At 36.3% G+C, this 230,686-nt stretch carries 208 protein-coding genes, 1 tRNA gene, 5 pseudogenes and 1 CRISPR repeat array (2 of these 215 cut by a window edge); of the genes and pseudogenes, 62 read left to right on the plus strand and 152 right to left on the minus strand.

The features are described 5' to 3' along the window. Nucleotides 1-313: the 5' end (the start) of a Crp/Fnr family transcriptional regulator gene (locus ABXG98_RS07575; RefSeq protein WP_353538096.1), read on the minus strand. 386 nt of this gene lie to the left of the window's left edge; the window shows 313 of its 699 coding nt (coding positions 1-313); it begins with the start codon at nucleotides 311-313; its stop codon lies beyond the left edge, outside the window. 111 nt (nucleotides 314-424) lie between these two features. On the opposite strand from ABXG98_RS07575, the gene ABXG98_RS07580 reads away from it, so the two are divergent. The 5 genes from ABXG98_RS07580 to ABXG98_RS07600 are packed head-to-tail and all read left to right on the plus strand — an operon-like array spanning nucleotide 425 to nucleotide 5,475. Then, entirely contained in the window at nucleotides 425-1,387 is a 963-nt protein-coding gene (locus ABXG98_RS07580) for an ABC transporter substrate-binding protein (RefSeq protein ID WP_353538097.1), read from the plus strand. A gap of 18 nt (nucleotides 1,388-1,405) precedes the next feature. Continuing rightward, nucleotides 1,406-2,167: an ABC transporter permease gene (locus tag ABXG98_RS07585; RefSeq protein WP_353538098.1), complete on the plus strand. Its 762-nt coding sequence runs from the start codon at nucleotides 1,406-1,408 to the stop codon at nucleotides 2,165-2,167. Beyond that, the gene (locus ABXG98_RS07590) at nucleotides 2,167-2,886 is read left to right on the plus strand and encodes an ABC transporter ATP-binding protein (RefSeq protein ID WP_353538099.1); all 720 of its coding nucleotides are present in this window, start codon (nucleotides 2,167-2,169) and stop codon (nucleotides 2,884-2,886) included. Before ABXG98_RS07585 ends, ABXG98_RS07590 begins: the two co-directional genes overlap by 1 nt. Nucleotides 2,887-2,905: 19 nt before the next feature. Continuing rightward, nucleotides 2,906-3,346, plus strand: a complete 441-nt coding sequence (locus ABXG98_RS07595; protein ID WP_353538100.1) for a CopD family copper resistance protein — start codon at nucleotides 2,906-2,908, stop codon at nucleotides 3,344-3,346. A 14-nt stretch (nucleotides 3,347-3,360) separates the two neighbouring features. Continuing rightward, complete coding sequence (locus tag ABXG98_RS07600; RefSeq protein ID WP_353538101.1) at nucleotides 3,361-5,475, plus strand: TonB-dependent receptor family protein; 2,115 nt, start codon at nucleotides 3,361-3,363, stop codon at nucleotides 5,473-5,475. Nucleotides 5,476-5,602: 127 nt separating this feature from the next. On the opposite strand, the gene ABXG98_RS07605 is transcribed toward ABXG98_RS07600, so the two are convergent. From ABXG98_RS07605 to ocd, 3 genes are all read right to left on the minus strand, one after another. Further along, nucleotides 5,603-7,015, minus strand: a complete 1,413-nt coding sequence (locus ABXG98_RS07605; protein WP_353538102.1) for an alanine/glycine:cation symporter family protein — start codon at nucleotides 7,013-7,015, stop codon at nucleotides 5,603-5,605. 71 nt (nucleotides 7,016-7,086) lie between these two features. Next, entirely contained in the window at nucleotides 7,087-8,007 is a 921-nt protein-coding gene (gene ctlX, locus ABXG98_RS07610; protein WP_353538103.1) for a citrulline utilization hydrolase CtlX, read from the minus strand. Nucleotides 8,008-8,028: 21 nt separating this feature from the next. Continuing rightward, the gene (ocd, locus tag ABXG98_RS07615) at nucleotides 8,029-9,090 is read right to left on the minus strand and encodes an ornithine cyclodeaminase (protein WP_353538104.1); all 1,062 of its coding nucleotides are present in this window, start codon (nucleotides 9,088-9,090) and stop codon (nucleotides 8,029-8,031) included. A gap of 166 nt (nucleotides 9,091-9,256) precedes the next feature. On the opposite strand from ocd, the gene ABXG98_RS07620 reads away from it, so the two are divergent. Further along, nucleotides 9,257-9,712 carry an Lrp/AsnC family transcriptional regulator gene (locus tag ABXG98_RS07620; RefSeq protein ID WP_353538105.1) on the plus strand — a complete coding sequence of 152 codons (456 nt, stop codon included), beginning with the start codon at nucleotides 9,257-9,259 and terminating at the stop codon, nucleotides 9,710-9,712. 75 nt (nucleotides 9,713-9,787) lie between these two features. Beyond that, nucleotides 9,788-11,686, plus strand: a complete 1,899-nt coding sequence (locus tag ABXG98_RS07625) for a metallophosphoesterase family protein (RefSeq protein WP_353538106.1) — start codon at nucleotides 9,788-9,790, stop codon at nucleotides 11,684-11,686. A gap of 152 nt (nucleotides 11,687-11,838) precedes the next feature. Here the strand turns inward: ABXG98_RS07625 and ABXG98_RS07630 are convergent, their stop codons facing one another. Both ABXG98_RS07630 and ABXG98_RS07635 read right to left on the minus strand, forming a co-directional pair. Further along, entirely contained in the window at nucleotides 11,839-12,402 is a 564-nt protein-coding gene (locus ABXG98_RS07630) for a sugar O-acetyltransferase (protein ID WP_353538107.1), read from the minus strand. 43 nt (nucleotides 12,403-12,445) lie between these two features. Next, nucleotides 12,446-12,904 carry a helix-turn-helix domain-containing protein gene (locus tag ABXG98_RS07635; RefSeq protein ID WP_353538108.1) on the minus strand — a complete coding sequence of 153 codons (459 nt, stop codon included), beginning with the start codon at nucleotides 12,902-12,904 and terminating at the stop codon, nucleotides 12,446-12,448. A gap of 77 nt (nucleotides 12,905-12,981) precedes the next feature. On the opposite strand from ABXG98_RS07635, the pseudogene ABXG98_RS07640 reads away from it, so the two are divergent. After that, nucleotides 12,982-13,467, plus strand: a pseudogene (locus ABXG98_RS07640) (DUF2938 domain-containing protein); the annotation flags it as partial. Nucleotides 13,468-13,487: 20 nt separating this feature from the next. Further along, nucleotides 13,488-17,656: a CRISPR direct-repeat array (repeat unit 28 nt; unit sequence TTTCTAAGCTGCCTGTGTGGCAGTGAAC). Between the two features lie 150 nt (nucleotides 17,657-17,806). On the opposite strand, the gene ABXG98_RS07645 reads toward ABXG98_RS07640, so the two are convergent. The 15 genes from ABXG98_RS07645 to ABXG98_RS07715 form a co-directional block, all read right to left on the minus strand. Further along, entirely contained in the window at nucleotides 17,807-18,130 is a 324-nt protein-coding gene (locus ABXG98_RS07645; RefSeq protein ID WP_353538109.1) for a type II toxin-antitoxin system RelE/ParE family toxin, read from the minus strand. After that, nucleotides 18,130-18,402, minus strand: a complete 273-nt coding sequence (locus ABXG98_RS07650; protein ID WP_353538110.1) for a type II toxin-antitoxin system Phd/YefM family antitoxin — start codon at nucleotides 18,400-18,402, stop codon at nucleotides 18,130-18,132. Before ABXG98_RS07650 ends, ABXG98_RS07645 begins: the two co-directional genes overlap by 1 nt. A gap of 90 nt (nucleotides 18,403-18,492) precedes the next feature. Next, nucleotides 18,493-19,146, minus strand: coding sequence for a type I-F CRISPR-associated endoribonuclease Cas6/Csy4 (cas6f, locus tag ABXG98_RS07655; RefSeq protein ID WP_353538111.1), 654 nt, complete (start codon nucleotides 19,144-19,146; stop codon nucleotides 18,493-18,495). Nucleotides 19,147-19,156: 10 nt separating this feature from the next. Beyond that, nucleotides 19,157-20,119 carry a type I-F CRISPR-associated protein Csy3 gene (gene csy3 / locus ABXG98_RS07660; RefSeq protein ID WP_353538112.1) on the minus strand — a complete coding sequence of 321 codons (963 nt, stop codon included), beginning with the start codon at nucleotides 20,117-20,119 and terminating at the stop codon, nucleotides 19,157-19,159. Between the two features lie 19 nt (nucleotides 20,120-20,138). Further along, a complete protein-coding gene (csy2, locus tag ABXG98_RS07665) occupies nucleotides 20,139-21,314 on the minus strand; it encodes a type I-F CRISPR-associated protein Csy2 (RefSeq protein WP_353538113.1) in 1,176 nt (391 codons plus the stop codon). Further along, nucleotides 21,311-22,789 carry a type I-F CRISPR-associated protein Csy1 gene (csy1, locus tag ABXG98_RS07670; protein WP_353538114.1) on the minus strand — a complete coding sequence of 493 codons (1,479 nt, stop codon included), beginning with the start codon at nucleotides 22,787-22,789 and terminating at the stop codon, nucleotides 21,311-21,313. The genes csy2 and csy1 overlap by 4 nt, the downstream gene beginning before the upstream one ends. Then, the gene (gene cas3f, locus ABXG98_RS07675) at nucleotides 22,782-26,174 is read right to left on the minus strand and encodes a type I-F CRISPR-associated helicase Cas3f (RefSeq protein WP_353538115.1); all 3,393 of its coding nucleotides are present in this window, start codon (nucleotides 26,172-26,174) and stop codon (nucleotides 22,782-22,784) included. The genes csy1 and cas3f overlap by 8 nt, the downstream gene beginning before the upstream one ends. After that, nucleotides 26,171-26,539 carry a hypothetical protein gene (locus ABXG98_RS07680; protein WP_353538116.1) on the minus strand — a complete coding sequence of 123 codons (369 nt, stop codon included), beginning with the start codon at nucleotides 26,537-26,539 and terminating at the stop codon, nucleotides 26,171-26,173. Before ABXG98_RS07680 ends, cas3f begins: the two co-directional genes overlap by 4 nt. After that, nucleotides 26,532-27,500, minus strand: a complete 969-nt coding sequence (gene cas1f, locus ABXG98_RS07685) for a type I-F CRISPR-associated endonuclease Cas1f (protein ID WP_353538117.1) — start codon at nucleotides 27,498-27,500, stop codon at nucleotides 26,532-26,534. Before cas1f ends, ABXG98_RS07680 begins: the two co-directional genes overlap by 8 nt. Before the next feature lie 132 nt (nucleotides 27,501-27,632). Continuing rightward, on the minus strand, nucleotides 27,633-28,469 hold the full coding sequence (locus ABXG98_RS07690) for a WYL domain-containing protein (RefSeq protein ID WP_353538118.1): 837 nt from the start codon (nucleotides 28,467-28,469) through the stop codon (nucleotides 27,633-27,635). Between the two features lie 56 nt (nucleotides 28,470-28,525). Continuing rightward, nucleotides 28,526-28,591, minus strand: a complete 66-nt coding sequence (locus ABXG98_RS07695; protein ID WP_353538277.1) for an SEC-C metal-binding domain-containing protein — start codon at nucleotides 28,589-28,591, stop codon at nucleotides 28,526-28,528. 185 nt (nucleotides 28,592-28,776) lie between these two features. After that, nucleotides 28,777-29,319 carry a hypothetical protein gene (locus ABXG98_RS07700; protein WP_353538119.1) on the minus strand — a complete coding sequence of 181 codons (543 nt, stop codon included), beginning with the start codon at nucleotides 29,317-29,319 and terminating at the stop codon, nucleotides 28,777-28,779. A 153-nt stretch (nucleotides 29,320-29,472) separates the two neighbouring features. Beyond that, complete coding sequence (locus tag ABXG98_RS07705) at nucleotides 29,473-29,817, minus strand: hypothetical protein (RefSeq protein ID WP_353538120.1); 345 nt, start codon at nucleotides 29,815-29,817, stop codon at nucleotides 29,473-29,475. Continuing rightward, entirely contained in the window at nucleotides 29,817-30,167 is a 351-nt protein-coding gene (locus tag ABXG98_RS07710) for a hypothetical protein (RefSeq protein ID WP_353538121.1), read from the minus strand. The genes ABXG98_RS07705 and ABXG98_RS07710 overlap by 1 nt, the downstream gene beginning before the upstream one ends. Nucleotides 30,168-30,559: 392 nt before the next feature. Beyond that, nucleotides 30,560-30,650, minus strand: a tRNA-Ser gene (locus ABXG98_RS07715). A gap of 178 nt (nucleotides 30,651-30,828) precedes the next feature. On the opposite strand from ABXG98_RS07715, the gene ABXG98_RS07720 reads away from it, so the two are divergent. The 6 genes from ABXG98_RS07720 to ABXG98_RS07745 all read left to right on the plus strand — a co-directional run bounded on the left by ABXG98_RS07720 (nucleotide 30,829) and on the right by ABXG98_RS07745 (nucleotide 33,849). Further along, nucleotides 30,829-31,419, plus strand: coding sequence for a DNA-3-methyladenine glycosylase I (locus ABXG98_RS07720; protein WP_353538122.1), 591 nt, complete (start codon nucleotides 30,829-30,831; stop codon nucleotides 31,417-31,419). 223 nt (nucleotides 31,420-31,642) lie between these two features. Continuing rightward, entirely contained in the window at nucleotides 31,643-32,311 is a 669-nt protein-coding gene (locus tag ABXG98_RS07725; protein WP_353538123.1) for a Bax inhibitor-1/YccA family protein, read from the plus strand. A 115-nt stretch (nucleotides 32,312-32,426) separates the two neighbouring features. Beyond that, nucleotides 32,427-32,789 carry a sulfurtransferase complex subunit TusD gene (gene tusD / locus ABXG98_RS07730; protein ID WP_353538124.1) on the plus strand — a complete coding sequence of 121 codons (363 nt, stop codon included), beginning with the start codon at nucleotides 32,427-32,429 and terminating at the stop codon, nucleotides 32,787-32,789. Next, nucleotides 32,789-33,172 (plus strand): sulfurtransferase complex subunit TusC, encoded by a 384-nt coding sequence (tusC, locus tag ABXG98_RS07735; RefSeq protein WP_353538125.1) that lies wholly within the window; start codon nucleotides 32,789-32,791, stop codon nucleotides 33,170-33,172. Before tusD ends, tusC begins: the two co-directional genes overlap by 1 nt. 66 nt (nucleotides 33,173-33,238) lie before the next feature. Further along, nucleotides 33,239-33,526 (plus strand): sulfurtransferase complex subunit TusB, encoded by a 288-nt coding sequence (tusB, locus tag ABXG98_RS07740; RefSeq protein WP_353538126.1) that lies wholly within the window; start codon nucleotides 33,239-33,241, stop codon nucleotides 33,524-33,526. Beyond that, nucleotides 33,517-33,849: a TusE/DsrC/DsvC family sulfur relay protein gene (locus ABXG98_RS07745; protein ID WP_353538127.1), complete on the plus strand. Its 333-nt coding sequence runs from the start codon at nucleotides 33,517-33,519 to the stop codon at nucleotides 33,847-33,849. The genes tusB and ABXG98_RS07745 overlap by 10 nt, the downstream gene beginning before the upstream one ends. Nucleotides 33,850-33,924: 75 nt before the next feature. Here ABXG98_RS07745 and ABXG98_RS07750 read toward each other — a convergent pair whose 3' ends face one another. The 3 genes from ABXG98_RS07750 to gnd all read right to left on the minus strand — a co-directional run bounded on the left by ABXG98_RS07750 (nucleotide 33,925) and on the right by gnd (nucleotide 37,571). Further along, nucleotides 33,925-35,379, minus strand: coding sequence for a glyceraldehyde-3-phosphate dehydrogenase (locus ABXG98_RS07750; RefSeq protein ID WP_353538128.1), 1,455 nt, complete (start codon nucleotides 35,377-35,379; stop codon nucleotides 33,925-33,927). Nucleotides 35,380-35,629: 250 nt separating this feature from the next. Then, a complete protein-coding gene (gene msrB, locus ABXG98_RS07755) occupies nucleotides 35,630-36,004 on the minus strand; it encodes a peptide-methionine (R)-S-oxide reductase MsrB (protein ID WP_353538129.1) in 375 nt (124 codons plus the stop codon). A 37-nt stretch (nucleotides 36,005-36,041) separates the two neighbouring features. After that, nucleotides 36,042-37,571, minus strand: coding sequence for an NADP-dependent phosphogluconate dehydrogenase (gnd, locus tag ABXG98_RS07760; RefSeq protein ID WP_353538130.1), 1,530 nt, complete (start codon nucleotides 37,569-37,571; stop codon nucleotides 36,042-36,044). Between the two features lie 404 nt (nucleotides 37,572-37,975). Between gnd and gap the strand changes: the two genes are divergently transcribed. Beyond that, nucleotides 37,976-38,980, plus strand: a complete 1,005-nt coding sequence (gene gap, locus ABXG98_RS07765; protein WP_353538131.1) for a type I glyceraldehyde-3-phosphate dehydrogenase — start codon at nucleotides 37,976-37,978, stop codon at nucleotides 38,978-38,980. 218 nt (nucleotides 38,981-39,198) lie between these two features. Here gap and pyrF read toward each other — a convergent pair whose 3' ends face one another. The 9 genes from pyrF to gyrA all read right to left on the minus strand — a co-directional run bounded on the left by pyrF (nucleotide 39,199) and on the right by gyrA (nucleotide 50,115). Continuing rightward, nucleotides 39,199-39,894 (minus strand): orotidine-5'-phosphate decarboxylase, encoded by a 696-nt coding sequence (gene pyrF / locus ABXG98_RS07770; RefSeq protein ID WP_353538132.1) that lies wholly within the window; start codon nucleotides 39,892-39,894, stop codon nucleotides 39,199-39,201. 338 nt (nucleotides 39,895-40,232) lie between these two features. After that, nucleotides 40,233-41,402 carry a lipopolysaccharide assembly protein LapB gene (gene lapB, locus ABXG98_RS07775; protein ID WP_353538133.1) on the minus strand — a complete coding sequence of 390 codons (1,170 nt, stop codon included), beginning with the start codon at nucleotides 41,400-41,402 and terminating at the stop codon, nucleotides 40,233-40,235. A gap of 14 nt (nucleotides 41,403-41,416) precedes the next feature. Next, nucleotides 41,417-41,662 (minus strand): lipopolysaccharide assembly protein LapA domain-containing protein, encoded by a 246-nt coding sequence (locus tag ABXG98_RS07780; protein ID WP_353538134.1) that lies wholly within the window; start codon nucleotides 41,660-41,662, stop codon nucleotides 41,417-41,419. A gap of 145 nt (nucleotides 41,663-41,807) precedes the next feature. After that, complete coding sequence (gene ihfB / locus ABXG98_RS07785; RefSeq protein WP_353538135.1) at nucleotides 41,808-42,095, minus strand: integration host factor subunit beta; 288 nt, start codon at nucleotides 42,093-42,095, stop codon at nucleotides 41,808-41,810. Between the two features lie 146 nt (nucleotides 42,096-42,241). Beyond that, nucleotides 42,242-43,903, minus strand: coding sequence for a 30S ribosomal protein S1 (gene rpsA / locus ABXG98_RS07790; protein WP_353538136.1), 1,662 nt, complete (start codon nucleotides 43,901-43,903; stop codon nucleotides 42,242-42,244). Nucleotides 43,904-44,044: 141 nt separating this feature from the next. Further along, nucleotides 44,045-44,725, minus strand: coding sequence for a (d)CMP kinase (gene cmk / locus ABXG98_RS07795; protein WP_353538137.1), 681 nt, complete (start codon nucleotides 44,723-44,725; stop codon nucleotides 44,045-44,047). A 138-nt stretch (nucleotides 44,726-44,863) separates the two neighbouring features. Beyond that, entirely contained in the window at nucleotides 44,864-46,147 is a 1,284-nt protein-coding gene (gene aroA / locus ABXG98_RS07800; RefSeq protein WP_353538138.1) for a 3-phosphoshikimate 1-carboxyvinyltransferase, read from the minus strand. After that, the gene (gene serC, locus ABXG98_RS07805) at nucleotides 46,148-47,236 is read right to left on the minus strand and encodes a 3-phosphoserine/phosphohydroxythreonine transaminase (RefSeq protein ID WP_353538139.1); all 1,089 of its coding nucleotides are present in this window, start codon (nucleotides 47,234-47,236) and stop codon (nucleotides 46,148-46,150) included. Nucleotides 47,237-47,379: 143 nt separating this feature from the next. Continuing rightward, the gene (gyrA, locus tag ABXG98_RS07810) at nucleotides 47,380-50,115 is read right to left on the minus strand and encodes a DNA topoisomerase (ATP-hydrolyzing) subunit A (RefSeq protein ID WP_353538140.1); all 2,736 of its coding nucleotides are present in this window, start codon (nucleotides 50,113-50,115) and stop codon (nucleotides 47,380-47,382) included. A gap of 292 nt (nucleotides 50,116-50,407) precedes the next feature. Between gyrA and ubiG the strand changes: the two genes are divergently transcribed. The 7 genes and pseudogenes from ubiG to ABXG98_RS07845 all read left to right on the plus strand — a co-directional run bounded on the left by ubiG (nucleotide 50,408) and on the right by ABXG98_RS07845 (nucleotide 59,240). Continuing rightward, complete coding sequence (ubiG, locus tag ABXG98_RS07815; RefSeq protein WP_353538141.1) at nucleotides 50,408-51,154, plus strand: bifunctional 2-polyprenyl-6-hydroxyphenol methylase/3-demethylubiquinol 3-O-methyltransferase UbiG; 747 nt, start codon at nucleotides 50,408-50,410, stop codon at nucleotides 51,152-51,154. 619 nt (nucleotides 51,155-51,773) lie between these two features. Beyond that, the gene (gene nrdA, locus ABXG98_RS07820) at nucleotides 51,774-54,044 is read left to right on the plus strand and encodes a class 1a ribonucleoside-diphosphate reductase subunit alpha (RefSeq protein ID WP_353538142.1); all 2,271 of its coding nucleotides are present in this window, start codon (nucleotides 51,774-51,776) and stop codon (nucleotides 54,042-54,044) included. 122 nt (nucleotides 54,045-54,166) lie between these two features. After that, nucleotides 54,167-54,931, plus strand: a pseudogene (gene nrdB, locus ABXG98_RS07825) (class Ia ribonucleoside-diphosphate reductase subunit beta); the annotation flags it as partial. Nucleotides 54,932-55,048: 117 nt separating this feature from the next. Further along, a complete protein-coding gene (gene nrdB / locus ABXG98_RS07830) occupies nucleotides 55,049-56,179 on the plus strand; it encodes a class Ia ribonucleoside-diphosphate reductase subunit beta (protein WP_353538144.1) in 1,131 nt (376 codons plus the stop codon). After that, complete coding sequence (gene yfaE / locus ABXG98_RS07835) at nucleotides 56,179-56,436, plus strand: class I ribonucleotide reductase maintenance protein YfaE (protein ID WP_138740571.1); 258 nt, start codon at nucleotides 56,179-56,181, stop codon at nucleotides 56,434-56,436. Before nrdB (ABXG98_RS07830) ends, yfaE (ABXG98_RS07835) begins: the two co-directional genes overlap by 1 nt. A gap of 177 nt (nucleotides 56,437-56,613) precedes the next feature. Continuing rightward, nucleotides 56,614-56,859, plus strand: a complete 246-nt coding sequence (locus tag ABXG98_RS07840; RefSeq protein ID WP_353538145.1) for a hypothetical protein — start codon at nucleotides 56,614-56,616, stop codon at nucleotides 56,857-56,859. A 74-nt stretch (nucleotides 56,860-56,933) separates the two neighbouring features. Further along, nucleotides 56,934-59,240 (plus strand): AAA family ATPase, encoded by a 2,307-nt coding sequence (locus tag ABXG98_RS07845; protein ID WP_353538278.1) that lies wholly within the window; start codon nucleotides 56,934-56,936, stop codon nucleotides 59,238-59,240. Between the two features lie 77 nt (nucleotides 59,241-59,317). Here the strand turns inward: ABXG98_RS07845 and ABXG98_RS07850 are convergent, their stop codons facing one another. The 3 genes from ABXG98_RS07850 to ABXG98_RS07860 form a co-directional block, all read right to left on the minus strand. Beyond that, nucleotides 59,318-59,461 (minus strand): hypothetical protein, encoded by a 144-nt coding sequence (locus tag ABXG98_RS07850; protein ID WP_171047583.1) that lies wholly within the window; start codon nucleotides 59,459-59,461, stop codon nucleotides 59,318-59,320. Between the two features lie 69 nt (nucleotides 59,462-59,530). Continuing rightward, entirely contained in the window at nucleotides 59,531-59,878 is a 348-nt protein-coding gene (locus ABXG98_RS07855) for a hypothetical protein (RefSeq protein WP_353538146.1), read from the minus strand. A gap of 356 nt (nucleotides 59,879-60,234) precedes the next feature. Beyond that, on the minus strand, nucleotides 60,235-60,570 hold the full coding sequence (locus ABXG98_RS07860; RefSeq protein WP_353538147.1) for a hypothetical protein: 336 nt from the start codon (nucleotides 60,568-60,570) through the stop codon (nucleotides 60,235-60,237). A 388-nt stretch (nucleotides 60,571-60,958) separates the two neighbouring features. On the opposite strand from ABXG98_RS07860, the gene ABXG98_RS07865 reads away from it, so the two are divergent. Both ABXG98_RS07865 and ABXG98_RS07870 read left to right on the plus strand, forming a co-directional pair. Continuing rightward, nucleotides 60,959-61,957: a DNA-binding protein gene (locus ABXG98_RS07865; RefSeq protein WP_353538148.1), complete on the plus strand. Its 999-nt coding sequence runs from the start codon at nucleotides 60,959-60,961 to the stop codon at nucleotides 61,955-61,957. A gap of 34 nt (nucleotides 61,958-61,991) precedes the next feature. After that, complete coding sequence (locus tag ABXG98_RS07870) at nucleotides 61,992-62,387, plus strand: hypothetical protein (RefSeq protein WP_353538149.1); 396 nt, start codon at nucleotides 61,992-61,994, stop codon at nucleotides 62,385-62,387. A gap of 84 nt (nucleotides 62,388-62,471) precedes the next feature. On the opposite strand, the gene qatD is transcribed toward ABXG98_RS07870, so the two are convergent. The 5 genes from qatD to ABXG98_RS07895 form a co-directional block, all read right to left on the minus strand. Next, the gene (qatD, locus tag ABXG98_RS07875) at nucleotides 62,472-63,197 is read right to left on the minus strand and encodes a Qat anti-phage system TatD family nuclease QatD (protein WP_353538150.1); all 726 of its coding nucleotides are present in this window, start codon (nucleotides 63,195-63,197) and stop codon (nucleotides 62,472-62,474) included. After that, on the minus strand, nucleotides 63,197-64,528 hold the full coding sequence (gene qatC / locus ABXG98_RS07880; RefSeq protein ID WP_353538151.1) for a Qat anti-phage system QueC-like protein QatC: 1,332 nt from the start codon (nucleotides 64,526-64,528) through the stop codon (nucleotides 63,197-63,199). The genes qatD and qatC overlap by 1 nt, the downstream gene beginning before the upstream one ends. Further along, nucleotides 64,521-65,417, minus strand: coding sequence for a Qat anti-phage system associated protein QatB (locus ABXG98_RS07885; RefSeq protein ID WP_343815964.1), 897 nt, complete (start codon nucleotides 65,415-65,417; stop codon nucleotides 64,521-64,523). The genes qatC and ABXG98_RS07885 overlap by 8 nt, the downstream gene beginning before the upstream one ends. Continuing rightward, a complete protein-coding gene (locus ABXG98_RS07890) occupies nucleotides 65,417-67,177 on the minus strand; it encodes a KAP family P-loop NTPase fold protein (RefSeq protein ID WP_353538152.1) in 1,761 nt (586 codons plus the stop codon). Before ABXG98_RS07890 ends, ABXG98_RS07885 begins: the two co-directional genes overlap by 1 nt. A gap of 120 nt (nucleotides 67,178-67,297) precedes the next feature. Beyond that, nucleotides 67,298-67,870, minus strand: a complete 573-nt coding sequence (locus tag ABXG98_RS07895; RefSeq protein WP_353538153.1) for a recombinase family protein — start codon at nucleotides 67,868-67,870, stop codon at nucleotides 67,298-67,300. 196 nt (nucleotides 67,871-68,066) lie between these two features. Here ABXG98_RS07895 and ABXG98_RS07900 point away from each other — a divergent pair, with 196 nt between their 5' ends. The 3 genes from ABXG98_RS07900 (at nucleotide 68,067) to ABXG98_RS07910 (ending at nucleotide 69,438) form a co-directional block, all read left to right on the plus strand. Further along, nucleotides 68,067-68,441 (plus strand): hypothetical protein, encoded by a 375-nt coding sequence (locus ABXG98_RS07900; RefSeq protein ID WP_353538154.1) that lies wholly within the window; start codon nucleotides 68,067-68,069, stop codon nucleotides 68,439-68,441. Nucleotides 68,442-68,555: 114 nt separating this feature from the next. Further along, nucleotides 68,556-68,831 carry an HU family DNA-binding protein gene (locus tag ABXG98_RS07905; protein ID WP_353538155.1) on the plus strand — a complete coding sequence of 92 codons (276 nt, stop codon included), beginning with the start codon at nucleotides 68,556-68,558 and terminating at the stop codon, nucleotides 68,829-68,831. Nucleotides 68,832-68,934: 103 nt separating this feature from the next. Then, entirely contained in the window at nucleotides 68,935-69,438 is a 504-nt protein-coding gene (locus ABXG98_RS07910) for a DUF6037 family protein (protein ID WP_502901546.1), read from the plus strand. Between the two features lie 62 nt (nucleotides 69,439-69,500). On the opposite strand, the gene ABXG98_RS07915 is transcribed toward ABXG98_RS07910, so the two are convergent. The 6 genes from ABXG98_RS07915 to ABXG98_RS07940 are packed head-to-tail and all read right to left on the minus strand — an operon-like array spanning nucleotide 69,501 to nucleotide 74,509. After that, nucleotides 69,501-70,067: a hypothetical protein gene (locus ABXG98_RS07915; RefSeq protein ID WP_353538157.1), complete on the minus strand. Its 567-nt coding sequence runs from the start codon at nucleotides 70,065-70,067 to the stop codon at nucleotides 69,501-69,503. A gap of 23 nt (nucleotides 70,068-70,090) precedes the next feature. Beyond that, nucleotides 70,091-70,414 carry a hypothetical protein gene (locus tag ABXG98_RS07920; protein ID WP_343815985.1) on the minus strand — a complete coding sequence of 108 codons (324 nt, stop codon included), beginning with the start codon at nucleotides 70,412-70,414 and terminating at the stop codon, nucleotides 70,091-70,093. Nucleotides 70,415-70,433: 19 nt separating this feature from the next. Continuing rightward, nucleotides 70,434-71,756 carry an SMODS domain-containing nucleotidyltransferase gene (locus ABXG98_RS07925; RefSeq protein ID WP_353538158.1) on the minus strand — a complete coding sequence of 441 codons (1,323 nt, stop codon included), beginning with the start codon at nucleotides 71,754-71,756 and terminating at the stop codon, nucleotides 70,434-70,436. Further along, nucleotides 71,753-72,832, minus strand: a complete 1,080-nt coding sequence (locus ABXG98_RS07930) for an SAVED domain-containing protein (protein ID WP_353538159.1) — start codon at nucleotides 72,830-72,832, stop codon at nucleotides 71,753-71,755. Before ABXG98_RS07930 ends, ABXG98_RS07925 begins: the two co-directional genes overlap by 4 nt. 1 nt (nucleotide 72,833) lies before the next feature. Next, nucleotides 72,834-73,292, minus strand: coding sequence for a type II CBASS E2 protein (locus ABXG98_RS07935; protein ID WP_353538160.1), 459 nt, complete (start codon nucleotides 73,290-73,292; stop codon nucleotides 72,834-72,836). Then, nucleotides 73,292-74,509 carry a nucleotidyltransferase domain-containing protein gene (locus tag ABXG98_RS07940; RefSeq protein ID WP_353538161.1) on the minus strand — a complete coding sequence of 406 codons (1,218 nt, stop codon included), beginning with the start codon at nucleotides 74,507-74,509 and terminating at the stop codon, nucleotides 73,292-73,294. The genes ABXG98_RS07935 and ABXG98_RS07940 overlap by 1 nt, the downstream gene beginning before the upstream one ends. A gap of 232 nt (nucleotides 74,510-74,741) precedes the next feature. Between ABXG98_RS07940 and ABXG98_RS07945 the strand changes: the two genes are divergently transcribed. Then, entirely contained in the window at nucleotides 74,742-75,620 is an 879-nt protein-coding gene (locus ABXG98_RS07945) for a BrxR family transcriptional regulator (protein ID WP_343816001.1), read from the plus strand. A 61-nt stretch (nucleotides 75,621-75,681) separates the two neighbouring features. On the opposite strand, the gene ABXG98_RS07950 is transcribed toward ABXG98_RS07945, so the two are convergent. From ABXG98_RS07950 to ABXG98_RS08135, 38 genes are all read right to left on the minus strand, one after another. Further along, complete coding sequence (locus tag ABXG98_RS07950; RefSeq protein WP_343816004.1) at nucleotides 75,682-76,590, minus strand: sensor domain-containing diguanylate cyclase; 909 nt, start codon at nucleotides 76,588-76,590, stop codon at nucleotides 75,682-75,684. Between the two features lie 92 nt (nucleotides 76,591-76,682). Beyond that, a complete protein-coding gene (gene fliE, locus ABXG98_RS07955) occupies nucleotides 76,683-77,006 on the minus strand; it encodes a flagellar hook-basal body complex protein FliE (protein WP_343816007.1) in 324 nt (107 codons plus the stop codon). A 138-nt stretch (nucleotides 77,007-77,144) separates the two neighbouring features. After that, the gene (locus ABXG98_RS07960) at nucleotides 77,145-77,432 is read right to left on the minus strand and encodes a DUF5676 family membrane protein (protein ID WP_343223283.1); all 288 of its coding nucleotides are present in this window, start codon (nucleotides 77,430-77,432) and stop codon (nucleotides 77,145-77,147) included. Then, complete coding sequence (locus ABXG98_RS07965; protein WP_343816011.1) at nucleotides 77,395-77,697, minus strand: YHS domain-containing protein; 303 nt, start codon at nucleotides 77,695-77,697, stop codon at nucleotides 77,395-77,397. The genes ABXG98_RS07960 and ABXG98_RS07965 overlap by 38 nt, the downstream gene beginning before the upstream one ends. Before the next feature lie 75 nt (nucleotides 77,698-77,772). Then, a complete protein-coding gene (locus ABXG98_RS07970; RefSeq protein WP_008133179.1) occupies nucleotides 77,773-78,123 on the minus strand; it encodes a hypothetical protein in 351 nt (116 codons plus the stop codon). A 100-nt stretch (nucleotides 78,124-78,223) separates the two neighbouring features. Continuing rightward, nucleotides 78,224-78,574, minus strand: coding sequence for a hypothetical protein (locus tag ABXG98_RS07975; protein ID WP_008109746.1), 351 nt, complete (start codon nucleotides 78,572-78,574; stop codon nucleotides 78,224-78,226). Between the two features lie 25 nt (nucleotides 78,575-78,599). Further along, nucleotides 78,600-78,971 carry a cation transporter gene (locus ABXG98_RS07980; protein ID WP_343816018.1) on the minus strand — a complete coding sequence of 124 codons (372 nt, stop codon included), beginning with the start codon at nucleotides 78,969-78,971 and terminating at the stop codon, nucleotides 78,600-78,602. 11 nt (nucleotides 78,972-78,982) lie between these two features. Beyond that, nucleotides 78,983-79,381, minus strand: a complete 399-nt coding sequence (locus ABXG98_RS07985; RefSeq protein WP_008109744.1) for a hypothetical protein — start codon at nucleotides 79,379-79,381, stop codon at nucleotides 78,983-78,985. After that, nucleotides 79,365-80,030, minus strand: coding sequence for a methyltransferase family protein (locus ABXG98_RS07990; RefSeq protein WP_343816021.1), 666 nt, complete (start codon nucleotides 80,028-80,030; stop codon nucleotides 79,365-79,367). The genes ABXG98_RS07985 and ABXG98_RS07990 overlap by 17 nt, the downstream gene beginning before the upstream one ends. After that, the gene (locus ABXG98_RS07995) at nucleotides 80,020-80,364 is read right to left on the minus strand and encodes a DUF2933 domain-containing protein (protein WP_343816024.1); all 345 of its coding nucleotides are present in this window, start codon (nucleotides 80,362-80,364) and stop codon (nucleotides 80,020-80,022) included. The genes ABXG98_RS07990 and ABXG98_RS07995 overlap by 11 nt, the downstream gene beginning before the upstream one ends. Before the next feature lie 19 nt (nucleotides 80,365-80,383). Continuing rightward, a complete protein-coding gene (locus ABXG98_RS08000) occupies nucleotides 80,384-80,740 on the minus strand; it encodes a cupredoxin domain-containing protein (RefSeq protein ID WP_008109738.1) in 357 nt (118 codons plus the stop codon). A gap of 18 nt (nucleotides 80,741-80,758) precedes the next feature. Further along, nucleotides 80,759-83,023 carry a heavy metal translocating P-type ATPase gene (locus ABXG98_RS08005; protein WP_343816379.1) on the minus strand — a complete coding sequence of 755 codons (2,265 nt, stop codon included), beginning with the start codon at nucleotides 83,021-83,023 and terminating at the stop codon, nucleotides 80,759-80,761. Beyond that, a complete protein-coding gene (locus tag ABXG98_RS08010) occupies nucleotides 83,016-83,423 on the minus strand; it encodes a MerR family DNA-binding protein (protein ID WP_343816027.1) in 408 nt (135 codons plus the stop codon). Before ABXG98_RS08010 ends, ABXG98_RS08005 begins: the two co-directional genes overlap by 8 nt. 226 nt (nucleotides 83,424-83,649) lie before the next feature. Further along, the gene (locus tag ABXG98_RS08015) at nucleotides 83,650-83,952 is read right to left on the minus strand and encodes a hypothetical protein (protein WP_343816029.1); all 303 of its coding nucleotides are present in this window, start codon (nucleotides 83,950-83,952) and stop codon (nucleotides 83,650-83,652) included. Between the two features lie 301 nt (nucleotides 83,953-84,253). Then, complete coding sequence (locus tag ABXG98_RS08020; protein WP_353538162.1) at nucleotides 84,254-84,799, minus strand: c-type cytochrome; 546 nt, start codon at nucleotides 84,797-84,799, stop codon at nucleotides 84,254-84,256. An 11-nt stretch (nucleotides 84,800-84,810) separates the two neighbouring features. Continuing rightward, nucleotides 84,811-85,998: a hypothetical protein gene (locus ABXG98_RS08025; RefSeq protein ID WP_353538163.1), complete on the minus strand. Its 1,188-nt coding sequence runs from the start codon at nucleotides 85,996-85,998 to the stop codon at nucleotides 84,811-84,813. 190 nt (nucleotides 85,999-86,188) lie between these two features. After that, nucleotides 86,189-86,578 carry a hypothetical protein gene (locus tag ABXG98_RS08030; RefSeq protein WP_353538164.1) on the minus strand — a complete coding sequence of 130 codons (390 nt, stop codon included), beginning with the start codon at nucleotides 86,576-86,578 and terminating at the stop codon, nucleotides 86,189-86,191. 144 nt (nucleotides 86,579-86,722) lie between these two features. Then, entirely contained in the window at nucleotides 86,723-87,946 is a 1,224-nt protein-coding gene (locus ABXG98_RS08035; protein ID WP_353538165.1) for an Aq_097 family APC-type transporter, read from the minus strand. A 17-nt stretch (nucleotides 87,947-87,963) separates the two neighbouring features. Further along, nucleotides 87,964-88,755, minus strand: coding sequence for a cytochrome c3 family protein (locus ABXG98_RS08040; protein WP_353538166.1), 792 nt, complete (start codon nucleotides 88,753-88,755; stop codon nucleotides 87,964-87,966). After that, the gene (locus ABXG98_RS08045) at nucleotides 88,752-89,501 is read right to left on the minus strand and encodes a hypothetical protein (RefSeq protein ID WP_353538167.1); all 750 of its coding nucleotides are present in this window, start codon (nucleotides 89,499-89,501) and stop codon (nucleotides 88,752-88,754) included. Before ABXG98_RS08045 ends, ABXG98_RS08040 begins: the two co-directional genes overlap by 4 nt. 4 nt (nucleotides 89,502-89,505) lie before the next feature. Then, nucleotides 89,506-91,497 carry a 2Fe-2S iron-sulfur cluster-binding protein gene (locus ABXG98_RS08050; RefSeq protein ID WP_343816050.1) on the minus strand — a complete coding sequence of 664 codons (1,992 nt, stop codon included), beginning with the start codon at nucleotides 91,495-91,497 and terminating at the stop codon, nucleotides 89,506-89,508. Between the two features lie 7 nt (nucleotides 91,498-91,504). Beyond that, nucleotides 91,505-92,299, minus strand: a complete 795-nt coding sequence (locus ABXG98_RS08055) for a hypothetical protein (protein ID WP_353538168.1) — start codon at nucleotides 92,297-92,299, stop codon at nucleotides 91,505-91,507. A gap of 65 nt (nucleotides 92,300-92,364) precedes the next feature. Further along, nucleotides 92,365-94,065 carry an HD domain-containing phosphohydrolase gene (locus tag ABXG98_RS08060; RefSeq protein ID WP_353538169.1) on the minus strand — a complete coding sequence of 567 codons (1,701 nt, stop codon included), beginning with the start codon at nucleotides 94,063-94,065 and terminating at the stop codon, nucleotides 92,365-92,367. A 25-nt stretch (nucleotides 94,066-94,090) separates the two neighbouring features. Then, nucleotides 94,091-94,906: a formyltransferase family protein gene (locus ABXG98_RS08065; protein WP_077283641.1), complete on the minus strand. Its 816-nt coding sequence runs from the start codon at nucleotides 94,904-94,906 to the stop codon at nucleotides 94,091-94,093. Nucleotides 94,907-95,085: 179 nt separating this feature from the next. Then, nucleotides 95,086-95,568 carry a YybH family protein gene (locus ABXG98_RS08070; protein ID WP_077283643.1) on the minus strand — a complete coding sequence of 161 codons (483 nt, stop codon included), beginning with the start codon at nucleotides 95,566-95,568 and terminating at the stop codon, nucleotides 95,086-95,088. Between the two features lie 28 nt (nucleotides 95,569-95,596). Beyond that, nucleotides 95,597-96,082 (minus strand): YybH family protein, encoded by a 486-nt coding sequence (locus ABXG98_RS08075; protein WP_077284507.1) that lies wholly within the window; start codon nucleotides 96,080-96,082, stop codon nucleotides 95,597-95,599. A 20-nt stretch (nucleotides 96,083-96,102) separates the two neighbouring features. Continuing rightward, nucleotides 96,103-96,627, minus strand: a complete 525-nt coding sequence (locus ABXG98_RS08080; RefSeq protein ID WP_008113900.1) for a c-type cytochrome — start codon at nucleotides 96,625-96,627, stop codon at nucleotides 96,103-96,105. A gap of 96 nt (nucleotides 96,628-96,723) precedes the next feature. After that, the gene (locus ABXG98_RS08085) at nucleotides 96,724-97,056 is read right to left on the minus strand and encodes a hypothetical protein (RefSeq protein WP_077283645.1); all 333 of its coding nucleotides are present in this window, start codon (nucleotides 97,054-97,056) and stop codon (nucleotides 96,724-96,726) included. Nucleotides 97,057-97,088: 32 nt separating this feature from the next. After that, nucleotides 97,089-98,939 carry a 2Fe-2S iron-sulfur cluster-binding protein gene (locus ABXG98_RS08090; RefSeq protein WP_077283647.1) on the minus strand — a complete coding sequence of 617 codons (1,851 nt, stop codon included), beginning with the start codon at nucleotides 98,937-98,939 and terminating at the stop codon, nucleotides 97,089-97,091. Further along, entirely contained in the window at nucleotides 98,939-99,571 is a 633-nt protein-coding gene (locus ABXG98_RS08095) for a PepSY-associated transmembrane domain-containing protein (RefSeq protein WP_328589001.1), read from the minus strand. Before ABXG98_RS08095 ends, ABXG98_RS08090 begins: the two co-directional genes overlap by 1 nt. 96 nt (nucleotides 99,572-99,667) lie before the next feature. Beyond that, complete coding sequence (locus ABXG98_RS08100; RefSeq protein WP_008128603.1) at nucleotides 99,668-102,805, minus strand: efflux RND transporter permease subunit; 3,138 nt, start codon at nucleotides 102,803-102,805, stop codon at nucleotides 99,668-99,670. An 18-nt stretch (nucleotides 102,806-102,823) separates the two neighbouring features. Next, nucleotides 102,824-104,638: an efflux RND transporter periplasmic adaptor subunit gene (locus ABXG98_RS08105; RefSeq protein WP_008128605.1), complete on the minus strand. Its 1,815-nt coding sequence runs from the start codon at nucleotides 104,636-104,638 to the stop codon at nucleotides 102,824-102,826. Then, nucleotides 104,638-106,095, minus strand: a complete 1,458-nt coding sequence (locus tag ABXG98_RS08110; RefSeq protein WP_008113913.1) for a TolC family protein — start codon at nucleotides 106,093-106,095, stop codon at nucleotides 104,638-104,640. The genes ABXG98_RS08105 and ABXG98_RS08110 overlap by 1 nt, the downstream gene beginning before the upstream one ends. Then, the gene (locus tag ABXG98_RS08115; protein WP_353538170.1) at nucleotides 106,095-106,619 is read right to left on the minus strand and encodes a DUF411 domain-containing protein; all 525 of its coding nucleotides are present in this window, start codon (nucleotides 106,617-106,619) and stop codon (nucleotides 106,095-106,097) included. The genes ABXG98_RS08110 and ABXG98_RS08115 overlap by 1 nt, the downstream gene beginning before the upstream one ends. 148 nt (nucleotides 106,620-106,767) lie before the next feature. Further along, a complete protein-coding gene (locus ABXG98_RS08120) occupies nucleotides 106,768-107,154 on the minus strand; it encodes a CopL family metal-binding regulatory protein (protein ID WP_238530288.1) in 387 nt (128 codons plus the stop codon). Nucleotides 107,155-107,256: 102 nt separating this feature from the next. Then, complete coding sequence (locus ABXG98_RS08125) at nucleotides 107,257-109,425, minus strand: TonB-dependent receptor family protein (RefSeq protein WP_353538171.1); 2,169 nt, start codon at nucleotides 109,423-109,425, stop codon at nucleotides 107,257-107,259. Between the two features lie 358 nt (nucleotides 109,426-109,783). Further along, nucleotides 109,784-110,827 (minus strand): hypothetical protein, encoded by a 1,044-nt coding sequence (locus ABXG98_RS08130; protein ID WP_353538172.1) that lies wholly within the window; start codon nucleotides 110,825-110,827, stop codon nucleotides 109,784-109,786. A 224-nt stretch (nucleotides 110,828-111,051) separates the two neighbouring features. Next, a complete protein-coding gene (locus tag ABXG98_RS08135) occupies nucleotides 111,052-111,390 on the minus strand; it encodes a hypothetical protein (protein WP_353538173.1) in 339 nt (112 codons plus the stop codon). A gap of 229 nt (nucleotides 111,391-111,619) precedes the next feature. Here ABXG98_RS08135 and merR point away from each other — a divergent pair, with 229 nt between their 5' ends. The 5 genes from merR to ABXG98_RS08160 all read left to right on the plus strand — a co-directional run bounded on the left by merR (nucleotide 111,620) and on the right by ABXG98_RS08160 (nucleotide 114,849). Then, complete coding sequence (gene merR / locus ABXG98_RS08140; RefSeq protein WP_353538174.1) at nucleotides 111,620-112,036, plus strand: mercury resistance transcriptional regulator MerR; 417 nt, start codon at nucleotides 111,620-111,622, stop codon at nucleotides 112,034-112,036. A gap of 100 nt (nucleotides 112,037-112,136) precedes the next feature. Further along, on the plus strand, nucleotides 112,137-112,490 hold the full coding sequence (locus tag ABXG98_RS08145; RefSeq protein ID WP_008131225.1) for a mercuric transporter MerT family protein: 354 nt from the start codon (nucleotides 112,137-112,139) through the stop codon (nucleotides 112,488-112,490). An 89-nt stretch (nucleotides 112,491-112,579) separates the two neighbouring features. Beyond that, nucleotides 112,580-112,909 carry a heavy-metal-associated domain-containing protein gene (locus tag ABXG98_RS08150; RefSeq protein ID WP_353538175.1) on the plus strand — a complete coding sequence of 110 codons (330 nt, stop codon included), beginning with the start codon at nucleotides 112,580-112,582 and terminating at the stop codon, nucleotides 112,907-112,909. Nucleotides 112,910-112,995: 86 nt separating this feature from the next. Beyond that, a complete protein-coding gene (gene merA / locus ABXG98_RS08155; RefSeq protein WP_353538176.1) occupies nucleotides 112,996-114,441 on the plus strand; it encodes a mercury(II) reductase in 1,446 nt (481 codons plus the stop codon). Between the two features lie 180 nt (nucleotides 114,442-114,621). Further along, entirely contained in the window at nucleotides 114,622-114,849 is a 228-nt protein-coding gene (locus ABXG98_RS08160; RefSeq protein WP_353538177.1) for a hypothetical protein, read from the plus strand. Nucleotides 114,850-115,057: 208 nt separating this feature from the next. Here the strand turns inward: ABXG98_RS08160 and ABXG98_RS08165 are convergent, their stop codons facing one another. The 4 genes from ABXG98_RS08165 to ABXG98_RS08180 form a co-directional block, all read right to left on the minus strand. Continuing rightward, nucleotides 115,058-118,258: an efflux RND transporter permease subunit gene (locus tag ABXG98_RS08165; RefSeq protein ID WP_353538178.1), complete on the minus strand. Its 3,201-nt coding sequence runs from the start codon at nucleotides 118,256-118,258 to the stop codon at nucleotides 115,058-115,060. 11 nt (nucleotides 118,259-118,269) lie between these two features. Then, nucleotides 118,270-119,526: an efflux RND transporter periplasmic adaptor subunit gene (locus ABXG98_RS08170; RefSeq protein ID WP_353538179.1), complete on the minus strand. Its 1,257-nt coding sequence runs from the start codon at nucleotides 119,524-119,526 to the stop codon at nucleotides 118,270-118,272. Nucleotides 119,527-119,589: 63 nt separating this feature from the next. Beyond that, a complete protein-coding gene (locus tag ABXG98_RS08175) occupies nucleotides 119,590-120,807 on the minus strand; it encodes a TolC family protein (RefSeq protein WP_303451140.1) in 1,218 nt (405 codons plus the stop codon). Nucleotides 120,808-120,890: 83 nt separating this feature from the next. Continuing rightward, a complete protein-coding gene (locus ABXG98_RS08180) occupies nucleotides 120,891-121,241 on the minus strand; it encodes a hypothetical protein (RefSeq protein WP_303451138.1) in 351 nt (116 codons plus the stop codon). Between the two features lie 166 nt (nucleotides 121,242-121,407). Here ABXG98_RS08180 and ABXG98_RS08185 point away from each other — a divergent pair, with 166 nt between their 5' ends. From ABXG98_RS08185 to ABXG98_RS08210, 6 genes are all read left to right on the plus strand, one after another. Beyond that, complete coding sequence (locus ABXG98_RS08185) at nucleotides 121,408-122,307, plus strand: cation efflux transmembrane domain-containing protein (protein ID WP_353538279.1); 900 nt, start codon at nucleotides 121,408-121,410, stop codon at nucleotides 122,305-122,307. Nucleotides 122,308-122,407: 100 nt separating this feature from the next. Beyond that, the gene (locus ABXG98_RS08190) at nucleotides 122,408-123,052 is read left to right on the plus strand and encodes a class I SAM-dependent methyltransferase (RefSeq protein ID WP_353538180.1); all 645 of its coding nucleotides are present in this window, start codon (nucleotides 122,408-122,410) and stop codon (nucleotides 123,050-123,052) included. An 81-nt stretch (nucleotides 123,053-123,133) separates the two neighbouring features. After that, nucleotides 123,134-123,430, plus strand: a complete 297-nt coding sequence (locus ABXG98_RS08195; protein ID WP_233131303.1) for a hypothetical protein — start codon at nucleotides 123,134-123,136, stop codon at nucleotides 123,428-123,430. A gap of 71 nt (nucleotides 123,431-123,501) precedes the next feature. Beyond that, on the plus strand, nucleotides 123,502-124,794 hold the full coding sequence (locus ABXG98_RS08200; protein ID WP_353538181.1) for a TolC family protein: 1,293 nt from the start codon (nucleotides 123,502-123,504) through the stop codon (nucleotides 124,792-124,794). 70 nt (nucleotides 124,795-124,864) lie between these two features. Then, nucleotides 124,865-125,761 carry an efflux RND transporter periplasmic adaptor subunit gene (locus ABXG98_RS08205; RefSeq protein ID WP_008114330.1) on the plus strand — a complete coding sequence of 299 codons (897 nt, stop codon included), beginning with the start codon at nucleotides 124,865-124,867 and terminating at the stop codon, nucleotides 125,759-125,761. Between the two features lie 10 nt (nucleotides 125,762-125,771). Next, nucleotides 125,772-128,900, plus strand: coding sequence for an efflux RND transporter permease subunit (locus ABXG98_RS08210; protein ID WP_353538182.1), 3,129 nt, complete (start codon nucleotides 125,772-125,774; stop codon nucleotides 128,898-128,900). Nucleotides 128,901-128,972: 72 nt separating this feature from the next. Here the strand turns inward: ABXG98_RS08210 and ABXG98_RS08215 are convergent, their stop codons facing one another. Continuing rightward, complete coding sequence (locus ABXG98_RS08215; RefSeq protein ID WP_008114333.1) at nucleotides 128,973-129,860, minus strand: cation diffusion facilitator family transporter; 888 nt, start codon at nucleotides 129,858-129,860, stop codon at nucleotides 128,973-128,975. Then, on the minus strand, nucleotides 129,847-130,578 hold the full coding sequence (locus tag ABXG98_RS08220; protein WP_353538183.1) for a transglutaminase-like domain-containing protein: 732 nt from the start codon (nucleotides 130,576-130,578) through the stop codon (nucleotides 129,847-129,849). Before ABXG98_RS08220 ends, ABXG98_RS08215 begins: the two co-directional genes overlap by 14 nt. Nucleotides 130,579-130,655: 77 nt before the next feature. On the opposite strand from ABXG98_RS08220, the gene cadR reads away from it, so the two are divergent. Further along, nucleotides 130,656-131,045, plus strand: coding sequence for a Cd(II)/Pb(II)-responsive transcriptional regulator (gene cadR / locus ABXG98_RS08225; RefSeq protein WP_036985255.1), 390 nt, complete (start codon nucleotides 130,656-130,658; stop codon nucleotides 131,043-131,045). Between the two features lie 64 nt (nucleotides 131,046-131,109). Here the strand turns inward: cadR and ABXG98_RS08230 are convergent, their stop codons facing one another. From ABXG98_RS08230 to ABXG98_RS08270, 9 genes are all read right to left on the minus strand, one after another. Then, nucleotides 131,110-131,610: a hypothetical protein gene (locus tag ABXG98_RS08230; RefSeq protein ID WP_353538184.1), complete on the minus strand. Its 501-nt coding sequence runs from the start codon at nucleotides 131,608-131,610 to the stop codon at nucleotides 131,110-131,112. Nucleotides 131,611-131,612: 2 nt separating this feature from the next. Beyond that, complete coding sequence (locus ABXG98_RS08235; protein ID WP_353538185.1) at nucleotides 131,613-132,017, minus strand: hypothetical protein; 405 nt, start codon at nucleotides 132,015-132,017, stop codon at nucleotides 131,613-131,615. An 11-nt stretch (nucleotides 132,018-132,028) separates the two neighbouring features. After that, the gene (locus ABXG98_RS08240) at nucleotides 132,029-132,367 is read right to left on the minus strand and encodes a hypothetical protein (protein WP_353538186.1); all 339 of its coding nucleotides are present in this window, start codon (nucleotides 132,365-132,367) and stop codon (nucleotides 132,029-132,031) included. Beyond that, nucleotides 132,364-133,404, minus strand: coding sequence for a hypothetical protein (locus tag ABXG98_RS08245; protein WP_353538187.1), 1,041 nt, complete (start codon nucleotides 133,402-133,404; stop codon nucleotides 132,364-132,366). The genes ABXG98_RS08240 and ABXG98_RS08245 overlap by 4 nt, the downstream gene beginning before the upstream one ends. Nucleotides 133,405-133,627: 223 nt before the next feature. Continuing rightward, nucleotides 133,628-133,987, minus strand: coding sequence for a hypothetical protein (locus ABXG98_RS08250; RefSeq protein ID WP_008113112.1), 360 nt, complete (start codon nucleotides 133,985-133,987; stop codon nucleotides 133,628-133,630). A gap of 344 nt (nucleotides 133,988-134,331) precedes the next feature. Beyond that, nucleotides 134,332-134,778, minus strand: a complete 447-nt coding sequence (locus ABXG98_RS08255) for a hypothetical protein (protein ID WP_353538188.1) — start codon at nucleotides 134,776-134,778, stop codon at nucleotides 134,332-134,334. A gap of 455 nt (nucleotides 134,779-135,233) precedes the next feature. Then, nucleotides 135,234-135,884, minus strand: a complete 651-nt coding sequence (locus tag ABXG98_RS08260) for a hypothetical protein (protein ID WP_008113107.1) — start codon at nucleotides 135,882-135,884, stop codon at nucleotides 135,234-135,236. Then, nucleotides 135,884-139,504 carry a VPA1269 family protein gene (locus ABXG98_RS08265; RefSeq protein WP_353538189.1) on the minus strand — a complete coding sequence of 1,207 codons (3,621 nt, stop codon included), beginning with the start codon at nucleotides 139,502-139,504 and terminating at the stop codon, nucleotides 135,884-135,886. Before ABXG98_RS08265 ends, ABXG98_RS08260 begins: the two co-directional genes overlap by 1 nt. Then, the gene (locus tag ABXG98_RS08270; protein WP_353538190.1) at nucleotides 139,501-140,901 is read right to left on the minus strand and encodes a site-specific integrase; all 1,401 of its coding nucleotides are present in this window, start codon (nucleotides 140,899-140,901) and stop codon (nucleotides 139,501-139,503) included. Before ABXG98_RS08270 ends, ABXG98_RS08265 begins: the two co-directional genes overlap by 4 nt. 168 nt (nucleotides 140,902-141,069) lie before the next feature. Between ABXG98_RS08270 and ABXG98_RS08275 the strand changes: the two are divergent. From ABXG98_RS08275 to ABXG98_RS08285, 3 genes and pseudogenes are all read left to right on the plus strand, one after another. Continuing rightward, nucleotides 141,070-141,504 (plus strand): annotated as a pseudogene (locus ABXG98_RS08275) (ribonucleotide-diphosphate reductase subunit beta); the annotation flags it as partial. Between the two features lie 56 nt (nucleotides 141,505-141,560). Next, nucleotides 141,561-141,821 carry a class I ribonucleotide reductase maintenance protein YfaE gene (gene yfaE / locus ABXG98_RS08280; RefSeq protein ID WP_353538191.1) on the plus strand — a complete coding sequence of 87 codons (261 nt, stop codon included), beginning with the start codon at nucleotides 141,561-141,563 and terminating at the stop codon, nucleotides 141,819-141,821. Between the two features lie 49 nt (nucleotides 141,822-141,870). Then, the gene (locus ABXG98_RS08285) at nucleotides 141,871-143,595 is read left to right on the plus strand and encodes a nitrilase-related carbon-nitrogen hydrolase (RefSeq protein WP_353538192.1); all 1,725 of its coding nucleotides are present in this window, start codon (nucleotides 141,871-141,873) and stop codon (nucleotides 143,593-143,595) included. A gap of 65 nt (nucleotides 143,596-143,660) precedes the next feature. On the opposite strand, the gene ABXG98_RS08290 is transcribed toward ABXG98_RS08285, so the two are convergent. After that, nucleotides 143,661-144,602: an LpxL/LpxP family acyltransferase gene (locus ABXG98_RS08290; protein WP_353538193.1), complete on the minus strand. Its 942-nt coding sequence runs from the start codon at nucleotides 144,600-144,602 to the stop codon at nucleotides 143,661-143,663. 318 nt (nucleotides 144,603-144,920) lie between these two features. On the opposite strand from ABXG98_RS08290, the gene ABXG98_RS08295 reads away from it, so the two are divergent. The 4 genes from ABXG98_RS08295 to ABXG98_RS08310 all read left to right on the plus strand — a co-directional run bounded on the left by ABXG98_RS08295 (nucleotide 144,921) and on the right by ABXG98_RS08310 (nucleotide 147,354). Then, nucleotides 144,921-145,181 carry a DnaJ domain-containing protein gene (locus tag ABXG98_RS08295; RefSeq protein WP_353538194.1) on the plus strand — a complete coding sequence of 87 codons (261 nt, stop codon included), beginning with the start codon at nucleotides 144,921-144,923 and terminating at the stop codon, nucleotides 145,179-145,181. A gap of 52 nt (nucleotides 145,182-145,233) precedes the next feature. Further along, nucleotides 145,234-145,695, plus strand: a complete 462-nt coding sequence (locus ABXG98_RS08300; protein ID WP_353538195.1) for a hypothetical protein — start codon at nucleotides 145,234-145,236, stop codon at nucleotides 145,693-145,695. A 67-nt stretch (nucleotides 145,696-145,762) separates the two neighbouring features. Next, nucleotides 145,763-146,416 carry a hypothetical protein gene (locus ABXG98_RS08305; RefSeq protein ID WP_353538196.1) on the plus strand — a complete coding sequence of 218 codons (654 nt, stop codon included), beginning with the start codon at nucleotides 145,763-145,765 and terminating at the stop codon, nucleotides 146,414-146,416. A gap of 17 nt (nucleotides 146,417-146,433) precedes the next feature. After that, the gene (locus tag ABXG98_RS08310) at nucleotides 146,434-147,354 is read left to right on the plus strand and encodes a hypothetical protein (RefSeq protein ID WP_353538197.1); all 921 of its coding nucleotides are present in this window, start codon (nucleotides 146,434-146,436) and stop codon (nucleotides 147,352-147,354) included. Nucleotides 147,355-147,386: 32 nt separating this feature from the next. Here ABXG98_RS08310 and ABXG98_RS08315 read toward each other — a convergent pair whose 3' ends face one another. Next, nucleotides 147,387-147,986, minus strand: a complete 600-nt coding sequence (locus ABXG98_RS08315) for a GGDEF domain-containing protein (RefSeq protein ID WP_353538198.1) — start codon at nucleotides 147,984-147,986, stop codon at nucleotides 147,387-147,389. Continuing rightward, complete coding sequence (locus ABXG98_RS08320; RefSeq protein WP_353538199.1) at nucleotides 147,941-148,297, minus strand: hypothetical protein; 357 nt, start codon at nucleotides 148,295-148,297, stop codon at nucleotides 147,941-147,943. Before ABXG98_RS08320 ends, ABXG98_RS08315 begins: the two co-directional genes overlap by 46 nt. A gap of 220 nt (nucleotides 148,298-148,517) precedes the next feature. On the opposite strand from ABXG98_RS08320, the gene ABXG98_RS08325 reads away from it, so the two are divergent. The 9 genes from ABXG98_RS08325 (at nucleotide 148,518) to ABXG98_RS08365 (ending at nucleotide 158,979) form a co-directional block, all read left to right on the plus strand. Next, a complete protein-coding gene (locus ABXG98_RS08325) occupies nucleotides 148,518-149,255 on the plus strand; it encodes a DUF1538 family protein (protein ID WP_353538200.1) in 738 nt (245 codons plus the stop codon). After that, complete coding sequence (locus tag ABXG98_RS08330; protein ID WP_353538201.1) at nucleotides 149,255-150,112, plus strand: DUF1538 domain-containing protein; 858 nt, start codon at nucleotides 149,255-149,257, stop codon at nucleotides 150,110-150,112. Before ABXG98_RS08325 ends, ABXG98_RS08330 begins: the two co-directional genes overlap by 1 nt. Nucleotides 150,113-150,128: 16 nt before the next feature. Next, nucleotides 150,129-150,479, plus strand: coding sequence for a P-II family nitrogen regulator (locus ABXG98_RS08335; RefSeq protein WP_353538202.1), 351 nt, complete (start codon nucleotides 150,129-150,131; stop codon nucleotides 150,477-150,479). Beyond that, the gene (locus ABXG98_RS08340; RefSeq protein WP_353538203.1) at nucleotides 150,476-150,871 is read left to right on the plus strand and encodes a CBS domain-containing protein; all 396 of its coding nucleotides are present in this window, start codon (nucleotides 150,476-150,478) and stop codon (nucleotides 150,869-150,871) included. The genes ABXG98_RS08335 and ABXG98_RS08340 overlap by 4 nt, the downstream gene beginning before the upstream one ends. Nucleotides 150,872-151,174: 303 nt before the next feature. Further along, complete coding sequence (locus ABXG98_RS08345; protein ID WP_353538280.1) at nucleotides 151,175-151,621, plus strand: YgjP-like metallopeptidase domain-containing protein; 447 nt, start codon at nucleotides 151,175-151,177, stop codon at nucleotides 151,619-151,621. Nucleotides 151,622-151,812: 191 nt separating this feature from the next. Beyond that, nucleotides 151,813-153,216, plus strand: coding sequence for an efflux transporter outer membrane subunit (locus ABXG98_RS08350; protein ID WP_353538204.1), 1,404 nt, complete (start codon nucleotides 151,813-151,815; stop codon nucleotides 153,214-153,216). Between the two features lie 2 nt (nucleotides 153,217-153,218). Further along, complete coding sequence (locus ABXG98_RS08355; RefSeq protein ID WP_353538205.1) at nucleotides 153,219-154,529, plus strand: efflux RND transporter periplasmic adaptor subunit; 1,311 nt, start codon at nucleotides 153,219-153,221, stop codon at nucleotides 154,527-154,529. Beyond that, a complete protein-coding gene (locus tag ABXG98_RS08360) occupies nucleotides 154,526-157,654 on the plus strand; it encodes an efflux RND transporter permease subunit (RefSeq protein ID WP_353538206.1) in 3,129 nt (1,042 codons plus the stop codon). Before ABXG98_RS08355 ends, ABXG98_RS08360 begins: the two co-directional genes overlap by 4 nt. A 119-nt stretch (nucleotides 157,655-157,773) precedes the next feature. Further along, entirely contained in the window at nucleotides 157,774-158,979 is a 1,206-nt protein-coding gene (locus ABXG98_RS08365) for a YbfB/YjiJ family MFS transporter (RefSeq protein WP_353538207.1), read from the plus strand. Between the two features lie 107 nt (nucleotides 158,980-159,086). Here ABXG98_RS08365 and rimO (ABXG98_RS08370) read toward each other — a convergent pair whose 3' ends face one another. The 19 genes and pseudogenes from rimO (ABXG98_RS08370) to ABXG98_RS08460 form a co-directional block, all read right to left on the minus strand. Further along, nucleotides 159,087-160,379 (minus strand): 30S ribosomal protein S12 methylthiotransferase RimO, encoded by a 1,293-nt coding sequence (rimO, locus tag ABXG98_RS08370; RefSeq protein ID WP_353538208.1) that lies wholly within the window; start codon nucleotides 160,377-160,379, stop codon nucleotides 159,087-159,089. 426 nt (nucleotides 160,380-160,805) lie between these two features. Further along, nucleotides 160,806-162,389, minus strand: a complete 1,584-nt coding sequence (locus ABXG98_RS08375; RefSeq protein WP_353538209.1) for a PKD domain-containing protein — start codon at nucleotides 162,387-162,389, stop codon at nucleotides 160,806-160,808. Nucleotides 162,390-162,508: 119 nt separating this feature from the next. Further along, entirely contained in the window at nucleotides 162,509-163,051 is a 543-nt protein-coding gene (gene ssb, locus ABXG98_RS08380; protein ID WP_353538210.1) for a single-stranded DNA-binding protein, read from the minus strand. Between the two features lie 16 nt (nucleotides 163,052-163,067). Then, nucleotides 163,068-163,826 carry a hypothetical protein gene (locus tag ABXG98_RS08385; RefSeq protein ID WP_353538211.1) on the minus strand — a complete coding sequence of 253 codons (759 nt, stop codon included), beginning with the start codon at nucleotides 163,824-163,826 and terminating at the stop codon, nucleotides 163,068-163,070. A gap of 348 nt (nucleotides 163,827-164,174) precedes the next feature. Further along, nucleotides 164,175-169,184: an nSTAND1 domain-containing NTPase gene (locus ABXG98_RS08390; protein WP_353538212.1), complete on the minus strand. Its 5,010-nt coding sequence runs from the start codon at nucleotides 169,182-169,184 to the stop codon at nucleotides 164,175-164,177. Between the two features lie 260 nt (nucleotides 169,185-169,444). After that, on the minus strand, nucleotides 169,445-170,281 hold the full coding sequence (locus ABXG98_RS08395) for a hypothetical protein (protein ID WP_353538213.1): 837 nt from the start codon (nucleotides 170,279-170,281) through the stop codon (nucleotides 169,445-169,447). 118 nt (nucleotides 170,282-170,399) lie between these two features. Continuing rightward, nucleotides 170,400-172,172 carry a leucine-rich repeat domain-containing protein gene (locus tag ABXG98_RS08400; protein ID WP_353538214.1) on the minus strand — a complete coding sequence of 591 codons (1,773 nt, stop codon included), beginning with the start codon at nucleotides 172,170-172,172 and terminating at the stop codon, nucleotides 170,400-170,402. 377 nt (nucleotides 172,173-172,549) lie between these two features. Beyond that, nucleotides 172,550-172,834 (minus strand): tetratricopeptide repeat protein, encoded by a 285-nt coding sequence (locus ABXG98_RS08405; protein ID WP_353538215.1) that lies wholly within the window; start codon nucleotides 172,832-172,834, stop codon nucleotides 172,550-172,552. Between the two features lie 9 nt (nucleotides 172,835-172,843). Next, entirely contained in the window at nucleotides 172,844-173,047 is a 204-nt protein-coding gene (locus ABXG98_RS08410) for a hypothetical protein (RefSeq protein ID WP_353538216.1), read from the minus strand. A gap of 162 nt (nucleotides 173,048-173,209) precedes the next feature. Beyond that, nucleotides 173,210-173,473 carry a hypothetical protein gene (locus ABXG98_RS08415; protein ID WP_353538217.1) on the minus strand — a complete coding sequence of 88 codons (264 nt, stop codon included), beginning with the start codon at nucleotides 173,471-173,473 and terminating at the stop codon, nucleotides 173,210-173,212. A 33-nt stretch (nucleotides 173,474-173,506) separates the two neighbouring features. Continuing rightward, nucleotides 173,507-173,725 (minus strand): hypothetical protein, encoded by a 219-nt coding sequence (locus ABXG98_RS08420; protein WP_353538218.1) that lies wholly within the window; start codon nucleotides 173,723-173,725, stop codon nucleotides 173,507-173,509. Between the two features lie 399 nt (nucleotides 173,726-174,124). Next, on the minus strand, nucleotides 174,125-176,356 hold the full coding sequence (locus ABXG98_RS08425; protein ID WP_353538219.1) for an SEL1-like repeat protein: 2,232 nt from the start codon (nucleotides 176,354-176,356) through the stop codon (nucleotides 174,125-174,127). Between the two features lie 92 nt (nucleotides 176,357-176,448). Beyond that, nucleotides 176,449-176,571: pseudogene (locus ABXG98_RS08430) on the minus strand (IS3 family transposase); the annotation flags it as partial. A gap of 534 nt (nucleotides 176,572-177,105) precedes the next feature. Then, complete coding sequence (locus ABXG98_RS08435; RefSeq protein WP_353538220.1) at nucleotides 177,106-182,106, minus strand: nSTAND1 domain-containing NTPase; 5,001 nt, start codon at nucleotides 182,104-182,106, stop codon at nucleotides 177,106-177,108. 476 nt (nucleotides 182,107-182,582) lie between these two features. Next, nucleotides 182,583-182,876: a hypothetical protein gene (locus ABXG98_RS08440; RefSeq protein ID WP_353538221.1), complete on the minus strand. Its 294-nt coding sequence runs from the start codon at nucleotides 182,874-182,876 to the stop codon at nucleotides 182,583-182,585. 111 nt (nucleotides 182,877-182,987) lie between these two features. Next, nucleotides 182,988-183,221 carry a hypothetical protein gene (locus ABXG98_RS08445; RefSeq protein WP_353538222.1) on the minus strand — a complete coding sequence of 78 codons (234 nt, stop codon included), beginning with the start codon at nucleotides 183,219-183,221 and terminating at the stop codon, nucleotides 182,988-182,990. 155 nt (nucleotides 183,222-183,376) lie between these two features. Continuing rightward, a complete protein-coding gene (locus tag ABXG98_RS08450) occupies nucleotides 183,377-185,164 on the minus strand; it encodes a hypothetical protein (RefSeq protein ID WP_353538223.1) in 1,788 nt (595 codons plus the stop codon). Nucleotides 185,165-185,174: 10 nt separating this feature from the next. Further along, nucleotides 185,175-186,290, minus strand: a complete 1,116-nt coding sequence (locus ABXG98_RS08455) for a 3'-5' exonuclease (protein ID WP_353538224.1) — start codon at nucleotides 186,288-186,290, stop codon at nucleotides 185,175-185,177. A gap of 2 nt (nucleotides 186,291-186,292) precedes the next feature. Beyond that, on the minus strand, nucleotides 186,293-188,665 hold the full coding sequence (locus ABXG98_RS08460) for an Hsp70 family protein (protein WP_353538225.1): 2,373 nt from the start codon (nucleotides 188,663-188,665) through the stop codon (nucleotides 186,293-186,295). A gap of 331 nt (nucleotides 188,666-188,996) precedes the next feature. Between ABXG98_RS08460 and ABXG98_RS08465 the strand changes: the two genes are divergently transcribed. The 3 genes from ABXG98_RS08465 to ABXG98_RS08475 all read left to right on the plus strand — a co-directional run bounded on the left by ABXG98_RS08465 (nucleotide 188,997) and on the right by ABXG98_RS08475 (nucleotide 190,465). Further along, nucleotides 188,997-189,425: an SEL1-like repeat protein gene (locus tag ABXG98_RS08465; protein ID WP_353538226.1), complete on the plus strand. Its 429-nt coding sequence runs from the start codon at nucleotides 188,997-188,999 to the stop codon at nucleotides 189,423-189,425. A gap of 69 nt (nucleotides 189,426-189,494) precedes the next feature. Beyond that, the gene (locus ABXG98_RS08470; protein WP_353538227.1) at nucleotides 189,495-189,785 is read left to right on the plus strand and encodes a hypothetical protein; all 291 of its coding nucleotides are present in this window, start codon (nucleotides 189,495-189,497) and stop codon (nucleotides 189,783-189,785) included. A gap of 287 nt (nucleotides 189,786-190,072) precedes the next feature. Next, nucleotides 190,073-190,465, plus strand: a complete 393-nt coding sequence (locus tag ABXG98_RS08475) for a hypothetical protein (RefSeq protein ID WP_353538228.1) — start codon at nucleotides 190,073-190,075, stop codon at nucleotides 190,463-190,465. A gap of 34 nt (nucleotides 190,466-190,499) precedes the next feature. Here ABXG98_RS08475 and ABXG98_RS08480 read toward each other — a convergent pair whose 3' ends face one another. The 6 genes from ABXG98_RS08480 to ABXG98_RS08505 form a co-directional block, all read right to left on the minus strand. Further along, nucleotides 190,500-191,663 (minus strand): hypothetical protein, encoded by a 1,164-nt coding sequence (locus tag ABXG98_RS08480; protein WP_353538229.1) that lies wholly within the window; start codon nucleotides 191,661-191,663, stop codon nucleotides 190,500-190,502. Between the two features lie 161 nt (nucleotides 191,664-191,824). Next, complete coding sequence (locus tag ABXG98_RS08485; RefSeq protein ID WP_353538230.1) at nucleotides 191,825-193,918, minus strand: nSTAND1 domain-containing NTPase; 2,094 nt, start codon at nucleotides 193,916-193,918, stop codon at nucleotides 191,825-191,827. After that, nucleotides 193,919-194,497, minus strand: a complete 579-nt coding sequence (locus ABXG98_RS08490; protein WP_353538231.1) for a hypothetical protein — start codon at nucleotides 194,495-194,497, stop codon at nucleotides 193,919-193,921. Continuing rightward, nucleotides 194,494-195,186, minus strand: coding sequence for an RNA polymerase sigma factor (locus ABXG98_RS08495; protein WP_353538232.1), 693 nt, complete (start codon nucleotides 195,184-195,186; stop codon nucleotides 194,494-194,496). The genes ABXG98_RS08490 and ABXG98_RS08495 overlap by 4 nt, the downstream gene beginning before the upstream one ends. Nucleotides 195,187-195,302: 116 nt before the next feature. Further along, nucleotides 195,303-195,533 carry a hypothetical protein gene (locus tag ABXG98_RS08500; RefSeq protein ID WP_353538233.1) on the minus strand — a complete coding sequence of 77 codons (231 nt, stop codon included), beginning with the start codon at nucleotides 195,531-195,533 and terminating at the stop codon, nucleotides 195,303-195,305. 103 nt (nucleotides 195,534-195,636) lie between these two features. Continuing rightward, nucleotides 195,637-195,897, minus strand: a complete 261-nt coding sequence (locus ABXG98_RS08505; protein ID WP_353538234.1) for an ArdC-like ssDNA-binding domain-containing protein — start codon at nucleotides 195,895-195,897, stop codon at nucleotides 195,637-195,639. Between the two features lie 148 nt (nucleotides 195,898-196,045). Here ABXG98_RS08505 and ABXG98_RS08510 point away from each other — a divergent pair, with 148 nt between their 5' ends. Together ABXG98_RS08510 and ABXG98_RS08515 are read left to right on the plus strand one after the other, a co-directional pair. Then, on the plus strand, nucleotides 196,046-196,645 hold the full coding sequence (locus tag ABXG98_RS08510) for a hypothetical protein (protein ID WP_353538235.1): 600 nt from the start codon (nucleotides 196,046-196,048) through the stop codon (nucleotides 196,643-196,645). A gap of 320 nt (nucleotides 196,646-196,965) precedes the next feature. After that, on the plus strand, nucleotides 196,966-197,307 hold the full coding sequence (locus ABXG98_RS08515; protein ID WP_353538236.1) for a hypothetical protein: 342 nt from the start codon (nucleotides 196,966-196,968) through the stop codon (nucleotides 197,305-197,307). A gap of 200 nt (nucleotides 197,308-197,507) precedes the next feature. Here the strand turns inward: ABXG98_RS08515 and ABXG98_RS08520 are convergent, their stop codons facing one another. The 3 genes and pseudogenes from ABXG98_RS08520 to rimO (ABXG98_RS08530) all read right to left on the minus strand — a co-directional run. Continuing rightward, nucleotides 197,508-197,666: a hypothetical protein gene (locus tag ABXG98_RS08520; protein ID WP_353538237.1), complete on the minus strand. Its 159-nt coding sequence runs from the start codon at nucleotides 197,664-197,666 to the stop codon at nucleotides 197,508-197,510. 85 nt (nucleotides 197,667-197,751) lie between these two features. Further along, the gene (locus ABXG98_RS08525; RefSeq protein ID WP_353538238.1) at nucleotides 197,752-198,201 is read right to left on the minus strand and encodes an SMI1/KNR4 family protein; all 450 of its coding nucleotides are present in this window, start codon (nucleotides 198,199-198,201) and stop codon (nucleotides 197,752-197,754) included. Nucleotides 198,202-198,320: 119 nt separating this feature from the next. Continuing rightward, nucleotides 198,321-199,616: pseudogene (rimO, locus tag ABXG98_RS08530) on the minus strand (30S ribosomal protein S12 methylthiotransferase RimO); the annotation flags it as partial. A 198-nt stretch (nucleotides 199,617-199,814) separates the two neighbouring features. Here rimO (ABXG98_RS08530) and ABXG98_RS08535 point away from each other — a divergent pair. Further along, nucleotides 199,815-201,386, plus strand: a complete 1,572-nt coding sequence (locus tag ABXG98_RS08535; RefSeq protein ID WP_353538239.1) for a DNA cytosine methyltransferase — start codon at nucleotides 199,815-199,817, stop codon at nucleotides 201,384-201,386. A 137-nt stretch (nucleotides 201,387-201,523) separates the two neighbouring features. On the opposite strand, the gene ABXG98_RS08540 is transcribed toward ABXG98_RS08535, so the two are convergent. From ABXG98_RS08540 to ABXG98_RS08640, 21 genes are all read right to left on the minus strand, one after another. Then, the gene (locus ABXG98_RS08540) at nucleotides 201,524-203,407 is read right to left on the minus strand and encodes an AIPR family protein (protein ID WP_353538240.1); all 1,884 of its coding nucleotides are present in this window, start codon (nucleotides 203,405-203,407) and stop codon (nucleotides 201,524-201,526) included. Continuing rightward, a complete protein-coding gene (locus tag ABXG98_RS08545) occupies nucleotides 203,408-204,376 on the minus strand; it encodes a PD-(D/E)XK motif protein (RefSeq protein WP_353538241.1) in 969 nt (322 codons plus the stop codon). It lies immediately after the preceding gene. Further along, the gene (locus tag ABXG98_RS08550; RefSeq protein ID WP_353538242.1) at nucleotides 204,376-207,552 is read right to left on the minus strand and encodes a Z1 domain-containing protein; all 3,177 of its coding nucleotides are present in this window, start codon (nucleotides 207,550-207,552) and stop codon (nucleotides 204,376-204,378) included. The genes ABXG98_RS08545 and ABXG98_RS08550 overlap by 1 nt, the downstream gene beginning before the upstream one ends. Continuing rightward, entirely contained in the window at nucleotides 207,552-209,072 is a 1,521-nt protein-coding gene (locus ABXG98_RS08555; RefSeq protein ID WP_353538243.1) for an ATP-binding protein, read from the minus strand. The genes ABXG98_RS08550 and ABXG98_RS08555 overlap by 1 nt, the downstream gene beginning before the upstream one ends. Before the next feature lie 325 nt (nucleotides 209,073-209,397). Then, nucleotides 209,398-209,640, minus strand: coding sequence for a hypothetical protein (locus tag ABXG98_RS08560; protein ID WP_353538244.1), 243 nt, complete (start codon nucleotides 209,638-209,640; stop codon nucleotides 209,398-209,400). A 72-nt stretch (nucleotides 209,641-209,712) separates the two neighbouring features. Further along, nucleotides 209,713-210,201 carry a hypothetical protein gene (locus tag ABXG98_RS08565; protein WP_353538245.1) on the minus strand — a complete coding sequence of 163 codons (489 nt, stop codon included), beginning with the start codon at nucleotides 210,199-210,201 and terminating at the stop codon, nucleotides 209,713-209,715. 55 nt (nucleotides 210,202-210,256) lie between these two features. Continuing rightward, nucleotides 210,257-211,672, minus strand: coding sequence for a 30S ribosomal protein S12 methylthiotransferase RimO (gene rimO / locus ABXG98_RS08570; protein ID WP_353538246.1), 1,416 nt, complete (start codon nucleotides 211,670-211,672; stop codon nucleotides 210,257-210,259). A 116-nt stretch (nucleotides 211,673-211,788) separates the two neighbouring features. Next, nucleotides 211,789-213,630, minus strand: coding sequence for a recombinase family protein (locus ABXG98_RS08575; protein WP_353538247.1), 1,842 nt, complete (start codon nucleotides 213,628-213,630; stop codon nucleotides 211,789-211,791). A 207-nt stretch (nucleotides 213,631-213,837) separates the two neighbouring features. Further along, entirely contained in the window at nucleotides 213,838-214,596 is a 759-nt protein-coding gene (locus tag ABXG98_RS08580) for a metallophosphoesterase (protein ID WP_353538248.1), read from the minus strand. Between the two features lie 15 nt (nucleotides 214,597-214,611). Beyond that, nucleotides 214,612-217,272, minus strand: a complete 2,661-nt coding sequence (locus ABXG98_RS08585) for a hypothetical protein (RefSeq protein WP_353538249.1) — start codon at nucleotides 217,270-217,272, stop codon at nucleotides 214,612-214,614. A 199-nt stretch (nucleotides 217,273-217,471) separates the two neighbouring features. After that, complete coding sequence (locus ABXG98_RS08590) at nucleotides 217,472-217,756, minus strand: peptide chain release factor family protein (protein WP_353538250.1); 285 nt, start codon at nucleotides 217,754-217,756, stop codon at nucleotides 217,472-217,474. Nucleotides 217,757-217,833: 77 nt separating this feature from the next. Further along, a complete protein-coding gene (locus ABXG98_RS08595) occupies nucleotides 217,834-218,067 on the minus strand; it encodes a hypothetical protein (protein WP_353538251.1) in 234 nt (77 codons plus the stop codon). A gap of 139 nt (nucleotides 218,068-218,206) precedes the next feature. Further along, entirely contained in the window at nucleotides 218,207-218,446 is a 240-nt protein-coding gene (locus ABXG98_RS08600; protein ID WP_353538252.1) for a hypothetical protein, read from the minus strand. 141 nt (nucleotides 218,447-218,587) lie between these two features. After that, the gene (locus tag ABXG98_RS08605; RefSeq protein ID WP_353538253.1) at nucleotides 218,588-220,201 is read right to left on the minus strand and encodes a S8 family peptidase; all 1,614 of its coding nucleotides are present in this window, start codon (nucleotides 220,199-220,201) and stop codon (nucleotides 218,588-218,590) included. A gap of 18 nt (nucleotides 220,202-220,219) precedes the next feature. After that, complete coding sequence (locus ABXG98_RS08610; RefSeq protein WP_353538254.1) at nucleotides 220,220-221,173, minus strand: hypothetical protein; 954 nt, start codon at nucleotides 221,171-221,173, stop codon at nucleotides 220,220-220,222. A gap of 76 nt (nucleotides 221,174-221,249) precedes the next feature. Then, the gene (locus ABXG98_RS08615) at nucleotides 221,250-223,037 is read right to left on the minus strand and encodes a hypothetical protein (protein WP_353538255.1); all 1,788 of its coding nucleotides are present in this window, start codon (nucleotides 223,035-223,037) and stop codon (nucleotides 221,250-221,252) included. Nucleotides 223,038-223,256: 219 nt separating this feature from the next. After that, nucleotides 223,257-224,636 carry a hypothetical protein gene (locus ABXG98_RS08620; RefSeq protein WP_353538256.1) on the minus strand — a complete coding sequence of 460 codons (1,380 nt, stop codon included), beginning with the start codon at nucleotides 224,634-224,636 and terminating at the stop codon, nucleotides 223,257-223,259. A 92-nt stretch (nucleotides 224,637-224,728) separates the two neighbouring features. Then, a complete protein-coding gene (locus ABXG98_RS08625; RefSeq protein WP_353538257.1) occupies nucleotides 224,729-226,420 on the minus strand; it encodes a hypothetical protein in 1,692 nt (563 codons plus the stop codon). Between the two features lie 44 nt (nucleotides 226,421-226,464). Further along, nucleotides 226,465-227,283 carry a thioredoxin domain-containing protein gene (locus ABXG98_RS08630; RefSeq protein WP_353538258.1) on the minus strand — a complete coding sequence of 273 codons (819 nt, stop codon included), beginning with the start codon at nucleotides 227,281-227,283 and terminating at the stop codon, nucleotides 226,465-226,467. Nucleotides 227,284-227,340: 57 nt separating this feature from the next. After that, nucleotides 227,341-228,522: a hypothetical protein gene (locus ABXG98_RS08635; protein ID WP_353538259.1), complete on the minus strand. Its 1,182-nt coding sequence runs from the start codon at nucleotides 228,520-228,522 to the stop codon at nucleotides 227,341-227,343. Nucleotides 228,523-228,822: 300 nt separating this feature from the next. Beyond that, nucleotides 228,823-230,686: the 3' portion of a winged helix-turn-helix domain-containing protein gene (locus ABXG98_RS08640; RefSeq protein ID WP_353538260.1), read on the minus strand. It continues 134 nt past the right edge of the window; only the last 1,864 of its 1,998 coding nucleotides appear in the window; its start codon lies beyond the right edge, outside the window — the gene reads right to left on this strand; its stop codon occupies nucleotides 228,823-228,825.

The following is a 230,686-nucleotide window of genomic DNA, read 5'->3' on the forward strand; positions in this document are numbered from 1 at the left end:
GACTATAGCAAGTTAAGCGCGTTTTTTGATCAACATGCGCACTCATAGGATAACATCGAGGTGTCATAAAAATAGCCATTTCAGCAATAAGCCCACCACTTAAAAATACCTTAAACACCTTTTCCTCACCATTTGGCATTAAACGGTAAAGTGTGACTTTTCCTGTATTTACCATGTAGATAGCTTCGGCACTATCACCTTTTTCAAATAAACATTCACCTGCATCTAAGGTGAGTTGATAACTTTGAGCATCGAGTGTTGATTTTTGTGCCTGATTGAGTAGTTGCAATATATTTGGCGTATTACTGGGCATAGATTACTCCTAACAAGTTCATAATAAATGTTGTTACCTTGATAATTATCAAGTAACAAATCACTATAACTGCATTACTATAAATGAAAATCATTCTTATTTACAGTCATTATGTATAAATACCTTTTACTCTGCATCATGATGGTGTTAACCATCAAGATCGCACAGGCTAAATCGCAACACTTAAGACTTGCTGGCCCCGCGGCGGTGGTAAGTTATCCACTAATGGTTATGGCGGAACAGCAAACATTAGCAGCGGCTAACTTAAAGTTCTCATTTACTCGCTGGAAAAACCCTGACCAACTCCGTGCTATGGTGATTGGCGAACAAATTGACTTTAGTGCGATGCCATCAAATCTCGCCGCTATTTTTTTTAATAAAGGGCATGAGCTTACCCTGCTCAATATTTCCATATGGAATATTATGGATATTGTCAGTCGCGATAAAACCATCTCAACATTGTCACAACTTATTGGCCAAGAAGTTGTTGTGCCGTTTAAAAATGATATGCCCACGATTATTTTACAACAATTATTACAAGGCCAACTACAAGCAAAAGCTAAACAAGTGCGGATTAGACACAGTCATAATTTAGCTGATGCTGCACAACTATTGTTAGCCGGCAAAGTACAACATGCTTTATTGATTGAGCCTCTTAGCTCAAGTGTGCTTTTTCAAAATGCACAGCAAGGCAATGCCCCACTTACACGGGTGATCAATATTAGTGAACAATGGCGTAATACCTTCCCTGAAAGCCCAAAACTCCCGCAAGCAGGCATTATTGCAAATACAACTGTTAATGATAACAAGGTGCTTATATCTGCCGTTAATGATGCGTACAAAACAGCGGCAAAATGGTGTGAAGCCAACGTTAATTCTTGTGCTGATATTGTCAAAAAACATTTACCTAAAATGCCAAAGGCTGCATTAATTACCGCAATAGAAAATACCCGAGTAACTCCCGTTAATAGCCTTACTGCAAAGGCAGATATACAAGCCTTCTATAAGCTACTGAGCAAAGTTGATGTTAAGCGCATCGGCGGAAAACAGCCAAATAACCGTTTTTATTTCTAATTAGTGGTGATTAACCTAATGAAAGCAAAAATCAAACTCGCTTATATTTTATATGCACTTAGCGTGCTTAGCTTATTAGCATTGTGGCAAGTCATGGCTAGCCAAGTTAATAGCATGATTTTAGCCTCACCATTGCAAACCTTAACAAAGCTTGCAGAGTTACTTTACAACTTAAGCTTTTGGCAACAGCTTTTAGTCACACTAATACGCTTATGTTATGCCTTAACCATGGCATGTGTTATTGGCTTTACTTTAGGTTTAATCGCCGGTTTACACACCTGGCTGAAATACTATTTAGCGCCATTTCGATGGTTGTTAATGAGTGTACCGCCAGTAATTGTAGTGCTACTTGCCATGCTTTGGTTCGGCATGGGTAGCACCATGGTTATATTTATTACCGTGTTACTACTTTCCCCAACGGTATATATCAACACGCAAAAAGCCGTTGAGCAAATTGATACACAATGGCTTGAACTGGCTAAAGTGTACCATTTCACTTGGTTACAACGGCTGACAAAAATTTACATTCCTGCTATTTCAGCGCCGTTGTGCTCCACCTTAATCATTGTTTGCTGTAATGGTGTGCGAATTGTTGTGCTCGCAGAAGTATTAGGCAGCCATCAAGGTGTTGGTTTTGAGTTAGCCAATGCCAGTAGTAATTTTGATACAGCAGAGTTATATGCATGGGTCACAGTGAGTTTACTCATGGTCGCTTTTTTAGAGTTAGCCCTGCTAAGACCATTACAAAACCAATTATTACAGTGGCGTAGAACAATCTAATGAACGTAAATAACACACTAAATACTATCGTGTCATTCAGTCACCTTGAATTAACTTTAGCTGCACAAACTATCCTCAGCGGAGTCTCATTTTCAATCAATAAAGGAGATAAAGTTGCCTTGCTTGGTGACAGTGGTGTGGGTAAATCTTCGCTATTAAAGCTTATTGCTGGCATTCATCAACCTTCGAAAGGTTGTTTCAACACTAACGCGAAACGTATTGGTTATGTGTTTCAAGAGCCACGCTTATTGCCTTGGTTAACCGTTGAACAAAACATCACTGAAGCGATGAAAGCTAACGGTATTTCAGCTAACAGCATCAAGCTGAAACTCCCAAAGCTGCTTTCTCAAGTTGAATTATCACAATACCATGATTATTACCCTCATCAGTTATCAGGCGGCATGGCTCAACGTGTATCACTCGCTAGAGCTTTTGCCATCACGCCGGATTTATTATTACTTGATGAGCCCTTTAGTGCACTAGATAACACGTTAACCAACCAGCTGACGCGATTGTTAAAACAGTTTTTAACACCAGAAATCACCCTGATTTATATCAGTCATCAAATTGAACAAGTGCTGGCGTTAACTCAATCTTGTGTGTTGATTAAGCGAGATCCACACAGCCAAACAAGCACTATAAGCCAACACAGCACCGCAACTAGCAATGAACAAGCGTGCTTTGTAAATCAGTATTATCAACAACCAATTGTATGTTAGCCAACGAGGTAAATTAACTATGTCCTATGCCCTTTTAATTACAATTCATCTATTTGCCGCCATTATGTTTATTGGTGTGGTCTTTTTTGAAGTGATTTTTCTAGAATCTATTCGAAAAAAATTACCCTCTAATATGATGGCATTAGTGCAAGAAGGTATCACTACGAAAGCCCGAAAAATAATGCCCTTTGTATTAGCGTTTCTTTTTCTTACAGGTTTAGCCATGGCTCATCATCACTTCCCTCATTTTTCAGGAATGATGGACTCTTCTTTTGGACAATTACTGTCGTTAAAAATGGTTATCGCTTTTAGTGTGTTAGGGCATTTTTTCACTGCTATGTATCTAGCTCGTAACAAAAAAATGACCTGCAGTCGTTTTAAATTTATTCATTTAAGTGTTTTTTGTCATCAAATCATCATTGTGTTTTTGGCAAAAAATATGTTTTACATCTCATGGTAACACCAAGGAATATTATGCTTATTAAACACTCTTATCTCACTCTATGCTTAACTACTGCCTTATTTAGCAATCAATTACTTGCCAATAATTCAATGACAATAGCCATGGATGAACACATTGAAATTTTAGCGGAAAAAGCGCAACGTGCTTTTCCTACCCGTGATGAAGCAAAAGCTGAACTAAAAAAAGTGGCTGGAGGAACCAACCTAATTGATATTGCTAAATTACCAGCAAGGCAAGCAACACTGCAAGATGCTCTTGGTTTTGAACCTGGCATTATTATGCAAAGTTTTTTTGGTGGTAATGACCAACCTAGGCTCAATATTCGTGGTTCAGGAGTGCAAAGTAACCCAGTGAATCGCGGTGTGGAGCTGCTTTTTGATGGTATGTCATTAAATCAAGCTGACGGGAGTTTCATTATTGGCTTTTTAGATCCTAAAAGTACCGACATTATCACCGTTTATCGCGGAGCCAATGGCATAAGATATGGTGGCACCACATTAGGTGGCGCCATTAACATGATCAGCAAAAATGGCACCACCTCAAGCCCCAGTATCCGCCTAGAATATGGCAGTGATCACCGTATTGGTGCCAATGTACAAGTAGCTGGCGACAGCAAAGATTGGGACTACTTTGTTAATGTTTCTCGTGACAGCGCCGATGGCTATCGCCATTTCAGTGAGTCTAAACGCAGCAGCATTAACGGAAATATAGGTCTAGATATCACCGACACCTTAAGTAACCGCACCTTTATTCAATGGAGCGATAGTGAATTTCAGATTCCTTTTGTGGTTCCAAAAGCACGCGCATTAGCTGATGCTAAACTTATTATGGGAGATGGAAACACTCCACTAGACTCCTTACTCAATGTCTATAACCGTAAACCCCATCGTGATTCACAAGTAAACCGAATTGCCAATAAAACACGCCTGAGCCAAGATAATATTATTCACGAGCTTAACTTAGTGGTTCAACAAGTTGATGATATTTTCGCTGATCCGCTCATGCACAATATAACCACCAGTGATGATTTAGGATTTGAGTATGCGTTATCTGCACAAGGTGATTATGTCAGTGAGCAAGATGATTTTTTTCTATCAATTACTGCCAATACCAGTGATATGAATAGAGCTTATGCCGCTACAAACCCAACAAACGGCAGCATGTTGCCAGCATTCGCGCAGATTGACTTAGATGCCAGCAATGTGATTATTGCTGCGCAGTGGCAAGCTGAGCTAAGCAATAATTTGCAGCTAGTCACTGCTGCACAATGGGTGAATTCACGCAGAAATAGTAGTGACAACGCCAACGCTGAGTATAATCAGGATAAAAGTTACCATAGCATTAACCCGAAATTAGGTATAATTTACCAAACTTCAGACGAAATTCGTTTTTTTGCAAACATTAGCAGTACCAGTGAAGCGCCTACCTTCTGGGAGTTAGCATCAGCCAGTGTTAGTCCCAAAAACCCTGCAATGACTAAGCTAACATTAAATGATTTAAGCGCCCAAGACTCTACCACTTTTGAAATTGGCAGTAGTGGTAAGCTAAATAACACACAGTGGAATTTAGCATTATACCGTAGCAAGGTAGATAATGAGTTAATTTCAATTGTCAGTGACTTTGCCGTTAATGGTAGTACCAGTAACTACAGCAGCGGCAGCATACACCAAGGCATGGAATTTGAATTAGTACAACAGATAAGCGATGATTTATTTACTCACGGTGATACGTTATCCAGCAAGCTAGTTTACAATTACAGCGACTTTTATTTTGATGGCGGTAAATATGACAATAATCAAATTGCTGGTATCCCAAAACATGTTGCGCAATGGCAATTAAGCTATCAACGTGGCGGTTTCTATATTGCCCCAAGCATTAAGTGGCAAATGGACGACACCCCCATTGATCACGCTAACAACCAATTTCAAGATGCTTATACCCTGCTATCCGTACAAATGGCGTATCAGGTTAATCAGCATTTAAAGGTGTATTTTGATGGTCAAAACCTCAGCGATGAAAACTACCAAACCTCATATGTGATTAGAGGATTTTCAGCCGAACAGCAACCTAGCTTTTTACCTGGGTTTGGTACAACATATTCTTTAGGGATGAATTATATGTTCTAAACTTTGGCTCGCTAATAATGTGTAATAAAAATATAACCAACTAAATAATACACTGTAAAAATTTAACAATACTTTATCGCCGTTTGATTGTCTTTTTCGATAATCAAACGGCTAATTCACTCATTTATTATTTTTCAGACCAAACACCTGGTTCAGTTTTACCTTGTATTTTTACCTCTTTTAAAGAAAAGGACATGTCATTATTGGTGTGAAGTTTTTCACGAAAATTTTTGGTTAAATTGATCACCGTTGGTGTGAGTAAAATAATGGCGTAAATATTAACTAACGTCATCAGTCCTAGTGCCATATCAGCTAAGCCCCATACTTCTTTTAAAGTTGCGCTTGCGCCCCAAAACACCATAATCAAATAAATACTTGTATAAAAAGTACGGCCTAATTTGTTGTCTAATTTAAACAAATGTAGATTACTTTCAGCATAAGCATAATTGGCAACGACTGAGGTAAAGGCAAATAAAGTAATAGCACCAGCAACAAAATAATTACCACCAGCACCAAAATGATTGGTCATGGCGCTTTGTGTCAAACCTATGCCTTCCATTTCACCACTGATAGTAATATCTGATAATAATATGACCACCGCAGTACAGCTACACAACACCATAGTATCTAAGAAAACACCTAACATTTGCACATAGCCTTGTGCCACAGGATGATTTGGCACGGGCGAAGCACCCGCAGCCGCATGCGGTACACTGCCGGCTCCAGCTTCATTTGAATACAAGCCCCTTTGGATACCATTTTTAATTGCCGCACCTAAAGCGCCAGCACCGGCCTCTGTTAAACCAAAGGCTGAAGAGAAAATATCCATAAACATGCTAGGTAATAAATCAATATTCATCAAGGTTATAACAATCGCGGTACCCACAAATGCCAACCCCATAAACGGAACGATGAGTTCGGCAAACCGGGCAATACTTCGCATGCCACCAACAACAATAAAACCAGCAAGTAATACAATAATCGCCCCAGAATACGCGCGAGGTATTGTAAAAGTATTATTTAGTGCTTCAGCAATGGTATTAGCCTGCATAGCGCTAAACGTTAAACCATAACCCAAAAACAAACAAACTGAAAACACAATGGCTAGCCAAGGCTTATTAAGGCCAGCACGAATATAATAAGCAGGCCCGCCCCTAAACTCTTTGTGTTCATCACGCACTTTATACAACTGGCCTAGCACACTTTCAGCAAACCCTGTAGCCATGCCTAATAAAGCGATAACCCACATCCAAAAAACAGCACCGCTGCCCCCTAATGAAATTGCCATGGCAACGCCTGCTAAATTACCTGTACCTACCCGCGCCGAAAGCCCTGTACATAAAGCCTGAAACGAACTAATACCTGATTTATCAGATTGAGTACTGCCCTTCATTACGGAGAACATATAGCGAAATTGAAATAGCTGTACCCAATTCAACTTAAATGAAAACCACAAACCTGCAAAAAGTAATAAGTAAATTAAAATTTGTCCTTGGCCCCACAATATATTATTGATAGCGCTTACTATGTCATTTATCATTTACTTTCCTTTCTTGTTTTGTGTTTATTATTAGTAACATGATCCGCTAAAGCATTTGGCTAAAAATGCTGTTATCTTCTAGATAAATGAATGCCAGCTAGCATGCATCGCACTGAACCGCCGGCAAGTTCTATGGCTGATACGTCCAAAGGCAGCAAGGTTACGCTTTTTTTCAATATTGCTATTTGTTCGGCTGTTAAAGCCGCATAAGCGGTGGTCGAGAGCGCTAAAATTCGGCCTGATTTACCCGTTAATTCGAGCGCATTACCACAAAAGGCATTAATTTGCTGTTCTGACAAATAAAGGATGCTTTTACCCGCACTTTCAAAGCGGCTTATAATTTGCGCACGGCGTTTTTCATCGGTCATCATATCAAAACCTGCCATAACAAAATCAGTGCCAATACACATTAAAACATTGGTATGGTACACCGAGATACCCTTATGGTTTTGTGCATCGAACACCATAGGTTCATAATTAAAATGCGAGCAAAAACGTTCAAGTACATGTGAGTCTGTTCTTTTTGAACGAGCAGCATAAGCAATGCGCTCGATATGATCTAACACCATGGCACCCGTGCCTTCAAGATAAAGTTCATCAAATTCTAACCCCGAATAATCAACAACATCTTGCACTCGGTATTGCTTTTTTAAACATTCAATAACATCTTGTCGGCGTTCTTTTCTGCGATTTTGTGCACACATTGGGTATATCGCTATTTGCCCGCCTGTATGAGTTGAGAACCAATTGTTTGGAAACACTGAATCGGGTGTTTGCTCACCTTCATCTTCAAAGATATGCACCGTCACACCTTCTGCTTCAAGTAAATTACTCACGTTAGTAACTTGCTTATACGCCATTTCTTGTAAGCGTTTTTTATCAATTAATGTTGCTGTTTGAAAACTATTGTCTTGTTCAGTTTGTTCATTAGGATAAAAATGATGTGGACGGATCATAACGACGGCATTTGGTGCTTGTGGATATAATGACATGACTTCTCTCTAGTGACTAAGTTATTGATCGTTATATGACTGGTCAACAACCACACCATATAAATTACGAGGATTCTCTGGGTTTGCTAGTAATTCAAGTTGTTCGCATTGCCCCTGCCTAGAGAGAAGATCATATACATAACGTAGTGCAGAATAATCTTCAACCGCGAAGCCGACACCATCAAAAATAGTCAGTTGTTGCTCTGTTGTTCTACCGTCACGTTCGCCTCGTATAACATGATACATTTCTGTTATTGGCGAGTTTTGCGGTAATTGTTGAATATCACCTTCAATGCGTGTTTGTGGTTCATATTCAATAAACACATCTGCGCGATTTAATAACGCAGGATCAAGCTCTGTTTTACCCGGGCAATCGCCACCAATTGCATTAATATGAACCCCCTCTCCAACCATGTCGTTGGTTAAAATAGTGGCATTCTTTTTATCCGCAGTACAAGTGGTTATAATGTCTGCACCTTGTACAACTTGGTTTGCTGACTCACAAACGATAATGGTTAAGCCTTTGTTGGCAAGGTTGCTACGGCATTTTTCCATCGCTTGAGTGTCAATATCATAAATACGCACTGTTTTAATGCCTAATAATGAACTAAAGGCAATAATTTGAAACTCAGATTGTGCTCCGCAACCTATCATAGCCAAAGTAGAAGCATGTTTAGGGGCTAAATATTTAGCCATCATTGCCGAGGTAGCGGCCGTTCTTAGTGCCGTTAGCACAGTCATTTCAGACAAAAGCAACGGATAACCGGTTGCCACATCAGACAAAACACCAAAGGCCGTTACCGTTTGCAAGCCTGATTGGGTGTTTTTAGGGTGACCATTAACATATTTAAAACTGAAAAGTTCATGATTACCTGTTGGCATTAACTCAATCACTCCCTCTGGAGAATGCGCTGCATAGCGTGGAGATTTATCAAAATCTTGCCATCGGGTAAAGTCTTGCTCTAAATATTTAACCAAACCTTCAATGAACGACTCTGTGCCAATACTTTGTAATAATGTCACCATTTCACTAACGCCAATGAATGATATGTGTGATGATTTTTGTGGAATACTGTTATTCATAATGACCCTATGCAATTATTTAGCTAAGTTTTACTTCGTGGTTAATAAACTAATCCATATATTATCGGGTTAACAAATCAAACAAAATGGCAAAAGATTGCAAATTTAGCGCAAACATTTATCATATTGCTTAATTTAATTATCATAATGACAAAACAGAAACAATATGAGCATTGACAAACATATAAATAAACGGGTTTACCTTTACGATTCAGTTGATAAAGCGCTTATTGCCATATTGCGCACCGATGCCAGAGCTTCCATTTCAAAACTGGCAGCTCAGCTGCATGTTTCACGTGGTACAGTACAAAATAGACTCGATAGACTGATAAGTTCAGGGGCTATTTTAGGATTTACTATTCGTGCGCACGATGAACTAGAAACTGATGTAGTAAAGGCTATTATGATGATAGAGGTTGTTGGTAAATCAACAGCCCAAGTAATTAGCCAATTGCGTGGTATTCCCCAACTTGAAAAACTGCACACAACTAATGGTGCTTGGGATTTAGTCGCCAATATTCAAACATCAAGTTTACTTGAATTTGACCTTGTATTGCGCGACGTAAGAACCATTGATGGTGTGCTAAACAGCGAAACGAGCATTTTGCTAAGCTCAATTTAAAGTCAGAAAAATCCATAGTAATAATTTCTCTCATCATTTAGGATAAGTAAAAACTCATTCTACTTTTTTGTTCAAATGACTATAAACCATAAAAAGTTACCTACCATCATAGCTGGCCCTATGGTTCGTAAAGCGATGGATAACCAGCTAGTTTTATGGCTGGTGACCTCGCAGTATTATCAATGTAGCGTAACCCTTTATGATGAAGAGGGTGATGTATTCTATTCGCAAAAACTAACAGGCAACCAACATGCAAGCATTGCTGTGGGCAAACATGCAGTTATTAACCTACTTAATATTGCTTTAAATGAGCCACTGATAGAAAACACTTGGGTGAGTTATGACATAGTGCTTGAAAGTGAATCTGAATCATTCAATAGCGCTAACCTTAAAGATTTATGTTATGAAGGTTTTTCGAGCCCACGCTTTTGGTACAGCAAGCAGGCTAATCATGTTTTGCACGGTTCCTGCCGTAAACCTCACCATCAAAGTGAGGATGCATTACTTGCCGTAGATAAACAAATCGCAAAAGCACTAAAAGACAAAACAACTGCACCTAGTTTATTAATGTTGTCTGGCGATCAAGTTTATATAGACGATGTTGCCGGCCCAATGCTGTCGGCTATTCATCAAGTTATTTCTCTGCTTGGTTTACACAGTGGTAAATGGCAAAACACCAACATTGAAAATAATGAACAGCTGTTATCTAGCCCTAATTGCTATTATCAACGTGATAAAATATTGCCGTTATTTGATGACAACAATGATAATTTGCTGCGTTTTTTTAAGGGCAAAAAGAAACGAGTTTTCACCTCGGTGAGCGCTCATAATCATTTAATTTCGTTTGCCGAAGTGATCGCCATGTACTTGTTGGTTTGGTCACCCGAACTTTGGCAATGTATCGAATTTGATCAGACTAAAATTAACAAAAAACATCGGCAGAAATTCCAAGAAGAGCAACAAATCATAAATACCTTTGCTAAAGGTTTGTGGTCAGTTCGACGGGCATTAGCACATACCCGCACGTTTATGATTCATGATGACCATGATATTACCGATGACTGGAACCTTACCCGTGAGTGGGAAGAAATAGCCTACGGACACCCGTTTTCAAAGCGCATTATTGGCAATGCACTTATCGGTTACTGGCTATGCCAAGGTTGGGGAAATCAACCTGAAGTGTTTGACAACATATATCAGCAAGCTCAAGAGTGTTTTTCAACAGAAAAAATGCAAAATATTGATGAGTTAATTGACACCCTACTTCATTTTAACCATTGGCATTACAGTATAAATACAACCCCCAAAATGGTGGTTTTAGATACTAGGACCCAACGTTGGCGCTCTGAACGTAAAGCAAATCGCCCTTCTGGCTTAATGGATTGGGAAGCATTAACTGATTTACAGCATGAGTTGTTTGAACAACAAGCAGTGCTTTTAGTTTCTCCTGCACCTATATTTGGGGTTAAGTTAATTGAAGTAATCCAAAAAACATTTACATTCTTTGGCTTTGCACTTACTGTAGACGCTGAAAACTGGATGGCACATAAAGGCACGGCTAGTGTCATACTAAATATTTTCAAACACTCTAAAACACCTCCAAACTTTATTATACTCTCTGGCGATGTACACTATTCATTTGTGTATGACATCACCCTAAAACACAGGAAACAAAGCCCCCTTATTACTCAAGTAACTTGCAGTGGTATTAAAAACGAATTCCCAAAAGGGCTATTAAACGTACTAGCAAAATGTAATCACTATCTTTACAGCAGTAAATCACCACTAAACTGGTTTACCAAAAGACGAGACATGCTAATTAAAGCCAGACGGGTCGATAACAAAAAAATACTAAACCAAAGTGGCATAGGTTTGATTGACATTGATAGCAACTATAGAGTTACAGCCAAGGTCATTACCGCTGATATGAAAGAATTTTTGTTTGCGAGCAAAGATAATCAACCAAGTGATTGAGCCTTAAAACACTTAACCATTTACCACATTACTACGTCAATATTTTTTAATAAAACAATGGCCGATTAACGGTTAGTTTTTGTTTGGAGTGATTATGGGTGGCTTAGTTAAGAATTATCATGGGTGGCTTAGTTAATTTTATTTTGAGTAAATTACACCGTAGTTGTGATTTCTTTAATTACCTTCGCAGGATTACCAGCGATGACAACATTGTTACCGAAGCTTTTTGTAACTACTGCTCCAGAGGCCACTACTACATTATCACCTAAAGTAACACCCGGATTAATTGTTGCTTGCCCACCAACCCAACAGTTGTCACCGATAGTAATTGGTTTAGCAAATTCTAGTCCACTATTTCTCTCTATTGGATCTAAAGGATGCGTTGCAGTATAAATCCCTACTTGTGGAGCAATCATACAATTATTGCCAATTCTAACTTCTGCGACATCCAAAATAACACACGCAAAGTTTACGTAAAAATTTTCACCAACGTGAATGTTAGAGCCGTAATCACAGTGAAACATTGATTCAATATGTATATTTTTACCTGTACTACCAAATAGAGATTTTAATAGTTTAGTTCTTACCTGTAATTCTGCTATGGAAGTCTGGTTCAACTTCTCTGTCGTTAGGCGAGCATTTAACCTCATCTGAACAAGTTCGTTATCGCTAGGGTCGTACAATTTTCCCGCTAGCATCTTTGATCTTTCTGACATTGGACGAAGCTCCTTGATACAAGCTTTACTCATAACGCCGCGTTCACCGGCTTGTCCGGTGCAACACTTTATTAGATCTCTGTTGTTTTACTAGTTTATTTGAAGCTTCACCTTTAATAGTGCCACTTGCAGCTAGGCTCATTAATCGACGAAACCTCGGGCACTCCAAATGACTAGGAGCTCTACAAGCAGCTGCATGCTGAAGACCATCACGCATTGCCACTAACTTTTGAATAGTATTATCCAGTTCACTGGCTTTTTTCAGCAGCAAATCCCTATCAATAATAGGATTTTCTGCAGATCCTAATATGCCCGCAATTTCTTCCAGCGAAAACCCTGCTACGCGTCCCAATGCAATCAATTCAAGGCGTTCCATTACACCTTCTCCAAAAACTCGGCGTATACCTTGTCTACCAATGGAGTTGATTAATCCTTTTTCCTCATAAAAGCGTAGAGTTGAAGCGGGAACACCAGATTGTTTAGCAACCTGAGAAATATCCATAACACCCCTTGACTTAAAGTTGACTTGAAGTTGTACAATAGCATTACATCTAGATCAAAACCAGCAATGGAGAAGTCGTGGACAATATAATTTTTGTAATATTCATCGGAATTGGCGCAACCGCAGTGATGGACTTGTGGTCTTTGCTAAGGAAACACTTACTTAACATTCCGCCAACTAATTGGGGGTTGATTGGGCGCTGGATAGCTTACATGAAAAAAGGGAAATTTCGCCATATTGCTATTGCAGAATCTAACTCTATTCGCGGCGAGCAATTCATTGGATGGACGGCCCACTATTTAATCGGTATAGCCTACGCAGCATTATTAATAATTATCTGTGGAAAAGCATGGATCCTTAACCCTTCAATTGGCCCCGCACTCGCATTGGGTATTGCCACGGTTGTTGCTCCTTTTTTTATATTGCAACCAGGAATGGGAGTGGGTGTTGCTGCATCCCGAACACCCAACCCTAACTCTGTTAGGCTGCAAAGCATTATTAATCATGCAGTATTTGGCTTTGGTCTTTTTATATCAGCTGTAGCAGTAAAATTTATTTATTCAGGTGGTACTAATTATTGTAATTTCTAAGCTGCCTGTGTGGCAGTGAACTACCGGTTCAAAATGACTTATTAGCACTAGCATTTCTAAGCTGCCTGTGTGGCAGTGAACGTGATGGTGTAGATGGTGCTCAAGGTATTCAATTTCTAAGCTGCCTGTGTGGCAGTGAACATAACCGCAAAGCACTTACTAATTATTCCCTTTTTCTAAGCTGCCTGTGTGGCAGTGAACTTACACCAACTAATTTTGGTGCAACCGCTAAATTTCTAAGCTGCCTGTGTGGCAGTGAACTGGGTTGTGTATCTTTTCAGCGTATGCGGCTATTTCTAAGCTGCCTGTGTGGCAGTGAACACCTCCATTCACCCACAATTTAGAACAATTTTTTTCTAAGCTGCCTGTGTGGCAGTGAACTGTTGGTCGTGCCACGTTTGAAAAATCAGTGTTTTCTAAGCTGCCTGTGTGGCAGTGAACCAATTGATGATGCATTAAATACCCCTGTTACTTTTCTAAGCTGCCTGTGTGGCAGTGAACTTGAAGTTGCTCAATCAATCATTTCATTAACTTTTCTAAGCTGCCTGTGTGGCAGTGAACTTGCTGTTAAAGACCAGTTGCTTGTAGATTTCTTTCTAAGCTGCCTGTGTGGCAATGAACAATGGGTACGCAATGTAACTTGAAATTGAGATTTTCTAAGCTGCCTGTGTGGCAGTGAACTAACATTCGTGCCACGGGCAATTGGCAAGAGTTTTCTAAGCTGCCTGTGTGGCAGTGAACTTATTTTTTATAATATATTCCCACTCGCCCGATTTCTAAGCTGCCTGTGTGGCAGTGAACATGAGAATTTCATTAACCCTGTTTTATACCAATTTCTAAGCTGCCTGTGTGGCAGTGAACTAGAGTTCATTGAAGAACTTAAGCAGCATTATTTTCTAAGCTGCCTGTGTGGCAGTGAACTTTTTGCTACCCAGTGTTTACCTGTTTTATCCTTTCTAAGCTGCCTGTGTGGCAGTGAACTCCTTATCATCTCCAGTTCCTGATGTATCATATTTCTAAGCTGCCTGTGTGGCAGTGAACAAATTCTTGGCGGAACTAGGCTCCATTAATCCTTTCTAAGCTGCCTGTGTGGCAGTGAACAAATTCTTGGCGGAACTAGGCTCCATTAATCCTTTCTAAGCTGCCTGTGTGGCAGTGAACCCACATAAAGCCAGTGGACCATATTTGGCTATTTTCTAAGCTGCCTGTGTGGCAGTGAACCTGTCAACATGCAAGCCCTTATAGATTACTTATTTCTAAGCTGCCTGTGTGGCAGTGAACTATCCAATGCTGTCTGTGCGGCATTTGATATATTTCTAAGCTGCCTGTGTGGCAGTGAACAGATGAAGTTTTTCCCGAAAGTGCCGATATTTTTTCTAAGCTGCCTGTGTGGCAGTGAACTTTTAATGCCGACTCTGGCGACATGAATATGTTTTCTAAGCTGCCTGTGTGGCAGTGAACCAAAAAGGTGGAGCTAACTACAACAAGATAGCTTTCTAAGCTGCCTGTGTGGCAGTGAACGTCACTTGGCATTGGTTTGTTTGTAACTATATTTTCTAAGCTGCCTGTGTGGCAGTGAACGGTCAAGGGGTTTGCGTAATTATTTTGATTTATTTCTAAGCTGCCTGTGTGGCAGTGAACTCATCATTGAGCGTGATAGAACACCACTGATATTTCTAAGCTGCCTGTGTGGCAGTGAACTCATCATTGAGCGTGATAGAACACCACTGATATTTCTAAGCTGCCTGTGTGGCAGTGAACTTATTATCATCTGAATCATAAGGGATATTATATTTCTAAGCTGCCTGTGTGGCAGTGAACAAAGCATTCGCATTAGCTAAAGCTGCTAATATTTTCTAAGCTGCCTGTGTGGCAGTGAACATAAATTACCTGCTGTCATTGTGACAATTGATTTTCTAAGCTGCCTGTGTGGCAGTGAACGAAGCTGTAAAATATTCTTGGGGTGTTGCTAATTTCTAAGCTGCCTGTGTGGCAGTGAACATGATATTCCCCAACCTGTACCAATTCAGAAATTTCTAAGCTGCCTGTGTGGCAGTGAACTAAGTTTAAGCGCTGGCAAAATATCTGATAATTTTCTAAGCTGCCTGTGTGGCAGTGAACCTAAGGGCTGAATATTTCAAAGCGTATTAAAATTTCTAAGCTGCCTGTGTGGCAGTGAACATCAAAGGCGGTGGTAAGTGGTAACAACTATATTTCTAAGCTGCCTGTGTGGCAGTGAACAGTACCTTGGCTAGTTTGGTATATATGAGAAATTTCTAAGCTGCCTGTGTGGCAGTGAACCAAGGGAAGGTGTTGGTTGCGACTGTGATTATTTTCTAAGCTGCCTGTGTGGCAGTGAACCTGACTTACGACACTGTCGAAGTTCAGAGATATTTCTAAGCTGCCTGTGTGGCAGTGAACGTTATCAATCCCGTTCATTAGTTCTTTCTCAATTTCTAAGCTGCCTGTGTGGCAGTGAACGACAACAATTCATTCATGTATTTGAACCTGAATTTCTAAGCTGCCTGTGTGGCAGTGAACTTTAACGCTTTTAGAAAGCAACTTTTAATATTTTTCTAAGCTGCCTGTGTGGCAGTGAACTCATGCTGCTGTTGCTTTAACCCTGCGTAAGTTTTCTAAGCTGCCTGTGTGGCAGTGAACTACAAATTGCTTACTAGTAAGTAATTAATATTTTTCTAAGCTGCCTGTGTGGCAGTGAACTTTGAATGTAATGGCAATAAAGGGGGTGTTGATTTCTAAGCTGCCTGTGTGGCAGTGAACCTCCTGATGTATGCCCCATCTCAACATTTTTATTTCTAAGCTGCCTGTGTGGCAGTGAACATATTTTGCAGACTTCTTGTGTGTCTATTAGTTTTCTAAGCTGCCTGTGTGGCAGTGAACAGAAAAGATCTTGGCGCAAGGCTGCATTGTTTTTTCTAAGCTGCCTGTGTGGCAGTGAACTTATTAGCATTTAAGAACAAAAAGCATATAAATTTCTAAGCTGCCTGTGTGGCAGTGAACCTACCTTTCTGTGCTTATAAAAAGTAGAGCGATTTCTAAGCTGCCTGTGTGGCAGTGAACATCACATGTTAAAAGGAGGGGCCCGCGCGAGCTTTCTAAGCTGCCTGTGTGGCAGTGAACAATCTAATGGTTGTAGTTGTTGTCCTACTTGTTTTCTAAGCTGCCTGTGTGGCAGTGAACATGCTTGATAAAACTCTGAAGCCACGCTTAATTTTCTAAGCTGCCTGTGTGGCAGTGAACTGATAATAGTAAAAGCATCTTCAGGGGTTCGGTTTTCTAAGCTGCCTGTGTGGCAGTGAACACCTCGATAAAATCAAGGCGCTCGATTTTAAATTTCTAAGCTGCCTGTGTGGCAGTGAACACGTATCGAGATACGTATTGGTCTAGTAGTCATTTCTAAGCTGCCTGTGTGGCAGTGAACTTGTTTTTCGTGGAAACTTTCCATCCGAAGCTTTTCTAAGCTGCCTGTGTGGCAGTGAACGTGTCAACTTGTAAACTTTCCTAAGTTTACAATTTCTAAGCTGCCTGTGTGGCAGTGAACTTGAACGAATGGCTGCTATTTCATCACTCAAGTTTCTAAGCTGCCTGTGTGGCAGTGAACTATCGTTACCAAGTCGTATGTCAAAAGGTAGCTTTCTAAGCTGCCTGTGTGGCAGTGAACATTAATTAAATCAACAAAATTAAACGACTCAATTTCTAAGCTGCCTGTGTGGCAGTGAACATTATGGCGGCAATTATTTTTATGTTTTGGGCTTTCTAAGCTGCCTGTGTGGCAGTGAACCTTCATTACTTTTTAGCTGCTGCTTTCTTTTTTTTCTAAGCTGCCTGTGTGGCAGTGAACATTGGTTGATTCTTCATAGGCGAGATTTACTCTTTCTAAGCTGCCTGTGTGGCAGTGAACAATTGGGTTTCGTTCTTCATCTTGATACTGTTTTTCTAAGCTGCCTGTGTGGCAGTGAACCAGTACATTATTGCGCTACCTCAATCAAAGCATTTCTAAGCTGCCTGTGTGGCAGTGAACAGATGCTGATGTAGCAAGCAATATCGCAGGCATTTCTAAGCTGCCTGTGTGGCAGTGAACTTTTACTAATTTACTTAACGTTAAGCGTTTTTTTTCTAAGCTGCCTGTGTGGCAGTGAACAATAGAATAACATGCAAAAAATAAGTTACAACAACCAGTTACTATAAAAATCTATTTTTGACCTTTATTTTTACTGTATTTGTAACCTATTGTTTATTAATCTAATTTTTAAAGAGCATTTTTTTAGGTCAAAACCAATATTGACCTTACTTAATGAAGTAAACGAGCTGAAGCTGCTTTTGCAACACTTTGCTTCTGGTGAAGGATCATCATAATGTAAACATTGCTATTATCAATTTTGTAAATAACCCTAAATGACCTAGTTAACAATTCTAAACAATCTTGGTCTGATAATGACAACTCTTTGGGGAGGTGCCCTATCAATGGTGTTGTTGCAATTTTTGCTATGGCTTGTTCAATTTCGAGTAATAATTTATCAGCAAGTTGATCATTAACACGGCTAACATAATGAAGATAAATAACTTCTAAGTCTTTATTTGCATGCTCTGTGAGCATTACATGATACTGACTCACTAAACGCCTCTACGTTTACGTAAATTAGCTAATGTATTTTTAGCATCAAGCACCTTGCCATGTTTAACATCTTTGTCACTTTGGGCAAGCATTTTTAGCATGGCTAACGTTTCTTGTGTTTGCTCATATTCAGCAACCGATTGCACCACCATTGCTGCTTCTCCATTTTGAGTAATGATATAAGCTTCACCATCTGCTTTTAATTCAGCCGCAATTTTGGCGGCATTAGCTTTTAAATAACTAATGGGTTTGATATGTGTTGATAACGACATGTTTTAACCTCGCGCATAAGCAATAAAGAACCAAATATAAACCATATCTGGTTCTTTATAAACTAATTGATAACACTAACAACACGCAATTTAAAATTGAGGGACACTTGTTAGCTTGTCTTTATTGCTGCTGTTGGTATTTAAACCGTAGCAATTAAACACGCCAGCTTGTTCTTTTGTAAGCGACACCATTTTAATAAACAACGGAAATTTTCGGCTTTCTTGTGCATTTCGTTGTTTAGTTTCTTGGCTTTCTAACCAAATAAAAGGTAATGAGTTATCCGCTTTGGGCTTGGTTTTCTCAAGCTCAGCTAAGCACGTTTCAAGCGTTTGACCTGACTTTTCAGCCCATCGCTTTGCCTTGCTTTGCATGTCTTTTTCTATGCGCGCTTCACCTTTAACTTTTTCACGAAAAAACGCCACATGCCTCACTTTTTCAGGTACAGGCTTAATCGATTTTATATGCACATAATCTTTCAAACGGTTTAGCCATTGATTAATATTTAAGTTAGTGAGTTGCCTTTCTTCATTAGCTAATAATCGTAATTGATTACCCAATGGAAACGCATGTTCACCACCTATTCCTGCATGGTAGCTAGGAAAACTTATCGCTATAGCCGATTCATTCTCCCCTACTTTGTTATCAACAAGGGCAATATGCACTTGTTGATATACTTTTTGCCAAAGAAAATCTAAGCTTACTTCCGCATCAGGTAAGAGTTGAAGTTCTATATAAAAATTCATATATGCACCTCTACTCTGATTTTCCACCGAATACACCACCACGAATTAAATTCGCCAGAACAAAATTTTTGTCGTTTTCACTAACTTCTTTATCGTTAACCCATTTCATCATCAATGTATAAAGGTCAGTTTTAGTTTTTCTATATGCCTGCCCTTGCTGGGTAACCGCTCCAAACGGCTCTACTGCAATTGGAAATTCTGCGTTTTCATACCAGTCATCAACAGTTCGGATAGCATTGCCAATTTTCACACTATGCATAGCTGCACAGTTATCCAACTTAAATAATACTTTTTTCTTTTCGCCCATATTCATTTCTTGCGAGGGAAATACGTGTTGTCCTTTGCCAAGTTTGACAAAAGCATCAATAGTTAAACAAACAAACTGTTCATCACTATTTAAACCTTCAAAGATAGCATTAGCAACTTTCATCAAGTCATTATTATCTTGGTGTGATTCAAAACTTTTAAGTGAAAAGTCATAACCATTAAATGAAACAGCCTCCTGTTCATTTACTTTTACTTGAATATAGATCTGCTCTGCACCCACTCGGTTACGCCACAAAAATCGTCCTGCTGCAATATTGTATGCATAACGATACGCTAATTCTTTTAAACCTTTCGATTTATAAGCTGAAGCTTTTTCTTTGATTGCCCCAGTAAAATCTGGATCATTACAACCAAATGGAACACCTAAGTTGCCAATTGCACGTAAGGTAAAGCTCACTTTTAAAGTATCTAAGTCATTTGGTAAATAAGCATCATCTCCTTCGGAAATATTGTTATCTTCTCTCCCGCCCTTATCTAAATTGAACTGACTTTTAGTTCCTCTTAGAGTCCTAGGTAATACACTTATTTTTGTATCTTCCCATAAGCTATCTTTATTGCTCCAACTTCCTGCTGTCATCAAAGCATCCGATGCTTCTAACTTACGTTCAAACGCCAACATACTTGGTAACTTAATCTCTTTAGTCATTTTATAAATCATTCTTTTGTTAAATTAATTCATCAATTGGGTCAAAAAGCACTGAAACTTGCTGTTCTAAGTCACTTTCATCATTTTCTAATTGTTTAGTTTGCTGGCATAAATACCAGCCATCATCGTATTGATAATTCCATAGGCTACTTGCAATATCTCTATGGTTTTTTAAGCGATTAACCCCTAACCACTCGCCAACTGAATGAACAGATTCAACAAAGCACACAGGGGTTTCACTATCACGCGTATTGGCGACCTCTTTATTTTCATAAACAGGTGAAATGGCTTTATACCCGGTCATAATAGGTATTAGATATCCGGGATTAGGTTTTGATAAATACTCCCACTCAGCAGAAGTCTTATTTGTTGGGTTTATGTATTCATTCCATTGCTTTAATAGTGTTTTTGTATTTTTCGTTTCTTCTAATTCCGAAAAGTAATTAATCAATTCTTGAGGAATGTCGATGTTGTATGGCTTAACCAAATGCTCAAGCCAAATACTATATAAATTTTGTTCTCCCGCTTCTTGCAAGTGCTTATTAATCAAGGATGAAATTGGTCTAGCTTGCTGCCTCAATGCTATAAAATCCAACCAAGCCTCAAGCTGATCAGCTTCTGAATTTTTATCTAAACAAGTTTGATAATATTCAGCTAAATGACTCGATCTATCCATTAATATAAACCCCGGCATCAGTAAGCGTTTTAATTTGAAAAAGCTCTGCTGGCTTGTACTATCAAAAAGCTGCACATCTTCAATAGATAAAATGCTACCTCCTGCTAGTCTCTGCATTAAGCATTGCTGCTTTAACCAAGTAAGCAGATCACCCACTTCACGACCTACAAACCCATCAAATTCCATGACTAGCGATACCGTCATATTCATCTTTCCCTCTTCTACAATTGAGGGAGCACCACCTTGGGTAACTTTGTTTACGTCACCCGACAAATAGGCAGGGTTTTTACTTTGTAAAAATCTATCATTGTATTTCCCAAAGGTATGCACATGGTGTTCATGAGCAACTACAGTACAGCCTTTAAGACTGAACCCTTGATATGTCGACCTTCCCAACTTCAGAGAAAGGTTATGTGTAAAGCCCAAAAAATGAGTAATAGCAGGGAAGCCCCATGTAAAGCCAGACACTGCATTGGCATTTTGAACTTTAACTTTATTTAACAACAAATACTGTGTCATGTTCTTTCCCCCGTATCTTTAATAATCTCAGGCATTGGGTTAAGCTCACGCTGTGCGTTACTCATCAACAGCACCCATAATTTGGAGTGCTCGGTTTGCGGTGTAAACAGCTTATCTTTTCCGATTAACTTGCTATTCACCCATTTAGCAAAGTCCTTACTAACATCCAGCTGCCAATTAGTACTTTTACGTGCCGCTTGAAATACTTCATCATTTCGATAAGGATCAAGAAAATATTGCTGAGATAACTTGAGTTGAATGTCATCGGTTGACGTCCAACCTGCAGGCAACATTTGTATTCGCTGTGCATAAAATAAGACTACATCAGTTAAGCCCTGCCCCAACTTGATCAACCACTTTCTTTTCTGTGGGTTGCGCGTGCTTAACGAAAGCTTTTCATTACGTAATAAAAAATCGCGCAAATAACCAATATCTGTTTGAACGGCAGAATTTGGTATACCACGGTAAAACCAAGACTTTTGATTGATAGGTGGTTTAGTTTGTGTTGTCCATGCAGGAGGCTGAGTGCTGAATAGTCTTTGAATTCCACCTCTTTTACCATTGTATACAGTTGCATTTTGATGCTGACTTTGTGTAATCAACAATTTACTTACACCAATCAAACTTTTCTGTGTTTCTGGTATAAATTTGTGAGACTTTTTGGCTTTAGTAAATTGTTCCTGTTTCTTACGTGCCTCTTTATCAAAACACTGCACATATAGCCGTTGAGCTAAGGAAGATGATTGAAGTACTGTTAATAAATGGTAATTTTTAGCTACAGGGAAGAAAAGTTGCTTTAATAAAATATCTGTCTTAGGTTTTTCATTCAGTATTGTTTGGTAACTTTTTATCCAATAATCTAATTCTGCCTTATCCTGTGCAAAATCAGTAAAAATAGTACTATTCCCTTTTTGTATCTCCTCAAAAAGATAAGAACCATCAAGTTCAAGCATTAAAAATTTAACTTGTTTTGATAAGGTCGCATTAGGGTAAGTACCGTCAATAATCTTTTCTTGCAAACCACTGGAGCTTATATAATCAGTTCGACTATTGCTGGATTTATCTAAAATTGAAGAGCCAGATGAGCTTGAATGCGTTAACTTAGCGCAATGCGTTGCGGGCAATACCCCTTCACTTATCTCTATAGAACGCGATATCCAAATATTGCAAAAATTACTTTTACGGCTTATTTTTTCAATCGTTTCGGGTATTGGTTGCATCCATCCTTTATCTAATGCCTCTTGATAAAAACACATTATTTTATCTTTGTTTTTCGCTGTGACAGGCGTTTTCTTTATATTAGCTAAAAACTTATTAATCGCCTTTTCGTCATCACCTGAAACATCACACAAAAGTTTTTTGGAAATAAAAGTTGAAAGTAATTCGTCAATATAATCACTCTGTTTATCGTGCTCATTAAGACCGTCTATGTATTCTTTTATTGTTTTTTGCCATTCTTGCATATTCTCACTCATCGTTATTAACCTCCTGATACATGCCAAAATTATTGTGATAGCAGTATTCTCGGTTACTGCTATTTTCAAATTCCGTTATTCTTAACTCACCAAAATGTTGACCGATTTCACTTAGATCCATATTTAATTCATCAGACAATGTTTGATAAATATGTTCTGGTGATTGATCAAACCAAAAATAGATATTCTTTCCCTTAGATAATTTTTGTACTGACGATATGTTGATTTCTGACACTTCACCAAATTTAGCTGGGCGAACATTTTCATTAAACCAACGCCAGTAAGGCTGATTAAACTCATCATCCAACATTAAATAGTAAGCTTCGTCTTGCTGGCTTTGCCTAAACCGTTGTTGTCGCTGCACCTCGCCGCACCAATATGGCATTACTTTGCTTTCCACATTCCACCAAACCCTAGCGTTGTTATCTCCAGAAAATAATTGCCATGCCAATGCTTTATGTTCCAAACCATTTAAGTCGATATAAAAACCAGCCTTATCAGGATGGTATTTCTCTTTTTCTGGCAAGGTTATTCTTGGTACTGCATTGATAATTTCATACTGATCTTTCGGAAGTAAATCATTTAAGCAATGCGGCTTAGCAAACAGCAATTTTTCTGTATTTGTTTTCATTTCAAAACCGGGCCGTGTAAAACAAATTTCACTACCACTTAGTGCTTTATAGTTTTGATTTAACAACACCATGTTTGGTTCTGTTATTGGCTTTTCTCTATGCCTTAATACTCGACCTGCTATCTGAATAATGGAACGCATTGAACTTGGCTCGACAATAGCCCAATCGTAATCATGATCACGTCCAACCTCAGCAACTGGTGAGGCCAATACAACAAATATATGATGCTTTTGTGGATGCTTATTTATCACTTTACCTACAGGATGGATTGCATCAAAAATACTGCTTACATTCTTGCGCTTTAGTGCTGTATCTAACTGATTTTCTATTGCGCTTCGTATCGCCAAGGGATAACGGCTGTGGTAGATACATAAATGAATACAGCAATCATTACTTTCTTCAATAGCAGGCGCATCTAACGACATTATTTGTTTGGCAACGCTGACCAAAGGATTAATGTTAGCCATACGCACCAATCCAATTGAAACTGTTTTTCCATTTTGACTCGTATGATGCAAATCATGTAACTGACCAAGTTGGTTGTAGATTGTTTTTGCTATTGCTTGTGACGATGAATCACCATCACTTCGTTTAATGTCAGCTATTTTACCGAGTTGTTTATTCTGCGACTTTACTCCACTTAAAAACGATATACGGTCTTGGACAAACTTATTATGTTCTGACTTAAACGAAGTCAAATCTGAAATATGGCGTTTTTCAAAATCTGACACCTTATTTTCATCAAACCAAGCACAGCAAATATCGCCTGACCAATCAGTTAAATTTGCCTTAGCATATTGCTGCCAACCAGCTCTATATGATTCATAAAGCGCAAAGACCAAAGCAGGAGGCATAGTTGCCGTTGAAAGTAAAACCCTACTGCCTAACATGCCAGCCCAGTTAACTAAACGGCAAAGTGCAGGTAAATCGGATAAGCCAAAATCATCAGGTTCATCCAAAACAAGATCAGAACTGAGCAAACGCAACATAGCTGCTGTTTGCCTACCGCCCCTTGTTCCTTCAGTGGCAGAAATTAAATGATCTATTGTGCATACAAGTACAGGTGCGCTGAGTAATTTATCAATATTTTTATCATGTGCTGTCCATTTGCTTAAACTGTGCTCTGTTTCACCGCGATAATATGTATAAATTTCATCATTTAGATTTTCTTCTGCTGATTCACTACCACAACTACTCTCTGTTTCTGTTTTTGTTTGATTTTGCGCATTTTCAAACAACTGCTTAACAGCAGAACCACCTACAGCAATTGCAAGTTTTTCATCATTTAAACCAATACTATCTTTAAATTCGCGACCAGTTTGAAGTGTTAACGTACGCAAACCAAGAGCGATAGAAAATCGCTTATTCCCAGTCTGCTCACCAATTGCATACATAATTTTGGCATTAGCTATAGTTTTCCCTTTACCTGTAGACGCCATATTAATGCCGAAAAAGCCATTATTAAGTGTTTCACTCCCAAGTTTGCTAGCAAGTTTTTGAGCATTATTTTGCCATCCATAGTTTTCAAAAATTTCCGTTTGAGATTTTTTAATACGCTCCGACAGAAATTCAATATCATCAAGCTTAGGCAAAGTAACTTTCAACCTAGGCAGAGCATTCACAATATCTCTACTGTTTATTGCCACACCTATTAAATGCTCATCGAGTTGCTGTTTTAAACCGGACTTTCCTGATAATTTATCATAGGTGTTAGCGAACGTATGGTATATAGAGCCTCTCCATTCAGTCGTAACTTCTGGTTGTGAAGAATAATAACGGTCAGCCAACATCATTGCTAACCTAGCTAAATGACTAGTGAATATTTGATCATTGATATAGTCATTGTTGAAAAACTCTCGTTTTAATAACTGAGCTTGTGCTTTTGATGCGATATTAGACGCTTGAGAACACCATTTTTTACTGTAATAAGGAAGAGCCTTTTCAGCAAAAAACCAATTATCTTGCACACGACCTTTCTGGTCATCATCATTACAATGATACGAGTTCCAATTCGCATCAAAACTTTTAATTAACCACTTATCAATATCTTTTAAATGAGGTGTATTAATATTATCTTGCCACGCTGGACAAAGTGGTAGTTTATGGTGTGAAACAATGATCCACGCAACTAACTGTGCGAATGGTGACAAACTGGAAATGGGGTGCTGGCCGAATCCTTGATCAACACCATCTTTAAAACACGGTTGTATATTTTCAAATTGTTGCTCAGCTATAGCTTCTAACCATTGAGCGTCATTTTTACTGTTTACAAACGCTTGGAATAAACGCAATGAAACCCATTCGTGTCGATAGGGTTCTGAATTTTCGGTTTTTATATCCGGGTTTATTTTATTCTGAAATAAAACATTAGCTTTACCAAAATCATGAAATAAACCAGCAATCGCTGCAGCACTTGCAATTACATCTAATGTTTTCCAACTAGCACTATCTTTAAATTCAGTCATATCTTTTTCGGTATAGTTAACAGGCACTATTCCCTGTTCATTAAATTTTGATTTATTGCCCACCACCCACAAAAACTGGCTTCTTGAACGAGAACGTATCCAGTGGCAACTTACCGCAGTGCTTTTACTGGCGGTTTGGCGCAGCATTCTTTTTACAGTGATTAAGCCGTCTTCGGTGATGATAGTTTGCCAGGTATTGTCGCCAATGCGGTTGGCGAATGCGTCTAATACTCGACGCGTTTTTTTCAGGGCGTTTTTCTCGCACTGGCTAACAAAGGTGACCATCATAATGAAAGCCTTCTTAACAAACGGCTGTTTTTTAATGCCTTTTTTTCGGTTATTTTAAAAGGATGCATAATTATTCCTTTTAAATGCAGACCTATATATTTTGCAAGGGGATCTTCTTCACTTTCGATGATATTCATGGAATCGCAGCAGGCTAATAGCTCTATGCTTACAGGCTCTCCTATGTTCACCTTACTTTTTTGTGAATTAAGCCATAAACATCCTATGTTTGTTATTATCATTCCTGATAAGGGGTATGGTTTTGATGCACGATGTATTTTGATATCAATCGCATATCCACTTAAAACTTCTTTTAGATTGCTTTGTTCAATCTCGATACGATAATCAGGTTCTCGCCAGCTAGTCATGATGTTCACCGTGATCGGCTAGCGCTATTTCTTTTACTTTGTCGAACATGTAATCAAGCGCTTTGTGGTCGGTAAAGCTTTGTAATATTTGCTGTCTGAATTCTTGCTCAGTGGCATTTTCTTTAGCGCAGATAAATGCCCACGGTAATACCAATGCGTCTTTAATTAAATCGGCAACGTCAAACACTAATGCGCCGCGTCTGGTTTTACCGTGCATTACGGCAAAGCCATGCGGAATGCCTAACACCCATAAGGTTGTTGCAGCTAATCCATAAGCGAGGTAATTACCGTGATTTAAAAAGTCGTTCGCCAAATCGGTTGATTGATGCTGCCGAGTAAAATCGCTGGTGTTTGTGGCATTGGCAGCGCATTTATAAAGCGCTTTGGTAAGCTGCGCTTCGGTTAATAATAATTCGCTTTGTTTGGTGGCATTCTCAGTGCGCTGGGTAAACGTGGTTAATGCGTTTTCTAGTTTCGAAAGTTCAAAACCGTTTTGCTTTAGCTCGCGATCTTTTGTCCAAATACGGGTTAGGTAGTCAATACGAGCGGTTTGAATCATTTTTGCCGCTGTTAGCCGTTTTTCATCATCAAACCAAAAGCTCAGCCATGCTTGTAAATATTCGGTTGGCCGATATTCGCTTTGCGGTGTTAACCATTCAATGGGTTGTTCAACATCGTTTGCCATAAACAGTGGTGTACCGCCACCACCAGTAAAACCAACTAAAACGCCTGCTTGCGCTAACATGCGCATAGCGGCTTGGGTAATTGAAGTGCCATTACCTAAAAGTAACACTGTGGTGTTGGCAATGGGGATATTAAAGTATTGGTTTTCTTTGCTAGTTTCAGTTAGGTAAAGTACACGTCCGTCTTTTTGCATAACACGGCAATATTCTAAGTAAAACATATTCGCACGTTTAGAGTGTAATATTGCTTTTAGATCTGACGATTTTAATGTGTCCATACTTTATCTGTCTTTTATTATTGTCGGTTTAGCTGCTGCCGGTTTAGCCGTGCTGATGATTGAGCATATCGTAAGTAAGTTAATTATCTTGCACAACACTGTAATTTCTCACATGTACAGTAACTTTACAGGTTAAGGTAGGTAAGGTGTTACGCATTTTCTACTATCGCTGGTGAGTACAATTTGTTGTTCTTCTGGGGTGTTTTTGTAACTGTCGATGTGCAAACGACGTAAAAGATAATTAACTAGGGCCGCCCGTGTGGTTATGGTTTTTTGGCCATTTTCCATTTGAAAATCTTGCTCTATTATCCGTTTTTGCTGGTCGTTGAATCTAGGATCTGCTTCTATGACAACATCAACCATTGTTTGCCACTTATCATCTTGTTCAGCTAAATGTGTTGCTTTGCCTTCAAAGGTTGCTTCACCATTAAAACGCGATAAAGTGAAGTCTCTAAATTGGCTGTTTTTATTGCAATAAGCCCTAACATGCCATCGTAACCCGTCAAATATCATGGCATGTGGTTGAATAATTCTGTCGAGATAATCGGGGCTTGAAAGCGATATGTAACCAATATCTATGGCGAGTTTTTCGCGTATGGCGCGTAAAATAGGCTGCACTTGAATTGGGTTAATATTTCGAAGGGGGGCTTCTACTTCAAAGGCGAATACATTGGCATGTTGCTGACAATTAGCTGATTTTTGATGAGGCTCTGTTGTTAGTGTTAAATAGTTTGAAAAAGGGGTTAATTGCGCTAAATGATAAAAGTCATCCGTGGCTATAAATGCTTTACTCGATTGATTGTAGCGCAAGTAAAAAGGATATTTGTCTCGGTATTGTTGTAAAACCGAGCTTGCTGCTTGCCGTGATAGTTGAAATTTATTTGCTAGGTGAGTCGCATTAATTTGCCCTTCCCACCAAACAACACTTTCAATAAAGTCAAATCGTACTTTATTGTTTTCTTTTGACATGCTTTTGTACCAAGTAATCGTCCTTTATTGATAGCACCACTATAAATGATATTTATTTACAGGCAACATTTTTTATACTTCTTTCCTCTCCCACAATGACAGGGTTTATTTCTGCCTGGCACATCCTTTTTTCATGCAATTGGTATCATTCTGAACAAAACTGATTTTTATACAGTGCAAATAATAAATAAAATTATCATGGGTGGCCTATTTCAGTTGTTTCAGTTGTTTCTGTTGATTTCAGTTGTCAACAACGGGCTTGTTCAACAACTAGATTAAGTTGCGGCAAGCGCAATCTCCCCTCTATTTATAAGCTTTCTAGTGTCGCAGCTAGCAACATGGCAGTACCATTATTTATTGCATGGATAACCATTACAACCAATATTGCATGACCCATAGATATTTTATCCCAATACTTATAAGCCATTGTCATGAAGAAAAATAGTGGGAAAATAGCAATCCCCCAAAAAGTAAATTGCAGAGAGTGAATCCCTCCCCAAAATATAGCGCTCAATATGGATAAGGTTACAATATTATGTATATATTTTTGAAGAATTAGGATGATGGGAATCATCAATATTGTCTCAATAATAGGGGCTATAATTACAGCACCCCAAAATGTATGAATTGATATTTCGAAATCTGGTGTCTCAGCATTAGGAAAAATATAATCTAAGAGGTAACTTAGAGGTAAAGAAATAGTTAATACGAGTAAAGAAACTTTAAAAGCGTAAACCAATATTGGTTGCTCTATATTTGACAAATATTTGATAGTAATTACATCCTTGTATAGAAAGCTAACGAGCCTGTAGAATAACTCGTTTTTTATATTATTTTTTAATAAAATCACTTTAACTTGATTATTTTTTCATAACAATCAAAACGTTTACGTTTTTGCTAAAAGTAATTATGGGTGGCTTAGTTAGTTGCTCTGTGCGGAGCCGCATGCTGGGTGGTGTGGAGGGGGCTGGAGGGTAGAAACCTCCGGCTACCCGATTTAATTTTACCAATAACTCCATCCATTCTTGTTTGTATCAGGATGTAAGCACATGGCTGCCCCTAGCTCGCTTCTTATTCCGGAAAAACAAGAGTAAATATCACTAAAAACACTCCAGTTTTCACTGCAGTGCCTAACAACTTTCGGCTTAAGTTTCCCTTCTTTAAAGTCGGAATACAGGTTTATTATAGAAGCATTCTTGGACTCTGCCCCTTGTATAAAATCGTACCAATCTTCAATTACCGAAGCTAACTTCTCTGAGGCTCCCCCACAGATATATTCTTTTTCCTCTTCAGCAACTGCGTTAACTGAGATCAGAAAAATAGATATCAATAATGCCCTGATCAACATCAGTTACAAACACCACTCTTAAAGTGCATGTATCCACCATAGTAAAGAACCATTTTTTCTGGTTTGATTGAAACTATCTTGTAATTCCCCATTCCTTTAGTTTTGATCTTGTTCCCTTCAATAGAGAAATCACCTTCTTGTTTGAAAAAGGCTGCTTGATATTTAAGCTTGTTATCTCGTGTAAAATTATAATTCGACTTATCTGGGATGACCTCACCATCCAGCTCTTGAGACATTCCGGTTAAACACCACTCTTTATACAAGTCATCTGAAACTATACTTTCTGCATGTGATACAGATGACATAGCCCCAAGTAGTGTTGATGTAATTAGGATACTTTTTAGTTTCATTGTTCTTCCTTAGTTGAATGAAAAAATATAACAGCTTTGTAGCAGGACAACCTTCATGTTTAAACATGAAGTTCACCCTTCTTTCATGAATTTCTAAAAATCTACAATACGCTAACTCCCTTACTTCATCAATAACTTAATACCAAAGCCTTTCAACAAGTTGACGCGTAAAAAAGGTTGGCTGAATCCTTTCTTCATACAAATACAATAATTATCGTCTGCACGGTATATTTACAAAATAAAAGTTAAAAAACTTGTAATGGATCTATGTTTTTCTTTGAGATAAAGGAAGAATTCGAACTCTACAAAAAGGTTTAGCGCTAAAACCATTGGTAGTTTTTGAGTATCAGAAAGCAAAAAGCCCGTTACTTATGTAACGGGCTTTTCTAATGTGGCGGTGAGATAGAGATTTGAACTCTAGAAGGGCTACAAACCCTTGCCGGTTTTCAAGACCGGTGCTTTCGACCACTCAGCCATCTCACCTGAAGTAAACAAATAGCTTTTTAACAAGGCTGCTTGAGAACGAGGCGAATATTAAAGTCTCCCTTAGCAGTTGTAAAGTACTATTTTACAAATTATGCTAGTTTTGTGTTTGTTTGCTAAAAAATTAATCAGCTTGTTTTTAATTCAAGCAAAAGCTACCTAAAATAATGAGTGAAATATGGAAGAAATACAAAATGATACCGAGCCATGTCGTTGCCCTTGGCTTGATGTGTCAAAGCCCGATTATGTAAAATACCATGATGAAGAATGGGGGGTTCCTGTTCATGACGATAAAACTATGTTTGAGTTTCTTATTTTAGAGTCAGCTCAGGCTGGGCTTAGCTGGTACACCATATTAAAAAGGCGTTCTGGTTATAAAAAAGCCTTTGCCAACTTCGATGTTACTGATGTTGCTAATTTTGATGATGATAAAGTTGAAGAGCTGATGCAAGATGCGGCTATTATTCGAAATAGAGCAAAAATAAAAGCCGCTATCTCTAATGCAAAAATATTTATAGCGCTTCAGCATGAGTTTGGCAGTTTTTGCAATTACCTGTGGGGGTTTGTTAATAATACCACTATTGTTAATTCGATAACTTCATTAGATGAATATCCTGCAACCTCTGAGATATCTGATGCTATTAGCAAAGATTTAAAACAACGAGGATTTAAATTTTTCGGCTCTACTATTTGTTACGCTCATCTTCAAGCATGTGGGTTAATCAATGATCACAGCGAGTCTTGTTTTAGGAAAAAAGAACTTACATAAATAACAAACTGTTATCTAATAGATCAAGGTGTTTTTGGCTGTTACAATCAGAAACAATTATTCATTCATTGCTAGATAACTAGACTAGCTATTTAAAAAACACCGTGTCATAATATGTCACAGGTCGTTAGTTGAGATTAAGAAAATAACTTGAACTTTAGCAAAACGCCCTTATCTTAGATTATAAGAAGTGATGTTTAATTAAGTTTTAAAAGGAAAAGTTATGCAATCTAATATGAATTTTCAAACGGCGAGTCAAAGCTCTGCTATTGAAATAAATAAAGTATTAAAAAATACATACATGCTTTTATCGATGACACTTGCATTTAGTGCGGTAACAGCAGGCATTTCAATGGCGATGAACTTGTCACACATGGCAGCGCTTGTAATGATGTTGGTTGCTTTTGGTTTAATGTTTGTTGTTAATAAAAAAGCTGATTCTGCAAGCGGTATATTCTGGATTTTCGGTTTTACCGGATTAATGGGTGCTTCTTTAGGGCCAATGCTGAATGTTTATGCGGCAATGCCTGGTGGTCCAGCGATGATCATGCAAGCATTAGGCGGTACTGCATTAATATTTTTTGCGCTTTCAGGTTATGCATTAACCAGTAAAAAAGACTTCTCATTTATGGGTGGCTTCTTAATGACAGGTTTAATTGTTGTGTTAGTGGCAAGCTTAGCGAATATATTTTTCCAAATTCCTGCGCTTTCTTTAGCCGTTAGTGCAGCAGTTATCATGGTAATGTCTGGTTTAATCTTGTTTGATACTAGCCGTATTATCAACGGTGGTGAACGTAACTACATCAGAGCAACCATTTCATTATATTTAAATGTTTATAATATTTTTGTACACTTGTTACATCTGTTAGGTGTTTTCGGTGGCGATGATTAACATTTTGTTAATTCGCTTTTAGTCTCGATAAAAAGCGCTATAATATCAAGCCTCGTATTTACGGGGCTTTTTTATGTCTGATGCCCAACGTTAACTTTAAAGAGAGTACACCTTAGTGAAAAAATTGGCGGTAATGATCACTTCTCCCCCTTACAGTAACCTAAGTGTTACCGCGCTTGACTATATCGAGTCAGCGCTTCAATCGGGTGTTGAGTTAGTTGGTGTGTTTTTTTACCAAGATGGCGTTTTGCATGCCAATGCCGATGTTCAAATTGCTAATGATGAATTTCAAGCGATTAACCAATGGCAGCGGCTACAACAAACATACAATTTACCTTTGCATTTATGCATAACCGCAGCAGAAAAACGCGGGATAAACGATGAGAAATCATCTAATATCCACTCTCTATTTACCATTTCGGGTTTGGGAGAGCTAGTTAGCTTAACAACTACCGCGGATCGCCTGGTACAATTTTAATGACAAATACTTCAACAAATAACACAGTGAAAACATTAGCCATTATTAATGCTAAGGCTCCCTATAGTGACAATGCGGGTAAAGACGCTTTAGATATTGCCTTGATCTTTGGCTCTTTTGAACAGCCAGTATCATTGTTTTTTCAAGGTGATGGTGTATTTCAGCTGCAGCAAGGACATGATGGCACCCTTATTTCTGTTAAAGACTACCTTAAAACGTTCGCTGCTTTTGAGTTTTACGATATTGAACAGGTGTATGTCTGTGCAACGTCATTAACCGAGCGAAATTTGACTGTAGATTTTCATATTGACAATGTTCAGGTATTAACGCCAACAGAATTTGCTATGAAATTAGCTTCACATCAAACCGTATTGAGATTTTAACCGTCATATTAGGCTAGGTTTTTAACCGCTATACGTTAGCAAATTTAATTAAAAGGAACAGCATTAATGGCTACACTTCATCTTGTTCGCCAAAGTGCATTTAACAGTAATGACTTTGCTCAGTGTCTACAAACTGTGGCTAATGGCGATGTTATCACCTTACTTGATGACGGATGTTACAACTTAAAGCACCCGTTAATGAGCGCAATAGCTAGCAGTATTCAAGTCAAAATAATTGAGCAACATGCCAAAGCTAGAGGTTTTGATGTTGATGAGCAGCATTTTGAAAAAATAACAATGCACAAGCTCGTTGAGCTTACTTTCACCCATGACAGAGTAATCACATGGCAATAGATTTTAATGGCAAAATCATTGCCACAGATAACCAAGGCTACTTAGTAGACCACAGCATATGGCAAGAAGACTTAGCCATTATAATGGCTGAGAAAGACGGCTTTGAACTAAGTGCTGCACATTGGGAGATCATCCGTTTTGTTCGTCAGTTTTACCTCACTTATAACACTTCGCCAGCGATACGTGCGTTAACTAAAGCGATGAAAGCTGAGTTTGGTGAAGAAAAAGCAAATAGCCGTTATTTGTTTCGTTTATTTCCTGACGGGCCAGCAAAACAAGCAACCAAGTACGCGGGATTGCCAAAACCAAAACGTTGTTTATAACTGTAAAAAATTCTTAAAAAAAAAGCGCCTATACATGCTATAGGCGCTTTTTTATTATGCTGTTAATTACGATAACTATTTTATCGGTAACGTTGGAACGGTTATACCCGCCATTTCTAACATAACGCGAACTACTTGACAGCTGTAACCAAACTCGTTGTCATACCATACGTATAACACAGCTCTGTCGCCATCAACAATAGTTGCTTGAGAGTCAACAACACCAGCGTAACGAGAGCCAACTAAATCGGTTGAAACTATTTCACTTGATGCAGTGTAGTCAACTTGGTTTTGTAGGTCTGAATGCAATGAAATGTTACGTAAGTAATCATTTAAGCCATCTTTATCAGTCGCTTTTTTCAAGTTCAGATTCATAATAGCCATTGACACATTAGGTGTAGGCACACGAATAGCATTACCGGTTAATAAACCTTTAAGCTCTGGTAACGCTTTAGCAACCGCTTTGGCTGCACCAGTGGTACTAATTACCATATTAAGCGGAGCACTACGACCACGACGTGGTGCTTTATGATAATTATCAATTAGGTTTTGATCATTAGTATAAGAGTGAATGGTTTCAACGTGACCATTGCGGATACCAAACTCATCATTTAATGCTTTTAAAACAGGGGTAATAGCATTAGTTGTACAACTTGCCGCTGATACAATGTTGTCTTCAGGCAAAATCATATTATGGTTAACACCATAAACGATGTTTTTGATATCGCCTTTCGCTGGGGCTGTTAATAATACTTTAGCAACACCTTTAGATTGTAAATGCTGACCTAAACCTTCTTCATCGCTCCAAATACCGGTATTATCAACAACAAGAGCATTGTTAATATCATGTTCGGTGTAATCAACTTCGGCGGGTGAATTAGCATAAATAACTTTGATAAAAGCACCATTCGCTTTAATCACGTTGTTGTCTTTGTCAACGGTGATGCTGCCATTAAAAGCACCATGAACTGAATCACGACGTAATAAACTTGCACGTTTTTCTAAGTCATCTCCGCCTTTGCTTGGACGTAATACAACAGCACGAAGGTTCAATTTAGCATTCGGACCAGTTTGCTCAATAAGTAAACGCGCTAATAAACGACCAATACGGCCAAACCCATATAGCACCACATCTTGGCTTCTAGCTTCATCGGTACCAGAAGCAACTGCGGTTAATTCTTTTTCTAAATATTGTTCAATTGACAAGTCGTTTGATTGCCCTTGAAACAAATAACGATAAGCCAATTTACCTACGTCAATACGTGCAGGTGCTAGTGTCATTTTGCTTAAGGCTTCAACAAAAGGAAAGCTTTCACGTAAACGCAATTTACTTTCTTCGTGCAAAGAAACTGATTTGTGCGCTTTAATAATATCAATAGGAGAAGCATTTAATAGAGGACGGCCATAGATAGAAACTTCTATACCCTGATTCCTAAAAAGTTGACCAATAATTGGTTGCATGTTTTCTGCGAAAGTTTGGCGTTCTTGCCAACTGGTTTGATATTCTTCCTCAAGATGAGACGTCGTCATTAGTTAAGCCTTATATTTCAATCAATTGAACGAGAGATTACTGTAATCATAATAATCTAGTTTTTCAAAAAATAAAACTAGACTATGGTGGGATATTATTGCGCGCATATTGTAATGCAAGTGGTAATAATTCGCTAGAGGTTACATGCTGATTTAGTGATCTAAATCAGATGAATGAGTCATATTATCTATGTTCTTAAACAGTGGGAAAGAACTTAATCAACTTGGTATTAATATCTATTGCGCTGTGTTACGCGCTTTCAAACGTTAAACTTAATGAATTAACACAATAACGTTTACCCGTGGGTTTTGGACCATCATCAAATACATGGCCAAGATGAGATTGACAATGCTGGCATTGAATTTCAATACGGCTCATGTTGTGACTGGTGTCCTTGAGGTAGGCAACATTACCTTCAATGGCTTGAAAAAAGCTCGGCCAACCACAGCCTGCATTAAATTTGCTATCACTTGCAAACAAAGGCATATCACAACAAGCACAATGATAGGTTCCGGTTAACCAATGATCATTATAAATACCACTAAAAGGTTGTTCAGTTGCTGCTAAGCGACATACTTTATAGGCATCATCACTGAGCTTTTCTTTATAATCATCATCGGTCATATGAATTATCCTTCAATTACTTATTCATCATTTGTTATTAGTCAATCGCAACAGTATTACGCTCAAGTGTAGACCATTGTACATGATATTTTTTACCGTCTGTTTTATCGTTTCGCTCAAACGTATGAGCGCCAAAAAAATCACGTTGACCTTGCAATAAGTTGGCTGGCAATACGTCACAGCGCATCGCATCATAATAAGCTAAAGCAGACGACATTGCTGGGTTAGGAATACCTAACATAGTCGCACTACATAGGGCTTTACGCCAATTGAGTTGACGTTCACTCAATTGCGCTACAAAAAAGTCATCAAGTAATAAATTATCTAAATCTTCATTGCGCTCATATGCTTGGGTAATAGATTGTAAAAAAGTCGCTCGAATGATACAACCGGCTCGCCAAATTTTTGCAATACTCGCAAAATTTAGTGTCCAACCATGCTCTTTTGCTGCTAGCTTCATCAATTGAAACCCTTGGGCATAAGCACAGATTTTTGCACAATACATCGCATCGTGAAGCTGCTCTATAATGACTTGTTTTTCTTGCTCAGATAACGGTGTTAACTCAGGGCCTTTTAGGCGCGTTGATGCTTGGGTGCGTAATGATTTAAACGAGGACATAGATCGCGCAAAAACCGCTTCTGCAATAGTAGGTGCTGGGCAACCAACCTCTAAGCTACTCATGGCTGTCCATAAACCAGTCCCTTTTTGTCCGGCTTTGTCTAAAATAATATCGACCAAAGCAGTTCCCGTATCCACCGACTTATGGCGAAGTACTTCAACACTGATTTCCATTAAGTAGCTGTCGAGTTTGCCGTTATTCCATTGTTCAAATATATCGCCTACCTCAGCGGCACTAAAGCCTAAGCCAGTATGTAGAATATGATAGGCTTCACAAATCAGTTGCATATCAGCATACTCGATACCATTGTGTACCATTTTTACATAATGTCCCGCACCTGCAGGGCCGATATAAGCGGCACAAGGCTCACCTTCGCTGATAACTTGGCCAGGTTTATTACGTTCAATGGGTTTACCTGTGGTAGCATCTACTTTTGCTGCTATGGCTTGCCAAATTGGTTTAACCCTTGCCCAAGCTTCTGGTGATCCACTTGGCATTAATGAAGGACCAAAGCGCGCCCCCACTTCTCCCCCTGAGACCGCAGATGAAAATAATAAAAAGTCGTTTTGGTATTTTCTTTCTCTATCTACAGTGTCCACCCATAAGCTGTTACCCGTATCAATTACAATGGCATTGTCGTTAATACCTGCGGCAATTAATTGCTCGCAAACAAAATCAACTGCGGCTCCAGCAGGTACACTTAATACTATAATATGAGGGGCTTTAAGTTGGGATAGTAATTGTGAATAGGATGTACAACCATATACCCGTTTGCTGTTTGTTGTATTTTCGAGTTGATCTTGTTCAATAACGGCTGCAATTTTGTCTTCACATAGATCAAATGCAGCTACGCTATAGTTATTATCAGCTAAGTTGAGCACTAAATTCTTGCCCATAACTCCTAACCCAATAAAACCAATGTCACACAACAGAGTATCTGGCGTCATAAAAATATCTTCCTAAAGGTACCGGCCCTTGACTGGGCGCTCTTATATCTTTTGTTACTGGCGTTGCTCTAAATAAACGCGCAGAATTTAACAATGCAATTGCGTGTTGCTTTTCTGCTTTTGAATCGAAAGCCAATACTCAAAAACCAAAACCATATGAGCACGAAACGAAACGACGCAACGAAATTTTTCGCATTCTACCATGCAGACACAATGAAATCATGCCAAAGCCGAATAAAACCACAAAATAGCAAGTGATTGTCGATGAAATTAGTGTTTATATGTAATCATACGTAAAAAGATCGGTTAAGCATCATTAATTTGCTAACAAAAGCAATTATAACTTGATAAATTCTCAAAATGATGTAATTTTACTACATAATGAGTTTTTAAAGAGGTTCACCATGAAAATTAAAGTTGGCATCAACGGGTTTGGCCGTATTGGTCGTTTTGTATTTAGAGCAGCGGCAGCACGAGAAGATATTGAGATAGTCGGTATCAATGATTTAATCGACATAGATTATATGGCATACATGCTAAAATATGACTCTACCCATGGCCGATTCAAAGGTACGGTAGATGTTGTTGATGGTCAGCTTATTGTTAATGGTAAAGCAGTACGTGTATCAGCTGAGCGAAACCCCGCAGATTTAAAATGGGGTGATATCGGTGTCGATGTAGTGGTTGAATCAACTGGTTTATTTCTCACAGATGAAACGGCACGTAAGCATATTGAAGCAGGCGCTAAACAAGTTGTACTTTCTGCGCCTTCTAAAGACGATACCCCAATGTTTGTTTGTGGCGTTAACGTGAGTGAATATGCTGGTCAAGACATTGTTTCTAACGCTTCTTGTACTACTAACTGTTTAGCACCTATTGCTAAAGTGTTAAACGACAACTGGGGCATTAAGGATGGTTTAATGACTACCGTTCATGCAACTACTGCCACGCAAAAAACAGTCGATAGCCCTTCGGGCAAAGATTGGCGCGGTGGTCGCGGTGCGGGTCAAAACATTATCCCTTCATCAACAGGTGCGGCTAAAGCCGTTGGTAAGGTTATTCCTGCGTTAAACGGTAAGCTTACCGGTATGGCATTTCGTGTACCAACCCCTGATGTTTCGGTAGTTGATTTAACCGTTAATTTAGAAAAACCTGCTAGCTATAGCGAAATTTGTCAAGCGATGAGCGCTGCGGCAGAAGGTGAGCTAAAAGGGGTTTTAGATTACACTGAGGATGCCGTTGTTTCGAACGACTTTGTTGGTGAAACTTGTACTTCTGTATTTGACGCTAAAGCAGGTATCGCCTTAACGGACACGTTTGTAAAAGTGGTTTCTTGGTATGACAATGAAATTGGTTATTCAAACAAGGTATTAGATTTAGCTGCATATATTCATAATTACCAAAAATAACCGTTTTATGTAATTTTTAGATCAAAAAAGGGCTTGGTAGCAATACCAAGCCCTTTTTTTATCTAGAAGGTAATATATTGATCCGTGTTTGCTCTTTGTTGGAATATGCTACATGAATGTAGGTTATTAGAGAATGCAGGACGCACATTCTCCTGAATTCTGCCCTACCTTTGTGTTTAATGTAGGGGGTAATTTATTGCCCCATGTGTTTTATGGCGTTAACTTATCGAGGCATTAATTTGCTGTAACACCAGTTGTGGATCAACCGCTTTGGTAATTGGGCGTCCGATCACCAAATAGTCAACACCAACGCTGATCGCTTGCTCTGGTGTCATAATACGTTGTTGATCGTCTTGTGAAGAACCTGCAGGTCTGATACCAGGCGTGATTAATTTAAATTCTTTGCCAAGCGATAATTTCAATTGTTCCGCTTCCATAGCAGAACAAACCACACCATCTAAGCCACTGTCTTTGGTTAAATTTGCAAGAAAGTTAACTTGCTCTGCTGGTGTTTTAGTTATACCTAAACCACGCAAGTCGCTTTCTGACATGCTAGTTAATACCGTTACAGCAATAAGTAACGGCGCATCGTTACCATATTGGTTAAGGGCATCTTTGGCTTTAATCATCATTTGACTACCACCACTGGCATGTACGTTAACCATCCACACACCTAAGTCAGCAGCTGCCGTAACCGCTTTGGCAACCGTATTAGGAATATCGTGAAATTTTAAATCTAGAAAAACATCAAAGCCCTTCCCTGTTAACGTTTTTACAAACTCAGGACCAAAGTAGGTAAACATTTCTTTGCCTACTTTTAATTTACAATCTGTTGGTGAAACTTTATCTGCAAACGACAACGCTTCACTTTTATTATCAAAATCTAAGGCAACAACAACTTTTGGATCTAACATGGGATTTCCTATTTTCAATTTCGCGTGCAAAGCAGAGTTGTTACTAGATTATTGCAGCATTAATTAAACTGATAACAATTTCACTTACGAAAAAATAAATTTGTCGGACTAAAGTCCAACCTACATCGAATACATATAATTTAGTTATGTTTCATTAATCTAAAAAGTTTTACACTATTCATCATAGTTGCTTTATCTGCTCATTCAAACGAAGCTACAAGTATAATTATTTCTTTCAAAGTCCTACAGTTCTAGAGCAAAGAGAAAGTATGGAGTTGACGATAGTCAATGAGTACTTTCGATGCCGCTATTGAGCTTAAGGACAAAGATAGATGAAACTATTCGCCTTCTAGGCCGCGAACGGGTTTAAGTTGCTCCCATTCGTGACAGGATGGGCATGACCAATAATGGGTCGAACTATTAAACCCACAATTACGGCAGCTGTACCTATGCTTAACTTTCAAATATTCACTAATAAGCTCGGTGATCAAGTCTAAACTGGTATTATTGTCTAAGTCATTGGTATGGTTCATTTGCATTTTAACAAAATGTTTAAAACCACGTATTGTTGGCCTGCGCTTGAGTGCAGACAACATAAATTCTTTTGCTTTGTTATGGCCATGTTTTTTTTCTACATGCCCTAAGTAAGTAATGAGTGCGGTTGAGCTTGCCGTTTCATCATACACTTTTTTGATAAACTTGAAAAACTCACTACCGGCATCAAGGTGGAGATAACATTGCTGCATTGATTCGATAACATCAGGAAAAAATTCTTTATCTTGTTGATAGATATCCTGATAGCATTGGCATGCTAATTCACACTGTTGATGGTTTTCATATATTTTTGCCATCAACCAGTTGGCTCGACATGAATTGGGATCTAATTTAAGCGCTTGCTCGAGTAACTCTAACACCTCAATGAATTTATCTTTTTCTAAGGCTGTGGTTGCAAGTTCACAATAAAAATTTGCTAAGGTGTGTAACAGCCGTTTGTCTTTGTACTTTATGATGAGTTTTTTATGACTAATACCTTGTTGCCAATCTTTAGTTGATTGAAATATTTGCAATAAATACGCTAGCGATTTTAAGCCATAGTCCGGTGACTTTAGCAATTTATTAAACATTTTTTCAGCGCGATCATACAAACCTGCTGATAAAAAATCTTTCCCTAATTCAAATACGGCTTGTTGCTTATCTTTGGTAGGCAAATTACCATGGCGGACCAAATGTTCATGAACTTTTAATGCTCTGTCAAGTTCACCTCGTTTGCGAAATAAATTTGCCATGGCAAAATGTGCTTCAACACTATCATCTTCAACTTTTAATGCGTCAAGTAACGAGTCTATTGCTTTATCTTTTTGATTTGATAATAAATAGTTTAAGCCTGTAGAGTACTTAATAGATAAGTCTTGTTTAATGCTTTGATCTTTTTGCTTAATACTGTTTCGTCCCATAAACCAGCCATAAGCCATAGCAACAGGGAGTAACAGGAAAAGTAGCTCTATCATAGAATAACTAGCACTTATACTTCAGTAGATCGATTTTTAGCTAACGCTTTTTTACCTTTGCGGATCAAACGCCATAGTAGGGTTGCTAATAGCCCCAGTGCAAAACCTATTCCAGTAAAAATACTTACCGCAGCGGCAACAGAAAGCTCAACCCTAGCAACAAGGTAATTTAATGAGATAAGTTGTTCGTTTTGACTTCCGAACACAAACGCGATAGCAAGTAAAAGTAAAACAAAGAGTACAATGAAATAAATTCGCACGATGAATTAGCCCAGTGATGGTTGAAATATAATGATGACGAAAAAAAACGGCATACAAATGTATGCCGTTTATTATCTAATCTTTTTGCTTTTATTGCAATATGAGTACAACGAAGTTGTCATAAAGGTTGCACTAGCATCCATTTTAAGCTGCTGAAAGATTGACTCTTTCTCGTAGCTCTTTACCTGGCTTAAAGTGAGGTACGTATTTACCACTTAACTCAACAGAAGCACCAGTTTTTGGATTTCTACCAACCCTAGGAGCACGATAATGCAGTGAAAAACTACCAAACCCTCTAATTTCAATGCGGTCACCTTTAGCTAAAGATTGCGCCATTAATTCTAGGATTTCTTTGATCGATTGTTCTACATCTTTAGCAGATAAATGCGATAGTTTATCGGCTAATTTTTCAATGAGTTCTGACTTGGTCATAGACCCTCCAGTATTCATCTAGCTTCGCGCTAATGAGGTTAATATAAGAGGAGAATAATGAAATTCTCCTCCCCTAGTCTATCTATATCTTTCTTTAGTTTAGTAAAAACTGAAAAAAGTGCAACATAATTGCTTATAACAAGTAATTAGTTTTTAGCGTTTTTAAACGCTGCTGCCATAGCACTTAAACCTGTTTCTTCAACTTGGTTTAAGTTATCCATCGCTTCACGCTCATCTGCTTGATCTTTTGCTTTGATAGATAAGCTGATAGTACGGTTCTTACGATCCACACCCATAAACTTAGATTCAACGTCGTCACCAACTTTGAATTCAGTTGAAGCATCTTCGACACGCTCTACAGAGATATCGCTAACACGGATGTAACCTTCAACACTATCAGCTAACTCAACAGTAACACCTTTAGCATCAACTTCAGTTACTTTACCGTTAACAATAGCACCTTTTTTCTTATCTGTCAGATACATATTGAACGGGTCGTCTTCTGCTTGTTTAACACCAAGAGAGATACGCTCACGCTCAGGGTCAACTTGAAGAACGATAGCTGTGATTTCATCGCCTTTCTTATAATCACGAACAGCTTCTTCACCGCCAGCCCATGAAATATCAGATAAGTGAACTAAACCATCTATGCCGCCATCAAGACCAATGAAGATACCAAAGTCAGTGATTGACTTGATCTTACCTGATACTTTGTCGCCTTTGTTGAAGTTTTTAGCAAACTCTTCCCAAGGGTTAGCGATACATTGTTTAAGACCTAAAGAAATACGACGACGTTCTTCGTCAATTTCTAATACTAGTACTTCAACAGTGTCACCTAAGTTAACAACTTTAGATGGGTGGATGTTTTTGTTAGTCCAATCCATTTCAGAAACGTGAACTAAACCTTCAACGCCTTCTTGGATTTCAACAAAACAACCGTAATCAGTTAAGTTAGTTACGCGACCAGAAAGTTTAGAACCTTCTGGGTAACGGTTAGCAATAGCTACCCATGGATCTTCGCCTAACTGCTTCATACCTAGAGATACACGGGTACGCTCACGGTCAAATTTCAATACTTTAACTTGAATTTCATCACCAACATTTACGATTTCGCTTGGGTGTTTAACACGTTTCCAAGCCATATCTGTGATGTGAAGTAGGCCGTCAATACCGCCTAAGTCTACGAATGCACCGTAATCAGTAAGGTTCTTAACGATACCTTTAACTTCTTGGCCTTCCGCTAACGACTCTAGTAATTCATCACGTTCTGCACTGCCTTCAGCTTCGATTACAGCACGACGTGAAACAACTACGTTATTACGCTTTTGATCAAGCTTAATAACTTTGAATTCTAATTCTTTACCTTCAAGGTGAGCAGTGTCACGTACTGGACGTACATCTACTAAAGAACCCGGTAAGAAAGCACGGATATCGCTAACTTCAACCGTGAAACCACCTTTAACTTTACCGTTGATAACACCGATAACAGTTTCTTTTTCTTCATAGGCTTTTTCAAGCACTTGCCATGCTTCGTGACGTTTTGCGTCATCACGAGAAAGCACAGTTTCACCGAAACCATCATCTGTTGCTTTAAGTGATACATCAACTTCATCACCAACAACAACTTCTACTTCACCAGCAGTGTTCTTGAATTGGTCGATTGAGATAACACTTTCAGATTTAAGACCAGCATCAACAATTACGTTGTCTTTGGTTACTTTTACGATTGTACCGCGGATAATTGAACCCGGGCGAGTTTCGATTTCTTTTAAACTTTCTTCAAAAAGTTGTGCAAAATTTTCAGTCATAACTTGTCTATTAACTCAGTTATTAATCCAGTCAACATCATTGTTTCATGGGGTTGTTAAAGTAGCCTCGGTCAATCCGTAACGTAGGCTTTAATTTATTTTATCTTTAATTAGGTATGAGCCTAGGTAAAGAATAAAGGTTTATGTTAATTTTCCATTCGCAAATGAAAGGACTTTATTAACCACTTCCTGTATGGAAAGGTCAGTAGAATCAACGATTAACGCGCCTTCTGCTGGTATAAGCGGGGCAACTTCACGGTTGCGATCTCGCTCATCTCGCTGACGTATGTCATCCAAAAGGCGCCCGATTTTAACATCAAAGCCCTTCTCTTTCAACTGATTAAATCGTCGTTCTGCGCGTTCTTCGGCACTGGCGGTTAAAAACACCTTTACTGGTGCTTGTGAAAACACCACGGTTCCCATGTCTCTACCATCAGCAACTAGGCCTGGTGCAACACTAAACGCGCGTTGGCGACGAAGCAATGCTTCTCGAACACGTGGGAATGCTGCCACTTTTGACGCTAAGGCACCTATTTCTTCGGTTCGTATACTGTGAGTAACATCCTCACCTTCTAAAATAACCTTGCTTTCACCTTTGCTGCTAATTTCAAACTGCACATCAAGATGTGCCGCCATTGGAATTAAAGGCTCTTCTTCATCAGGACTAACATGATGATGCTGGGTTGCTACCGCAAGTACACGGTAAATAGCACCACTATCAAGTAAATGCCAACCCAACTGCTCAGCAACAATTCTGGCAACAGTTCCCTTGCCTGCCCCGCTAGGGCCATCTATGGTGATTACAGGAATACTTTCCGGCATACAGATCTCTCCTAATATCAAAAATCGGCGGCATTATACGGGATTTTGATAGTAAAAGCGCCCAAAAAAATCATTCTGTAACATAATTTTAGCAAGTTGATTAAATTATTCGCCGCGTAGATAATTGAAATAAGCTCTTTATGCGCGTGAAACTTGTGCCAATTTTTCAAAATAATCTGGGAATGTTTTCGCTGTACATTTGGGATCATTAATTGTTACTGGGGTGTCACTTAACGCCACTAATGAAAAGCACATGGCTACACGGTGATCATCATAGGTATCAATTTCTGCATGCTTCAAAGTCTTTGGTGGTGTAATAGTAATGAAGTCATCGCCCTCAATGACTTCTGCACCTACTTTTCTAAGCTCAGTTGCCATAGCGAATAAACGATCAGTCTCTTTGACTCGCCAATTATATATATTGCGAATTGAAGTGGTACCTTTGGCAAACAATGCCGTAGTAGCAATAGTCATTGCTGCATCTGGTATATGATTCATGTCCATATCAACCGCAGTTAGGGCACGGCCATTAACCGTGATAGATTCATCTTGCCAGGTAACTTTTGCGCCCATTTTTTCAAGCACATCAGCAAAATGTTTATCACCTTGAACACTAAGTTTACCAACGCCATGAACGGTGATTTCACCACCTTTAATTGCCCCAGCGGCTAAAAAATATGACGCGGAAGAAGCATCACCTTCAACCATATATTTTTCAACACTTTGGTAAGTTTGATTTCCAGTGACGGTAAAAGATTGATAGTCATTATTTTGTACCTCAACTCCGAACCTACTCATAATATTAAGGGTTATATCAATATAAGGTTTAGAAACTAACTCGCCTTCAATAATAATAGTAGTATTTGTTTCTAACAAAGGAGTAATCATCAATATTGCTGTTAAAAACTGGCTAGAAATAGAACCATCAATGGTGACAGAACTGCCTGATAATGTTTTCCCCGTTATTTTTACCGGTGGGTAATCATTAGTTTCTAAATACTCAATTTTAGCATTGAGTTGATCTAGCGCATTCACCAAGTGCCCTATAGGACGTTCTTTCATTCTTGGTTCACCGGTCAGCACAAATTCACCTTCACTAGCCGCTAACGCTGCACACAATGGCCGCATTGCAGTACCTGCATTACCTAGATATAGCTCAAGCGGCTTATCTTGCTTAAAAAAGCCATTATTCCCTGTCACCGTACATTCGGTACCACACTCACTTAGGGTATAAACAATGCCTAGGCTAGTTAACGCATTAAGCATATGCTTGATGTCATCACTGACCAATAAGTTTGTAATTTTTGTTGTTCCCTTGGCTAATGCGGCAATTAACAGTGCGCGATTAGATAAACTTTTCGAACCTGGCAAATAGACTTCGCCATCAATTTTACCAATGGGGTTTAATGTTAACTGCTCCATTTACTTATTCACCTTTTCAAATTCTTGCATAAAATCAACGAGCGCTTGTACACCCTCAATAGGCATCGCGTTATATATACTCGCGCGCATGCCGCCAACAATTCGATGGCCTTTCAATGCCATTAACCCCTGTTGCTCAGCTTGCGCTAAAAACGTGTCATTTAGGCTTTCGTCTTTTAGCCAAAATGGGATATTCATTTTACTACGATATTGCGCTTCAATAGTGTTTAGGTAGAAGTCACTATTATCGATGGTTTGATAGAGTAATTCTGCTTTTGCTTGATTAATTTTAGCAATCGCTTTTACACCACCTAAGGCCTTCAACCATTTAAAGACTAGGCCTGCAAGATACCACGCATACGTTGGCGGTGTATTATACATAGAGTCATTATTGGCCGCGGTTTGGTAGTTCATGATACAAGGGGTTGCTTGCTGGGCGTTACCTAAAAGATCATCGCGCACAATCACAATGGTTAAACCTGAGGGGCCAATATTTTTTTGTGCTCCGGCATAAATTACGCCAAATTTAGTAACATCAATTTCATGAGATAAAATGGTTGATGACATGTCAGCAACTAATGGCACACCATGAGTTTCTGGAATATCATTAATTTCAATACCGTCTACTGTTTCATTTGGACAATAGTGAACATACGCTGCATCGGGGTTTAATGGCCACTGGTTAGCAGCAACTATACTCGTTTCACCATTAGCGTGGGTTTCTCTCACATTGATAACATTAATATCACCAAAGTTTTCAGCTTCAGCTGCGGCGGCTTTTGACCATGAGCCATTGACAATATAATCGGCAGTTTTGCCTGAAGCGAGTAAGTTGAGTGGCACCGCCGAAAATTGGCCTCGGCCACCACCATGGCAGAATAACACCTTATAGTTCTCAGGAATCGCCATCAACTCTCGCAAGTCAGCCTCAGCCTGCGCAGCCATCGCCATATAAATTTCACTTCGATGGCTTAACTCCATAACAGAGCTACCGGTATTATTCCAATTGATAAACTCTGCTTGTGCCTGTCCCATCACAGCCTTGGGTAACATTGCCGGACCCGCACAGAAATTAAAGATTTCGGACATTCTCTTATTCTCAACTATAAAACTAAAATTTTGAGCCGACTTTCGCTAGGCTCGATTAAACGGTTAATACAACAATATCTTGCACGTTAAACTTAGCCATAAAAAAAGGCGGTTATTAGCCGCCTTTTATCAGTGTGCGACGTTTACTCTTGCTCGTCGCTTGTGGTGTTCTCACCATCGGCTTGTTGAGCGCTTTGTTCAGGGTTATGTGTTGCTGAGGCGTTATCTGTTGCATCAACATTATCACCTACTTCACCCTCAATGCTTTCACCCTCAAGCACTTCTGGCTCTTCAATTTCATCGATGCGTTGTAAAGCAACCACGTGCTCGCCTTCAACCGTACGAATTAAACGAACGCCTTGAGTATTACGGCCGATAACACTTACTTCATTAACACGAGTACGAACCAGTGTACCGTTATCAGTAATCGCCATAATCTCATCAAGATCTTCTACTTGAACTGCACCTACGACTTTACCATTGCGTTCACTCACCTTGATAGAAACAACACCTTTAGTTGCTCTACTTTTCGCTGGATATTCAGCTAACTCAGTACGCTTACCAAAACCATTTTCAGTAATGGTTAATATAGGGCCATCATTTTTAGGTACAATCAATGAAACAACTTTCTGGTCGCCTTCAAGCTTAATGCCTCGTACACCAGTTCCGGTTCTACCGATAGGTTTTAACGCCCAACGTTGCTCACCTGTTTCTGGATCAAGCTTGATTTCACCGGTTTCGCTGTCTTTAACTTTTTCGTTAAAACGAACCACTTTACCCGCATCAGAGAACAACATGATGTCATTATCACCATCAGTAATATCTACACCAATTAAGGTGTCATCATCACGCAAGTTTAAGGCAATAATACCGTTGGCTCTTTGGTTTTTATACGCAGTTAACGCTGTTTTCTTCACCGTACCTGACGCTGTAGCCATAATGATATATTTGTCTTCAGCGTACTCACGTACTGGTAAAATGGCAGTAATACGTTCATCTGCTTCTAGTGGCAATATATTAACAATAGGTCGACCTCGAGAAGTACGACTAGCTAAAGGTAATTGGTAAACTTTTAGCCAATACAATTTGCCACGGTTTGAGAAACATAAAATGGTATCATGGGTATTTGCTACTAAGAGTCGTTCAATGAAATCTTGTTCTTTCATCTTAGTGGCTGCTTTACCTTTACCACCTCGACGCTGAGCTTCATAATCACTTAACACTTGATATTTAACATAACCTTCATGCGAAAGTGTGACGACCACATCTTCTTCACAAATTAAGTCTTCTAACGAAAGATCATGAGAGGCGTTAGTTATTTCAGTACGGCGTTCATCACCAAACTCATCTCTAATTGCGACTAATTCCTCACAAATAACTTCCATTAAACGCTCAGGGCTTTCTAAAATATGCATTAATTCTGCAATGAGGTCTAATAACTCTTTGTACTCATTTAGAATTTTTTCGTGTTCTAGGCCACTTAACTTATATAGTTGTAGCTCAACAATCGCTTTTGCTTGGACTGGTGTTAAGTAATACTTGTTATCACGAATACCAAATTCAGGCTCTAACCATTCAGGACGCGCTGCATGCGTACCTGCGCGCTCAAGCATAGCGCTAACATTACCTAAGTCCCATCCTTGTGCAACTAATTGCTCTTCGGCTTCTTTTCTTGATGGGGAGGTTTTCACTAACTCAATAATAGGCTCTATGTTGGCAAGCGCTATTGATAAGCCTTCCAAGATATGTGCGCGATCTCGGGCTTTTCGTAATTCAAAAATAGTACGGCGAGTAACCACTTCACGACGGTGAAGTACAAACTCTTCCAACATTTCTTTTAAGTTAAATATTTTCGGCTGGCCATTACCTAATGCCACCATATTAAAACCAAAAGATACTTGCATTTGTGTCAATTTAAACAGGTTATTTAAAACAACTTCGCCAACTTCACCACGTTTAACTTCGATAACCATGCGCATGCCGTCTTTATCAGACTCATCACGTAATGCTGAAATGCCTTCAAGTCGTTTTTCTTTGACAAGCTCGGCCATTTTTTCAATCAAACGCGCTTTGTTGACCTGATAAGGTAACTCATTAACGATAATGGTTTCTTTACCCGTATTTTCATTGACTTCAATTTCTGCTCGGGCGCGAATTTTTATTTTACCTCGACCGGTGCGGTAAGCTTCTTCAATACCAGCACGACCACTAATAATAGCCGCTGTAGGAAAATCTGGTCCAGGAATATGGGTTAATAACTCTTCAAAGCTAATATCCTTATTCTCTATTAAAGCTAAACAACCATTAATTACTTCGGTTAAGTTGTGTGGTGGTATGTTTGTCGCCATACCAACAGCAATACCCGAGCCACCATTAACGAGTAAATTGGGGATGCGAGTTGGCATTACGGCAGGTATATGTTCTGTACCATCATAGTTAGGTACAAAGTCGACGGTTTCTTTATCTAAATCGGCGAGAATTGCATGTGCAATTTTTGCCATTCTAATTTCGGTATAACGCATTGCTGCAGCGCTATCACCATCAACCGAACCAAAGTTACCTTGGCCATCTACTAACATATAACGCAACGAGAATGGTTGTGCCATACGAACAATCGTGTCGTATACAGCAGTATCACCATGCGGGTGATATTTACCTATTACATCACCAACCACACGGGCTGATTTTTTATATGCTTTGTTCCAATCATTTCCTAAAACATCCATGGCGTAAAGCACACGACGATGTACTGGCTTTAAACCATCGCGTACATCAGGCAGCGCTCGCCCAACAATAACGCTCATGGCATAATCTAGGTAGGAAGTTTGTAACTCATCTTCAATATTTACTGGAACTATTTCTTTGGCCAGATCTGACATAAATAGACGTATCCCTTAACTTAAAATGTAACTTAACATCACAAAATTTTTATTATTATATTTTTATAAAAAATATATAAATCAACGCAGCATACTATCACAAATTTTTGTGATGCCAAACAGCTTTATTTAGCTAGGTGCAAGCCTATTTGTTGTCATAAAAAAACTGCTGAATAAAACAGCATAATAACGACTTAGTTGATCTGTTTCAGGTATTTTTACTTGCTTTACACTTTGTTTAATTATCACTTTCGTTTAGAATCGAGCCATTAGATGCCAACTAGAATAAACCATGAACAAAATTCACGATAAACCTAACGCTTTCGCAGCAAATGTAAATGAAGCCGAAATAGAAAAGTTTGAGCAAATAGCAAACCATTGGTGGGATTTAGCAGGTGATTTTAAGCCCTTACATCAAGTAAATCCGTTAAGAGTGCAGTTTATTTGTCAGCATATTAGCGAACAACAAAGCCAACTTTTTGATAAGAAAGTGATTGATGTGGGCTGTGGTGGTGGCATTTTATCTGAGTCATTAGCTAAATTAGGTGCAAATGTAACAGGCATTGATATGGGAACAGAGCCATTAAATGTCGCCAAACTCCACGCACTTGAATCAGGTTTAACTATCAACTACGAAAAAATAACAGCTGAAGAAAAAGCCGAGCAATGTAGCGAAGCTTTTGATGTGGTTACTTGTATGGAGATGTTAGAGCACGTTCCTGATCCGGCTTCTGTGGTTAGCGCTTGTGCCAAACTCGTAAAACCCGGTGGTTTAGTATTTTTCTCAACCTTAAATAAAACGGTTAAATCGTATTTATTAGCCATTTTAGCGGCAGAAAAATTATTCAAACTAGTACCCGATGGCACCCATGAGCATGACAAATTTATTAAACCGTCACAATTGATCGGCTGGGCTGAGACTAATGAGCTTAACTGTATTGATGCCTGTGGAATACATTACAACCCTGTCACCGAAAATCATAAATTAACTAAAAACTTGGACGTTAACTACCTATTATGTTGTCAAAAAATGACATAAAAGGTTGATTGCGCTATCCCTAATGTCGTCGCAATATAAAGGAGCAAGTATTAGTAATAATCTGCGCCTTGATCATGAGACGCTCAGGGGGCTAAAAAAAACATATGGATGTGGTTTGGATATAGAAATTGCTGGTGATGCACCCGGTTAAATTGAAACAAATATATTGAAATGACATCTACCCTTATCAAAAATACAGCACAAAACCACAACAGTTAACCTGCTTATTGATAATTGTTGTTATTTGGTTTTTTATTACTATTGGACATAACAATTTCTAAAAACAGATTAAAATAATTTAACCTTATTTATTTTCAATAATAAAGATTGCTTTTAGTCAAATACCAAGCTTTTTAACGGTACTAGGTTAGTTATTACTAACCTAGTACCAACAACTAAAAAGTCAACCTAAAACTGAACTTTTTTACCGCTTGCAATCATCATAAAACCTCATTATCTTGTGTCTTAGTTTACAAAAAACCCTAGATGTTGTGTATAAAACATATCCATCATGTTTGTTTATTACACATAGGAAATAATAAAAATAACAGGGCGTCTTAGCAGCAAACAGTGCGTTATTGCTAAGAAGAATTAATCTAATTTATACCACAGGTCTTTCATGAATAATAACCTCTTTGTTACAAAGCGTAATGGCGAAAAAGAATCGATCGATTTAGAGAAGATTCATCGAGTAATTGCTTGGGCTGCTGCCGATTTAGAACAAGTTTCTGTTTCTCAAGTAGAATTAAAATCACATATACAGTTTTATGATGGCATTAAAACTGCCGATATACATGAAACCATCATCAAAGCCGCAGCTGATTTAATCTCAGAAGAGACCCCTGATTATCAATATTTAGCTGCTAGGCTAGCTGTTTTTCATTTGCGCAAAAAAGCCTATGGTCAATTTGAGCCTCCGAGACTATATGATCATGTCGTCAACATGATTGAGTTAGGAAAATATGATCAACACTTGTTAATTGATTATGATGAAAGTGATTTTGAACAAATGTCGATGTTTCTTGATCATAGCCGAGATCTAAATTTCAGTTATGCCGCTGTCAAACAACTTGAAGGTAAATACCTAGTTCAAAATCGCGTCAATGGTGATATTTATGAAAGCGCGCAGTTTTTATATATTTTAGTTGCTGCCTGTTTGTTTGCCAAATACCCAAAAGAAACTCGCCTTAATTATATTGAAGGTTTTTATAACGCAATATCAACGTTTAAAATTTCATTACCAACACCAATTATGGCGGGGGTAAGAACGCCAACTCGTCAATTTTCATCTTGTGTGTTGATAGAGTGCGATGATTCTTTAGACTCAATTAACGCCACCTCAAGTGCAATTGTTAAATATGTTTCGCAACGCGCTGGTATTGGTGTCAATGCTGGACGTATTCGAGCACTAGGTAGCACTATTCGCAATGGCGAAGCATTTCACACAGGCTGTATTCCGTTTTATAAGCATTTTCAAACTGCGGTGAAAAGCTGTTCACAAGGTGGCGTTCGTGGCGGAGCAGCAACACTCTTCTACCCACTTTGGCACTTAGAAGTTGAAAGTTTATTGGTCCTTAAAAATAACCGTGGTGTTGAAGAGAACCGTGTTCGCCATCTAGACTACGGTGTGCAGTTTAACAAAACCATGTATCAAAGATTGATTAAAGGCGGCCATATCACCTTATTTAGCCCAAGTGATGTACCCGGGCTTTATGATGCCTTCTTTGAAGATCAAGATAAATTTGAAGCACTCTATCTTCAATATGAAAACGATGAGTCTATTCGTAAAAAACGTATTAAAGCGATAGAGCTGTTTACCTTATTCGCCCAAGAGCGTGCCAGTACGGGCAGAATATATTTACAAAATGTTGACCATTGTAACACTCATAGCCCTTTTGACCCGAGTAAAGCGCCAATTAGACAAAGTAACTTATGTTTAGAAATCGCCTTGCCAACAAAACCAATGCATGATGTTAACGATGAAAATGGTGAAATCGCCTTATGTACGCTTTCCGCTTTTAACCTTGGTGCGATTGAATCACTTGATGAATTGGAAGGGTTGGCCGATCTTGCAGTACGTGCGTTAGATAGTTTACTTGATTATCAAGACTACCCTATTCCAGCCGCTCGCAATGCCAGCTTAGCGCGCCGTACTTTAGGTATTGGTGTTATTAATTATGCCTATTACTTAGCGAAAAATGGCTTGTATTATTCAAATGGTAGCGCCAATAACTTAACCCATAAAACGTTTGAAGCCATTCAATACTATTTATTAAAAGCCAGTAATTTATTGGCTAAAGAGCAAGGGGCTTGTCCTAAATTTGATGAAACACGTTTGGCTCAAGGTATTTTACCTATTGATACCTACAAAAGGTCGATTGATGATATTACTGGTGAACCATTACATTTAGACTGGGAAGCGCTAAGAACTAGCATTCAAACCTATGGTGTACGCAACTCAACAGTTTCAGCCTTAATGCCATCAGAAACTTCCTCACAAATATCTAATGCCACCAATGGTATAGAGCCACCTCGTGGTTTAATCAGTGTGAAAGCGAGCAAAGACGGTATATTAAAACAAGTGGTTCCTGAGTATCAACGCCTTAAAAACAATTATGAGTTGCTTTGGAATATTCCAAGTAACGAAGGCTATTTGGAAATTGTTGGTATTATGCAAAAGTTTGTTGACCAAACTATCTCTGCAAATACCAATTATGATCCAGCAAAATTTGAAGGGGGTAAAGTCCCAGTTAAACAAATTTTAAAAGACATTTTAACTGCGTATAAGTTAGGGGTTAAAACTATGTATTATCACAACACGCGGGATGGTGCTAGCGATGACGTAGAAGTTGAAAGTGACGACTGCGCTGGTGGTGCGTGTAAAATATAACAGGTTTTGCTCGCCCAATTTTGATTACAACAAATATAATTATCAGAGCCTAAGTGTTTTACTTGGCTCTGTGTTGCCATAGCTTAAACATCAGCTGGCAATACAGAAAGGAATAACGACAAATGACGTATACTACGTTTAACCAAACACCCAATAATGCCTTGCTAGAGCCTATGTTTTTAGGTAATAGCGTCAATGTTTCACGCTATGATCAACAGCGTTACATTGCATTTGAAAAATTAATAGAAAAGCAGCTATCATTTTTTTGGCGACCTGAAGAGGTCGATGTATCAAAAGATAGAGCAGATTGGCAAAGTTTGACTGATTCTGAAAAGCATATTTTCATCTCAAACTTAAAATACCAAACCTTGCTTGATTCGATGGCCGCACGTTCTGTAAATGCCGTACTGCTACCGCTGGTATCATTACCAGAAGTTGAAACATGGGTAGAAACATGGGCCTTTAGCGAAACTATTCACTCACGCTCTTATACCCATATTTTACGTAATTTATTTACTGAACCAGGCGAGATATTCGACGATATCATTGTTAACCCTGCGATATTAAAGCGCGCTACGAGTATCGCTAAATACTTCGATGACGTTATTATCACAACCCAACTGTTGCAGTCTCAAGGTGAAGGGACTTATGATATTGATGGCAAATCAATTGAAGTCAGTACGCGAAAATTAAAAGAACGTTTATATTTAGCTGTTTGTTCTGTGAACGCCCTTGAAGCAATTCGTTTTTATGTAAGTTTTGCCTGCTCGTTTGCCTTTGCAGAACGAGAACTATTAGAAGGCAATGCCAAAATAATACGATTAAAATCCCGCCAGGAATACACACAGAATAGCAAACTTTTAAAAGTTTATCAAGCTAAATCAAGCACAAACAACGTGATCGACTTGTGTGATACCACACATAAAATCACAAAAAATGCCACACAACTTAAAATAGCAGCATAAAAAAATAAATATGTGGCTTTATCCCGGAATAAATAAAAAATGAAATATACTACGTTTAATCAAAAAAATAATGACGCTTTAAAAGAACCAATGTTCTTTGGCAATCCAGTGAATGTATCTCGTTATGATGTTCAAAAACACTCAGCATTTGAGAACTTAATCGAGAAACAACTATCTTTCTTCTGGCGACCAGAAGAAGTAGATGTATCAAAAGATCGTTCAGATTGGCAAAGTCTATCTGATGCAGAAAAGCACATATTCATCTCTAATCTTAAATATCAAATCTTACTTGATAGTATGGCCGCACGTTCAGTAAATGCGGTATTACTTCCATTGGCTTCTTTACCTGAGATTGAAACATGGATTGAGACATGGGCATTTAGTGAGACCATTCACTCTCGTTCATATACACATATCTTAAGAAATTTATTTACCCACCCTGGTGAAGTATTTGATGAAATAGTTATTAACCCTGCAATATTAAAACGTGCAGAAAGTATTGCACTTTACTTTGATGATTTAATTTTATATTCACAGTTATATAACTTACATGGCGAAGGTAAACATACATCTGAAGGTGTTGAACATGATGTTACTTTACGCAAATTAAAAGAAAAATTATACCTTGCGGTGTGCTCTGTTAATGCTTTAGAAGCTATTCGTTTTTACGTTAGTTTCGCCTGTTCATTTGCGTTTTCAGAGAGATCTTTGCTTGAGGGGAACAGTAAACTAATTCGCCTTATTGCAAGGGACGAAGCCCTCCATTTAACGGGTACACAGCATATGTTAAACATATGGAAAAAAGGTGGTGATGACCCTGAAATGCAACAAATTTGCATTGAATTAGAAGAACAAGGTAGACAAATATTCTTGGACGTAGTTGAACAAGAAAAAGAATGGGCCGATTACTTATTTAAAGATGGTTCGATGATTGGTTTGAATGCCGCGATTATCAAAGAATATATCGAGTATATCAGTCATCAAAGAATGACAGCTATTGGCTTAGATAGTCCTTTCAGTATCAAAAGCAACCCTCTTCCTTGGATGAATTCATATTTAACGTCTGATAACGTACAAGTTGCCCCACAAGAAGCAGAAATATCAAGCTATTTGGTTGGTCAGATTGACTCTAACGTTGAAGCGGGTGAGTTTGACGATTACGAATTATAATGTCATGGAAAATAACAGTCGAGGAACGAGTCATTTCGTTTCTCGAACCTGATAAAAACATCTTAGACTCATTAGAAAGAGAGAATATTGAAACCCATTACCACTGTAGAGATGGGTTCTGTGGCGCATGTAGATGTAAGTTAATTAAAGGAGAAGTTCATTATGAAATGTCTCCTTTAGCCTATGTAGGGGATGGTGAAATACTAACTTGCTGTTCAATTCCTGCAACCGATATAGAAATAGATCCACACGGATAGATACTGTTTTTGACTAATTATTCCAATAAAAAATAATTATTTCCCTCCTCATACTGAGGACCAATTGCTACTTTCCTGTGGTTCAATGCCACTGATAGCAATAATTTAATTACCTTAAATATGATATCCCAACAAGCCAAATAGTCGAGTTAAAATGAATTAATAAGGGTGTGAGTTATGATCAGAGCCGAATATCTACGATTTATGCAAACACTTGGCAATGAAGCCAGTTCAGTTAATGTAAGAAAAATTGCCAATATAGTCCTTGATAATATAGATACGCTAATCCCCCTGACTACTCGGCAAGGCCAACGTATTCAGTCTATAGTGCCGTTAGCAACAGCTAATTGGTCAACTATAAACACAACAGCTCCTGCACCTATAGAAAATGATATAGAAAAGTCATTTCATTTAATAAAATAACTAAATTAATAACAGGCCCGTTTCGTGGCTTTGCTAAGCAAGAAGAATTTGACCTTAATAGTTTACTTGTACTTATCTATGGCCCCAACGGCACTGGTAAATCAAGCTTTTGTGAAGCATTAGAACACGCTCTACTTGGCAATGTTGCTGATGCAGAAAGCAAACGCTTTAGAAATCAAGATGATTATCTCAAAAATGCTCATACCAATAGCTACGTAAAGCCTACGACTTTAGGCATAAACAATCTTGGTGAAGAAGTACCTATTCAACCTAACGATGCGCTTTATCGATTTTGCTTCGTTGAAAAAAATCGTATCGATAGTTTTTCCCGCATCGCAGCCCATGCTCCAGCAAAGCAAACAGAGTTGATATCAACATTATTTGGCTTAGAATCATTTAATGAATTTGTAAGAAACTTTTCACCTGAAATTGATGATAAATATATAGATTTATTAGGTGTCAAAGCTAACCAGCTCAGGTTAAAACAACAAAGTTTAGCGGGAAGTCAATTACTACTTAAAGAAAACAAATCAGCATTACAGTTACTTGTTGCAGAAGAGATTGAGTTCTCAAAGAATTACAATCCTGGTTTAACATTGAGACAAGTGATTGCCGATATTAATGGTGATGCTGGTAATTTGGGTAAGATCAAACAAACTGAAACAGAGCTTCTACAGCCTGTTGCTACTAAAAGTGGTTTATCAATTATTAAGCTAAATGAACTACTTCAGACTATTACGACTAGCCAAGCAGAATTAACTGTTAAGCAACAAGAGTTGGTTAATGCTAGCCAACAAATATCATTTCAACAGTTATACGAAGCTGTTGTTCAGCTTCAGTTAGCTGAGCCAGACCACTGCCCTGCTTGCAAGACTCCTATTGAGCAAGTCACTATAAATCCTTATACAAATGCAAGTGATGAATTAAATAAACTTCAACACTTAAGTGTATTGCAACAACGAATTCAACAGCTTAACAATATTATTAACCAAGCAGTGATCAACGTATCACAAATAGTTAATACTGCTTGTGTTCGTTTCTCCCAAAACCCACTTCAGAGCTTCGTTGTTGCGTCACCTATGCAAGCAAACATTGCCTGGTGGAATAGCTTACATGAAAAGATGGCTGATGGATTTACACCGTGGCAACATATAGATTCTCAAGTGAAACAACTAGAACAAAGCGATTTATCAATTGATCAGCTTTCTCAACAAAGAGGCGTAAAGCAACAGGAACTTGTTAAACTACGCGGGTTAGCAGATCAAATTATTAGGCTACAAACTCAACGTCAGACAATCGTACAAGCAACTAAAGTTGCGGAAAATGACATTGCAACTTTCGCTATAAAAAATGAGAAACTTATTGCTGAGGTTGAATTAGAAAAAGCAACGCTGGTAGAAAATATGACTATTAGCTCTGCTTATTCAACTTTTGTTTCAAGACTGAATGCATATAGAAAAGGACTACCTCAAAAGTTAGTTTCAGATCTAGGTGAGTTGGTGGTTTCACTATATAACTCATTTAACCGTAATGATTCCCCTCACGAGTTGCTAGCCTCAGTTCAATTACCACTTAGCCAAAATCAACGCCTTAAAGTTTCATTCACCAATGAACCAACCAAATATTTTGATGCATTGCATATATTGAGCGAAGGCCATATTCGATGTATTGGCCTTGCGATATTACTCGCAAAAAATATTAAAGAACGCTGCCCTTTACTGATTTTTGATGATCCTGTTAATGCTATTGATGATGAACATAGGGAGTCTATTCGAAGGACGTTATTTGAGGACGATTTTTTCAAAGGCTCGCAAATAATACTTGCTTGTCATGGTGAGGAATTTTTCAAAGATATTCAAAACCTCTTAACCGTAAAACAAGCAAAAGAATCTAATACGTTTTCTTTTTTACCAAAAATTGAAGAACAACATATTAGAGTTGATTTTAACTGCTCACCTAGAAATTATATAATTACGGCTCGTAATCACCTTGAACTAATGGAAATTAGGGATGCACTAGCTAAATCTAGACAAGCTTTAGAATCACTTACTAAAGGCAAATTATGGCAATATGTTCATAAGCATGGTGATGGTAATTTAAGTATCAAATTACGTACAGCAAAGGCTCCAATTGAACTTCGTAACCTTTCTGATCAACTCAAGTCCAAGATTTCTCAAGGTGGTTTTTCAGATGAAAATAAAGATTCCGTTCTCATTCCTCTTAACAATCTTCTGTTAGCAGGTAGAAATGGTGAATCACGTGAATGGCACTACTTAAATAAAGGCACACATGAAGAAGTAGACCGTGCAGAGTTTGATAGGAACACTGTTCATCAAATTGTTTCCGCATTGGAAGAGCTAGATATTGCTATGGAAACGTAGTGGCTTAATCTCAATTAACAATTGATCTGAGTGAGTGAATAAAGGGATGGGAGGCCGTTACTTCATTAGAAGTGATGTTATGCCACAAGCTCTTCTTTTTTTCTTTCACCAATTAACTCAGGCTTGTCTGTTCTGTAACGACCAGACATTAGCTTCTTAGCATTTTTAAGTAATAATGCTTTTGTTTGTTTTGGCGTTAATCTTTTGATTTCTTTTTTCATTTTAACATACCTCTCCAGTGAGGATTCTTAAGTTCATATTAGTATATTTTAGGTCGATTTTCAATCACATTAAGGTCCAATCGCCTCATTTAACCTTGTTTGCATATCATTTAGCTCCTCAATGGAAGCAAACATCTCATCATCACTTATATATTCAAAACCAAAGGATTTATAATAATCTTCTAAATCTGGAGAAGGCTCACATAGTAAAATCCCTTGGGAATTATCAAAATATGATAAGAAGTAAGAAACGGCAACAATCATCAATGCTGTAAGCCGCCCCCTTAAAGGGTGCTCTTGCTCTTGGATAACTAAAGATTCCAATAAATATATATTTAAGACACCATTTTTAACGTTGTAAATTCCCAAAACCGCACCATCAGGATTATTTTCACCACTATCAACCCTTAGTGCCAAATGAAAACTATCTTCATGATCATAATGACTTAAGTAAGCACGCCAATTTAGCTTAGTCTCGCTGGAAAATACTAATTGCTTTAACGCTTCTTCAGATATATCTGAAGCTATTAATGGTAATCCTGCTGTACTTAAGAATTCGTTTAAGAATATTATTGTCTCTGAGAGTTCAGTTTTAATGGGGAAGCCTTGTTAACTGGGGGCAGTTTCTTTTTATTTAAAATAGGATTTAATACTGAATAGGAAAATAGGATTTAATACTGAATAGGAAAATAGGATTTGTTCCCATCCATTGAAAATGGATTATCTTCCATACTTTTTATATGTGTAAATTGAGTTTACTCATCCTCAAAAGTTTAAGCTAATCCAAGTTCTACGGCCTTAAGCTTTGCTTCATTAGGCTGAGGACCGTAAGCACTTTCTCGCCAAAGATCAAAAAAATGTGCTGTTGGCACCTTTTGCTTAAGTGCTTCATCATCCAATGAGTCATAGAATATGACGCTTTCTTCTTCAAGTTTAACTAATAGCCCTGCTATTTCATGGTCAACACGGATCTCTTCAACAATGTCATATATTCCTTTTCCATAAGTACAAATAACCATTTCGTTTGAAAGCGTATCAACAACTAATATGTGCCAAGGATCTATCAACAGTTCCTTTATTTCTTCTAAACTAAGCTGTCTTTGAGACATTATTTTTCCTTAATTGAAATCAAACTTCTTAAGAGAAGGAATTATCAGTAGAATTAAGATTATTGTAAAGCAAAGTAAGCTTTATTTTGCCGTTCTTCTCTTTTTTTTATTATTATTTTTTGGTTAGCCAAAAACATTTCATTTTTAAATAACAAACAATGCCCCTATATAAAATTGCAATTATGCTTTTTTATTTTGAGTTAGTACGTACCACGTACCAATTTGATTTTATTGAATTTATTTTATTCATCTCCTTATGAAAAATAATAAACCTACTATAATATTTGTAGAAGCAATCAACATGAATGCTTCATATTTAATCAAAACGAACGAACACTGTTCGTTCAATTTATTGTTTGTTTGAGCTGTTTTATAGGAAAAGTTAAAAATGAGTAGTATGAAATCAAAATCTTCACAGGAAGTGGTTAACCAAATATGTAGTGACTTCTTGAAGAAAGGAGAAAAACCAAGCGTTCGATTAATTCTGGCAGAAATACCAAACATTAACAGTACCTCTACAATTCACAAATATTTTTCAAAATGGAAAGACGAACAAATTAAAAAGCAGGAATCTCTATTCGATAAATTTGGTTTATCAACCGAATTCACCACAAGTTTTATGAAGGAAATCAGTCGTTTTAGCATTGAAATAGAAGAACGATATAAAGAGCAAGCTCAAGATGCGACTGATCAACAAGAGCAAGCTATATCCGATCTTGAAAAATCAGAAAATAAACTTAACAACCAAGCTGAAGTAGTTAATCAACAAGAAAAACAGATCACAGATCTTCAAACTGAATTAGCAAAAGAGCAAAAGTCTAACGAATCCATAGTTAATGAAATTAGACGGCAGCTAACAACTACTATTGATGACAATAAGCAACTAGCTATACAAAACGAATCACTAAGAGCGGGTAAAGCAAAAGCAGAATTAAAGCTTGAATCTAATCAACAGCTTGTCGATGAAATAAAGTCACTGAATTTTCAATTAACATCTGAAAATAAAGAGCTAAATTCAAATATTGTAGAGTTAAATAAAATATCTGCAAGACATGAGTCAACGATAATCGGTAATGACAAACTTATTCTGGCCCTAGAGGCTGAACAGGAAAAAACCGAGAAGCAACTCAGTAATATAGACAGCAATAACGAAAAATTGCAATCTGAACTGGCTTCAGTTAGAAGTGAATTATCTGCCATCAACAGCAAAATTACAGAAGAAAAAGAGATGCTAGCTCAACAAAAACATATTAATGCAAAGCTTAAAACTAGTCTTGAAGAACAGGCAAGAACACATGAAAAAATACTGGGTAATTATGAAACTACAATTGCAGCTAATGAAAAGCTCATTTTTCAATTAGAAAAAACCAAAAGCAAAGCCAATTAATTGAGTTTAAAGCCATTAACTAGAGAACTATATTTTGAATAATATAAACCAAGAAGAATTTCTTAAAATGCTTAACAAAAAAGCTGAACAAACAATGAATTCCTTTAATAAACAAGAGCCAACACTGTTTAAACATGAATATATAGGCACTTGTGAAGATGGGTTTATAAAAGTAAAAATAACTTGTTATAACAAATGGTTAAATGAAGAAGTAAGTATAATTTTAAATAATGATCAATTTGGGACTGTTCCTTTCCCTGGTGGACATCTATCTAGACTTATAGTTTCAAATAATGATGGAGAAACAAACACTTTATATGGCTATTTCTCAGAAAATATACGAGAACATAACGAATGTTTTTATATAGATGGTATTGTTGATACATTAGAATCAGGCGCTACAGATGAGTTTTTTGGTGGGTATGGTTAGCCATTAACGGCAAGATCAGTATATGAACCCATGATTATTATTCTCTATTTTATTATTATTGTTTACGAATTATTTTGGTGATCTTTAAACAATAATCGCAACTAAATTCTGACGAAGCTGAACCAATGTACTTTGTAGTTCAAAGTCCCATAAACTACCTAAATGATCTACGACGACTTTCACATCAGATGGAAACAATATTTTGCCTTCGACTTTAGCAAATGGCCCATCAGTTTCGAGCAACACTCGCTCTTGAGGTAACCAAGAAATAACTTTTTTCCCTCTGGCTGATTGCAGCATTGCTGGTCCAATAGAAAAGTAACAACCCAATTCGACGGCCTCTAATACTTGCTTCTTGGTTCCTAGAAACCAGTGCAAAATAGGTGTGCCAGATTTTGGGAATTCACCAAGACAATCCAACGTTTGTTCTATTGCATTTAAGCTATGAATAGTTAAAATTTTATCATCAAATTTTTCACATTTTTTTAGAATATGTTTGAATACCAACAATTGATCATCTAAGTGCTCTTTATAACCACTAGAACCATCAAGCCCTATTTCACCGATATATCTTGTTTCGCCAATTAATTTGTCGAATAACGGTAATTCGTTTTTTCTTTGATGGGCTAATTGTGGGTGCAACCCTAAAGCAGTTTTACAGTGTTTCAACCCTTCTGTTAATTTTACAGTACCTTCCCATGCAGAAGGTACTGTCGTAACAGACAAAACATAGTAATTAGATTGCTTTATGTCGTTTAATATATCTTGATGATCGGGATACAAATCAACATGGCAATGCAAATCCATCATTATGTTTTTTCCGACTTCAAAAATGTTTCAACTTCATTTAAGCCACGCTCTATTGTCGATTCTAGCTGATTTCTTATCGCAATATCTTCTGGAATAGGGCCACTCTGTCGTAACCAGGATTTATAGTTTTTAGCTTTATTTAGCCTGATAATCGCGGTTGATAATGCTTGCAGATCATCACGTGAATCTTTTTCTTTAATTAAGCCTTTAAGTCTTTTCGTTTTATAAGGCGCATCAACTGTAAACCCAGCATGATGTACAGAAGCTCTTCTAATGATGCATGGAACACAATGCCCACACTGTTTATTATCTCGGTGCCAATGACTACATGACACACTTAGCGGAATAGCCTTTTCTATTGCTTGTTGATCGGCACACTCAGCTAACATTTCACCTTTTGTTTTGAATTGATACGGGTTAACGAATTTCACATGAAATCCAGCATTTTTGAGTAATGATTCTAAACGACTTAAAAAATGAGGGTGGGTAGTACGAGTGCTATGGCTACCTATCCGTCTTCGAGTTAATGGTGGATTTATTGATATATACCCATTTTCAGGCACTATTATTGTTGAAATATCAGAGCCATTATTTGCATTTCTTAATGCTGAAATACCAAGGACTGCCATAGCGAGGAAGTTAAAGCTGCGACCTCGCATTGTTACATCAGTTTTATCTCTCAACCTATCAAGAAGATGCGGAGAAATAGAATAGGATAATTCGCCAAATGGCGGGGATAACAATGTTTTGATCTTTTCTTGTTTAGCACCATCTCCACGATAAGCATGACTAACTAATAGTGGTTTATAGTCAGAATCTCCATTAAGTATATCTATGGCACCTACTGCACTGTCTAAGCCGCCAGAAAATAAGCAAACTGCATTTAACCCCTTTAGGCTCCTAGCTTTTGCTTTAGCTTTATTACTTCTTTTAGGTTTTGGCATAACCATCGTTGTTTTTTCAAATGTAAAATCCCACTGATCGCCAGTTAAGAAGTTTAAAATTGAGCTTAACTCAGGTGCCAAAAAATCCCACATATTTTCATCTGTTACAGGGATATGCAGGTGCATTTGCCTAGACCAAGCATTTGACGCTTTATCTCTAAGTTCAAAGGTATCTGCTGCGGTAACCGCAGTAGCAATAGTAACCAGATCTATCGCATCAGCATCAACGTTTACACCTAAGTCTCGTACTTTTTTTAAAAGTGTTCTAGATGCTGAACTATTCTTACTGCTATCATGTTCGTGAGTATGGTAAATCTGGACTGGGTGGCAGTCTTCAGAAAACTCAGGAAGTTTTGAAGGGTCGTTATTAAAATAAAAATTAGTCATCGAAACTCTCCCACTCATCAACTGTCATGGTAATAGCATCAATTTGAATTTTTGTAATATTGTCTCTTGTTATACTGCTTGGGTTACCATGTGTAACATTTTCTAATTGTTCTTGTGCGATCACTTTAATTAGCTCCCTTAATTCTTCTTCCATCCTGTGGTGTTTGCTTGCGGGTTCAACATGAAACCACGCCCTTCCCATGCCTGTTACAACGTCCTGAAAAATAAGATCTGTTAGATAGCAAGAAATAGCTTCTTGGATCACATCATCAGTGAAGCTTTCAGGCTCGAAGTCATTAGTATCTGGTAACGCTTCTTCCAGTGCATAATCTAACGCTATTCTAACCGCATCAGAATCAGCATTATCTGGTGCTAGATGTGATGCTATTTTATCAATTGCTTGATCAGTAGTTAAACCTTCTAGGTCACCAAGTGATAGTGTTTGGTGATTTACAGTGACATTATCACCACGCATGATACCGAGTAATCCAGTACCAGCAGTGATCCCACTTGCTAGCCGCCTACTCGTTCCTTTGCCACCACCAGAAGATTTCTTAGCGTAGCTCTTTAAAGATTTTCGTAATTGAGATGTACCACCGCCAGATTGAGCATACTTACCAAAAGCTTGTCTGGCACTAGCGAAACGATTGGGTTTTGCTTCTATATGTGCAGGGCCGGGAATTTCACTTTGAACCTGACTGTTGTCAATTTCATTATTGTCATTTCCTTGCTCACTATCTTGCGATCCATCCGAGCCATTCTGATCTGTATCTATATCCCCATCAGTACCTGATGCAGGCTCTATTGTGATGCTGTCTCCTTGCTCTGCCCAAGGAGGTACAAGTGGACTTTGATTATTTGGACCAAGCGATGAAGCCGAAGTACCCATTATTTAATTCCTTCTAATTCTTTTTTAATTCGAGACATCCATTTATGTTTAGGAATGTTATTTAAAAATGTAAGAAAACTAGCCCTACATTTTTGATCTTCAAGAGCCAATAATCTTGCACCATAGATACCTATTGGCATTTCGCTCCAGTCACCAATTGATTTAAAGTTCTCTATTAACCCATCCATTACCGCCATATATTCTTCTTTTGGCGTGATATTGAGCAATTCGGTATTTACACCACTGAGTCTATTTTTTTGCTTCATTAATGCATCAACCAGTTTTTGAGCGGCTCCTGACATAACTGAATTAACAGCCCCCATCGGTATGCTTTCTCTACTTAAGTACGCTGCTGGAGTTAAATCAATCTCTGTAAATTGGGGTGAAAGATTTGACCATTGCTCAATAAAGTCAGGATCGGCTTGCCATTCCTCAGGTAAGTCGATGTCAGAAAACTCTATTTTTGGATCTTCTAATTCAGCCAAAATTTTTGGCTGACCATTTTCCTGATCAATTAATTCGTAAAGTTTATTCGTAGCTTGCGTTCCTAAGCAACGTTCAAAAATGACAAGTTTAGTAATTGTCTTTTCATCCAATTGCATGCCTCGCCTTAAGGCAGTCTTTCTTCTCATTTTGACTTGATTTAAAAGGCGCTTAACTATTCTTGGGTTACCATTGATGTTTGAGGACTCTGCCAATAATGGGGCTAGTTGCTCTGCAACGATGAATTTACCTCTTAAATCAGGTAAGTTTTCGATGTCTTGAACCTCAAGTAACTCATCAATGGTTATGGGTGATTGCTTCCAAGATAACTTAAGCGATTCTTCCAAAGCAGCTCTTAAACTTTCCAGTTGTTCTTTAGTTACACCATGATCTTGAGCTATCAACATCATTAAATAGGCACGAATTTCAACTGGGCCTGGACGCGGCACATGCACAGGTATTTGTATTAACTTATCTAGGTAATCCGTTTGATGACGCTGTGAAACACCCTTATGGTATTCTGGTACAGCAAGGCGGATCATGTCTTCATCAGCAGCTATTACAAATGCAGTGTTAGGTAAAAATAAAAACAGCCTAATTGCTTCTAATGTAGATATAGCATTAAATGGTGAACACCTATCTAAATTATCTACGTAAACGATTAATGGCTTATCAAACTCTTCGAGTAATGCGGAATATGCTTTGCGAAATTCTTTAATTTCTTTCGGTGGAGAAAATGCCTTTTTAGCCTTTACTAGTCCTTTATTCTTTTTAGCAACATCCTGAACACCTTGAGCGGCTTCTTTTAGATCTTCAGCATCAATATCATCGTCTTCATCATCGCTAAGCAATCCAAAGATTTTTTGAAAACCACCTCCTGTAGGAATACCAGCCAAAGCAGAGCCACCATCCATCAAAAGCCCCATGAGACGTATCTTATCCACTCGGCCTGCAAATTCTTTGGCTTTCTGTGTTAAGCCTTTATCGCTTTCAGCCTGCTTTATCAGTTTTGACGCAATTGTTTCTAACAATGCTGCCTTAGCATCATCATAACCTTGAAACATCCAAGCATCAAAATGCACTTGAATATATTCCTGTTCATCGCTTTCTAAAGACTTTTTGGTTAATTCAAGTATTGTTGATTTACCAGCCCCCCAATCACCAAAAATACCAACACTGATAGGCATTAAATCTTTTTCGGTAATTAGATCTTTAATTGATTGTGCTGTTTCGTTGAAATTTAAAAAATCGATTTCTGATTCTTTATCTGACCACATGTGAACTCCCTTTGCATATATCCTTCGACACTATCACATGATCTGAAGGCGGATCTGTTATGTATTTAGTTTAAGTAATTAAAACAAGCTTTAATATCTACCGTGTTGAATTAAATCAAACTATTTCTCTTTATTATTTATTCTTTCAAAAGTTCGATGCACTGTTGCCCTACTAACACTATATTTTCTAGCTAGTGCGGAAACAGATTCACCATTTAATTTAGCTTTATATAATTCTGTAGCTTGCTTATCAGATAGTGCAGGCATTCTTCCAAGATGTCGTCCTTGTGCCTTTGCTTCAGCTCGCCCTTCTGCTGTTCTAGCTTTAATAAGATCTCTTTCAAGTTGAGCGAATACACCACAAAGATTGATCATCGCGTTAGAGAATGGATTATCATTACCTGTATTTAATGAACCATCAATTATATTCAAACAAGCTTTTTTATGATGGATGCTATCAATAACATCTAAAATAGACTTTAGTGATCGGCCTAGCCGATCAAGGCGACAAACAATCACTACATCGCCTTCACGAATAAAATCAACCAACTCTTTAAGTTTTTCATCATTTTTAACTGAAACACCACTGTGTTTTCCATGAAATATTTTTTCACAGCCGAAATCATTCAACTGCTTTAGTTGAAGGTTTAATTCTTGTTCTTTTGTCGAAACCCTGGCAAAACCCACTTTCATATGAAACCGTACTTAAGTTACACCTTTCGTACACCTTATAAAAATATTGTACGAAAGTCAACGAAAACATTTACGTACATGTACGAATATAAAAATCATCTTACGAACAAATTTAGCTAAAAGTATTCCTTATATCACTTTAATTCACATAGCATTTTTCATAAGATTATTATTTTAAATATAATAAGAGATGCCGATGTCAGAAATTGAAAATGCTATTGATGAAAAACTTAATAAATACCTTAGTGAATTAGCAGAAGTCGAAAAGTTTAAACATGAAAATATAGGTACATGTGAAGATGGTCGCTCAAAAGTACAAATTACTTGTCGTAATGAATATTTAGACCATGACGTTAGCGTGGTACTAAACGATGACAGCATTGGTATTTTTCCATATTTCGAAGGGCATATAGCAAAAATGAACGTGCAAGGAATAAAGGAAGTAAACATCACACTATATGGCTATTTTCCTGGAATGATACATAGCTCAGATGAAGTTGAGTATATTGAAGGTGTAGTTAAAACATTAAGGTCTGGCGCAACAAATGATTTCTTTGGTTCTTATGGTTAATTTATAAAAAATAAACTGCACAATTCAAAGTGGTGAGCACTTTTCCTATTGCCCTTCCTTTACAATTCAGTATTATTCACTCAGTAAAAATTTTAATCTAAAAGGAATAATAAAATGAATAAAGCTGAATTAATTGAAAAAATTGCTGAAGGTGCAGACATATCAAAAGCCTCTGCTGGTCGAGCTTTAGATAGCTTTCTTACATCTGTAACAGAAGAGTTGGCAGGAGGCGGTGAAGTTGCTTTAGTTGGTTTTGGAACTTATAAAGTTAACGAACGAGCTGCTCGCAAAGGCCGTAATCCTCAAACAGGTGCAGAGATCCAAATAGCTGCCGCTAAAGTACCTTCGTTTAAGGCAGGTAAAGCATTGAAGGATGCTTGCAATAGCTAGCAAATCCAATCTTAGAGATGAATATTTGTATAATATCCATCTCTAAACACTACTGGTCTTTATAATTTCTTCTAAAATATTTTAAGTTAAATAAAATATGAAAATGACATCATTACAACTATTGCATAAAAACATGCTAGCGATTGGCAGTGAAATGCAACAATTTCAAATTACTGTTGGTGCTATTAGTTTTGATTGCTTATTTTCTACTAGGGATACCCCACATTATATTTTATCGCTAACTTTAAGAGGAGAGCACCCAAAATTCTTTTTGTTTCAAGTTAAACCTGGCTACTGGATAACCCCTTATTTCGGTGATTTTTATGATGAACTAGCCGCTGCACTTCGCACAGGTAAAAATACTGGGAACAAATTAATGCCAAAGGAATTTTTAGAGAACTTAAATAGTAAAATACCTACAAAAGCTTCTAAGAAAAGAGAGCCTAGCGCTGGTGAAATAATTATATTACGCCCAGATATTACTGAGCAAAGGGATAGACCTTACTTTAATACTTGGATGTATTGGAAGAAAAGCACTAACAAAGGTCCTACAAAAGAAAACAGACATAAAACTCTGATGGTTTTAGGGCCAGAAGCTTTAGCTTAGAGTATTGAAAAGAATGCCTCTTCCAAATGGAGCGCTATCGATATGAATAAAGAATGGGGTATTTAAGTTAAATTCATACTATGTGCTAGGCCAGAAATAAGTCCATCAATTTGATTGTCTTTTAAAACATATTTAGGCACATACTTCATCCCTGGAGGTAAATCCTGTTGCTGACAAAGTAATGCTCCGCGATTTTGGCCAAATGATGAAATAATGAAATCTTTCAAAACACTTGGTCCTTCTATCTGATAAGCAGTTCTAAAAACGGATAAATCACCAATCCAACCATCAACCTCTATCCAGCAATGACCACTCCAAGATGAAGATATCACTTTGCCTGATTTAGTCGGTTCGGGTAAATTCTTTTTACATTTAAAAATGGTTTTCCCCGATATTTTTAAATCCCCTGCGACTACCATTGCTGGTATAGAGTAATGGTCTTTTAAATAACCAGCCCACATTGAACTCAACATTGCACAAGCGCCAAATGTAGGGGGAACATTCCTCATAATATCACGAGCAACGTCAAGTAGATGCTGTGGATTATCAAGAGTATAATCTTGGTATTGCTGGACATCATCGACGCCTCTATACCGTGCAATGAGTTGAGTAAACTTCCTATTATTCATTGTTGACCTTTATTATAATGACTTTACTTTGATACGGACCAATAACTAACTTTGGTGCCCAAAATGTAACCAATAATTAAAAACACGTACCTCAACCTATCTGTAATTGATGACACGGCACTTTGGACATTGGTAACTTCTGAGGTGGTATTAGCGAAAAAAACAGTTAGAGAATAGTCAAACTTCCAACCAATAAGTAATCCAAAGAGCATAACGGAAAGTACGGCAGGTGATAGTAAATCAATTTGTTCAGTTAGCTGTAATACACCCGCTGTGACAAGAAAGTACGCTAAACCGCCAAGTACGGCCCCTGAAATAACGGCTCCAAATAATTCAATAAAAACCATAATTTATTTCCTTATAGATCTACATTATATTGACAAAAACAGGGCCGCTTTTAGCGATGCATTGACCATTTTTAACTGCTACAGCCTCAACCCAGTGTTGTCCTTTGTAGGCTGTAGCTTCTTTATGTATTGAGGCACCCTTAAAAAAATCACCTCTAAGACACTTACTTTCCAACGCTTCATTGCCATTATTGACAACTTGCCAATAAATCTGTGTTTCATTACATAAGTGATCTTTAACAACAAATCTTATCCAATGGGACTTCGGGACCGCTTTATAAGAAGCCAAATCACCTAATGCAACTGACGTTTTATCTTTTTGTACTACAGCCTTAACATTTAGCTTTGATGCGTAAGATGATAATGGCCAGCGTAAGGCTTCGCAATGACTAGGAAGTTTTGCAGTTGTTTTCTTTTCTACTGACTTAGCCTTAGCAAATTTATCTCCAAATATTTTTTGCCATGTCTTAATGGATTCGACTTTATCCATTTCAGCATAGGCTTCATTTACCCAAGTATTATATTTGCTAACTTGCGATTTAAAATTTTGGTATTTATTCTCATCCCAATGGCGATTAAAATTTTCATCATCATCTACCGGGTTGTTTACTATTGGCATTGATTCATTTTCTTCTAACCAATCATTTAGTCGATTAAAGAAATTCTTAAAGGTAGTTGGGAGATCTTTAAAATCGTCAGTTCCCCAATATTTATCTGTCCAGGTAACCTGCGAAGTAACCAATGTCGTTAATAAAATAGACTTAACTGAAAATGTCTGTTTATGATCACGTAAATATTTAAATAGCCTGATTGATTTAATTAAATTGTTATTCGCAACAACTTTATTGTTATCTTTAACCCAATCGCTATATTCAATACTTGAGCATGACTCAAGCTTGTTAGTTAGCTTGTTGCAAACATATTCTTGATGGCCTAGTAAACCAGCTTTGCGAATACATGGCACAACATCAATATGAAATTCACCAGCATAATTTAATTTTACACACCGTGTTTGCCTTGACGCTTTTCCTCTATATAGCGAAGAACTATTGAATAGCTCATAAATTTTTTGAATGTAGTCCTTAGGCTCCCAGCCTTTAATTGGTTTAAGGTAGACAACTACATCAGCATCAAAAATTGCTTTTTTTACGGTAGGTTTAATTATCGTCCTATGCGAATAACTCCCTTGAGGAATTGCTGTAATAAATGACGAATTGAAATTATCACTGCCTTGTATAAAACTTGTTATTGTTGCAACTCGCTTTTCCAAGGTATCAACTCGGTGTTGATTTAAGTTAACTTCATTTATTAAAAATTCATTAAAATGTTTAACTAATTTCATGCAACAACCTCATAGCCATTGTCTCCATTAAGCACTACACCCCAAGGATGGGTTTTAACGTCATGATCAGGATTAAAATGATAGAAGACGATTTTGGGCAAGTGCCCTTGATTTAAACCGGAGCCTAACCTAAAAACAAAGGATGCTTGAGCTGCAACAAAGAAGTTAAGTTGCTCTAGATTTGGATAATTAGGTCTAAGATCATTATTAATAAATTCTAAAATGCTTTTAACTAACCTGGCTTGCTTAACTTCACTACATAATTTGTCATAACCAAGCTCCCCTGATTCCAACATCACTTTATAAAACGCGGCATTGGGGAATTCATTGGATATATCATCTAAACGCAGAGGTAAACTGAGCGAAATACCAAGGTTAATACAGGTTGTTTGTTTATCATTATGACCGATAACTTCAAACTTGAGTTTTTCTCCATCATCTAACTCTTCGTTAAAATGCCACTTTTTCTTTGTTCTTTCCCAATCAGCCACGTGTGTATTATGCATATTGCTAATAAGATGTCCCGCTGCTGCGAGCATAGGAACTGGTGCAACACCACCATAAACTAAATGTTTTTTGCCGTTATTCAACGAACGTCCACTATCCTTTATAAATAAAGGTAATCGACTTACTTGTTCTAATTGTTGTTTTAATTCATCAATATTGGTTGTCTTATGGCTATTATCAAATTCGATAACAAAAGGCTGAGGTTTTATGCGTTTTAACTTACGTGGCATATAGTTATGTACATCATCTATACTATGGTCGATAAGCCCCATGTGACGTATATTGATCAATTGGGAATCATCAGCTTCTCTTTTATCTTGGTATTCAGAATAAAAAACCATTAGTAGAGAAACCACAAGTAAGCTACCGCATAATATCGCGTCCCCTCCTCCTAACGTCAGAGTCAAAGGACCCCATTGTGTCGGTATGTTGAGAGTGGCACTGATCACCGCAAGCCCTCCCAGTGATGAAATCAAGATAACTTTGGCAATGCCATTAATAGTGGGATTTCTAGAAGCTTCTAAACACCGAAGTAAAAAACTAAGAACTACTTGTACAACTCTCATCATTTTATAAAACCTTTCCTTTAATAAAACTTTCATCAGGTTCAGGGTGCTCACCACCACCGTACCATTTGCCCGTAGCTAACCAACCAGTGAAATACATAAACCAAAGTGATGCCCAAGGGACAATCGTATCGCTAAGAAATTTGCTCGATGTCCATTCATCTGAAGATGGTAGGTAGAGGCATAATTTGGTTGTTGACTCATTAAAAATGTAAATGTGCGGTGGCTCAATACCACCAGTGATTTCATATAAATTGGGGTCTATAACATAAACTTTTGGCGATGAATTTAAGTCATATAGTATTTTAATGGTGTAATTCCCATAGACTTCATCTAGCCCCAATCGGCAAGACCAAACCAGCTTATCTCTCTTAATTAGACCTCTTCCTTGTGGAAATTTGGCCTGCAAGAAATATAGCTGTTTGCTTAAGCTAATAGTTTTATCAGTAAACTGCTTCATCATTATTTACCGAAAAATGTATTAGCTTTAACAGGGGTTGCTGTTGCTACAGTTGAGATTGCCCCTGTCTTTTTGATGAACAAATTATTGCTCTCTCTGGTTTCATTAAGCACCTCAAAGTGTTTTTCAATGGCTTTTGAGGAAGAGCCTTCACCAAGTAACGTATTTAATTTTTCTTTAATTAGTGGTAATAAGGTAACACTGGCAAGTTCTCTCAGTTTTTCGACAAAATCACTGTGCCAATAATGAAAAGCTTCAACACGTTTGGAGTCAACATTCCATTTCTCAGCAAAATTTTCATGTCGGTTTTTAGGGTTTGTTACCCACATTTCAATTTTGCCATTTACCACCTTAGTCTCAATGTAACCAGTCATGCTTTCCACAACTGTTAGCAGTACTTCAAGCTCGTTATTAAACGATTGTTGAATCACTAGTTCCTTATAAGCGCTTGCTGCTAACGTTGTTATAATTATTGATATTGGCGCTTTACCATCGTAGTTATTATTATCAAAAAATAATAAGTCTCTATGGCGCTTCATGATTTGAACAGCTCGTCTCAGTATTCCCTTAAACAGAGTGTGCTTTGGTAGCTCTTCAATATTTTTTGCTTCAAGTGCTGCATTAGCAAACATTCTGTCTGAAAAGCCGATGTATTTGGGTTCAAGTTTTGCTATGAGATCAAAATCTTCCGCATACCCTTTGGGATTAGATGCTTTCCATTCTTTTAATTTTTTATCTGGCACTGAAATAGCGCCATATTCATTAGCATTGTTTTGATCGGGAATAGCCGGAGTAATGTCTAGATGAAACTCGTCAGCATAATTTAATCGACACCCCCGGTTTAGTTCGCTGACTAGATCTTCAAAGTTGCCATTTTCTTTTATTCTGGCAATAACCTTTTGTCGGCATATATCTGGGTGGCTTCCTTCAGCGTTAGGTAAATAACAAATAAAGTCCAAGTCAAACTCTGCTCTAAAGACTGGTTTTGAAGTAGTCCCGATCCTTTGGCTACCTTGAGGGTAAATTTCAACACCTTCAAACATAGGATCATCACTGTCAGCGAGCCATTTTCCTACCGACATATATCGTTGCTCAGCAAGTTCTTTTTTTGTTTTAGATGGTTCTAAGGATTGGCAAGCATACTCAAGTAACTCAGTAAATAACGTTCGTTGCTTAGTAGATAATGCTGCAAAATTCTCATTGTATAACTTAGTTTTCATACTTTTATCCTATTTATTCATTATTATTCCTGCCCTCCACTATTTATTTAATTGAACTTTTATTATTCAGTTTTAGTACAGTAACTATACTATTGTATACTCACGATACGGTCAATATATTTTTATGGAACAATTAAAGATCATGAGGTTTATTTATGGATCTCATGATTGTACTTAATTAGTGATTGTGGTATATAGGGTGTATTAAGATTTAAGATGGATGAATGTAAAAATGGCTAATTTAGAAGATATTCCTGCTTCACAACTTGAGAGGTTACGTTATATAGAGTTTTGCTTAAAATTTTTAGGGGCATTTTCTAGGTCAGATCTAATCAATAAATTTAATATAGGAACTGCTGCTGCGAGCAGAGATATTTCTTTATATAAAGAAAAAGCCCCTCAAAACTTCAGCCACTCTTCTAATTCTAAAAACTTTGCACTAGATAAGTCTTGGGAATCTTTATTCGAATTTAGGTCCTCAGAGGTTCTAAATTTATTAACAGGTAGAACTGTACAAAGCAATAATCGTTCGTATATTCCAAATGATATTTTAGATGTAATAGATGAACCAAAAGTAGATATCATAGCTCCACTATCCAGAGCTATATATAATAAAAAAGTAATTCAAGTTGATTACTTTTCAAATTCTAGTGGTTTTAGTAGTAAATTATTAGTACCTCATGCTTATATTAATAATGGTTCAAGATGGCATGTAAGAGCTTATGATAGATCTAAATCTAGATTTGCAGACTTTCTCATTTCTAGGTTTCGAAAACTAGAAAATATCGACGAAGATGTTTTAGAGCACGAATACAACTCTTTTGATAATCAATGGAATAGAATAGTAGACTTAGAAATTATTCCACACCCTGATTATCCTCATCCTGAAGCTGTCATATCTGAATTTAATATGAACGGTGGTGTTTTAAATCGCTCAGTTAGAGCTTCATCCGTAGGATATTTTCTACAAAAGCTATATGTGGATTGCTCCAAAGATTCAAGCTCTCTAGAAGAGGGGCACTACTATCGTCTTAAACTTAAAAATAGGTTGGCATTATACGGGGTTGAGAATATGCACTTGGTTCGTACTTTTGATGGATTTGAAGAATAAAGAAATAAAAAATTAAGCTTTTATTATTTATTGTTGTAGCTGAAAATTTCTATCTTACTTATTAGTGGTTTTCACTGTCTAAAAAACAAATAGTTTTATTCCTTCCTTCCCCTTTTGCCTTATAAAGTGCTCGATCAGCTTTGAAAATAAGCTGAGAGCTAGTGACTTTTGAGTTGGGGACTATACATGCCACTCCCATGCTGACTGTGACAAAAGAATTGATATCAGAGTTAATGTTTTCAATTCTTTCACTAGCTAAAGTTTTCTCAATTATATTTGTAATATGAAGAGCGCCATCTTTATCAGTATTAGGCAATAGAACAATAAATTCCTCACCTCCATACCTAGCACACAAGTCACCAGGTCTCACGAGTGAATTTTGAATTACATTAGCGACTGCCTTTAAACAACTATCCCCTTCTAAATGACCGTATGTATCATTGAACAATTTAAAGTAATCTATATCGATCATGATAATAGATATTGGTAATTCATTACGCATAGCTCTACGCCACTCGATGTCCATGTACTCATCAAGCTTTCGTCGATTAGCTAACCCCGTAAGTCCATCTGTAAAAGAAAACATCCGCAACTGTGCTTCTATCTGTTTTCGACAACTAATATTACGCACCATAGAAATCAAATATTTTTGATCATCAATCGTTATCATTGAAGCAGAAACTTCAACAAAAAGTAGCTCTCCTTTTTTGGTTTTGCACGTTAATTCATTTGACCAGCCAGCTCCTTTTGCCAAGACTTGATTTGCAAACTCTTCTAACAAGTCCATCTCTTTAGGATGGATATCGGAAATCCTCATTGTAAGTAACTCATCTCTGGAGTAACCCAACATTTTCGTTGCTGAAGGATTCACATCTATAATCCTATTTTCATCTAATAAAAGAATGAAAATTCCATCATTAGAAAATTCAAATATTTTTTGTGATAACTCACTTTCGTTTAATGCTAGCAAAGGTAAAGTCCTTTCGGATATATTGTTAATTCATAAGACACTTAAAACCAAGTACTGAATAATGAACTTGTTAGCTTCAATACTAAGCAGAATCAAACAGGCATACTCATGATCTCTTTGTAACCTTCAATTGCCTTATTTCTAATTTGAATAGCCGCATCTGAACCTATACCAGCTTTAGATCTTGCAATCATTACATCTGCTAACGTTACACTTCTATCCCCTAATTCAAATGCTGTAGTTTTCTTTCCTGCATCTTTATGTAAATCATTTACAGTATTGAGGGCGTTTGACAATAAGTCACCAAAATTATTGGTTGTATTGTTAACAATATTATCGTTGTTTTGTGGCTTTGCTATGGCTTCAAGAGACATGCTCTGCATCTGGGCCAAAAGGGAATTATTTATGGTGGTCATGATTATTTCTCAGGTGTCAATATGTCGTCATAGGTCCTTCTGTTCTTGCAACTACAATGCCAACAACAAATTTAAACCCTTAAAAATCAACAACTAAGGTGTGAGTTAATCCTATGTTTAATTCTTATATTTTATAAACTATTTACTCTTGCTTCCTACAAAATTGTAAATTGGCACCCAAATCAATGCGAAATACCAACCGTATAAATAGCTTTCTAGCAGACCTAAAAAGAAACTTTTCCAACTTATCCATTCAAACCCTGGCAATAACTTTAGCCAAGTTGAGTACATTGCGTGTTGAGGAAAGAGCAAATCAAAAATAACGCACAAGGTAAAACTTATGGCTATAAATGAACTTGTCGCATGTCCAAATGCAGATAGTGAGATCTTATGGTTCATTAGTTTTCTCCGTTGATTTTTCTGCATTAGTATTACGCTCTTTAATAAATCTTTCAGGTTCAAGGTCAAAAGTATCAAGACAATCTTTAGAGCAAAAACGATATAAGTGCCCATCTTGGAGTTTTCCATAACCTTGATCATCTCCAACTTTACGGCCACAAACAGGATCTACGAAAGAATCATTTATGTTCTTTTCCTCATGATGACCGTGGGCCATATGAGCACCACAGCCGTGACGCATCATGAAATAAAAAAGTCCAGCGAATAGTAAAAATGAAAATAAACCTTCCATAACAAGACTCCTAGTAAGGTGTGAAAATAAAAAAACGTGGCACCAAACTACTCGTACCACGTAATAGGATATTCATCATTGAATTAACAAGACTAAATCGTGTTTCTTAACGACACCTTCTAACACGCTAACTTTTGCAAAGTGATCATCAACAAGTTCTTCAACTCTTACCTGACCTGTTTTTTGCCGTTTGAAGAAATCAGCTCCTTCGTCATTATCGTCATTCATTACATAACTGTAAGATTCTAAAATTTGCCCCACCTGTGCACCATCATCTAGGCCAACACAAACATATATGTCCCCATCAGTTACAGAGATTACTTGGCCGCGCATTAGATACCTATGCGAAAAATCGCTATTTGCACAACCAGAAACAATCAAGCCAAAAACTACAACGACAACTAATTTAGAAATTTTGTTTAACATATTATTTTCCTTTTATTTATTTGGTCATTAGTATCGAATTATTATTTAATTCGATACTATTTAAATGAATAAAAACAAGATTACTTACAAACTACATTTTCTATTTGTTTAATTGCACCATATCGTGTTTTTTTACATTTCCTTCTATCACTTTTACTTTGGCATAGTGTTCATTAATAATTTTTTCAATTTTAACTTTGCCAATATTTCTTCTTTCGACAGTCTCATCTCCTTCCCCAATGTTACCTGTTTCAAAAAATCGATAGGCAGTTAATTCTTGTCCAACTTCTGCTCCATCATCTAAGCCAAGGCATACAACCATATTATCAGTTGACGATGAAACAACTTGACCTCTCATTAAGTAATTATGTGAGAAATTACTGTTTGCACAGCCCGTAAGTACAATTGCAAAAGCAACTAAAGCTATTTTTTTAGATATATTTTTTAACATGATATTTTCCTTTTTAAGTTTAAGATTAACGTTTTCTTTTAATTGAACCTGGAGGAGTTTTATGACAACTCCATGGCTCATGTTTGAAATTATCCTTTACATTTTGATCACAAAATTTGTAATAACTTTCCTTTGTATGAGTCCACCAATCATCGTGTATATCTACACCATGCTTTCTGATGACTTCCTCTATACCATCAAGGTCCAAATTGACAGCATCGTAAGCCAAATGAATTTCTTCCTCTTTTCTATTGAATGAAACTTCGTCTAGGCCGAACATTTGATCTATTTCTTCTATCAAAGCATCAATATTTTCACTAGTTACATTTGATAGTTTCAGGTTTCTAACGACCAAGTTATTTTCTCTAACTCCAACTCTACGATCTAAATCCGTCATCACGGCCTCCTTTAGTGGTTGTGTTTATTTGTTGATTTCTTACCAGACATTTTGCTTGACCCCATTTTAGGCATCATATTGCTCATCATCTCAAGATGATGTTCTGCCATCTTTATTTGTTGCTCAATGGGCTTATCAGCCATTCTTCTGTGCATTATTTGCATCATTTTAATCATAGATTTTCGATGCTTATGCATTATCTCTTGCTGCTTTTCAGGATCACTTTCTTGCTTTACTGATAACATTTGCTGCTTCATCGCAAGCATGTTGTTATGCATTTTTTCCATATTTTCATGGGACATTGCCATATTGTTATGCATGCCTTTTTTCATCTCTGCACCAATAGCTGAAGCACCAATAGTGGTAGACAAAATGCTTATAACAGCGACTAAATTAACTAATTTTTTCATTTGATTTTCCTTGTGTTTTATTTGAAAAATTGGGTATCCAAGCGGGAGTTTTAGACATATAGTTCAAGTATTCATCACCAAATTCACTGATAACCTTGGCTTCTTCCTTATTGGCAAGTCGAATGTATACTACGAGTAATATTGGAAACATTACTACGGTCGGTATTGTTGGCCACTGAAGTAGAAAACCAAACATGATTAGAATAAAGGCGACATATTGGGGATGACGACAACGTGCATACCAACCTGACACAGCTAACGTGCCAGTCTTTTGAGCTTGATGAAGTACGTTCCATGCAGATGAAAGAATAAAAAATCCAGAAACAATTAGGATATTACTTGCAATATGCAGAGGATCCCAATGTGCATTGCCTTCAAAGCCAAAAATGGTATGCAACAAATGACCGTTATCGTGAGCTAAAAAATCTATTCCTGGATAGTTTTCAGTCAACCAGCCTGATAGAAAATATATAGTTAATGGAAATCCATACATTTCTGTAAATAGAGCAACGATGAATGCAGAAAAAGCACCTAAAGTTCGCCAATCAGTTTTTGTTTGTGGCTTTGCAAAACTAAATGCAAAAAAGATAAAAATTGCTGAATTCAAAATCACTAATGTCCACATGCCATAATCAGATTCACCGTTCATTGTCACTCTCCGTCTTAATACTTTCTTCTCTACCTGTTTTTAATCCTTCCAAATACCCATCTCTGTAAGCTTCATTTTTATCTGTCAGCTCTTGAAATGTTTCTGGCTCTTTTGGTGCTGAAGCTTCTTCTTCATGACCTTTATGGTCACCATGTCCGTGACTGCCATGCATAAAGACATGCATTAAAGGACACAATAAAAGAATTAAGAATGGTAAATATTCAAAGAAGTGTTGCTGATGCTCAACTAATAAGAAGTAGCTAGCAGCCCCTATTAAACCAAGTGCTGCCCATCCTGTAGGTGTTGACCAAAAAGATTTTTGTTTATTGCTCATGTTCGTCCTCCAAATATTCCTACTCAACGATCAAAGTGCCGCTATACATCTTCATTGGACAATGAAACGGATACTGACCCGGTGCCATAGAAGGTAATTCAATCGCTTTATTTTCATCAACAGGTAACTCTTCACTGACTTCAAAATCAGGAAAAATGACTGTTGCTGCACAAGGACTCCCGTCTTTTCGAAGAAAATTGAGAGTCGTTTCTTTACCTTTTGCTACTATTATTCTAGAGGGGTCATAAACACCGTTGTTTACGATAACGGTTACACTTTCCATAGTAGAATCAATTGCTTTTGCTGGTTTATATAACCAAAACCACCAGATAATTAACGCTATAAGTACCAACCCAAATAAATTAATGATCATCATGTCATTTCTTCCTTTTCTTTAATGTTCTTGCGGCTTAAACAATCTCAATCGATTTGCATTACTCACAACCGTTAGTGAGGAGAAAGCCATTGCAGCACCTGCAATTACTGGGTTTAATAACAATCCAAAAAATGGATAAAGTAGACCTGCTGCAAATGGAACTCCTGCAACGTTATATATAAATGCACCAAACAGGTTTTGTTTGATATTTCTAAGCGTTGCTTTACTGACAGCTATTGCATCAGCTAAGCCATGAAGTGATCCTCTCATCAAGGTGATGTCAGCACTTTCAATTGCCACATCGGTTCCAGTACCAATGGCGAATCCAACATTGGCCAATGCCAATGCTGGGGCATCATTAATACCATCTCCTGTCATACCAACGATTTCATTTTGGGCTTGTAATTCCGCCACTTTATTTGACTTATCTTCTGGAAGGACCTCAGCAAACACTTCTTTTATACCGACTTTTTTTGCTACTGCATTCGCAGTAGCTCTATTATCGCCAGTAAGCATAACTACTCTGATACCACTGTTTTGTAGCCTTTTGATTGCTTCAATAGAGTCTTCTTTGATTGGATCAGATACAGCTATAATTGCTGCAAGTTTATTATCTATAGCGAGGTACATTGGTGTCTTAGCTTCATCAGCTAATTTTTGTGCTTTTGAGACAAATTCTCCTAAAAACACGCCTTTTTTAAACATCAACTTTTGATTACCGAAGAGTAAATGATGATCTTCAAGTTTTGCCTCTATACCGTGTCCAGCTATAGCTTGAAAATCACTTATATCTTCAGGATCGATCTCTTGTGCTATCGCGGAATCAACAATAGCCTGTGCAAGTGGATGCTCAGATCTGCTTTCAATACTAGAGGCTATCGTTAAGATATATTTTTCTGTATAGGATTTATCAGCAACGAGAATGTCGGTTACCGTAGGAGAACCTTCTGTAATAGTCCCCGTTTTATCGAGAATCATCGCGGTAATTTTTGATGCTGTTTGTAACGCTTCTCCATTTCTAATCAAAACTCCAGCTTCGGCAGCCTTACCTACACCGACCATCACTGACATTGGTGTAGCCAAACCTAAAGCACAAGGGCAGGCAATAATTAGAACCGTGGTTGCAGAGACAACCGCAAAGGCTAACGCGGGATCAGGACCGAAGTTAAGCCATACCAAAGCGCTAATAATAGAGATGATCATAACAACAGGCACGAAATAGGCAGATATAGCATCTGCTAAGCGCCCAATTGGTGGCTTAGAGTTTTGTGCTCTTTTCACCATATTAATAATTTGTGCTAACGCAGTATCTTTACCTACTCTTGTCGCTTTAAAAAGAATTGAACCCGTCTTATTTAGTGTTCCTGCAACGACCTCATCTTCTTCTTCTTTTGCGACAGGCATAGGTTCCCCTGTTAACATGGACTCATCTATCGACGTGTGCCCCTCAATGACTAGGCCATCTACAGGAATTTTTTCTCCTGGGCGTACTCGAACAATGTCATTTAATAAAACTTGCTCAATAGCAATATCAACTTCTTTCTTATCACGAACTACTCGTGCTGTTTTTGCTTGTAACCCAATTAAACGCTTAATTGCTTCGCTTGTTCTTCCTCGCGCTTTTACTTCTAATGCTAACCCTAAATCAATCAATCCGATGATCATTGCAGTAGCTTCAAAATAAACATGCCTTGCCATTTCAGGAACAGCCATGGGAAAGAAAACAACTACCATAGAATAAATCCATGCAGTACCTGTTCCCAGAGCAATTAACGTATCCATATTTGCACTATGATTTACAAAAGATTTCCAAGCACCAACATAAAAATGCTTACCTGCAAAATACATAATGGCTGCACATAAGATCCCTATAAATAACCAAATACCACGTTCCAACGTAGTTTCAACAGTCATTGGGCCACCTGCAATACTATAAATCATTAACGGTACGCCAAGGCCCAAGGCTATCCACATTTGTCTCATTAGACTTGTATAGTATTTTTGGTCTGCAATCTCCTTCTCATCTAATAGTTCATCATCACTTGTATCTTCTGCACTCCTTGCGTTGTAACCTATTGATTCTATGGCTTGCACAAGATCCTCTGAATCAACTTCTCCATCAACAACAACAGTCCTCAATGCAAAGTTCATCTGAGCATTTTCTACGCCAGTAACGTTTTTCAATGCTGTTTCTATTTTTCCTACACAGCTTGCACACCCAGCTCCATCAATAATCAACTCTTGAGCTTTGGTGTCTTTAATACTACTCTCTATGCTATTCATCATTACCTCCTTGAATTAAATGACAGAGCATATCTCCTGTAGGTGATTTATCAGGTTTACTCTTCCAGTCATCAATTGCATTTCTTAAGACATTCCTCAATGCTAATGCATCATTAAATTTTTTCTCTGTTTCAGCCAATCTATGCTCAACGATTTCCCGAACCAAAGGACAAGCTGTCCTGCCATTATCAGCAACTAACAGGATTTCTTTGATCTCTTCAACTGAGAAATCTAATTGTCTGGCACTAAGAATAAATTTCAGTCGCTGTTGAGCTTGTTGGTTGTAACTCTTATAACCATTTTCAGTATTCTTAATAGGCATGATAAGTCCAATCCTACTGTAGTAGCGGACCGTATCAGGCGTGGTATTCAAGACTTTTGCAAGCTGAGATACTTTCATCCCATCATTCCTTATTCAAATATATAAACAGGGTATTTCTAAAACCTATGTTTAGCTTACGACTGTGTCTAAGACACAGGTCAAGTCATAATCTAAAAGGATTAAAAAAAACTGCTAAGCCTAGGATGCAATAGCTAACAATGGGAGAATTAACTACCAAAATTAGACTTAACAGCTTAAAAAGGTTGAATCGATATGCGTATTTAAGACGCACTGATCCTAAGGATTAAATGTGAATAGGTGGTTTGAATAGGTGTAGATATACACCTGAATCAGGATGTTCGTTTTGAGAAAGAAATCTCTTACCATTATCAGCGAAATGCATAAGGCTTTGTTCTATAGGCTGAGTTGAGGTAGATATATTAGAGCTAAAGCATCCCCCGATATTGGGGCAAACGCAGTCACCTGCATTACAAGTATCACACTCTTCATGTGCAGATTGTTTATCTACTGACATGCTATTGTGATCGTGCATAGCCATTTGACTAGCAATGTGAGAGCTATTATCAGAAATCATGGGCTTTTTCATGTTTTCACAATCCATTGGCGCATACGAAGCTAAACTTTGTTGACTAAACAACAAAATTATAACAATCGCTATAACACCTCTAAAATTGAACACTATTTATTTACCATAACTTAAATTTCTCACACCCCTCATACTAGCTTATTTCCCAATAATTGTCATGTTTTAGATCAATTAATTGTATTAGACCTAAGTCTTATTTCATGAGTATAAATGCCTTTGCTTTTTTGCACCTTCATTAAACGGTAAACATATTTAAAAACAATATGTTTACCGCAACTATTCAACAGCTATAGTTAAGTTTTTATTCCTTTAAAAAACCTATAATTGCCTTAATATCTTCTTTATTCATCGGATATTTAGGCATAGCTGAAGCCGCATTGTTAAATTTCGGATCTATTAGTTTTTTCAAGACAAACGATTCTCCTTTACTTGCGACGACTCCATCTAATGCTGGACCCAACTTACCACCTTCTCCCTTAATTTGATGACAACCTTGACACCCAAATTGGGTAACCAGTTCCTCTCCCGATTTTTTGGGAGCATTTGGTTTTGTATACTCTTCAGCATTTCTAACATCCGCTGTCAATGTGCTGGCTAAAAAGGCTTCTACAGCAAGTGCTTCTTTGCCAGTCATATGCGCTTTCGCCCTCATATGAGGAATAACCACTGACCACTCTTTCTTAGAATACTCTTCAGCGGGACGTGCATTGTGACAACGAGCACAATTCTCACTATACACTTTGGCCCCTTTAGCGACTAAAGATGGATCATTGACGTGCTGTGCCTTTATTGAAAAAGCACTCGTAGTTAACACAATAATTGTGAACACAAATTTAATTGATTTCATAATGGTTCTCCTTAAAATCCGAAAGCTAGTTGTAAGAAAATTCGGTCATCAGGTACGGATGTATGACTAGCTTCTTCGTTTTCAATTGAAGTACTTTCCGCACCTAGCTTTAATACTGCACTAGGTTCTAACCAATAATTTACACCGTAGTAAATTCGACTTCCGGTTTTCCCTCCATCTTCTTCAAAATCATGTTCAATACTGCCATCGAAATCAGATTCAATATCAGAGTAACGTACAACAAATTCAACAGGGTTTAACCACGACTTACCTAGTTGTCTAGCCTGCCAGGTTCCTTGAATGTACCATCCACTCTTATCGAAGTCTTTAACCCACTCTTCTCCATGCCCTTCCTCTTCGCCTTCTTCCTCTCCCTCGGTTTCAGCGGTAGAGCCAAAGATTTCTCCTCTTACACTGGAGTAACTTCCAACCCAGTTAAAGTCTATGTTATATGCGCTATAATTTAGATCTCCATCGTCACTATACGCCCCACTATAATAAGACATCCCTATTTCCCATTCAGGTAAAAACGCGTAGGCTATTCTTCCCCCAAATGCCATAGAGTCATTGTTATCACCTTTTTTTGATTCAATTTCGACACCGCCACCATGGTCTCCTTCTTCCTGGCGTGGTCCACTTACTGCGTAGAAATCAGTAAATATTCGTCCTGCATCACCTAAGACCCAGGTATTAGCGACATTAATTCCCGTATCATTCATGATACTAGTCACTCCACCTAAAGACCCGTTGCCTCCATGTCCGCCATAAATTCCCGGATTACTCACAGCTTTATTAATCCAACTAGGATGTAAATTTGCACCAAATTGACCAAAAGGTAGTAAAAACTTACCCGCAGTAATAATGGTATTATCATTAAAGAAATAATGCATATTTGCATATTCAAGTTCTGTTTCAGTTTCCCCTTCAGCATTAGTGCTAAATTCTAACTCTGCTTCGATATGAATCTTTTCAGATAATTGAAACAAGAAAATAGGAACAAACCGTGCAACAACATTATTTTGAATATCATTGCCTTCTTCATCTTTCATATCTGGCTGGTATGCATAAGTTACGTCACCGTAACCAGCCAATGCTAAACGACCAATATCTAAAGCAGAACTTTCTTGTGCGGTAGCAGTTGTCATCAAAGACATTGAAATGGCTGCTGCAACAGCCGATTGGAGAAGTACCTTTTTCATGGTATCACCTTAATATTTTGTTTAGGCGTGAGTTATTTCTCACACTGAGTTAATTTAAAAATAAGAATTAGTTATAGAGCAAAAAGAGCACACTTTGCTTTTAGTCAAAGCCATCTTAGTTTTCATGGTGCTCTAAACTTTTTTGAATTAATGGAAGTCAGTTACCTAAAAATAGGCACACTGATCCCTATTAAGCGAATATTGGAGGGCGATACGGGTTAGATTGAGGTTGCGATATAAAGTTTTGAATTAAGCTTTTATTAGCCTTCGAAATTACAGGTAGAAAACCTGATATATTAATATCTTGAACTAATGAAGAGTTTGCCTGCCCTGTATAATCTGGCATACAATCACAATCTATACAGTGGCAATTATCCATTGTTTTTGAGTCATGATTAGCATGATTACTTTCAGATTTTTCTTGGTGCCCACCATCATGATGATCATGGATATTAACAGTATTGTTTAGAGATGTTAGTGCATTAGAAGTTATGGCCATTTCAGAACACAAATGAATAGCTGTAGCAAATACTTGTCCATTTACAGACAAATATATCAAAATATAAAATAGCCAATTCAAACGTTGCCCCATGGACAGTTTTATCCTCACTAGTATGTTACTTCACTATAAACTTATAGCATATTTATTCTGGTAATATTGATTGAAATCAAGCATTCAAACAATCCCTTAAAATAATTATGGTTACTCTCATTCATCATCCAATTAACCATGTGGTGCAGGTACAGACCAGAGAATTACAAATACGAGAGAAGCAGCTATGAACGCGCTCCCAATGATTTTTAGCCATACTCTCCCTGTTTTATTCTGGTATTTAAGCAATAGCATTATTGTAATTAGCGTCTGGACTAAGTAATAAAGAGCAAATCCTTTAGAAGCGAAGTTAATTATTTCAAAAACATTCGAAGTCCAGACCAAAATAATTGCTAAAATGACCACTAACATGTATCCCATATTAGTTGAAATTTTAGACTTGAGAAGCTCTCTAACTAGACCTCCACCACCGATTGTATCGGCTAGTGCAGCACTTAGTTGGCTTGCTGTTGCAGCAATTAAAAGCAGAATAGGTAAGACCCAAACAGCTTTGCCTAATGTATGGCTAATCGTAGTTTCATTTAATTCAACAATAGGAAATTCTAGAAATATTGGACAGGTTAACCCTATAAAAATGACATACAGTACAATTGCGATCCCTTGTGAATATTTGACTGCCTTTATACGTTGAGTTGCTGAATATTCTGCCCCCATAAAACGAGTTGTTTCGAACCCTTGTGTAACCATCAGCATACCAGCTAGCATGCTAATTATTTCAAATTCACTTAGACTCTGAGTAGCTGAATGTTCAAACCAAGCCTTACCTGTCGATATGTCATAAGTAAACAAAGCAACCAATACACCAACTATAATAGAAAGTTTGATGGTCACAGCATAAAGCTCTATAGCTTCTAAACCTTTCGCACCTCTAATCCAAGCTACAGCCATTATCGAAAGTAATACCGCTGTTGTGGCAACCCTTACAATATACAAATTTTCAATACCAAGGCGGTCAAAAACAAATGCAGAAAACAGACTGATATAAAAAGCGACAGATATTGCATATGCCCCTCCAAGAAACCATTGACCAACCTGTTCTAGCTTTGCAATAGATCCATTAGGGTTTTCAACTAAATATTGCTCAGCATGAAGTATGTTGAAGCGAATAATAGCTCCCAAAGCTAATGAAAACAGTGATAAAACTACAATTCCAGCTAATGCCCACTTTCCCATAGTGGCATGCAGTAGTGGTGCAACAATTAAAAATCCACTGCCAATGATTGAGGCTAAGGGAGTTACGGTCGCCCTCCATTGTTGCGAAAAGCGAAATCGTTTATTAAACAAAACTATAACTACAACTAATGAAAAGAAAATTGCAATACCGTTATGCAACATACTTCATACTCCTAAGATTAATGATGTTTATACCAGCCAGCTTTTTTAATGTCATTCCAAGAGGTATTTTGGTGACAAGCAAAACATTCTTCTACAGGTGCTTTGTGCTCCCCTGCAACCTTTGCAGATATCTTTTTAAAATGTTTCATATAGTGGCTAGGTGGTGCCTCATGGCATTGATTACAGTCGTTTGACTTGTTTGATGGGTGAACAAAGGAAGATAGAGACCACTGTTCAGTGTTATGACATTGAACACAATCATCTGAAAACAACCCAAAATGCCTATCATCGTTAGCATGACAAGTAGCACAATTAAGCAACGCTTCTTTTGTACTAACATGCGAATTAATAAGAAGCGGATCCACTTTTCGATTATCCGTTAACATTTCTTTAAAAAGTTTTTGCACTGCCGTACCTTGATCAAACGGGGTATTATCTTCAGGTAACATACGTAAACCTATATCAGAGAGTGCCTCATGGTCCATTGTAGATATGCGTGCTGCTTTTCCTTGATGTTCCATATGACATGAATTACATTCGGCTATATCGACATGAAACACAGTAGGCTGACGCTGGATTATTTGAGTATCATTGGCATGGCAAACAACGCAATTTTCACGCGTAACCCCCGTTATTGGCGTATGGCAACTTTGACAATCATCTTCTAAAAAGGAATGGGCTTCACTTAAATCTCCAGGGATAACGGTCATTTCCCAATTTACATCGGGTAACTCACTCGAATGGTAATAGTGACTTACCAACGCAGCTATAATCACTGCTATAATTCCACCAAAAATATATTTGATCATAACCACCTCAAGCCAAAATAAATTTCAGCAGTTATATGAAAAATTATGAGCACATATAAGATCATGGAAATAGATATATGAAATTTTAACCACCGTTTGAACCAAAGCTTCGCTGTATCATGAATACGAATGCTATATTCAATATCTGATATTGCATCGACCAATCGCAAAATTCTTCTCTCATTGCTAGTTCGACCTAAGCCAAGACTAGATGAAAAGAGTGATGGAGAGTGTGAGTTTAAATCACTTGGAATAGCGTTAATATGTTTCGAACAAAATCGTTCATGCAGTTCAATTTGTTCATCTTTTAATTCATTTTTTAATTCTTCTTTTAGTTTTTTCTTATCTTTTAATTTTGACGATATTAAGCTAAGTATATATCGTCCAATGAAACCACTAATCGCAACTAGTATCATTAAGAGCACCAATAAAATACCAAGTAAACTATCAAAACGGTGAGCGCTATGTAGTAATCCTATGATTGGTCCTATCACTCCAGCATAGATATGCCAAACCAATAGTGTTGACATAGAAACCTTCTTGGTCACCCAGCTTTTTATTGATTTATTTCTCTTGATCACTAGGTAAATCAAAGGAAAAAACAACAAAAAGGCGGCTATTATTCCGAGCATGCTTCCACTAAAACTGCCTGGAAAACGTGGTGAACTATGCCAAACAAATCCCCCCCATAACACGATCATCAGTAACACTAAACTGGCGACAATTGTCCGTTCTTGATTTGCCATCACTTTATACCTCTACCTTTACAGGGGTTTTGGGTATTGATTGACAAGCTAATACGTAACCATTTTCTTTATCATCATCCTCTAGGCCATCATCAACATCCATTTCTACTTGCCCTTCGAGTAACTTGACTTTACATGAGCCACAGCTTCCTGCTCTGCAAGAGCTATCAATATCAACATCTAAATTTTCCGCAACATCAAGAATGCTTTCTCCTTCGGCTGCTTTTGCATGTTTATTTGACTGAGTAAAGGACACTTCAAAACCATTATTAATTGCCTTATCTTTGATATTGGTATTTTTATCTAAATTCCTCTTGATAGGACTTTGTTGTTTATTTTCTTTCTTCACAGGGGTACTACCACCAAAAGCTTCAATTTTCACTCTTTCAGGCATCATACCTAACTCAATAAGCATGTTTTTCATAGCATCCATCATCGGTGGAGGCCCACAGATGTGAGCAGTTTTTTCCGATAGCTCTGGAACAAAGTCGTTTACCAATTGAGAAGTAAATCTACCTTGAGGTCCCATCCAAGCAGTTCCTTCAACTCGTGTCATGCTTACTAAGACATGTAAGTTTTTATGACGAGATTGTAAATACCTTAATTCTCGTTCGAAAATAAAGTCATTTGATGTTCTCGCACAAAAAAGAAAATAGATATTTCCTTTCCAACATGTAGAGGTTAAGTATCTGACAGCACTCATCATGGGGGTAATCCCAACGCCACCAGATACTAAGACAATGTTCTCTTCATTATTTCCGTTGAAGTAGAACTTACCATTAGGTGCTTTTATTTCAAGCGCATCTCCTATGTAAACGTTATCGTGCATGAAGCGAGAGACTAAGCCTTGCTCCTCTCTCTTTATTGTTACTTCAAAATAATCTCTCTGAGTGGGTGACGAGGCAATGGTATAAGAGCGTTTTATTACTTTAGGCTGATTAGGGATATTGAGAGAAAAAGTAACAAACTGACCTGGCTCATAATTGAATGGCAGAGGTTCCCCAGCTAAAGATGCCAATCTAATTGTTTTTACATCATGTGTTTCATTAAATATTCCGATGACATATACAGTACCTTTGAAAACGCCCTTTTTCTTTGAAGCGAAATTTGTAGATTCATTACTAGTAACCAATGCTCCATTCAACTCACTAGACTTATCAAACGTGGGGCTATTGTTTATATTTTCAGAAACTTCTTTCTTATTTTCATTGTCTATCACTTGCGGCTCCTTGACTGGAGCTACCTTTAATTCTTCTAACAGCGCAGATGCTCTTTTCATTTTAAAGGCGTATACCCAAATAAAAACAAACGCAAATAAAAACAAAATAGTCATAACACCAAAGTGAAGTATGCTTATTCCGAATATATTTGATTGCTCGCTTTTAGGCACTGTTGGTAATAGGTTCATTTGACTTTTAAACCATTGAAGAGCCACTCGTCTTGGTTCCTGCCCTTCTGCTATCGCCCTTTTGGTAGCTAAACCACTATTGTATTGACTTAAACCTTGCTCTATTTTTTCTATAGAAGATTGCATTTCAGAATAGTTTTGCTGACCATCGGCATTAGCTAACGACATAAAGCCGTCTACCATTATTTGATTACCTTTTTGCATTCTATTTATGGCTTTTTGAAGTACTTCATCGGCCAAGTGAGGAGGAAGTTTCGATAGACGCATTAATGTAGGGTAGAGATCTTTAGGCTTAGGTGCTCCCATTTGCTCCATCATTCCGTTCATCTTTTTACCCATTCCTGGGCCTTTAGACATAACAGAGGTTTGTGTTTGGCCAACACTATCAACAGATAAGTTACTCACACCGTCATTATTAGCTACGACAATATTTTTTTGAGTTGGTGAAACCGATGCAATTTGTGAATTCTTTGGGTGGTGACTCGCATGTTCATCTTTCCCTTGCTGGGCAAATGATACTAAGCAATAGAAATATAAAGTAACCCAAAGTGATAAAGTAATAACTGTTTTATTAAAAAAGAAATTCATTATAGACCTATCCCTTACTATCAAATTCTTTTGATATATTTATTTTTTTAATAAGTTCCACTTGTTGCGGCAATAAAACGTCTACAGATTGACCTACCATCTCGATAAATGATAATCGTAGTGCTGAATTGACAGATTCTATTTCTGAAAGAGTATCTCTAACCTCATTTAAATTAGGCATTCCTGAAGCGGTCTCTTTCCACAAACGCTTTTCGAGTTGTTCACGCAGAGTAACTTTTTCTCGTTGGGTAATTCCCCATTGCTGCTTTATGTTAAACAAGTGTTCAACCTGCCCTGAAGTCAGTTCAAGTTCAGATACATAATCTAAAAAAAAGTCGGTTTCACCAAGGTGATATAGGTGTGGTGCATCTTGATAGCCGGGTAAAACATCAGTCTTGGTAGATAACGAGCCTTGTTTTTCTGGTAAAGGTTTGGTCCCCATCATTGATTTGTTTTTCATCATCATTTTACACATTCTGCCCATACAGTTTTTTTTCTTGGTCATCATACCCATTTTATTTCGCCCCATTTTTTGGTTCAGGCTACTAGAGGTATCACCCTGATTATCTCCGATTGTTTCAAGATCATTTGAAGTGCTTAATTTGACGTTTTCTCTGCTAGGCAAAGTTTGCAAATTATTATTCATTTGCTGTAGTGACTTTTGAATGCTGGTAAAGTTTTTATCTTGATAACTCTTTGATTGATTATCTACCGTTGGCTCTGCTGCACTTATGCATGAAGGCAACAAGGGAATGAAGACAATTCCAATGTAGTTATATATTTTATATTTAGTAAATTTCATTTGTTGTACTCCATTAGTGCTAGATTCATAACTGTTTTATTTAAATGATTTTAAAGAAAAACAACCTATTCAGGCATGTGCATAATTTTTTCCAGCTCTTCCATATCGATCAATTTATTTTCGGGTAAATCTATATAACGTGTTGAATAATATAAGCATGTTCCATTTACTTCTTTCCTCAATAATTCTTCCCTTTCAGATGAGTCAATTTTCCTTTTGAGCAACAGAATAAAGTCATCTCCAAATAGCCTAAATACAAGGTGGTTCTCTTCAAATTTTTGAAGAGAATTTACAATTTCTATAAGCTTCTCATCACCCTTATTCCAGCTATGTTCTGAGTTATATTTCGAAAAATTATGCACTCTAATTAGCAAAACATGCCGATATTTTTTTAATTCTTGTTTTTGTTTTGACAATAAAAGCTCTAAGTACCTTTGATTGTATGCATGTGTCACATTATCTTTATAGAAATATGAGAAACGTTCATGCTGTAAATCCGACTCTGGTAGCTGAGAAATCTTGCGATCGGTATCTACTTTAGATAAGACATTAATCGCAGACTGAACAATTACAGGGTTAAATTGCTGCCCACTTAATTTAGAAATTTCTTGAATTGCTTCTTGTACAGATTTTCTACCTTTATAAATTCTATCTGTGGTCATGGCATCAAAGCCATCGGCAACCGTAAGAATTTGAGATAAGAAAGGAATCTCGGCTCCTTTTAAACCTTGGGGATAGCCAGAGCCATCATAATATTCATGATGATGTCGAACTATTTCTGCTAAATCTTTATAGATAGATACTTTAGAGAGAATCTCATAACTGGTTGTTACATGGTTTTTAATAATTTTATATTCTAAATCACTCAACTTCCCCGGCTTTAATAAAATAGAGTCTGGCGTAGATATTTTACCTATGTCATGTAGCATCGATGCTCTGTAAAGTAGCTCTTTTTTAATACTCGAAACATTTAGCTCTTCAGCAAGTAACATCGCATATTTTGCAACTCTTCGGGTGTGACCAGCGGTATAGCTATCTCGTTTCTCTATTATATCGACTAAATTAAAAACGCTTTCTTCATAATTTCTTAGTTTTTTACTTACTGCACTACTGGTTTTTTTATAGCCGTAAATGATTGCAGCTATACCTAATACCCAAATTATTCCTATGCTTCGAATCATACTCCATGCGTGTAAATACGCTTCTGAAAGGTATCGACTCATATTCACCGAAACAAAAACACCTCCAAAGTAACCACCCTTTTTCTCAAGTCCTACTAGACTGCAAATTTGACAGTCTTGATCTACAGCTCTTGGCTCTACAGCTCTTAAAAATGAGCTTTGACCTTTCTCATCAATAAAATAAGTTGTCTCGTTTCTATCGATTAAGACACCGAGTAGTTTTTTTTGCCATTCATCTAAAAAAGTATTTTGGTTACTAACATTTGAATTTTCTTGTACAAAGACTAGAGAAACTTTTGGTTTCTCTATACCAAGTTCAATAGATACGACGCCACTATTAGATTCAAGTCCTTTTAAATCAAATTGTCTTGATAAGCTCATATCGTTAATTTGGTAGTCACTTATTAATAGTTTTATCGTCGCATCAATGTGTTCAATTGCAGAAAAAGCATCATCTTTAGCATTTTTAACCGCACTTTTTTTTGATGATATGATTAAGTTTACAGTTAGCGTTGTAACAATAATTGTCCAGATCACCACAACGGTAAGTGCAACTTTCTTTAACGGTTTCATTTTAATAATCATGCTGCATCATCCAGTTCCAATAGCATCATGCAACCAAAGATAATGAATATTTGTGGACGCAAACAATTCCGTCATATGAACTAACAACTAGTAAAAATTCATCTTCATATATAACCTCTCCTGCTTCATAAAGATGAACGCACTCCACGGCTTCTATATGTTTGGCATTCCAAAAGAGGTTATTTAATCTAAGAATTAAACCCAAAAAACCAAAACTGCGAAGCTTGCTGTTAATGTCTAATGTTGGTTGCTTCCAATCTAGTATCCGCTCTCCTATATCTATTCGTGGAAAATATGAATAATCAGTTTGAGGCTTAGCATTTTTATAATGACATTCGACATCCGAAAGAAAGGTCTTTATCAAATTGACAGCTTCAATATGCATTTTGACCATTACAGTTGTGATGGATTCATTTGTTTGAATGGGGACATCAGACTGAAGAATCACGTCTCCACCATCTACCACATTCGTTAACTTATGAATTGATACACCTGAATGTTCTGGATACTTTAATAAGTACGGTAATGGAGTTGGCCCCCTGCCTTTTGGCAACCTTGATGGGTGTATGTTAATCGCATACTTAACACCTGTTTCAGGTAATATATGCAGATACTCAGCTACTATGAACATTTCTACACCCATAGAAATCAAATGTTCAAGCTCTTCACTCATAGGCTTATTTTTGAATAAGGGAATTTGATGTGTTTCGCACAATTTTGATATAGCCGAAGACGTAAAATCGGGCGAGTTAATGTAAACTCTTTCAATTTCAAAGCCGTCCTTAATTAAATATTTTAAGCACGAAGAAAACATATTATTGCCAAAGTAAACTATTCTCATAATCCGAACCTCAACTCAAAAAAAGAGGTGTGATAATTATCAATAGGACCTAAAGTGACGTTAAACTCGTAAAAATCTGAGTACTTTTTCTTCTCTATTTTTTTCACTTCAAAGTCCTATTCAATTCATTTAAAGGCTTAAGCTAACCAGTCATCATGCCTTGTAGTTTTAAACAATTATCACTTATTATCTCTACTAGAGGAGTGGGTATGCACAACCTTCCAGTTACCATTTACTTTGCGAAATAAGAATGTTTGAAATCCTTTTTTGTCGAATGTTTTGCCACTTTTATTCACTTTGCCCTTTATACGCGTGTCAGCAATTGCCCACGCAAAAGATTTATCCTCGCCCTCAAAGTGAACTTCTATTTCACTAAAACTCAATTTTAAGTATTCCAAAGCATCCTTTTCAGGCTCTACGTGATGCTCGACTAGCGAATCTAACCCTGCATTTTGTCCTCCTCCTTCGATATAACGTGCCCCCTCAAAATCTAAAAAGTTACGTCGAAACGGCAATCCATCACCATTTTCCCAGCCATACTTGATGCTTTTAATCACATCAACAATCGCCTTTTTGTCTTTATTACTATGATCTCTATCATCATGAGCCACAGCCGATATACTGATGATAAGTGCAATAAAAGTTGCAATAAATTTTCTCATTTTTAACCTCTGAATTATTATGTTTAAATTAATGGGACCAATGGATATGAGCTATTTTCCATTTCCCATCTTTTTTCAAAAGAACCATACTTTCCATGCCTTCACTGTTCACTTCTTTTCCTTTAAACTCTCCAGTCAACTTTGTTCTAGACATAGAAAAAGCTGTCTGTCCTACCTCTCTTACTTCATGTTCAAGTATTTTTACTTCAAGTTGAGCCAAATATTTCATGTCAGCCAGCATGTGGTGGTTTGCATAATCATCGGCTGAGCGTTCAACTCTACCTCCTTCATAAATGATGACATTATCAGCTAAAAATCCGCGTGCTTTACTCTTATCGTTGGCCTGTATAGCTTGATGAAATTGCATAACAACCTTACCTGCACTACTTGTTAGCACAGGCAATTCATCACGTTTATTCGCACTATTTCCTTCGCTTGTATGAGCGGTTACAACATTGCTCATGGTTAAGAACATTAACGAAACTGTGGTTAGCATTATCGAAATATTTTTCATTTTGTTTCTGTCTTTCCTCATTAGTCTATGGCTGTTAGTACTTGATATTGCTCAGGCGTTAAAGTCGGTAACCGCTTAATAAAAGCAACCATGGCCCATATTCTTTCATCACTGTGAGTTTTACCCCAAGCTGGCATCCCTGAAGCTTTTATGCCATGTTTAATCACCCAAAAATTCTTCCTTGCAAGCTCTTCATCAGTACCGTGTTGATGAGTTTCATGCGAAATACTTAAATTAGGTGGTTGAGGATACAGCCCAATGCTCATATCACTTTCTTCTAATCCAGGTTTTAGATGACAGCTTGAGCACATATATTCATAATCTGCTCCTCCCATTAACAACAACTCAGGACTTTCCAAATCAGGTACTTTGATATGTTGAGCCGATTTCTTTATGGATGCCTCCCTAGTTTCTTCAAGAAGCCAATAAACAATGTCACTGTGAGGTTCATCTGCGGCTACATTCACTATCCCTGAATACATGACAGTGGCTGCACTAGCTCCTCCCAATAGCAATAATATCAATAGAATTTTAAGAGCTTTCATAACAATTCCTTACTTTAAAAGTCACTTAATACGAGCTTCAATTAAGTGACTTTTAATATTTAATTAATGGTTCTGGTGATCATCACTATTAGCTTATTAATTTTCCTTTTTTTCCATTTTACTGTGATCCATTCCTTTCATTTTACTGTGATCCATTCCTTTCATTTTACTGTGATCCATTTCTTTCATTTTGCTGTGATCCATTTTCTCCATTGAAGATTTTGATTGCTTCATACACTTTTTCATCATTGCAACTGCAACAGGGTCTTTCATATCCATCTTGCTATGATCCATTTTGCTACAATCAGCTTTTTCTGCTTTTTTTGCATGCATTTTCGGATCATGAGCGGATGCATTCATTGATAAAGTAATTGCTGGTACTAATATCAAAGCGATTTTGCCTACAGTTTTAATAAAGTTAGTTTTCATGGTTTTCTCCTACGTTAGTGATTAAGGTTAATTTATATAAATTCATCGAATGCAATATTAGTTGCATCAACATTCTTAGTTTTCAAAAGATTTATCGTTGCCGACATCATATTCGGTGGGCCGCATAGATAAAATTCAACACCATCAATTTGACAAATCTTGTTAATATTTGATGTGAGTAAATCTTGAACATACCCCTTTGCTCCTGACCAGTTCTTATGCGGCCTAGACAAAACAGGGTAGTAAAAAAAATTTGGATATTTTCTAGAAAGCCTGTAAAGCTCATCTTTATATAACAAGTCCTCCTCAGTTCTAGCACCATAGAAAAAATAGATACCTCTAGTTTCCTTTCTTTCTTTTTGGTAGAAGCACAATTGCTCTTCAATCAATGATTTCAATGGTGCCATTCCAGAGCCTGCTCCGATAAGCATCATTGTTTTATTACTTGAAGGTTTAGCGTGAAAATCTTCAAATGGACCAGCCGCTTCTATTGTTTGCCCTAGCCCCAAATTGCATATGTAGCTAGAACCTACACCGGGATATATACTTTTATTTGGAGCATTTTGAATTTTGACGGTAAACTTTAACTCGTTAGTACCAGCTTCAATCTGCCCATCACCATTAGCTAGAGAATAGCTTCGACTACAAGCTTGATGCTCATACTCAAAATACTCAATATCACGCCAATGGTATTTGAAAGCGTCAGGAAGACGCGCTGGTATAGATATTCCTTTAGCTGGTGGTATATAGAAACGAAGATGAGCACCTGCTTTGAATTTTAATTTCTCACCACCAAGCACTTTAAAACGCAACTCTTTTATATAGGGACTAATAAACTCACTATGCGTTAATTCAAGAAGGTATTTTTTGGCTTTAGTAACGTCAATTAATGTTAGCCTCTTTGTTTCTGTTGCATCATGTTGACAAGCCAATCTGTAACCTTGTTGCAATTGTTCCTTTGTTAAAAGTACATGCTCTGCTGAAGTGACTTTAACACTGCTATCAAGACGTACTTTACATTGGCCACAAGTCCCGCCACCGCCACAGGTTGATGACAAAGCAATATCATGATCAATTAAACCGTCAAGTAAGTTGGTATTAGTAGCTAAATCGAATTCCCCGATAAGCTCCAGATCTTTATCAAATAGCGCCAAAGTTCGACTTTTGTTGCCAAAGCGAACTTTGTATTGACCATTAAAGAGCAGCTCAATAGTCCAAATAAAGCCAGTTAAGGAAAAGAAAAGCGTGAAAAGAGAAAATAAAATGATTTGAACATTATTGAAGCTTCCTTCAGTGCCATAATCCATAAAGTGAAGCATAAAGAAAATATCAACAAACCGTTTATCATCATTACTGTGTTTAATTATTCGACCAGAACCAGCATCAATATAAACGCTAGTTTGAATATAATCAGCATAGTTAACTTGCCACACTTCATTTTGCTCACGAGGTATATCTTCATATGGAGGTGATAATTTAACTGCATTTTTAATCACACCTTTACCATTGTAGGAAGACTGAGCCAGTTTTCTAACCATAGTTTCATCAATAACGACTGGCTCAGCGGTGTACGCATCAACCAAAGAGTAGTCATTGTCAAAATGGCTATATAAACCTTTATTATGAGTTAACAAATAGTAAGGGTGCTCTAATAGTGATATTTGTTTTAACGATACGACTTGTTTTGATTGAGATAAGACAAGCTGTGGTTCAACTAACCTATTAATATCAACTTGGGCAACAACGGGAGTTTGTTTATATTGATTTCCTGAAGCCTTTTGATGATCCATCAAATTAAAATATAAGCCTGTTCCTAACCATACTAGTAGTTGTAGGCCAACCAACAAGGATAGCCACTTATGTAGCTTTTTAAGGAGTAACATTATCTAGCTACTCCCATACTTTTATCTAATGTATTTTTTGCTCTGTTTTTGAAAATAACAAAGTAACTCAATACACCACCAGTAATTGCCGCAAAAATAGAAAAAAGTGTGAACCAAAAAAGTAGTTTATTACTTGGATCTTCTTCTTCGTAATCCATGACATGCAAACTAAACATCAAATCAAAGATTCGCCAAAATTCATGTCGCTTACTGACAAGCTTTCCTGTTTGAGCTGAAACATATATCGACGGACTGCCAAAATCATCAAAGTTAACCCGCCAAGCAGGTAATGCTCGACGGCTTAATTCAAACGGTGGATTATCTGTAATTAGTTCAGACTCAAGGACCGCACCATCACCACTGTAATAGTGTTTTGCAGCGCTAATAGCTACGACTTTGTTTAAGGGAGAAATCTTCTCCCCATTACTAGCATTTACAACATATTTTTCGTCATGCTCTGTAAAACGATAAACGGCTTGCTCTATAAAAACTTCAACGGCAATGTTTTTTGCGTCAGGATATTGCTTAGCTAATGCAGATAATGGGTAAGTAATTTCATCCACATTAACTTTAGCTTGGTGATTAACCACCAAACTATCACCATGGATATAGTCAATATCAAAAATAACCATATAGGCACCTGATATCGACCAAATCAAAAACTGCAAGCCTAAAAACAACATCAACCACCGATGAAGTTTCCGGCTAACCTTCAACGTTTTCATGCTCTATGCCTTGCTCGAAACATTTTTAATCGATGACGAACGCCACAAATAAAATAATGCAGGTAGAACAAGTAAAGTTAAAATCACCGCACTTAGCATTCCACCAACCATAGGTGCTGCAATACGACTCATCACTTCAGAACCAGTACCTGTGCCATATAATATTGGCAATAAGCCAACGATTATAGCTGCTGCGGTCATCATGACAGGACGTACACGTAAGCCTGCACCATGTAACACCGCTTGAAGCACATCAGCCTTCGTTGTTGAAATATCCTTTGACTGATGATCATTAATCATTTCGTGATAAGCCTGATTCAAATAAACCAACATAATCACACCTATCTCAACAGCAACCCCCGCTAGCGCGATAAAACCAACACCTACAGCGACAGAGAAGTTGTAGCCTTGGATATACATCAACCAAATACTACCCACCATAGCCAAAGGTAGAGTTCCCATGATCATTGCCACTTCAATAACATTTCTGAAGTTCAGATAAAGTAGAATAATAATAATGAACAAGGTTAACGGCACTACATAAGTCAATTTAGCTTTGGCACGTTGCATATACTCATATTGACCAGCCCACGCAATTGAGTAGCCAGCAGGAAGTTTTAACTTATCTTCAACAACCTTTTGTGCATCAACAACGTAACTACCAACATCCACACCTTCAATGTCTACAAATGCCCAACCATTTAATCTTGCATTTTCTGACTTTATTCCCGGAGGGCCGTCTTCAACGAGCACATTCGCAACATCGCCTAATGAGATCCTTTGTCCATTTGGTGTCACTATTGGTAGCAAAGATAATGTTTCAGGCGAATCACGATAGTCTTGTGGGTAACGTAAACTCACTGGATAGCGCTCTAAGCCTTCAACAGTTTTGGTGACATTCATACCACCAATGGCCGTAGCAACAACCTGCTGAATTTCGCTAATATTTAAACCATAACGAGCTGCTTTAGCGCGTTGTATATCAACTTTAACGTAACGCCCACCAGCTACACGCTCTGAATATACTGATGCTGTTCCAGGTACATCTTTCAAAATAACTTCTAATTGTTTACCGATGTCCTGAATTACCGATAAGTCAGGTCCTGCGACTTTAATACCAACAGGTGTCTTAATACCCGTAGCTAACATATCAATACGTGTTTTTATTGGCATCACCCACGCATTAGTTACCCCAGGGAGCTTAACTAAACCATCTAGCTCTTTTTTCAAACTCTCAGTAGTAACACCTTCTCGCCACTCTGAACGAGGCTTTAATTGAATAAAAGTTTCAATCATTGTTAAAGGCGCTGGATCAGTAGCAGTTTCCGCTCTACCTACTTTACCAAACACAGTTTTAACTTCTGGAACTGTTTTAATCAGCTTATCCGTTTGTTGTAACAGTTGACGTGCTTGCCCTATCGAAATACCAGGATAAGTTGTAGGCATATACATTAAGTCACCTTCATCAAGTGGAGGGATAAATTCACTACCAATCTTGTCAAGTGGATATATACCAATAGCAAGAACTGCCAATGCTGCTACTAAAGTTGTCTTTGGAAAACGTAATACCGTTTTTAGAGCAGGCATATAGATAAAGGTTAAAAAGCGATTCACCGGGTTTTTATGCTCAGGTAAAACCTTACCCCTTATAAAATACCCCATCAGTACAGGGACTAATGTAATCGCTAATGCCGCTGATGCTGCCATCGCATACGTTTTAGTAAAGGCAAGCGGAGCAAACATTCGCCCCTCTTGAGCTTCCAAGGTAAAAACAGGAACAAAACTCACCGTAATAATTAACAAGCTAAAGAATAGAGCAGGACCAACTTCACTGGCCGACTCCACTACTATTTTCCAGCGGTTTTCATTAGTTAACGGTGTTTTTTCCATGTGCTTGTGCATATTTTCTATCATTACAATAGCACCGTCGATCATGGCACCAATCGCAATTGCAATCCCTCCTAGCGACATAATATTCGCATTAAGACCTTGCATATGCATAACGATAAATGCCGTCAATATCCCTACAGGTAAACTCACAATGGCGACTAGTGACGAGCGGACATGAAATAAGAAAATGATACAAACTAGCGCCACAACGCCAAATTCTTCTAATAGCTTATAAGCTAAGTTATCAACAGCCCTTTCTATTAATGCAGAGCGATCATAAACAGGAACAATTTCAACCCCTTCAGGTAAGCCTTTCTTCAATTGCTCTAGCTTTTCTTTAACACCATTAATGACTTGCTGAGCATTTTCTCCAAAGCGCATAACGACGATACCACCAACAGTTTCTCCTTCACCGTTAAGCTCAGCGATACCTCGACGCATTTGTGGGCCAGTCCCAATATCTGCAACATCTTTTAGTAATAGAGGTGTGCCATTTTCATTGACTCCTAAAGGTATATTCTCTAAATCTTCAACACTTTTGAGATAACCAGTTGCTCTAACCATGTACTCGGCTTCTGCCATTTCAACAACAGATGCCCCGATCTCTTGGTTACCTTGCTTAATAGCCATTTGAATATGTGAAAGAGGGATCCCAAATGCTCTTAATTTTTCAGGATTAATTCTTACTTGGTATTGCTTAACCATACCGCCAAGTGCAGTAACTTCTGATACGCCAGGGACAGTTTGCAATTCATATTTTAAAAACCAATCTTGTAAACTGCGCAATTGACTTAAGTCTTGTTGACCCGTTTTATCAACTAAGGCGTATAAATATACCCAACCTACGCCTGTAGCATCAGGTCCTAATTGCGGTCGTGCATTGCTGGGTAAGCTAGGGGCTACTTGACTTAAATATTCAAGTACTCGCGAACGCGCCCAATACAAATCTGTATCTTCATCAAAGATGACATACACGTAAGAGTCACCAAAAAAAGAATAACCTCGAACAGTCACTGCGCCAGGAACTGACAGCATGGCAGTAGTCATCGGATAGGTAACCTGGTCTTCAACAACTTGTGGGGCTTGACCAGGGTAACTTGTTTTAATAATTACTTGCACATCAGATAAATCAGGCAGTGCATCAATAGGCGTTTTATTAACAGAATATAAACCAATGCCTACGAGTAAAAAGGTAGCGAGTAATACAAAAAATCGATTACCAACGGACCAACGTATTATAGAAGCAATCATAATAATCTAACTCCTATATTAGTGGTTTGAATGATCAACAACAGGTGCTTCTAATCTAGAAGTTTCACCCTGTTCATCACCTTGCCCTAGTGGGGCAATTTCAAAAATTACAAAATGTTCACCACGCACTTCAAAAGTAAACTTAACTTCCATCCCCTCAGAAAGTCCTTCAAGGCTAACATTGTGCCCTGTAATGAAATCTAAAGTAGCCGCAGGTCGTCCCCATTTTTCAATAGCAGTTCGACTAATGTTCACCATTCCATGATCGATCATTAACGAGTTAATTGTTCCAGTAACTGTCGCTGACGAGTCATCTGCCACTTCTTCAGTTACTTGGCTTGTATCACTTTCACTCATGTCGTCAGGAACATGGATGTTGCTAATTTTATAATCACCATTATCTTCTTTTGTCACTTCAACATGTAAACTCATCCCTTCACTAAGTAATGAGAAATCGACACTGTCCGATGCGATGAAATCCATCGTCATTTCTGGCCATTCCCATTCAGGTATCGCCTCATGAGCTAAAGTTAACATTTTATGATCTGCCATCATGCTCTCGATACTAGCTTGAACCCAAACAGAAGAAGGCATTGAAGCATCCGCTTCATCAACATCGCTATTCATTCGCTTGAAGTCTGAAGACTTACTCGATTCTGAATCTAATAAGAACTGTGCAGAACTAACAACTTTTTCCCCATCACGCACCCCTTCAAGTATCTCAACACTTTCGCTATCGTATCGACCTACAGATACTGCAACCGATTTAAAACTCCCCTCACCTAAGGCGAGAACAACTCTATCTTGGTTTCCTGTTCTAATAAGTGCTTCTTTAGGGATTAATAAAGCTTGTTCGTCACCTGTTGTGTGAATCGCAATTTGAGCAAACATATTTGGTTTGAATTCGCCTTCTTCATTTTTAAAACGAAGACGTACTTTCACAGTACGAGTTTTTGCATCTAGTGTTGGGTAAATATAATCAACTTTTCCTTGCCATGTTTTTCCTGGTAAGTAATCAAGAGTCATGGTTACTGGGGTGCCTGTTTTGACTTGACCCGCTTGGCGTTCAAAGACTTCAGCTTCAACCCACACTTCCGATAAATCACCAATTGACATTAAAGTAGAGCCAGGCTTAACAAAAAATCCTTCACGTATTTTTAAATTTTCCACCACGCCATTTTGTGGAGAATAAAAAGTAATTGTTTGCTGTACTTTCTTTGTTTTCTTAAGTTTTACTATTGATGATTTTGGAAGTTGTAATGCTGACAATCGATTTTCAGCAGCACTAATTAATCGGCTATTTTTACGATCTAATGCCAATAATAATTCTTCTTGGGCATTAACTAATTCTGGGGAATAAATTTCATAAAGGGGTTGCCCCTTCTTAACAGGATCTCCAATAGCCTTAACATATAGCTTTTCAATCCATCCTTGTACTCGTGGATGGATATGAACTAACTTATCTTCATCATAAGCAACATAACCGACTGTATTTATTTCAGTGTGCAATGATTTATAACTAACTATTGCTGTTCTTACACCGAGGTTATTTACAACATCAGGAGAGATACGAATTGTTCCGGGACCTTCATCAGGTCCTTTACCACCATCGTCGTAAACAGGTACTAAATCCATACCCATTGGTGACTTCCCTGGCTTATCTCTTTTGTAGTTCGCGTCCATTGGAGCTACCCAATAAAGCGGCTTCTTTTCAGCCGTTACAACAGAGCTTGCTTCCCCACTATTTGTCGGGGCCATAAAACTATAAACCCCAAATGTTAAAAAGCCACCGATAACCATGCCAATTACTATTGGCTTAATATTGTTGTTCATTATTCTTCTCCCGAAATAACAGTGAAACCACTATTATTTGATAAATTCATATTATTGTTACTAACGACAGGATCTATGCTGCCTATAAAAAGGTAATTAAGTTCTAGTAATAATTTCTGCTCTTCGACATTAAGCGTTAACTCATCTATTTCCGCATTTAATACAGCGATTCGTGAGCGAACTACTTCGGCAAAGTCACCATCATCATTGGTGTAGGCTGTTAGCGAAGCTTCAGCTTGATCATGGATTTGAGGCAGTAGCTTGTCTTTGTATAAGTTCTGTCTATCTTTCAATCGAAGTAAGCGCCCTTTTGCACTGGAGTATGATGCGAGCAATTTCCTCATCAATAATAATTTTTCAGTTTTTATAGCTTCTGTTTTTGAAATAGCTGACTTAACTTCTTTGTCCTGTCTATTATCTGTAAAAAGCGGCAAGTCAAAAGTAACCCCTACAGAGAACAAGTCCGCTCGACTATTTCCCATTGGATCATCATCACGGTAACCATAACTAGCATTAACTCCCCACTCAGGTTTGTATTTTTGCTTTGCCAATTTAATTCCAGTTTTTGTTGATTTAATTTTCTTTTCAACTGCGACAAGTGAAGGGTGGTTAGCAATATACTTTGCCAGTTCACTAGGGCGTAACCAGCTATCTGTAAGAACTATATTGCTATTTACTAGGTCAATTTGAGGTAATTGCTTAGTCAAAACGATATTATGAAGGTTAAAATCATCGTCTACATAAGTTTCACTTTGAGAACTTTTCTCTATAGAAAACTCTGTTAACCATTGAGACAACATACCTTCAAAGCGGTTTTGTTGTTGTCCTAAGACATCTAAACGATCTTCTAATCTTGTAAGCTCCAATTGCGCTCTTACAATATCTTGCTGCCTTGTTTTACCTAAAGTAGACGAATAACTTGCTTCAGCAACATCCGCTAACTGTTCAAAAAGTGTTCTGTTTTTTTCAATTAAAGCAATACTTTCTTGAACTCTGTATGCATCCAACCAAAGGCTACCAACAGTAACAGCTACTTTGGACTCTCGATCTTTTCGTTGATACGGGAATGATTCACTTTCAATCTTGAGTTGTTCTCGTTTAATCAACAATGTATCCCCACGAGGAAACATTTGAGATATGCCAACTTTCGCTTGTGTCATTCCCTCTTGTCCAAAATCAAAGCCATCTGTAGGTAAATTGGCTAACCCTATAGATACTTTCGGATCTGGTAACGTGCCTACGGCTGTACTCATCGCTTCAATAGCATTTTGCTTATGAACATTTCCCGTTAACCATGGATCATTCTTCTGCGCAGACTTGATAGCTTTCTCAAAAGTTAAGGCTGAACTAGAAGTAATAGTAGGAATATCAGCAGAATTTGCAGTTAGCACTGTAAGAGCTAACATACCCGCACAGTATTTCACGCTTAAACTTCTGATATTTTTAAATTTATTCATTAAAACTGCTCCTCATAAGATTGAACGCTAGCATAGACCTCATAAGCGCCCCCTTTCTTAAGTAATAACACTTTATAAGGTTGAAATTTATCACCTACTTCCATACCGGGAGTTCCCGCTGGCATTGCAGGAACAGATAATCCAATAACATCGTCAGAGTGTTTTTCTTTTAAAAATTTATGAATAAATTTGGCAGGAACATGCCCTTCAAATGCATAACCATCTTTTGATATAGCGGTATGACAAGAACGGTATCGAGGCTCTATTCCTTTCTCTTCTTTAACCGCTGTAAAATTTTGATAATTATGAACTTTTGATTCGAATCCTTGCTCATTTATATGGCTAACCCATTTTTTGCAGCAACCACATGTAGGACTCTTATAAACCTCTAAAAGAATAGGATGAGGTTTAGCATTTTGTGTTTTAGATGAAGCCACTGAAACTTCTTCTTTTGAACAACTTGCAATAGCAATGACTAAAGTAAAGGCTGCAACAGCCTTTAACGTGAATTTTTTGGAAAACATAACCCCCCCAAAGGGATATCAATTAATATTTGAATTGATTAGGTTATTCTTGATTTTGCTTAAAAATACTTAAACGCAGAGATCAAAAAGCCTAATACAGATAATTTTCATATAAGTGAGCCAAATTTTAGGCACAATTATTCTGTATTTAGCTTAGTATTGGAGGTCTATATAGAGATGATGATGATTGACTTTGAGCCAAGTTTGAATATGATAATATTTTTGATGATAAATCAATAAATAGACTGTCATCTGTGTCTTTCATTAGTGTAGCGATACTTGAGCAACCTCCAGTAAAACAACTACAACTTTTAACACAACAGTCCTCTTTTGCTTCATCTGAGTCATCAGAAGAATGACTCATCATTGAATGGTCACTATGGCCCATCATTGACATATTTTGCATTTGTCCTTGCACACTATCTCCCTTCATACTCATCATATGATAAGACATAACAGTAGACGCAACCGCTTGACCAACAAAGGTCAAACAGACTAGCAGTACCATTAATGTTTTAGAGAAATTAGAATTCACAGTTAACCAACAAAATATTTCAATTAATACAATAATTGCATAAGAAAAACCAATTTACAACTAATATCTATTCTAAATACAGGTTTAAAATAGCGATGACACTTAAAAGCTGTATTTGTAGCCTAAACTCAAAGTTAGAGGTTTTCCAACCATAATTGAACCATGAGTGCGTGATGTCATATAGCTTTCATCTAATAAATTATCGACGGTGAAATTCACTTGTTGGTTTTTAGTTAAATCATAATTTACAACAAAATCAACGACAGTATGTGCATCAATACCTTCATTAATAGCACCTCGACCAGCCACTGTCCTCATTTCTCCAGTATAACGAACTAACAAATTTGACTGCCATTGCTCCCCTTCTAAACCAATAACAAACTGAAACTGATTTTCTGGAACATAAGGAAATTCATCACCAGACTGTACATCCCCCCAGAAATCCGATTCGAATGTATTCAAAAATTCACTTTGGGAACGAGTGTAGGTAAAGTCTATTGGCATGGTTATATTTCCAAAATTAACCAAGTAACCTGCTTTCATTTCAATTCCGTATACTTTTACTTCACCCGCATTATATTGATCGCCAATATTTTCATCGTCACAATTCTGGCTCGCAGTACAGTTACCATGCATATTGTCATAATCTGATAGAAATAAAATAGCCTCTATATTAACGTTATCATTATTAAATCTAGCTCCAAGCTCATAATTCATACTTTCTTCATTCGTAGCATCTTCATTACCTGGCGCAGGGGGAGCAAATCCTTTTTGTACGCCACCCAACAAGACCAATTCATCAGTCATTCGATAAGTCAATGCCAAGGAAGGTAGAACAACATCAAGCTCATTTACTTTGTGACTAGGAGTTCCTAAACGCTCAGGGTCTGTTTTGCCCCAATCATTGCGCTCAATTTTCATATCTTCGTAACGCAAGCCTGCATTAATGATTAAGTCACCAATTGTCCATTCGTCATGCATAAATAACGCGATAGCTTCTGCGCTATCTATGCGGTTAGAGTCTGTTCCAGCAACACCTTTGTTAACTAAGTTCATATTGTAATTTGAATCAAGTTCATAACCGTCAACCCACTGATACCGATCCATTTCATCTTTATGAAAGCGTAAGCCGAACTTTACTTGATGCGCATTAAAGTCTACATCTAAAACCGTTTGAATACCTTGAGATAAATAATCACGATTATTTGCTTTAACATCCACTTCTAAAGAAGAGTCACTAGCTGATTTATCATATGCCGCAGCAGCTTCAATTCCACCTTTACCTAAACTATCACCATTTATCTTGCTTGTTTTATACCAGTTACGACTAAAATCATTATAGTAAACACTTGTCCCCAATGAGAATCTCTCTGATAAGTCGATTAAGTGATTTAATTGCACCTGCATGTGCTCTGTAGACATGTTATCTTTCTGAGATGCTGAATAACGGGTATAAGGAGAGTTAGTATAATCCCCTTCTGTTAGCCCCATATAAGTGTCATCAGAGTCTTCGTCGGAATACTTTAGCTTAAGCTCTAACTCTTGATAATAAGTAGCACTCGCATCACTAGTGAAACGAACTTTACCTAGAATGTCATTTTTAACAAAACCTGTTTCGTTATCACTATGATTAATGCTTTTAAAACCATCAGCTTGATAACGATAAACTTCAAACAATGTCCCTATATTTTCTCCTTTTGTACCAACATATCCATGAACCTTTGCAAAGCCATCTTGACCAATCTGTACAGCCAATTGACCTGCCATGCTTTCTTCTGGAATTTGACGAGACAACATATTAACTACCCCGCCAGTTGTTCGAGGCCCGTACATAGCACTAGAAGTTCCTTTTAAAACTTCTACTTGTTGCATTCGTCCGGCTGTCGGAAAGTAATATGCTGAAGGAGCAGAGTATGGAGCAGGAGCAGCTAAGACATTATCTTCCATAATAGTGACTTTTTCACTTCGATTTTGACCTGTACCACGCATACCAATATTAGGGCGTAATCCATATCCATCCTCTTCTAGAACATACACACCAGGCACAGAAGTTAATGTGCGCATAATATCTGAATAATTAAATTTCTCTAAATCTTCCTGTGACAGTAAATGAGCACTGCCTGGTATATCATTTACTGTCTGTTCACTACCAAAAATAGTTAATTGCTCAACAACGGATGTATCATCAGCACTATCGTTAGCAATGGCAAGAGGAGACGTAACGACTGATATCGCTATACTCAATAAGGTGGGTTTAAATACTTTTTTCATCTAAGGAAGCCTTCATGTTTGGTAACAACAATTAATGAAGACATTAGAACATCACTGCAAATACGAATCAATATCATTTATAGTATTATTTATATTTTCTTGATATAAATCAATCACATCCTGTCTTACTCACACCTTTATAAAGTGTTCTTACTGTATTAATCCCCCTCTCTTAAATCGACTAATTGCTTAAATTGTTCTACATAATCATCAGTTGCATTGGTATTCTTTAATAACTTATTAAAAATATCTGGTGTGATCTGACTCAAGTAACAATCTTGGCACCCTATCTAATATTTGTCGTCAAACTCACTTACCAAATCGCTTACAATAATCGTTTGCTAATACAATGATTCATTCATATAGAATTCTCCAAGTAATCCATATCACAAAATGGTCGAATACTTGCGGAGAAATATGATTGATGAAGAATGATTGGGAATTTTCGTGCGTCTTTGTGGTTTAGCAGTGTTTCTTTAACGCCATTACTAAATTCACAATAATTGATCATAGACATAGCTGGAGTTTCAACATGAATACATTCGAATATCAGCCTTTGCTGCTCAAAATAAAATATAAAAACCTGCTTCTCTGAAATATTTTTAATTGATATTTTGAGTGTTGGTAAATTACTGTTGATTTCTTCTGTTAAACTTGGGGATAAAGGAAAACCATATACCGCGTACCTTTTTCCTTCAATGTGAAATACATAAGGAACTTCATCATCACAAAATGAATCAAAATTGGTAAAAAAGTTAACCGTATTTAAAAACCAGCTTTTATGCTCGTCTATAAATGGACTTTCAGCTATGGCAATGTCTGAATCTTCATTATCCTGTTCTAGATTTTTGACTAATGATTCATCAAAATTATTTTCTCTAAAATTTTTCGGATAAAAAGTAGTCGCAATTAGTCGATATGCAATTTGATTAATTTTGAAATCACAATAAAGAATGGCTTCATTATTGTCCAATGTTTTAAAATAAGGTTTCCAGTCAAGACTAAACTCACTTGGCGCAGCAATAATGTATTTCGATTCATCTGCTAAACCGAATAGCTCATAAAGAATAGAAATTAATCGAACCTTGCTTACATTAATTACTACCATTCCTTCAAGGCGTTTTGCCATAAACTCAATGCTTTTATGTAGTTCATCAATAAGCAATTGATCCTCACATTCACAGATCAGAAGGTACTTTAACCAATGATGTTGAATTGTCCCAAATATTTTCGTACCGCACATCTCTTGAAAGAGTATTTCAGTTAAAGAATCATAATTTGGTGTGCAATAGATTGCCCTAGCTAATAAATCCTTACCATGAGCCTGAGGTATATTGAGTGAGTTAGCGAGAAATTTCGATTGAAGTCTCAATTTGTGACTTAAGGTAAGAGCTGAAATCATCTAGTTATCCATAAATTAAAACAAACAACAGCCTACTAACGCCTTGTTTATTCATTATGAAAACCAAATTTTTACGGATGCTCTGCTTCATCGTTCATACTTAAATATAAATTAAATATGTGTAGGCATAGGCTGTCCGTTCAGCCTTCATTACCAATATAAATGAGTAAAATGTTGTTGTAAACAGGGCGTAATTATACATATCTGTATAATTTAAAAGGATTTTATTTTATTTTCCTTTTGAAATCAGTTAGTTCAATACCGAAAATTTCAACAACAGTATTTTCATTTATTTTTATATTTTTAACCCTTTCATTAAAGCGAGACAAAATATTATTCATATCAGTGTTGAGAAATTTTAGAAGGCAGCCTTCTGCTTTTGAGTGTAAAATTGCTAATATCAGATTTTGATTTTCAAAGGAGCCAGACTTCAATAGAGAAATTAACTGGCCATAGTTCTCACAGCTATAAACAGCATAGGACAACATTTCTTGGCTTTGCCCAAGCGGAATAGATAATTTTTTCGAAAGACTTTTTGTCGAGTAAATTTTATTTGTACACATTCGCTACGCGAATTTACTATCTATTCAAAGAACATTCTTTTCGTTCGTAATAGTAAGAGCTGGCCCTTTGATACGGCCTTACTCCACATGACCAAGCACACAAATACTTGCCTATTATTAAACTAAATCCCACTTTTGGTAATATGAAAAAAAGTTTATAGTACATTTACTACTAATTACCTTTTTCAATTCTGCACTATAAATACAATCTAATTTAAAGGCAGTATAAATGACTAGAAACAATCCACCATTAACCATTGGCCGACTCGCAAAAGCTGCTAATGTTAATATTGAGACAATAAGGCATTATCAGCGCAAAGGTTTGATAATCGAGCCTGAAAAGCCTCTAGGCGGTTTTCGTCATTACCCAGATACAAGTGTAGTTCGAATTCGATTTATAAAACGTGCTCAGCAACTTGGCTTTTCATTAGAGGAAATAAAACAGTTGCTAATCTTGGGTGATCAACATTGTCGTGATGTTCAAAGCTTAGCAAAAGAAAAACGGAATGAAATCCAACAGAAAATCGCTGGCTTACTCACTATTCAAACAGCATTGGACGACTTAATATCATCTTGTCATACTGATGATACTAGTCACTGTGGCTTCATCGATGGATTATCTCAAAAAGGCTTTTTAGAAAAATAACACTTCTACCTTTCTCATAAAATTATTTATTAAGCTCTTGACTCTGTGCCATACCCCAGAGTGTAAACTATCTTATATTAACCTTATATGAGATTTAATTATGTCTAGTTCTTCAACTCCAAATCGTTCTTTACTATTAGCAATTGTCGCTGGTTTAGGCGCGTCTGCATGCTGTATTGGACCTCTGTTATTGCTATCACTTGGCTTGGGTGGTGCTTGGGTAGGTAACCTCACTGCAATGGAACCTTATAGCGGGTACTTTACCGCGATTACCCTTATTGTTTTAGGCGTAGTTTTTTATAAATTATATATAGTTCCTCAAAAATGTGAGGAAGGTTCAGTTTGCGAAAACCCTAAAGTATTGAAGAATCAGCGCATTATATTTTGGCTTGTAAGCATAATTCTTATCGTGATGATGAGCTTTCCCTATTACGCAGATTACATTATTACTTAATAGAAAAGTGATCAACAAAAACTGACTGATGAGAATACGATTTAACAAATCCAGTTAATTTTAAACAGATATTAAAAAGAGGCACAACAATGAAAAAACTAGTTAACGTTTCAATACTATTAAGCTCAATATTTATGTTTGGCAATGCTGTAGCAACAACTGTCACAGAAGCTACCAGTAATGTAGCTACTCAAGAAATGTCTACAAAAGTTTTCTCGATTGAGAAAATGACCTGCAAGATGTGCAATATAACTATACGTAAGGCGATGGAAAAAGTGGATGGTGTTGTAAAGGCTACTGTTGATTATGATGCAAAAACAGCAACTGTTTTATTTGATCCTAACAAGGCCAGCATTGAAGCGATTGCATTAGCGTCTACAAATATTGGCTACCCAGCAAAAGTAAGAACTACCAAGTAAGATTTGGCATAAGACTGCTTGTTAATACATTTAGCCAAAACAAAGGCACTGAATTTCAATAGCAGTAAAAAAATTAAGGAATTATTATGTCTTCGGATCAATGCTCAACAAGTTGTTGCTCTAAGAGTGAAAGCGACCAGCTACATGTTGCAATTATTGGTAGCGGCTCTGGTGCCTTTGCTTGTGCGATAAAAGCCGCAGAAAATGGTGCTAGAGTCACAATTATTGAAGGATCAGATGTTATTGGCGGCTGCTGTGTCAACGTAGGATGCGTTCCATCAAAAATTTTAATTCGTGCTGCACAATTAGCGCACCAACAACGAAGAAACCCATTTGATGGACTTGAGAATAATAACCCTCAAATAAGCCGTGCTCTGCTAGCTCATCAACAAAATTCTCGTGTTGAGGAGCTGCGTGAAGCTAAATATGAAAGTATTCTAAAGAAAAACTCGGCATTATCTTTGATTAAAGGCTATGCAAGTTTTAAAAACGAAAATACATTGACCATCCAAAAATCAGATGGCTCTAATGAAGAACTACTTGCCGATCGGATATTGATAGCCACTGGCTCAACTCCGTCAATTCAGCCAATTAAGGGATTGGAAGATACCCCTTACTGGACTTCTACAGAAGCACTATTCGAACAAGAGTTACCTGAAAGCCTAATAGTAATTGGCTCTTCAGTTGTTGCGCTAGAGATAGCTCAAGCCTACGCTCGTTTAGGGACTCGTGTAACCGTGTTAGCACGACATACGCTATTGTATTGTGAAGATCCGTTATTAGGTGAAAAACTTAAAGGATGCTTTGAAAATGAAGGTATCAAAATCCTAGATAATACGCAGGCTAATAATGTAAGCCATGATGGAAGTCTATTCTCATTAGGTACTAATGAGGGAACATTAACAGCCAGAAAATTACTAATATCCACAGGTCGCTTTGCTAATACAGGTAAACTTGGCTTGGACAGTATTGGTGTTGAAACAGAAATGAATGGAGCGATCAAAGTCAATAAACGCATGGAGACATCAATAGCGAATATCTATGCAGCAGGTGATTGCTCTAACATGCCTCAATTTGTTTATGTAGCAGCGGCAGCAGGAAGTAGAGCAGGAATAAATATGACAGGTGGTGATGCTATACTTGATTTATCTACCATGCCTGCTGTGATTTTCACTGACCCACAAGTTGCAACTGTAGGTTTAACTGAAGAGCAAGCCATATCTAAAGGGCTTGATGTTATTAGTCGAGTTTTGGATATGGAAAACGTGCCAAGGGCATTAGCTAACTTTGAAACTGATGGCTTTATTAAGTTAGTTGCTGAGAGTAAAAGTGAGCGTATTATTGGGGCACAGATATTAGCGCATGAAGGTGGAGAGTTAATACAAAGTGCTGCATTAGCTATTAGCAATCGAATGACCGTTACAGATTTGGCAAACCAATTGTTTCCATACCTAACTATGGTTGAAGGGTTAAAGCTGTGTGCTCAAACCTTTACTAAAGATGTTTCTGAGCTTTCATGCTGTGCTGGTTAATCAAAACAATATGGAAGAAGTTCGCCCTCTACTATTACCTAATATACACAAATAATGAGCTTAAAGCTGAAGTGCCCATTAAAAGCTTGTTCTTCCCTGATCACAAGTGTTGTTATCTCATACAGAAAATGGCGATTTCCCAAACTAGGTACTTTAATTGGACACTAGGGGAAATGCGTAATGTTGATTATGAACCCATTGACTATCAATACAGATATAGCGAATGTTAATTTCGCTAGTAGTGTTCTGCCGTTTTTAAATACCGTAACGAAATCAAATCTTAACGTACTTACTAGTGATTCGGTCAATATCTCTCGTATTGGTATTGAACGCTTGCATAAAGATAATGGAGCAAAAACCACAAAAGATATCGAACAAACCTCTAACGAGGCTGTAAGTGTCACTTAAACTATTGGTCAAAATAAGTCAGCAAATAATTTAAATCACGCACAAGCTAAAGAGCTGAATAATAAAATAGCTTCTTTACTATAGCAGTTATTCAAACCATCTATTTTTCCTGCAAGACAATGACCCATCTCTTACCACTTAACATTATAAAATTATTCCGCATCAGCTACGTACCTAATACGGAATAATCTAAGTTAGGCTATCTTAGTTAACGAGACAACTCCTCAATTTTTTTCCTTGAAAACCAGCGATATAAAACAGGTAATACAAACAGTGTTAACAGCGTGGCCGTTACCAAGCCACCTACAATAACACTGGCAAGTGGGCGCTGGATTTCAGCACCTACACCATTTGACATTAGCATTGGGATTAATCCTAATGCAGATGTAATTGCTGTCATAAGTACAGGTCTTAATCTTGACGTTGCTCCTTCAAAAACTGCCTTGGAAGCCTCTAAGCCATCTTTTATTCGTTGGTTGATGCTTTCTACCATTACAACCCCATTTAATACCGCTACACCGAATAAGGTAATAAAGCCTACTGAGCTTGGTACAGATAAATATTGGCCAGATATATACAGGGAAAAAACACCGCCAATTACGGCTAGTGGCACATTCACTAAAATCAGCATAGCTTGACCAACAGAGCCAAAAGCAAAGTAAAGTAACAATGCAATTAGCGCTAAAGACAGAGGTACAACGATAGCTAGTCTGTTTTGAGCACGCTGCTGGCTTTCGAATTGGCCACCTATTGCTACCGAGTAGCCTGAAGGTAGGTCAACTTTCTCAGCAATAACTTTTCTGATGTCGGCTACTACACTGCCCATATCTCTATTCTGAACGTTTGCTTGTATAACGACACGCCTTTGAACATCATCGCGCCTTACTTGAGGAGGACCTGATTCAAATGAAACAGTTGCAACATCACCTAAGCGTACCCAGGCACCTGTTGGTGACTGAATTCGAATATCTGAAATAGCTTCCTTATTTCGTCGATATTCTTCTTCAATACGCACATAAATATCATATCGCTCGTTACCATTGATGATTTGTCCAGCTTCGACCCCTCCAATACCATCTCGCACAACTTCCATTATATCAACAACTGAAAGTCCAAAGCGCGATAGCTCTTGCCTATTAGGTTTTACGACAAGTTGCGCTTCACCTGCAATTTGCTCAAGCGCAACATCTCTTGCACCATCAACACTCTTTATAGCTGCTTCGATCTCTTGCCCTTTAGTTGCTAAAACTTCTAACTCAGGACCAAATAACTTTATCGCCAACTGAGCTTTTACGCCAGATAGTAGCTCATCAACACGCGTTGCGATAGGTTGAGAAAAGTTGAGTAGCAACCCTGGGAATTCTTCTAAAGATCTCTCCATTTTTTCTTGAAGTTCATATCGATTAGATGCACTTGTCCACTCGGAAACTGGCTTCAACCCTATGTAAATTTCTATGTTATTAACAGGCTCTGGATCTCCACCTATTTCTGCTCGTCCAATTCGACTCAGGGCATAGGTTACTTCAGGAAAGGCCATTAATTTTTCTTCTAGAATTGGAGCCACAGTGAGCGCAGTATCTAAACTAGAAGAAGGTGCAAGGGTTACCCTTAAGTTAATCGTCCCTTCTTCTAATTCTGGAACGAACTCAGTACCAATGTAGGGAACCAACGCAAAAGCCGACACAACCAATAACAAAGAGGTTGAGATAATTAACTTGGTATGTTTTAAAGCGAATGTTAGACCCTTTCTATAGAGTTTATCTAATGGTTTAAGAACAAAGCTTTCCCTCTCTTTCACACCAGATTTAAATAGATAAGTTGCCAGTGCTGGTACTATAAACAACGCAACCACAATAGCAGATATAACAGCTAAAATGATGCTTATTGCCATAGGTTGGAATAACTTTGCCTCAACACCTTCAAAGCTAAATAAAGGCGTAAATACGACTAAAATAATAGAGGCTGCAAAAAAGACGGGACGAGCCACTTCTTTACCAGCATTTTGAAGCCGTAATTTAATACCATGCTCATCTTGTTCTACATCATGTGGATCAGTATCAGCACTAGGCACTCTTTCTTTTACAGTTTTTAAATGGGTAGAGTCTGGTCTATTTAAATGCTTAAACATATTTTCAACCATCACGACTGAACCATCAACTAGCATACCAATAGCGACAGCTATTCCGCCTAGCGACATTAAGTTAGCAGATATCCCCCACCAAGCCATGATCATTAACGCAATACCAATAGAAATTGGAATTGAAATTAATACCAAGAAGGTTGCACGTAAATTCATTAAGAATAGAGCCAATACAATACATATGAAAATAAATGCTAGTGAAAGTGCAACAACTACCGTATCAACGGCTTTTTCAATCAAATCAGCCTGATCATAAAATGGCTCAAAGCGAACACCTTTAGGTAATGCTTGATTAATCAATGGGATTCTTGCATTGATACCATCAATGGTAGCTTTAGTATTTGACCCCATGCGTTTTAAGACAATACCAGAGACAACTTCACCTAAGTTCTCTACTTTACCATTGGGTGATTTTCGCGTCATAGTGACAGCACCTTGACGAATTTCACTGCCCATTTCAACTTTAGCAATATCCGAAACCGTCACAACCGTCCCATCAACTGTTTTGACGGGAACTTGTTTAATATTACTTATTCCAGCGTCACCACTTTCAAACCAACCTGTACCTCTAATAACAAGCTGCTCTTGCCCACGATTCATATACCATCCGCCAACATTGGCATTGTTGTTATCTAGGGCACCAACAACGTCTTCTTGGGTTAAGTTATAAGAAAGAAGCTTAGATGGATCTACATTTACTTGGTACTGCCTAACAATACCTCCAAAGGAGAGTACATCAGTAACACCATCGACAGGCATAACGAGTAACTTCACAATCCAATCGTTAAGACTTCGAAGCGCCATAGCATCATAGCCTGCATCTTTATCAGAAATAAGAAGGTACTGAAATACTTGGCCCAGCCCTGAGGTGTTTGGCCCCATTTCGGGTGTCCCAACACCTTCAGGTATCAGTTCTTTTGCGGCTTGAAGACGCTCAAATACGAGTTGTCTTGCAAAGTAAATGTCGGTGCCTTCTTTGAAAACAACCGTTACGCCAGACAAGCCTGTTTTAGAAATTGAGCGCACTTGTTCTACATCAGGTAAGGCATACATTACCGCTTCAATGGGGTACGTAATGAGCTGTTCAACTTCTTCAGCAGCCAGTCCTGGCGCTTCAGTATTCACAGCAACTTGAACATTAGTAACATCAGGGAAGGCATCCAAATTTAGTTTTGGAATAACCATAATTGCGCCAACCATGGTGGCAAACAGCGCAATCAAAATCAGGAGTCTATTATTAACAGACCAATCTATTATTTTATTAAACATAGTTTTGCCCCTTAGTGGTTATGCGGATCGAATCCGCCTTTAGTGATTTCAGACGCAACAAAAAATGCACCTTTGGTTACAATTCGCGTTCCACTATCAAGGCCAATGATTTCTCTAAAACCACCTAAGGCTCGGCCTAGTTCTACTTCTACAGCTTTAAATTCTCCAGGGTGGTCTTCGACAAATACGGTCCAATCACCATCGGCACTACGGATCAATGCCTCTTCTGGCACAGCCATCACTTTCTGCTTTGTGGCGAACTGAAAGTAAACTTTTACAAACATGCCTGAATGGAGGTTATCATCCGAATTTTCTACTCCTAATCTAATAATTCGAGTACGAGTAATAGGGTCAATTGTATGGGCTTCTTGGATAACTTTGGCATTGTAACTCTGGCCTTCTAATTTAAGTACCGCAGGAGAGTCAATTGATAAATTAAGCTTTTTATTTGGAGAAACTTTTGCTTCAACCCATAATTGTTTTTCATCAGCTAGCAACATAACGGTATCCCCAGCATCAACACGTTGCCCTTGGATAAAGTCGTCTTGAAGCACTACTCCTTCACGCTGTGCCGTTAACGTATATTGCCCGAATGCCTTAATATCCTTATTAGAAATACTTTTAATTGCTTTTTCAGTTAACCCTAAAGCAATGAGTTTTCCGTATGAAGCGTTGTAAGTCGTTTCAGCTTGTAATAAGCGGCTTTCACTTACTGTTTTATTACCTAGTTTTTTAATACGTTGCCATTCCGTTGAAGCGATTAGATAGTCCGCTTGCGCTTGTGACATGGACTCACTAAATAGAGTGACCAGTTTTTGTCCCTTATCTACATGTTCGCCAAGCGCTGCATGGCGACTGATAATAACTGACTCTGTACGTGGGGATACCACATAACTTTTATAGCCATTAGCTTTTATTTCGCCAGGTGCATACACGGTGCTAAATTGATATTCAGGCTTAACACTTTCCACTTTGATGTTAGCAAGCGACATCTTCTTTGGATCAATAGTGATACCTTCTTCATGCTCTTCTTCCTCTTTATTATCACCTTCATGGCCGTGCTCATCATGACCATCTTTTTCTTCTTCATGTCCCTTTTCGTGATCGTCATGATCATTTTTATGTTCTTTTACATCTTGCTTCGAAACCTTTGCGACAGAACCAGTACCATCTGACGACTGTGCAAAAGCATGATGATTTGTAGTAAGCCCAACTAACAGGCTGCTAATTACTACGGCTAATAATTTTTTACTAAATATTGTATTCATTTTTGTAACCTATATTTTTGATAAATTTAAGATTTCGTTTTTCGCTACTGAAAAAGTAAACGTTCAAATCTCAAATTTTGATAACTGACCCATACTTAAAACGAAAGATATTTCTGCAAGCTTGAATTGATTTTCCAAACGTATTCCTGCGTGAAGACCTTCAGCACGTTGATTCAATGCAAGTAGGTAGTCAGAAGTATTGATGTCACCAGCTTCCCAGCGCTTATTTAATAAATTTGCGCTGCTATCTAATCTGCCTTGTGTGAGTTTTCGCCATTGCTCATAGTATTTTTTACTTACATTAAACGATTCATAATTAGCTTTTGCTTCAAAAGACTGCTTTCGATAAACCGACCGAAAGTTAGCCTCTGCTGCAATTGCTTCTGAATAAGCGGCTTTAACAGTATCTGAATAGTTATTTCTGATGTTTAAAGGAACTGAGAAAGTCAAACCAACCAAGTCTTCATCTCCACTTCTCCCTGCGCTAATTCCAATGGTTGGATTAGCTTTAGATTCCATAGTGGTTAGCTGAGCTTTAGTTTGTTGTCCCTTCCATTGCGCTTTAGCGAGTTTAACTTTTGGATGATCTTCAACCCACTGAGAGTTAAATGAATAGCTTGTTGCTCCAAAAGTAAATGAAAACAAATTGGCAGTATTAGACGTCCAATCAGGCAATAACTCCTGAACCTTTACCTCTGCATTTTTCAAAGCAATTTGCGACTCAGATATTTCACTGAAAATTTGGGACAAGTTTAAATAGACCAGTTCAGCGTCAAGTGGCTCTAGAAGTCCTGCTTTTCGCTTATCTTCAACAATTCCAACGAGCGTTTGTAATTGATTTTCTCTTTCTGAAAGTAACTGAGCCGCCTTTTTTGCTGCTTGCCAATTAACTATTGCAGTTAAAGCGTTAGCCTTTTTAGAATCGAGTAGAGATAACAACTGTTGCTGGTTTGCATAAACATCAATTTCACCAATGCTTTTATTTGCTGATTGCTTATCCCAAAAATCAATCGTTTGACTGATACCAATAGAGTAATTATCAAAATCCCCCTCTTTTTCATAGCTTGCTTCAAGCTCTGGGTTATATACGGCTTGAGTTAAGCTTTTTGCTCTATGATTACTTGCATTAAGTAACTCTTTAGCCGCAACAACTTCGGGATCTTTATTTATTTGACTATCTAGCCATGAAATATTTTTCTGTTTGCCATAACTGACAACTGAAAAACTCACAGCCATGCATAAAGACAGGACTAACCCTGTATTTTTTAAATATATATACATAAAAATTCTTAATTTTAAAATTAATAAACACGAACTATTTATCCTTTATTAAAGGATAAATAGGTCATTAAAAATCAATCTAATTAAGAAATGGGTGGACGAAGTATCGCCTCAAGGTAGGTATTTGTTTGATCAATTTGATATGGCGTTTTATTGATAATGTTTAGTTTGCCCGTGGTATTTGAATTACTGACTAAAATCCAAGATAAGTGACTGCCACTGCAATGACCGCAGTGATGACAATCTTTTTCATTATGCTGCTCATCATCTGTATTATCGTTTAAGGCATTTCGGTCATCGGCATGATCATGTTGAGTTTGAAGATGTTCTATATCAATCTGGTGATTCTCAGATGTTGAAGATGCGACAGCAGTTAACGATTGTAAAACAATCGAAACAACCAATAGCATTTTTAGTACAACATTAAGGTTCAAAGTTATTACCTAGTAAATATAGTAATTAAAATACTAGCAGAAACTATTTACTTAAACTAGCTTTTCCAGTCAGTTTCCACGCTTTTACATTAAATAACTTTTTTATTTGACTCTATAGCCACTATAGATTTTATACTTATTTTAATATTGTTTCGGAATGTTAAATATGTCAGAAAAATGTAGTGGTCAGTGTCAATCATCTCCTATCAACGGAGACTTAAAAATTGATACACAATTAGATAACTATAGTGGTGCGTTTGTCAGTACATATAAAGTGCCTCAAATGGACTGTCCTTCAGAAGAGAGATTGATTAGGTTAGCGCTTGACTCTATTAAGCCTTCCGTTGGGTTGCAATTTGATATCCCTAATCGATTGGTTAAAGTTTTCCATGATGACAATTTAGAAGAGATCACAAATAAACTTCAATCACTAAATTTAGGTTCTCAATTAGAATCAACAAAAAAAAGTTGCAGCACAGAAGCTGCAAAAGCAAAAAATCTAGCCCAAAAAAATGAGATGAAAGAAGCGTCAACGCTAAAATGGTTGCTGGCTATTAACGGGATCATGTTTTTTGTAGAAATAATTGCTGGGATTATTGCACAGTCTGCTGGCCTTATTGCAGACTCATTAGATATGTTTGCTGACGCTGCCGTATATGGTTTGGCTATTTATGCGGTAGGTAAAAGTATCAGCATGAAACTTAGAGCGGCACATATCTCTGGTGTGCTTCAGATTATTTTAGCGCTAGGTGCTTTGAGTGAAGTCGTAAGACGCTTTATTTATGGTAGTGAGCCTATGTCATCTTTAATGATGATATTTGGTGGAATAGCACTAATCGCTAACATTGCTTGTCTGTTTTTAATATTTGGCAATAAAGAAGACGGCGCTCATATGAAAGCGAGTTGGATTTTTTCCGCAAATGACGTTATCGCAAACATTGGCGTAATCTTAGCTGGCTTATTAGTTACAGTAACAAGCAGCCGTTATCCAGATTTAGTGATTGGTTTGATAATTGCCCTTGTCGTTTTAAACGGTGCTCGCCGCATCTTACAGCTAAAGTATTAGCTGAAATCAATCATGACCATTTATTTAAATTTTAAAACCATTATTGACACCTGTATAGCTAGTTTAAGTCTGGCTCAAACGGCTAAAGGTAAATGAACTTATGAAAAACAATACCTATATTCCACCACTACGATTTCATTGGTTAACGAGTTTTTATGACAGCCTCGTTGCTATCACCACGAGAGAAGCATTTTTTAAAAAGCTGATTGTTGATAAAGTTGCCAACGTCAAAGGAAACAATCTACTTGATGTTGGTTGTGGAACAGGAACGCTAACAAAATTAATAGCTGAAAAATCACCTAAACATACCGTAATAGGCTTAGATGCAGACCAAACCGCTCTAGATATTTCACAGAAAAAAGTTATAGGCAAAGATCTAAATATTTCTTTTAGACAGGGCTTTGGACAAAAAATGCCTTTTGATGAAAACTCTTTTGACATCGTAGTTTCAAGTTTGTTTTTTCACCACTTAAACAGTTCAGCTAAGCTCGCGACATTAACTGAAATTCGTCGGATACTGAAACCGGACGGTACTTTAATAATTGCAGACTGGGGAAAGCCTACTTCAATATTTCAACGGATATTGTTCTTTGTCGTTCAGGTATTAGATGGTTTCGAAACTACAAAAGATAATGTAGATGGAGTTATTCCCTCTTTGGTGGTTGAATCAGGGTTTACTCATGTTTCAGATTTAAACATAGTCCCAACGCCTTTGGGAACTATCAGACTGATTGAAGCGAACTAGATAACAATGAACCTAATGCACCCATCATATTTCAAACCATATATATCATACGTTATAATGATTTTAATCGCGGTGCAGTCTGTGTTTTTTTCGCTAGAAGAGCTTGAAATAAACTTGATAGAAAGTTCTTTTAACACATCACTAACTGAGTCAACTACCCCACTAAAAGCTTCAGAAACCTCCAATATATTTGAAGTAAATAATAGCAACAGTTCAATTGAAAATTGTAATTTTTGTTGCTGTTGTCACTTGTTTTTAAATGCAGATTCTTCTTGTAATATTTTACAAGCAATAGATCATTTTCCTACCTACGCCTTAGTTTCTCCTGAGCTAAAAGGCTATATGTCGGTGCCATTTCGTCCCCCTAAATACGCCTAATTTTTATATCAGATTTAAAAAGGTCAACATTATTGACCTAAATAACAATATAAATTTATAGGAAAGTATATATGGCACTTTATACCTGTGTGCATCGCAAGATAGAAATTTTGAGGTGTGTAACACCTCGGCTCAAATATATCGCGTTTCTCGCTTTGTCACTTTTTACATTTAATGTTTATGCATTTGAAAAGCAGTTAAATCTTCAAGAGGCAATACAGCGAACGCTTAAACAAAATCCTGAACTCAAAATATTTGATTTCAAACAAACCGCATTAATAGGACGAGAACAAACAGCAAGTTTAAATCCCGCTTATGAACTAGAACTTGAAGCCGAGAACTTTGCAGGCTCAGGTGAATTCTCTGCATTCGAAAGCGCAGAATTAACTGTCGCTCTATCTTCGGTTATTGAAATGGGAGATAAACGCTCAGCGCGAATTGGGCTTGTTTCAAACTCAAGAGCATTGCTCACTGCTGAAAAAGAGGTAGCAGCACTAAACTTGATGGCTCAAGTCACTGAAAAGTACGTGGAAGTACTTGCAGCCCAACAAAGAGTTATATTGGCAGATAATGCTCTGAAGTTAGCACAAGAAACGTTAGAGATTGTATCTCAGCGTAACCGCGCAGGTGCAACTCCTGAGGCTGAAGTAAAACGCTCAAAAGCAGTTATTGCTCAGGCAAATTTAACTGTTCAATCGGAACAAAAGCGCTTGGAATATTTAAAACTTTCTTTAGCGGCTTTCTGGGGAGAAAACTCTGTAACTTTCTCTGAAGTAAAAGGTGATCTTTTTCAGTTTGGCAATGATAGTGACTTCAACAGCCTTTTTGCGAAGTTAGAAAAAAATCCAGCGATTCAAATCTATGCAAGTGAACAGCGACTAAAAGAGGCCGAAATACAGTTAGCTAAAACGGAGTCAACTGCCAATATCAAATGGTCTGTTGGTGTTAGGCGCTCTCAAGAAGCTAATGATACGGCACTGGTCGCTGGTTTTAGCTTACCTTTGTTTGCTGAAAAGCGAAATTCTGGCGCAATCGCTAGTGCCTTAGCAGAGCGTGATCAAGTTGCTATAGAGAAAGAAGCGACTAAGTTAAGATTTAGAAATCACTTACTGCGAGCATACTCCAATAGAAAACAAGCCATACTAACGGCAAATTCATTAAAGCAGTCAGTTATTCCAATGCTTGAAGATGCACTGGAAGATACTCAAGACGCCTATCAAAAAGGTAGATATGGCTACCTTGATTATGTATCGGCTAGACAAGAGTTGTTAAATGCTCGGCGAACCCTTATTGACGCGGCATCTGCTGCCCTGATTTACGGCGCAGAGATAGAAAAACTAACAAACGAAGCGCTGTCACTCTAAATAAACATCACTTTAAGATTAATAACAATTTATTGATTCAGTTATTAACTGAATCGTTTAGGAATTAAAAATGAAAAACTATTTACTCGCACTATTGATTTTTATCGGGCATTTATCACCCATTCAAAGTGCTTTCGCTAGTGAAGATGAACATGAAGGCGAAGAAGGCATTAGCAAAATTAACAATAACATGGCAAAAAGAGTTGGTGTTGAAACAGCCTATTTAGCTTCAAAAACGTTGAACCAAACTATCCCTGTATACGGCGCTACGACGATAGGCGCTGAACAATTATTTCAAGTTGGCGCTAGATATAATGGCGTTATAAAGACAATAAACTCCACTGTTGGTGATAAGGTAAAAAAAGGCGATCTATTAGCCGTTATTGAATCTAACGAAAGCTTAAATACCTATAAGATAATTTCCCCTGTTTCTGGGACTGTTTTACAGAGAAATGGAAATATTGGCGGTATCACACAAAACACCAGCTTGTTTGAAATCGTCAATTTTGACACGTTGTGGGCCGAATTTAAGGTTTTTACTAGCCAGTATAATCAAATCAGAGTCGGTCAGTCTGTTGATATTGAGCATGGTGAACAAGCATTCAACTCAACCATCACCAATATAATTCCAGCTATAGATCAGTCATATGTTTTAGCACGTGTACGTTTAAATAACACTGAGCTAAACCTAACCTCAGGCCAATTATTAATGGGTAGCGTAAAGATAAACCGATTTGAGGTGGATTTAGCCGTCGAGAAAGTTGCCATACAAGAACTGGGAGGACAATTTGGTGTCTTTGTAAAAGAAGATGAAGAGTATGAGTTTGCACCACTTGTCCTCGGTCGTTCAGACAAAAACTATATCGAGGTCATTGATGGCCTCAGTAAAGACGCTGAATATGTAAACAAAAACAGTTATCTGATTAAAGCAGATATATTGAAATCTGAAGTAGAAGACGACGATTAGGAGACGCAATATGATTGAATCAATTTTGCGTCTTGCAATAAATAGGCGCTACTTAGTATTAAGCTTGCTGATGGTAATCATCGGCGTTGGTATGTGGAGTTATCAAAAACTTCCCATTGATGCAGTTCCAGATATAACAAACGTACAGGTACAAATAAATACTTCTGCTCCCGGTTATTCACCTTTAGAAGCAGAGCAAAGGGTAACCTTTCCTGTAGAAACCGCGTTAGCTGGACTACCAAAACTGTCTCACACCCGTTCCCTGTCAAGATATGGTTTATCCCAAGTAACCGTTATTTTTGAAGAGGGAACAGATATTTATTTCGCACGCAACTTAATCAATGCCAGACTAGCTGCGATAAAAGGCGTTATTCCCTCTGGCTTAGAGCCAGAAATGGGTCCTATTTCTACAGGGCTTGGCGAAATATTTATGTATACAGTGCAAGCTTCTCCTGACGCTAAAATGTCTAATGGAGAACCTTATACCGCTATTGCCCTGAGGGAAATTCAAGACTGGATCATTAAACCGCAATTGGCTCAGGTTAAAGGCGTCATTGAGGTCAACAGCATCGGCGGCTACAACAAGCAATATCACATCACGCCGAAACCTGAAAAATTACTTTTTCATCGTGTAAGCTTTGAAGAAATATCTGATGCATTGCGTAAAAACAATGATAACCGTGGCGCTGGCTATATTGAGCAAAACGGACAGCAAGTGTTAGTACGCTCCATTGGGCAACTAGCGACAATGGATGAAATCCTCAATGTCATCATCAAAAAGAACGATGGTATTCCTGTAAAAATAAGTGATGTTGCCAATGTTGCTATAGGAAAAGAACTTAGAACAGGGGCTGCTACTCGTAATGGCATTGAGACAGTGCTTGGTACAACCATGATGCTGATTGGTGAGAATTCTCGTACCGTTGCCTTAGATGTAGAACAGAAACTCAGTGAAATACAAAAATCTCTTCCAAAAGGCATTATCGCAGAGCCTGTTTATGATAGAACAACGTTAGTAGATAAAGCGATTGCAACCGTTACCAAAAACCTCGTTGAAGGTGCGCTATTAGTTATCGTTGTACTTTTCTTGTTGCTTGGAAATTTACGCGCCGCATTAATAACAGCCGCCGTAATACCACTATCAATGTTAATGACAATTACAGGTATGGTACAAGCAGGAGTATCTGCTAACTTAATGAGCCTTGGTGCATTGGACTTTGGTTTGATAGTGGACGGGGCTGTCATCATCGTTGAAAACTCTGTTCGTCGGTTAGCTGAGGCGCAACACAACGGTCATAGGCAAGACCTAAGGGAACGACTAAATACTGTTTTTGAAGCCACTTCAGAAGTCATACGTCCAAGCCTGTTTGGTGTAGCCATTATCACAGTGGTATACATACCCATTTTCACCCTAACTGGTGTTGAAGGGAAAATGTTCCATCCTATGGCGGCAACTGTCGTAATGGCGTTAATATCAGCCATGATCCTTTCAGTTACACTGGTTCCTGCTGCTGTTGCGATATTTATGAAAGGTAAAATCAGCGAAAAAGAAAGTGTTGTTATTCGTTCAACCAAGTCTATCTATAAACCATTGCTAATTATGGCAATGAAATTTCGTTGGATTATTGTTTCATTTGCAACGCTGTTAATGGGGTATAGCCTTTGGTTAGCAACTACGCTTGGGACAGAATTTGTTCCACAATTAAATGAAGGTGATATTGCACTACAGGCGTTAAGAATTCCTTCGACTGGCCTAGAGCAATCAGTAGAAATGCAAGAAGTACTTGAAAAACGTATTAAAGTATTTCCTGAGGTTGATAAAGTATTTTCGCGCATCGGTACTCCAGAAGTTGCGACTGACCCAATGCCACCGAGTATTGCTGATATCTTTGTTATATTAAAACCACGCAAAGATTGGAATGAACCTTCAAAACCGAAGAGTGAATTAGTTGAAGAAATGGAAGAGGTATTGAAAAACATTCCTGGCAACAACTATGAATTCACTCAACCTATTCAAATGCGTTTCAATGAATTGATTTCAGGTGTTAGAGCAGACGTAGGTATCAAAGTATTTGGCGATGATTTGGATCGGTTATTACTGACCGCAAAAGATATTCTAAATATTGTGAAAACCGTCGATGGTGCAGCAGATGCCCGAATGGAACAAGTCACAGGTGTTCCATCTTTATCGGTAATCCCTAAACGCGAAGCGCTTGGTAGGTATGGTTTGAGTGTTACTGAACTGCAAGACTGGGTTGCCACAGCAATAGGCGGTGAATCTGCGGGGATCATTTATGAAGGTGACAGACGGTTTGAGTTAGTTGTTCGTTTACCAGAGCAAATAAGAACGGATATCGATGGCTTGAAGTATCTGCCGCTTCCACTTGAGAATGGTAACTATGTGCCACTTGAAGAATTTGCAGAGCTTAAATCAGAGTATTTACCTGCTCAAATTAGCCGTGAGAACGGAAAAAGAAGAGTTGTGGTTACCGTCAATGTACGTGGTAGAGATTTAGGCGGTTTTGTCAAAGAAGTGAAAGCTAAAATTAATCAGGAAGGAGAAATCCCAGCAGGATACTGGCTTGATTATGGCGGAACGTTTGAACAACTAGAGTCAGCGAGTAAAAGATTAAGCTTAGTTGTGCCGATCACATTAGTTGTTATCTTAGGTATTTTGGTTATTGCATTTGGTTCATTAAAAGATGCATTGATCATTTTCAGTGGCGTGCCTTTAGCATTAACTGGGGGCGTATTCTCTCTTTATTTAAGAGACATGCCTTTATCTATTTCGGCAGGTGTCGGCTTCATTGCATTGTCAGGTGTTGCCGTATTAAATGGCTTGGTTATGTTGGCTTTTATTCGAGACCTTTGGCATGAAAAAGGCGATCTTTACTTAGCGATCATTGAAGGTGCCATCATTCGTTTAAGACCTATTTTAATGACGGCACTAGTTGCAAGTTTAGGTTTTATTCCAATGGCGCTAAACACTGGAATTGGAGCAGAAGTACAACGACCACTAGCAACAGTTGTTATCGGCGGTATTGTATCTTCTACCATTTTAACTTTGTTTGTATTACCTGTTTTATATCAGTGGGCGCATGGCTCAGAGATTAGTAAACAGCAATCTGACGAAATTTAATGCCCCAAAAGCAGCTTAATTTATGTTTAAGCTGCTTTTATATTTAATCTTTTTTATTTCAACTTTTAAAGTTTAATTCGCATCGTCTCGGCAACTTTCATTTAAAAACTCAAACTCTATCGTCGTATGCGATAAATGATAGGAAGCTAATTTAGTTGCAACTTCTTGTTTAAGTCTAATTAAGTTTTCAACTTCAAAGTTGTCACTCAGCTCAAGATGAGCTGTTAAAACGTGACTTTCACCATCTAGTGACCAAAAGTGCATGTGATGGATACCATTAACTTCTGGAAATTCCATTAATGATTGTTTAATACGTTCTTGGGTCTCTTTTTCTGGTGCCGCTTGAAGAAAAAGTACCAACGTTGATTTCAAGTTTCTAAAAACGTTAAATAAGATAAATAGCGTGAAGCCAATTGATAATAAAGGGTCTAAAATTGGCAGTTCAACAAAAAAAAGTACGACAGATACAATAAGAACAGCAACCCAGCCAAGTACATCTTCAAGTAGATGCCATGTCAGCACTTTTTCATTTAGTGTTTCACCCGCTTTTAATTTAAATACCGCATATCCGTTAACGACAACACCGAGTATGGCAAGTCCCAGCATCCCCTCAACTACAGGCATTTCAGGATTGGACAACCTCGGTATTGCTTCAAATAAAACCCAAATAGAACCAATAATCAAAACGATACTATTTACCAATGCACCAAAAAGTGTAAGTCGGCGATAACCATAACTGAATTTGTCTGATGCTTCTTTATCTGAAAAACGACTTAAAATCCACGCAAAACCTATTGAAAGACTATCACCAAGATCGTGAACTGCATCAGCCATTATCGCGGTACTGTTGGTTAGCCAACCGCCAATAAATTCAATAATAGTAAATATCACATTAAGAAAAAACGCCCAACCAATGCGGTCGTTTTTTTCATGATGGTGACTGTGACTATGGTTGTGCATTTTGTACCTCCAGTGCTTTTGTATTTCTAATTTTTGATACATTCATATTAATCAAATGACGGATCACGCGTTGATACAACCAACGTTTTACTCCTGATAAATTTGTGCCTTTTTCTAGGTAAAATTCATCAGGGGAATTATAAAGTCCAAAGTCGTCATGGATACCTTCTTTTTGAATATAGGTATCCTCTCCACGCCAATCTGTATCTGGTGATGAAAAGCACTTTGTCGCAACACCATAACCACAAAAATCATCTTTTTCTTGGTTAAACTTCTGCTGTAGTGAGGTTAAGTATTGCCTATCTAATATAAAGCCCTCTAAATTAATCCAGTGCCCATCAAAATAAACTTCTACCCAACTATGGATAATATATTTAGGTGCTAGCCAAAATATATAGCTGGGAATGGCACCTTTTTGTAATTGCTGATCAATGGTAAAACCATGGAAACGACACCGGATACCTAATCCACGCAAGAGTGCCATTAATAGATTACCCTTAGTATTACATTGCCCATAACCATCTGCTAGCACATCGCTTGCTGCAATATCATCGCTTTCATTATAGCCGAAGAGAATCTCATCTTTTACAAACTGATAAGCGGCACCAATTTTGTTGAAATCATCCAAATTTTTCCACCCTCGTTTATTAATAAGAGATTGGATATTCTTGTGTTCAAAATTAACAACATTCGTATTATTTAAATATTTCTCAGCCATTTTATACTCCGGTTAACTTGTATATTATTACTATAAATCCTATAGTAACTATAGAGTCAAGTTTGTTAGGGAATTTTATGAAAATAGGCGAGTTCTCAAAAAAATCAGGTTGTTCAATACAGACAATTAGATATTATGAAAGAGAAGGATTGCTGTTAAATCCAAACCGTTCAGAAGGTAATTTTAGGCTGTATGATAGTAAAGCACTAAAACAATTGGAATTCGTAAAACATTGTCGCAGCCTAGATATATCACTCAATGATATTAAACGTCTTATCGAATTAAAAAATAAGCCAGAAGAAAGCTGCTCTAGCGTTAATGCATTAATTGATCAGCAACTCGCATTAGTGAATAAGCGCATGAAAGAATTAAGAGCGCTTAAAGCAGAGTTACAACAGATGGCAAGTGCTTGTGGTTCAAATAATACTATTGAAGCATGTGGGATCATAAAATCTTTAGATAGTTAATCCTTTTAGGGTTATGCAGGCAGAATATAAATCGTTAACACCTACTACTGTTAATACCACTTTGTTAAGATTTACCAACAGTAATTGCACGCTCCGACATAAAATCATCTGATGCGGCATAAACTGTTCCAAAATATGAATCCCAGCTTTTCCCTTCAAAAGCAGTAATCAAGTCAACTAGTTGATGAAACTCACCTCCAGATTCTGAAAGGTGTTGAGCATCCCACAGTTGATCAAGCCGCTTTAACGCAGACGTTAACTCTTCCTGATTACTTATTTTATTTGCTGACAAAATATCTTTTACATCAATTCGTGAACAACTATCATGCTTTTCATCATTAGGCTCAATAACAGTCAAACTATCACCACACATGTCAGCAAAGCACTTCTGGCAAAGATCAATACTGATTTGATTGCCATCACCGTGAATACTTCCATAGCCACATTTATGATCAATACTTATAAACTCATGAAATTCGTAGTCATCTTGAGTTGCTTGTTCGCCACAACCATCACAAGTTAGTTTAGAGATCACTTTAACAACTTTATCTTCAAAATTTTTCATAATTACTCTAAGTTTTTTTGCTGATTTTTTAATAGCGTTAACTCTTCAGTGTTCTTGTCTACAGACAATAAAACAAGGCTATCTTCGGTTAATAAAATGCATCGTTTCAACGGATGATGATGATCATCTAACCGCCTCAATATTGAGTTTAGCTCGCGTTTAAACTTAGCTGGCCTAAGCACCTTACAGCTTAAGTTGGCAATTTCTAGGCTGGAACTACCCATGCTTTTGAATTCAATCAAATCACCAACTTCAAAATAGTCACTGAATTTATCTTTTGGCAGTGAAAATAATACACTGCTATCTGAATCATCTTCAAATTCAGTTGGGCACCTATTTACTTTGACTTCAAAATTTTCATTGAGATGATCGACTGAGGTTATTGTTGCTCTTTGATTAAGTTTCATTTGACCACCGTTCAATGTAATCGTTTTGCATCTTCACGCTCTAATTTCTCTCTTGCTTCAATTACTTCAGTAGGTGAAAGCAACAAATGTCTCATGACTACAAATTCAGATAATCTCAACTCAAAACTTTCGGGTTTATCTTCAGTGACATAGCAATTATCACTTTTTGTAATAAATTCAAAATTATTTTGTAATTGAATTAGTGATGTTATTATTCGTTGACCTGCGGGAAATCGATACGTTTGATCTGAATGAACAATACCGAATAACATTTCCCCAAGAAATATTTTCTCACCATTATGGAAATCAAAAACACTCAATACTGTTGCTTCTTTTAAGAATGTTTTCATAGTGCATTCACCAGCCAATCCACGTGAGCAAAAGGTCGCAAGATCATTAAGTAATAGGAGTTATTGAAAACAATTCGAAATTTACATGCATCTTTACGAGATAAAAGTGAATCATTAATCCATTGGTTTTTCGATGAATAGCACTTTTCACCGTCCTCGATTTTGTTCAGAAAAATGCACTCAAGAGTTAATCTTTCACTTCCTAAATTTAAAATAAACACCTGCTTTTCTTCAGTATCTTTTATCCGAATATTAATATTGGAGGCGTGTCCAATGTCAGTGATTGACAAATGCGGTGATAATGGGAAACCATATACCAGATAATTTTGATTATTTATTTTAAAATAAGAAGGATTGCGGTCAGGAGTATCTGATTCAAAATTTGATAAGCAGTCACAGCTATCACCTACCCATTTTATATGTTCATCTATTTTTATTCTTTCTTCGTTTGTTTTAGCAGTTGAGTCATCTGATTGTGTAAGATTCGTATGAAGTGAATGCTTTACGTTATCAACAGAGAACTCATCAAATGAAACTTTTGTTGCTAGAAAACGGAATGGTATTTCATTGATTAACAGATCAGTGCTTAAAACAGCGTAATGATCTTGTAATGAATCAAAACATAGTTGCCAATCCAATTCGATGTTCTCGGCATCTACAATGTATTTTGACTCATTCTCAAGACCAAATAATTTATATAAATTTGAAATCAAATCAATATCAGAAATATTTATTACTGCCTTCGATTCTAGTCGAATCGCCATTTGTTCTATTTCTAAATGAAGTTCTTCAATTAATTCTTTATCTTCCACTTCACAGATCAATACGTACTTTAACTTTTGATATTCAGATAAAGCCCCAAAACTTGATGCATAATTAAATTCAGCTATTGAGTCGCATAAATCTTCAAAGTCTATATGTTGGTAGATAGTTTTTGCTAATAAATCATAACCAAATGATTCAGGTAAATTTAGAGATTTTGCAAGAAGTTTAGCTTGGAGTTTTAACTTTAAGGTTAATGTGTCTGATGTGATCATTTAGTTATCCATAAATTAAAACAAACAACAGCCTACTAACGCCAGTTTGTTAATTATGAAAACCAAATTTTTACGGATGCTCTGCTTCATCGTTCATATTTAAATATCAGCTAAATATGTGTAGGCATAGGCTGTCCGTTCAGCCTTTTTTGCTAATATATATGAGAGTAAAACGATTGTAAACAGAACAGAATTATACATATCTGTATAATTTAAAAGGATTTTATTTTATTTTACTTTTAAAATCAGTTGGTTCAATACCGAAAATTTCAACAACGCTATTTTCGTTTATTTTTATTTTTTCAACCCTTTCATTAAAACGAGACAAAATATTATTCATATCAGTATTGAGAAATTTCAGAAGGAAGTCTTCTGCTTTAGGGTGTAAAGCCGCTAATATCAAATTTTTATTTTCAAAGGAGTCAGACTTCAGCAATGAAATTAACTGTCCATAACTATCACAGCCATAAACAACATAGGACAACATTTCTTGGCTTTGGCCAAGCGGAATAGATAATTTTTTCGAAAGCCTTTTGGCTTGCCTTTTAACATTGTTAAGCAAGTCTTCATTATTAAGCAACATGTTTTCACCAATACAAAAATACGCAACAAAAAGCCCACGCTCTTTTTGTCGAGTAAATTTTATTGGTACACATTCGCTACGCGAATTTACTATCTATTCAAAGTATATCCATTTCGTTCATCAATCGTGGGAACTGGCCTCTTTGATACGGCCTGACTTCACAAGATTAAACATACAAAGCCATGTCTATTATTACACTAAATTCCACTTTAAGTAATATGATAAACAGTTTTTACTGCATTGATATTATTCATCAAGGTAATACATATCATGGCTAGAAAATTTTTCTCGATTAGACGAACTTTAATACGAGCAGCATCCATAATTAGGAGGATTGAAGCACATTAAGCCTTTTCCATTGGAGCCGTAACAAATAGCCCTCCATTACTTACTATATCTTTAAATACACCTGAAATAGTATAATCAACTAATGCTGCTGTCGCAGCTTCTAGAAATTTAATAAGAACTTCGCCATAGTGATTGTGATATTGATAAGACATTTTTAAATCTGTCGCAAATTTAGATTTGTTGAAAACATACCTTGCGAAATCTTTTCTTTGTTGAAATGGTAAGTACTGACCGTCAATAAAATATAAATATTCGATGCCTTCGTCACCAGCAACACTTACATTTTGCTTAATTAAAATTTTTGAAAACTCGTACTCTTTTAGTATTTCAAATAACATAAAGTGCAGGATTTCCCGATCTTTATTGCTAAAATTCTTATTGCTAAGTAGCTCTTTTTTCAACTCTTCTTTTAATTCACTTTTATAAAAACAATTTACGCTCATTTTGTTACCTTAATATTATTTTTTATGCCATCTCCTATCAATTAACTCCTGACAATCATTTTTACACAACTAACAGATTGAAATCTATACTAAAAAACAAATATTCGAAAATATTATTTGTCTCTGTTTAATTAATAAAAACATAGCTTTCAAGGTAACCAATAAAATTGATACTCTGTTACTAATAACGTTTTGATTAGTTTTTCCAAAAAAGACAGTAAATTGCTTTACAGACTTATTGCACAAACTGAAAACAAGTGTGTCGGAATATATCGATCTCAAGTGGGCTTTGGATTCATTATCGGCTACAACCCCAACAGACCCCAGTAGTTGAGCTAAATACACCAATTGACATACAAGTCCCTTGTCAAATTAACAGGCTCAGAAATAGAGATTTATTGAGCCTGTCTCAAGGGATTTATTAATTCAAAAAAGGCCAGAGCAATAGTACCTAACTACTTTAATAAATCCTTCAGGCCGTTGTACTGACGAGGGTTTAGCAATATAACTCCCGTAGATTTAGAAACCAAACGAACCATTTCATCATCCCCCTGAATTTCAAGCTCTTCGCTAGCATATTCCGGTAAATCAAATAACAAAACTCTTAAGGATTTCTTCTGTTCAGTAGTCAATACCCCTTGCGCTACAACCGTATTAGCATGATCAGATTCAAAACCATGTGATTTTATCGTATCGGTCAACGATACAACTTCTGTCCTTAGCGATTTACCATCAATTTCTTTTTGCACTTTCTCTAATAGATTATTTCGTTGTTCTAATTGGCTGATATACGCCTTCACTCCTATCGGCAATTCTGAAAGCTCATCCTCATCATCTTTGCGATCAACTTTAATCAAAGATTTGTAAAAGCCTATTAGCTCTTTATATTTTTTACTGCTGTCGCTACCATTGCCAAATGCACCTTTTCCTGGCGTCTTGAAATTTTCAACACAATAGTCTCCAATTTCTTCATAAGTAAGCTTCTTATTATTGAGGAGCAAGGCTCGACAGGCTTTAGATACATTTGTTAAACCTTTCTTTAACCTTTTATCTTTAGCCTCTTCGATCATTTTTTCTGCTTCACTGTCTGCAAATAAAAAGTCCATTATTTCTTCTCCTCTATTTTTAATAAATCAGCTTCAAGAGAAGTCAATGATTGTCCTAGTTGCATGAACTTTTCTTCTCCTAAATTTGATAATAGGACTCTTGGATCATCAAATTCATCATCATCAAATGAGCGACCAAGCTCTTTTGTTATGCTTGACAATTTATACAATATTGCCGCCCGTTTAACTTCATCATTGGGCACAAATAGCAAAGGGTTAGTGTTTTTAGATAACGATGCAAACTTAGTGCAAAACTTTTCTAATTGTATCATTGATATTGTACTTTCCTCTCCAATAATCCCTAGAACGGCTGCTTGAGTTGTTCTTTCCATAGCAGCATCAAATACCCCCATTGATTCCCACTTTAAATCATTAGGATCGGTTATTGTGCCAAACTCAATCGGCAGTTGCTTATTTTTTGAGTCTAACTTGGCTACTTCGATAGTTTTCCTCAACATTAAATCCCGTCTTTTTAGTTCTTGAACCCGATGAGCCAAAAGGGCTGTAACTTCATCAGCCTTTTGTGAAAATTTTTCTGAAATTATTTCAGCTCTTTGATAGTCTGAATGATTGAAAGCCTCTTGTGACTTAGTTAAAAAATCAATGCGTTGGCTAACTAATTCCTCAACCTCACTTGCAACTTCATTCAAATAATATATTTGCTCAAGAAGAAACCTGGGGCCTGTTTTCCAATATCTACAGTTACCACACCGAAGCGAACCACCTTCAACGGATGAAATTTCAAATACTTCCATTTGACGAGTGTACTTAATATTTATTCCACCAGTTTCACAATCAAAACTATCACAGACACCCCCTTTCATTACTTTTGGCTTTCCGCCTTTTGTCATGTCAGGACGCGGAAATTTCTCACTTTGCCATTCAGGAACTAAACTAAAAAGATCTATTAAAGTCTCTCCATCTCGTAATCCAAATTCTAAATAAAGCAACTCATTCTCTGTAGCAACTCCGGCTTTCTTCTTGCTTTCTAACAGTAGTTTTCGGTACATCGCTTCTGTTCGTTTATGGTAATACAACGTCATAATCGAAGTGTTATGCCCAACCAAAATCTTAACAATCTCTTTATCAAGACCCCGATCTAGTAAATCAGTTATTCCAAATACTCTAAGCGTATGAACATCAAATAAACAATTTTCACCTTCATCAAAAACGACAATGTGATCAGCATATTGCGGATAAGTTTCTTTATACTGTTTTTCAGCTTCCTTCATTAATAATTTGAATAACGTTCTGACATTATCAGCCTTAGTAGGCAGATATAAGTTAGTTCGACTGGTATCTGCATCAGAAACCCTAGGCATTGATAAATCTCTAAAGAGTGGCGTGAAATATGGGAGATTTACCCAAATCTTAGGATCATACTTACCCGAATCTTCATCAATAACTTTGACAGGCTCAATATCCAATGGAGAGTAGGTATTATTAAATACCCTTTGTTTTTCAAGTATGTTGTAAACATCAACTACATCTTCAATATCGCAATCATATGGCCAAGGAATTGTATATCCGGTATATCCCTTCTTTTGTAGTGAATACCCTTTGGTTTTATTTGTGTTGATATATAAATTTAAACTCTCATTTCCTTGCGCCTGTTCTGAAGAAAACACACCCGTTTGGGTATATTTTTTTGTATGTGTTTCACCATCAGGATATCTAAACCCTGCCAATGGATGAGTATTTTTAATAAACGCTCCCGAAGTAATATCCCAAATTAGTTTGTCCAACAATCCTTCATCCAACCATCTCACTTGATGGAGCCTCAAAGGGAGAATTAATAAAATATGAAGAATGTAAGGGATGTTATATGCAAAAACACTATCTCGAATGCCCGTTTCTTTATTTAGCAATGATAAAGTACTTCTAGGTAAATTATCCTTTGCAAATTGATAGTCATCTTTCTTTAAAATATCCAAAGCCATCTTATGAATAACAGATGGCATAGCGGCTCTAGTAGTTTGGCTATTAACAGGGGTTGCAGGGAAAACCTTTTTGGATTCAGGAAATGGGTTTGTATAAGCTTTATTATCTGATAATCGACTGGCATTAGTGACATGCTCAAACATCTGATGAACTGTTGACCAAATGTTTCGAACAGTTCCATCTCCAGCTTCAACTGCATTCAAATAATCATAAAACGTTTTATCTGAAAATTTAAACAAGGGGTCTTTGAACATAATGACATTAAAATCAACTATTCTACTGATCTCACTTTTGTACTCATCAGAAAGAGATATATACCAATCGACAAAATGATTAATACGATTAATTGTCTTTTTGTTACAGTTAGATGCAGTATAAGTGCTAATTTCATCGAATAATGAATCTGGAATTAATCCTTTTGCCCATCCTAAATTTAATGACTTTCTTTCATTTCCGCTATTTAAAATCCGCCTCATACTCGTCGCGCTAAGATAAGAACGATCAAATTTCTTAAAACCGTCTTGTTCAATCCAACTCGAATCAGTCTCAAGCTCGTCAAAAAGCTCTCTTAAAATTTTATAAGGAAGGTGTTTAGAAGTATTATAATCATTGTCCCTATACTTCCCTCTCATTGTTTCAGAAACGTCCCTAGCTAATGACTCAGGAAAATCGGCCATTGATTGACAAGTTGAAGATAGATATAAAGACGAACAAAAATCCTTCAATGAACGCTTTTGCTGTTTGTCTTTCGTTTCTAACAATTTTGCTCCCATCAAGTCGGATTTCAATTTACAATCTGGCAAATAACTAACGACATCATGAAGCAAGCTTTCTTTTTTAAAACTAAATGGCAGTACTATAATTTTACTGTCAGCAAGTTCGAATAATAGCTCTTTTGTTATCAATGATATTCTTTCAACGGTATTTGAAAATAACGTTCTCGTTTTTTGACCTTTTTCACCTAAACAAAAAAATTCACTCTCAAAAAGTGTAAAATCTTTAACATCTACGCTAGGCTCCAAGTTGAAAACAATCCTTGGTAGCAGCATGAGTAATGGTGTGTCCATAATACTATTAACATCAACAAAACCGTTTACTTTATATTTTTTTATTGTTCTACCGTCAGAAGAAAAATTATATCCAACGCGTTGAGCCAAATAATAAATAAACTTAATAAGTGAATCATTCTCTATTCCTTTGAATGTTTCCATAATATTCAAAGAGCTAGCTGAGGATTTTTGTGGGTGAAAACCTACATTTAAGTTTTCGAAATTGTTCTCTACTGTAAACTTTATGAACTCATAGGCTTTTTCTTTACGTTCATCAATAGCTATGTCTGTCAAAAACTTAAAGTGGAATAAAGTAAAAGGGGACTGAATAATTTGCTTAGAAGATAAATTTCGCTCGTCAAATCCAACTAAATATTTATCAAATTTTTCAAACACTGATGCTATAAATCTAGTTTTAACTTTATTTTCTAAAAAGTGGGCTAAATCACCAATTTGTTCTAATTTATTACGATCAACAACAATTGTATCTAATGTTGCGTTATAACTAACTGGCCGATTAGATATAAAGCCTAAACCAGAGCTTAATTTTGAAAGTGAAAAGTCAATTTTACAAACTCCTTCAAAATTTGACCATTTATCAAATTGTTCTTCTAAACTAAACTTTCTCATTTTTTACCCCAATCACTAAAATCTAACTCATCCCATATGGATGTTTCTTTCATTGCTATTTGTCTTTTTACTTCTTCTGGCGATAAGTTGTAATAAATATCTGTACTAGTTTCCCTTTTATGACGAAGAATTTTCTGTGCATCCTTTTGGCTAACTTTTAAGACATTTGCACAATAAAACCCCGTAAAGTGCCTCATGACATGTGAATACAACTCTTTCCCTGTTATCTTTGCAGAATGTCTTCTAAAACGACTTTCATAAGCATCAACTGTCATCGGCATATCATTATCTGTATTACATAATAAATATGGATGAGAACGTCTTGATTGCATTAAAAGCTTGGGAACAAGACGAGTAAATAATTCTTGAGCGTATCCACAGGTCCACTCAAGTAAGTGACCATATTTTTCATTCGGATCACGTAGTTGAACACCTTTCCAGCCTGCGTGATATCGATGTCGTGTATGAAGATTGGTTCGTACTGGAAGTCGTGATAGGTAATCTATATTAATATCATCTAAATCAGAGATGGCTTTATGTTGACGTAAACACGACTTTAAAACTCCTATTCTAGGAACGAGCTTATTCTTTTCAGGTGAAAATGTTTTTCCTTTATTAGGGTCTGAAATAATAACTTCAGCCAAACTCCCTTGATAAACGATATCTGATACAAAAATATGTAAATTTTCTGACTCTCTTAACCCAGTGAAGCCACTTAATAAAAATGCGGCTTGGTAGTTAATATTTTCTTCACTATCGATAAACTCTTTTAATTTTTTGGGTGGAAAGTACTTAATGATTTTCGAATTACCTTGATCAAAAAATTCATTATCATAATCTAATCCTGTTTGATTACGATCATCGGCCATCGCATCTTTAACTGAAGCAATATGTTCTAACAACTTAAAATTAGTTTTCTTTTCAAAAGCACTGTATCTAACCGTCATTTGATGAATCATGTCATCACTAACGAGTTCTGTGACATTTAGATAAGTTTTACAGTAAGACTGATACTTTTGAAATTGAGTAATACTTTTACGGACATCTGCATATTTAGTTTTCTTCCAGAACAAGCCTAAATCACACACACCGTTTTTTATAGTTCCATGCAATTTTGCACTAAAGTAATCGATAATAAGCTCATGCCCACTATCCAAATAAGCCTGATGTTTATCCTCATTGGCTAAGTAAAATTGATAAATATCTGCTACTACTTTGAATATTCTTCTCAGCGCTGCATCTTTCCCTCTTCCAATATCCATCTGCTCTTTAGTAAATGACAATAAAGAGAAAGAAACCTTGCCGTCTACCAAATAAACAAGAGGAAAATCTTTTTCAAATTCCTTTGTTCTGACATAACGTATATAGTGACTACGTGAACCTAAGTTGTTTTTCATTTTTATTCTTCTAAGATTATTTGTGTTGTTATGTGTGGTGACGGAACTTACTGAAACACACTGACATTATTTATTAGTATTCACATTAAATTTTACATTAAACTTGATTATATTTTTAATTTAAGTCTTATTTGTATATTTTTATGTGGGTTTATCTTGACGGAATAAAAGCTAATCGCCCGAGATGAAGCTTTACATTTAACCGGTACTCAGCACATTTTGAACCTATGGAAAGATGGAAAAGACGACCCTGAAATGGCTGAAGTTAGTAGAGATATGCGCGACGATGGCTTGCAAATATTCTTAGATGTGGTTGAACAAGAAAAAGAGTGGGCTCAGTACCTATTCAAAGATGGCTCAATGATAGGTTTAAATGCTGAAATATTAAATCAATACATTGAATATATTTCAAATCAGAGACTTAGCTCAATTGGGTTTGATGCTCCCTTTGATATTAAAAGCAACCCGTTACCATGGATGAATGCCTACTTGGTGAGTGACAACGTACAAGTCGCCCCTCAAGAAACTGAAATATCAAGTTATTTAGTTGGTCAGGTGGATTCAACCATTGAAGCAGATGATTTTGATGATTTCGACTTATAACACGCTAATCATTGTTTTTTGATCTAGCATGTTTCAACAATGATTTATCACCAATAATGTCACAAAAAATACGGGTTGATGGACAAGAGATAGTCTTTCTTGAACAAGATAAAACCATTTTAAATGCCCTTGATCGCGCTGATATTGAAAGTCATTACCATTGTCGTGATGGCTTTTGTGGCGCGTGTCGCTGCAAACTGGTCAAAGGTAAAATTAGCTACCCAATTGAACCCATTGCTTATGTTAGCGATGGAGATATTTTAACCTGCTGTTCTTTACCCTTAACCGATATCGAACTCGACATTAATAATCATTAATACTGTTGAGTTTCACTCAGTTGTATTAAGTTACCTGGAAAGACTTACCATGCGTGTAGCTGTCGCACAATTTGCCACTTCGTTAAATGTTCAAGACAATCTAGCAACTTGTATCCGTATGATTTCAACAGTATCCGCTTGCAACCCTTCGCTCATTGTACTGCCTCAGTACTGTAATACTTTACCTTGCTATACCGATCATAACCAAGCATGGGATCAAGCGCTAACACTCGATGGTGAATTTTTACAGGGTATCGCTGAACAAGCTCTCAAGCATCAGTGTTACCTAGTAGTTAATGTGACTTTGCAACGTGATAGTTCAAGCTATGAAAATGAGAGTAAGCCAAATACAGCATTAAAATTTCCAATTAGTGTTACCTCATGCTTGTTTTCACCTGCGGGGGCGCTTGTTCACCAAGTTGAGAAGCAAGAGTTCACTGAGGCTGAGTCTGAGTATTTCACCGCCACAAAACAAACAGTAAATATATTTCCTTCGCCCAAAGCGACACTTGGACTATTAACAGGTATTGATGATATCACCTATGCACCTTCAAGTAGTTTAGCATCACAAGGGGCACAGTTATTATGTCACTCACTTAGCTCATTCGCCTTAGATCAAAGGAATTTACATGGCCCGGCCAGAGCAAGTGAAAATCAGCTATTTATCGCATGTGCAAATAAAATTGGGCCATTGGGATCTCTCACACAGTTTCCACAAACCTCACTTGCGCCATATGACCATTTAGGCGTTGGTCACAGCCAAATTCTTTCTCCTGAAGGTACGGTGCTTGCCGAATTAGCCCACAGTGAAGAAGGCTTCACCTTCGCTGATATTGATGTCACATTGTGCCCGAGTACCCGCAATAAATGTCGCCCCGACGGCACTAATATTTTTGAGCAAAAACGCCCTGCGCTATACCAATCTATTGCTTTGGCGTTAAGCAAAACGCAACATACAGCCGAACCAGTGCCTGTTACAACTAACGTAGCTATATTTGCAACTTACAAATCGAATCAAGCAGCCATTGAAGATGTCTGTCATTACATTGAAAATAACCTCAGCGATATTATTCAATTACCTGAGTTATTTTTTGTTGATGATAAAACGCTTACTAATAGTCCTGCGCAAAGGGCTCAAATAGCCACCTTAAGTCAACAACTTATTAGGCAAGTCAGTGCCACTCTCAGACCTTTACAATACCTGTGTACCAGTTTAATTATTGATGGTACACATCAAGCAGTGATAATAAGCCAAGATGGTCTCCTCGCAAAACAAGCACAATTGCACTTTTGTAACCGATACCAATGGGCTGAACTCGGCGACTCGCTGACAATAGTTAACCTACCCTTAGAGCAAGGCATGCTTAAGGTAGCCATGCTGACCGCAGATGATGCCAATTGTGCTGAAATAGTTCAAATTGCTAGCACTGCGGGTATTGAAGTATTGTTAGTGCCTTTTGATATTCAAGTACCTGTTGATGTTAAGTACAGTTTATTATCACGAGCAGCTGAAAATAGGATCTGTGTGGTTGCTGCCAGTAGGGAAAAGACCTTTACTGACAACGTAAAGAACGCAGATAAAGATAATAGCAACAAGTGTACTGGACTTATTGTCAACTTAACAAACCATGGCTGTGCCTTGCCTCAATGGAAAACACCTAAATTTAACGGGTTAGTCAACCAGCCAATGGTTAAGCATCAACATGGTAAAATCACTAAAGCGGTGATCCACCCAATTGCTGCTAGAGACAAACTCGTCGCACTAAAACACTAGTCATACATTATCTATTTTCCAGAGCTGATGCACCGGGTTAGGCAAATTTCAACTCGGGTTTAGCCTTAATACGGACTTGGCTGCTCTGGATCTTGTTGGGTTTTAAAACGTTTATGTAGCCATAAATATTGCGCTGGGTATTGACGAAGCACCGTTTCTAACCAAGCATTATAGTTAGCGGCATCTTGTTCTTCGCTGTCTGTTTTCGCTAGTGGCTGATAAAACTCTAAAAGATACTGTTGGGAATTACCTTTACGGTGATAACTATAAGGTATCACCGTTGCCTGACCTGCCTTAGACAAGAAAGTTAATCCGGTGATGGTGGCTGCTGTTCTGCCAAAAAAAAGAGAAAAGGTACTGTGTTTCCTGCCGTAATCTTGATCTGGGGCATACCACAATATTTCACCTCGGCGCATACAGCTAATAAAGCCTTTAACATCTTTCTTGTGGTAAGCATTTTTAACAAACCGGTAGCGTCCACGCATCATTACCGCATTCATTAATTTATTTTTTAGCGGTCGATAGGTCACATTTAAATCACAAACTAAACTGGTTAAAGCACCCGCAAGATCTAAAATACTAAAATGAGCTCCCGCTAGTAAGATGCCAGTTCCATTAGCATTTTCACGCTTAAGGATATCTAACCCACGCACTTCAATACGATCGTTGAATTGATTAATATTTCGAAACCAAGATGTGCCACTGTCAATGTAACCTTGGATATTTTCGTGAAATATTGCTTTAACGAGCGCCGCTTTCTCGGCTGCAGTTTTTTCACTAAAACAGATATCGACGTTAACCTGAACAATGCGACGACGACTTTTAACTAAGTGAAAAGCGATAAATGCCAAGCCTTTACTTACTTGCCACTGTAACTTGAAGGGCAAATAACTACAGATAAATAAAAAACTTACCAGTATCCACGAGCCCCAGTATTTAGGATGCAAGTATTCTAGTTTAAGCAATGTTACATCTTCAACTTGGTTCAAGGTACTTTTATTGGTCATATTTACTCTTAACGTTTTACAACGAATTTACTCAAAACAACCTTAGTAAAATAATGCTATTTTGAGCTTAGATAAAATTTAGGTGTAGGCTAACAATAGCGGCTATTAAATTCAATAAAAATAGCCATTGCACCTGATTAAAACATTTACTAATACAACAATTTATTACGTAAATAAATGTTTAAAATAAAACAGCGTACTAAAACCAGAAAAATGTCACATAATGATGTTAAAAATTCAATTACCTAGGTAAAATTAAATCTGTTATGTAAACAAGCTTTTTAGTAAAGGCTATTACCATAAGGTAAACGTAAGTTTATGGATTATTTTGAACAATTAGGCGTTAGCAGAGCCTCAACAACGCTAGAGATTAAAAAGGCCTATCGAAAACTCGCGAATAAATATCATCCAGATAGAAACGATAGCGCTGAAGCAAAAGAGCAGTTTCAGTTAATACAAGCGGCATACGAAGTTATTTCAGATCCTAAAAAACGTTCTGCTTACTTAAAAAGTAACTATACCGTTATTACTGATCCTAGAGCTGTTGCTGACTCATTTTGGCAAAGTGCTTTAAGTTAGCGTGACTGTTAGCATTAAAAGTAAAGACCCGTTGCCCCAATAGGATAACCCCATGCAAACCGTAACTCGTTTACCGGATTATTTAGCTGAAGATTTTTCTTTATTTTTAGAGAATATGAACTCGTTATCTGATCCTGAAAATCCGGATTTATTATCAAATTATTTAGCCAATTTATTTGAACAATTAAAAAACACCCCCTTATTATTTACTGGTATGGTGGATCAACTCGCTATGGCTATTTTCCCTATGGTTAAAGTGGATAGTAAACGTCTAGCCAAGTTAACCTTAACTCATGAGCCTAAATGGAATGAAGTTAAGACCGCGGTAGGAGTGCATGCCAATGCTAGAGCCTGTATCACTGAAATTATGAATCAGGCTGAACAAGAATTGAAAACGGCTATTTTACTTATTCATTTTTATACCCAGTACGACGCCACACCAATATTAGCGGATACCGATGAACAAAATCAGTTTACTGATTCAAACGATTATGAATTTGATGAAAATTACTAGCTATGATTTAATCACAAAATCAAATAGATAAATCATGCACACAATAATTAAATATATTTTTTAAGGAATGACTTTGACTTCAAATGCATTAATTCTAGCTAGCAATATTATTGAAGAAGCCCAACATAGCGGCAGGCGCGCTGGCACCTCACTTGAAACCATAGCGGCTGAGCAAGGCGATGACACCATGTTAGCTGTACTTACCGAAATGGATATTTTAACCGTTGCTAAGATAGTCAGGGAACATGATGCAACCATTCCTTCTATCGCTACTTGGTTGATGGATTCAGAGTCTATCAAGCAATTATTAAATGTTGAGCCATCCTATTGGCAAAATATGGATGAAGAACACGTATTTTGTGCCCAAACGGAAGCGCATAGCTTATTAACACAAATTTTTCTGTCTTCAGATGATGAACAAAAGCAACTCGAAGTGCTTAACGCCATTGTAGAAGATGACTTTGGGCTGTTGTACTTATCATTACCGTTTGTCGGTCATGACTTTTCAGAGCTAGAAGAAGATGAAGAGCAAACCTCAGGTAGTATCGAAGAATTGTTAATGAAGATAAAAAGCTTAAGTGAAGAGGCTTATCGTGAAGTCATGGTTGTCAGTACAAATGGTACATTAGAAAACATAGAAACAGCTTTAAAACAAAATGCGAATAAGCAAAGAGTTACCGCTGTTGAAATGGATACTGACGATATGTTTGCTCCCCTTTAATTACTCAGGAATTATTGATGAAAATTGCAGAGTTAAGAAATCACCCTTTTATACTATTAGTATTAAAAGATGGTGAAAATGAAGGTTATTTCACTTCAGAGTTTATGCACAAAACTAAACAACAATTATCTGACATGTCGTTACGAATAGCTTCTGATAACTTATCTATAATCTATGCTGATCAAATCAATAAAGCCTGTGAAATTGTACTGGGACTGAGTAATTTAGGTTTATTAGATCTTTGTAATAATGACAGTGAACAAGCTAAAGCGATTATTAAAACGCATGGTATTGTCTATTGCTTTAGAGCCGGCTGGGGTAAATATGCACAATTAAAGAAAATTTCCCCCTCTTACTTTGAAAGCGTGCCACTAAGTCAGTATGCATTAGCAACTAACGATACCTCTGATATTAAAGCTATGCATGAGGCATTAGTGAGTGAGGGATATCAAAGTGCCATGCTGTTGCAGACTTATAAAAGTATTGCTGCAAGCTATTGTGCTAACACTGTGCTTATTGATGACGATGAAGAGATTTTAACATATGAGCTGCAAAAGTTTCTTAATTCAGCAGTAGCCTTACAACTCATTGATAGCGATAAAAAGGTTTTCACTAATACCCTATATCAAAAGTTACTTAACTATTTAACTGATACTGATAAAGCATCGCTGCTCGAAAAACTTGAGCTTTGTATCGCTAATTTCACTCAACATCTACCCGTATTAATCAAAGAGTATCTACTCGAATCTGACTTATTAGACTTTAATGAATTAAAAGAGATTATTAATCAACAATCGGATGCGGCTATCTATATACAAGAAATATTAGAGCTTCCAATTACCCTTGCTCATGAATTAAATGATGATTTTGAAGGTGGCTACGACTTCCATATCGATGATGACGATGATATTGCCTATTTAAAACCTGATGAGCGGTAAAACTCACTATATTTTCGGTGGAAGCACTAAAACTAGCATTCCACCCTATTTCTACCCGCTGCTTTTGCTTGATAAAGCATACTATCAGCTTTACTGATCAGTTCAGTTTCATTATTAACACGTGAGGGGATCATTTGAGCCAAACCGATACTAGCAGTTAAATAGCTTTGGGTGGGTGAGTTTTTATTATCAATATTGAGTGCAACAATGGCTTTTAACAGCTTATTTGCGAGTTGCTTGCCTTGTTCAAGGGATGTATCGCCCCAAATCAACACAAATTCTTCTCCACCATATCGCGCGCACAAGTCATCAGGCCTTTTATTAAAACGTTGAATCACCTTAGCAATATTGATCAAACATTCATCTCCAGCTTGGTGACCATAGGTATCATTTAATAATTTAAAATTATCAATATCAATCATTGCTATACAAATAGGTTTTTTTAGTCGAGAAAAGCGTTTCCATTGCTCAGCTAGCACACTATCAAAGGTTCGTCGATTGGGGATATTGGTAAGCCCATCCATTCTTGCTAGATCACGTACCTTTTGCTCTGCTAATTTCCTTTCGGTAATATTTTGATGGGTGATTACAAAATAACAGCCACTTTCAACCGAAAACGAGGTAACACGCATGACAAACCAACGTTTCTCATGAGGACTATGACAAGGATACTCAAAATAAAAATTTCCGCTTTATTTTCAATCACGCGCCGAATACCTGCTCCTGCTTGGGTACCGAAGTCGTCTCCCATTGCAGAGGCCTTATCACACTCATTTATATAGTTAACACCTTTCCAGTTATCACCAATAACACAAGCGTTATTGTTACCAAATGTAGACCAAGCCTTGTTTACGAATTGAATTTCTCCCAATTCGTTTATTACCACGATATGCGCTGTTATTGAATCAAGCACTTGGCTTAAAAACTCATACGAACTTTTCATAATAACCCATTTAACTATTAGCTATGCACATCATAGATTGATTGATAATAAAAATCACAAAAACACTTTGCTACTTCAAGGTTGATTATGCCGACTCGATAGTAGCAAAACAAGCTGGCACAATAATTTGAACAATAAACAAACAATAACATTGTGTTAAATCAATGTTATTGTTTTAATAGGTTTTATACTAGTAAGTATTCACCTCCACAGGATTTTTATGAATCATCAATTTGTTGTTTTTCTAAAAGCCCTACTAGGTAGTTGTAAAGATTTACTACCTATTATCCTCGTTATTGCATTTTTTCAATTTGCCGTACTGCAACAGCCTATGCCCAATATTAGTGATATTCTAATCGGTTTATCACTTGTCGTACTAGGATTAACCTTTTTTATTTATGGGTTAGAAATGGGGTTATTCCCTATCGGTGAGTCGATGGCGCAAGCGTTTGCTAAAAAAGGCAGTATCAGTTGGCTGTTAACCTTTGCTTTTTGTTTAGGGTTTGGCACAACCGTCGCAGAGCCGTCGTTAATTGCAGTCGCTAAAGAAGCAGCTATTGTCGCTGCATCTGGTGGTATTATTGAAGATAACACAGCGTCACAGCTTTCCTATGCCAACGGTTTGCGTTTTACTGTCGCCTTTGCTGTTGGCTTTGCCATAGTAGTTGGGGTATTAAGGATCCTGCGCGGTTGGCCAATTCAGTATTTGATATTAGGGGGGTATGTGATTGTGGTATTAATGACCATCATTGCACCGAGCTGGATTATTGGCATCGCTTATGATTCAGGAGGCGTAACCACATCAACTATTACCGTGCCGCTAGTAACAGCTTTAGGCGTTGGTTTAGCATCAGCGATTAAAGGAAGAAATCCTATGATTGATGGCTTTGGTTTAATTGCATTTGCCTCGTTAACCCCAATGATTTTTGTCATGATGTACGGCATGGTGATCAACTAATGGCTCTATTGTTAGAATTTATTGTCACCCTAAAAAATACAGTTATTGATGTATTGCCTATTTTATCGATAATTTTAGGTTTCCAACTTTTGGTGATTCGCAAACCTATCCCACATATCAAACAAGTGGGATTTGGTTTTGTTTATGTACTCATTGGACTATCATTATTTTTACTCGGCTTAGAAAAAGCGTTATTTCCATTAGGTAAAATGATGGCTGAGCAGTTAACTGCTCCTGAATTTATTCACTCAGCAGAGCATGTGTTAACCACTATTCATTGGTCTGATTACAAATGGGTCTACCTGTTTGCTGCTGCCATTGGCTTTAGCACTACTATTGCCGAGCCTTCACTTATTGCTGTAGCCATTAAAGCAGAAGAAGTGTCAGGGGGAGCTATTAATGCCAACAGCCTGAGAATTTCTGTCGCAATTGGTGTTGCTATTGGTATTGCCTTAGGTAGTTATCGCATTGTTGTTGGCCACCCAATTCATTACTATATTATCGCTGGTTACATTGTAGTGGTAGTGCAAACCTTCTATTGTCCAAAATTAATTGTTCCTTTGGCTTATGACTCAGGAGGTGTTACAACCTCTACTGTTACAGTTCCATTAGTAGCAGCACTTGGCCTAGGTTTGGCTAGTACTATCCCGGGGCGTAGTCCACTAATTGATGGATTTGGCTTAATCGCATTCGCGAGCTTGTTTCCGATAATTGCTGTGATGGCATATGCTCAGTTAACCGAGATAAAAGCCCATCAAATTGAAAAGAAAATGGAAAAAAGAAAACGTATAAAAGTAAATAAACGCAAGTTAAAACAACGACAAAAAGACTCTATAATTGAGTCACAAAAAGATTAATAAGATAGGTGATCATATGCAATTTAAATTAATTGTTGCCTTTGTTGACGATTCGGTAACAGACGATGTTATGAAAGGTGCAAGAATGGCAGGTGCAACAGGCGCTACCATAATAAATCATGCCAGAGGCGAGGGGCTAAAGCGTCAACGAACTTTTTTTGGTATGCAACTTGAGACCCAAAGAGATGTATTACTGTTTGTGGTTGAAGAGCATTTATCACGAAAAATACTTGAACGCATTAGTAAAATAGCTGGGTTTGATCAAGATCCCGGTAAAGGTATTGCCATTCAATTAAATGTAGAAGATGCCGTCGGTGTAGCTCATCAAGTTGAGCGCTTAAAAGGTAAAGTTGAGGAAGAGCTATGAACCATAAATTAGTCCAAGTTAAAGATGTTATGACCACTGATACCTTCCAATTTGCTGATGGTATGATGACGGTTGCTGAAGGTATTCAATTAGCCAAAACCCATAACGTCAGCGCATTAATTATAAATAAACGTAATGAGCACGATGAATATGGTTTGGTGATGCTGGCAGATATTGCCAAAGAGGTGATCGCTAAAGATCGTTCGCCCGATCGCGTTAATTTATATGAAATAATGGCTAAGCCGCTGATGATGGTTTTACCTGATATGGATGTAAGGTATTGCGCGCGATTATTTGAGCGCTTTAGTATCCACTTAGCTCCAGTGATTGAGAATAAAGCAATTATTGGCATGGTTGACTATACCAATATGGTTTTTAGCCAAATTGAATAGAGTCACCTAAGCACTCACAGTTTAACAAAGAGGCTAGAAGCGATTCAAAGCAATTTTTTTTCAATGAGAGCTGTGTGCTTTGGCTGTTCAGGCTTCACTAAATGAGAATCAAACTAGTATTTATCAGATAAAGCTCAGTATCTAGATCTGAGCTGTAGGTAAAGCCTACTGAATTTAGAGCCTTGAACTCACAAGGCTCTATTTGTACAATAACTAAGTATATAACGAAAAGAGCACACTTTCTTGACCAAACTCAAATACCTTAGCGCTTACCCAAGCACAATACAAAATCAAGTTTATGATATGCTCAATAAAAAAACCTTAAGCAAATACCTGCTAGGTAAATACCCAAATAAGCACTCTATAGTCAATGATAAAGCCTTAAGAAACTATACTATTGATATTAAAAATAAATTTTTAAAAAAGTCTTCACCGCTTAGTAAAGTAAAATTCGATGATAAAATTCATGTCATCAACAATGCATTAGGTTTACATAGTTTCGTCTCTAGAGTTCAAGGCAATAAGTTAAAAAGTAAAAATGAAATACGTGTTGCAACAGTATTTAAAACAGCCCCCGAAGCCTTTCTTGAGATGATTGTGGTTCATGAATTAGCTCATTTAAAAGAAAAAGAGCACAACAAAGCGTTTTACCAGCTGTGCCAACATATGCTACCAAGTTACCATCAGATTGAGCTTGATTTAAGAATTTACCTCACTCAAATAGACAATATTGGTCAGATATATAATTAGTTTCTGATCTAATATAACGTAATGTAGCGGTTTAATTACAAGTTAACCAGCCAGAATTGAGCTTATGCCTGTAGCATTATTACCCTGTAAAAATCATCATCTTTTGTGTAAAAATATGTAAAGTCACTACCGCCTTTTGAGTTGTTTCAGTAAACTAACTTATTTGCTATTTCAACACAGGCGCAGGCTTTATGACCCGTCGTTATCGACTAAAACTTCCCTTGCTATCTACCCTATCAGCATTATTTTTATTGGCTTGTAGTAACACTTCACAAATCGATAAAGGTATTAAGGACATACCATTACCAACAAACTGGCAAGTAAATCAGCAAGCGACTAAGGTTGATAATAATTGGTTATCGCAGTTTAATGATCGCCAATTGCACCAGCTAGTAGAGAAAGCATTAACGTCTAATCATCAACTCGCCATTCAAGCTTACAATCTCAAAATTGCAGAGCAGCAAGTTATTTTTTCAGGTAGTGCTCTGTGGCCAGCACTCGATCTTGCGCTACGTAGTGACAGAACTAAAAACAGCCAAACTGATACGTATAGTAACACAAATAGCATCGGCCTTAATTTAAGTTACGAGGTCGACTTTTTAGGAAAACTAAACGATTCGCAGCGTATAAGTCATTATAGTTACCTTGCAAAAAAAAATGAATATGAACATTTCCAACAACAATTAGTCGCCAATGTTGTCACCGCGTGGTTTCAAGTGATTGAAGCGCAGAAATTACTTGCGTTATATGAAGATAGGGTAAAAACCTCTCAGCATAATTTAGCAATGATTGAGTCTAGTTATAATGCAGGATTAACCGAGGCCCTTGATGTTTATCTCGCTCGCAATGAATTAAATAGTGAGTTATCGTTAGTTGCTGCACAAAAAACATCTACAGCAAAAGCCATTAGAGCGCTTGAACACTTAATTGGTAGTTACCCTAAAGGTGGCCTAGTTGTTAATTCACATTTGCCCTTGCTCAATAATGATATCCCTGTGGGTTTACCATCCACCCTTATCAGAAGAAAACCAACCTTAAAAGCGAGTTGGTATCAATTACTTTCTCAAGATGCAGCACTAGCTTATGCCCATAAACAACGCTTCCCAAGCATAACTTTGTCTGGTTCGCTAAGCGATACAAATACTGACATTAGTGATTTACTCTCAAGCTCATCTCTTGCTTGGTCTTTATTAGGCAGTGTTACCGCCCCTATTTTTAATGCCGGTCGCTTAAAAGCTAACGAAGAAAAAACTCGACTAACACTGAAACAGGGTGAAAAAATCTATCTTGATGCCCTATATCTTGCGTTTGCAGAAGTTGAAAATGCGATCACCACTGAAAAAAACTTAAAACTCAGTTATACGGCTATGTTAGCAGCTCAAGAAAATGCCACTGTTGCAGCCGACTTATCTTTTGAACAATATCAAAGTGGCTTAGTGAGTTATACCACCGTACTTGATGCAAAAAAGCGAGCCGTTGATGCTCAGTCATCATTGATAAAAATTAAACTTCAACTACTTAGCAACAGAGTCAACTTACATCTTGCATTAGGTGGCAGCTTTAGTACCCCCTCAATTGAAAATAAGGCCAAATAACCATGTCTAACGCTTTTTCATATAAAAAATTACTTTTACCCGGTCTTATTATTCTTGCCACTGTTGCTTTGATAATGCTTATTATTACCAATCCACCAACAGCAAAACGCAATAAAGTGTCAAAATCGCCACAAATGACGGTAGAAACCATCACAATAACACCGCAAACTTATCAAGTGTTAATAGACAGCTTTGGAACTGTCAAACCTCGCACTCAAAGTGTGCTGTCCTCGCAGGTATCTGGGCATGTTAATTGGGTCAATAAACAATTTAAAGCCGGTGGTTTTTTTGAACAAGGTGATGTGTTAATTACCTTAGATGATAGAGATTATCGTGCTGAGGTTAGCATAGCTAAAGCAAGTTTATTGTCTGCCAAACAAAATCTAGAAGAAGAGTTAGCACGGGTAAAACAAGCAAAAGCCGACTGGCGCAGGCTGGGCAATAACAAACCAGCTAATGACTTAGTATTACGTAAACCACAATATGAAGCAGCGAAAGCACAAGTGTCTTCAGCACAAGCGTTGTTAACTAAAGCAAACCTTGCCCTTGAACGCACTAAAATTGTGGCGCCCTATACTGGTCGAATTTTAAACAAACATATAGATATTGGCCAGGTAATTTCCAGCAACACCCAATTAGCCGATATTTTTGCTGTTGATTATGTAGAAATACGTTTGCCAATAAAAAATAAAGACTTACCTCTAATGAAGTTGCCAGAAGAATATCGTAATAACAAGCAAACTTCCCAACAATTGCCCGTGACAAAAGCGACAACAATGCAAGCTAACATTGACTTGGATTCAGAGGCTGCTGCAAGTGATGTGATTATTTCTTCAGATTTGCTAGGTGAGCAACAGTGGCAAGGTAAAATCATTCGCACAGAAAGTGCCATTGATGAAACATCACAACAGCTTTACGTTGTGGCTCAAATTAATCATCCTTACGATATTGAGCATAATCAAAGTGGTCAAATTAAAATAGGTCAATACGTTAGTGCAAAAATAACGGGGCGCACCATTAACAATGCACTAGTTATCCCCAGTAAAGCGATTTACCAAGGCAGTTATGTTTATATTGTTAACGATGGTTTATTGATGCGTAAAGCAATCACCTTAGGTTGGCAAAATGGTATTGATGCAATAGTTAAAACAGGGCTAGTGGCCGGAGACGAATTAGTATTAACCTCTTTAGGACAAATTAGTTCAGGAACGGCGGTCACAATCACTAGCCCCTCAACAACCGAGTCCCCTGCGAAAATAAAAACCAAAAATCACCCACACAACAAAACAGCTGATATGGTGGATCACTCATGATTGCTTGGTTTGCTCGAAATCACGTTGCTGCCAATCTACTATTAATCACCTTATTAATAGCCGGTTTGTTTAGTGTTTATAATCGTATTCCGTTAGAAGTATTCCCTTCGTTTGCCACTGATCGCATCAATGTTAATGTATCATTACGTGGTGCTACTCCCGAAGATGTTGAGCAAAGTATTGCTATTCGTATTGAAGAAGCGCTGCAAGATTTAGAAGGGGTTAAACAAATTGCTAGTCGTTCACAAGAAGGCGCAGCAGCCGTAACTATTGAAGTAGACACAGGGTATGAACCGCGTGAAATGCTTGCCGACATAAAAAGTCGTGTCGATGAAATCAATACCTTTCCGGTAGATGCTGAAAAACCAGTGGTGTCACTAGCAACACGAAAGCGAGAAGTGATAGCCGTTACCATTGCCAGTATTTATAGCGAGAAAGAGACAAGGGAATATGCTGAAAAAGTGCGTGATGATTTATTGAAAATTCCAGCTATTACTCAGGTAGAACTTAGTGGTGTTCGTGACTATGAAATATCAGTTGAAATCCCTCAAGATAAATTACGCCAGTACGGCTTAACTATTGCAGAAGTTGCTAAAGCCATTGCTAATTCAAGCACAGACATTTCTGCTGGTAACTTAAAAACCCGAGGCGGTGATATATTATTGCGCTCAAAAGGCCAAGCTTACCGTAAAGATGAATTTGAACAAGTAGCCATAAAAACCACTACCGATGGCGCAATTATTCGCTTAAGTGATATCGCTCAGGTAAATGATGATTTTGAAGAAACGCCTGTTAGAACTCGATTTAACGGTAAGCAAGCGGCATTTATTGATGTATACCGTATAGGTCAACAAAGCGCTATTGACGTTGCTGATGACGTCAGAACATACATTAATAATCAACAACACACTTTACCTGAAGGTGTTGAATTAAGCTTCTGGGACGACGATTCTCAAATTGTCAAAAATCGTATTGCTACCTTAACAACAAGTGCCTTACAAGGTGGTATTTTGGTGCTGGCATTACTGACACTATTTTTGCGCCCTTCCATTGCGTTTTGGGTATTTATTGGTATCCCTGTCTCCTTTATGGGAGCTTTTATTATGATGCCATTTTTTGGCGTTACCTTAAATGTGATGAGCCTGTTTGGCTTTATCCTTGTTCTGGGCATTGTCGTTGACGATGCTATTGTCACTGGTGAGAACATTTATACACATTTAAAAACCGCTGAATCTGGCGAGGTAGCGGCAATTACAGGTACTCAAGAAGTTGCAACACCTGTCACTTTTGGCGTATTAACAACAGTAGCTGCTTTTTTACCCCTTGCTTTTATTGAAGGAAATCGTGGGCCTTTGTTCGCTCAAATTCCTGTGATTGTGATACCCGTGCTTATTTTTTCATTAATTGAATCTAAATTTGTTTTACCCTCACACTTAAAAAACTTAAAGCTTCGCTCTGCATCAGCCAAACAATCAAAATTCAGCCTTTTACAACAACGCTTTGCCGATGGCTTTGAACGTGCCATTATTCGTTTTTATCAACCTTTATTAAAGCGTGCTTTAAACCATAAAGCGGCAACTTTAGTTGGTTTTATAGGTGTGTTCTTGGTGATAGTTTCTTTAATTATGAGTGGTTGGACAAAGTTTATCTTTTTTCCTCGAATTCCCAGTGAAACAGTGCGAGCTTCCATTTCATTACCTGCTGGAGCACCTTTTGAAATTACGAACAGCTATATTATAAAAATGGCTGAAAAAGCAGAGTTATTAAGAAAAAAATATATTGAGCCTTCAACAGGAAACAGTGTCATTATTAATATTCTTGCCTCTACAGGCGGGCGTGGTGGCTTATCGAACCAAGGTAGCGTTCGTTTTGAAATTACCCCACCTGAATCACGTGAATTAGCCATCACATCAACAGAATTAGTCCGTGAATGGCGAAATTTAATTGGACCCATTCCAGGTGCAGAAAGTATCACTTTTAGGGCTGAAATTGGCCGTTCGTCAGATCCTATTCATGTTCAGTTTAAAGCTAATTCTTTGACAACGCTTAAAGAAGTCACTGACAAAGTCAAGCTTCGTTTAGCTACCTATCCCACTGTATTTGATATTGCAGACAGTTTATCTGATGGTAAACAAGAGCTACAAATAGAATTAACAGCGCAGGGTAAAGCTCTCAACTTAAACCGTATGGATGTATCCAACCAAGTTCGTAATGCTTTTTTTGGCGCGCAAGTACAACGCGTGCAACGTGGAAGAGATGATGTGCGGGTAATGGTTCGTCTCCCCTTAGAAGAGCGCCGCACAACCTCTGATTTAGATGACATAATTATCACCACCCCCAATGGCGGTAAAGTACCACTTGCACATGTTGCTCAGCTTATTCCCGGTAAAAGCCCTGCGACGATTTCAAGAATAGATCGCTACCGAACCGCAAACGTCAGTGCAGATATCGAAAAAACCAACACCAATATGACAGCGTTGCAGGCCGATTTAAAAACCTATTTGGACGAGCTTATTTTGCAATACCCTGGTGTAAGCCATTCGCTTGAGGGAGAAGCTAAAGAGCAACGAGAATCATTTAGCTCCTTAGGTTGGGCATTAGTATTTGTATTTTTTATTATTTATGCCTTGCTAGCGATTCCGTTTAAGTCTTACCTTCAGCCGATTATTGTGATGAGTATTATTCCATTTGGTATGATCGGGGCTGTAGTTGGGCACTGGATCATGGCGATGGAATTAACCATTATGAGCTTACTTGGCATGTTAGCACTCATTGGTGTTGTAGTTAATGATTCTCTCGTGTTAGTAGACTTTATTAACAAAAAGCGCAATCAAGGCGGTGAATTGATAGATGCAGTTCTCACAGCAGGCGCCTCAAGATTCAGACCGGTAATGTTAACCAGTTTAACCACATTTATTGGTTTGATGCCGTTGCTATTTGAGCAATCAACTCAAGCTCAGTTTTTAATTCCCATGGCGGTATCATTAGGTTTTGGTATTTTATTTGCCACCTTTATCACCTTAATTTTAGTGCCGGTTAACTATTTAATCGTTGAGCGTTTAATGACCATATTTACAACAACCAACACAGAGAAAATATTTAATGACCATAAGGTTAAAGTTTAACCCTAGCAAGCAAATAGCAGCAATGGATAAGTGGTTATAGCATTGTGGTATATCACTTATAAGCTAAAGCTATTTGCTTTACCAGCCTTTATACCGATACCATGAGGTATCATTGAAGTATGAATAGATGGAATGCTATGTCTTTGCTAGACAGAAATAACAATAGTGCAATATTGCTTGCAGGGATCTTAGCGCTTACTGTTGGAGTAGGTGTTGCTCGCTTTGTATTTACTTCTTTACTTCCGCCAATGTTGGATAATTTCCTTAGTATTTCGTTTGCTGGTGTTTTAGCTTCGGTTAACTACCTTGGTTATTTATCCGGTTCACTTTTTTCTGTTTTCATTAAAGATATTCATACTAAGGTTAAATTTTTTAGATTAGGTTTGTTACTGTGTGTTGTTACATCAGTGATCTTAGGCATCAGTGAAAATTATACAATTTGGCTTATTTCTCGTTTGTTTGCAGGTTTTGGTGCAGCAATGGCATTAGTTGTTGGCTCTGCCATTGTGATGCTAAAACTTAAGGGGACAAACAAAACAAAAGCCATGGGAATTCATTTTAGTGGACTCGGATTTTCTATCGTGATCACTGACATATTAATGCGAGCCGTTTTTATTTATGGCGGCGACTGGCAAGACGCTTGGCTTATTTTAGCTTTTTTTGGTGGAATATTTTCCTGTTATTGCATCTATATTTTATCATTTGATAAACAACCCTTGTCCGAAGTAATTACCCATAAATTCGACAAGTCGTTATTTTCTCCCTTGGTGATTATTTTAATTATTGCATACTTTACCGAAGGGGTTGGTATGGTGGTACAGGCCACATTTTTACCTGATATAGTCAATGCATTAGACGGTTTGGCCGGTTTTGGCGGTTACACTTGGTTAGTAGTAGGTATTGCTGGTATACCTGCTTGCATTATTTGGATGCACTTAGCTCATAAATTTGGCAGCATACCAATTATGATCATTGCAATGATGTTACAAATTGTCGGCATTTTAATTCCAACCTTTTCATCCAATGTTTACTTAAACCTATTGAGTGGCATACTCTACGGGGCGACCTTTGTTGGCCTAGTGGCCTTGTTTATGAATTACGGTGGGCAAATAGCAGCAAAGAATCCTGTTTTCATTATGGGAGCGATCACTGCCGCATATGGTGTAGGACAAATTTTAGCACCATTGTATTGTATTGCTTTTATTGAGTATTACGATAGTTATACCCCTGCCCTTTATTTAACCGCCCTCATTGTGTTTATCGGGGTGTTATTGCTCGCTTTTTCACATTATAAATTAAACAAACTGCAGCCTGTGATGACCTAACAAACTGGGTAAGCTAAAAAGTGGGGATTGATATTTCAAGGGATAAATTGTTTTTTTAACCATTAGAGTTTTGCTTAACTATTTGGATAATAGTTAAGCAGGTTAGATTAGTCTTCTACTCGAACACCCCAAACATCATGCTCATCGGCATGAATGATTTGTACCCATAGTTGATCGCCAGGTTTAGCATCATAATCATCTGATAAATACACTTTGCCATCAACTTCAGGTGCATCCATGTACGAGCGCCCAACAATCCCAAGCTCATTCACTTCATCAACTAGAATGAGGTACTCTTGACCGATACGTGCTTGTAATTTTTCGCTACTGATTCTGGCTTGTACTGCCATAAAGCGCTGCAATCTATCTTCCATTACTTGGTCAGAAACATGATCAGGTAATTCATTAGCAGTAGCGCCTTCAACGGGTGAGTATTTAAAACAGCCTACTCTGTCTAATTGTGCCTCTTCTAAAAAGTCTAACAATTCTTCAAACTCTTCTTCTGTTTCACCAGGAAAACCAACGATAAAGGTTGAACGAATCACTAATTCAGGACAAATTTCACGCCATTTAGCAATGCGCTCTAACACTCGGTCTGAGCTACCGGGACGCTTCATTAGTTTCAAAATGCGTTTATTTGCGTGCTGAAATGGAATATCTAAATACGGCAGTATTTTACCTTCGGCCATTAATGGGATAATTTTATCTACATGAGGGTAAGGGTAAACATAATGCAAACGAACCCAAACGCCCTGCTTTGCTAGCTCTTCACAAAGTTGCTGCATGTGGGTTTTAACAGGCATGCCTTCGTAGAAATCAAGCTTGTGCTTTACATCTACACCATAAGCAGAAGTATCTTGAGAAATGACTAACAGCTCTTTTACCCCAGCATTTACTAATCGCTTTGCTTCACCGATAACATCGCCCACTGGGCGAGAATCTAAATCGCCACGCATTGAAGGAATAATACAGAAGGTACAACGGTGGTTACACCCTTCTGATATTTTTAAATACGCATAATGTTTAGGAGTTAACTTAACGCCCTGCTCTGGTACTAAATCAATAAAAGGATTATGCTTTGGCTTACTAACATGCTCATGCACTTGCGTTAATACTTCATCATAAGCATGTGGACCAGTAACCCCTAGTACGTTAGGGTGTAACTCAATAATTTCATCTTTTTTAGCACCTAAACAGCCTGTAACCAATACTTTACCGTTTTCAGCTAGTGCTTCACCAATGGTATCAAGTGACTCTTGCACTGCTGAATCAATAAAGCCACAAGTATTAACGATCACCAATTCAGCATCATCATATGAATTCACCACATCATAACCTTCAGTACGAAGTTGGGTAAGAATTCGTTCAGAATCAACTAAGTTCTTTGGGCAACCGAGCATACTTACATCAATCCAACTGAAAAGTCTCGTTATTAAAGGCTTCGTTAATATTTTGGCAATTTTCAGCGATCACACAAACATCTTCTAATTAGAATCAAGGGTTTAATTATGATTTCAGTTAACCATAAACTGACATTGAATTTTGATCAACAATGTTCATATTCAGGGTAAGTTTAACTAAAATTTATTGCTTGTTTGTGAGGCAGGTTTAAGCCTTAGCCGACTGTCGAATTTTATCTCTGAACGCTACTTTGCCACTTTACTGACATGTGCTTCTAAGTGCTAATCAATGCTTTGAGTTAGATTTTGTCCCCCCAATAAGAGGCTAAAAATAGTTGGTTAAAATGTTGAATAACATAAACAACCAACCATTTTTTGTCCTTTTGCTAATCTTATGTGTAAAACTCTTATAAAATAAATATCTTATTAAAGTACTTTATCTACAATAAACCATATGGCACTATTTGTACTATCAATAAATTCATATTTTGCCGTCAACGGCAACTTGGCTGAACTAAAAGAAATTGTCAATGATTGGCTTTCATCCGGTGAAAGTACACCATTACCTCCAAGCAAGCTTGGATCTGTCGAATGTGTAACTGTTGTCCCATTAGCATCAACTACTGTTAATCTTGTCCAATTTAAACTTTGCGTATTTTCATTTTTAACTATAAAACCATAAGTACCAGTAACAGAGCCATTAATGTTACTTGTACTTTTACTAAACGTATAGCCTGAAATATTACTTGCTAAGTAATCTCCTTTTTCCGCTTCATTTTTCACAGATATGACTACGCTGCCTTCCAAGCTATCTTCATAACCATCATTAGCAATCAAAGAAAGAACATAATCACCATAAACATCAGGTATAAATGTAGGTGTTAAAGATGTCTTATCATTAAGATAAACAACACTTCCTGCTGGTTTTGACTTAAAACTCCATTCATAGGTAAGTAGATCAGAGTCATAATCATTGCCAGTGCCATTTAATTTAACTTCAGAAAAATCAAACTGAGTTTGATTGGAACCTGAATTGACGGTTGGTGTTGAATTGTAAGTTGAAAATGAAATGGTTACATTATCAGCTTCACTTGTAAGCTCACCGTCATTAACTGTTAACGAGAAAATATAGTCTCCTTCTAGATCAGCCATAAAGTCAATAGTTACATTTGTTGAATCTGTTAAGGAAGCATAACTACCTTCAGGTTTAGTTACCAAGCTCCAAGCATAAGTTAATGTATCGTGATCTGCATCTGAACTTGCTGAACCATCTAATGTGATTTTAGAAAAATTGACATTATGGATAGATTGGTTTTGATCATTACCTGCATTAGCGACAGGAATAGAGTTTGCTGTTTCTGCAAGAATAATTACAGTATCAGCAACACTATTTTCAGTGCCATCATTTACTACAAGTTGCGCGACATATTTGCCATCAAGATCAACCGTAAATGTTGGTACAGCACTAGATGAATCACTTAATGATGCAATGCTATTTTCAGGTAGTGATGTTAATGACCATGAATAAGACAGGGTGTCCCCATCAGAGTCAGAACTTGCACTAGCATCTAGTGTCACTATAGTTGTGGTTACAACATTTTGATCTGTACCTGCCTCTGCAACAGGAACAGAGTTTGGGGTTGTTGCAACAATAGTCACTGTGTCAGCAACACTATTTTCTGTACCATCATTAACAATAAGCTGAGCAACATATGATCCATCAATATCAGTCGTAAAAGTAGGTGAAGCTTCGGTTGAATTAGTTAATGATGCACCACTATTTTCAGGTAATGATGTTAATGACCAAGAATAAGACAGTGTGTCACCATCAGAGTCAGAACTTGCACTAGCATCAAGTATAACCACTGATGTTGTCACAACATTCTGATCTATCCCGGCATTAGCTACAGGGGCTTGATTTTTTGATGAGTCAGAAACAGAATTAGATCCTGAACCACCGCAAGCAGTAAGAGTTGACAGTAGCAAAGCAGCTACAAATATATTTTTCATTTTTAATACTCTACGTCCTATGATTATTAAGACCTAGGCTGGACGATAAAAAGCCTAAATCAATTAGAAGCTAAAATGTTTGAGAAACAAAAAAGTAAACTGGTTTAAATTGTCCAAATTTAGAAAGGTGGTTCATCCCAATCAATATCATCTATCTGAGGAATGCTCGGTGGCTGAACATTTTTTTGCCCCGACATCCCCGAAGTATTTGTTGGCAAATGTGAAGGCATGTTCGTTGGATTATTAGCAGGTGTTGCATAATTATTGTTGTTATTTTGACTAACATTTGGGTTATTAGCAGCGCCTCTATTTTCAACATTTTTTAAACTCTCAAGCATTTGCATCGTACTTGCGTGCACTTCAGTTACATAACGTTCATTACCTGTTTGGTCTTGCCATTTACGCGTTTTCAAGCTGCCTTCAATGTACACTTTGCTTCCTTTTTTAAGATACTGCCCTGCTATTTCTGCCAATTTTTTAAACATAGAAACTCTATGCCACTCAGTTTTCTCACGTTGCTCTCCAGTATTTTTATCTTTCCAGCTCTCAGATGTTGCTACGGTGATATTGGCAACCGAATCGCCATTTTGAAATACTCGTATTTCAGGATCTTGACCTAAGTTCCCGACTAAAATTACTTTGTTAATGCCTTTGCGAGCCATGATTTTTCCTAATTTATTAATGAAGTGTTTCAAGTGAATTGTTATTAGCACTGTTATCAAATAATGATGCTAAGTTTTGAAAAGGGTTATTGCTTATATGGTCTGTTTCGTCATCCAAAACAGATAGAGGATTTTTATATTCTTTATGAAGTTTTTTCATTTCGGCAACATCAGACTTTGTCAATAACCCCTTCTTTATTGCCTGATTTGATATTTCAATAGAGCTTAACCACAAAGTCCGTTTCTCTAATAGTGGAGATGTTAATGATTTTTCAAGGTCAGCTATCTGACAATAATCATCTTCATTCGCTTCAGTATCTAATCCATACATATGTGACATATCCACGCAAATTGAAAGACCACTAAGCGTGTTAAAATTCTCTTCGGCTATAGATATTGATTTATTAAGTTGTGCCCAACCTGATGCTTTTTTTCCTATTTCAGCATTAAATTTTTCTTTTAATTTTAATTCACAAAATATAAGTTCATTAGCTGTAGGCTCAGCTATAAAATCAATTTCTCTAAACCTTACATTTGATTTTTTATCGGTAAATTTGAGGATTCTATTTTTATTTTCATTTGATATTGAAGAGAGGATACTTTGAACAACGAACTCCCATTTCAATAGGGCTTTGTTATAGCTAGCTGCATAGTGATCAACAGACTTATATTGACGAACCTTGTCAGTTATTCTTTTATATTTTCTGTTATTTCTTTTGTAAGCTGGTGAAGTAGCGCTAATTAATTCAACATTAAAATATTCAGAGTTCATCATAATTGTTCCACTTTTATTGGGTTCAATTATAGAAACGTACTGAAGTAGTAAGAATTAACAAAATTTAAAATTTATATTTTAAATTTTAATTACTTAAAAAGTCAGGGGGATTTTAAATTAACCAAAATGAACACCCCACTACAAGCAGCGAGGTAACTGGTTATTCATCAAAGATGTTAGGTGTGACAATGTCAGTTCTGATATTTTATTTAAATGGATAAACAAAAGTAAAATTTGATGTCAATGTTCAGTAGCTTTTCTATAAGTAATTGAAAAGCCTTGATGAGAGGGACCTCAGGATTAAGCTTTCCCCTGAGGTCTTATTCAAAGTTTAAGTGCTAGTTGAGATTATAGTTCACCGTTTCGAGTCAACCATTCAGTAGCATTTTTTCTCCCTTTGCTATGAGAAATTTTCATTAATTCAACGGCTTTTCGATAATTGACTTCTACACCGTGGCCTTGAAGGTACATATTAGCTAGGTTATATGCCGCTGTGATATTTTCATCGATTTCAATGGCTTCATTATAAAATGAAATTGCTTTTTCAAAGTCAGATGAAATCCCAAAGCCATTCTCATAAATAGTTCCTAACCAAGATGCTGCATCTGACCTTACTACCCTATCTTTTGATTGCAAGGCTTTCATGTACCACAGAACTGCATTCTTTGTATCTTGATTAACACCTTCACCAAATAAGTATGCGGTGCCTAGCCTTCCATATGAGGCTTCATCCCCCAACTCTGCACCTAACTTATACCAATAAATAGCTGTTTCTTGTTGAAATGCGTTATAATTTTCATTTCCATAAATGCCCCCCAAGAGCGAGAAAGCCGATACATAACCTCCATTTGCCGCCATTAAGAGCCACTTAATTGCTTTTTCAATGTCTTTGTCTTGTCCCCAGCCATAAAGGTATATTGTCCCCAATTGATATTTTGCCCCTAAATGATTTTGTTTTGCTGCCATAAAGAAATACTTCAAAGCTTCTTCATCGTCGAGAACAATGTTGTTTCCAGCAAAATACTCGTTCGCTAAATAAAATTGAGCCTCTACATAACCTCCATTTGCCGCCATTAAGAGCCACTTAACTCCCTTTTCAAAGTCTTTACCTTGTATACGGCCATCAAAGTATATTCTCCCCAACTGATACTGTGCCCTTAAATCATTTTGTTTTGCTGCCATAAGGTAATACTTTAAAACTTGATCATTGTCGGTATCAATATTTTTCCCAATAAAATACTCATTCGCTAATTGATGTTGTGCTTTCAAATAACCTAGATTTGCCGACTGTTTTAACCAATAGATTCCGTCATGTCTTTTTGTTTTGTCTTTTAAATACAAAACCCCTAGTTGAAATTGAGATTCTAAATCTCCTTCGCTAGCTTTCTCCTTTATGGTTTGAACATCAATAACTTCAGGTTTGGCAATATTAGACAAGGTGAAACTTGATGAATGAACTTCATCTTGGGTGATATTGATGATGCTCGTTAGCTTTTGATAGTCTGCTTTAACAATTTTTAATTCATGCTTACCTAAAGGTACATACTTATGAAAAGGTGTGACTCCAGAAAACTGATTATCAATAAAAACTTTAGCCCCCTCTGGTGTCGATAATATTTTTGTATTTTTTATTGGATAAATTTTCTGTTGCGTTTTGTTATACAAGATATGAATAAAGTTATCATTTTCATCCTTATAATTAATTGATGCGATATAGTTACCCTTAACAGAATATTTAGTGACTTTTTTATGGTAATTTTGTTCTTCATCAATAACAGGTTCATCAAATTCATCAAAAAAACCTTGTTCTATTTCTCTCCCTAAATCATCATATTTAGTCTTAAGCTTTGTTATGCCATCAATATATACTGGTTTTTCATCTTTCCCCCAAAAAGAATGTTCAATTACATTTCCCCTGCCATCGTATTTGTATTTACTTATAGCGGTGCCATCTGCTCTAGGAATTAGATTCCCATCAACCCCAAAAAATGTAATTTCAACTTTATTACCTTTCGAGTCATTCTTAAAAACTGCTTTTGCAAAACCCTCATTATTAAGCGTTGGCTTACCATCAGCGCCATAAAGTGAAAAAGAGTTACGATGACCCAACGCATCATATGTAGCGTTAATCTTTGCTACTTGAATAGAATTTATTAGTGCCAGTTTGTTATGCTGATCCAAACAACGCCCCTCAACCATGTTGCCATTTTCATTCCACAATACTTTAAAAAGGGCACAGCCTAAATAATTTAAACTCAGGTTTTCTTTTGAGTCATAACAAGCTTCGCTAATACCATTACCATTATCATCATATTCATATGAAACTTTATGGCACTTTTGCAATCCAAAAGCCGCTTGCTCTTTTGCATCAAAAAAGGTTATCTCTGCAACACGACCGCTTTCATCATAGGTGAATTGGTTTATTGCTATTCCACGTTTCTTACTTACATAATTATCCGATAAATCAGTAAAGTATTTTTTAATAAGATTTCCATTAACATCAACTTCGTAATGTCTTCTAGCTATCCCTTCTTCAGAAATTATTTTTTTATCGCTATTTAAAAGTTCTTCGTGATTTAAATTCCCCCACTCATCGTAAGTTAATTTTTTCGAAGCTACTTTTCCGTTTTTATATACTCTTTTCTCTTCAACAACTTGACCAAATAAATTATAAACATATTCATTTTCATAGCTACCAAAGACACCTCCGCTTTTGTCTAAAAAAGAAGCGAAGTTTTTTAAGCCCTTTTTATTATAGGTTGATGAAACACTATAATGTTCATTATTAAATGGTGTTGGTGTGCCGTAGGGGTTTTGATATTCACGCTTTAACTCATACCCATCTAGCGAGTAAGTTATTAAGTGCTGAGAGATATCAGAGTTTGTTTTAGTCATATCAACGTTAGTTAAGTCGATATAGAGCATATATTGTTGATTATTTGATATTTGATTAAAGTTTTTACTACCAAAACTTTTATCAAACGATGCAATGGCCTGATTGTTTTCACCAAATTGAAAGTTTATTGTTTGAACTTCTTTCATGGTTTCACTTTTAACAGTTACTGATTGAATTCGCCCTTGCTCAGTATATTGATATTCCCATAAGGCTTGGTTTTCTCTATTCCCATCTTTTGTTAAAGTACCTACGCTATTAACATGACTTAAGCGCTTTAATACGCCACCTTGATACTCCATTTTATAGCTAAAGGTTCGATGACTAACTTGCTCATCCGTTAACTCATTAATACCAAAAGGAACACTCCACCTTTCAGCTACAGCCGAATAGTAATAGGTTTTAATGCGGTGTTTATCCCATTGATAAATACCTGCTAGGAGCAGTGGCAGAATAATAAAAACAAAAAACACGCTAAGTTGTTTTTTGCTTTTTTGTTTTAATGAGGTACTTAGGTATTCATTCAGATTTGAGTCACTAATAAGGTTTAACTTAAGGTAAGCTTTACCTTCTTTAAGTAGCTGCTTATCTTTTAATAAATAGTCTTTATTGTTTGATGTTGCTTGTTGCCAGCGTGTATATTGACCATCAATACTATAGCGCCATAAAAGATATTCTTTAGAATCTACAATCCATTTATTTAAAGCATCCCAATGGGTAAACAAACTGTCATGGGCTAGTTTTACTGCTGAGCTGTCTGTATCTCCTGCTACGCTTACAATTAAGTTCGCATCGATAAAGCCCTTTACAAGATTAGCAAGCGTTGTGTTTGATGAAATATCCGCTAGCTCAACACATCTTGCAAAAGGTAGTCCTTCAGGGTTAACCCCAACAAAGTAATCAAAGAAGGTTGAGATTGTTTTTTCTGATGCCTCACTCTCTTGTAAAACCGTTGATGCGCGATAAGCAATAGCACCTGTTAACCCACCCAGTGCTTGATAATGTTTGTGTTGTAATACTGTTGCGTTTGTCTTTTCTTCTATAGCTTGGCTATAAATTTGCTCAAGTAAAAAACTCACCATAGGCAATGCATACGGAGTTTTGATAGCTTCTTCAATGATAATGGAATCTAGTGCTTCATTATTTTCATCTTTTTGCTCAAAGGTAATACCTGAAAACAACGCTTGCTCATGAACAATGGCTTCCCATTCTTGAGAGGTCAGTTGTGAAGCAACATTAGAAATAATCGGTGAGCGAAGTGCTTGGTTATCGAGTAAGCGCCCCAAGTATTCATTTCGTATAGCTAAGACAATATTTAATGAGGATAGCGCTTTGGCTAAGCCATCAATTATGCTTAACTCACTGCCAATACTTTCAATATCTTGCTCGCTTTGACTAAACACCTCTTCATATTGGTCTAAGTACAATAAGCATTGTTTAGTCTCAGGTGTTACTAAAGTAGATAAAGACGTTATTCCTTCTTCAATGGAGTGATTAAGTGTTGAAACTAGCTCATCGATATTTTGGTCTTCTAGATCCCAAGCAATAAATAATTGTTCGAGAATAAAACGTAAAACACCTTGCTCTTTTTTTAGAAAATTAGGTGTGCAATATGCCCAATGTAACTCATCATGCTCTTGCTCTAACTTAGGAATTAATCCTGCCTTAATTAAGGAGGACTTACCCGTACCACTGGCACCTGAAACAATTAATAAACCACTGTTTTGTTTTATGTCACTGTATAAACGTTCAACATCTTTATCTCGACCAAAAAAACGCACACTGTCTTCATAGTTAAAGCTTTTTAATCCTTTAAAAGGCTGCCAACGCCCTAACGGGTCACCATCATAGGCGTCACCTAATAATTGACCTAAAGTATGCTGTAATCGCTCAGAAAGAATTAATATTCCGCCAAGACTCTCTAATCGTAGTCTGAGCGGCTCAGGTATATCTTTATCATTACCTTGGGGGTAACAAAGATAAAAGGATGAAATAGAGTCTTGGTTTTGCTCTACATATTTACATGTCGATTCAAGCTTCTCAACGATATGACCAATCGCTTTTATATGGCCTGACGTTAAGACTTCTCCTGTAGCAAATACTGGATGAGCAAAGGCGCTATTTTTTTGTAAGTTTATTCGCCACCAGGCATCAAAGCAAGCTAAGGCATAGCCTAAGCCACTGCTTGAGCTGCCTTGGGTGAAATTATAAGTTTCGTTATTACATGCTAGTAAATTAACACTCGCGCGAAAACGGTGGCGCTGGTCTAGCTTATTAAAAGATACATAAGCAGCAGTAGCTGAGGCTGTTAAATAAGATTGCTGCTCTATAAATGATTCAGTCGTTAAGGCTTTTTTAAGCTTAAGGTTTAAAACACCTTCAACATTTGAGTCACCAACTCGACTTTCTTGTACTCTAACATCAACTTCGAGAATGGTTTCTGTGCTGGTTAAAATGTAGAGCATTATTAACTTCCATTTTGTGTTATTAAACTTGATTTCACTACAAGTAATATTACCAATAATATAATTATTTCTAAAGCATTAACAAGTGAATACAGTAACCTTACGATAATTGTTTTTCCAACCATCACTGGTCGCCAAACTGATATTGCAAGCCGCTGAACCATTGGAAAAGCGCCTCAATTAGGGTATTTGACCTACACGACCAATACGTATTATTTGGTTTAATTTTATTAAGTATCAATTCCCTATAAATCGCACTTTTATTTCTTACAACAAACGCAAGGCTTAAAGCCTAATTGCTGTAAAAGCGAAGGTTCAAATTTGAACTCTCTGTTATACTTCGAACTGTAATAGCCTTTTAATAAACGTTTAAGCTCTACTTTGTATTTATGCCAAACAAATAGAGGGTGCCCGCTAACCTTTGCTTCTTTTACGCGGTTAGTTCCGTAACCTTTATCTCTGATTATTTTTGAAGTTTCTTCATCTTTGTTTTTAAAACTTACAGCATCTCTCAAAACTTTTTCAATCGAGTCTTTTAACTCTATTAAATCAAAGTTTTTAATATTAGTAGTACCACTATTTGAACCCTTGATTGTCTTAGGTGGATTTTTAAGGAAAAATTGCGCCTCTAACCTTTTTAAAAATAGTCTGTCATCACTTTTAAGTAACTCGAAGTTGGCTTCCACAAAACTCGTATACTTTCCAACTTCATGACATCCTCTATCCGTTATTTCAGGTGGTATTTCTACATTAATGTAATCACTATGAAGCCTATTACAGTCTTTATTACAGTGAAAAGCAGGCCCTGAGGATTCTTCCCACACCCAGTAGATACCAGTTTGATTATTATTTTTTTCCAGTGCCTGAATAAACAGGTTGGGATTTTTTAGAAATTCACGGTAATTATACAATCCACGTAATTCTGGCACTGTGAGCATAATGCTTAAAGACGAGTCATATAAATCTTCAAAATCAGCCTGTTCAACTTCCAAACGTTTTTTGTTTGCGATTCGTTCAAAATTAGATTTAGTAATATAAACTTCACTACAGCTTTTAGATAAGCAAATTGATTTATTTGATTCGTATGTATCTAGCATTTTTTATCCCCTTTATTCGTTCTTATTTATACAAACGAATAAAGGGGGCTAGAATTAACAATTTTATTTATATTTATTTAAATAAAGCAGGTTGCTTTAAAAATCCCTGGTTTTGACTTTATAATACGTTATATGAAAAACAGATTATCGAGCTAGGTAATAGTTCTTTTATAAGCCTTTTATGATCATCACTCCATGGCATAACATAACCAATAGGAGGTAATCTCAGTGTTAAATGTTTCACTGTTAACCTGTGAAGATTTGTGCATTTATCAAGCAAACATATTAATTCATATCTATCATTAATATTCAAAGCTAACGAATCTAAGTCATCTAACTCACATAGTTGGTCAAGTAAAATAGGTAAATTGTAACCACCTAATGATAAATTCATTAATTTCGGTAAACCTTTAATACTGTCAGGAAGTCTAGTTATCTGATTTTCAGTGACATTCAAATAAGTTAATTCCTTTAATTCGCCTAGCCACTCAGGCAAACTAACTAATCTATTATTCTGTAACTGTAAAGATGACAGGTTTGATAAGTTTTTTAATGAATCTGGCAGAAAATTTATTTGATTATTACCTAAGTTTAATATTTTTAGTTTTTCTAAGTTGCCTGACTCTCTAGGTAGAATAGTTAAATTGTTGTAACCCAAAGATAGATATTCTAAATTCGTTAAGCCTTTAATAGTATTAGGTAAGCTAGATATATTGTTATGACTCAAGTCTAAATAGGTTAATTTTTTAAACTCACCTATAGCATCTGGAACACTAGTTAATTTATTGCTGCCCAAAAATAAACTGTCTAATTTCGCTAAGTATTTAATAGAGGCTGGCAATCTATTTATTTCATTATCATCCAAGTTCAAACTGATTAAATTTTTAAGTTTATTTAAATCATCAGGAATACTGGTTAATTGGTTGCTGTACAGGCTTAACTCTTCTATTTTAATGAGTTCACCAATCCACTCAGGTAAGCAAGTCAACTGGCACTCATTAAGAAATAGCGATGTTAATTTTCCTAATTCTCTTATTTGGTTGGGTATGGTATCGAATTGATCTTGAGAAATTGACAGCTTTTTTATGTTATTTAATTTACTAAATGAGTCTGGTAATGATCTTAAATTTTTACGATTCAAATTCATTTCAGATAAATGTAATAAACTTTCTGGTGTGCCTGGAATTTGAAAAAAACCGATTTTATTGTCATTAGACCAATCCCAAATATCTTGCATCCAAAGTTCATCATCCTTTAAAGGTATTTGTGTAGTAATCTCTGAAAAAAACTTTCGCCAATCTCCAGGGCTTGCTTTTAACGGCTCGGATAATTGTCCATCAAGATACAGCTCTGTAAGACTCTTTAGCTGCATGATACTATCACGCAGAATGTTGAGTATATTATCTTGCATCCATAACACATCTAGCTCATCTAGCTGTGTTAACCAATACCCATAGAGTCGATTTCCTTGGATCCATAATACCTCTAGATTATTTAGTTGACCCAGAGCACCATCAACGAAAAATATTTCATTGTCATGCAAAAAAAGCCGTCTTAAGTTCTGAAGCTGGGCGATGCTTTTGGGTACAACTTCTATTGCATTTCCTGACAAGTCTAATACTTCTAAATTTACTAACTCAGCAAGCCAGTCTGGTATCTGCGTAATTTTATTAGGGCCTTCAGAATTATCATAAAAAGTAGGCATCAAGCCGCAAGGACTTTTAATAAATTTTAATTTTTTTAGTTTTGTTAAGTGCCGTATTTGTTCAGGTATTTCAATACAGTTATGCCAGCTTAAGTTTAGTTCTTCTAGGTTCAGTAATACATCTACATCCCTTGGCAAGCCAACCCAAAATCCATAATCAACCAACTCTCCGCTCTCTTCTTCCAATATGTCTTCATAATATTGATGTTCAGGGATATTGTTGTCGTCCGCCCACTGATAAAGCTCGATTATCCAAGGATATTGGTTACTTTTTATCATATATTTTCATTTTTACCTGTTTATTTACTGGTTATATAAATAAACGAGTTGAGAGTTAAAGAATTAACAAATTTATTTTATTATTGATAAAAGCTGTTTTAATACTTAAATTTATTCAAATATCGATTTTCTATTAAAGGGTGTTCTAAGTGTTGCTCAAGTAAATTATTCCAAGAAATTTACTGAAACTCAGTCTATCCTGGCGGCACATATAATTGTGATGCATAATAGTTTGAAAAATTGGACTAGCCCGAACATAGTTAATGAAAATTATTAATGTAGTATCAGTTGTCTTTTGATACTTCTGAAATGTCTGTTAAATCTTTTGCTACACCATTACCCAACTTATTCATTCGCCCTAGTGCTGTTTGCCCACGAGCACTCCCTTGCTTGCTCGCCTTTTGATACCACAGAAAAGCTAAGGTTAAATCTTTATCTACACCTGCGCCCATTCTATACATTCGTCCTAACTTTACTTGTCCAAGAGCATTTCCTTGATCAGCCGCCTTTTGATACCACTGAAAAGCTTGAGTCTTATCTTTGGCAAACCCTTGACCCTTATCATACATCCGACCTAATTAATGCTGGGCATCGGCATTACCTTGTTCAGCGAGTTTTTTGCACAGAGTAAACGCTTTTGTAGCATCAACATTGCGATTAGATAAGTTGCATTGCGTCTCTGAGTGACTAAGTTTGCCTTCAGTCTTGCTTTCGTTATTACAGCCAATCAAAAAGTGAAGCAAAGATAATATCGTTAATATAAAGAAGTATTTATTGTTCATAATCCTATGTTCCTGGTTTTACTATCGCTAAATTAATTTGTGCCTCATAATTGGCAATGGAGGCGCCTTTAATCGTGTTTATCTTAATATCAGCTTGTAGTGGTCAACTAATTTTGGTCACATGCTTTCATATTTAGTAAAGCTTTTCATTTTTACTCCCAACTATTTATAAAGATGTCCGTTTCTGTAACCAGTAGTAACAAGTGTTCCATCCACCTCTACAGCGAACATGTTTTTTAATTTATCTATTTTTCCACAAAGGTTTTTTAAGTCTTTCTTTAATTTCTTAAAATCTTTTTCTGAGTAGCAAATCCTAGTAGCCCCATCTTTCTGATATATTTCACTTCCATAAGTAAGTAGTGCCTGCATCATTAAAGGGCTTATTCCCCGTTGTTTAGCTCGATCATTTAAGTGTTTAGTATTCATATTTACGTCCTCTTTTGTTGTGATACACTAAGGTTACGATATGCTTTTGATTTCATTTGATATTGAAGAAAGAATGCTTTGAACAACGAACTCCCATTTCAAGAGCGTTTTGTTATAGCTAACGGCACAATGATCAACAGACTTATATTGACGAACTTTGTCACTTATTCTTTTATATTTTCTGTTATTTCTTTTATAAGCTGGTGAAGTAGTGCTAATTAATTCAACATTAAAATATTCAGAGTTCATCATAATTGTCCGCTTTAATTGGGTTCAATTATATAAACGTACTGAAATAGTAAGAGTTAACAAAAGTTTGAAATTAAATATTTAAATGACTTAAAAAGCCAGGGGATTCTAAATTAACTAAAATGAACACACTGCCGCAAGCAGCGAGTTAACTGATTATTCATCAAATATGTTAGGTGTGATAATGTCAATTCTGATATTTTATTTAAATGGATAAATAGAAATAAAAGTAAAATTTGATATCAATGCTCAATAGTTTTTCTATGAGTAATTGAAAATTATATAGAGACGGAACTCAGGATTAAGCTTTCCCCTGAGTTCTTATTCGAAGTGTAAATGCTAGCAGAGATGACCCCTGTAACAAAACCTGTGTAACTGCTTATCATTAATACCCAAATATGGTTAATGAAAATTATTAATGTAGTTTAGCCATCCCTTATAAGATTTAAATACATCTCCCCAATAAACCTCATCCCACACGACAATTTTGTCGTTATCTTTTTTAGACCTATTCTGGTTATATTTTACAAGCCAATACATACCTTTTTCGTGATTTTTCTTGGTACCTACGCCTACAAAATACAAGTTACTTAAGAAACTTTGGGCATTAACAACCCCTTGTTTAGCGGCCTTTTCAGTCCAATGGAATGCTTGATTTTTATCTTCGATAACGCCTAGCCCATTGAAATACATTCTTCCTAATGAAAACTGCCTGAATGCATCCCCTTGCTCGGCCGCCTTTTGAGTCCACTGAAAAGCTTGGGTTAAATCTTTATCAACACCTTGGCCAAATTCATACATTCGACCTAGTGCTGCTTGCGCAAGGACATGCCCTTGCTCGGCCGCCTTTTGAGTCCACTGAAAAGCTTGGATTAAATCTTTATCTACCCCTTTCCCAACTTCATACATTCCACCTAGTACTGCTTGCGCAAGGACATGCCCTTGCTCGGCCGCCTTTTGAAACCACTGAAAAGCTTGGGGTAAATCTTGTTCTACGCCTTTGCCAACAAGGTACATTCCTCCTAGTGCTGCTTGTCCTCGAACACTCCCTCGCACAGCCGCCTTTTGATACCAGTGAAAAGCTTGGGTTAAATCTTTTTCGACACCATTGCCCCACTCATACATTCGACCTAGTGCTAATTGCGAACTAGCATGCCCTTGCAAAGCCGCCTTTTGAAACCACTGAAAGGCTTGGGTTAAGTCTAATTCAACACCTTTGCCCAACTCATACATTCGCCCTAGTGCAGATTGTCCACTAACATACCCTTGCAAAGCCGCCTTTTGATACCACTGAAAGGCTTGGGTTAAGTCTTTTTCAACACCTTTGCCCAACTCATACATTCGCCCTAGTGCTGTTTGACCACCAACATGCCCTTGCTCTGCCGATTTTTGAGTCCACTGAAAAGCTTGAATTGAATCTTTTTCAACACCTTTACCCAACTCATACATTCGACCTAGTGCTAATTGCGAACTAGCATTCGTTTGCTCAACCACTTTTTCAGACCACTGAACAGATAGTATTGAATTTTTTTCAACACCTTCTCCCAAATTATACATTCGCCCTAGTGCTGCTTGCGCAAGGACATGCCCTTGCTCGGCCGCCTTTTGAGTCCACTGAAAAGCTTGGATTAAATCTTTATCTACACCTTTCCCAACTTCATACATTCGACCTAGTGCTGCTTGCCCACGAGCACTCCCTTCCTCGGCCGCCTTTTGATACCAATGAAAAGCTTGGGTTAAATTTTTGCCACTATATTCTCCCATTTCATACATTTGGCCTAGTTCAAATTGTGCATAAGCACTCCCTTGCTCGGCCGCCTTTTGAGTCCACTGAAAAGCTTGTATTAAATCTTTTTCAACACCTGAGCCAAATCTATACATGTATCCTAACATTCCTTGCGCAGAATAGTTTCCTTGCTCGGCCGCATTTTGATACCACAGAAAAGCTTGGGTTAAATCTTGTTCTACGCCTTTACCAACTTGGTACATACTTCCTAGTACTGCTTGGCCATCAACATACCCTTGGGCGGCCGCCTTTTGATACCACAGAAAAGCTTGGGTTAAATCTTTATCAACACCCTTTCCAAAACTATACATTCGGCCTAGGTTAAATTGTCCAAAATAATCCCCTTGCTCGGCTGCCTTTTGATACCATAGAAAAGCCTGTGTTAAATCTTTATCAACACCTGTTCCAAATTCATACATTGCACCCAAGCTAACCTGCCCTAAAGCATGTCCTTGCTCTGCTGCCTTTTGAGTCCAATAAATAGCTTGGGTTAAATCTTTATCAACACCTGCTCCCAATTTATACATCATTCCTAGTGCAGATTGCCCTAAAGCATGCCCTTGCTCTGCTGCCTTTTGAAACCACTGAAACGCTTGAGCCTTATCTTTGGCAACTCCTTGGCCCTTATCATACATCCGACCTAATGAATACTGGGAATCAGTATCCCCTTGTTCAGCGAGCTTTTTGCACAGATCAAACATTTTTGTAGCATCAACATTGCGATTAAATATGTTGCATAACGACTCTGAGTGATTCAGTTTGTTTTCGCTCTTGCTTTCGCTATTACAGCTAATCAAGGAGTGAAGTAAAGATAATGTCGTTAAGATAAAGAAAAACTTCTTATTCATAATCCTATATTCCTGGTTTTACTATTTCTAAATTCGTTTGTGCTTCATGATTAAGATTATTGCCAATGGCGACATCTTTAATCCTGTAGTGGTCAACTAATTTTGGCCACGGATTTATATTCAAGCCAGTATCTTTTCTCTGACTCATTGGGTGTTAGTCCACCGTTATAACTGTGGGGTCTAACCTGGCTGTAATATCCAATAATATATTTAACCACAGCATTTTCCGCTATCAATAAACTCCTTAAACCCTTCCAATTGCGTACTCAGAATTGGAGCAAAGTCAGATACATCACAGTCGAATGCTTCTGTTGCATAAATTTCAGCCCAGGCATCCAGTGAAGTTATTATTTTCTACAATTCAACTTCATTAGCATATGCATTAATGGAGTTGTTTACATAATTTACTGTAGCTTCAGTTTTTTCGATATTAGTCATTTCATTGTTTCCTTATACATTGATAAGCTTTAATTGGCTTTAACAATAAAAAGTCATTTGTGCCTATAAAAAACTTTGTGTTTTTTTTTGTTAAAATACTCGGCATTTTTTGTTCTTATTTATACAAACGAATAATGGTGTTAAAAATTAACAAAAGTTTCTATTTAATTTAAATTTACCGCGGTGGTTAAGTCTTTTGCTTTTAGTCAACTTCAGCTCGTTTATTTCCTCTTCCATAGGGTTTTAATTAATTCAGTTACTTTATTCTGTTTTTCTACATCTTTGCCAAGCTTATACATGAATTCTAGTGATTATTGCGTAGGAGCATTTCCTTGTTCAGCAGCCTTTTGATACCACTGAAAAGCTTTGGTTAAATCTTTTTCTACGCCTGTGCCTGATGCATACATTTTACCTAGCATCAATTGTCCATCAACATCCCCTTGCTCGGCCGCCTTTTGATACCACTTGAAAGCTTGGGCTATATCTTTTTCTACGCCTCTGCCATCAAAATACAAACCACCTAATGGAAAATAAGAAAATTTTGATCCTTTAGCAGCAGCACTTCTATATAGCTCCACAGCTTTTTCAAAATCTACCTCTTTAGAAACCCCTTCCTCATAAAAAGAAGCCAGTTCTTTTATTACATAGCTTGCTTGGTAGCCGTCATATAACATCGCTTGAGACATTAAATTGAATAACCTTTCATGATTTTGTGCTGAAAAGTCCTCACGAGTATGAATGGATTTTAATCTTAACGTGCCTGAAACATTACCTAGCTTTGCTGATGTTAGATATAAGTCATGTGCTTTATGTAAATCTTTTGAAACCCCATCTCCAAGCTCATACCAGTCCCCTAAAATAGACATCGCTTCTGCATGACCGTTTGTTGCCAATCTGTTAAGCCATTTCAATGCAGTTCCTCTATTTTTGTTAACGCCCCACAACCCTTTTTCAAAGGCTTCATACAAAGCAAACTGAGCTTCAAGGTAACCGTGCTTGGCTGAAAGCTTTAACCACTTCATGCCGTCTATGAATTTTTTTGCATTAAAGTAATTCTGAGATAATATAAATTGTGATCGGGCAAACCCTAACTTTGCAGAGCGTTCAAAGTACTTCCCTGCAATTAAATCTGATTTCTCAACGCCCTGGCCTTTTTTATATAGTAATCCTATGTTGTGAATTGCTTTGGGGTAGTTACGAACTGCTGCTTTTTTATACCAACCTATTGCTAAATGATAATCTTGTTTAACTCCATTGCCATTAACATATCTATCGCCCAAGCTATTCATGGCATCAACATCGCCCGATAAAGCGGCCTCTTCAAGTTTCTGAGTTGTATAGAAAGGCTTCTTCATTAACTTATAAGAAACCTCTTGCTTGCTACCATAACTCACAGAGGTGTTTATTTTGAAATCAGAATGATTTGCTAACTTTAGCTTCAACCTAGCACCTACTAGTGGCTCTGTTAATATATGTGGTGTGACGCCAACAAAACTATTATTAATAAAAACTTTAGCTTTTTGTGGATTAGAATTTATCTTGAAAAATGTACCATTTTCAGCAAGACGCTTTTCGAAAAACTCTTGTGAAACATACAGGTCGCCAAATCTAGTAACTTTTTTAAAGTTATCATTTAAATATTCTTCGGATTTTATATAGTTAGCTTTCTCTGAATAAATAGTGCGCTTGAGATGAGTATTACGAAACAAAGCAGGCTTGTTATTATTATCAAAAAAAGCCTTTTCAGTTACTCTTCCGTGCCTATCATAATTTAATGTCGCTTTGTGAATCTCGTCAAATATAAGAATCTTTTGCTCACTCTCCCCAAAATAGGACTCCTCAATACTATTTCCTCTTTCATCAAATTTATGTTTTTCAATAAACACACCTTTAAGCGAACCTTGTTCGATAGCTTTTGGTTCCCCTTCAAGCCCGAAATACCTTCTTTCAACCCCATTCCCTTGCTCGTCCCTTTTAATTGATATTGAAGCGATCCCATCTAGGTTTAATATTGCTCCACCACTAGGTCCAACAAAACTAACTTTAGTGACAGAACCTTGGTTATTGTATTTTAATTTCTTACCATGAACTTTATTTTCGGAAAGGAGTGCAGGCATTAAAGTACTGTCAAAACAATAAAACCCACTTGGATTATGGTCTGGGTTATACGAAAATTTCATCACCGCACAGCCGACAATATTGTTTTTAAGTTCAGTATTTGCATCCTTGCAACTAATTTCAATCTCATTACCGAAAGCATCGTACTTAATCTCGTGCGAGTAACAATTATCATTTGCCTGAACGGGCCGAGAGTCTTTATTGAAATATGAATCCGTTACGATTCTTCCTTTACCATCATAGGTATATTTTATAGATACTTTGCTAAATTGATCGCCAGCTTCATTTCCATTCTCATTATGAAATAACTCTTGTATGACATTTCCGTTGTTATCTAGTTTGAACTGTTTTGATGAAAATTTACCATCAGGTGCATAGCTATTTTTATTTTCATCAGTAAACCGATAAGAAACAATATTGCCAAACTCATCAAGTGAATAGTTTTTACTCGCTAACTTGCCACTAACCGTGTACTTTTGTTCTTCTATCAAATAGCCTAAATAGTCATATAAAAATGTTTTTCTAATTACTCCAGCTTTATCAGCTATAAATTCACCATTTTCACTTAACTTCAGACTACTGTCTATTTGACCAAGCTCATTGTAAGTAAAAATTTCTCCAAAATACTTTCCTTCTACAAATGAGTTAATTCCATAAGCGTTTTGATAGTGCTTTTTAGTCAAGTAACCGTCTTTCGAGAAGGTCAATAGGTATTGAGAAACATCAGACCTGGAAGAAGTAAATTTATTACCAAATACGTCTAGGGAGTTAGAAAGAAAGTTTTCTGCGGATATGAATTTTTTTCGACCAAATCCTTTATCAAACTTTGCTATTGCTTTATTACCATCAAACTCATAGCTAATTTTTTCAATTTCTTTAGTCGCTTCTGTTTTTACAATTTGAGAAGAAATCCTGCCATTTTCTAAATAGCTATACTCCCAAATAGCATTGTTTTCTCTTTTAGGATCTGAAGTTAAGGTTCCATAAGCATTTACATGAGAGAGCCTGATTAATTTCCCTTTTCTATATTCAAATTTATAGTTTGAACTTCTATTTTTGACATAATTAACATCAAGTTCATTTATCCCAAAAGGCACCCCCCACCTTTCTCCAACAGTGGAATAATAATATGTTTTAATCCTATTTTGTTCCCATAAATAAGTGGAAAATATAATCGCGGGTAAAAGAATAAAAGCCGTAAACCTGTAGAGTTTTCGGTTACGTTTAGCTTTTAAAGATTTTATGAGATATTCGTAAATCCTCCCATCTGATATTAATCCTTCCTTGTCAAACACCTTCCCCTCAGCAAGAAAAAGGTTATCCTTTAATAGGTACTCTTTATTATTTTTATTTTCTTTCCATCGAATATATTGACCATCAATACTATAGCGCCATAATAGATACTCTTCAGAATCTTTAATCCATTTTTTTAAAGCACCCCAATGGGTAAACAAACTGTCATGGGCTAATTTTACTGCTGAGCTGTTCGTATCTCCGACTACGCTTACAATTAAGTTCGCATCAATAAAGCCTTTAACAAGGTTATAAAGTGTTTTGTTAAAGGCTATATCCGCTAACTCAACACATCTTGCAAAAGGTAATCCTTCAGGATTAACCCCAACAAAGTAATCAAAAAAGGTTGATGTAATTTTTTCTGATGCCTCACTTTCTTGCAAAACCACGAATGCACGATAAGCAATAGCGCCTGTTAATCCACCTAGTGCTTGATAATACTCACGTTTTAGCACCACTGCATTTTTATCTTCCGCTGTTGCCTTAATATAGAGCTGCTCAAGTAAAAAACTCACCATCGGCAATGCATACGGAGTGTTAATAGCTTCTTCGATAATAATGGTATCTAGTGCTTCATTCTCTTCATCTTTTTGCTCAAAGGTAATTCCTGAAAACAGTGCTTGCTCATGAACAATGGCTTCCCACTCTTGTGAGGTCAGTTGTGAGGCAACATTAGAGATAATCGGTGAGCGAAGTGCTTGGTTATCGAGTAAGCGACCTAAGTATTCATTTCGAATGGCCAAGACAATATTTAATGGGGAGAGCGCTTTGGCTAAGCCATCAATAATGCTTAACTCACTGCCAATACTGTCAATATCTTGCTTGCTTTGACTAAAGACTTCCTCGTATTGGTCTAAATACAACAAGCATTGTTTTGTTTCCGGTGTTACTAAAGAAGGTAAAGACGTTATCCCTTCTTCAATGGAGTGATTAAGCGTTGAGATTAGCTCATCAATATTTTGATTTTTTATATCCCAGGCAATAAATAGTTGTTCGAGAATAAACCGCAAAATACCTTGGTCTTTTTTTAGAGAGTTCGGTGTGCAGTACGCCCAATGTAGCTCATCATGCTTTTGCTCTAGTTTAGGAATTAACCCCGCTTTGATTAAAGAGGATTTACCCGTACCACTTGCCCCAGAAACAATTAATAAACCACTGTTTTGTTTTATATCACTGTATAAGCGCTCAACATCTTTATCTCGACCAAAAAAACGCACACTGTCTTCATAGTCAAAGCTTTTCAATCCTTTAAAAGGTTGCCAGCGCCCTAACGGGTCACCATCGTATGCGTCACCCAATAATTGACCTAAGGTGTGTTGTAATCGCTCAGAAGAAATTAGCACTCCGCCAAGTTTCTCTAAACGCTTTCTATGCGAGTCAGGAATGTCTTTATCATTATCTTGAGGGTAACAAAGATAAAAGGATGAAATAGAGCCTTGGTTTTGCTCTACATATTTACAGGTTGATTCAAGCTTCTCAACAATATGACCAATCGGTTTTATGTGACCTGATGTTAAGACTTCTCCGGTAGCAAATATAGGGTGAGTGAATAAGCTGTCTTTTTGTAAATTGATGCGCCACCAGGCATCAAAGCAGGCTAACGCATAGCCTAAACCACTGCTTGAACTACCTTGGGTGAAGTTATAAGTTTCGTTATTACACGCTAGTAAATTAACACTTGCGCGAAAACGATGACGTTGGTCTAACTTATTAAAAGATACATAAGCAGCCGTAGCTGAGGTTGCTAAATAAGATTGCTGCTCTTTAAATGATTCAGTCGTTAAGTTTTTTTTAAGCTTAAGGTTTAAAACACCTTCAACATTTGAGTCACCAACTCGGCTTTCTTGCACTCTAACATCTACGTTAAGAATGGTTTCTGTGCTGGTTAATATGTAGAGCATTGTTGACTTCCGTGTTGTGTCATAAAATTTGTTTTCGATACAAGTAACATTATCAATAATTAGATGATCTCTAAAGCATTAAAAATGAAAATAGTAACCTTACGGTAATTGTTTTCCCAGCTATTACTGGTCGCCAAACTGGTGCTGTAAACCACTGCCACATTGGTAAATCGCTTTAATTTTGGGATTTCCCCTATATGGCCAATACGCATTACTTGGTTTAAATCTTTTTACCTAGCAATTCCCCATAAATCGTACTTTTATTTCTTACAACAAACACAAGGCTTAAAGCCTAATTGCTCTAAAAGCGACTGTTCGAATTTGAACTCTCTGTTATACTTCGTACTGTAATAGCCTTTTGATAAACATTTAAGCTTTATGAAGTGGTCAACTAATTTTGGCCACATGCTTTCATATTTAGTTAAGCTATTCACTTTTCCTCCCAACTATTTATAAAGATGTCCATATTAAAAATATCACTTATGAATCAAACCTAACTCTTTCAAACTATTGAATATATCAAGATCGTTATCAAGTAGCGCTTTTTTCATTAGCTTACCTGCCAATACAGCCTCTTTTCCCCTTAATGGGTTTCCATCTGGGCGCCTCATGGCAAATCCTAGGCAAAATTTTTCTGCACTTTCTATCTCAATCTCAATGTTTTTAACTTTTATCTCTTCATTGAAAGAGCGAACCTTCTCAGTAAAAGAACTAACCCCAGACGCCAGTTTTTCACAGGCATAATAATAACCATTTTTTTTCGATGACATTACTTCATTTCCTTATTAAATATTTACCTTTAGTGTCTTTTCTAGACAGAATTCGATATGCCCCATTAATTTCAACTACCTTCCCACACTTTGCTAGATCATTATAGGTGGCTAATGCTTAACTACCTGTCCTCTTTGCCAGATCACATCTCCATTACGTTTAAATCCGATAGCTTTGTATGCCGTAATAGCTGAATACCCATCTAACCAAACAACTTGTCCTAATTCAGGGGTTGGGCAAGCAGCTTCCATCCTTTCAACCCAGCTATTTAAATCCCCTTTTCTTCCTAATGGTTTAGCAATCCAACCGTCATTCTTTGAAATTTCATTTTGATAGTTATACATAATAGGCTCTCTTTATATTGTTTAACTTAAGTCTTATTACCTAAGTTTGTGTCTTCATAAAGAGAAACGTTCTATTAAGAGTGAAATTAACAATTTATTTTAAATTAATTGTGATGCCTTTATAAAAATGCTTTAATCCTTTGAAAGTAAAGAAATTAACCACCAAGTGATAGTACTGAATAATCCATAGCATCATCTACTAGCGTATGATCATAGGTAGATTCAACCAACCAGCGAGCCTGTTCTAAGCCAAAACCACTATCAATAACTTCAATTTCTTTTAATTTATATTCACCAACGATATGTTTAATAACGAGAATGATCTCTGAGTCATTGTGGTTATTAACGTTCTTAGTAAAAACTTTTACTTTCTGATTAAATAAAACATCAAGTCTCTTGTTTAAAGCATTTTTCTCTTGTTCAAAAGCTGCACTGTGTAATTCAGATTTTTCTTTTTTTACTAACCAAATAAATAAAATCTCACTAATATTATGATTAACTGAGCTTTCTAATATGTAAGCATACATATCTATTAGATCATTAAAATTCTCATCTGTTATCACTCCAAACAAAACGCGTTTATCACGATTAATAATGGAATAAATTGGTTTCTTTTTAACTTTTATGGGTAAAGAAGCATCCTCCTTTTCATAATACACAACTTGCTCTACTTGATTTCTCTGATGAAGAGTGAATGAGTCATCATTTATTTGAATGTAATTAGCTAAAAATGTTTTTGATGTTGGTTGAGTAAAAATGAATCCTACATTTTTTCTATTATCCCCAAATAGTGCAGAGTGATTAAATATCCCATGTATTTGCTCCATACTTGCAATATTGATTTCATTGTCATCAATCCCATCTTTTAATGCATGATATGACTTAACAAAAGTATCTAAAGAGTTTTCAGGTAAAGTTATAGGATTTAAACCGACTAGCTCGTCTAAGTCTTTTTTGCCATAAATAATTTTATGAGCATTCATTTCCATTTTATAAAATTCGTACTGAATGTTTTGTATTGGGTATACAAAATCAATTTGATCTACAAATAACGATTGGAAAAATTGCTTCCAAAAGAGTATTTCCTCATTATATTCTGCATTTAATTGCTTTAACTTACTCTCAATTGAGTCATGTTTCTTTTCTGTTAAATCGAGATTGTTGTTTATCGCTAAGTAATAACCAATAATAATTGGAAAATCAGGCTCAAATTTAAATGGAATATTTAATACAGAAGAATCAATACCTTGAAAACTGTCAGGGTTAAAGCTCTTTAACCAATTTTTATGCTCGCCTAATTGTATTTCGTTTACCCCCTCGTTCAATAAATTATCAACAATAAATTTACCCCACCATACCCACTGGTAAAAAGATATTGATGAAAAGCTTTTATTCTTTATTGAAACAATTTCTTCAGGGAGTTTTTTACAGCTTAAAACTGCAAATATTAATTTATATTGAAACAGGGATAAATTTTCAAAAGCGTTTAAATAACTCATATAATTTGTTGCCAAGCCTGACTTGTCACCCTGGCTATTTATAGCGATATGGAACAACTTAACAAAAGCTCGCCTAAGAGCCGTATAACTATTTACTTTATCGCTTAACTCTATGTTATTTATATGAGTTGTACTTTGTAATTCAGATGCGTTTTGAGCTATATCCCTAACTTTTCTTTTTTTAAGTAAAAGTAATCCCAAAGGTAAATGATAGTGGTTTAAAAATAAATTTTTATCTGCTTCTGCAATTTCAAATTTATGAACGCTAGACATGAATACTATTACAGTATCATTGTTAAAATGAAGGTCTTGTTCATCTACCATCAAAGCAACACTATATAGACCTTGCGCTCTTTTAATGTCTAACCTTTGAGTTGATATCCATATCATTTTTTTAAAAATCAATAGCTCTATTTCATCAAGGGATAAATAAATTTTGGTCATCATCAATTCCTTAAAATATATCATCTATAGTAAAATCATTATCACTTATCTCAACATTTATCTTTTGTAATTCATCAATAGTTTTTGAGTTGCGAATAATATATAAATTAGTATTCGTTCTAGTTAATGAGACATAAATAATATCTTCTAAGACTCCCTGTTTTCTGAGTGCTTTTAAGTTTGTATCTCCTTCATTGAACCCAAACAAAATAACATGTTCAAACTCTAATCCCTTAGCACTGTGACTGGTGACTAACAAAGGTAACTCGGTACTAAAATCATGTTTTCTTAATGATTTGTTATCTTTAAAATATGCAGACTCAATATTCAAAGTTTTAAGCTCGGTTTGTAACTCCTGTAGGTGTTCTCGGTTATGGGATATAATACCTATTCGCCCATTTTGATGCTTTAAAGACCTAATAATATCTGCAATTGTTTTAACTTCATCTTTACTATCTACATCGAGTAATTGAACGTCATTTTGCTCAATCCGACTTACTTTATCTTCAAGTATTTCTTTACTTTTTGAGAATAGCTGAGCTGTTTTTGCAATGTTTTTATGGAATCTAAAAATATCTGTTAACTCTTCAGTCACTCCACCTTTTACAACGTTAGGTTTAGTTAAATCTGTTTTATAAATGCCTTGGTTAAAGTCCCCTAAAGACGTAATTCTCTTACTTATTTTTTTAACGAGTTCCCACTCATCTTTTCTCAAATCTTGTACTTCATCGACTACTGTAATATCAAAATTTTGCGTTAAATCTTTAGCTAATAAGAATTTTAAAAGACTTGTATATTTTTCTTCGTAATTATTACCTGTAGGAACAATATTATTCACCCTTGCTAATTGCCAAAAGTACATGTCTTTAGTTGCAATAATAATATTATCGGTTAAATCCATTTCTTCTAAGGCGCTACTAAGGTATCCGTATAAACTATGGTTATATATTAGTAACAACGGCTTGATCGCTTGGCTTCTCACCATATCTTTTAGGGTATATAAACTGATCAACGTTTTTCCTGATCCAGGAGGCCCTTCAACGAATAAGTTTTTATCTTCACGGGATACTTTACGAATGATCAATTTTTGATCGTCTGATAATTTGTTATAAGGTACTAAGAACATAATTATTCCTCCATATCTTCGGCTTTAACATGCAAATAACTATTTTCATCTTCTATATGTTTAGTAGAACTTGGTGTGACATAAGAAAATGCCTCTCCTGCAATTTTAAATATTTTGGGTAATAGGCATTGTTTATCAAATGATGAAAATATATATGGCGTTGATTTATATTCTGCTACTATATTTTTTGCTTCAGTTTTGCTGTGCTCTATCAAGGTTTTAGAAACTTTATTCACGTCATACTTAAGTAAAAAAATCTTTAACATTACCGTTGTATCACTTTTAACATCTTCAACTTGTTTTTCTAAAAACTCTAAAGCTTTGATGCTTGATTCTCGCTCTAGTATTAAGGAAAAATTATAAACATATGAAGGTTCATCAGGTGATATTTCTATTGCTTTCTTTAAGCCATTTCTAGCCATAGTATCTCTGCCTAACCCTGAGTTCCCACAGTAGATCATGTTCCAAACAGAAGAGTCCTGGTCATCAAAACGCCTTAAATATTCTTCAGCGGTTTCCACCATGCCAATATAGTTATCTACAACTGAATGTTTCCATATCAACTGTCTAAGCGACTGTCTTTCTTTGTTTTTATCTCCTTCCTGTTTGGATTTGTTGATCTTTAATTTTAACTCGTTTATATCAAGTTGATCTTGTCCAACCATGCCAATGCTATATGGGTTATCAATTTGAGCAGAGTCTATAAACTCACCATCAATATAAATTGCTATATCAAACAGTTTATCCTGACTAATAGATGCTTTTATTTGTACTTCAGCGTTTTTAGGGAAACTTTTTTTAAGCTCACAACGAATTTCTCCGATAGGAAAATCAATCCCATTTATACAAACGGGAACAACGATGCTTTTTTGTGTTTCTGATTGAATTTCAAAATTAGGAAGCTGAACATCAACAGGTAGAAGTTGGTTTCTTTCTATAATTGGGTGAAACTCGTCTCCTTTAATACGAATACCTATAGAATCACTTGTAATAGGATTAATTAAAGAAACGCCACATGCATGATAAAAATAAGAATATATTGCAGCACCTTCTGCAACCAATTTGTCAGGTTCGTTTGTTAATAACGCTTCTGCATTTATTAATTTTTCGCAAACGTATGATTTTAATAACGGGTTAAAACTACTCCCCCCGACGTAAAGTACGTAGCGGATATCATCAAGTGTAAGATCTGATTTTTCAATGACATCCGTTATCGATTGACTTATAGGCGTTAAACTTTTGTCACAAAGGCCAAAGCTATACTTTTTACCCGTGAATATATGACCAAAAATACTATCAAACTCTTCACCGTCAATTTCAACATCATCTAAGCAATATGTTGCATCCTCATAACTCACATCACAGTTAGTTAATTGATACTTGATGTTACTTAACTCTAGCGTTCTAACATCTTCATCAACGGCTTTTAAACTTAACTTTTCACAAATACCTTTTTTGATTTTTTCAGCTACAACCGTTAGTTGAGGAAGTATTTTTGTCTGGATGTTATGTAGAGTAATATTTTTAAATATATCATTTGATTCTTGTAGTTTTGGAAACAAAAATTGTTCCGCGATGAGCAGGTCTAAATCATTGCCACCTAAGTCGTTGTAGCGAGAAATGGCTTTATTGCCAATACAAATCCCTGTTTCCTTATTAAAACTCACATTAAGTATGGATAGATCTAATGTTCCACCACCAAAATCTAAAACAAGAATGTTTTTGTTAGTTACATCTTTTGCCCAGGACTGTTTTGAGGTTTCGCTTAATCGATTAAAATAACCAAGAAACGCTGCGTTTGGCTCATCAATTAACATTCTATTAGATAACTCTATTCCTGCATCTTTCGCCGCCTTAATCGTATCTCTACGTTGATTAACCTGAAATGATGCAGGGACAGTTATAACTGTGTTTTTTAAGGTTTCATCTTTTGATTTTAAGTGCATAGCCTGCATATATTTCATAATAAGGCTTGCGACTTTGTAGGGCATATTTAATCGTTGATCAATAGCATCTGGGTACATAGGCGTTACATCTACACCCATTTCTACTTTCCACTGATAAAATATGTTTTCTCTATAGTTAAAGTCAGGATGACCTTTTAGATGATATAAGTTGTTACCAACATAGATTTTGTTATCAACCATTGAAACAATTGATGCGACCTTTTCATCTTCTATAGATGTGTCATAAGGGAGAGGGGATTCTTGTTTGATTTTTACAAAATTAACGGGGATTTTATTGCTAGATTCAAAATCAACATCTTTAAAGTCTACTTTAGCTAAAAGACTATATGTCGTGCCTAAATCAATACCATAGCAATAATCATTATCTGATATGGCTTCTTCTCTTTTTGATATTGGATATATTTTCATTTTTCATCTCGTTTATTTACTGGTTATGTAAACAAACGAGCTGAGGGCTACAAAATTAACAAAAATATTAATATTTTTAAACTTGAAGGAGTAACCTGAATCAGAAAAAGTAAAATGGGCTATTTTATTTTTATTAATCTATAAATGAGTAGTCTATATCCTTTAGTGAACTTTGCTCTAATATGTAGCCGATTTGAGTGAGAGGACGTGTGTATAGTTTACTGAATTCGTTCAACATAAAAACTTTAATTGGCTAATGTTGGCTTGTAAAAAGTGAGCTGGTACAGTATGGTTTAGGTTCACTTAATATGACAATTCTAGGGAGTAGATAATGTTAAAAAACTTAATACTAATAGCATTATCCGTAGCCTTTCCTCCATTATTTTTCTTTTCTGTACCCTACCTAATCTACCGTTTCTTTACGTTCGAGTCGCGAAGAAAAAAATATTTCAATGACGCGATAATTTGGCGAACTGGTGGAGCACTTAGAACTGGTGACATAAATATCAATAGATCAGTAAGTCTGTACAAAAAAGCCTGTTCAATGGGGCATTCTGAAGCAGCCTTTCATTTAGGAATGATTTATAGCGATGGTGTGAGTCAATTAGAGCACTCAGGTTACCTGATAGAACCCAATCCAATATTAGCGGAAAAATATTTTAAACGTTGCCAAAGTTTATCTCCTCACACTTTCAATCGATTATTTTCTGAAAGAGAACAAATGATTAATGAGATAAAGTTAAAATACAACTTCAGTTAGTAATCCTCTAAGGCAACGATTGGAACGCTACACATAATTACTGTTTAAAATTAATTTAAAGGATATCAAATGAAAATAGTTGAAACAATTCATGACCTGACGATCGAGGCTGGGATGATAACACTTTCTGAAAGAAAGAGTCGCATGGATATTTACAATGCCCATCAGTATTCGTGCGTGTGCGGCTTAAGACATCAATTTCACAACAATTTGGTGGTTGCAAATTATGGGAGTTCAGGTGCTAATGTAAAAATGATTGTCATGTGTCCCGAAGAGCAAGGAGGAACATTGATTGAGTCTAAGATGAAATGGTTGGTGAAATTTGATAAATTTATTTCACTTGCAGGGTGGAATTCTTAGGGCTGCTTAATAATATGATGTTGATCGGTTTATTAGGTGATAAGCTTCAATGTTTTTAGGGTTACCGATGTTAATATGCACTTAGCCTATAATCTAGTAGTGTGATTACAAGGGAGATCGTTGGTCTAATTACCGAGCGACTTTCTCGTAAAGAGCATATCATCCAGTTGTTAAACTGGCTGTTTTTTACTCAAGCGGTAATCCCCATAAAAACAACTTAAAAATCATCACCTAGACTGTAAAAAAATTAGATAGTTGATGTATGCAACTTAATAGGTAAAAAAAGCATGGCAAAAATACTTGGTCAATTAATTGGTTGGATAATCAACATTATATCTATCCCATTTGTTTTGGCATTTCTAATACTATCTATACCCTTTCAGTTCTTGAAAGCAAAAAAAAGAATAAATGCAAGTAAGTTATTTAGCTCCGAAGAAAAATCTCTTCTTGCTAAATCACAACGTGTAATCAACATGAATGAAACCGCGTCACTAAGACCTGATGGAGAAATCCTGACAGTAGCAAAACTGATTGAAGAATCAAGAATAGAATATCAAATAATGAAAGATTTGGGAGATATTCATGTGCCCTTTATTGAGTTTTTAATGCCTAGAGTGAACATCCTCCAAGTAAATATTACCGATTGGGAAAATGTTAATAACTATTTTGAATTTAAATAAAAAGCTTAATGCTGCACAGGTGAAAGGTTACTGGTCACTTTAAAAAATTTCGAATCCAGTAAGGTATATAAAAGATTAAAAATCGAAATGATGCAAAAATAAAAGCGACAATATAACTTATTATAAGGAAGCTTTTGTTCCAAATAAAATCAATAGGTGGTGCAATATTTTTATAGAAAAAATTAAACACTTTAAACTTGTTACCGTATTTCCCTTCTAATTTAGCTTTCGCTTTTAATGCATCCAAGAAATATTCACTATCGCCTATGCGATAATGCTTAATTGTTGCCAATAATAAATTGAGACCGTGCAAATTACCGTACCAAATAATACTGCCTAACAGTTGAACAACTTCATTACCATATTCTGGAGTTTGGTATTTTTTGTCACTCATGTAAATTTGCGACAACATTACTTTAGCTGTTTGTTCATGCTTATCATCATCGATAAGCTTTCTAAGTATGAGTTCAGCTTCCTCTGAATCCCTTTTTACGTACCATTCGTGCGAAACTAACAAACTAGCTTTCAATAGCTTACAGGGATAATTATTTTCCAGAATCCCTTCTTCTAAGACTTGAAGCCCAAGTGAAGGATTAAAAAACTCGCTTTCCTTACTTAATAGAAACTGTAAATATACGGAAAATATTGCTTTATTCCCCTTTTGATATTCCTCACCGCTCTGTTCAAATAATAGTGGTAAATAATCTAAATGATTCTGCGATTCATTTATTACATTCTTTTGTATCGTATAAACAGACGCCAGTTCAACACTTTCAAAAGACTTAGCTTCCTCCAAAACAACCCAAGCGTCATCATAGTTTTTGTTAACTCTAAGAAGATCTGCATATAAAATCGCACCTTGTGCATTTTCTTTTTCATATAAGACCTTAGCAAGTGATAGTACATGAGGTATAGCAACTGGGAGTGATTCATATATACCCGGCAGCATATATGCCTTTGCTAATAGCAAAGTAGCCTCATCAGAGTTGGCTTGAGAAAGCTTTCTTAATGATTCTAATGCCTTATTTTTTGGAATGTATTGCACATATTCACAGTAATTTAAAAATGCTTTAATTGCAGATGCTTTGGGGTGGCATGATAATTCTTCACTATCAAGTTTTTTATACGCTGCTTCATAGTTACGTTTATCTAATAAAGCTTTTACCTCAACAAATGTGTCATCTATGCTATTTTTCATTTTCTCTCACAGAGTTTATTTTCCACTTCTTAGCCAGTTTCAACAGTAATAAAATGGGGAATGTAATTGTAATCAATACTGTAATAACATCGCGATAAATTACCTTAGCCACGACAAGAAGATCAAATAAGAATAAGTTGCCTTTGTTTTTTACTGTTATTTTATCTCGCATAAAAAAACCACCAAACACAGGCCAAATAAACGAACCTTACTGTTGTTTTAATTAAAAAATGTCTTTGTGATAAGTGTACATAAAGTTTTAAATCTTCATTTGAAATGACATTGGTTTCGATAAATTTTTCTCCCACAATTAAGTCAGTAAGACTCAAATAATTTTTGCTCATACTATAGGTAGAACCAAGAGCAAGTTCATTATCAACTTTTTTCTCTTGCTTATAAAAATCAGAATATTTTTCTCGACTACTCTTAAACTTACTATTTAATTCATCACTCATAAGGGAACTATCATCGAATGCCTTTTCTTTTTCAAAGAGCACTTTCCACTCTAAAAACGGAGCTTTTATTTTTTCAAACCAAGACTTATAACCTCTACTACTCCATCTTTGATAGAAAGGTGTTTCGTAAAGCAATTTTTGAGCATAAAATGCTCCACGACTAGGGTTAAACTTCACTAAACCTAGTTTTAATACAGTTTCAAGTTCAAACGAATCTTCTTGCTCTAAAGAATGTCTCACACTTTCATCATAAAACTTCTCAAATAATTGGAACATTAATTCTTCATTTATTATTTTTGATTGAAGATTATCAATGATAAGCGTTGTATATATTCCTGGAAGTTTACCTAAACGATTGTAATGCTCAAAGCTGATTACTTTTGTTTGCTCAAAGCTTGCTACGTCATATAACTTCTTAAGAATAAAATTAGCTACACTAATAGAAACATCATATTGAGCAATATCATTAACAATTTGGTGCGATAACCTTACACCCTTTTGCTCCTCATATTTATAACCAGCCCATTCAACTTGTTTTATCAAATTTTCTTCAATTTCTTTAACAGAAAAGTCATCAACAACAGAGATCTGAAAAGGGTTAATTGTTGAAATTTTTTCTTCGAAATATGCAGCATATTCACGACAGGAAAATGCAGCAACTTTAATGCCCAGTTTGCAAATATCATTTAATAAAAAAACGAATAGCTCTTTATGAGCATCATTATCTGTATCAAATATAAGATGAAAATCATCAATAATAATTAAATGATTTTCCGTAGATGAATGATATGCTTTCAAAGCTATATCGGTGATATTCCTAATATCGTCAATTTTTAGGCTTGACTCTGCATAAATGAGTGACTCTCTATCAATACTCGAAATTTTATCATTTGCACTTCCAACACATTGTATAATTTGAAAATACACATCCAATAAGGTTTTGAAATTGGTTATTTTTAAAACTTCCCACTCTTCTTTTTTGAATGCAGGTATAAGAGCAGCATCAATCAAAGATGTTTTACCTGATTGACGACTCGCAAGATACAACAACGGCTGCTTAGCATTGTTTACATGGTTAACTATCGTATCTTTAATTTTATCTCGACCAAAAAATCGCACAGAATCATTAGCGGTATATGAATTTAAACCTTTAAAAGGCTCCCAACGACCATTTGGATTACCGTCATAATCATCTCCAATTAACTCTTCTAAAATAGTATGAATGCATTTAGCACTAATTAACCTCCCCCCAATATTTTGAATACGTTCTTTAGTGGAAGATTTAATATCTCTATCATTTGCAAAGGGGTAACAGACATAAAATGGACTGAAAACACTGTTGTTTTCTACATAATCACATAATGATTGAAGTTTTTCTTCGATAAACCCTATCTCAAAAACTTCTCCTGTATTACTGACTTCACCAGTAGCAAATATTGGGTAGTTATTTATAACATTCTTTTTTAGAATGTCCTGCCACCAACTAATGAAAAGAGCTAAAGAGTACCCTAAACCACTGCTACTGCTACCGCCTGTAAAGTTGAAAGTATCACTATTTATAGCTTGTAAGTTAATATTACTTTTATACTTATGTTTCTGGTCAATAGGGTTTAATGCTGTGAATGAAGCTATTGCAGCAGAGTCTAAATATGTAGACTGCTCACCAAAAGACTCTGTTGTTAGTGTTTTTTTTAGTTTAAGACCAAGACTTGCATGAACTGCTTGCTCTGCTTCTCGTGTTACTTGTCCACGCACTATAATTTTTATAATAGTTTGTGTGCTCGTTAAGATATGCACCATCTATTCTATTACTTCAATATCTATAGATATTTTACCTTGCACTGGTGTAGCATCAAGATCAATTAATTGTCCACTTCCTTCGGCCTCTTGTCCTGTATCATCAATATATAACTCAGCAGTTAATAAAGTGTTGCCATTATTTGTGATAATTAATTTTAGGGATTTTCCTTTATAAACATCAAAGGACGCACTCATTTTTTCTGAATCTGTAGGTGAAAGGTACAAGTCTATTTCGTCTTTTGTACCAAATACTCGACGTATATCAAGAGTAAAGCCACCACCAGCAAAATTAATAGGTTGAGAAAACCAATCCGCCAATGATGTACCAGAAGCTGCAAGTAACTCTGTTTCTGCAAAAGGAAATGCGACTATATTATTTTCTTTTCGTTCTAATGTAATTACATTATCTGTAGATTGGTTTTCACTCATTTTTGTTTTACTTAAGCACAAATCTAATTCTTTTTGTAGATCACTAGGGATATCTGTTGCAAGCTCTTCTTGGGTATCTGTTATCATTTGTTGAATAACATCCTCCTCATGCATCTGTAGAATTTGTTCAGTTATATCAATAGGTTTCATGAGTACACCTCAGCACTTTCTATTTGCTCTCGTAAAAATTGAATTTGCTCTTGAGGGTTATTAACGGTTATCCCATGAGGCTGAGTACACATTGAAACTTTTTCTACAAATCGTTTTAATTCTTGTGTTGGATTGCTTGAGTCATACCCTAAATGCTTTGCCAATGTTTTAAGGGGCATATCATATTCATTAAATTGCCAGAATGCGGCTTCAAAAAAAGTTTTTCTATCAGTGTCATTTATTTTCATTAAAAGATTGGTATAGCACCCTTTGATCCATTGATAAGCTTCTTTAACAAAGACATATTGATCTGGATTTTCAACATTCGGCAGAGCAATATCATTTTCATTAACATCTTCGATTAAATCATGTTTAATATTTTCATACTTTTGGCCTGAGCTTTCAGACTCGGCTTTAGTCAATCGTCTATTTATACCTAAAGTTTTAAGTTGGTCCATAAAGCATGAATATATAGTTCTACTGATATAAGCCCCAATCATTTTTTTATTATCTTCAGAATCAAGTTTGTTGTTATTAAAAAAGTCTTGCTTATATAACTTCAAAAAGGATTCTTGAACTATATCTTCAGCAAAACTTTGATAAGCAGGATCTTGTGTTCTCAATTTATAATGAGTTAATTTTTTAATTAGTAACATATATTCAGCTAATTCTTTATTACTTGCTTCCACTTAACTACCTGTCATTTGATTACGATAAAACCTTACATAAATCATAATATACAAGTAATTAAAACCTAATTGAAATAAAAACTATTTAAAGTTGATATTTCTTTGATTCAACGTTATTAATGTTTAATAACTTTTCCCCTTTGCCAGATAACATCGCCATTAGATTTAAAGCCAATAGCTTTATATGCAGTACGACCTGAATAACCATCTAACCAAACAACTTCACCTAATTCAGGATCTGGACAAGCTCGCTCCATTCTTTCAATCCAGCGATTTAAATTTCCTTTTCTACCTAATGGTGTTGGTACCCAGTTTTTTCTATTCGATTTAGTATTTTGATAACGCATAATTGTCTCTCTTTTAATAAATAACTTAAGTCTAATTACCTAAGTTTGTCTGTTCATAAAGAGAAACGTTGTGTTGATAGCAAAGTTAACAATTAATTTAAAATTAATTGTAGTCACAACCACAAGAGTGACAATTAGAACAAATTAACCAATCACATTCACCGCATTGTTCTTCAGAAGAACTATCAACGTCATTTTGACAATTAAAACAGTGGTTATGATAATCACTTTCATCATCGTTTATATTTACAACTTGATCACGAGTAAATATATTATTCCCGTAAAATCGATAAGCCGCTTTCTGGCCTTTTTTAACTTGATAGCCCAACTCTTGCCATTTTTCATATGTATGTCCTTTTGCCATTTTGTTGAACCTCAATAAGTTTTAATGTCAGAAGTTCAAACATAATGGGTATCGTAAAGTTAACAATTTTTTTATTTTGTTAATTTTACAACTATAGATGTGTTTATTTAATAGGAGACATATTAGTTAACACACTAAGGATAAAATTATGCGACATAGATTTTCATACTTCTCTAATCATGCATTGCAACGAATTGAACAAAGAACTATATTAGAGCCTAATGAAATAGCGGATATCATAGATTTTGGATTAGCTATAGATACAGGAAAGGAAATTATTTTTGAAAAGACTCACTGGCTAATTTATAGCATCAAAGACAAGTGCCATTTTTTTATTATCCAAGATAAGTTCACAGGTTTAGTGATCACCATTTTACCTACTCAATATCATGACAACCTTGCTTGGCCTGTAGACAAGGAATGTTTTGCACAAGCTAAAAGTAATATAGAGCAAAATAATATATCTGAAAAACAACTGGAATTCTCAAAGCAATTCAATATCGAAACAACTCAAAACATTAAAGTAAAAGTTCGATATTTAGATTTAAACAATGAAGCTAAAACCAAAACCTTATTTAATTTACCAGCAATTCAATATGATTTTAACTCTTACAATGTGCCAATTGACAATTATTTTAAAAACAATATAAAACAACATTTAAGAAGAACCGAAATCAAGAAATCAAGTGTTTTTGCAGTATTACTTAGTTATAAAAAAAGTGAACCTCCACGAATATTAAGTTGGTAAAGACATAATAATGGTTGTTTCACTGGCACAAATTAAATCATCGCAGCGGAATTTTGTGTGCGAGAAATTTAAATCTCTCGTTATTTAATTATTAGTTTCCCTAGTAGCTTTTTTTATTGTCGATTAGCTTAAAGGGTAAAGCGCTAACGTATTAAGAATAAAGGTTATTCGAATTGCGATGTTGCAGTTCCAATAATTTACTTTCACCAGTATAGTAGGAAAAAAATCTGAAAGAGAACTCAGCAAGTGCCTAAAAGCCAAGACGTATCATCTTTCCAAAGTTTATTTATTCAATTCAATATTTATTAAAAAGGAAATTCATGAGCATATTTCGACCATTACTAGATGGTGTCAAGTCACTATCAACAGCAACTAAAAACTATTATTCCGCTTGGTCTACACTAGGTAGTGCCTTTAAACTAAAAGCAGAAGCAGAACTATTGGACGCTGTGTGTAAGAAAATGAAAATTGATGAAGAATATTCACAGTTATCAGATAAAGAGGTTGAGCAAGCTAAAGAAGTTATAGAAGCTCTAGGTGATAAGTTAAAGAGTGAAAGGCATCAAATTATATTGCTTTCTATACCATTGATTTTGTTTTTACTTATAATATATACACTTACAGAAATATTTTTTGAGGTTCTCAGGATAATATTTTCCTAGTAGAAATATGGAAATAGTGACATTTTCAGTTATTTTTCCAAAGATAATTTTTAACGAAATATAGCACTGTTAAACATAAATAGTTTAGCTTTACTAGCAGCCAAAAAATGTCTGCAATCGTATCTTGGTTAACATTGAGTCAGTACAAGTGGCAATGATAGTTAGGCTTAAACGATTTACTTAAGCCTAACTTAAACCTATTAGTCTTCAACTCTAACGCCCCAAACATCATGCTCATCAGGATGAATAATTTGTACCCAAATTTGATCACCAGGCTCAGCGTCAAAATCATCAGACAAATACACTTTACCGTCAACTTCTGGTGCATATATGTAGTAACGCCGACGATGCAAAAACATTCACTTAGCCAAAAACGTAATCAGGTAGGCATTAGCTGTAGCCTCTTCCATTGGTCAGTATTTAAAACAATCCACACGATATACATTAAAGCTCATTCAAACCATCTAGCCATTCAATGAAAGAATTCGATACTTTTTTAACAGTACCAAGACCATAATCAAAAAACCATACAGCTATATCTACTTGCTTGCTCGCACAATCACTAAGTTTGAAACAAAACATGTTTCCATTACAATCAGATGCAAACAGAACATGTCCCTTAGGCATACCGCCCATTTCATAAAGCTGAGATAGTGAAAAAACATCATCCAAACTTAAAAAATCTTGTACTTCAGCAATATCTGAGCCTAAATCACAAGTTTTAGTTAACACATTTGGTGTGTGAACCAAGCCATAGGTAGATATTAAATATTTATATGATTCAGGTAGAACAGCATTTAATTTTGACTCAAGATCTTCAATATCATTACTCGATATCGGAACCATAAAACTTTTTTGACCCCAGTTTTTTACAAAAAGATCAATGCTATTCATATATGGAAATCCATGGTAGGTAACAAGGGAAGAACTCACTTAAGTTAGTTAAGGTTAACCGAAGAAAGGTGTTATGAAATAATCTAAATTTATTACCTAACACCTAATACATATAGTTATTAATCTTCTACGCGAACACCCCAAACATCATGTTCATCAGCATGAATAATTTGTACCCAGATTAGGTCGCCCGGCTCTGCATCAAAATCGTCAGACAAATATACTTTGCCGTCAACTTCTGGTGCGTCCATATAAGAACGCCCTACGATACCTAAACCATTTATTTCATCAACAAGAATCAAATACTCTTGGCCAATACGTGCTTGTAGCTTATCAGCGCTTATTTTCGCTTGTACTGCCATAAAGCGTTGAAGTCTATCTTCCATCACTTCATCTGAAACATGATCAGGTAATGCATTAGCGGTAGCGCCTTCAACGGGTGAGTATTTAAAACAGCCAACACGGTCTAACTGCGCTTCTTCTAAAAAGTCTAATAACTCTTCAAATTCTTCTTCTGTTTCACCAGGGAAGCCAACTATGAAGGTTGAACGAATAACTAATTCTGGACAAATTTCACGCCACTTGGCAATACGCTCTAATACGCGGTCAGAGCTACCTGGGCGTTTCATTAATTTAAGAATACGTTTGTTAGCATGTTGAAAAGGAATATCTAAATACGGCAGAATTTTTCCTTCAGCCATTAATGGAATAATGTGGTCAACGTGTGGGTAAGGATAAACATAATGCAGACGAACCCAAACGCCCTGCTTCGCTAGCTCTTCACAAAGCTGTTGCATGTGCGTTTTAACCGGCATGCCATCCCAAAAATCGGTTTTGTGTTTAACATCAACACCGTAAGCCGAGGTATCTTGCGAGATTACTAGCAATTCTTTAACACCGGCTTTCACTAAGCGTTGCGCTTCACCTAATACATCGCCCACTGGGCGCGAGTCTAAATCACCACGCATTGACGGAATAATGCAAAAAGTGCAACGGTGGTTACAGCCTTCAGATATCTTTAAGTAAGCATAATGTTTTGGTGTAAGTTTAACACCTTGTGGTGGCACTAAATCAATAAATGGATTGTGCTTTGGTTTTGCAACATGCTCTTGTACCTGTTTCATTACTTCATCATAAGCATGCGGGCCAGTTACACCTAATACGTTCGGGTGTAACTCAATAATTTCATCTTTCTTAGCGCCTAAACACCCTGTTACCAAAACCTTGCCATTTTCAGCTAATGCTTCACCGATAGTGTCTAAAGATTCTTTTACTGCTGAATCAATGAAACCACAGGTATTTACTATCACTAATTCTGCATCATCGTAACTATTAGTTACATCATAACCTTCAATTCGAAGTTGGGTAAGAATGCGTTCAGAATCAATTAAATTTTTTGGGCAGCCTAGATTAATTACCTAAATCCTATATTAATTTCACCGTAGCAGAGCTACGAAATTTCAATTTAATTTACCTTTTATTCTGAACGTTCTTAGCATTATTTTCAATACTTCTATAAACGCATACATCTTATTGCATATTTTTAAAATATTTATTAGTAACTCCACTTCTAACCCTGGTATGATGCATAAAAAAAACGACTTCCTTAATAAATGAGCAAAAAAATCAAAATAATAGATCTATTCTCAGGTCCGGGCGGCTTAGGCGAAGGGTTCTCTTCTTTTCGAGATAGTAACGGAAACTTCCCATTTAAAATAGCAATTTCCATTGAAAAAGAAAAAAGCGCACACAGAACTCTTAAGCTAAGAGCATTTTTTAGACAGTTTAATGGAAACGCACCAAAGGAATATTATGACTTTTTAAAGGGGATATTAGGAAAACATCCCGAAGATCAACTTTATAAATTCCCTAAGTTTTCCAAGCAAGTAGAATTGGCTTCTGCTGAAGCTCAAAACCTTGAATTAGGAAAAAATAATAGAACGATTAATAAAAAAATTTCTACAGCAATTAATGGAGAAGAATGTGTCCTAATTGGTGGTCCACCATGCCAAGCGTATTCATTAGCCGGAGCAGCGAGAAATCGCAATAATAAAGATTATGATGCAACTAAAGATCCACGGAACTTTTTATACAAAGAGTACCTTAAAGTAATAGCAAAATTTCAACCTACGATTTTCGTTATGGAAAATGTTAAAGGAATGCTATCCGCTAAAGTTGAAGGACAATCCATTTACGAGACCATTTTTAGAGACCTTCACAACCCATGTAGATCGGTTAATACAAAACCTGAAATGGGGAGAACTAGGCACAACTATAAAGTTATGTCTCTAGAGGTTCCAGTCTCAGAAAACGACAAAATTAAACCTAAAGACTTTGTTGTCTATAGTGAGCACCATGGTATTCCACAACGAAGACATAGGGTAATCTTAGTAGGCGTGAGAGAAGATCTATATCCTAATGTAAAGTCTATTTGCCTCGACAAGCAAAGTAAAGTTAGTACTGTAGAAGATGTTCTATCTGACTTACCTCCTCTTAGAAGTGGTTTATCTAAAGTGCCCAACACTGATGATAACTGGATAAAAAATATACACAACGATGCAAGGGTAACCATTGAATCCCTAAAAGAAAATCAACAAATAGAATTAGCTTCAGAAATAAAATCTATATATAAATCAATAACCCCACCTAAAGGTAAGCAAGGAAAGGTATTTGGTTTACAGCGTACTTCAAATATCAAAACTAAAAAACTAAGAGAGTGGTACTACGATAAGAAACTGGGCAATTTTATAACAAATCATGAAACACGGGGTCACCTTACAGCAGATTTGCAAAGGTATTTGTTTTGTAGTGTCTGGGGAGGCTTAAGCAATAAGCTTAACTGGCTTACCCGAACCCCAAAATCAAAAGATTACCCTAATTATCTTATCCCCAATCATAAAAATTTTAACAGCGGTAAGTTTGCGGATAGATTCAGAGTACAACCTTGGGATCTACCAGCAACAACAATAACTTGTCATATATCCAAAGATGGCCATTATTATATTCATCCTGATCCGTTACAATGTAGAAGTTTAACAGTTAGGGAGGCTGCTAGAATTCAGACTTTTCCAGATAATTACTTTTTTGTCGGTAACCGTACAGAACAGTATGTCCAAGTGGGCAATGCTGTACCACCATTATTAGCTAACCAAATAGCTTCTACTATTTTCAACATAATAGCTTAACAAAGTTTTATTAGGGTCTAGGAATGACCCTAATGCTAAATATGATGACAAAATCACTTACGTTCTCAAGCTAAGTAAAATTAAAGATATTTGCATATACAATTGATATGCAATCGCTCATTATCCTATATTAATCGCTACACGGTGTACTTATCAAAAATCGATATCGTAAATGAACTTAGCATAAGCTCTTTTATTTCTTTACAATCTTTAATTGAGTCCCATAGTTCAGGTTTTTTAGAGTATTCATTATAATCTTCACTAGCAGAATACTTTTTGATTAAGTCATTCATCATAATCATAAATTCTTTCAAATATTCGTGGAGGTCTTGCTCAAACCCTTCTTCTCTCCATATCTTTTCTAAATTAAAGCACTTTCCAGACGTTGAAGCGTCAGTGTTAATATATAATACGGACAAGGTATAAGGAATAACCGCAGCACGTAACTGCCCTAATGAATTCTTCCCTTGACCATAAATTTTTTCCATTCGCCTAAATAGAATAATTTTTGCAATTAGCTTTTCATAAAAGCCCCTATCTATACTGATATTACTTTCGTTATTTTCCTCAGGATCTATGACTTCAATGAAATGTCTAAATATCTTTTCTCCGCCTTTTTTAACTAAGTGAGGATAGTTACCCCAAGCTGAGTAATATTTAGCTAACTCCATGTTGGTAAAACGACGTTCCCTAGGAAACTCTTTTTTAAGACGGTTTCCATTAGAACCAGCATGCCTTACTTTTGTTAAAAACTCTCCCTTTGCTCGTTCAAAAAACCATTTTGAGCCACTTGGCGTAATGACACTGTCACTTAAGGATTTCAAAGTTCTCAACTGCGGGCTTTTGGAACGTAAGTCTACATTAGATACTCGTGATTGCGTGTTTGAAAACTTACTAATATTTGATATCAAACTATCTAAATCGCTCTCATTTACATCTTTAGCAATATTGATTTTTGCCATCACTTTAACTTTGCTTATATCTAAACCTTCTTTTTGAGAAAAGTATATTGATGCAGTTGTTTGTCCACCATTTACAATCTGAAAATCAGTCAAAGTTTCCAAGTATAATGACTTCTTATGAGTTTTAATTGTTGCATTAGTGGCTGTTACAGTTAAACCATTGTTAAAGGCAATAAATTGCTCTGGGCTATTTTTAATAGTTTCTTTAATCCCTTTATTTACACCTTTAAACTGTAAAAAAGAGCGAACATTTTTTTCTAATAAACGACTGCTATATCGTTTATATAGACCAGAGATAATTTCAGCATCCAATACACATAAATATGAGGCAAAGTTTCTTTCATCTGCGGCTTGTATTACTTCAATACGTTTATTTAAGTCCCTAGCAAAATTAATAGTTAATGGGTCTCTATTACCTCTTGATTCTATGACGCTGGCTAAAAAATTCAAATCAATGACTTTCTTTAATATTAAGATGTCTTTTGTTACTAATTCATTATTTTTTTCATACTTAACTTTCAAAAAGTCATCATCGAAATGAATTTTTCTCGGCTGTACATATTCTCCTTTATTTGAAACAGTTGCGGTAAGTGTCAGCAAGAACACTTCAACTACATCAAACTGTTCAAGGCCTTCATTAGAGTTAATTTTTGCAATAAGGGATTTAACAACACCATCAGAATCTTGAACCTTATCGTTTAAAGTCCCTTTTACCGAAAAATTAAGAAACTTAACTACTTTTTTAAACTGTTTATCATAGTCTGCTTTGACAGACACACACAGCTCTTGCGTATCAATTGACTCATCTAAAGACTCGTCATCTATAATAAATAGCTGTAATCTTTCCTTTGACTCATTAACGGTATACGCATTAAGTTTTAAGTTGTCATAGCCTGGAGAGAAATATGAAGGCGTAATATCTTCAGAATCAACAACCTTAGCATCTAACATATAGGGTAATAATTCGGATAATACAGGCTCTTGTCTTATAAAAGAATCTTCATCTTTAGATGCATCTAAAATATCTTGTCTATACTTAAATAACTCTTGAACTTCCATTTATAATTCTCTCACTAGTACTACGTATTTTGACATATCGGTTAAATTTAAATCATACTTAACATTGCTAATACTAGAGGGGATAGTTACTGATGTAATCTTTGGAAACCCTTCTTCCAAACAGTTATAGTCATGTATCGTAATAGCTCTAAAGCGATAATTATCATATTCACCAGCATTATGAAGTGTTAAACCTTTTTGAAGCAAGGCTTTTAAAATAATTGAAAGATCTCCCAACCTTTCAAGTGTTAATTGCTTTAACTCTTGTAATAACATTTTCAATGAGCGGCCATTTATAAAGTCTTCATCAACAGAGACCACAGCTAATATCAGCCCTTTACCAGCTTCGACCTCTAGTTGGTGTTCACTTGAAAGTCTGACAGAAACTTTTTTCCTATCTTTAGTCTTCACTTCAATATTTGTATCATCATAAATAAAGTCATGCCCTTGATCATATGGACCGACCCACCCAGCCAATATGTCATTAATGTCATAACTATCGCTATCTAAGATAAGCTCTTTTAATACAATTAATTCTCCATAAAGACCTTTGATTATATCTTTTGATAATTTGTCAAAATACTCAGGAGAGAAAAATAAAACCCATTGATAGAAAGTTTGAATAAATACTTTGGAATAAGTTGTTACGTCCTCAATTTCTTTAATTGCATTAAAAAGCGATAAAATTAAATCATCAAATAAACTATTAAACTCACTATCTAACAAAGTCATAACTAGATAACTTCTATCTGCAAAGTACTCTAAAGATACTTTTTCTTTTCTTACCGCTTTAAACTTAAATTCATGATTACTAGGCAAACTTAAAATGAGACAATGATTACCGCGCTCATCTATTGCTAAATAAACATCTGAATAGCAATCACTTGTTATTCTTAAAGACTTATGTCCTTTTACAACACTAGATGCCGAAATTTGTGCCCATTTAGCATTCAATTGCTTTACTTTCATTAAAGGTTGTCCTCTTGAATATCATCAGGTAGCGGAGAGTCTTCTAATGAGTAATCTTCTTCAAATGGTTCATCCTCTTTAATATCATAATCTCCTTTGACGTAAAGCCCTCCGGGGTCATTTTTTATAGGAGGGAAGCCTATTGCATAACCTACCAAAGGGATATTCAAATCTATATTATTAGCCTTAACATATTCCTGAAACTGAAGATCTTCTTTGTTTTCTTCATGGTTAAATGAATATTTAGAATCAAAGAGATAAATGACCAAAACCGCTTCATCTTCTCCCATCTCTTCCCTATAAACACGTTCAGGGATAGTATTTATTTCTTTTCTAGCTTCTTCTGCTGTAAGGGAAGGCTTCTTCTTCTGAATTACTCGTACCTTTTCATCATAAAATTGATTTTCTGCACGAGTTATTGTCGCTTCGCTTAATCGAGCACTTAGGTCTTTTGAGGAAGAAAGAATATTGGCGTTTTTCCCCGTCATATGAAACTTATGCTCTTCCAAAAAACGTTTTCGGTAATGTTCTTGGCTTAGTTTTTCACTTGGCCCTCGTCTAATAGATAACTCTACGTCTGACACTAGGTTTGAATCAATTGCTTTAACAATTCTTTTTCCATTCAAATCTTTTGCTGAACCTGTAGTTTTTAAAGCTATGGTCCAGTTTTTAAGCTTATTTTCTTTATTACATAAACGTATGAACTTAACCATTGTTGAGACATCTTCTGAAGAAAAGTTGTTTTCACTTTCCAACAAATTAATTACATCAAGGCCACTAGCTTCATACGATAAAAAGCCATCTGAACTGCCTTTTATTAATTTTGGTGCTACGTTATCTTTAAAATTATTCCAAACGCGATCAATCTTGATCTTTGTTACATCAAACAAAGTAGTCATTTCTAATTGATCTTGATAAGACCATTTAACATCTTTAGTGTTTTTAAGTATTGACGGTCTAGTTATCTTCAGGACACCTGGGTGCTTTTTCACTCTTAATACAAAGTTCTCAGGAGTACTTCCCTGTCTCGACATTTTCTTAAACTCGTGTTCAAGCTCTTCAATACACTTTGTCGTCTGGTTATATTTAAGAATTGCATCCTCAGTTGTAAAAAGCTTACAGCAATCAATATAACCAGGACGATAACCGAACCAACGCCCCATTTGTAACAGTGTATCTGAATAGTTTGTATTTCTAATGAAATAATTAATTGTTAAACCTTCAAGAGTAAAACCTCGTGAAAGGCGATTACCGCCAATAGCAATATATTTCTTGGGAGTAATTTTCGAATATTCTAGTTTTTGTTTAGTTATACTATTAATAGCCTTTACTTCAATACCCTTTACAGCTTCAGGTAGATATCCTTTAATCGACTCAAAGACCATTGGCGTTAGAAATTCATCCGAGTATTGAGATGGCAAATATTTACGTATCGACTCTACAATTTCAGCGTAATATTTATACCAAACTTTCTCTATTTCAGAATATCTTGAACTACTTGAAGAAGGGTTATCATTTAATATCGAATCACTTAAATCTGATAAATAGTTGTCAACCAATTTACTTGTTGTATTTTGCCACAGAGTAAACCTTGATATATGAATCAACATCGTATGATGAGGCTGATATAAAGCGGAATTGATGATATCTGGCTTACGCTGATCTCTTATTGCTATAGATAAAATAAAACAAATAACAGACTCTTTCAGTGATTGTGGTAGTTTTTTAGGAAAGTCATCGTAGGCTTTAGCTGCTCTGGTATTAGCCTTATATTCCGAGTAGCTGCTAAAATATAAATCGCTATTAACTCTTTCATCCCACTCTTTTTTATTTGCATAATTTGTTATACCTATAGGTTCTCCATCTTCGAATACTCTAGTTGGAAACTCTGGAATATAATCATCAACAGGGGAGGCAATTAGAGGAATTTTTTCACCTTCAGCTTTATTATCAATAACCTCTAATGTTTCAAAAATTTGTTTTGCGCCAATATAGTTGCTTGGTGAATTCAATAAATAGATGAAATCGTCTGGAAAAATATTATCAACTTGTTTCAAGAGTTTTTCTTGGTTTTCACCTTTTACTTTAAATTTAATTGACCACTCTTTAGTAGGTTGTTCATTTCTATCTTGGAGAACATTAGCAAATGGCGATGCTGTATAACCTAAATAAGATTTTTTATGAAACAACTGTAGCAACGCTCTAATATGTCCATTTATTTTGGAAGCGTATTCATGTCCTTTAGAGCCTTCATTGTTCAAGGATGCATTATCAGCTTCATCATCGATGATTAGAAAAGGAATACTAAGTTTATCTTTATCTTTTTCAACAAAATCGTGTAACCAAACAATTAGGTTCCTAAGTACACTAACATTTTTTTTACATACTAAAATGTTAGTGTGATTTAGCGAGAATTCAGCATCCACAAGACTTTTTTTAAAGTCTGATTTAGCAGATGTAATTGAAACTACTTGCTTAATTTCTGAATTACCAAGCTGCCCAAATCTAGTTATATTTCCAACGCCTTTTTTACCCTTCTTCCCTGACTCATCATCTAGCCCTTCACCGATCACATCACTCTCAATCCGTTGTTGAGTCTGACTTCGTAAATCTTCCATGATCCCTGACAAAATAATGATTAGACCATAACCGCTATCTACGGCACGATTAATAACAGCATTGAAGTTACCTGTTTTTCCTGATTGCACCTCACCAACTACTAGACCTTTAACATAAAATTCATCTGGTGAAGATGGATCACCTAGCTTACTTACAATATCTATACTAGAGCGTTCTGTTTCATTAATTATCTTTTTTGAACGCCCTGTATTTTTTAAATGTCTTAAGTAACGTTCAGTATAATTCCACGTAATTTCTTCATTTCTACTTGAAGTTAACCATGACTTCTTCTTACTTTTACTTATTAAATCAGCAGGGTCTATTTGAGTAGGGTTAATAGATAAATATTCTTTTCTAGCTAGCTCAAAATAACTCCTTAATGATATTTCATCGACAATAGGCAAACCAATCATTGGCGCCATGACAGGTATATTTGCTTTTACTTTTTCAAAGATAATCTCAAAATCACTCAATGCAATATTATTTGTATCAGATAAATCAACAGCTAACGCATTAATCATCTTTTTTATTTGTTCTACATATTCATGGGCTGACATTATTTAACTCCTTTTAATAGTTCCAAAACACCCTCAGGAAGTGACTCCACATTAAATCCTAATTCGGGAATAACAAACTTTTGAATCGTTGTTGAATCAACACCTCGTTTGACTAAATCTTTGATGTTAATAATTAGCTCTTCTTCTGTTAGATCGCTTGCAACTGAAAAATCTTGGTTTACTTGTGTACTTCTTATTTTATTAATGCGGGTATTAACCATAGATAACAGCATATTCAGCTTTGAGGATTGCTGCTTATCTAAATCACACAACAGACTTTTAATTAATTCAAAGTCTTTGTTGATTTCAAGAACAGGACCTTTACTAGAAGTTCGTCTTTCAAAAAGGTGGATATTAGAACTATCCTTTGGCTCATTAAATTGACGGATACCACGATTAAAAAACTCTTTTTCTGCTTCTAACTTCAAGTCATCAATATAACCTTGAAAAGCATTTTTTAACTCATGAGGAATGATAACTTGTGATTTCGCCACATTTAAATGAAGTAGATGATCTGCATTATTACCTATTTCTACTTGTAATCGGGCTAACTGTAGACGAGGAGCCTTTTTAATTAAGCCATTCCAACCACCAAATAAAATCAATCTGTCGGCTCTATAAATATAAATGCCTTCCATATCCATCAAGCTACGCTTTTTGGTTGTCCATATAGATAAGCCCTGTTTAGCTTCTTTAATACTCCTCGAAGGTAAGATAAACCCTTCAATTTTAATGGAGTCATCACCAAACTTTCTTTTTCTAAATTCTAATGAACGAAAGTCATTTTCTTTAATTGGAAATGGATTAAATGGTGTTAATAATTGGTTATTTATTCTAATTTGAAGTTTTCTATCCTGTTTTTCCATAAAACGATGAAAAACTAACCTCAGATGTTCTGAAATTATATCAATTTCTTTATATAATGCTTCTTCACGGTTCTTTTCTTCTAAATACTGTTCGAATTTGTATAGCCCTTCCCAAATAATAATAGTGTTAGCCTCAAAATCTGAGAAACTATTTATGCGTGAACAGCTTATACATTTATATTGCTCAAGTATATTGGTTACATCTTCACTAGAATTTACTAACAAGTTCCATTTATTGTTTTTAAGCAACTCTAAATCCCAAGTTCGTGCAGAAAATAGACCTGAAGCTCTAGGCCTTGATACAGTTGTAAACTTTCTAGTTTGAGAAAAAGAAGCTGTTTTCATTCCCAAACCGAATCTTCCAAGATCATTATCAAGTCGATTAACGTCAGGTGACTGACTTGGAAACCTCATGCAATTTTTTAACTGAGTTTCATCCATACCTTTTCCATTATCTGCTAGAAATAATGTAAAAGGCTCAGTATCTGTATCGATTAATATTTCTACTTTATCAGCGTCAGCAGAAATAGAATTGTCAATTAAGTCAGCAATTGCGGCTTCAAAGCTATAGCCTTGTTCTGAAATCGACTTGATAAGAAATTCAGGGTTTGGGGTTACATCTTCGAAGTTAGCTTCTTTCGGTTCGTTATTCATAAATATCTAACTTCACTGGCTTATATTTTTATTTAATCATATTCTGCCATGAAAAAGCGTAACGAAACATTGATTTATGTTAAAAACTGTACATTCTGATAATTAGTTAAAGAGTTCATAAGTTTTATGCCTTTCATTCAAATAAAAAATAAAACTTGAATAACAAGTATTAAAAATAAAAAAAGCGAACTAAAGAGTTCACTTTAAAGTAAAGTTTTGGCCATTCAATTAGAATGGCCAAGTTGCTTATTTCAATTTATGTGAAATAAATTCATGAACATCGGAGATATAGTATTTCTATAAACTTATAGCAAATAAATAAAAGTTAATCTTCTACGCGAACGCCCCAAACATCATGTTCATCGGCATGGATAATTTGTACCCAAATTTGATCGCCCGGCTCTGCATCATAATCATCAGACAAGTACACTTTACCATCCACTTCTGGTGCGTCCATGTATGAGCGCCCTACTATGCCAAGATCATTCACTTCATCAACAAGAATGAGATACTCTTGGCCAATACGAGCTTGTAGCTTATCAGCGCTAATATCAGCTTGTACAGCCATAAAGCGCTGGAGTCTTTCTTCTTTAACGGCTTTATCAATATGTTCAGGTAATATGACATAAATTCATGAACATTACCTTTCACAAAATTTGGTCAAAATTATTTGACCCTTTATCTTTTTACCACAAATTAAATAATCTTCTTTATTATTTGCATATTCTTCTAGTTGACAAGAATATTGGATATAGATATTTTCAAATTTATTTTGGCTGTTTTCACCAAGTAAATACTTGGATACTTCGTCAAGGGTATTTTCACCAAGCAAATGCTTGGCTACGGCATCAATAAACTTCCTATTTGGAGTGTCTGGATGAATTTCAAAGCAGCTTTCATCGTAATTATAAAGTAATTCCTCTACTTTACCGTTATGATGAACGTATGATACTTGTTTAAGCTGAAGCTCTGAATTTACTATTGATTCATCAGTATATTCTGATATATCAAGCCAATATAACTTTAATCTATCTACTTCATCAATATTAAAAATATTACTAATTGCATCTAAAAACACATCAGGGTTTACTTTGTACGTTTCATAGTTTTCCGACAAAAAATTATTCATATACCCCTCTTAATTTTTTCTAAAAAAAATAATTGCTTTAAAATAATTAAACAAATTAACCCTCTACTCTCACACCCCAAACGTCATGTTCATCGGCGTGAATAATTTGTACCCAAAGTTGATCACCTGGTTTTGCATCAAAGTCATCTGATAAATAAACTTTGCCATCAACTTCTGGTGCATCCATATATGAGCGCCCGACAATGCCAAGCTCGTTCACTTCATCAACAAGAATGAGGTATTCTTGGCCAATACGAGCTTGTAGTTTAGCGGCGCTAATATCAGCTTGTACAGCCATAAAGCGCTGAAGTCTTTCTTCTTTAACAGCTTCATCAATATGATCAGGTAAATCATTAGCGGTGGCACCATCAACATCTGAATATTTAAAACAACCAACTCTATCTAGTTGAGCCTCTTCTAAGAAATCTAATAGCTCTTGAAACTCTTCTTCTGTCTCACCAGGGAAGCCAACAATAAAGGTTGAGCGAATCACTAACTCGGGGCAAATTTCTCGCCATTTTTTAATACGATCTAATACTCGGTCTGAACTACCAGGGCGCTTCATTAGTTTTAGAATTCGTTTGTTAGCATGCTGAAAAGGAATATCTAAATAAGGCAGAATTGCGCCACTAGCCATTAATGGAATCACATCGTCTACATGAGGGTAAGGATAAACATAGTGTAAACGAACCCAAATGCCCTGCTTTGCCAATTGCTGACATAAAGCTAACATTGAGGTTTTTACTGGCATACCATCCCAAAAATCAGTTTTATGTTTAACATCAACACCATAAGCAGAGGTGTCTTGCGATATAATCAATAACTCTTTTACGCCAGCATTAGCTAAACGTTTTGCTTCACCTAAGACATCACCTACAGGGCGAGAATCTAATTTGCCACGCATTGAAGGAATAATGCAGAAACTACATTTATGGTCGCAGCCTTCAGAAACTTTTAAATAAGCATAGTGTTTAGGGGTTAGTTTTACGCCATGATCAGGCACTAAATCAATATGTGGATTATGTTCAGGTTTAGCAACGTGTTCTTGAACCTGCTTCATCACTTCATCATAAGCATGTGGGCCAGTTACACCTAATACATTCGGGTGTAACTCAATAATTTCATCTTTCTTAGCACCTAAACATCCTGTAACCAAAACTTTGCCATTTTCAGCTAACGCTTCACCAATAGTATCTAAAGACTCTTTCACTGCTGAATCAATAAAACCACAAGTGTTCACAATCACTAAATCAGCATCATCATAACTACTAGTTACATCATAACCTTCAGTGCGAAGCTGAGTAAGAATGCGCTCACTGTCAATTAAATTTTTTGGGCAACCAAGTGAAATGAAACCCACTCGACTACCACTAGAAGTGGACTCCAAGGCTTTTTTAGACTGTTTTTCTAACACCTTTTTAGGTGTTTCAAGTGTAGTTGTTTGTTTTGGGTTGAATTGTTCAACAGTCATATTAAGCCTTGCCGTTTGTAGCTGTGTTACGAAGTGCGCGGATTATACAGTAAGTTGATACTAAGGTCAGTATCTGATTCCACGCGCTTTACTTCATAAAAAGTAACTTATATATTTTAAACCAATATTTTCTCTCCTGCCCTAACTCTTTCAACCAATAATTTGCAAATATGATCAAAACCAACCCAATTCTTTTTAGTAACTCCAACGCCAAAGTCTAAATCAACAAAATCAACTTTTTTACCTTGCCGACTAATGCCATGCCAAAGTGCAGAGTTAGCATAAAGATTTACAGCACCGTTTTTACCACCTGCTTTATGAATGTCATCATATTGCTGCTCAGGCATTTTCATAAATTGATTGCCGTACAATCCAGTTTTTAAAATATTTCCGTTATATAGCTCAATAGCAAAAGAAACTAAATTTTTATTCCTTCTACTTTGCACGTTTCGGTTTATTTTAACTTTTATTTCTTTAATATTTGAAAAGAAGATATCTCGATATTTTTGACGAATTTTGGTATTGGTATAATCAATAATATCATGTGGAATATCATCAATAGTAAAAGCATCAGGATCTTGAACAAACTTCAAAGCATTAAGCTCTTTTTCTAATTTATGTTTTTTATTAGTTGCCTCTGTAAGATCCTGATCAACCATAGCAATAACTTCTAAACTTTTACTAATTTTAAGTAATGCTCGCTGGTTTGATATTTCACGTTCAATTACCTTGATCTCTTCTTCAATTTGAAATTCTCTTAATTTGTTTTCCTCCTTTACTGGTTGAGAAATTAAAATACCGGAAGCCTTAATTATCGCCGTTTCAAAATATATGCTGTTAATAGTACCCGATGGACAGTTAATTTCGGGGTTATGCATACCGCTGCATTTATATATCCGAGTTTCATATTTTGTCCCTGACTTATTTGGTGAAGTATTAATAGTACTGCCACAAAAGCCACAACGAGTTTTACCAACACCACTAAATAAAGCAGCATTCTTTTTATTACCGCCTACTTTTTTGATATTGCGCATGTTTTTAATTTGAATAAATTCATCTTCAGTTACTAAAGGGGGATAATAATCGGGTATTTCTATATTTAAATTTCCAAACTCTTTTATTCCGAGCACTGCTTTTTGTTTAGCTAATTTCGATATTAAATTTGCTCGGTTCCAGCCCAACTTCTTGTTTTTTTCTGCTACTTTCGGGTTTTTAGAATTAGCTCTTGGTGGTAAGTAGCCTTTTTTCTTAAAGAGTTTAGCTATTTTTTGCCATCCCCACTCCTTCAAATTAAGATCAATAATCTCGCGAGCTATTGCCCAATAGGTTTTATGTGGTTTAACATAACCAGAAGTAGTATCAATCCACCATGCGTTTGAGCCATAGCCATTAACAGCAAGCATATAACCATCTTGATCTTTATCACCATCAAGGGCTTTATGAATTCGATCAATAGCTGAGTTTTTAATTCGACTACTTAATTTTTTTGTGTAGGCATTAGCTCCCTGAAGTTCGACGACTAGCTTTATTGTATCTGACAAATCATTAGATTTGATGGTTTCATTACTGCCCCAAACATGAATAATCACACCAGCTCTTAAAATGCTATTTGCTAAGTGCAAGGCATCGTTCAGCTCTAATCTGGTTAGTCGATCAAGATACTCTAAAACTAAAATAGAGCCTGGCGCTATTTCACCTTTATTACAAGATTCAACAAAATCGCCCATCCGTCCTTTCGTTATATTGTGACCATGGTGAGCTGACAAACCTGCATCATTCATCCAAATTTGAGGCATTTTTTCAAATTTAATTAATAATTCATTTACCTCATCAGAATTAGTTTGACGTGAAACACCTGTTTTATTTTCTTCTGTTTGCTTTATATCTGACACACGTGAATATAAATACGCCGTAGGTTCACGCGTGATTAAGTCTTGATAAGTTTTTGCTTCTAACATAATAAATCTCTACTTTATAAAACTGGCTTAATTGCCTGTTAACGAGTCGTAGGATAAATTTCATTAGTGTTATTTTGATTCTCAGAATAGGCATTTTAGATATTTCAAAAATATTTAATATCGCTTGGAAGAACTCTACTGATATAGATATTTCTGCAAAGCGGGGAAGCGATACTCTCAGCATCACTGAGAAATCAATACTTCAATTTAAATCTCAACAATAATGTTTTCATTAAATAATTCATTACTGTCTTCATCTGGATAGCCTCTTTGATTAGAGACCACACGAGTATTGCCAATCATATAATCTGTATTATGGTGTGTATGCCCGTGCAGCCATAAATCAATATTCCATTCATTAATGAAATCATCTAGGTTTGAGGTAAAAGCAGCAGATAGCATATCTCCATTATATTTTGGAGAGATTGATTTAATGCTAGGTGCGTGGTGTGTTACCACAACACATTTGTTTTGAGTTTTAGCAGCCAATGAGTCAACAATGAATGCTAACGATTTCTCAAAAAATAGCTGAGTATCAGCAGGCTTTAGTTTCCTATAGCGACCTTTCTCATTAACCCTTATCCTAGAGAAGTCATTCATATAGTTTTCGGCGTCATAACGACAGCCAGCCATATTATCTATTCCATAGAGTAAAAAATTAGTCCAAAGCGTTGTACCTATAAATAAAACGCCATCAATTTCAACAGTGTCATTTATCAACACATAGACATTAGTATTTTGAGCTAATGACTTCATTTTTTTGTTATTAGATGATATTTCGCAACCGTAATATTCATGGTTTCCAGGTACATAAATAACTGGAACATCAAAATGTTCTGCCACCCAATTTATGCCATGGTGTTTACTGTGAATATCGCCAGCTAAAACAATCACATCAACATTTTGTTTATTAGGTTTCCATTCTGAGAATTCATTATGAATGTCAGAAAACACAGCTATTTTCATTTGAATTCCTTATTTTTAGAAATAACTACTACATTCATCAATTATTTTTAATGTTTCATGAGCAACAGGGTAATCATAATTATCTTCAGCCCAAGCCTTTGCAAGTTGAAGTTTTCGCTCTAAGTCTTCTATATTAGGCTTTTCTTCTTCATTTAGCACAAAATCTCTTGGAAGGTCAGGAAAGTTAATGATGTAAAGCTTTAGAAAACTCAATTTACTTTTATAAAGATCATCCGATATAAGATCAGACATAAGTAATAGTTCCTTTTTTTCCGGCTCCGAAAACCGAAACTTATAAGGTCTTTCACCATCAATTATTTTAGTTAGCTTTATTTTATCTATTTTTAAACCAAACTCTTGTTTAAAAATAGATTTAACTGTACTTAAAGGCTGAGCTACTGATATTTTTGTATAAGGAAACACCTTGAATAAAGTTGCAATAGGCTCAGGAACTCCATCAATTATAAACACACGTTTTTGAAAGAAATCTATTAAAGCCTTTAAGTCATTGGTATACCAAACTTCCGAAAGAGAATCAGAGCTTAATTTCAGTATTTCAATCATTTTTTTGAAAAAAAGTTGTTTAATTTTACAATTTCTACTTTCTTCAGTTTTTCCGCCTGATAACAATTTATAATTAATTAGGTTTTTAAACCCTTCTCCAAACCTGTCAAACTCTAAAACATAGTCAATTAACAATCGATGCTCATTTAGACCATATTGGTTTATGAACTCATATACTTCCTTATTTTGGTCTTCCTTGGGGGAGCACCAGTGTTTTCTAGAAATAATAGATTGGTAAGTTTGCTCTGAAACAGCATTGTCAGTAAACCGATCCAACCTTTCAAAAGATACCGCTTCTAGCCCTTCATCTAACGATTGTTTACCACTTTTTTTGCTAATACAGTTAATAGGAGAGTAGTTAACTTCACAACCAAGCATTTCAAACATCAAAATAGTATTACTACAATGATCATTTCTCATTAAATTATTATGCTTGACCCGTTCAGTAATTAGTTGGAAATATTCACAGTTCAATAATTCATCCCTTTTTACCAGTTTGCTATTAACAACTTCTTCACTAATGAGATTTTCTTTTATAGTTTCTAAATCCGTTTCATAGTCACTCAGCATAAAAGGATTATTAAAAGATAGTGATATTTGATTGTTTAGCCTGAACCTAGATGCTGATTGAATTACTTGAGTTGGCAGTATTGTTTTACTCGACAAAATATTTACCGAGTCCATCTTTGCATTTTCAAAACTATGGCCTGAAGTTATTGATGGAGAAAATTGATGTACTTGGATTGATTGTAATCGTTCTTCTATATTTATAAGGTAGTCTTTACCGCGTTTAGTTTTTAAAAATTTGGCATTTACATTTTCACCTATATCTTTATTACCCCCTGTAACGGTTTTAAATAGTGCTAAAGATTTATTTTTTTTCTTTTGACTGGAATCGTTAAATAAAGCAATTGACTTCCCCTCTTCCCTTTCCTTTATTAAATTAGCAGTATGCTGACTTTCGTCAATAATATTAATTTCTTTGGTATCGTAGTGCCTTGTGTTCGTATTAGTTAATAAAAATACTTTTTTTTCTGTCATTCTCACTATTTGTTTTGCACTTAAATCACTAAATAAAGCATCAGCAATAATAACTTGAGGTTTACTAAGAAGTTTAAAAAACTCTTTTATTGCTAATATTCTAGATTCTAACGATCCGCCTGCTCTTGATTGTTGCGTGAAAGCATTTATACATTCTTCATATTCGTCAATTAAGGCAACATTACTCATTTCAATGTAATCAATAAACGCTCTTTTTGTTGTAACGGTGTCAACACACGAAGCAATACCAGGCTGTTGATTAAGAACATTTTTTTCTTGAGCCACTTTATAATTTCTATCATCATCAATAAGTTTTTGAGTCAAAGCTATAAAGGGAGTTATTAGGATAGGCTTTTGCTTAACATCGCAAAAATATTCAAAACAAGGGATGATACCATCTTTAGTTTTACCTGAGCCAACATATCCATCAAGAACAATCACACCTGGATTTTTGCCAATGAACTCAATCAACTCTGCTTTAAAGTCTAACTCAACTCTTATAACATCTTGAGATTCTTCAGCAGAAATTAACTTCTTAACTCTATTTTTTCTTGTTGAAAAGAATTGGGTTATAAAACTAATTGCGAAATCTTTTGCCCTTATGGTTTTGTTTTTATTTTGTAAAGGTATCCGGTGATTATATAGAAAAGCTCCAGCAACAATGTCCAATGCCTTTCGTTCATTGAACATGATTGGTACGTAACGAGATAATGACAGCACCAATTTATTAAGAATAGTCTCAAAAAAAAAGAAGTCTTTTGCTTGATCAATTAATACCAAAAGCTCTTTAAAATTTTTTAAACCTGATATACCAATCTCAGTAAAGTCATATTTAAATCCGTTAACTTGAAATTTCTGGCAAAACTTAAAAGCTATTTGGGCAATGCTAAATATTAATTCATTATCTAAAGAATCAATAAGTAAAATAAACTCTGTATCTTTATTATTATTTAGATATTCTTTTAACTGGCTTAACTGATGTACTTTAAACTCTTCAATAATGGAGTTATCAGGAATTGTAGAACTATAATTTTCAATACAAATGTACGTTAACGGAATATCACTTATCATATTTCACCAAATTTAATTAATAGACTTTATTGCCTAAATCATTTGGAGGATAATATCGCCAGAAAGTGTAGTTCTGTTTCTCAGGGGAGATTTTTGTCGTTCAAAACTAGATAGAACTCCTTAATTAATATTATTTCCCCGCTTATATTCATAAGCGAATTTTCACTATGATTTTAACTCTACTTATCTTTCTATCAGCCTAATCATGCTTTCCGGAATTAAGCTCTTCCCAAAATGTTTTACCATCAACTAAATCATCTTCATCAATATTATCGAACCGCCTTTTTACTAATTCCATTTTTAACAATTCAAGCGCTGCTAGTTTATTGGCATGTTGTGATTTTTCTTTAATTGAATGAACAACAATACCCGTAGCTTTATGAGTCAATTTAATACCTCTTAAAGCACCACAAGTATGAGGTGATTGCTCCCCTGCGCAACAGGTCTCCATTAGTATTTCACTATTATCTATTTCAGCTTTCATATTCTTCCCTTACTTCCCAATTTTAATATTGAACAATTGCGCCTAGTTGGAGTTTTGCTTGTCTATAAATTAAAAAATTACTCATAAAGCCTACGTGAATTTACTGTTAAAATAAAAGCTAGGATAAAAGCTAAAAATGCAGGAAAGTTAACAACAACATCTTCAATAAGACAGCCTTGATTGCCTTCTTTAAAAGAGCCACAAACAGATATATATCCATATTGAGCATAATCGTAGATAAAGTTAATAATAAAGTTATCAGTAAAGAACCAAGTAAAAAATGCCCAGTAAACTGCAAAAACAATTAACATAATATACGTTCTCCAAGGAGTTAAAATTAATCAAATAATTGATAAGTCCATTGTACCCATGGGTTAGTGTTATTTTGTTTCTCAGCTCATACTATTTCTTTGATATCATTAAATAGTGTTTAAAAGCTAATAGAAAAACTCAAAGAACAATGAGAAACCCTATTTTCTCAAGCTCCGCATTTAGCTTATTTATGATACCTGCCACATCATTCAATCCCTTATTTAAGCTCAACTCTTTGAAGGCCATAAGTTGATTAACTTCATCGACTGTTGCTAACGTATCAATTAGCTTATTTACGCTATCTTCTCTAGAGATATTCATATTGTTCAAATCAGCCAATGCATCAAATCCAAACTCTTTTAATTTAATAATCGTCAAAAGATATTTCCTTATAATTTCAATTAATAATTTAGTGAATATTTATGTCCCAGTTTTCATTTTATATAGTAAATAAACAAAACTAGGACATAGAATATGCCGCGAAGCGGGGGAAATAATAACTACAACATTATCGACAAATCACTGACATACCGCAGGTAAAAATGCCTCGTCAGTTTCAACTTTTATGATGGGAGTATTCTCACACAATTCATCTGAGCAAACTCTAATGCCGTAATCATAAGCTTCGTTGTCAATGTCTTCGAGTAACACTACTTTTTCAAAAGTACTAACAATGAATTCAGTATTTTCTTCAAGCATGGCTTCACCTTTGGAAACTCTTACAAGTTGCATTTCGTTAGTTGACCCCCCCTCTCCGTCAGCAATAACTAACTCATACATTTGACATAAAGGTAAGGTATTACCTAGTTGAGATAAATATAACATTTGATCACAGCTAGTATCAGATGACAGAGCATGACGTAGTTTATAAACGCCACCATTTGTTGATGCGACAACATAATCCATAAAGCTATCGGCATTTAATAGCCCTGTACCGCAACGATCACCTGTGCAGTCTTGATCTGAGCTAGGGACGTCTTCACGAATAGAGTCTGCCGTGACTTTTAAATAAGTAAACAACTCTTCACGTGACAAATCAGGGTTATGCTGTAAACCTAAGGCCGCAATGCCTAATGCAAGAGGTGATGCTTGACTAGTCCCCTCCCACCATCCAAGAATACCGTCAGATGAATAACCAATAACATCATATCCAGCAGCCATAGCATCTACTTTAGAGCCATAGTTAGAAAATTCTGTTTTATAACCACTTTGCTCAGTTGCCCCGGTTACAAAAATTCCCTTACACTGCGCAGGTACAACACCATTAGCATCTACATTTTGATTACCAGCTGCAACAAAAATCATAATGCCCTTGCCATTGGCATAATCTATCGCATCTTGTAGATATGATGGGCAAGATGGTAACTCTCCACCCATACTAATATTGATCATATCGACTTGAGGGATAACAGGAATATCATCAACTTCAGCACCAGCCGCATGTAAAATAGCATCTGCAACACCCGATAATGGCCCTATACCACAAGATAAAGCTCTTAAAGCGATCATTTCACCATTAACAATTCCTGATATACCAATACCATTATTAGATTTTGCACCAATAATTGACGCTACACCTAAGCCATGACCTCCTGTACACATTTTTTGTTCTTCAGTTAAATCCCTAAATTCTGGACCCCGAACTTCGCCCCATTCTCGAAAGAAGTTATATCCATATGCCCATTCTAAATCTTCGTGATCTTCAAAGCCGCCATCAATTACCGCTATTCTTAGCTTTTTATTTTGTACTGATTTTGTCATTGCTTTTAATATTTCACTAGAGCCTTCATATAATGATTTATCTTGAAAGTAATACTGTAATGAAAGCTCAGGATCATTAGGTATTTGTTCACCAGCACTTTGAATACTATTACTTTGTAAGTTCTGACTAGTAGCTTTATTTGTTCTCGCTTTTCGTTTTTTTGTTACCGTTTTTGGTGCTTTAAGCCATACTTCTTCTTCTACAGACTCATACAAATCACTGATTTTAATTTTCTCAATTTCAGTAGCATCAACCACAATTGTTTTATAATGCTTAGTGCCCACTTCTTTTACCACTAATGTAGCTTCCTCTGCGTAAACAGCATTGATAAAAAACAGACTAACCAATGCAGATAAAATATATGTTTTCATATTATGTTCCCTTTTTAATTAGTTAGCTGAACATTCATTATTTTTGCCAAGAGCAGGAATTAAGGGTTCGAGAAATTGATAGGTCTCAGAAAAATACCACTCTCCTTCCTTGAATGTCCCCATGCTTTCAACTCCAATCACACCAGAAAAAACACCTAATTCGTTAACATAACCAAAAGACTCAACAGACAATAAAGGCAAAGTCTCATCCGTAAGTTCTGCTAACTCATTAATTTGTTCTGCAAGCTTGTTATATTCATTATTTGCTAAAATTTTCACACCATTTAACATGGCAACTAGTTCAGTTTCTGTGATTGAATTTTCTTGATAGTCAGCAACAGCAACAGATAACAAAGTATTTTCTTCAGATGATTTTTTACTTACTGCCTCAGCTTTTATTGTTGAAATATTTGAAATTTTTGTTTGATACTCAGCATTTGTTAACGCGTTATTAAAATAAGCAGCTTTTGCATAAATTGGTGCTACTAAGTCAAAATCATCAAATTTAAAAATAGCATCAACATCTGTCCAAAGCCCCACTTCATCAATGACAGTTGCAACAGAAGAGTTACTAAGAGTGATATCGACAGTTTGCTCTGCCGATAAGTTATCAGCAGCAGAAGATGCTTTAACAATGAGAGTTATTACATGCTCATTTTCTAACTCACTTGCACTTACTTTAAGTTCTTCATTTGCAATTTCTGCTGTAACACCTGATATATCAGAAGAAAGTGAAACAGTGTAATCAATAGTTGATTGGCCCGTATAAGTGATGGTTATACCAATAGTTCCTTGCTCTTTTTCATTTACCGTTAAAGTAGATTGATCCAAATATAAGCTTAACGTGGGTACAACTTGAGCTGGAGGTGGCGATATAGGTTTGGTTTCTTCACTTCCACCACCTCCCCCACATGCACTTAACGCTAATGCGCTACAAGCTGAAATGAATAGCTGTTTATTTAATTTCGACATACTACATACTCCATGATCGATTATTAGATCTATTTGATATTGAATACTCAATATTTTTTGAATTCAGGTTTGATAATTAATTTCTGAATGTTGTTAAACACCTTTTTACAAACTCACTCAAAATCATTAATAAGAAGAATAAATTGAATGAACCTCCACTTGATTCATCATTACTATTTGGTGCTGTTATCTGATTATTGTTATTGGAGCTAGAACCATTCCCAGTTCCTGAACCGTTGTTTGACCCTGACCCCGTATCGGTACCAGTTCCTGTATCATCAGCCCTAGGCGTGATAGTAACCATTACATCAAAGCTTTCAGTTTTATCTTCAAAAGTTACAACAAGCGTGAACGAAATAGATGAGTTTTCTGCCACAGTAGGTGCATCGAAGGTTAATTCACCTGTTTGACTATTTTGCTGAAACTCGACAGCAAGTGAAGAATCTAAATTAATTGACCAATTAAAAGTTAAAGCACTGTTTGTTTCAAATGTAGGGGCTAAACTAATAGAGCTTTCAGATTCAAATGAATATCCACTCTCAATAGCAATTTCTGGAAACTCAACCTGTCCTACTTTTACAATTTGGACATCAACATTATTAAAGCCATTAATATCTACTACGTGTGATTTAGAGTAGATGTTTGACATTATCCTGTAAGCACCAATTGGCGCACTGAAAGGAAGATCTATAGATTGCTCTTCAAATGCAGCCATATCACCAATATTGCAAGTAATAATGGCACCATCAAGAACACACTTAGAATTTAATTCATTGAAATTTATAACCGAGGCTTCGTAAACATTAAATTCAATAAATACGTTTTCTAATACATGATCATTAGGGTTTGAAAAGCCATACCTAAGTAATGTTAATTCATTAGGGTTTAATCGTTCGTTTTGAACAGCATTTAATTCAAAGTCAGTTACAAAACCATCATTTCGACACCAACCAATATCACAAAGAATATATGCAGAAGCTCCAATACTAAGAGTATTGCCTACACGTGATGTCATAAGCTGAGCTGGTGAAACATTAGGTGATAGATGACCTAATGTTTGGCCGCTAATAGTGCCATCGCTTAACGGCTCGCTATGCAGCTCAATACCATTGTCATTAATTCCTGTTGTTAAATTATCAAATAAGTAATCAACCATAGCTTGATTGCCGTAGTAAAAAATCTTGTTGCTTTCTACCGCAGCTAAATTTTTATCTGATAAGGACATTTCGTCCCATTTGCTATCGTAAGGTGCAACGACATAAATATGATCTGAAAGCTGACTTATTTGAGCTGCTGATTCATCAGTACATTCACCAATACATGACATTCGACCAAAACCCAATGCATGTACCATTTCATGCAGAGCAAGATGAATAAAGCCAGCATCTACACCGTCAACAGGGTTAATTTCAAAATTGCTGCCTTTATAGTTAAACTGCATCACTGCATCATTGTAATTTTTAGGCATTTCGTTGGTATCATTTTGAAGCATACGTCTAATAAGCTCAGAATACTTAACGTCATCTTTAAGAATACCGTAACCATCATAATTTGATGTTTCCCTATGAGTGTAAGTATTGGAGATAGTGGATGCAGCATAAGGAATGCCAGAGCTGTAAAATACGTCTATTAAAATATCTGCTTCACTATGAACTTGTGATTCAATCATCTTAGCAGCATACTCTAGCGCATATCTTCTCGCCTCACCCACAGTTTCACCTGGGTTATCATCTGTTGGAGTTCTAACAGTCCTATCATAAAAACCAACCTTGTTATCTTTTTCAGTTTCTGAATATTTAATATTTATTGTTGTCCCTGATGCTGTAAAACAACAAAGGCCTAAAAATAAGAAGAATTTATTCATGTTTATCCTTAATGCAAAATATCGAGGAAAAAACCTCACTAAAATTGAGAAAATAGAATAGGGTTAATAACTGTCATTGAGATTCTCAGGAAATGTGTGCAAGAGAGAATTTATAGTGATTTCATTTATGACTGAACAATCATCAAGTATTTGAATAGAAATAGAAGCAACCTTGTGAGAATGGTTACTCAACTCACAAAGTTGCCACTTAACTAAACTTTATAGTTCATTAGAAACAGCATTGCTTACCCATTGGTTCCATGGTTCAGCATTAAATGCTTCTTTAATAGTTATTTCGTATTCACAACTATAAGTTGAAGCCGTTGTTTCTTGTTTTAAATCGCTGCAAACAGGCGATACAAATGTAATTTCTCCTTTATATTCTGCTTTTGCATACAAAAGGCTATGAAAGTTGCTGGCACCCGCAGTACTCTTCTCATGTTTAGCAACCCAAGTGTTACCCATTTTTGAAAGAGAATATTCCGCCATTGATTGGGTTTGTTTACCGTCTTTACCTTGGTATCGCTCAATAAAGTGTAATTTTTTTTGACTCGGTTGATACCTAAAAAACATGTTTTGCTCTCTATCTATTGCAAACACAGAGTGACTAATTTTTGCTAGTTCTTTATGCAAATCAATATTTGCTAATGTTGCTATTTGTTTAGCTAAGTCATCATTATATGAGTCTGTAGAAAGTTTAAGAGCGTGCTCCTTAGTTACAATAAAGCTATCTTTATTTACATCACTAAATTTTCTAGCAAGAAATTGCTCTGTTTCATCTTTGTTGATACGAGTAACGAATACATCTTTAATTGTTGCGATATGAGCATGATCTAGCTTATTTTTAGTCATTTCTATTACCGCATAAAGTTGAACTGGATAATTTGCCATTGCATCATCAAATTGTTCAGCTTTAACTTCGTCATCAAATGCAAAATCAACTCGACACTTCCCTCGATTATTTTTCTCAATTTTTTGTAGATGGATATTTTTATCTTTTGAAATTCCTGCTATCAGAGGGGCATTATATGAAGAAAAACCTAAATGGTTTTTGATAAGTAATTTTGGTTCATTAAAGCAATCAAGGGGGTGACCAAAAATCACGCCCATTGACATCTGTTCAAAATTAAAAGGGTAATATCCTTGAGCATCAACTTTGACTAAATATCGTTTACCTTTAAGCCATGTAATATCATTAGAGTAGCTTTTTAATAACTCATTACCTGCTTTAATTGCTTTTTTCTGTTTAAAGCGACTGTTATTACTATAGCCTTTTGCGATCAAGTCATATTCTTCGACTCCATTGATAAACCCCGGACGGTGCACAGAATCACGACCGCTAGTATCAACTTCAATAAATGGAGCTTTAGGCACTCGTTTGTTATATTGCTCAGCAACAAACGCCTTCAACAGCCTTTGAGAATCTTCACCTTTGTTAAAAATTGAAATATCATTTATGCCTTTGAGATCATCTGGTAAACCAACAATATTCATTGGCACTAATTTATTCTTTTTATTAATGATTTGATTCGCCAATACATCATTAAAAACCAAAAGAGTAAGCACTAAAATTATTAACAAATTTTTTATGGTGTTCATGGTGTTCCTTATAAAACATTTATGTTTTAAACATGTAATTATTTATAACATCGAGATAAAACGTCATTTATCAGATATTCAAAAACTTAAATCTATTTATTCTGCTTAAGTCTGACTATTGCGACAAGCAACAGCAGGTACATGCCAATAGAGCCACCACCACTACTTTTTTTAGGTGTAACTTCAGGCTCGACTGGTTTAGAGGCTATAGAAATAGTTACTTCTCTTTCTTCTGTTCTACCTTTACTAGTAATTGTTAATACTAGTGTTGTTAACTGTGAATTAGTGACTTCTGGCGCAGTAAAACTTAATACGCCTGTATTTGCATTTTGCTCAAATAAAAGCTCGTATCCACTTTTAATTGCCCAACTGAAAGTAAGTCTATCATCAGAATTTTCTGCATATTGAGGTGTGATAAAAACCACATCACCAGAAGTGAACCTGTACGAGTCATCCAATGTGACTGTAGGAAACGGAGATTCTTCAGAAGTAACTTTAAGAATATTTAAATTATTATCGCCTTTAGGGTCAACGATAAATGATTTGGAATATAGTTTACTGTCAACAACGTATTGCCCTTCACCTGCTTTAATGGCGATATCAATATCAATATATTGCTCTGGAAAAAGCTCAACAATTTCACATACAACATTTTTATCAAGAACTTTACAGCCAGTGGTCGAAGAACTTTCATCAATATCTACGCCTTCAGGAATTTCAAACTCCCAGAATATGTTGTTAACCTGATCACTGCTTAAATTTGCAATTTCAACACTAAGAGTTGAATCAACATTTGGCTTTATTGATACTTCATTTGTTGATGTCACTGATAAATCCGCAACAAAACCATCATTCCTACACCACCCAATGTCACAAAGAATATAAGCAGCAGCCCCTAACTCGTTTACATCAGCCCCTGCTGAATACATTAATTGTGCTGGCGTTACTTCTGGTGAAACATGGCTAACACTTTGACTATCCCAACTACCATCATCATTTGTTCCAGAGTGTAAGCCTATGCCATTTTCAGTTACCCCAGAAAACAACTCATTGGCTGCAAAACTTAAGGTGGAATCACTACCTTTAAAGTAAAGAATATTATCAAGCATCCCAGCGTCTTCTTTTTCTGAAAGTGTTAACTCATTCCAAGCTTTATCATAATCACCTTCAACATAAACAAACTGATTATAATGACCAGGATGAGATATTGGCTGCGGAATGCACCCATTTAAGCAATCCAATGAGGCAAAACCGATTAGATGAACTAACTCGTGAAGAACTGTTGCTGAAAATCTATGTCCATTATCTGTTCCTGAAAAGCTGTAATCCTTAGCATATGATGTAAATGTCGTTCGAGCATCATACTCAGTCTGTTCACCTGATTTAGGAATGGTTCTATCGATCCTATTTAATAAAGCATCCCTTAATAAGTTTGGATAATGTAAACCGTATTTTAAAATACCAAATTCATCTGAGGGCGTACCTTGAGAGTATTCACGCATCGAAGGACCTAATGTTAAAGCCCCATAACCTTCAATTTCTCCAAACTTGACTCCCCAAAAAATAGGGGTGTCATTATTAAATTGGGTACTGAACATTCTCACTGTACGTTCTAAAACATAACGCCTTGCTTCACCTAAAGTTATTGCAGGGTTTTCAGTAGTTGGAGTATAAGACTCTGTACTATTAAACCCAACACCAGCTTCATCAAGGTAAGTAATATTGATTGTGGCTGCATGCAAGCTAAGACTGAAAAAACATATTAATGTTGGTAATAATTTCATCTTTTTCCTTAAAATTAATATCGTGTTAATTGAGGTGGTAAAGTCTAGAAAAAACTAAATTTCTTTTTAGGTTTATAAACGTCTTTAGAAAAATACGAGGTTGTAATTGTTGATGGATTGAAAAAATTATCACTTTCACTAATTGTTGAGGTTTTTTTTCCAAGAGGGTTTTCTTGAGTAAATGATGTAACAACACCATCACCATAGATCATTTGTGGTGTAGCAAAGGTTTGAAGCACTATCGTTCTATACGCATCAATACCTACAGAGGAATAATTATCAGACCAATAGCACTTACCATTATTACTTGGGACTTCTTTATTTAACATGTAATTACTCCAAGCAGCAGCTCTATTAGCACTACACATAATTTTTTCAAGGATTGGCCAGTTTGCTTTATCGAGAACCGTTGGTACTAAATACAGTGAGACATCAACAGACATATCTGCCAAGATGTTTTCTTGACGCATACAATAAGGGCAGTCTATAGCACTGTACTGTATGATTTTTTCAGCGCCACTTCCGTGCTTAATTACAATAATACTTTCGGGATCTATTTCGGATAAAGCCTCTCGGCGAATTTCCTTTAATGCATTGCCCGTTATAGGGCCCTTAACTTCCGCATGAAAAGCCTTATCTTTTGTTAATAGTAGCTTGCCATCATAATTAAAAGGCATAATACCGTTATTGGTTAAAGCAATGAAAAAACCTGGTGTTGGTGTTCTTGAAATACCTTTTATCTTATATCGGGTAGTAGACTGAAAAGATTTCATTGCTTGTTGCATTTGTGGATCAATATTTGTCGCACTAGTGTTGAATGAAAAGATGGTTGCAATAAACATCAATAAAAATAATTTATACATTTAATTTTCCTTTGCTTTATGAAGCATTTAGTTGTTATTTGGGGAAAGCGATATTAATTAATTTGCATAACTACTCATCAGAGAATGGTAATTATCTCGATACTCAGTTACGGTGAGTGGGCTACCATTTTGTTGTTTCATGTGGTTATTAAAAACTTCAACATAGTTATGATCTTCATCAAGCTCTGAATTTAGTTGAATTGAATAATCAAAGGTGAGTGTTTTTAAGTTTTTCATCATTGTAATGATAGTGGTTTGACTATTTACATCCTTTATATATTGATAAGCCAAGGCATAATGCTCATAAGCTAAAGAGATATCTCCATATTCATCAGAATAATAAACAACCAAAGTTGGATCGTACTCATTATGATCAGCTTTTTTAGCCACACTCATACCACTAAGGTAAACTGCTTGACCTTCACTAAACCAACGAGGAAGCTTAAAACCATCAAAATCGGTAGAAAGAACGTTCTGGATGGTGTGAATTAACTCGTGTTGAATAATCTTATCAACATTATTAGGGGTAACAATCGACTCTGCTCCAATGGTGATCCCCATCGCGGTACCCTCACCCCATCCCCAAGGCTGATTATTCTCATGAAGGCAAACATAAATTTTATCCTCGATAATCAGCTCTTCTCTACTGCTATAGTGTAAATCACTACTAAGAATAAGGTTAACAGCGTCATCTGTTGACATACTTTTAACTGTCTTTGTCGCCCAGTCATATTTCTGAGAATCATTCCATTGTTCGAATTCATTTGGATAAGTAAAATTATTGATATCCCTCCAATATAGCCACGCTCTTAAGTTTCTTAATGCAAAAAACGTGATATTTGTGCGCTGTTCAAAGAATTCCTGTTCAGATATTCCCATTGAAGTTAGTGCACTAGCAAAATTATTTTCAACCCAACTTGCCGCTTGTTTAAAATCACTTGGAGGCAAATCAGGATTCCCAAACACCATAGTTTTATCAGATTCAAAATAATAGTCGTTATAATTTTGATAGCAGTGACGCGCATTTTGTCCGTATTGAGCGAAATGAGGTGACTTCTCGCTAGAAAAATACTTACCTGTTTCGTTTGAGTTAAAAAACTGCCCTGATACTACAGAGCTACTTGGTGGAATATAGTTACCACTATTTTCATTTGAGTTCTCTTCACTAGAATCACCGCAAGCAGCTAACATTATAGAAAGACTAGATACTCCAATAATTGATACCAACTTTTTCATCATTTCAGCCTACACCTTTAAAGCTAATTGAATATAAAAGGCATTGATACTTTCCTGCTATACATTTTGAAATTAAATAGTTAAATATTAATAAGATAAAAGACCAAATGCCGAAAAAAAACATAACAAAAATAAGGCTGAAACATTGTGAGTTAGCGTGAGATTAATGTGAGTTTATTGTGAGGAAGTGCAGATCAGTATAAAAAACAACAAAAAGCGGGTGGAATTCAACCAACAAAGATCATTTGGAAATTAAACTAGCTTGATTTGCAATTCCTAAAGAAAAGTCAACTTATAGCTTTCTTAGTTTGTATACCTATACTTTTTAACGTCAACTTTGCCATCTTCAATTTTAGAAAAGACAATATTCTCCTTATCAATAAACTGAAAAGAATTAACGCCAAAATCTTCCAAAACTACAGTTTTTTTATCAGAAGTATTATCTATTCTATAAATATTTTGATCATAGTCGACAAAAAACACGACATTATTTAATGCTTGCCAATTATATGTATTACCATGACGCCTACTTATCTTTTTATGATTTAAGCTAATAGAGTCATAACGATAGATATCATAATTAGCTGTCGCAAAGTAAATTTCATTATTAAAATTTCTATAGAACTCTTGAATTGGTTGGTTGCTATGCAACTGAATAGAAGACTCTAACTCATTATATAAATATGCAGACCAATGATCTTCAATAAAAGTGCTAAATAGCCATTTGCCTTCGCTAAGAGTGATTAAACTACTAATATCTCCCTGTGATTTAAATAATGTAGAAAGCTGATCGTTTATGATATTAAATTGATAAACAATATTGTTGGAAAAATAAACCAATTTTTCTCCTTCAAACGACCATGTTAAGGACTTTATTTCTGTATATTCTTTAAAAAAAGTTAGCTGCCTGGATTCCTTGTTAGACTTCAACCAAATCTGCGGCAGTCCTGTTCTATTTGAGACAAATGCAAAATCATTTGAATTTGCTTTTCGGGTATATTTTGAGTTACTTCGACTTGAAGAGACTACTTCTTTTTCGAATTTACTATTAAGGTTGACGGATGAAATGCTGTAATTGAACCAATCTCCCTCTGTTAGATAAAGAAAACCATTATTTTCATCTAAAAACTCGATATCATGAAAGTCATTTAAGTAAGTAAATTGGTCTGTAACCAAGTCATAAACAGCTAAAGGATTGTTTCTTACTGCTAAAATTATTTGATTACAGTTATCACTCCAGTCTGCCGCATTGATTATTCCCGATATATTTTTATGCAAGATCTCCTTATTTTGAACAGGATCAAATACGACTAATTGACTGTTTGACCAATCGATACTTCTCAAAATTAAAAGTTCACCATTTGCGCAAAGTCTAGCATGATGGTCTCCTCTACCACCTGTAGCAGGGTTTGTGATTTGAGTAAGCTCTGACGTTGATAAATCAAGTAGTTTAAGCGCCAAAGGAACTGCCATGCTAACAGAGGTACTATAGTAAACAGATTGGTTATTTTTCCATTCAATCGCTACATAACCATCAGTTTCTGTGCATTTAATTTCATTTAGACTTTTAACTATAGCATTATCGATAGAGATTATATTTATTCTACAATTTTTGGGGGAGTAATCTAAATAGGCTAGCTTCTTACCATCGGGGCTGAATGTAGGAAGCCTTACATATGCATCTTCAGAAGCGCTGGAAGGAAAAACTTCATGGATAACCTGCTTTTTCTCATTTCGTATAATGATCTTGTCAGAATTAATTGTCTTTGGCTTGAATAGAGAGTATGCATCCCAATTTAAACCACTAACGACATACTCACTTTCAACCCTTTTATCAAAAGTAACAATGGTGAAGTCATTATCAAGCTCAAATGAAGGGCTTTTCTCATAAGCAAATAAAAAAATAGATAGAGAAAAAATAAAAATTGCAGCCACACTCAGGAAAACCTTTGTATAATTTTTTGTTGGTTGAACAGTTGGTGTGACTTTTTCATCAACAACGAAGGTTTTTGGTAAAAGGCGATAGCCTTGCTTACGAATAGTTTCGATGTAAGATGGCTTTTTGCTATTGCAACCTAAATAACCTCTAAGTTCTTTAATTGCCTGCCTGACAGCATCATCACTAACAAACCGACCATTCCAACACTCTTCAATAAGCTTTTCTTTA

This window comes from Colwellia sp. KU-HH00111 (genome assembly GCF_040362745.1).
Lineage (GTDB): Bacteria > Pseudomonadota > Gammaproteobacteria > Enterobacterales > Alteromonadaceae > Colwellia.

Bases quoted from the DNA above. Each gene is read 5' to 3' on its own strand.
- ABXG98_RS07580 (WP_353538097.1), top strand. From the start codon at position 425: ATGTATAAATACCTTTTACTCTGCATCATGATGGTGTTAACCATCAAG.
- ABXG98_RS07585 (WP_353538098.1), top strand. From the start codon at position 1,406: ATGAAAGCAAAAATCAAACTCGCTTATATTTTATATGCACTTAGCGTG.
- ABXG98_RS07590 (WP_353538099.1), top strand. From the start codon at position 2,167: ATGAACGTAAATAACACACTAAATACTATCGTGTCATTCAGTCACCTT.
- ABXG98_RS07595 (WP_353538100.1), top strand. From the start codon at position 2,906: ATGTCCTATGCCCTTTTAATTACAATTCATCTATTTGCCGCCATTATG.
- ABXG98_RS07600 (WP_353538101.1), top strand. From the start codon at position 3,361: ATGCTTATTAAACACTCTTATCTCACTCTATGCTTAACTACTGCCTTA.
- ABXG98_RS07605 (WP_353538102.1), bottom strand. From the start codon at position 7,015: ATGATAAATGACATAGTAAGCGCTATCAATAATATATTGTGGGGCCAA.
- ctlX (WP_353538103.1), bottom strand. From the start codon at position 8,007: ATGTCATTATATCCACAAGCACCAAATGCCGTCGTTATGATCCGTCCA.
- ocd (WP_353538104.1), bottom strand. From the start codon at position 9,090: ATGAATAACAGTATTCCACAAAAATCATCACACATATCATTCATTGGC.
- ABXG98_RS07620 (WP_353538105.1), top strand. From the start codon at position 9,257: ATGAGCATTGACAAACATATAAATAAACGGGTTTACCTTTACGATTCA.
- ABXG98_RS07625 (WP_353538106.1), top strand. From the start codon at position 9,788: ATGACTATAAACCATAAAAAGTTACCTACCATCATAGCTGGCCCTATG.
- ABXG98_RS07630 (WP_353538107.1), bottom strand. From the start codon at position 12,402: ATGTCAGAAAGATCAAAGATGCTAGCGGGAAAATTGTACGACCCTAGC.
- ABXG98_RS07635 (WP_353538108.1), bottom strand. From the start codon at position 12,904: ATGGATATTTCTCAGGTTGCTAAACAATCTGGTGTTCCCGCTTCAACT.
- ABXG98_RS07650 (WP_353538110.1), bottom strand. From the start codon at position 18,402: ATGTCGTTATCAACACATATCAAACCCATTAGTTATTTAAAAGCTAAT.
- cas6f (WP_353538111.1), bottom strand. From the start codon at position 19,146: ATGAATTTTTATATAGAACTTCAACTCTTACCTGATGCGGAAGTAAGC.
- csy3 (WP_353538112.1), bottom strand. From the start codon at position 20,119: ATGACTAAAGAGATTAAGTTACCAAGTATGTTGGCGTTTGAACGTAAG.
- csy2 (WP_353538113.1), bottom strand. From the start codon at position 21,314: ATGACACAGTATTTGTTGTTAAATAAAGTTAAAGTTCAAAATGCCAAT.
- csy1 (WP_353538114.1), bottom strand. From the start codon at position 22,789: ATGAGTGAGAATATGCAAGAATGGCAAAAAACAATAAAAGAATACATA.
- cas3f (WP_353538115.1), bottom strand. From the start codon at position 26,174: ATGATGGTCACCTTTGTTAGCCAGTGCGAGAAAAACGCCCTGAAAAAA.
- ABXG98_RS07680 (WP_353538116.1), bottom strand. From the start codon at position 26,539: ATGACTAGCTGGCGAGAACCTGATTATCGTATCGAGATTGAACAAAGC.
- cas1f (WP_353538117.1), bottom strand. From the start codon at position 27,500: ATGGACACATTAAAATCGTCAGATCTAAAAGCAATATTACACTCTAAA.
- ABXG98_RS07690 (WP_353538118.1), bottom strand. From the start codon at position 28,469: ATGTCAAAAGAAAACAATAAAGTACGATTTGACTTTATTGAAAGTGTT.
- ABXG98_RS07705 (WP_353538120.1), bottom strand. From the start codon at position 29,817: ATGTTGATCAGGGCATTATTGATATCTATTTTTCTGATCTCAGTTAAC.
- ABXG98_RS07710 (WP_353538121.1), bottom strand. From the start codon at position 30,167: ATGAAACTAAAAAGTATCCTAATTACATCAACACTACTTGGGGCTATG.
- ABXG98_RS07720 (WP_353538122.1), top strand. From the start codon at position 30,829: ATGGAAGAAATACAAAATGATACCGAGCCATGTCGTTGCCCTTGGCTT.
- ABXG98_RS07725 (WP_353538123.1), top strand. From the start codon at position 31,643: ATGCAATCTAATATGAATTTTCAAACGGCGAGTCAAAGCTCTGCTATT.
- tusC (WP_353538125.1), top strand. From the start codon at position 32,789: ATGACAAATACTTCAACAAATAACACAGTGAAAACATTAGCCATTATT.
- tusB (WP_353538126.1), top strand. From the start codon at position 33,239: ATGGCTACACTTCATCTTGTTCGCCAAAGTGCATTTAACAGTAATGAC.
- ABXG98_RS07745 (WP_353538127.1), top strand. From the start codon at position 33,517: ATGGCAATAGATTTTAATGGCAAAATCATTGCCACAGATAACCAAGGC.
- ABXG98_RS07750 (WP_353538128.1), bottom strand. From the start codon at position 35,379: ATGACGACGTCTCATCTTGAGGAAGAATATCAAACCAGTTGGCAAGAA.
- msrB (WP_353538129.1), bottom strand. From the start codon at position 36,004: ATGACCGATGATGATTATAAAGAAAAGCTCAGTGATGATGCCTATAAA.
- gnd (WP_353538130.1), bottom strand. From the start codon at position 37,571: ATGACGCCAGATACTCTGTTGTGTGACATTGGTTTTATTGGGTTAGGA.
- gap (WP_353538131.1), top strand. From the start codon at position 37,976: ATGAAAATTAAAGTTGGCATCAACGGGTTTGGCCGTATTGGTCGTTTT.
- pyrF (WP_353538132.1), bottom strand. From the start codon at position 39,894: ATGTTAGATCCAAAAGTTGTTGTTGCCTTAGATTTTGATAATAAAAGT.
- lapB (WP_353538133.1), bottom strand. From the start codon at position 41,402: ATGATAGAGCTACTTTTCCTGTTACTCCCTGTTGCTATGGCTTATGGC.
- ihfB (WP_353538135.1), bottom strand. From the start codon at position 42,095: ATGACCAAGTCAGAACTCATTGAAAAATTAGCCGATAAACTATCGCAT.
- rpsA (WP_353538136.1), bottom strand. From the start codon at position 43,903: ATGACTGAAAATTTTGCACAACTTTTTGAAGAAAGTTTAAAAGAAATC.
- cmk (WP_353538137.1), bottom strand. From the start codon at position 44,725: ATGCCGGAAAGTATTCCTGTAATCACCATAGATGGCCCTAGCGGGGCA.
- aroA (WP_353538138.1), bottom strand. From the start codon at position 46,147: ATGGAGCAGTTAACATTAAACCCCATTGGTAAAATTGATGGCGAAGTC.
- serC (WP_353538139.1), bottom strand. From the start codon at position 47,236: ATGTCCGAAATCTTTAATTTCTGTGCGGGTCCGGCAATGTTACCCAAG.
- gyrA (WP_353538140.1), bottom strand. From the start codon at position 50,115: ATGTCAGATCTGGCCAAAGAAATAGTTCCAGTAAATATTGAAGATGAG.
- ubiG (WP_353538141.1), top strand. From the start codon at position 50,408: ATGAACAAAATTCACGATAAACCTAACGCTTTCGCAGCAAATGTAAAT.
- nrdA (WP_353538142.1), top strand. From the start codon at position 51,774: ATGAATAATAACCTCTTTGTTACAAAGCGTAATGGCGAAAAAGAATCG.
- nrdB (WP_353538144.1), top strand. From the start codon at position 55,049: ATGAAATATACTACGTTTAATCAAAAAAATAATGACGCTTTAAAAGAA.
- yfaE (WP_138740571.1), top strand. From the start codon at position 56,179: ATGTCATGGAAAATAACAGTCGAGGAACGAGTCATTTCGTTTCTCGAA.
- ABXG98_RS07840 (WP_353538145.1), top strand. From the start codon at position 56,614: ATGATCAGAGCCGAATATCTACGATTTATGCAAACACTTGGCAATGAA.
- ABXG98_RS07850 (WP_171047583.1), bottom strand. From the start codon at position 59,461: ATGAAAAAAGAAATCAAAAGATTAACGCCAAAACAAACAAAAGCATTA.
- ABXG98_RS07860 (WP_353538147.1), bottom strand. From the start codon at position 60,570: ATGTCTCAAAGACAGCTTAGTTTAGAAGAAATAAAGGAACTGTTGATA.
- ABXG98_RS07865 (WP_353538148.1), top strand. From the start codon at position 60,959: ATGAGTAGTATGAAATCAAAATCTTCACAGGAAGTGGTTAACCAAATA.
- qatD (WP_353538150.1), bottom strand. From the start codon at position 63,197: ATGATGGATTTGCATTGCCATGTTGATTTGTATCCCGATCATCAAGAT.
- qatC (WP_353538151.1), bottom strand. From the start codon at position 64,528: ATGACTAATTTTTATTTTAATAACGACCCTTCAAAACTTCCTGAGTTT.
- ABXG98_RS07885 (WP_343815964.1), bottom strand. From the start codon at position 65,417: ATGGGTACTTCGGCTTCATCGCTTGGTCCAAATAATCAAAGTCCACTT.
- ABXG98_RS07890 (WP_353538152.1), bottom strand. From the start codon at position 67,177: ATGTGGTCAGATAAAGAATCAGAAATCGATTTTTTAAATTTCAACGAA.
- ABXG98_RS07895 (WP_353538153.1), bottom strand. From the start codon at position 67,870: ATGAAAGTGGGTTTTGCCAGGGTTTCGACAAAAGAACAAGAATTAAAC.
- ABXG98_RS07900 (WP_353538154.1), top strand. From the start codon at position 68,067: ATGTCAGAAATTGAAAATGCTATTGATGAAAAACTTAATAAATACCTT.
- ABXG98_RS07905 (WP_353538155.1), top strand. From the start codon at position 68,556: ATGAATAAAGCTGAATTAATTGAAAAAATTGCTGAAGGTGCAGACATA.
- ABXG98_RS07910 (WP_502901546.1), top strand. From the start codon at position 68,935: ATGACATCATTACAACTATTGCATAAAAACATGCTAGCGATTGGCAGT.
- ABXG98_RS07915 (WP_353538157.1), bottom strand. From the start codon at position 70,067: ATGAATAATAGGAAGTTTACTCAACTCATTGCACGGTATAGAGGCGTC.
- ABXG98_RS07920 (WP_343815985.1), bottom strand. From the start codon at position 70,414: ATGGTTTTTATTGAATTATTTGGAGCCGTTATTTCAGGGGCCGTACTT.
- ABXG98_RS07925 (WP_353538158.1), bottom strand. From the start codon at position 71,756: ATGAAATTAGTTAAACATTTTAATGAATTTTTAATAAATGAAGTTAAC.
- ABXG98_RS07930 (WP_353538159.1), bottom strand. From the start codon at position 72,832: ATGATGAGAGTTGTACAAGTAGTTCTTAGTTTTTTACTTCGGTGTTTA.
- ABXG98_RS07935 (WP_353538160.1), bottom strand. From the start codon at position 73,292: ATGATGAAGCAGTTTACTGATAAAACTATTAGCTTAAGCAAACAGCTA.
- ABXG98_RS07940 (WP_353538161.1), bottom strand. From the start codon at position 74,509: ATGAAAACTAAGTTATACAATGAGAATTTTGCAGCATTATCTACTAAG.
- ABXG98_RS07945 (WP_343816001.1), top strand. From the start codon at position 74,742: ATGGCTAATTTAGAAGATATTCCTGCTTCACAACTTGAGAGGTTACGT.
- fliE (WP_343816007.1), bottom strand. From the start codon at position 77,006: ATGACCACCATAAATAATTCCCTTTTGGCCCAGATGCAGAGCATGTCT.
- ABXG98_RS07960 (WP_343223283.1), bottom strand. From the start codon at position 77,432: ATGCAGAAAAATCAACGGAGAAAACTAATGAACCATAAGATCTCACTA.
- ABXG98_RS07965 (WP_343816011.1), bottom strand. From the start codon at position 77,697: ATGGAAGGTTTATTTTCATTTTTACTATTCGCTGGACTTTTTTATTTC.
- ABXG98_RS07970 (WP_008133179.1), bottom strand. From the start codon at position 78,123: ATGTTAAACAAAATTTCTAAATTAGTTGTCGTTGTAGTTTTTGGCTTG.
- ABXG98_RS07975 (WP_008109746.1), bottom strand. From the start codon at position 78,574: ATGTTAAAAAATATATCTAAAAAAATAGCTTTAGTTGCTTTTGCAATT.
- ABXG98_RS07980 (WP_343816018.1), bottom strand. From the start codon at position 78,971: ATGACGGATTTAGATCGTAGAGTTGGAGTTAGAGAAAATAACTTGGTC.
- ABXG98_RS07985 (WP_008109744.1), bottom strand. From the start codon at position 79,381: ATGAAAAAATTAGTTAATTTAGTCGCTGTTATAAGCATTTTGTCTACC.
- ABXG98_RS07990 (WP_343816021.1), bottom strand. From the start codon at position 80,030: ATGAACGGTGAATCTGATTATGGCATGTGGACATTAGTGATTTTGAAT.
- ABXG98_RS07995 (WP_343816024.1), bottom strand. From the start codon at position 80,364: ATGAGCAATAAACAAAAATCTTTTTGGTCAACACCTACAGGATGGGCA.
- ABXG98_RS08000 (WP_008109738.1), bottom strand. From the start codon at position 80,740: ATGATGATCATTAATTTATTTGGGTTGGTACTTATAGCGTTAATTATC.
- ABXG98_RS08005 (WP_343816379.1), bottom strand. From the start codon at position 83,023: ATGAATAGCATAGAGAGTAGTATTAAAGACACCAAAGCTCAAGAGTTG.
- ABXG98_RS08010 (WP_343816027.1), bottom strand. From the start codon at position 83,423: ATGAAAGTATCTCAGCTTGCAAAAGTCTTGAATACCACGCCTGATACG.
- ABXG98_RS08015 (WP_343816029.1), bottom strand. From the start codon at position 83,952: ATGAAAAAGCCCATGATTTCTGATAATAGCTCTCACATTGCTAGTCAA.
- ABXG98_RS08020 (WP_353538162.1), bottom strand. From the start codon at position 84,799: ATGAAATCAATTAAATTTGTGTTCACAATTATTGTGTTAACTACGAGT.
- ABXG98_RS08025 (WP_353538163.1), bottom strand. From the start codon at position 85,998: ATGAAAAAGGTACTTCTCCAATCGGCTGTTGCAGCAGCCATTTCAATG.
- ABXG98_RS08035 (WP_353538165.1), bottom strand. From the start codon at position 87,946: ATGTTGCATAACGGTATTGCAATTTTCTTTTCATTAGTTGTAGTTATA.
- ABXG98_RS08040 (WP_353538166.1), bottom strand. From the start codon at position 88,755: ATGATCAAATATATTTTTGGTGGAATTATAGCAGTGATTATAGCTGCG.
- ABXG98_RS08045 (WP_353538167.1), bottom strand. From the start codon at position 89,501: ATGGCAAATCAAGAACGGACAATTGTCGCCAGTTTAGTGTTACTGATG.
- ABXG98_RS08050 (WP_343816050.1), bottom strand. From the start codon at position 91,497: ATGAATTTCTTTTTTAATAAAACAGTTATTACTTTATCACTTTGGGTT.
- ABXG98_RS08055 (WP_353538168.1), bottom strand. From the start codon at position 92,299: ATGAAATTTACTAAATATAAAATATATAACTACATTGGAATTGTCTTC.
- ABXG98_RS08060 (WP_353538169.1), bottom strand. From the start codon at position 94,065: ATGATTATTAAAATGAAACCGTTAAAGAAAGTTGCACTTACCGTTGTG.
- ABXG98_RS08065 (WP_077283641.1), bottom strand. From the start codon at position 94,906: ATGAGAATAGTTTACTTTGGCAATAATATGTTTTCTTCGTGCTTAAAA.
- ABXG98_RS08070 (WP_077283643.1), bottom strand. From the start codon at position 95,568: ATGAGAAAATTTATTGCAACTTTTATTGCACTTATCATCAGTATATCG.
- ABXG98_RS08075 (WP_077284507.1), bottom strand. From the start codon at position 96,082: ATGAAAAATATTTCGATAATGCTAACCACAGTTTCGTTAATGTTCTTA.
- ABXG98_RS08080 (WP_008113900.1), bottom strand. From the start codon at position 96,627: ATGAAAGCTCTTAAAATTCTATTGATATTATTGCTATTGGGAGGAGCT.
- ABXG98_RS08085 (WP_077283645.1), bottom strand. From the start codon at position 97,056: ATGAAAACTAACTTTATTAAAACTGTAGGCAAAATCGCTTTGATATTA.
- ABXG98_RS08090 (WP_077283647.1), bottom strand. From the start codon at position 98,939: ATGTTACTCCTTAAAAAGCTACATAAGTGGCTATCCTTGTTGGTTGGC.
- ABXG98_RS08095 (WP_328589001.1), bottom strand. From the start codon at position 99,571: ATGGTTATTTTTGATATTGACTATATCCATGGTGATAGTTTGGTGGTT.
- ABXG98_RS08100 (WP_008128603.1), bottom strand. From the start codon at position 102,805: ATGATTGCTTCTATAATACGTTGGTCCGTTGGTAATCGATTTTTTGTA.
- ABXG98_RS08105 (WP_008128605.1), bottom strand. From the start codon at position 104,638: ATGAACAACAATATTAAGCCAATAGTAATTGGCATGGTTATCGGTGGC.
- ABXG98_RS08110 (WP_008113913.1), bottom strand. From the start codon at position 106,095: ATGAATAAATTTAAAAATATCAGAAGTTTAAGCGTGAAATACTGTGCG.
- ABXG98_RS08115 (WP_353538170.1), bottom strand. From the start codon at position 106,619: ATGTTTTCCAAAAAATTCACGTTAAAGGCTGTTGCAGCCTTTACTTTA.
- ABXG98_RS08125 (WP_353538171.1), bottom strand. From the start codon at position 109,425: ATGAAAAAAGTATTTAAACCCACCTTATTGAGTATAGCGATATCAGTC.
- ABXG98_RS08130 (WP_353538172.1), bottom strand. From the start codon at position 110,827: ATGATTTCAGCTCTTACCTTAAGTCACAAATTGAGACTTCAATCGAAA.
- ABXG98_RS08135 (WP_353538173.1), bottom strand. From the start codon at position 111,390: ATGTGTACAAATAAAATTTACTCGACAAAAAGTCTTTCGAAAAAATTA.
- merR (WP_353538174.1), top strand. From the start codon at position 111,620: ATGACTAGAAACAATCCACCATTAACCATTGGCCGACTCGCAAAAGCT.
- ABXG98_RS08145 (WP_008131225.1), top strand. From the start codon at position 112,137: ATGTCTAGTTCTTCAACTCCAAATCGTTCTTTACTATTAGCAATTGTC.
- ABXG98_RS08150 (WP_353538175.1), top strand. From the start codon at position 112,580: ATGAAAAAACTAGTTAACGTTTCAATACTATTAAGCTCAATATTTATG.
- merA (WP_353538176.1), top strand. From the start codon at position 112,996: ATGTCTTCGGATCAATGCTCAACAAGTTGTTGCTCTAAGAGTGAAAGC.
- ABXG98_RS08160 (WP_353538177.1), top strand. From the start codon at position 114,622: ATGTTGATTATGAACCCATTGACTATCAATACAGATATAGCGAATGTT.
- ABXG98_RS08165 (WP_353538178.1), bottom strand. From the start codon at position 118,258: ATGTTTAATAAAATAATAGATTGGTCTGTTAATAATAGACTCCTGATT.
- ABXG98_RS08170 (WP_353538179.1), bottom strand. From the start codon at position 119,526: ATGAATACAATATTTAGTAAAAAATTATTAGCCGTAGTAATTAGCAGC.
- ABXG98_RS08175 (WP_303451140.1), bottom strand. From the start codon at position 120,807: ATGTATATATATTTAAAAAATACAGGGTTAGTCCTGTCTTTATGCATG.
- ABXG98_RS08185 (WP_353538279.1), top strand. From the start codon at position 121,408: ATGTCAGAAAAATGTAGTGGTCAGTGTCAATCATCTCCTATCAACGGA.
- ABXG98_RS08190 (WP_353538180.1), top strand. From the start codon at position 122,408: ATGAAAAACAATACCTATATTCCACCACTACGATTTCATTGGTTAACG.
- ABXG98_RS08200 (WP_353538181.1), top strand. From the start codon at position 123,502: ATGGCACTTTATACCTGTGTGCATCGCAAGATAGAAATTTTGAGGTGT.
- ABXG98_RS08205 (WP_008114330.1), top strand. From the start codon at position 124,865: ATGAAAAACTATTTACTCGCACTATTGATTTTTATCGGGCATTTATCA.
- ABXG98_RS08210 (WP_353538182.1), top strand. From the start codon at position 125,772: ATGATTGAATCAATTTTGCGTCTTGCAATAAATAGGCGCTACTTAGTA.
- ABXG98_RS08215 (WP_008114333.1), bottom strand. From the start codon at position 129,860: ATGCACAACCATAGTCACAGTCACCATCATGAAAAAAACGACCGCATT.
- ABXG98_RS08220 (WP_353538183.1), bottom strand. From the start codon at position 130,578: ATGGCTGAGAAATATTTAAATAATACGAATGTTGTTAATTTTGAACAC.
- cadR (WP_036985255.1), top strand. From the start codon at position 130,656: ATGAAAATAGGCGAGTTCTCAAAAAAATCAGGTTGTTCAATACAGACA.
- ABXG98_RS08230 (WP_353538184.1), bottom strand. From the start codon at position 131,610: ATGAAAAATTTTGAAGATAAAGTTGTTAAAGTGATCTCTAAACTAACT.
- ABXG98_RS08235 (WP_353538185.1), bottom strand. From the start codon at position 132,017: ATGAAACTTAATCAAAGAGCAACAATAACCTCAGTCGATCATCTCAAT.
- ABXG98_RS08240 (WP_353538186.1), bottom strand. From the start codon at position 132,367: ATGAAAACATTCTTAAAAGAAGCAACAGTATTGAGTGTTTTTGATTTC.
- ABXG98_RS08245 (WP_353538187.1), bottom strand. From the start codon at position 133,404: ATGATCACATCAGACACATTAACCTTAAAGTTAAAACTCCAAGCTAAA.
- ABXG98_RS08250 (WP_008113112.1), bottom strand. From the start codon at position 133,987: ATGTTGCTTAATAATGAAGACTTGCTTAACAATGTTAAAAGGCAAGCC.
- ABXG98_RS08255 (WP_353538188.1), bottom strand. From the start codon at position 134,778: ATGAGCGTAAATTGTTTTTATAAAAGTGAATTAAAAGAAGAGTTGAAA.
- ABXG98_RS08260 (WP_008113107.1), bottom strand. From the start codon at position 135,884: ATGGACTTTTTATTTGCAGACAGTGAAGCAGAAAAAATGATCGAAGAG.
- ABXG98_RS08265 (WP_353538189.1), bottom strand. From the start codon at position 139,504: ATGAGAAAGTTTAGTTTAGAAGAACAATTTGATAAATGGTCAAATTTT.
- ABXG98_RS08270 (WP_353538190.1), bottom strand. From the start codon at position 140,901: ATGAAAAACAACTTAGGTTCACGTAGTCACTATATACGTTATGTCAGA.
- yfaE (WP_353538191.1), top strand. From the start codon at position 141,561: ATGTCACAAAAAATACGGGTTGATGGACAAGAGATAGTCTTTCTTGAA.
- ABXG98_RS08285 (WP_353538192.1), top strand. From the start codon at position 141,871: ATGCGTGTAGCTGTCGCACAATTTGCCACTTCGTTAAATGTTCAAGAC.
- ABXG98_RS08290 (WP_353538193.1), bottom strand. From the start codon at position 144,602: ATGACCAATAAAAGTACCTTGAACCAAGTTGAAGATGTAACATTGCTT.
- ABXG98_RS08295 (WP_353538194.1), top strand. From the start codon at position 144,921: ATGGATTATTTTGAACAATTAGGCGTTAGCAGAGCCTCAACAACGCTA.
- ABXG98_RS08300 (WP_353538195.1), top strand. From the start codon at position 145,234: ATGCAAACCGTAACTCGTTTACCGGATTATTTAGCTGAAGATTTTTCT.
- ABXG98_RS08305 (WP_353538196.1), top strand. From the start codon at position 145,763: ATGACTTTGACTTCAAATGCATTAATTCTAGCTAGCAATATTATTGAA.
- ABXG98_RS08310 (WP_353538197.1), top strand. From the start codon at position 146,434: ATGAAAATTGCAGAGTTAAGAAATCACCCTTTTATACTATTAGTATTA.
- ABXG98_RS08315 (WP_353538198.1), bottom strand. From the start codon at position 147,986: ATGCGTGTTACCTCGTTTTCGGTTGAAAGTGGCTGTTATTTTGTAATC.
- ABXG98_RS08320 (WP_353538199.1), bottom strand. From the start codon at position 148,297: ATGAAAAGTTCGTATGAGTTTTTAAGCCAAGTGCTTGATTCAATAACA.
- ABXG98_RS08325 (WP_353538200.1), top strand. From the start codon at position 148,518: ATGAATCATCAATTTGTTGTTTTTCTAAAAGCCCTACTAGGTAGTTGT.
- ABXG98_RS08330 (WP_353538201.1), top strand. From the start codon at position 149,255: ATGGCTCTATTGTTAGAATTTATTGTCACCCTAAAAAATACAGTTATT.
- ABXG98_RS08335 (WP_353538202.1), top strand. From the start codon at position 150,129: ATGCAATTTAAATTAATTGTTGCCTTTGTTGACGATTCGGTAACAGAC.
- ABXG98_RS08340 (WP_353538203.1), top strand. From the start codon at position 150,476: ATGAACCATAAATTAGTCCAAGTTAAAGATGTTATGACCACTGATACC.
- ABXG98_RS08345 (WP_353538280.1), top strand. From the start codon at position 151,175: ATGCTCAATAAAAAAACCTTAAGCAAATACCTGCTAGGTAAATACCCA.
- ABXG98_RS08350 (WP_353538204.1), top strand. From the start codon at position 151,813: ATGACCCGTCGTTATCGACTAAAACTTCCCTTGCTATCTACCCTATCA.
- ABXG98_RS08355 (WP_353538205.1), top strand. From the start codon at position 153,219: ATGTCTAACGCTTTTTCATATAAAAAATTACTTTTACCCGGTCTTATT.
- ABXG98_RS08360 (WP_353538206.1), top strand. From the start codon at position 154,526: ATGATTGCTTGGTTTGCTCGAAATCACGTTGCTGCCAATCTACTATTA.
- ABXG98_RS08365 (WP_353538207.1), top strand. From the start codon at position 157,774: ATGAATAGATGGAATGCTATGTCTTTGCTAGACAGAAATAACAATAGT.
- rimO (WP_353538208.1), bottom strand. From the start codon at position 160,379: ATGCTCGGTTGCCCAAAGAACTTAGTTGATTCTGAACGAATTCTTACC.
- ABXG98_RS08375 (WP_353538209.1), bottom strand. From the start codon at position 162,389: ATGAAAAATATATTTGTAGCTGCTTTGCTACTGTCAACTCTTACTGCT.
- ssb (WP_353538210.1), bottom strand. From the start codon at position 163,051: ATGGCTCGCAAAGGCATTAACAAAGTAATTTTAGTCGGGAACTTAGGT.
- ABXG98_RS08385 (WP_353538211.1), bottom strand. From the start codon at position 163,826: ATGATGAACTCTGAATATTTTAATGTTGAATTAATTAGCGCTACTTCA.
- ABXG98_RS08390 (WP_353538212.1), bottom strand. From the start codon at position 169,184: ATGCTCTACATTTTAACCAGCACAGAAACCATTCTCGAAGTTGATGTT.
- ABXG98_RS08395 (WP_353538213.1), bottom strand. From the start codon at position 170,281: ATGCTAGATACATACGAATCAAATAAATCAATTTGCTTATCTAAAAGC.
- ABXG98_RS08405 (WP_353538215.1), bottom strand. From the start codon at position 172,834: ATGTATGATAAGGGTCAAGGGTTTGCCAAAGATAAGACTCAAGCTTTT.
- ABXG98_RS08410 (WP_353538216.1), bottom strand. From the start codon at position 173,047: ATGAACAATAAATACTTCTTTATATTAACGATATTATCTTTGCTTCAC.
- ABXG98_RS08415 (WP_353538217.1), bottom strand. From the start codon at position 173,473: ATGAATACTAAACACTTAAATGATCGAGCTAAACAACGGGGAATAAGC.
- ABXG98_RS08420 (WP_353538218.1), bottom strand. From the start codon at position 173,725: ATGATGAACTCTGAATATTTTAATGTTGAATTAATTAGCACTACTTCA.
- ABXG98_RS08425 (WP_353538219.1), bottom strand. From the start codon at position 176,356: ATGAATAAGAAGTTTTTCTTTATCTTAACGACATTATCTTTACTTCAC.
- ABXG98_RS08435 (WP_353538220.1), bottom strand. From the start codon at position 182,106: ATGCTCTACATATTAACCAGCACAGAAACCATTCTTAACGTAGATGTT.
- ABXG98_RS08440 (WP_353538221.1), bottom strand. From the start codon at position 182,876: ATGTCATCGAAAAAAAATGGTTATTATTATGCCTGTGAAAAACTGGCG.
- ABXG98_RS08445 (WP_353538222.1), bottom strand. From the start codon at position 183,221: ATGTATAACTATCAAAATGAAATTTCAAAGAATGACGGTTGGATTGCT.
- ABXG98_RS08450 (WP_353538223.1), bottom strand. From the start codon at position 185,164: ATGACCAAAATTTATTTATCCCTTGATGAAATAGAGCTATTGATTTTT.
- ABXG98_RS08455 (WP_353538224.1), bottom strand. From the start codon at position 186,290: ATGTTCTTAGTACCTTATAACAAATTATCAGACGATCAAAAATTGATC.
- ABXG98_RS08460 (WP_353538225.1), bottom strand. From the start codon at position 188,665: ATGAAAATATATCCAATATCAAAAAGAGAAGAAGCCATATCAGATAAT.
- ABXG98_RS08465 (WP_353538226.1), top strand. From the start codon at position 188,997: ATGTTAAAAAACTTAATACTAATAGCATTATCCGTAGCCTTTCCTCCA.
- ABXG98_RS08470 (WP_353538227.1), top strand. From the start codon at position 189,495: ATGAAAATAGTTGAAACAATTCATGACCTGACGATCGAGGCTGGGATG.
- ABXG98_RS08475 (WP_353538228.1), top strand. From the start codon at position 190,073: ATGGCAAAAATACTTGGTCAATTAATTGGTTGGATAATCAACATTATA.
- ABXG98_RS08480 (WP_353538229.1), bottom strand. From the start codon at position 191,663: ATGAAAAATAGCATAGATGACACATTTGTTGAGGTAAAAGCTTTATTA.
- ABXG98_RS08485 (WP_353538230.1), bottom strand. From the start codon at position 193,918: ATGGTGCATATCTTAACGAGCACACAAACTATTATAAAAATTATAGTG.
- ABXG98_RS08490 (WP_353538231.1), bottom strand. From the start codon at position 194,497: ATGAAACCTATTGATATAACTGAACAAATTCTACAGATGCATGAGGAG.
- ABXG98_RS08500 (WP_353538233.1), bottom strand. From the start codon at position 195,533: ATGCGTTATCAAAATACTAAATCGAATAGAAAAAACTGGGTACCAACA.
- ABXG98_RS08505 (WP_353538234.1), bottom strand. From the start codon at position 195,897: ATGGCAAAAGGACATACATATGAAAAATGGCAAGAGTTGGGCTATCAA.
- ABXG98_RS08510 (WP_353538235.1), top strand. From the start codon at position 196,046: ATGCGACATAGATTTTCATACTTCTCTAATCATGCATTGCAACGAATT.
- ABXG98_RS08515 (WP_353538236.1), top strand. From the start codon at position 196,966: ATGAGCATATTTCGACCATTACTAGATGGTGTCAAGTCACTATCAACA.
- ABXG98_RS08520 (WP_353538237.1), bottom strand. From the start codon at position 197,666: ATGTTTTTGCATCGTCGGCGTTACTACATATATGCACCAGAAGTTGAC.
- ABXG98_RS08525 (WP_353538238.1), bottom strand. From the start codon at position 198,201: ATGAATAGCATTGATCTTTTTGTAAAAAACTGGGGTCAAAAAAGTTTT.
- ABXG98_RS08535 (WP_353538239.1), top strand. From the start codon at position 199,815: ATGAGCAAAAAAATCAAAATAATAGATCTATTCTCAGGTCCGGGCGGC.
- ABXG98_RS08540 (WP_353538240.1), bottom strand. From the start codon at position 203,407: ATGGAAGTTCAAGAGTTATTTAAGTATAGACAAGATATTTTAGATGCA.
- ABXG98_RS08545 (WP_353538241.1), bottom strand. From the start codon at position 204,376: ATGAAAGTAAAGCAATTGAATGCTAAATGGGCACAAATTTCGGCATCT.
- ABXG98_RS08550 (WP_353538242.1), bottom strand. From the start codon at position 207,552: ATGTCAGCCCATGAATATGTAGAACAAATAAAAAAGATGATTAATGCG.
- ABXG98_RS08555 (WP_353538243.1), bottom strand. From the start codon at position 209,072: ATGAATAACGAACCGAAAGAAGCTAACTTCGAAGATGTAACCCCAAAC.
- ABXG98_RS08560 (WP_353538244.1), bottom strand. From the start codon at position 209,640: ATGGCTGTACAAGCTGATATTAGCGCTGATAAGCTACAAGCTCGTATT.
- ABXG98_RS08565 (WP_353538245.1), bottom strand. From the start codon at position 210,201: ATGAATAATTTTTTGTCGGAAAACTATGAAACGTACAAAGTAAACCCT.
- rimO (WP_353538246.1), bottom strand. From the start codon at position 211,672: ATGACTGTTGAACAATTCAACCCAAAACAAACAACTACACTTGAAACA.
- ABXG98_RS08575 (WP_353538247.1), bottom strand. From the start codon at position 213,630: ATGTTAGAAGCAAAAACTTATCAAGACTTAATCACGCGTGAACCTACG.
- ABXG98_RS08580 (WP_353538248.1), bottom strand. From the start codon at position 214,596: ATGAAAATAGCTGTGTTTTCTGACATTCATAATGAATTCTCAGAATGG.
- ABXG98_RS08585 (WP_353538249.1), bottom strand. From the start codon at position 217,272: ATGATAAGTGATATTCCGTTAACGTACATTTGTATTGAAAATTATAGT.
- ABXG98_RS08590 (WP_353538250.1), bottom strand. From the start codon at position 217,756: ATGAAAGCTGAAATAGATAATAGTGAAATACTAATGGAGACCTGTTGC.
- ABXG98_RS08595 (WP_353538251.1), bottom strand. From the start codon at position 218,067: ATGTTAATTGTTTTTGCAGTTTACTGGGCATTTTTTACTTGGTTCTTT.
- ABXG98_RS08605 (WP_353538253.1), bottom strand. From the start codon at position 220,201: ATGAAAACATATATTTTATCTGCATTGGTTAGTCTGTTTTTTATCAAT.
- ABXG98_RS08610 (WP_353538254.1), bottom strand. From the start codon at position 221,173: ATGTCGAAATTAAATAAACAGCTATTCATTTCAGCTTGTAGCGCATTA.
- ABXG98_RS08615 (WP_353538255.1), bottom strand. From the start codon at position 223,037: ATGAATAAATTCTTCTTATTTTTAGGCCTTTGTTGTTTTACAGCATCA.
- ABXG98_RS08620 (WP_353538256.1), bottom strand. From the start codon at position 224,636: ATGAACACCATAAAAAATTTGTTAATAATTTTAGTGCTTACTCTTTTG.
- ABXG98_RS08625 (WP_353538257.1), bottom strand. From the start codon at position 226,420: ATGAAATTATTACCAACATTAATATGTTTTTTCAGTCTTAGCTTGCAT.
- ABXG98_RS08630 (WP_353538258.1), bottom strand. From the start codon at position 227,283: ATGTATAAATTATTTTTATTGATGTTTATTGCAACCATCTTTTCATTC.
- ABXG98_RS08635 (WP_353538259.1), bottom strand. From the start codon at position 228,522: ATGATGAAAAAGTTGGTATCAATTATTGGAGTATCTAGTCTTTCTATA.